Genomic DNA, 230686 nt, shown 5'->3' with positions numbered 1-230686 from the left:
TCTGAAAAACTGTACAACGGTTTAGATGAATCATTGAAAAAAACTAAGCCAGGTATAGCAATTAAAACTAAACTTGCTGAAATGAAAGCTCCTTCTGCTGTAGGCGCTGCTCCTGCTCCTGCTGGAGAAGCTAAATGAAGAGCAGATTTTTCAGGTCCTAATCCTCAAGGGAAAACTATTTCTCTAAAAGAAAGTTTAGGTAAAGTAACAATAGTTGATTTTTGGGCCTCGTGGTGTGGACCATGCCGTCAAGAAAACCCGAATGTTGTTGCTCTTTACAAAGAGTTACACGGAAAAGGTCTTAACATTATTGGAGTATCTTTAGACAAAGATGCTAAAGCCTGGAAAGATGCTATTGCAAAGGATAAATTGACTTGGAATCAGGTTTCAAATTTAAAATTTTGGGATGAGCCAATTGCAGCACAGTATAAAGTAGAATCTATTCCGGCAACTTTTATTCTTGATGCTTCAGGAAATGTAGTCGCAAAAGATTTACGAGGTGAAGCGCTTAGAGCTAAAATTTTAGAACTTTTGGCAAAATAAAGACGTACTTCGATACAAAATAAAAAAATCTCCCTAGTGGAGATTTTTTTATTTTATTCAATACCAAGGCATTAAAAATAATAGTAAAATTAAGTGCAAATTTAGTTTGGAAACATCAAAACAGTTTTTATATTTGCACCCGGTTAGCACAACAAGCAATGCTTGTTAAGTCTTGGGGAGATACTCAAGCGGCCAACGAGGGCAGACTGTAAATCTGCTGTGCAAACTTCGCAGGTTCGAATCCTGCTCTCCCCACTAAAACTCTTCAAGCAATTGAAGAGTTTTTTTTGCAAACAATTTAGCAGGTTCTCCCGAAGCTTCGGGACTGCTCTCCCCACTAAAACTCTTCAAGAAATTGAAGAGTTTTTTTATTCACACTAATTGATACTTTCATCATTTTATATTTAGTGTATTCAAAAAAAAATCCATCTCATTTTATCTGAGATGGATTTTTTTTAAATACAATTTTTAGCTTCTTTACTCTAAGATAAAACTTACTGTAACATTAGCTGTAATATTGATTTCTCCTACCGCAAGCGTTTCTCTTGGTTCACTGGCATCACTTCTTTCCATTGTTTTCATCGCTGCATACATTGGCTGTGGATAATACGTTTGTGAATTGTCAGATATGGTCATCGCACGACCCACTTTTTGTCCCAATACTGACACATAATCTTCTGCTTTTAATTTTGCCTCTTTCATCGCTAATTTTCTAGCCTCCGATTGATATTGTGCTAATTTCGAAGATTGGAACGTAACGGCATCAATTCTATTAATTCCTTCATTAACCAAGCCTTCCATCAATTCATCATATTTTGATAAATCTCTTAATAAAATTTCAATGGTTTGAGTAGCGTTGTAGCTGTGCTTCTTTTTTTCGTAATCGTATTGCGGATTCAATGCAACGCGTTGCGTTTTATAATCTGCCGGTGCCAAATTCATTTTTTTGATAAATTTTATAACAGCCTCAATCTTTTCATCATTTTGTTTTTTTACATCTTTAGCATTATTTCCTTTTGTTTCAACAGTTACCGCAATAGTAGCTTGATCCGGAACAACCTTTACTTTACCTTCTCCGTTTACATTTATTTGAGGAATTTGCTTCACTTCTTGTCCATAAGACATGGAAACAAATAGAATAGACAGAATCAATAGTGCTTTTTTCATTTTTATATAATTTAATTGTTTGTACTAATTCCTTTTCAAAAGTTGTGCCATTAAAGTTTTCCCATTTTTTCCATCACGAAAAGAATGACTATTGGAATAGCCAATAATATGACCATCAAAGTATGATCTACTAATAAAGTAGGTTCCTTTAGCAAAGTAATCAAATAACCTCCTACAGCGCCCCCAAAATGCGCCGTATGACCAATATTATCATTCTTTGCTTTCATTCCGTAAATGGAATACAGCAAATAAAGGATTCCAAAAATGTAAGCAGGCATTGGAATAATAAAAAAGATTCCCAGCATCATATCAGGTTGCAGCAATATTGCCGAATATAAAACTCCCGTTACGGCTCCAGAAGCACCTACTGCCCGATAGCCGTAGTCATTTTTATGAAAAACCATCGTCAACAAACTTCCAAAAATCAAACTTCCAAAATAAACCAGTAAAAACGAAAAATCACCTAAATAACTAATAACGACCGGAGCAAAAAACCAAAGTGTCAACATATTAAAAATCAAGTGCGTCATGTCAGCATGCAGAAAACCTGACGATAACATTCTGATTTGTTCTCCTGAACGAATACTTCCAATATGGAATTCGTATTTTCTAAAAAAAGAAAGGTCATTAAAACCTTTGTAACTAATTAAAACATTTACTACAATTATTGCAATTAAAACGGTATTCATAAAGTATATTTATTGTGAATTGTAAAGATAGTCATTCTCAAATACGGATGCAGTAAGCTGTCAAAATTTATATCAGTCTACATTTTTGACTTATATTTGCATAAAAAATTCTGCATGCAATTCCTTATTTTTATTATTGCTTACCCCTTTCTTTGGATTGTTTCTATACTACCATTCCGTGTTTTTTATGGACTGTCAGATGGAGTTTATTTTTTAGTTTACCATATTATTGGATATCGAAAAAAAATAGTTCGTGCAAATCTAGCTCTTGCTTTGCCGCATCTTAAAGATGAAGAACGTCTTATTATCGAAAAAAAATCATACCATCATTTATGCGATATGTTTATGGAAATGATAAAAACCATGACTATTTCATCGGAAGAAATGAACAAAAGATTCACAATCACAAATCTGGAAGTCATCAAAGAATATGAAGAAAAAGGAAAAAGCATTATGCTTATCGCCTCCCACTATGCAAGTTGGGAATGGCTGATTACACTGAACCAAAAAATATCTTTCCGAGGAGTAGCAGTTTATAAAAAATTAGCTAATAAATATTTTGATAAACTCGTAAGAGATATTCGATCTAAATACAACACGGAATTAGTACCAACTAGTAAAACAATTCCTTTAATTTCCGATAATCAAAAAAATGGTATTCATTGTGTGTATGGCCTCGCCAGTGATCAATCCCCAAAAGCAGATCGAATATTTCATTGGGAAAGCTTTATGGGCGTTGAAGTTCCTGTGCATACCGGACCTGAAATGTTAGCCAAAAAATACGATATGACCGTAGTTTTTGCACAAGTCAAAAAGGTAAAAAGAGGATATTATGAACTTACTATAATCCCAATTAGTGACAATCCTAACTCGATTCCTAATTTTGGAATTACGAGTGCCTATATAAAAGAAGTTGAAAAACAAATCCGGGAAGCACCTGAATATTATTTCTGGACGCACAAAAGATGGAAACATAGAAGATAGTATTTAATCGCAGTTTTCCGTCACATTCCTAAATGACATTATTCTAAAAAAAAAATAATCACTTATTCAAAAACATACGCTTTTGACTAAGTGATTATTTTATATTATCAAAACCTCATCTTTCTTATAATGAGAACCAGTTTTTTACCAATTCATCTTCTAGAGGTTGAGCGTTCTTATTCACGAACTCATTTGTAGCCGAATTATAATTATAATCCAAAGCCCAAGTTTTATGGTTTTCGGCCAATGTTTTTATTCCGTTACAAACAAATTCAATTTCAGCATTTGTAGTTGTTGGATGAATAGACATCCTGATCCAACCTGGTTTTCTGATTAAATCTCCAAGTGTAATTTCGTCAATCAATTTATGAGAAGTTTCCTGATCTACATGTAATAAAAAGTGTCCGTAGGTTCCGGCGCAACTACAACCGCCACGAGTTTGAATTCCGAATTTATCATTCAGTAATTTCACACCCAAGTTGAAATGTAAATCTTCCACAAAGAAAGAAATCACTCCTAGCCTATCATGATGCTGTCCTGCAAGAATTTTAATATTGGAAACATTCCCTAATTCAGAGAAAATATAATCTACGATTTCGTGCTCTCTTTTTAAGATATTTTCAATCCCCATTTGCTCTTTCAACTGAATAGCCAATGCGGTTTTTATGACCTGAAGAAAACCCGGAGTACCACCATCTTCCCTATCTTCAATATTATCGATGTATTTGTGTTCTCCCCAAGGATTCGTCCAACTTACTGTTCCTCCACCAGGATTATCAGGAACTAAATTTTGGTATAATTTTTTATTAAAGACCAAAACTCCGCAAGTTCCGGGTCCGCCCAGGAATTTATGAGGCGAAAAGAAAATGGCATCCAAATAACTTTCAGCATCTTCAGGATGCATATCGATTTTCACGTAAGGTCCTGAACAAGCAAAATCCACGAAACAAAGTCCGTTATGTTGATGCATTATTTTTGCCACTTTATGATACGGCGTTCTGATTCCCGTTACATTTGAACACGAGGTAATAGAAGCTATTTTAAAAGGTCGTTCTTTATATTTTTCTAATAATAGTTCCAGATTTTCTATGCTAAACAATCCATCTTCCGTTGAAGGAATAACTTCAACATCAGCAATTGTTTCCAACCATGACGTTTGATTGGAATGATGTTCCATGTGAGAAATAAAAACAATTGGTTTCTTTTCGGCTGGAATAGTGATGAAATTTTTTAAATTTTCGGGTACTTTTAAACCCAAGATTCGTTGGAATTTATTGACAACACCTGTCATTCCGGTTCCATCGGTAATCAAAACATCATCAGTACTGGCATTGACATGATGTTTGATAATGTGACGCGCCTGATGATACGCTTTAGTCATGGCAGTTCCTGAAACAGTGGTTTCTGTGTGCGTATTGGCCACAAAAGGACCAAATTGATTCATTAATTTTTCTTCAATAGGACGATACAAACGACCACTCGCCGTCCAATCCGTATAAATAATTTGTTTTCGTCCGTAAGGAGATTCAAACCCTTGATCTATTCCGATTATGTTATCGCGAAACTGTTGAAAGTATTGCTCTAATTGTGTTGGCGCTTCTTTGGTAATCATTGTATGTCTAATTTGAGTTCAAAGATATTGATTTTTACTAAATAGTCATTTTCAATTTTTGTTAATACTGATATCAAATAAATCTATAAACATGATTCAAATGTAAAGTAGCCGACAAACAGTAATCTTGATTCTTTTTATATTTGATTTGCGAATTTAAAAAAGGTTTACCATGAAAAGAATTATTTTTATACTGCCTCTACTCTTGCTTTTAATTTCATGTGAAGTTGAAGGCGATTTGACCCGTGATGTTGAGTTAACTTCACCAATCCCTGAAAATACTCCTCCTCTTGCCACCGGTAATTTCACGCCAACCTCAGGAATTAAGGTAACCGGTTCTGCCAAAATTTATTTAAACGGAAATCAAAGCGAAGTTCGATTAGAAGATTTTAGTGTATCAAGCGGGCCCGATCTTAAAGTATACCTTTCAAAAAATGACACCCCTCTAGAATTTGTGAATCTGGGCAATTTAACATCTTCTACTGTGTACTCAATTCCAACCCAAGTCAATGTTTCTGACTATAAATATGTACTAATTCATTGCCAACAATACAGTCATCTATTTGCAGTGGCACAATTATCTCAAAATTAAAACCTAATTTATGAAAAAACTACTGCTAATAATCGCTATCGGAATGTTCTCTAATTCCTTTGCACAAGGATGTAGCGATGCTGGAATTTGTTCCATTGGAAATAGTTTCCAAACTACAGATAAAGAATCAAAAAATGGAATTGAAGCAGGAGCTATTTTTGGTACAGGCGAAGCTGATGTTACTTATATCTCACCGTACCTAACTTACACCAGAACTATAAACGAAAGATTATCATTAAGTTCTAAAATTACATATTCCGTTGCCAGTGGAAGCTTTGGTCAGCGAGGCGCTTTTGGTGATGCTTTTTTGATAGGGAATTACAATTGGAAACCAAAATCGCATACACAATGGAGTTCACTTTTAGGTTTCAAAATCCCTTTTACGAGTTCAAATCTTAAAATAAATGAGTTTTCACTTCCTTTGGATTACCAATCCAGTTTGGGAACATTTGATTTAATTGCAGGATTGAATCTTAACTATAAAAAATGGGATTTTAATACTGCTATCCAAATTCCAGTTTTCAATAACAACAAGAATTCTTACTTTAGGGAGTTCTCAAATACAGATGATTTTCCTTCCACTAATTTATTCGAAAGAAAATCAGATGCTTTGTTTAGAGCCACATATACGTTTCAAACCGCCACTAAAAAATTCATTTTTAAACCCAATGTTTTATTTATTTATCATTTAGGAGAAGATAGTTTCGAGAATGCTTTTGGACAAAGAGAAACTATAAAAAACTCTGATGGATTGACCATTAACGGAAACATAATTGGCGCGTATGCCATTAACACTAAAAACAGCATCGAATTATCTCTGGCCACACCATTTTTAGTTCGAGAGGTTCGCCCAGATGGACTAACTCGGGGATTCACCGCTGGAATAATTTACAAAGTCTCTTTCTAATAATAGGTTAATTCTCTTTAGTAAAACATAAAAAATGCCCAAGAAATCTACTTGGGCATTCTTATTAAAGAATAAATCTATTATATAATATTACTTTTATTTTCCTCCATTAACCTGAAGGTCAGCAATACACTGCGCATCTAACTGTGGAGCTGAACCACCTGAAACCATATTCCCAATTCCTTCTCCTATTTCAGATGACCAATACATCAAACACGTTTTTTCAATACAATGTTTTGGATGTTCTGCATCTTGTTGATTGCTTTGCAAAGCTTTGCCAGGATTAGTTAATCCTAGTATGTGCTCTAACTCATGAGTGATCACTGTTGTTTCTAATAAACTTCTGTTGGGTTCAAATAGGCTGTCACTTAAAACTTGAAACGTTTGTTCATTAATAACAAAAGAAGTATTTCTATAAGCCGTTCCCAGAATAACAGAGGTATCCGTATCCTTCGAAGATTTTCCATCTGCAAAAAAGGCCCAAACTGCTATTTCATCAGCATTGTTAAATTTTGTTCTATTCGCATCTTCAATACTTACAATCTCCTCATTTGTCTAAGGCGAAATTCCCAGGGATGGTATGGCTCTAATTGTATTGGCGCTTCTTTTGTAATCATTGTATGTCTAATTTGAGTTAAAACATATTAATTTTTACCAAATAGTCATTTTCAATTTTGTTAAGACTAATATTTTTAAATAAATATCGTAAACAAGACCCAAATGTAAAATAGCTGAAAAAGTGCAATTTTGATTCGTTTTATTGTTGGAATAACAACTATTGCTTATTTACGCTTAAAAAGCAGAAATTAGAAAAGATCTTTGATATTTAATTTATAAAGGATCGTATTATATCATAAATATTGCTTTTCTATTTGCTACATGTATAGCAAAACTATAGTCTTATGAATCAATAATAAAAAATTCAATCTAGAAGAAAATATATTATAAAACTTGCCTGATAAAACCCATAACGGTATTATCCGGAACGATATGATAATTGTCATACTCGCATCAAAAGTTAAGTCAGTCATTTGTACTATATTTACACTAAAGCAATAAAAAATATGTTTAATAAAATTTTAAGCTGCCCCATATCTGCACAAAGGAATACAATTATCTTGCTGACTTTTTTGAGCCTTTTTATAATTCTTCCAATGAAAGCGCAACAAAAAGACCGCACTTCCTCAACGGATACGATCAAAAACTATTCGGCTTACAAGAGAAAATTGAGTTTTGCTGGCGTACTTCAAACTCGATATGTCTTTTCATTAAATAAGGATTCTGATGTGAATGGAAAGAATTTCGATCCCGAGGCAACAAATGGCATTACCAATACTTTTATGCTGAAACGAGCAAGAGTAATGCTAAAAGCTGATATCAACGATCATTTTTCAGCAAACGTTCTAGCTAATTTTGCCGAATTTAATGATAATCCTTCTAACAAGGTGCTTGAAAATGCCTATATAAAGTATACCGTTAGCAAATACTTCAGCCTTCAGGCAGGACAATTTCGCCCTTTTTTCGGTATTGAAGATGCTGTTCCTGTAGATATTATACGCACACTTGATTTTTCGAACCAGTATTATGCATTTGGGAAAAATGGATGGCAGAGTTTCCAAGTGGGACTTTCTATTTTTGGAAAAATAGTTCCTGACGGGAGCTTGAGGTATTATGCGGGAGCTTACAATGGAAATAACAAAAACCAAAAAACAGATGACAATAATTCTAAAAACACCTATTTGAGACTGGAGACTGATTTTAATAAGAGTCTGACTTTAGGAGCCAATGTTTCCAGAGGTAGCTTTGGCGAAAGCGGTATTGGCAACGCATATGGTGCAGACCTAACGGGTAAATTTGATTTTTCAGATAAATGGCAACTTTTAATCATGGCGGAAGGAAAGATAGGAACGAACTTTTTAGCTTACAGTGCCAGCAAAGCCGATGAAAACCAAATAGTAAAACCTGCTCTTGACCAATTCAAAATGCATGGTTTTTATTTGCTGCCCACTTTACGATACAATTGCCAGAACCGACGGCTAAGAGCAATTGAGTTCTCTTCTCGATATGAATATTTTGATGAAAATTACAAATTAGACAGTAATATCAGACAGACTATTATTCCCAATCTATCGCTGATTTTTGCAGATGATTTTTATGCCGCACTTCAAATGGGTGTTTCTTTAGACATTTACAACAAAGATATTCCCTTAACAACAACAAATACACACAGCCTTTCCTACGTACAATTACAGGTAAGATTCTAAAAACAATTATTATGAAAGAAATCAATTTCAAATCAGGTCTAATTACCTGCGTTATAGGACTAGCTATCTGGTTCATTCCAGCTCCAGAAGGCGTCCAGCCAAATGCCTGGCATCTCCTCGCGATCTTTGTGGCAACCATTGTTGGAATCATTTCAAAAGCGGCTTCTATGGGAACGATGGCTATTATTGGAATTACACTCTGCGCAGTTACACAGGTTTTGGCTCCTGGAGATCCTACAAAATCTATAGTTAATGCCTTGAGCGGTTTTGGAAATTCTACCATCTGGTTGATTGGTCTTGCATTTTTTATCGCAAGGGGATTTATTATAACCGGCCTTGGAACTAGAATAGCATACAACTTTATCAAAATATTTGGCAAAAGCCCGCTGGGTCTTGCCTATGGATTGAATACGGCTGACCTTATACTCGCACCAGCCATTCCGAGTAACACAGCCAGAGCTGGAGGAGTCATTTATCCCATCATGAAATCAATTGCCACAAACATGGGATCGTATGCTGAGAAACCAGAAACGCATAGGAAAATTGGGGCATTCCTTACTCTTAGCAGCTACAATGCCAACATGATTACTTCTGTGTTATTCTTAACAGCTACCGCGAGCAATCCGATGGCGCAAAAATTTGCTGCCGATTTAGGAGTAGAAATCACTTGGGGAAGCTGGGCACTTGCGGCATCGGTTCCTGGGCTAATCTGTTTCTTGCTGATTCCTTTATTTCTGTACAAATCCTATCCACCTGAATTAAAAGAGACCAAAGAAGCTCCGGCAATAGCGGCAAAACAGCTTAAGGAAATGGGACCGGTTTCTTTAAAAGAATGGTTGATGGTAGCCACTTTCATCATATTATTAGTACTATGGATATTCGGGAACTTATTTGCAATCGATGCAACAACCGCAGCGCTTATCGGACTATGCATTCTGTTGTTGAGCGGCGTATTGACTTGGGAAGATGTCAAATCAGAAAAAGGAGCTTGGGATACTATCGTTTGGTTCTCTTCTCTGGTAATGATGGGATCGTACTTAAATTCGTTAGGTTTGATAGGTTGGTTCGGGAAATTGGTTGGCGATGAACTGTCACAACTTAGCTGGAAAGTAGCTTTTCCTTTGATTATAATCGTGTATTCTTACTGTCATTATATGTTTGCCAGTGCAACAGCACAAGTTGCCGCTATGTATTCTGTGTTTCTAGCGGTGGGTATCGCAGTGGGTATCCCGGGCACAATGCTAGCAATATTCCTAGGAGCCTGTGCTTCGCTGATGGGATCGCTTACCCATTATGGTCATGGTCCTGCTCCTATTTTCTTTGGTAGCACTTATGTAGATCTAAAAGACTGGTGGAAACAAGGTTTTTTTATGAGCATTTTATTTCTTCTCGTATGGTTTGTAGCTGGCGGGCTTTGGTGGAAAGCAATTGGGCTTTGGTAAATAATAAAGTCCTTAAACATGAATTCGAAAATTTATTGATCCTATGAAAAACACGTTAAATAACAAGCTAATCATGGCTTCAACGGGACTTTTCCTTTGCTTTTTTCTAGTGATTCACCTGCTTGGAAACCTGCAGTTATTGTTGCCCGAAGACGTTGCAAGAGAACAGTTCAACTGGTATTCGCACATGCTTTCAGTTAATGTATTGATCAAGATAATTTCTTGGATATTATATGCTTCGCTTAGTGGTCATGCCGTATATGCTTTGATAATTGCTGTAAAAAATAATACCTCCAACGGAAAAAGCTACCAATATGATAAGAGAAATTTTGTCAGCGCATGGAACAGCAGAAATATGGGAATTCTGGGTACCATCCTCCTATTGTTCCTCCTATTGTTCCTCATCGTTCATTTCAAGGATTATTGGTACACCTACAAGTTTACTGCATTGCCTGTGGATGCGAATGGTAACAAAGATTTGTATGAGATTGTTGTAAGTTCCTTTTCTCAAGCATGGTATGTTATAATTTATGAAATATCCTTCTTGGCATTAGGCTTTCATCTATTGCATGGTTTTTTTAGTGCATCCCGAACACTAGGGTTGTATCATCCAAAGTATGCAAAAGCAGTAAAAATAATAGGATGGTTTTACACCCTCGCCATCACCGGAGGTTTTATGGCAATACCACTTTATATTTATTTTAAATAATATGAAAAAGATAGATTCGAAAATACCGGACGGACCGCTTGCTGATAAATGGAATAATTATAAAGCAAAGGCAAAATTGGTAAATCCAGCCAACAGAAACAAGCTCAGCGTTATCGTAGTGGGAACGGGACTCGCCGGATCTTCTTGCGCTGCTTCGCTTGCGGAACAAGGGTACAATATTAAGTCGTTTTGTTTCCAAGATTCTCCAAGACGCGCCCATTCTGTGGCAGCACAAGGTGGAGTTAACGCTTCCAAAAATTACAAAAATGATGGCGACAGTACTTTTAGAATGTTTTATGACACGATAAAAGGAGGCGATTTCCGATCTCGAGAAGCTAATGTTTACCGTCTTGCTGAATGTTCCGCTTCTCTTATTGACCATGCGGTAGCCCAAGGTGTTCCCTTTGCCAGAGAATACGGCGGCTATCTGAACAATAGGTCTTTTGGAGGTGTTCAGGTATCGCGTACTTTTTATGCTCGCGGGCAAACGGGGCAACAACTTTTATTGGGTGCCTACCAATCTCTTTTGCGTCAGGTTAACACAGGAAAAGTAACGATGCACACTCGTCATGAAATGGTGGAATTAGTCGTTATTGATGGAAAAGCAAAGGGAATTATCGCTAGAAATTTAGAGACAGGAACTCTGGAACGCCATGAAGCAGATGCGGTAGTACTGGCTACAGGAGGCTATGGTAAAGTCTACTATCTTTCTACACTAGCTATGGGTTGCAATGGATCAGCTATCTGGCGTGCACATAAAAAAGGCGCTTACATGGCCGGAGTAAGTTGGATTCAGTTCCATCCTACTTGTCTTCCTCAGCACGGTGAAAATCAGTCTAAACTAACCTTGATGTCAGAATCTCTTCGAAATGACGGACGCATCTGGGTATCGAAAAAAGTGGGTGATGACAGATTACCCAATTCCATTCCGGAAGAAGAGCGTGACTATTATCTGGAGCGTCGCTATCCTGCTTTTGGAAATCTTGCACCGAGAGATATTTCTTCGCGTGCAGCAAAAGAACGGATCGATGCCGGCTTTGGCGCAGGCGCAATGAAAAATGCAGTGTATCTCGATTTTTCAAAAGCTATTATTGCTCAAGGCGTTGAAAAAATTAAAGCTAAATATAGCAATCTGTTTTCGATGTATGAAAAAATCAACGGAATCGATGCTTACAAAGAACCAATGCTGATTTCTCCGGCAGCACATTTTACTATGGGTGGACTTTGGGTCGATTATGAATTGATGACAACCATTCCCGGACTATTCGCACTTGGAGAAGCTAATTTTTCGGATCATGGCGCAAATAGACTTGGAGCTAATTCCTTGCTACAGGCCTGCGTTGATGGTTACTTTATAGCACCTTACACGATTCCAAATTATCTTTCGGGTGAATTAAAAACAGACAAAATTACAACGGATCACCCCGCTTTTGCGGAAGCAGAAACAGCCGCCCAAAGACAACTGGACCGTTTCTTGAATACCAAAGGGAAATTATCAGCGGATTATTTTCATAAAAAAACAGGGAAGCTACTTTATGAGAAATGTGGATTGTCAAGAAGTAAAGAAAATCTGGAAGAGGCAATTGTTTCTTTAAAATTACTTAAAGAATCATTCGAAAAAGATCTTCTGATAACTGGCGATGACACGCTAAACAGCGAATTAGAAAAAGCCGGTCGCGTGGCGGATTACATCGAATTGGCTGAACTGATGTGTCACGATGCCCTGCAAAGAGAAGAATCCTGCGGAGCGCATTTCCGAGAAGAATACCAGACCACAGAAGGTGAAGCAGTACGGAATGATAGTGATTTCTGTTATGTTTCTGCCTGGGAGTGGAAAGGTGAAAAACTGCCTCCTGAACTTCATAAAGAGCCTCTTACGTTTGAATCTGTGGAACTTGCAGTTAGAAGCTATAAATAATTTGAACCTAAAAAAGTATATATGAAACTGTTTTTAAAAATATGGCGCCAACTAAATGCTTCTTCAAAAGGAGAAATGGTAAATTATGAGATTGACGGCATATCCGAACAGATGTCTTTCTTAGAAATGCTGGATCTTTTAAATGAATCGCTCATTCAGCTTGGGGAACGAGTTATCGAATTTGACCATGACTGCCGGGAAGGTATTTGCGGGCAATGCGGTATTATGATAAACGGAAGAGCACACGGTCCGCTAAAACATACCACCACCTGCCAGCTGCATATGCGAAGTTTCAAAGATGGTGATACCATTTATATAGAACCTTTTAGGGCTGCTGCATTTCCTATATTGAGAGATCTCAAAATTAACAGAAAATCTTTTGATGCCATCATTACTTCGGGTGGGTACATTAACGCAGGAACTGGACAAGCGCCGGAAGCCAATAGCATTCCCATTACCTATGAACATAGCGAAGCCGCTTTTGATGCTGCCGCATGCATAGGTTGCGGTGCTTGTGTAGCGACTTGCAAAAATTCAAGTGCGGCCTTGTTTACCAGTGCCAAAGTGACACATCTTTCTTTATTGCCACAAGGACAATTAGAAGCCTCGAAAAGAGTCATTGCGATGGTTCGCCAGATGGATGCGGAAGGTTTTGGAAGTTGCTCGAACACGGAAGCTTGCGAAGTGGAATGCCCGCAGGACATATCGGTGCTATCAATTGCCAAGATGAATTATGAATACAATAAAGCGGTACTCTTAAAAAAATAGTCTGTTCTCTATTAATTTATCTAATTCGTGTAGTACTTAAAAGCAATAAATTACTTGATAAAAAATGCTAGTTTTTGGTTTAAATAAAAGTAAATAAACGCCTGATTCTAAAATAATAATTTGAATTAAAACTGCTACTTTCACGTTTTATGTTTAATATTAAAAATAGTTAAATCACAAAAAAATCTCCAAACTCAAATGATTTTGGAGATTTTTAATTTTATATTTTTTCTACTTGCAAAACTTAGCTTTGCGCCAAAGTTCTTCTTCAAAATAATTATTTTCCTCCATTAGCCCGAAGGTCCGCAATACATTGCGCGTCTAATTGTGGAGCTGCACCGCTTGAAACCATGTTTCCAATACCGCCTCCAATTTCAGATGACCAATACATCAAACACGTTTTTTCAATACAATGTTTTGGATGTTCTGTGTCTTCGTGATTGCTTTGCAAAGCTGTGCCAAGATTAGTCAATCCTAATATGTGCCCGAACTCATGAGTGATTACTGTTGTTTCTAATAAACTTCTGTTAGGTTCAAATGGACTGTCGCTTAAAGCTAGAAGCGTTTGTTCATAAATAACAAAAGAAGTGTTTCTGTAAGCCGTTCCCAGAATAACTGACGTATCAGTGTCTTTTGAAGATTTTCCATCTGCAAAAAATGCCCAAACCACTATTTCATCAGTATTATTGTATTTAGTTCTGTTCGCATCTTCAATACTTACAATTTCTTCATTAGTATAAGGTGAATTCCCCGGAGATGGTATAGAACGTTTTATAACACTAATGCCATTAGGTTTGTATGTTCGGGATGTAAGAAAGTTTACAAAATTATTTATAGCAGTATTGCTTGGCTCAAAACCGGTTACATACACTACTTCAATAACCATGCTCTTAAACTTTTTATCCGATAATAAATCGTTAGCAGAACTTCCTGTTGGTTGTTTGTTAGTTATAGGATTTACTGCAATCGGATTATCTATGGGATCATCTTCTTTTGAACAGGATACTACTGAGAGGAACAAAACAATCGCAAGTAATGAAAATATTTTTTTCAAAGTTTTTTTAAATTAGGAGTATTGATACTATCTTACTATAACATAAATTATATGTTCTTATTCATTTACGAAAACTAACGTCTTTTGGATTAATATTATTGTCTTCAATAATTTAAACGAAAAGTCAGACTATCATATCTCAAACGAAAAAACCCTTTCAAATGCTATTTTGAAAGGGTTCTTTTATATAAAATGCGGAATTATATTCCAGCCACTGCTTTTATTTCATCAATGATTCTAAGTGCCAAAGCATCTGCTTTTTCTTGTGAAGCCGCTTCCGTATAAATACGAATGATTGGCTCCGTATTCGATTTTCTCAAGTGAACCCAGTTTTCAGCAAAATCAATCTTCACACCATCTATAGTTGTAATATCTTCATTTTTGTATTTTTCCGTCATCGCAACAAGAATAGCATCCACATCAATTTGTGGTGTCAATTCGATTTTGTTTTTGCTCATGTAATATTCCGGATACGAAGCCCGTAAAGCAGAAACCGTCATTTTTTTATTAGCCAAATGCGTTAAAAACAAAGCCACTCCTACCAAACTATCACGACCGTAATGCAGCTCCGGATAAATGATTCCGCCGTTTCCTTCTCCTCCTATTACTGCGTTATTTTTTTTCATTAATTCTACCACGTTAACCTCGCCCACGGCACTTGCTTCATAACTTCCGTTATGCAAATTAGTCACATCACGCAACGCACGGGAAGAAGACATATTCGATACCGTATTTCCTGGCGTTTTACTCAATACATAATCGGCGCAAGCCACCAAAGTGTATTCTTCACCAAACATTTCACCATCTTCGCAAATGAAAGCCAAACGATCCACATCAGGATCAACGACAATTCCTAAATCGGCTTTTTCTTTGACAACCAATTCGGATATATCAGTCAAATGTTCTTTCAACGGTTCTGGATTATGAGGAAAATGGCCATTAGGTTCACAGTATAATTCGACCACTTCAACGCCCATTAATTCCAATAATCTTGGGATAATAATTCCTCCCGAAGAGTTTACACCATCCACTACCACTTTAAATTTAGCAGCTTTTACAGCATCAACATCTACCAAAGGCAAATTCAATACTTCATCAATATGGATATCCATGTAAGCATCGTTAATCATAATGGCTCCTAAATCATCCACATCCGAGAAATCAAAAGCTTCGGCTTCAGCAATTTCTAGAATTTTCAAGCCTTCTTCTCCGTTTAAGAATTCTCCTTTTTCATTCAATAATTTCAAGGCATTCCATTGTTTTGGATTGTGAGAGGCGGTCAGGATAATTCCTCCTTCGGCTTTTTCTAAAGGAACAGCAACTTCAACAGTTGGTGTTGTTGAAAGCCCTAAATCAATCACGTCAATTCCTAAACCAATTAAAGTATTTACTACCAAATTGTGAATCATTGGTCCTGAAATACGGGCATCACGGCCTACAACAACAGTAATTTTTTCTTTACCAATATATTTTTTCAACCAAGTTCCATAAGCCGAAGCAAATTTAACGGCATCAACAGGCGTCAGATTATCACCTACTTTACCTCCTATTGTTCCACGAATTCCCGATATTGATTTTATTAAAGTCATTGATTATTATTTTAATTTTTGAATTATAAATTTTAAATTGCTCACAAATATAATAATTGACGGTTTATAAAAGTCAATAAGAATTCAAAATTCATCATTTAAATTCCTAAATTAGGCGAATGAATTTTCTAGCACACATCTATCTTTCCGGTGACAATGATTTAATCAAAATTGGCAATTTTATGGCTGATGGAATTCGGGGGAAGCATTTTGAAAGTTATCCTTTAGAAATTCAGAAAGGAATTATTCTGCATCGTGCCATTGACACTTTTACTGATGCACACCCCATTTTTAGGCAAAGCACCAAAAAACTACATGAGAAATACCACCATTATGCAGGTGTAATTGTAGATGTTTTCTATGATCATTTTTTAGCTAAAAACTGGAATACGTATTCCAATGAAAAATTAGAAGAATTTGTAGCACGCTTTTACCAATCTTTGCACGACAATCACAGTATTCTTTCGGAGAGAACTAAGGGAATGATGCCTTATATGATTGAACACAATTGGTTGGTGAGTTATCAAACGATTGAAGGAATCCATCGGATTTTAACGCAAATGGACCAACGCACCAAAAACGAATCTAAAATGCGATTTGCTACTAATGAACTTTCTGAATTTTATTCAAAATTTGAAGAGGAATTCACCAATTTCTTTCAAGAATTGAACGTTTTTGCAACACAAAAAAGAATTGGTTAATTTTTTTTACCACATAGAAACATAGGTTTTTTTATTACAATAAAAGATTAGAAAATAATTTTTAAACATAGTAATATTTCAAAGACAATATTTTAATTAAAACAATAACGCTCTAAGAACATTAATAATTCGAAATGGCTAAAAGATGACTACACAAAAATATCTAAATGAATTAAGCTTTCAAATTATTGGGGCAGCAATAGAAGTCCATAAAATCATGGGTAGGGGTTTATTAGAAAGTGTCTATCACCAATGCATGAAAGAGGAATTACGGGTGCGAATATTAATTTTATATCAGAGCTTAAAATACCTGTCATTTACAAAGGCAAAATCATGGAATCTGATTTTAGATGTGATTTGTTAGTTGAAAACTTAATTGTTATTGAGTTCAAAGCAGTATCAGAAATGCATCCTGCTTTTGAAGCAAAACTTTTGAATCATATGAAATTATTAAAATCACCAAAAGGTGTTTTGATAAATTTTAACTGTTATAATATTTTCAAAGAAGGACAAAAGACCTTTGTTAATGAATTTTATAAAACTTTACCAAAAGAATAATTAAATTCGTCTATGAAATTTATTTCTAAGCGAAGCTTCTTTAATACACAAAATAAAATTCTATGTCTCTATGTGGTTAGACCATTTGTAGCATTACTTATTAAAAACAACCAAAACAATACCCTAAATATATTGTACAATGAAAAAAATAATTTTCCTACTTGCCTTTGCCGTTTTAGGTTGCAAATCGAATGAAAAAACGGTAGAACCAACTGGTTTAGTAACTTCAAAAGCTATGGTAGTCTCCGCTCGTGAAGAAGCTTCGCAAATTGGAGTGGAAATCATGAAAAAAGGTGGAAACGCTTTTGACGCGATGGTTGCAACAGAACTGGCATTAGCGGTTTCACATCCACAGGCAGGAAATATTGGTGGTGGAGGTTTCATGGTTTTCAGAAAAGCCAATGGAGAAACTGGAGCTATAGATTATAGAGAAAAAGCACCTTTAGCAGCCACAAAAGATATGTTTCTTGACGAAAAAGGAAATGTAATTGAAGGAAAAAGCACTGCAACGGCTTTGGCATCGGGAATTCCGGGTACGATTGCCGGAATATTTGAAGTCCACAAAAAATATGGGTCTTTACCCATAAGTGAAATTCTGGAACCTGTAATTGCTTTGGCCGAAAGAGGTGTTATTGTCACTAAATTTCAAGCTGAAAGTTTGGCTTATTATAGAGCTTCCTTTATAAAAAGTAATGGTAAGAATAGTTTGTTTTCCAAAGCATATAAAGAAAATGATACCATAAAATATACTGCACTAGCAGCAACATTAAAACGGATTTCGGAAAACGGTCGGGATGAATTTTACAAAGGAGAAACTGCTCAAAAGTTAGTTGCTTTTCTGGCTAAAAAAGGCGGAAATGTAACATTGGAAGATTTAAACAGTTACAGTGCCAAGTGGCGAACTCCAATTACTTTTCAATATAAAAATTTACAAATCACTTCGATGTCTCCACCAAGCAGTGGCGGAATTTGTTTGAATCAAATCATGAAAATGATTGAGCCGTTCAACCTTTCGCAAATGGGACACAACAGCGTAAAAACAATTCAGGTAATTACAGAAGCCGAACGACGAGCGTATGCTGACAGGAATTACTTTTTAGGCGATCCTGATTTTGTAAAACTTCCAGTAAAAGAATTACTAAGTCCATCTTATTTAGAAAAAAGGATGAATGATTTTTCATTCGATCAAGCTTCTAAATCTTCGGATATTGCACATGGAAAAATTAAAGGATACGAAAGCAACCAAACCACGCATTATTCTATTGTGGATTCAAAAGGAAATTCAGTTTCGGCAACGACTACTTTGAATGATAATTATGGTTCCAAAATATATTGCGACGAGTTGGGTTTCTTTTTAAATAATCAAATGGACGATTTCAGCGCCAAACCTGGAGTTCCCAACTTATATGGACTTACTGGAAGTGAAGCTAACAGCATTGCGCCGGGAAAAAGAATGTTGAGTTCCATGACGCCAACGATTGTAGAAAAAGACAACAAACTTTTCATGGTTGTAGGAACCCCGGGAGGTTCCACCATTATCACATCGGTGTTGCAAACGATATTGAATGTGTATGAATTTGATATGAGTATGCAAGAAGCGGTAAATGCACCTCGTTTTCACCATCAATGGATGCCTGATGAAATTACTTTTGAACCCAATTCTTTCGATAAAGAATTATTGAATGGTTTAAAGAAAAAAGGATATATCATTAATGAAAAAAACAAAGAAATCATTGGTGAAGTAGACGCGATTTTGATATTACCAAATGGAAAACTGGAAGGTGGCGCTGACAAAAGAGGCGATAACAAAGCCGTTGGTTTTTAAATTTATACTATTTCGAATGAAAAAAATTATTATTCTATTGAGTGTTTTGTCAATTGGTTGTAAAACCCAAAAAAATATGATTCAGCCCACTGGGGAAGTTGCAAGTCAGGCGATGGTGGTTTCCGCAAGGGAAGAAGCTTCCAAAATTGGGGTTGAAATCATGAAAAAAGGCGGAAATGCTTTTGATGCGATGGTTGCTACCGAATTAGCTTTGGCTGTAGCCTATCCATATGCAGGAAACCTTGGAGGTGGCGGTTTTATGGTCTATCGAAAAGCAAACGGTGAAATTGGTTCATTAGATTACCGAGAAAAAGCACCATTGGCAGCTACCAAAGACATGTTTCTTGACGATAAAGGAAATGTTATAAAAGGAAAAAGTACCGAATCTCCTCTTGCCATTGGGGTTCCTGGAACAATTGCAGGTGTTTTTGCAGTTCACGAAAAATTAGGTTCCTTACCGATTGAAGAAATTCTAAAACCCGTAATTGCATTAGCCGAAAAAGGGGTTATTGTTACCAAAAAACAAGAAGATAGATTAGCTGCGTATCGAGACAAAATCATAAAAGTAAATGGCGATAAAACATTATTTGCAACTGCTTTCAAAGAAAATGATGTCATTCAATATCCTGCGCTGGCAACTACCTTAAAAAGAATTTCAAAAAATGGCAGAGATGAATTTTATAAAGGAGAAACAGCTAAAATATTAGTCAAATACCTTCAGGAAAAAGGAGCAATAATCACTTTGGAAGATTTGGCAAAATACGAAGCCAAATGGAGAACGCCACTCAATTTTGATTACAAGGATTTAAAGATAATCTCGATGCCTCCACCCAGCAGTGGCGGAATATGTCTCGCTGAAATATTCAAAATGATTGCCCCTTTCGACTTGGCTAAAATGGGACATAATTCAACAGAAGCCATTCAAGTTATTGTAGAAGCCGAAAGAAGAGCCTATGCAGACAGAAGTTATTATCTGGGCGATCCGGATTTTGTAAAAATCCCTTTGAAAGCCTTAATGGATGATGATTATTTGAAACAAAGAATGTCGAATTTCAGTTTTGAAAAAGCCACCTTATCATCGGATATTAAAGAAGGAAAAGTAACGTATAATGAAAGTACAGAAACTACCCATTATTCAATTGTAGATCAGTTTGGCAATGCGGTTTCATCAACTACAACATTAAACGACGGGTATGGTTCTAAATATTATTGTGATAAATTAGGCTTTTTCTTAAATAATGAAATGGATGATTTCAGTGCCAAACCAGGTGAACCCAATATGTTTGGATTGGTGGGAAATGAAGCCAACAGTATTGAACCACAAAAAAGAATGTTGAGTTCCATGACTCCAACAATTGTGGAGAAAAAAGGAAAATTATTTATGGTTGTGGGTTCTCCGGGTGGTTCTACAATTATCACATCGGTATTGCAAACGATATTAAATGTTTACGAGTATCGTTTGAGTATGCAGGAAGCGGTAAATGCACCTCGTTTTCACCACCAATGGTTGCCGGATTTAATCACTTTTGAACCTAATACTTTCGACACTAAAACTTTTGAAACTTTGAAATCTAAAGAATATCTTATCAATGAAAAAACAACACCTGTAATAGGAAAAGTAGATGCCATTTTGGTTCTACCAAATAAAAAACTCGAAGGTGGTGCTGATTTTAGAGGAGACGATAAAGCAGTTGGATTTTAGAGGAGATGTGAGAAAATAGAGATAAGAGAAAAGAAATTTAGGGCTCTGATTTATGTTTACGTTTTTGAAATTTAATTTTTTTTGAAATTGCAATTGAATTTTGCTATTGAAATTTACTATTTATGAATTTTATACTTGCCTTAGAAAACGCTTTTGAAGCAAATAAAAATCCGGAAAATGCTTTTGCCATGGCAAAATACATGAAGAACAACTTTCCGTTTTTTGGAATAAAAACGGAGGAACGAAGACGCATTTTCAAGGAAATCTGGAAAGAAAACAAAGAAGAAGTTTCCGCAGACGCAAGGAGAATCGTTTTAGAATTATATTCAAAACCACAACGGGAATTTCAGTATTGTGCAATTGAAATTTTGATAAAAGAACTCAAAGGAAATTACAAAAAAGATGACATTCAACTGATTGAAAAACTGATACTGAATAACTCTTGGTGGGACAGTGTTGATACGATTGCGAAGTACATTTTAGGTGAGTATCTTTTGGAATTTCCATTAGAAACCAAAAATGTAATAGAACGATTTTCAAGGTTTGAGAATATGTGGTTGAGCCGAAGTGCAATTTTATTTCAATTGGGGTACAAACAAAAAACCAGTGCTGATTTATTATTTTCCGAATGTTTAAAGCATTCGCATTCTAAAGAATTTTTTATTCAAAAAGCAATCGGTTGGGCGTTACGGGAATATGCAAAATCAAATCCTGAAGATGTTCAAGAATTTGTAAAAACCAATACTTTAAAGCCATTAAGCAAAAAAGAAGCGTTAAAAAATATGTGTTAGGATTAAAATAATAGTAGTTTTGTAGCCCTCTTAAAAAGTATCATGTTCAAAAAAGTAATAGCCAAACTAGAAGTAATAATTGCCGTAGCACAGTCTATATTGACTCCAAAACAGTTTATATTTTTATCTGCCGTTTTGGTTGGAATCTCCTCTGCATTTGCCGTAATAGTCCTGAAAACTTTTGCGCATTGGGTATTTTCTTTTGCAACTTATGTCAGCGGAATTTTAAAATTGGGTTTCATTAATAGTATTCTACCTATAATTGGTATTGTGCTCACCGTTTTTGTCATCAAAAGAGTTTTAGGAGGAACAATACAAAAAGGGACTTCGCAAATTTTATATGCAGTTGCTAAAAAAGCGAGTATTATTCCAAAAAAACAAATGTACGCCCAAATTGTAACGAGCTCATTAACGGTTGGTTTAGGTGGTTCTGCAGGTTTAGAAAGTCCAATTGTAATTACAGGAGCCGCTTTTGGTTCAAACTATGCACAAAAATATAAATTAAGTTATAAAGACCGAACTTTACTAATTGGTTGTGGAGTTGCAGCTGGAATCGCCGCAGCTTTCAACGCACCTATTGCTGGAGTATTATTTGCTATCGAAGTACTGTTGGTGGATGTTAGTATTGCAGCCTTTACACCCATCATGATAGCTGCTGCTACAGGAGCTTTGGTTTCTGTAATTGCATTAAACGAGGAAATTTTACTATCCTTTAAACAGCAACAGAGTTTTGATTATCATAATATTGCTTTTTATATTCTTTTAGGTTTATTTACCGGATTCATTTCCGTTTATTACTCCCGAAATTTTCAGAAAGTAGAACATTTTTTCGCAAGACTTAAATTATCACCCTATAAAAAAGCGTTGTTTGGTTCTTCAATTTTAGCCATTCTTATTTTTATTTTTCCAACACTTTTTGGAGAAGGATATGAAAGTATCAAAACATTATCAGAGAACGATCCCGGAAAATTATTAGAAAACACATTATTCAGTAGTTTTCGCGATAATAGTTGGGCACTTTTACTTTTTGTAGGGTGCACGATGATGATAAAAGTTTTTGCAACCGGAATTACTTTAGGAAGTGGCGGTAATGGTGGAAACTTTGCTCCTTCCCTATTTCTAGGTTCGTATGTTGGTTTCTTTTTTTCTAAATTTTTAAATCTCACAGGACTTACTAAATTACCCGTTAGTAATTTTACTTTGGTGGGAATGGCAGGTATTTTGAGTGGTTTGTTTCATGCTCCCTTGACTGCGATATTCTTAATTGCTGAAATTACAGGAGGATATAACTTGATGATTCCGCTGATGATTGTGGCATCAATCAGTTTTGCCATTTCAAAGCGTTTTGAAAAACACTCGATGGATGTGAAAAATCTCGTGCAAAAAGGGCATGCCTTTACCAGTAATAAAGACACTAATGTACTTTCTACACTAGAGACAAGTACCATTATTCAAACAGATTTTCTTACGGTAACTCCTAATGAAAATTTAGAAAGACTCGTTGATCTCATTTCTCATTCCAACCAAGTGATATTTGCAGTAGTTGATACCGAACAGAACTTATTGGGCATTGTTCATTTTAATGATATTCGCGAAATAATATTTAACAGTTATAGAGTAAAATATACGTTGGTAAAAGAAATAATGCTGAAACCTGTTGAAACAATTTCACCGGACGATAGCATGGAAATGGTCATGAATAAATTTGAAATATCGAAAAAAGCATTCTTACCCGTTCTTAAAGACGGAAAATATTATGGATTTATTTCTAAATCTGTTGCGCTTGAAGCTTACAGAACCAAACTAAAATCCATGACGATTGAATAAATTTTTAATACTTCTTTTAACACAATCTTCTAAACTGTTGTATCGAAAGAATAAATCAAAATGGTAACTTTGCTTTTTTGCAAAAATTATGTTAGACAAAGACAATACCATTGAAGTTCAAGGCGCTCGCGTTCATAACTTAAAAAATATAGATGTTTCCATTCCTCGTGAAAAACTGGTCGTAATTACTGGTCTTTCGGGTTCCGGGAAATCCTCCTTAGCTTTTGATACGATTTATGCCGAAGGGCAACGCCGTTATGTAGAAACTTTTTCGGCATATGCGCGTCAATTTCTGGGTGGTTTAGAACGTCCCGATGTTGATAAAATTGACGGACTTTCTCCTGTAATTGCAATCGAACAAAAAACAACTAGTAAAAGTCCGCGTTCCACCGTAGGAACAATCACTGAAATTTACGATTTCCTCCGTTTATTGTACGCTCGTGGCGCTGATGCCTATAGTTACAATACCGGCGAGAAAATGGTTTCTTATTCTGATGAGCAAATCAAGGATTTGATTATTCAGGATTTTACGGGAAAACGAATTAATATTTTGGCTCCAGTTATTCGGGCTAGAAAAGGACATTATGCGGAACTTTTTCAACAAATTGCCAAGCAAGGTTTCCTTAAAGTTCGCGTGAATGGCGATGTGCTAGATATTACTTTGGGAATGAAACTCGACCGTTATAAAACCCATGACATCGAAATTGTAGTGGACCGAATGGTTATTGAAGATACTGCTGACAATGAAAAACGTTTGACAGAAAGTATCAATACAGCCATGCATCACGGAGAAAATGTGTTGATGGTTTTAGACCAAGATTCTAATGAAGTTCGTTTTTTTAGCAGGAATTTGATGTGTCCAACTACTGGAATCTCCTACCAGAATCCAGAACCCAATTTATTTTCTTTCAACTCACCAAAAGGTGCTTGTGACCACTGCAACGGATTAGGAACGGTAAATGAAATTAATCCAAAGAAGATTATTCCAAATCCAAAATTATCAATAAAAGCGGGAGGCTTTGCTCCATTAGGAGAATATAAATCATCCTGGATTTTCAAGCAATTGGAAATTATTGGTGAAAAATATGGCTTCAAATTGACAGATGCAGTTAACACAATTCCTGCTGAGGCGATGGAAATGATTTTGAATGGCGGAAAAGAAAAATTCACCATCAATTCTAAAGATCTTGGCGTTGCCAGAGAATACAAAATTGATTTTGAAGGGATTTCGCATTTTATCAAAAATCAACATGACGAAAGCGGTTCAACAAGCATAAAACGTTGGGCCAAGGAATTCATGGACGAAATAAAATGTCCGGTTTGTGAAGGTTCTCGCTTGAAAAAAGAAGCACAGTTCTTTAAAATTAATGGAAAAAATATTACCGAATTGTGCGATATGGACATTTCGGATTTGACGGTTTGGTTTAATGCTTTAGATAACCATTTATCTGATAAACAAAAGCGTATCGCTACTGAAGTAATCAAAGAGATTAAGGACCGATTGAACTTCTTGATGAATGTAGGTTTGGATTATTTGGCTTTAAGCCGAAGTTCCAAATCACTTTCTGGTGGTGAGGCACAACGCATCCGTTTGGCAACTCAAATTGGTTCGCAGTTGGTTGGTGTTTTGTATATTTTGGATGAACCAAGTATTGGTTTACACCAAAGAGACAACGAAAAACTAATTCATTCTCTGGAACAATTACGAGATATTGGAAACTCTGTAATTGTAGTGGAACACGATAAAGACATGATTGAACGCGCGGATTATGTGATTGATATTGGACCAAAAGCGGGAAAATACGGCGGCGAAATCATCAGCAAAGGAACGCCTGCCGAAATCCTGAAACACCATACCATTACCGCCAAGTACATGAATGGCGAGATGAAAATTGAAGTTCCAAAAAAACGTAGAGAAGGAAATGGAAAATTCCTAAAACTGACCGGAGCAACAGGAAACAACTTGAAAAATGTTTCAATAGAATTGCCTTTGGGTAAAATGATTTGTGTGACTGGAGTTTCGGGAAGTGGAAAATCAACTTTGATTAATGAAACGCTCTACCCTATTTTGAATGCTTATTATTTTAACGGTGTCAAAAAACCGCAGCCCTATAAAAAAATTGAAGGATTGGAGCACATCGATAAAGTGATTGATATTGACCAAAGTCCGATTGGAAGAACACCCCGAAGCAATCCGGCAACTTATACGGAAGTTTTTACCGAAATAAGAAATCTGTTTACGATGACTTCCGAAAGTATGATTAGGGGTTATAAAGCGGGCCGATTTAGTTTTAATGTAAAAGGCGGACGCTGTGAAACCTGCGAAGGTTCCGGTGTACGAACAATTGAAATGAACTTTCTGCCAGATGTTTATGTGGAATGTGAAACCTGTCAAGGAAAGCGTTTTAACAGAGAAACATTGGAAATTCGATACAAAGGGAAATCCATTTCGGATGTGTTAAATATGACGGTGGATGAAGCGGTTCCGTTTTTTGAAATGATTCCGAAGATTTATAGAAAAGTAAAAACCATTCAGGATGTTGGTTTGGGTTACATTACCCTCGGTCAACAAAGCACCACACTTTCCGGTGGCGAGGCGCAACGAATCAAATTGGCGGGAGAATTATCTAAAAAAGACACTGGAAATACGTTTTATATTCTGGACGAACCCACAACTGGATTGCATTTTGAAGACATTAGAGTCTTGATGGAAGTAATCAATAAGCTGGTTGATAAAGGAAATACGATTTTGATTATCGAACATAATATGGATGTTATCAAATTAGCAGATTATATTATTGACATTGGCCCTGAAGGTGGAAAAGGCGGTGGACAGCTTATCGCCAAAGGAACACCTGAAGAAATCATAAAAATTAAGAAGAGTTATACTGCGCAATTTTTGAAAAAAGAATTACTTTGATTCCCCTCATTTGGAGGGGTGCCTGAAAGGCGGGGTGGTTTTCTTTACTATTAGTGTTTTCTTTTTGTAAATTTATTCGTAGGTTCCGTTCCAAAAAAAGGGAATAGAAACAACGATTATGGAAAACAATGGCGAGATAACGGCTTATATAAACATGCAGCCTATTTATAGAAATTTCATTGAAAACTTACCGTATAACATAAAACTAAAAGCTAGATCACGAGCATTGCGCAAAGCAGGTGTGTTGTCAGAAGTTATTTTTTGGTTGCAAGTGCACAAAGGAATGTTTTGGAAAATAGATTTTGACAGACAAAGAATCATTGGTAATTATATTGTAGATTTCTATGTAAAAACCTTAGGTTTAGTAATTGAAATTGACGGTTCAAGCCATAATAATAAAGAAGATTACGACCAAACAAGAGAAGATTATCTCGTTTCTTTAGGATTAAAGGTTTACAGAATATCTGATTTAAGGGTAAAACATGATTTGAATAATGTAATGTTGGAACTGGAAAGCTACATTGTTTTAGAATTTGGAAATAAAGAGGCTATTTATTGAAATTTAGACAATAAAACCACCCCACCCAAACGGGCACCCCTCCAAATGAGGGGAAAAATACAATAACAACTCGATGTAAAAATAACTTCTTGTAAAAATTATAAAAAATTAAGAAGAGCTATACGGCGCAGTTTTTGAAAAAAGAATTACTTTAGTAATTGAGAGCCCTAGCCCAGATAGCAGCGGAAATCCTTATGAGCCGGGGTTCGGCGATTAAGATTGAAACGAATAGCTGGAAGTGGCTCCAAAAAAATAAGATTTAAAATAGAGAATATGAGATTAGAAGACTTTGATAATGACGAGGATAAAGTAATCCAAGACCGATTAAAAAGAAAAACCTGGAACGAAATTAGAACCAATGATAGTTGGGCTATTTTTAAAATCATGGCCGAATTTGTGAACGGTTACGAGAGCATGGGACGCATAGGTCCTTGCGTAACTATTTTTGGCTCTGCTAGAACAAAACCAGAGCATGAATATTATTTGCTTGCCGAAAAAATTGCTTATAAAATCAGTAAAGCTGGTTACGGAGTGATTACTGGCGGCGGACCAGGAATTATGGAAGCGGGTAATAAAGGAGCACATTTAGGCGGTGGAACCTCAGTGGGACTAAACATTGTATTACCCTTTGAGCAACATTATAATCCATATATTGACAGTGATAAAAATTTGAATTTTGATTATTTCTTTGTTCGAAAAGTGATGTTTGTCAAATATTCACAAGGCTTTGTGGTAATGCCAGGAGGTTTTGGTACTTTGGACGAAATGTTTGAAGCGATGACTTTGATTCAAACTAAAAAAATAGCCAAATTCCCAATCATATTGGTTGGGAGCAGTTTCTGGACGGGATTAATTGACTGGATAAAAACAGTCTTAGTAGAAAGAGAGGGTACAGTTCATGCGGAAGATTTGAATTTATTTAAAATTGTAGATACAGAAGATGAAGTGGTTGATGTATTGAATGCCTTTTATAAGAAATACGATTTATCACCAAATTTTTAATAAAACGAAGCTGCCTCAAAAACAGCTTCTTTTTTTTGCTTAATTTTAGTGAACATCTGAATAATTATATCGAATTATAAGTATATTTATTTTTTTAATAAATAATACCGAAATTTGAAAGCATATCTTAAAATAATATTCCAATTCCTTATTTTATTAACGTCATTCAATCAATATGCCCAGCATCAATCTAAGATGAAAGTTGAGGTTAATGCTGCTAATAAAACACTAGCTATTAAGCAGGAAATTATTTTTGTTAATCAGTCGGATGATACTTTGAATTCGATTGTTTTGAATGACTGGAATCATGCATTTTCCAATAAAAATACACCACTTGCCAAGCGGTTTTCGGATGAATTTTACAGAGGTTTTCATTTAGCCAAAGAAGAGGAACGCGGCAGTACAATAAATTTGATTATTAATGATGCCACTCAACAGTTTTTATCTTGGGAAAGAACAGATAATAATCCTGATTATGTTGTTGTTAAACTTAAAAATTCGTTACTTCCAAATCAAAAAGTAGCTTTACATCTTTCCTATATTACCAAAATTCCCAACGAAAAGTTTACCAAATATGGCTATACTAACAATGGTAGCTTTAACCTCAAAAACTGGTACCTTACTCCTGCCCGATATGAAAATCATTCTTTTGTAAAAAATAGTAATAACAATCTGGATGATATTGCCAATGCTGTTTCTGATTTTGAAATTGACCTTAAAATTCCTAAAACTTTAGACGCCACTTCCGACTTAAATAGCGAGAAAACAACTGGAAATGATGACTTTTTATATTACCGATTATCAGGAAATAACCGAACTGATTTCAGTCTTATTATTGAACCTAAATCCCGTTTTGAGAGTTACAAAAATAGCTCCGTTGAAGTGCTAACTGATTTAAAAAACAACAAATTAGACAATATTCAAAAAGCGATTGTAATTGATAGAATTGTAAACTTTGCCCATAATTTAATTGGAAAATATCCTTACGATAAGATTATAGTTTCGCAAACGGATTACGAAAAAAATCCTTTTTATGGATTAAATCAGCTTCCGTCATTTTTAAGTCCCTTTCCAGATGAATTTATTTTCGAAATTAAATTTTTGAAAACCTATTTGAATGAATATTTAAAAAAGAGCTTGCATTTAGATCCAAGAAAAGATAATTGGATTTATGATGGAATTCAGGTTTATGCAATGATGAAATATATGGACGAAAATCATCCCAAAACAAAAATGATGGGAAGTGCTTCTAACATTCGATTGCTTAAAAGTTTCAATCTTACTAATATTGATTTTAATGGTCAATACAGTTATTTTTATATGTTGATGGCTCGAAAAAATCTCGATCAGGCACTTGGAGATCCAAAGAATACTTTGGTAAAATTTAACGAACAAATAGCCAGTAAATATCGTGCGGGACTGAGCATTCGGTTTCTTGATGACTATTTACAAAACAATGCTGTACCGAACAGTATTAAACAATTTTACGAAAAAAATCGAACTACGCAGGTATCTAGATCTGATTTTGAAACAATCATAAAATCAAATAGCAATAAGGATATCAATTGGTTTTTTAATACCATTATTAATTCCAGAGACATCATTGATTATAAATTTTCGAGCGTAACAAAAACCAAAGATAGCATCACTTTTTCTGTCAAAAACCGCACAGGAGCTCCGATTCCGATTCCAATTTATGGTACCAAAAAAGGAGAAATTGTTTTTAAGCAATGGCTTGATATCGAAGAATGTGACAGCACCTTTACGATTCCAAGAAATAATATTGATAAGATTGTATTAAATCTGAAAAACGAAGTGCCAGAATACAATTTAAGAAATAACTGGAAGAAATTAGAAGGTTTTTTTCCTAATAATCGTCCCGTTAAATTTGTATTTATGAAAGACTTGGAGGACCCCTATTACAATCAAGTATTATATGTTCCATCAATATATTACAATTTATACGATGGTATAACTCCGGGACTTCGGCTGCACAATAAAACCATTCTGGAAAAACCATTTATTTTTGATGTGAATCCGTCCTACTCTACTAAATCGAATAATTTATCCGGCTCAGCTTTATTTGTAGTCAACCAAAATTTTAGAAAAAGTAACCTCTACAATGCCCGATATTCTATCAGTGGTTCCTATTTTCATTATGCGGAAGATGCGTCTTATTTTAGGCTGAATCCTGCCATACAATTACGAATTAGAGAACCTAATTTTAGAGATAACAGAAAACAACTTTTCTTGTTTCGACAAGTAATTGTGAATAAAGAGAAAAGTGCTTTGGTTATTGATAATTCCCCTGAAAATTATTCAGTTTTTAATGCGCGATACATTAATACAAAAACCGAAGTTACAAATCATTTTAATTTTACTACGGATTTACAAATTTCTGGAAAATTCGGAAAAATCACTGGTGAAATTGAATACCGAAAACTCTTTGAAGACAATCGCCAAATTAATTTACGCTTCTACGCGGGAAGTTTTTTGTACAATAAGACGCAATCCGATTTTTTCAGTTTTGCATTAGACAGACCAACGGATTACCTTTTTGATTACAATTATTTTGGAAGATCCGAAAGCACTGGACTTTTTAGTCAACAATACGTAATAGCGGAAGGTGGTTTTAAATCAAAAATTGCAACACCTTTTGCCAACCGATGGATTACCAGCTTTAATGCGAGTTATAGTATTTGGAATTGGATTGAAGTGTATGGTGATGTTGGGTTTATTAAAAATAAGGATGTGAAACAACGATTTGTTTATGACAGTGGAATTCGGCTAAATTTAGTCACAGACTATTTTGAATTGTATTTTCCGGTGTACTCTAACAATGGATGGGAAATTTCACAAGATAATTACAATGAAAAAATACGTTTTATTGTAACTTTTTCTCCTAAAACATTAATCAATCTTTTTAATCGAAAATGGTTCTAATCCAATATTATTATCCCTATTTATTGAACTATTCTTAGTAATTGAAGTATAAAATTACATATAGCAAAAAAATAAAGTTCTTTTTCATAGAATAAATTACAAAAATTAAATTCTATTTTTTTCAATGTATTATGAAAAGAGGTTGTTTTTAAGTAAATTTGCAATTCAAAGTTATACTTTTCAATTATGATAAAAGAAAAAACCAATAGTACATTGACATTTGAAGATTTCAAAATTGAAGTTTTAAAGGACTATACAACAGCCATAATAAGCAGAGAATGCAGCTTATTAGGACGTAAGGAAGTATTGACTGGAAAAGCCAAATTTGGGATTTTTGGTGATGGAAAAGAAGTACCACAACTGGCAATGGCAAAAGCTTTCAAAAATGGCGATTTCCGTTCTGGATATTATCGCGATCAAACTTTTATGATGGCTATTGGTGAACTTACAATGCAACAGTTTTTTGCTGGACTTTACGGTCATACTGATATTGAACAAGATCCGATGTCAGCCGGAAGACAAATGGGCGGTCACTTTGCCACGCATAGTTTAAATGAAGATGGTTCATGGAAAGACTTAACAAAACAAAAAAATTCAAGTGCTGATATTTCTCCTACAGCGGGACAAATGCCAAGATTATTAGGTCTTGCTCAAGCATCAAAAATATACAGACAAGTTACAGGAATACCAAATGCCATGAATTTTTCTAATGAAGGAAATGAAATTGCATGGGGAACCATTGGGAATGCAAGTACATCCGAAGGATTATTTTTTGAAACAATAAATGCCGCTGGAGTTTTACAAGTTCCTATGGTAATGAGTGTTTGGGATGATGAATATGGAATTTCTGTTCACGCCAGACACCAAACTACAAAAGAAAATATATCCGAAATTTTAAAAGGATATCAAAGAGATCATGATACCAACGGTTTTGAAATTTTAAGAGTAAAAGGTTGGGATTATGCGGACTTGATTGCTACTTATGAGAAAGCTGCTGAAATTGCCAGAGAAAATCATATTCCAGTTTTGATTCACGTAAATGAATTGACGCAACCTCAAGGACATTCGAGTTCCGGTTCTCACGAAAGATACAAAAACGCTGACCGATTAGCATGGGAAAGAGATTTTGATTGTATTCGTCAAATGAAATTATGGATGATTGCGATTAATATTGCATCGCCTGAGGAAATAGAAGCTATTGATGTGCAAGCTAAAAAAGACGTTTTAGAGGCTAAAAAAGCCGCTTGGAATGCTTTTATAGAACCTATAGTTGAAGAGCAAAAAGAATTAGTTGCTTTATTGCAAAAAATAGGGGAATCCAGTAATAATAAGGAAACAATATTAAAATTCATTGCTGATTTAAGCGGAATAAAATCTCCGTTGAAGAAGGAAATTTTGGTAACAGCCCGAAAAGTATTGCGTTTAATCCTTAATGAAAATGGAAAGCAAGAACTATCTCAATGGATTACAGATTATACAATTAAAACCCAAAAGAATTTTAGCAGTAATTTATTTTCAGAAACTGAATTAAATGTGTTTTCTGTTGAAAAAGTTTTACCGGTATATCCTGAAGATGCAAAAGAAGATACTGATGGACGAATGATTTTGCGTGATAATTTTGACGCTATTTTCACTAAATATCCTGAAGCATTAATTTTTGGAGAAGATGCTGGAGCTATTGGTGATGTAAACCAAGGTTTAGAAGGGATGCAGGAAAAATACGGAGAACTTCGCGTTGCCGATGTTGGAATTCGTGAAGCTACAATTCTGGGTCAAGGAATTGGAATGGCTATGAGAGGTTTACGTCCAATTGCCGAAATCCAATATTTAGACTATTTATTGTATGCTATTCAAATCATGAGTGACGATTTGGCTACTCTGCGATACAGAACAGTCGGTAAACAAAAAGCACCATTAATTATACGTACACGTGGCCACCGCTTAGAAGGAATTTGGCATTCTGGTTCTCCTATGGGAATGATTATCAATGCCATCCGTGGAATTCACGTTTTGGTACCTAGAAATATGACACAAGCAGCCGGTTTTTATAACAGTTTGTTAGAATGTGATGAACCTGCTTTAGTGATTGAATGCTTGAATGGCTACCGATTAAAAGAAAAAATGCCGTTGAATTATGGTGAATTCAAAACGCCAATTGGAGTTGTTGAAACCTTGAAACAAGGAACTGATATTACATTAGTTTCATATGGTTCTACTTTGCGATTGGTTCAGCAAGCCGCCAAAGAATTACTTGAAGTTGGAATTGATTGTGAAATAATTGACTTACAATCTTTGCTTCCATTTGATATCAATCAAGATGTAGTAAAAAGTATTGCTAAAACAAATCGTCTGTTGGTAATTGATGAAGATGTTCCTGGTGGCGCTTCAGCTTATATTTTACAGCAAATAATTGAGCAACAAGATGCCTATAATTATTTAGACAGTAAACCGCAAACCCTAACTGCAAAAGCCCACAGACCGGCTTATGGAACGGATGGAGATTATTTCTCTAAACCTTCTGCAGAAGATATTTTTGAAAAAGTCTATGAAATGATGAATGAAGTAAACCCTTCAAAATATCCTAGTCTTTACTAAAATCAATTTATTTTAAGATATAAATCCTAATCAGCAATGGTTAGGATTTTTTTTATTTTAAATTCGAATTCAGATAAACAAATAAAATGCTATCTTGTTATTTAAATTAATAATTTTAATACAAACAAAATGAGAAAAATAAGCTTGATTTTAGGAATGCTGGCAATGATTACTGTTGTTTCCTGCAAAGAAAAAGAAGAAGTCGCTGTACCTGCAACACAAACAGAAACTTCAAGCGAAGTTACTACTAACGAAAAAACAACTACCGTTACAACCAAAGCCGAAGACAGTACTGCCATAAAAATAAGCACTGACGGAGTAAACGTGACTACCAAAGATGGGAAAACTAAAACCAGCGTTAATGTTTCTGGTGGAGAAGCTAAAGTGGAAATAAAAAAATAGTAATCGAATATAATTCACAGAAGTGAAAAGTGTTTTTAAAAAATGAAGACGCTTTACGCTATTCTGAAATTAGTTTTCTAAAAAATTGAATTCGTTAATTCAAAATTATAAGTTATAATGCCAACGTAAAATTTTTATGTTGGCATTTTTTATTTAATTTTAGTGTTTTAAAAAAATTACTATAAATGATAGCATTAGAAACGCTCTTACACGACATTGAAAATGTTAAAGTAATAGACGCAAAAATTGATTATAATCAATATATTCCTTTGGATTTATCCAATAAAAATGAAACTCTTAGAGAACGTAATATTGATAATGCTGTAGATTTCGAAAAATATATCGAAAGCTATTTGATGGAAAACAATGCCAAAGTAGCCTACGGCGGCTATAACGAAATTAGAAATTTATATAAAAGAAGTGAAATCTTCAACGATTCGAAAACCGAAGAACGCAACATTCACATTGGCTTAGATTTATGGATTAAAGCTGGAACGCCTGTTTTAGCTGCAATTGATGGATTTATCCATAGTTTTAATTACAATACGGGCGTGGGTGATTATGGTCCAACTATAATTTTAGAACATAAAATTGAAGAGCACACTTTTTACACATTATATGGACACTTATCTTTAGAAAGTATAAGTCACATTGAAATTGGAGATGCTTATGAAAAAGGACAGCAAATAGCCACTTTAGGTGATGCTTCCGTAAATGGGGATTATGCTCCACATTTACATTTTCAAATTATAAAAAAAATTACAAATTCCTTTGGCGATTATCCCGGTGTCTGCAGCGCAAGTGATTTAAATCACTATTTAGAAAACTGTCCAGATCCCAATATCTTATTAAAAATTAAATAAATCATGAAAAAATTAATTATTGTTTTGACTATTCTTTTACTTGTTGGATGTAAATCAAAAAAAGTAGTTACTGAGCCAGAACCAGAAGTAGCTAAAATCGAAAAACTTGGATTAGCTGAAATTGGTGAAACTCAAAAAAGTAAGGCCTATGAATTAGGAAAAAGAGTTTTGATGACCTGTAATACCTCTAAATTCAAACCTTTTACTTCAAGTGAAGCAACGCCATCAGTAATTAAAAACACGACTGTTGAGCGATTATCAAAAACATGTAATAGATTTCGTCAGTATTATGGAACTTTTATTGATCTTCAATTAGTGGAGGCTTATAAAAATAACTTCGAAAACACAATCGTTTTTCGCTACAAAGCTTTGTATTCTAAAAAAGTTGCCAATAAAGAACTTCGTGTTACGATGAACGCAGAAAACAAAGTTTCTTCCATAAAATCATTAGATTGGGTTAATTCTTTTCCTATGAATTAACTACCAATTAAATTCTTCTTATAAAGTTCGTTGCCTATTAACTCTTGCTTTAATTTAAAAATAAGAGTAAAGGAAAGTTATTAATAAGGTTATTATTTAAAAAACAAGAATTTACTTATTAAAAAATACAGTCAATTTGGAGTAAAAATTATAGTCATAATTAAGCAAGCTTTAGAAATAATTATGTAACAAATTTTTAATTATCCGAAATTATCTTTAACCCCGAATATAATACCTACCTAAAGAAATAAAATACATGTCTCTCAAGATCAATTCAGTCGACAATAGCGAGTTAAAAAAATCGGAATCCCACATTATTGTAGAGATTATTCAATATGTTCCAAATGCCGTTTTAAGTAGAACTATCATCAAAAAAACAACCGGAAACATAACTGCCTCTTCATTTGATGCAGGTGAAGAATTAGGAGAACGTACTTCCCCTTTTGATAACTATGTTCAAATAATAGACGGTACAGCCGAAATATTTATTGATGAAATAAAACACTCTCTCAAATTGGGAGATGGAATTATTATACCGGCACATTGCACACATTCATTTAATGCGAATGTACAGTTCAAAATGATTTCAACAACGATAAAAAACGGATACGAGGATTAAACTATACTTTATAAATGAAAAATGATTTTAGTTTCTTTGTTGAATGAAAATACGAGAAGAGAATTGAATTAATAAAAAACAGAATATAAAAACGAAGTGATTTTTTTTAAACATAATTATTTTTTTAACACAAAAAAAACAGCTCAACATCAACAAAATCAGACAAGTAGTTAGATTTTAATCTTAATTTAGTTTGGGAAATAAGTCTAAAAAAACAAATTAAAATTGATATCAGATTATTTTATAACTTAAAACTATAATTTTATAATGTATCTTTAATTTGAAAAAGTAAATTTGCGCAAACTGTAAAATAAAAATATTTGAAACTATATATAAAATACATGGTAAGCAATCGCTGCAAAATGGCAGTGAAGGAGGAATTGAAAAAGCTGAAACTTCACTTTATGGTTGTTGATCTTGGTGAAGTAGAAATCATGGAAAATATTTCTATGGAGCAAAGACAACTCTTAAAAGCGGCACTTTTAGATTCAGGACTTGAATTAATGGATGATAAAAAATCCATGTTAATCGAAAAAATTAAAAATGTAATTATACAAATGGTGCATCATACGGTTGAACCCATTAAAATTAATTTTTCGGATTATTTGAGCCAACAATTAAATCACGATTACACCTATTTGTCCAACTTATTTTCTGAAGTACAAGGAACTACAATTGAACAATTTATAATTTCCCATAAAACGGAACGTATTAAGGAGTTGATTATTTACGGAGAATTGAATATTACCGAAATTGCATGGAAAATGAATTACAGTAGTGTTGCTCATTTATCGAGTCAATTTAAAAAAGTTACTGGCCTATCCCCTTCTCATTTTAAACAATTAAAAGACAAAAGACGCAACCCAATTGAGGAAATTGGTAAGTAGGAAAAATAATTAAATCAATTTTTTAATAAAAATAGAAATCATATATAGTCACGTATCAAAATATGCCAGAAGCTTGATTGAAGCTAGTTTAGACCCTACAATCTCAATAAATACTGCAGGGAAAATTACGGACGTTAATGAAGCAACGGTAAATATTACGGGAATAAATCGTAACATTTTAATTGGTTCTGATTACTTTAATTATTTTACTGACCCTCAAAAAGCAAAAGCAGTATATCAAGAAGCTTTTGTAACTGGATACGTGACGGCTGCTCCTCTTACGCTTCATGACAAAAAAGGCAAACTAACTGATGTATTATTCAACGGATCTGTTTATAAAGACGATCTTGGAAATGCATTGGGAATAGTGATTGTATCCAGAGATATCGCTGAACAAAAATGGGCTTTGGATCTAAAAATTGCCAACAAAGAACTGGCGTATCAAAACAATGAAAAAGAAAAACGCGCTGCTGAGTTGGTACTTGCCAATGAAGAGCTTGCTTTTCAAAATACAGTAAAAGAAAAACGCGCAGCGGAATTAGTGATTGCCAACAAAGAATTGGCCTATCAAAATGACGAAAAAGAAAAACGTGCAGCTGAGTTAGTAATTGCTAATAAAGAATTACTATTTCAAAATAAAGAAAAGAAAAAGAGAGAAATTGTAAATAAAGAACTCAATGAGCTCAATTATACTGCAAAATTAGCTTCTCAATATTCTTTAAGTCTCATTGAAGCAAGCCATGATCCATTGGTCACAATAAATACCAAAGGAAAAATTACCGATATGAACGAAGCATTGGTAAATAGTACTGGTATGACACGACTAGAACTTACGGATTCTGATTTTTTTGATTATTTTACGCAAAAGCAAAAAGCGAGAGAAGTATATCAAGAAGTATTTGAAAAAGGATTTGTTGCTGATTCACCTCTTACCATCAGGCATAAAGACGGAAAATTAACCGATGTTTTATTCAACGGTTCTGTTTATAAAGATGATAAAGGAAATGTTTTAGGTGTTGTAATTGTTGCTAGAGATGTCACTGAACAAAAAAGAATCGCTACTGAATTGATTGAAGCTCGCGTTTTTGCGGAGTTAGCCACTGAAATTGCCGAAGAAGCAAAGAAAAGTGCAGAAAGTGCAACTATTATTGCTAAAAATGCTGTAAAGACAAAGCAACAATTTTTGTCTAATATGAGTCATGAAATTCGTACGCCGATGAATGCTATTATCGGTTTTACAAAAGTGATTTTGAAAACAGACTTAACTACTAAGCAAAAAGAATACTTAGAAGCTATAAAAATGAGTGGCGATGCATTAATCGTTCTTATAAATGACATTCTGGATTTAGCAAAAGTGGATTCCGGTAAAATGACATTTGAAAAAATACCATTCAAAATGAAAGCTTCAATAAGTGCAATGTTGCATTTGTTTGAAACTAAAATTCAAGAGAAAAACTTGCACCTGATTCAGGTATATGATGATAAAATTCCAACAAATATTATAGGCGATCCGGTTCGTTTGCATCAAATTATTTTAAACTTAGTTAGTAATGCAGTAAAATTTACAACTAAAGGAAAAATAACTGTAAGTGTTGATTTGTTGCATGAAGATGCTGAAAACGTAATCATACAATTTGCTGTAACAGACACAGGAATTGGTATTGCCCAAGAAAAAATTGAAAAAATATTTGAAAATTTCCAACAAGCATCCAGTGGAACTTCAAGATTGTACGGAGGAACAGGTTTAGGACTTGCTATCGTAAAACAATTAATAGAACCACAAGGCGGTAACATTATTGTGAAAAGTAAAGTTAATGAGGGTTCAACATTTAGTTTTACTCTTCCTTTTCAAAAAGCTAATGCTGATGCTGAATTAGAAAATGAAATACTAGAATTAGATTCTGAAGTAAAAAACATAAAAGTACTGGTCGTTGAGGATATTCCTCTCAACCAACTGCTAATGAAAACATTATTAGATGATTTTGGATTTCAGTACGATATGGCTGAAAATGGAAAAATAGCCATTGAAAAACTAAAAAATAATGATTACGATATCATTCTGATGGATTTGCAAATGCCAGTAATGAATGGTTTTGAAGCTACAGAATACATTCGGAATACGATGATTTCAAAAATACCAATTATCGCTTTAACTGCTGATGTAACCACAGTCGATTTGGCTAAATGTAAAGCAGTTGGAATGAATGATTACCTTGCAAAACCAGTTGACGAGAGATTGCTATACAGTAAAATTGTAACGATATTAAAAAAACCTGCACTAGTTAAACTTGCTGAAAAGCAAAAAGACATGACGGTTGTAAAGGAAAAAATAAAATATATTAACTTGGTTTATTTAAACCAAAGAACTAAATCGAATCCCGCATTAATGGTGGAAATGATAGCTTCATATTTACAACAAACGCCGCCATTAATCAATACTATTAAACAAAGTTTTGAAGAAAAAAACTGGGAATTATTAGGCGCGGCAGCACACAAAATGATTCCATCTTTTTCAATAATGGGTATTAGTCCTGATTTTGAAAATATGGCCAAAAAAATCCAAGACTTTGCAATGGCACAAGAAAAAACCGAAGGAGTAGCAGATCTGGTTTTGGAATTGGAAAAAATTTGCTTACTAGCCTGCGAGGAACTTCAAGAAGAATTAAACATAATTAAAAATACCATATAATGAACACCAACGATAAAGTGAAAATATTTCTTGTAGACGATGATGCATTGTTTTTGAAATCACTAGAAATTGAATTTTTAGAAAATGCTGATTTTATAGTCGAAACCTATCCAACCGGAGAACTTTGCATTTCAAATTTGTCTAATAATCCTGATGTAGTAATATTAGATTATCAACTAGATGGAATTGTTGAAAATGCGATGAACGGTCTTGAAACCCTTGATCAAGTAAAAGCTTTCAATCCTGAGATTCCAGTTATAATGTTATCATCACAAGATAAAATTGAAGTGGCGATAAATTGCATGCATCACAAAGCATTTGACTATGTAGTGAAAAGTGAAACAGCTTTCGTTCGATTACAAAAAATAATCACCGCTATTTTTAAATACCAAAAAATGGAGAAAGAATTAAATTGGTACATGGATCGTATGTAATACATGCTGTTTTGTTCAAATTTAAGGTAAAGATTAAAACTGGTTTTTTTAATTTATTCCAAATTAAAAACCAAAATTGTTAAAAAAAGATGCGAAATAAAGAGACATCAGACTTGGAAATTTCATTGCTATTGGAAGCTATCTTTCAGAAATATGGTTATGATTTCAGAGAGTATTCCCAAGCCCATATCAGGCGCAGGATTATGAATAGAATGGCAGTATCGCAATTCGAAGATATTGCTGAAATCCAATCAAAGGTTTTAAATGATGCGACATTTGCTTCAGATCTCTTACTGGATTTATCCATTACAGTAACAGAAATGTTTCGTGACCCTTTATTTTACAGGTCATTACGAGAAAATGTTATTCCAATTTTGAAAACCTATCCCTTTATAAAAATATGGCATGCTGGCTGTGCCACTGGAGAAGAAGCTTATTCCATGGCTATTCTTTTGCAAGAAGAAGGTTTGTATGAACGTACAACCATATACGCAACTGATTTTAACCAGATGGCTTTGAACCGCGCCAAAGATGGTATTTTTTCAAATAAAATGATTAAAGAATATACGTCTAATTATCAATTAGCTGGAGGAAAAGAATCTTTTTCGAATTATTATACTTCCAATTATGATAATGTTATTATGAATCAGTCCTTGAAAAAAAATATTGTTTGGGCCAATCATAATTTAGTAACCGACAGTGTATTTGCAGAAGTAAACTTAATTTTATGCCGGAATGTGCTGATTTATTTTGATAAAAATTTACAAAATAAAGTTCAGACGCTTTTTTATAACAGCCTTATAAATGGTGGAATTTTATGTTTGGGATCAAAAGAAAGTTTACGATTTTCTGATTTGTACGCCCATTATATCGAGTTAGACACAAAACAAAGAATATTTAAAAAGAAATATTAAAAATGTATTATGAAGCAATTGTAATAGGAGTTTCTTCGGGTGGAATGAAAGCTTTAAAGTTTTTATCTTCATCCTTACCAATACATTTTAGTATTCCAATTATCATTGTACAGCATTTAAGCTCAAAATCTGATAGCCATTGGATTCATCTTTTAAATGAAAAAAGTCAACTGAATGTAAAAGAAGCTGATGAAAAAGAAAAAATTACAAAAGGCTACATTTACATTGCTCCTCCAAACTATCATTTGATGATTGAAAAGGATCAAACTTTTTCACTTACAATTGACGAACGTGTAAATTTTGCCAGACCATCAATCGATGTGTTATTTGAATCAGCCGCCGAGGTCTTTAAAAATAAATTAATTGGAATAGTACTTACAGGATCTAACAGTGATGGAACAAATGGAATTATTCGAATTAAGAAATACGGTGGTTTAGCTATTATTCAAGATCCAACAACAGCTGAATCTGAATATATGCCAAAATCAGCAATTGCAGCCATAATCCCGGATCATGTTTTATCATTGGAGAAAATAATTGAGTTACTGCTAAAAATAGATCACAAGAACAAATAATCAGCATCAATATTACAAATAATACTATCAAAATGAACCTAGGAAGAAAAATAATTATTGGATTTATTGCTTGTGCGATAGTACTTTTTTGTGTTGCGATTTTTTCATTTAAAAACACTGAAAAATTTGTTGCTTCAAATAATTTAGTAAACCATTCCAATCAGGTTTTATATGAATTCGAACAAATACTCAAATCTTCCATTGATGCAGAAACTGGCGTGCGAGGATATATAATAACTGGCGATGCTATTTTTTTGAAACCTTTTGCATCAGCTAATTCGAAGATAATTGAGAAAATTGAAAAGGTAAAAGAACTAACTAAAGACAATTCCACTCAACAAAAAAACATTGAGGAACTTACAAAGCAATTCAAACTTAGGTTAGAGAATTTAAATAAAGGAATTACCCTTCGCAAAAATAACTTTGAACAAGCAAGAACTTTTGTTGCTTCACGTGAGGGAAAACAAATTCAAGATGAAATAAGAAAAACAATTGAAAAAGCGCAAGAAGTAGAACGCACATTACTTGCTCAAAGAGTTCAGGAAAGTCAAAATGATGCCAGTAAGTTTAATTTTGTTTTTGCGGTATTATTGTTGGTTATTGGGATGATTCTTATCGCTGTATACACCATTATTGCTACAAATTTGAAAGCACTTAAAAAATCCGAGTCGGAAACTGCCGGAAAAAATTGGTTGCTTACAGGTAATGCTGAACTTAACGAAAAACTTATTGGAGATCAAAACATAATTCAACTGGCAAATAGTACAATCAGTTTTTTATGTACCTATATGAAAGCCAATATTGGCGCCGTTTACCTATTTAATGAAAAGGACAATACTTTGAAATTAACTGGAAAATTTGCTTTTAGTTCAGCCAAAGACACCACAGAAATTTTCAAATTAAATGAAGGATTAATTGGTCAGGCTGCGTGGGAACAAAAACAAATTTCCTTAACAGATATATCAGAAGATCAGATCCGAATTACTTCATCTGTATTGAATGCGAAGCCAAAAAATTTGCTCATTACTCCTATTTTACTTGACGGCAGAACCATAGGTGTTATAGAAATTGGTAAGCTTAGTGATTTTACCGAAACTGAAAAAGAATTCATCAATGTTTCAATGAGAAGTATTGCCATCAGCATAAATACTGTTCAACAAGCTGAAGAAAAAGAATTGAGAGCTGCAGAATTAGCTATTGCTAATAATGAATTGGCGTATCAAAATGACGAAAAAGAAAAAAGAGCAGCTGAATTAGCGATTGCAAATGAAGAACTAGCGTATCAAAATGAGGAGAAAGAAAAACGAGCTGTTGAATTAAGTTTTGCCAACAAAGAGCTTTCAAATCAAGCGGAAGAACTTCAAATACAGCAAGAAGAACTGAGACAGCTAAATGAAGAACTTGAACAACAAGCACAAAATCTCAAGCAACAGCAAGAGGAATTGCAGATGACCAATGAAGAATTGGAAGAGCAAACCCAATCATTGGAAGAAAAAAATAAAGAAGTTGAAGCTTCCAAAAATGATATTGAGAAAAAAACAAAACAACTTGAAATCAGCAGTAAATACAAATCGGAATTTCTTGCAAACATGTCGCATGAATTAAGAACGCCATTGAATAGTTTATTAATTCTCTCCAAAGATTTATCCGAAAACAGAAAGAAAAATTTAGATGAAGTACAAGTTGAAAGCGCAGAAATTATTTATAAAAGTGGTCATGATCTTCTTGTATTAATAAACGAAGTGTTGGATTTATCCAAGATTGAAGCTGGGAAAATGAATGTAAATATTGAAAAAGTATACATCAAAAATTTCAGTCATAATTTACTTCGTGATTTTAAACATCAAGCGGAACAAAAAGGCTTAACGATACTGTGTGAATTAGCATCAAATTTGCCTGATTTCATCCATACCGATTCACAACGTTTGAATCAAATATTGAAAAATCTTTTATCCAATGCGATCAAATTCACCGAAAATGGAAGTGTAATTATACGCATCGAACTTTATACGGAAACTACTTTGAACATTTCTGTTAGTGATACAGGAATTGGAATATCAGAAGACAAACAATCGGCTATATTCGAAGCTTTTCAACAAGCGGAAGGCGGTACTTCCAGAAAATATGGCGGTACAGGACTCGGACTTTCTATTTCACGTGAACTTGCTAAATTATTGGAAGGAGAAATAAAAGTAGACAGTAATTTAGACCAAGGATCAACATTTTCGCTTATTATTCCACTAGCAATTTACCCTGTTCAAGAAGCTGAGCAAGAAATTCCAATACAACCAATTTCGTCTCCTCGACGCCCGGAGAATGATGTTAAATATTTAAATTATCCAACCATTCAAGACGATAGAGAAGTCATAAATGCCGATGATAAAATAGTACTAATCATTGAAGATGACCGCAATTTTGCAGCTATACTTTTAAAACAAGCGAACAAAAAAGGATTCAAATGCTTGTCCGCTTCATCTGGCGAAGACGGGCTTTTGCTTGCTGCAAAATACAAACCGCAAGCCATCATTCTCGATATGGGATTGCCGGGAATCAAAGGAAAACAAGTGTTACATGAATTAAAAGTTAATCCTTCTGTGAGACATATTCCGGTGCATATTATATCCGCAAATGACCGTTCGCTGGAACCCATTAGAGAAGGTGCAGTAGAATATTTGATGAAACCAATAGCAAAAGACGAACTGGAACAGGCATTCAACAGGATTGAGAATTTTGTGGATAGAAAAATAAAAAAACTGTTGATTATTGAAGACAGTGAAAATTCCAGAAAAGCAATGAAAATACTCATTGGAACCGGTGATGTAGAATGTTACGAAGCGGCGACTGGAAAAGAAGCGATAGCAATATTTGAAAATAATCACATAGATTGTATTATTCTGGACATCGGATTGCCAGACATGACTGGCTTTGAACTGATCCATACGCTTGGCGAAATGAAAGGTCACAACCTTCCTCCTATCATCGTATATACCGGAAAGGAACTTAGTAAAGAAGAAAATAACCTGTTGCACAAATACTCAGACAGCATTATTATAAAAGGCATAAAATCAGAAGAACGATTGCTGGATGAAACTGCACTTTTTCTGCACCGTACCATCAGCAATTTGCCAAAATCAAAACAAATTATGATTCATAATTTGCACGATAAAGAAGCAATATTTCAGTCCAAAAAAATCTTGCTGGTAGATGACGATATGCGAAATGTTTTTGCTTTATCAAAAATATTACAAGAACGTGGAATGGAAGTTATAAAATCCGAAGACGGAAAAAATGCATTGAATATGTTGGAAGTCCATAGTGATATCGATTTAGTTTTAATGGATATTATGATGCCAGAAATGGACGGTTACGAGGCGATGAAACGCATACGATCCCAGATCAAATTCAGAAACTTACCCATAATTGCCCTAACCGCAAAAGCGATGAAAGACGATAAACAAAAATGTATTGATGCTGGCGCTAATGATTACATCACTAAACCAATTGATGTAGATCGTTTACTGTCATTGATGCGAGTTTGGTTAAGTAAATAATAAAATAATATCAAAAAGGCGGTAAATCCCCAAAGTCATTACGTTAAATTTTTTGTTGCTTTTTCAATATTCATAAAGAATAAGCAACATTCAAACTTTTATTTTACAATTAAAAATGAAAATAAATAGCCCTGTTAAAATTTTATTAGTCGATGACTTACCCGAAAACTTATTCGCCTTAGAAGTTATACTTTCTGACGAAAATTATTCATGTGTCAAAGCAAATTCCGGTAACGAAGCTTTAAAAATTCTGTTGCATCAACAAGATTTTGCACTCATATTAATTGATGTGCAAATGCCGATGATGGATGGATTTGAAACCGTAGAATTAATTCGACAAATTGACAAACTTAAACATGTTCCCATTATTTTTTTGACGGCTAGCATGGATAATTCGGTACAAATTTTCAAAGGATACCAAGCAGGAGCTGTTGATTACATGATCAAACCACTTTCTCCAGAAATATTAAGAGCAAAGGTGGCTGTTTTTGTGGATTTGCATACAAAAAATCAAGAATTATTATTTCAGGCGCAACAACTGAAAAAACTGAATACCGATCTTAATGCCCAAAAATTACGTTCTGATTATTCTCTTAGCCTTATTGAAGCGAGTCATGACCCTTTATTTGCAATTAGCCCCGAAGGAAAAATCACCGATATGAATAATGCATCGGTAGAAGTAACTGGTAAAACAAGACAGGAATTAATAGGAACCGATTTTTTTGAATATTCTACAGAACCTGAAAAAGCCCTAAAAGTTTATAGAAAAGTATTTGAAAAAGGATTTATTGCTGATTCACCCTTAGTTCTTCGTCATAAAAACGGCAAATTGATTCATGTATTATTCAATGGTGCCGTATACAAAGATGATAAGGAGAATGTTCTAGGAGCTGCTATTGTTGCCAGAGATGTAACCAATCAAAAAAGAATTGAAACTGAATTAATTGAAGCTAAAATATTTGCAGAATTAGCCACGGAAATTGCAGAAGAAGCAAAAATAAATGCTGAAAATGCTAAAGCTATTGCTGAAAACGCTATGAAAGCAAAACAGCAATTCTTGTCGAATATGAGTCACGAAATCCGGACACCGATGAATGCAATTATTGGATTTACAAAAGTATTATTCCGGACAGATTTGACCTCTAAACAAAAAGAATATTTAAGCGCCATCAAAATAAGTGGTGATGCCTTAATCGTTCTGATTAATGACATTTTAGATTTGGCAAAAGTAGACGCTGGAAAGATGACCTTTGAGAAAACGCCTTTCAAAATGGAATCTTCTATTTTGGCTATGCTTCATTTATTTGAAAATAAAATTCAGGAAAAAAATTTAATATTAGTAAAAGAATACGACAATAAAATTCCTGATGTTTTGGTGGGAGATCCAATTCGTTTGCATCAAATCGTTTTAAATTTAGTTAGCAATGCTGTTAAATTTACATCCAAAGGAAAAATTACGGTACGTGTAGATTTACTGCATGAAGACCTTGAAAAAGTGATCCTCAAATTTGCTGTAACTGATACTGGGACCGGAATTTCAGAAGAAAAAATAGATACGATATTTGAAAATTTTCAACAGGCAACAAGCGGAACTTCAAAATTGTATGGAGGAACCGGACTTGGCCTTGCTATTGTAAAACAATTAGTAGAACCACAAGGAGGAACAATTCGTGTACAAAGTATTATGCACGAAGGCTCTACATTTAGTTTCACCTTGCCTTTCCAAAAAACGAATGCCAAAGTTCAACTGGAAAATGAAGTGACAAAGATAGAATCTGAATTAAAAAATGTAAAAGTATTAATAGTTGAAGATATTCCGTTGAATCAATTATTAATGAAAACATTACTGGATGATTTTGGATTTGAACGTGACATAGCCGAAAATGGTAAAATAGCTATCGAAAAATTAAAAGAAAAGGAGTATGAAATTATATTGATGGACTTGCAAATGCCAGAAATGAACGGATTTGAAGCTACAGAATACATTCGTAAAACAATGAAATCAACTATTCCAATAATCGCATTGACTGCTGATGTTACAACAGTCGATTTAGCAAAATGCAAAGCAGTAGGAATGGACGATTACCTTGCAAAACCGGTAGACGAAAAACAATTGTATAATAAAATAGTTAGTATTTTAAATAAGTCACATCTTGATACGTTTCCTCAAAAACATAGTGATAAATTAGAAGATAGCATGGTGACCGGGGAAAAAACAAGATGTATTAATCTCGTGTATTTAAACCAGAGAACAAAATCAAATCCAAAATTAATGATGGAAATGATAGCACTGTATTTAGGACAAGTTCCGCCATTAGTGCAAACTATGAAACAAAGTCTTGCCGACCAAAACTGGTCTTTATTAGCTGCTTCGGCACATAAAATGATACCGTCCTTTTCCATCGTAGGAATTAGTGCAAATTATGAAAATATGGCAAAGAAAATTCAGGAATTAGCCACAGCAGAAGAAAAATCTAAAGAAATACATGAATTAGTGCAGCAAATTGAAGAAATTTGTCTTCAAGCCTGTAACGAATTACAGGAGGAACTTAACAATTTAAGAAGCTGAAAAATAACACTATAACTCAGATATTTTGATAAAGTATTTTCGTATTTTTTAAATTAAGAAGCAATTAATTAAATATTCAAAGTTCTTAATTTCCATTTCTACATTTAAATTAACTTAATTTAGTTACAAAAGTTAAAACATATCCTTACATTGGTAAGTAATTAGAGAAATATACAAAATATAAAAGTTCTTAATGAATTGTGTATTTTACAGATTAATCGTATATATTTTTGATTGATTTAATATCAATAGGTTAAAAAAATAATTTTAACAAATCTCATAGGTATTCTTTAAAACTATGAAACAAAATATATATCTAATACAATGGAATCATCCAAAAAGTCCTCATCAACAAAATCGATACCAAACAAAGATCTAAAAGAAGAAGCAAAAGCAAAATCTTTTACGGTTGTAGCTATTGGTGCCTCAGCCGGAGGACTGGAAGCTTTTAGTCTCTTATTAAAAAAGTTACCCGTTGATACCGGTATGGCATATATTTATGTGCAACACCTAAGCCCAGACCATAAAAGTTTACTGACTTCAATTCTTTCTAAGATAACAAAAATGAAAGTCCAGGAAATTGATAATATGGAGAAAATGGAACCCAATAATGTCTATGTGATACCACCCAATAAAGTTATTGAGGTAGTTAATGGACACATTCGATTGTATCCCCGCATTAAAAAAAATATCCCAAATCTGACTATTGATGTTCTTTTTTCCTCTCTAGCTGAAACACATAAAGAAAATGTTATCGGTGTAGTGCTTTCCGGTTATGCCAGTGATGGAATGATTGGGCTTAAAGCCATTAAAGATGCTGGAGGTGTAACCTTTGCACAAGATGAAACTGCGCAAGCAACCAGTATGCCAAATTCAGCTATTACTTTAGGTGTGGTTGATTATATTTTGTCTCCAGAAGAAATCGCTGCTGCATTGGTTCGCATCAGTAAAAAAGGTATTTCCATAAATAATGAGAAAGAAAAAGAAAATACCAAAGAAATGACTATCGAAAATAATAATTATGATCTAAATACCATTTTTGAACTATTACTTAAAGAAACCGGGGTGGATTTTAGTCATTATAAAATGCCCACGATTAAGAGACGAATAAGTCATAAAATGCAACAATATGGAATAAAAACGATACAGGAATATGTAAAGCTTTTACTCCAAAAAAATAATGAAATTGAAATTCTTTATACTGACTTATTAATTAATGTGACCAGTTTTTTTAGAGAAACTGAAACCTTCAAATTTCTAAAAACAGATCTTTTATCAAAACTTTTAAAAAGTAAATCGACAGAAGAGACTTTAAGAATATGGGTTCCAGCCTGCTCTACAGGACAAGAAGCGTATTCCATCGCAATGATTATTGCCGAATTGCAGGATACTAAAACGAATAAAGTACCAATCCAGATTTTTGCAACTGATCTAAGCGAAGAGGCAATCAGGAATGCTCGTAATGGAGAATATTCTCAAAGCGATGTGGAATCTCTTCCCAAAAAATATTTAACCCGCTTTTTTACTAAAGAGGGCGACAATTATCGCATTATTAAAGAACTTCGTGAAATGTGCATATTTGCACCTCACAATATTTTACGTGATCCTCCATTTTCTCGAATGGATTTTGTTAGTTGCTGTAATCTCCTGATCTATTTTGATTCCGCTGCCCAGAAAAAAGTCTTTGCATCCTTGCATTTTGCCTTGAATGACGGAGGCTATTTGATGCTTGGCAAAGCCGAAAGTATTGGGACATCCTCACTGCTTTTCACCATAGTAAATAATAAATTTAAAATTTATTCCCGAAAAAATAATTTGGGAGTGAAAAAAATTCTTGATTTGACACCTCGTTTCACACGTACTACTATGACTAATAAAAAAGCAAGTACTCCCTCTAAAAACGTAAACGTAAATCAGGAAAGTATTGAAAACGCTATTGATTCAACACTTCTTACCAGCTATATGCCTGCCTGTGCTGTAGTCAATAAAGACATGGAAATCCTGCAGTTCAGAGGAGCAGTTTCCTCCTACCTTGAACATGCTTCTGGAAAAGCGAGTCTTAATATTTTAAAAATGGCCCGACCAGAATTTGCTTTTGAACTTCGTAATGCTATTAATAAAGCATTGGAAACAAAAAAAACGGTCTGTAAATCCGGTATTGAAATAAAAATAGACTCGGTTTTGCGAATGATGTCATTTGAAGTTTGTCCTCTTAAAATTGAATGGGACGAACCTTTATTACTTATTGTGTTTAAGCCTCAGGAACTCCTAGAAAATTTTATTGAAAACAATTCAGATACAAAAAATAATAGCACACTTAAAGATTTAAAAATAAAAAAACTGACGGAGGAGCTGAATAGTGCACGTACAGAGATGATTGCTATTGTTGAAACTCAAGAAACTATTTATGAGGAATTGCAAGCCGCAAATGAAGAAATAGTTTCCTCAAATGAAGAATTCCAAACTCTGAATGAAGAGCTTGAAACCTCAAAAGAAGAAATTGAAGCTACTAATGAAGAGCTTATTTCGACTAATCAGGAATTGCAAATGCGTCATGATTTATTAATAGAATCCCACGAATACTCAGAAGCTATTATTGCCACCATTCATGAACCAATGCTTATTCTTAATAAAAATTTTCACGTAATATCAGCTAATAAATCTTTTTACAAAAAGTTTAAGGTTAGTAAGGAAGAAACGGAAGGGAAACTGTTATTTAATTTAGGAAACAAGCAATGGAATATTGCACAACTTCGCAAAGTTCTAAATGAAATTTTTGTGAAAAATAGTAGTTTTGAAGACTTTGAAGTTACCCATTCTTTCTCTGGAATTGGAGAACGAATAATGTTGCTTAATGCTCATTTGATTATTCAAAAGAAAAATAGTGAACCATTAATTCTTCTTGCCATTGAAGACATAACGGATCGCTCTCGTTATTATCTTAAAGAAAAATATTCACTTAGTCTTATTGAAGCAAGCCTGGATCCATTAACCACTATAAATAATGAAGGTAAAATCACAGATATGAATCGGGCAACTGTAAACATAACTGGGTTATCCCGTGAAAAATTAAAAGGATCAGATTTTTTCGGGTATTTTACAGAACCTGCAAAAGCTCGTGCAATTTATAAAGAAGTATTTGCAAAAGGTTATATTACCAATTCTCCTCTTAAACTTCGTCACAAAAGTGGCAAACTGACCGATGTTTTATTAAACGGATCCGTTTATAAAGATGATAAAGGAGGTGTTTTAGGTGTAGTTATTGTTGCCAGAGATGTAACCGATCAAAAAAGAATTGAATCCGAATTAATAGAATCTAAAGTTTTTGCAGAATTGGCCACTTTAGTAGCTGAAGGCGAAAAAATTAAAGCAGAACAGGCTACACTAATTGCGGAAAATGCGATGAAAGCAAAACAACAATTTTTGTCTAATATGAGTCATGAAATTCGGACTCCTATGAATGCGATTATTGGATTTACCAGAGTGATATTAAAAACGGAGTTGTCTGATAAACAAAAAGAATATTTAAATGCAATTAAATTAAGTGGTGACACTTTAATTGCACTGATAAATGACATACTTGATTTAGCAAAAGTAGACGCTGGTAAAATGATTTTCGAAAAGAAACCATTTAAAATGGCAGTTTCATTAGCTTCAATGCTTCAATTGTTTGATACAAAGATTCAGGAAAAAAATTTAAAATTAGTTGTAAATTATGACCCTAAAATACCTGAAGTTCTTTTAGGAGACTCTATTCGATTACACCAAATTATATTAAATCTGGTTAGTAATGCTGTGAAATTTACATCGAAAGGCGAAATAATAGTTAGTGCCAATACATTGTTTGAGGAAGAAGAAAAAATAATTATTGAATTTGAAATTACGGATAGTGGAATTGGTATCCCCGAAGATAATATAGAGGTAATATTTGAAAACTTTCAACAGGCTACCAACGGAACTTCTCATCAATATGGAGGGACTGGTTTAGGATTAGCCATTGTTAAGCAATTAGTGACATCTCAAGGAGGAACCATTCGTGTCAAAAGTAAAATTAACGAAGGCTCAACATTTAGTTTTACCTTACCTTTTGAAAAAACACTAGATTTTACGGATTTAGAAACTGATTTAGTAGGGTCGTCTACATCTTTAAAAAATATCAAAGTATTAATTGTTGAAGATATCGCCCTTAACCAATTATTGATGAAAACAATATTAGATGATTTCGGTTTTGAACGAGATGTTGCTGAAAATGGAAAAATCGCTATCGAAAAACTACAAGTCAAATCGTACGATATTATTTTAATGGACTTACAAATGCCAGTAATGAATGGATTTGAAGCCACTGAATATATTAGAAACACAATGAATTCAAAAATCCCTATAATTGCGCTTACTGCTGATGTAACTACAGTAGATTTAGGAAAATGTAAAGCCATAGGAATAGATGATTATATCGCTAAACCCGTTGACGAACAATTATTACTTGCAAAAATTGTGGATCTAACAAAAAACAAAAGGAACAAATAACAACTCCATTACAGCAAAAAAACTACTTCTTTATACTCATGATCAATGATCTAAGAATAATATTTTAGTGTGAAAATTTATCAGATTGACTTTAAACTGTGAATGATATAACTTTTATTAACAATTGTGTAACACTTTGAATGTTCCATAAAAATACATTTGTGAAGTAATTAGGGCCTTCTTAAAACGGAAGGTTAATTACTTAAAAGTGTTTGTCTTTAAACTAATTTAGTTAAAAACAGTCGCTAAAAAAAGTATAAATTTTAAAAATCAAAATCATGAATCTAAAAAGAATATTTGGAGCATTACTTACTGCTCTTGGAATAGGTGGACTTATTTACACTGCAGTTATATTTGCAAGTACTTCAGGCGAAACAACTGATATTAAAGCGCTAATCATTTACGGAGTTTTAGGTATATTATTCTTTGTTTCAGGAATTAGCTTAGTTCGTACAACTAAAGACGAATCATAAATTATATTTTTGCTTTTATGATTCTAATTTTTTAAAACAAATTGAAACAGACAAGCACAAATAAGTTGACTACAAGCCAAAACTTCCTTTTTTATTATATAAAAGGAAGTTTTTTTATTTCCATCGTAATTGCTTTTTTTTTGCATTACCGAACTTAAAAACACCAAATAAACCGCTCCCATTTTTTTAACTTACAGCTTTTTATTTTATAGCTTACAAATATTTCTGTTCATTTCCAAAGTCTTTTCTGCCAAGACTCTAATTTCATTACATATTAATCAGGTGATTTATCAGACTAATAAAAATCCTTTAATAACAGCTGACCTTCAATCTATGGTGAGTTGTATCGCTGCAATGCTTCATTCTTTTAATCAAAATTTAAATGGCTTTAGTACTTTAATAAGGAACGCAATTACAAAAATTATTTCCTGATTGATTTCAAAAGATTAATTTGATAATATGTGAAAGATGTAATACATAACATTAATTGTGTAATACTTTAGAACTGTTATAACCCCAACTTTACGATATCGAATTAATGTACTTCAATAAAATAAAAAACAAATGAAAAGTACCGTAACCAAAACTGATAAAAAAGTCATGCTAGAAAAAGGGAAAGGAAATTCAAATGAAACATCTTCTAAAACTAGTGAAGGTTGTCGAAATATTTTTGTAGAGGAACTAAAAGAAATTTACTTTACAGAAAAAGCACTGATTATCTCGATTCCCGTATTGATTAAAAATGCTGTCACTGATGAACTAGCAGATGCACTCAAAGTACATCTTCAATTTACGATAGACCACATCAAACGCTTGGAAGAATTTTTCAATTCCATTGGCGAAAAAGACATCATATTACAATACGAAGCAATGTATGGTTTGGTTACCCCACAAAAAAAACAAGAAATTACAATTAATCCTTCTAAAAAATAAAAAATGGCTATTCAAACTGTTAATCCTTACACCAATAAAGTCGTACGCTCTTTTGAAGAAATGACTGATAAGACTATTGATATGTTGGTTGCACAATCCGCAAAAACATTCAATACCTGGAAAGAAACTACTTACGAGCAACGTGCTCAAATATTGCACAAAGTAGCTTCTTTGATGCGCGAAAAAAAGGAACACCTTGCAAAAATTATCACGCTCGAAATGGGTAAATTAATTGCTCAGGCTGAAGGTGAAATTTTATTAAGCGCTGATATTTTTGATTATTATGCTACTAATGCTGCGAAATTTTTAGCAGACAAACATCTGGAACCGGAATATGGCAGCGCTTACGTGCGTTGTAGCCCCATTGGTGTAATATTAGGAGTGGAACCATGGAATTTTCCATTTTATCAAGTGGCGCGTTTTGCTGCTCCAAACATTATGGTTGGAAATACCGTTCTGGTAAAACATGCGTCAATGGTTCCTCAATGTGCTATTGCTATTGAAGATTTATTTAATGAAGCCGCAGCACCAGCAGGTCTTTATACGAATCTATTTATTTCAGGAAAACGTGCATCTTCTTTAGTTGCAGATAAAAGAATAAAAGGAGTTTCGCTAACTGGAAGCGAGGAAGCCGGTGCAAGTATAGCATCAGAAGCCGGAAAATATTTAAAAAAATCAGTACTGGAATTGGGTGGTAGCGATGCTTTCATCATTCTTGAAGATGCCGACATTGATAAAGCTGTTGAATGGGCAGTTGTAGGTAGAATCAATAATAATGGCGAATGTTGTGTAGCGTCTAAAAGATTTATAGCTGTAGAAGCAATTGCAGATGAATTCATTGAAAAATTCAAAGAAAAAATGTCCAACTTAGTTGTTGGTGACCCAATGAACTCCACAACAGAACTAGGACCGATGAGCAGCGAAGAAGCTGCTGAACACATTATAGATCAAATAAGAAAATCTGTTGAGGCTGGAGCAACCATTTTGCTTGGTGGAACTCGGTCTGATCTTCCAGGTGCTTTCGTGCAGCCTACTATTCTAGCCGATTTGAAGCCAGAAATTCCTGCTTATTATGAAGAGATATTTGGACCTGTAGCTTCTTTCTACAGAGTCAAAGATGAACAAGCAGCAATAACTTTGACAAATGATTCTAGTTTTGGATTAGGATGTTCGATATTTACTCAAGACATTGAACGTGGTAAACGTATCGCTGATAAAATTGATACTGGAATGGTATTTATCAATCACCCAACTTGGACCCAAGCTGATCTGCCTTTTGGAGGAACTAAAAATTCAGGTTACGGAAGAGAATTATCTGAGTTAGGAATTCAAGAATTTGTAAACAAGAAACTCATTCGTATTAGCGGGCTTTCAGATCCTTTGTAGATTTAATTAGAATAAAATAGAAATATTTTGTTAGGTAGCATTTTTTCTGATTTGCCAGATTGGCGCAACGGCATCAAGAACATAGGGGTTTTCCAATCTTCCGCCTATGACCAACGAATAGGTACACGAGCTTGATACCCGTTAATTAGAATAATAAAAAAGAATGTTGCCTAACTTAATTTTTAGTTTTTAGTATTTTCAAAGATTTTGTTTAAAATTATGTTTAAACAAAAAGTATATTTAAACAATGCCTCACCCTTTGTAAATATAAAATCATTTTGAAACGAAATGAAGACTAACTATAAGTTTAAATATTCACAAAAGCTTTTTTCCCTACAATATTTTTAAAGCTAAAGAACAGGTTGCAAGACCACAACGTTATTTTAACTGGTATTTTTAATTTATAATTTAAGAAATATAAGTACCTTTATATCAATAATTTATAAACAAAAATCATGGATAAATTTGAATTATTTACACCAAAAAAATGGGGTTCCTTAGACCTTAAAAACAGCATTGTAATGGCGCCTATGACAAGATGCAGAGCGATTGATAATATTCCCAATGAACTAATGGCTAAATATTATCTCCAACGTTCTGGTGCCGGACTAATTATAACCGAAGGAACCTCACCATCTCCAAATGGATTAGGATACGCAAGAATTCCAGGTGTTTTTAATGCTGAACAAGTAGAAGGCTGGAAAAAAACCACAAGTATTGTCCATAAAAATGGAGGGAAAATAATTGTTCAATTGATGCATTCCGGGAGAATCAGTCATCCGCTGAATATGCCCAAAGGCACGCAAATATTTGCACCTTCGCAAGTCAAGGCAGCTGGGCAAATGTGGACAGATGCCAATGGTTTACAAGATTTTGTAGTTCCAAATGAAATGACGCTTCAAGATATTTTGCATGCGAAAACCGAATTTATTTCTGCCGCAGAGAATGCTCTTTTTGCAGGGTTTGATGGTGTCGAATTGCATGCTGCCAACGGGTATTTATTAGAAGAATTTCTTTCCCCGGTAAGCAATATTCGAACTGATGAGTATGGAGGGAGCATAGAAAATCGTTGCAAGTTTGTGATAGAAGTGGTTACAGCCGTAGCGCATGCCATTGGGAAAGAAAAAACCGGAATTCGACTTTCTCCTTATGTAGTAGCTAGTGATATGCCACATTATCCTGAAATTGACGCTACTTACGATTATTTATCTAAAGAACTTAACAAACTTGATATTGCGCACATCCATCTTGTGGATCATTCAGCAATGGGTGCGCCAACAGTTCCCAATGAAATCAAAAAATTAATTCGTCTTAACTTCAAGAATACTTTAATTACCTGCGGTGGTTATACCAAAGAAAGTGCAGAATCAGCGCTCGAATCAGGACTTACAGATCTTGTTGCTTTTGGAAGGCCTTTCATCAATAACCCAGATTTAGTTGAAAGGTTTCAAAACGATTGGCCTTTATCAGAAGACCTCAATATGGATTTATTTTATACGGCTGATGAAAAAGGATATACTGATTATCCAGTTTATAAAATCTAATTCCACTCTATTTTTCGATTTTTAACAACTCATTTAAAAGCAAAGTTAAAATGAAAGATATCTCTCAATTGCTAGCTTTATTAGGAGACGAAAAAGACGTTTTATTAAGTCACGTTTGTAAAACAATCTCTAAAGAGCAGCTTCATTTACCGCATTCATCGCAAATAGATTCCGTTTTTTTAGATAGCAATCGAAATGCACAAACCATTAGGAGTTTGACACAGCTGTATCATCACGGCCGACTTTCGGATACGGGTTATCTTTCAATTTTGCCAGTAGATCAGGGAGTAGAACATACAGCAGGAAGTTCATTTGCTCCAAATCCTATCTATTTTGATCCAGAAAACATAATAAAGTTAGCGATTGAAGCGGAATGCAATGCAGTTGCTTCAACAATGGGCGGTCTTGCAATGCTTTCTAGAAAATACGCCCATAAAATTCCGTTTGTGGTAAAAATAAATCATAATGAACTATTGACTTATCCCAATAAATTTGACCAAATCATGTTTGGGAGCGTTCGAGATGCCTGGAATATGGGAGCTGTGGCTGTAGGTGCAACAATTTACTTTGGCTCAGCTGAATCTGATAGGCAAATAATTGAAGTTGCAAAAGCTTTTGAAGAAGCGCATACTTTAGGAATGGCAACTATTCTTTGGTGTTATTCCAGAAATGATGCTTTTATAAAAGAAGGAATCGATTATAACACGGCGGCAGACATCACCGGGCAAGCCAATTATTTAGGGGTTACAATTCAGGCAGATATCATCAAGCAAAAATTACCAACTCATAATGGGGGTTTTAGCTCAATACACTTTGCAAAAACAAATCCAGAAATGTACACGAAGTTAAGCAGTTCAAATCCAATAGATTTATGCCGATATCAAGTTATGAATTGCTATTCCGGCAGAATTGGGATGATTAATTCAGGAGGTGAATCTAAAGGCAAATCTGATTTGGTGGAAGCCATAAAAACAGCAGTAATAAATAAAAGAGCTGGCGGAGCCGGAATGATTATGGGAAGAAAAGCGTTTCAACGGCCGTTCCATGAAGGTGTTGAGCTCATTCATGCCGTTCAAGAAATTTACTTAGCCAAAGAAGTGTCAATTGCATAAGTTATATTTAGGTTTAAACTTGTATAATCACCTTTGAAATCATTTATAGAATAGGAAAAAGTTCCATAAAAAATAGAGTTTTAAATCCACACATATTACAACATCGAACCTATTTATTATTTAAATTATTGATTAATAAATAGTTATTAAATTAAAAGTGTGAAAGATGTAACTAATTCTTGTAATCTTATAATACTTTTTTTAAGCAATAAAGTGATCTTTGTATACAGCACTTCTTGGATAAAACAAAAACAAGTTTTTAGTTCTATTAAGAAGATAAAAACAAATTATTTTACAAAATATAAGTAATCAAAATAAAATTTAGAAAACATGAAAATTAAAATCGGAATTACAGAAGCGCATTTAAAAAACAGTATTTCAATCCTTTCTTCAATTTTAGCAAATGAAATGACGCTATATATTAAATTAAGAAAATTTCATTGGAATGTATCTGGACAAAGTTTTATGGAATTACATAAATTGTTTGAAGGACAATATACACAACTGGAAGTTTCAATTGACGAAACGGCAGAACGTATTAGTAAATTAGGTGGAAAAACGATTGGAACAATGAAAGAGTTTTCAGATTTAACAATTATCAAGGAATCTCCAAATCAGTATCCAGGTCAAAAAGAAATGCTTCAAGAATTAGTAGAAGATCATGAAACACTAATCGTTCAGTTGAGAAAAGATGTTGACGCAAGTGCTGACGAAAATAAAGATGCAGGAACAGCTGATTTCCTAACTGGATTGATGTTAGCTCACGAAACAATGGCTTGGACATTGAGAAGATATTTAGAATAATTTATAAACAAAGTCCTTGTTATAATGGAAAATTTAGAATCAGATATGCCCTACACGTCAAGAAGTAATTGCAGAGTTGGAAAAATAACTGCTAAAGAATATATTGAAGAATCTGAACTGACACCAGAAAAGGATTTTCAAAAGTAATATTTAGTCAATAAAGAGAATCTGCAGCCTTTTTTGTTTTAAACAAAAAATGTAAACTTTTTAAAAAATTAATTAGAACTATTAAAAAAAACTTCTTTCAAAACTTTCTCCATGAGCAGTTAACAAAAGAATGATTTTTTTAAATAGTTCTTTTTTTTGCCGATTAACTAATGGTTAATTGATGGTATACATTTAGAATAAAAAAGGAAAAATTCTTCCCAATGTGTGAATGATACAACTTATTACAATAGTTATATAACAATCGTTAGCCCAATGTTGTCAACCTTTGCATCAAACAATATAATAAAAATAAAGATGAAAAAAATCCTATTACTGTGTACATGCTTAGCATTTACATTTATCTCAAAAGCGCAAACCGCAGACAAAAAATGGAATATTGGTCTTCACGGAGGTGTAACACAATACCAAGGTGATTTAGGAAATAATTTTTATAAAACTGATAAAGCATTCTACGGTTTTGGTGGTATCTCTGTTTCTAGATATTTAGGTCGTTATTTCGATTTAAATTTTTTGGCTTCAAAAGGAACAATTGGTTATAACAACAGCCCTTCAGGAAGTTTTAAAAGCGATTTCAACTCAGTTGCGTTAAATTTAAGATTTAACATGACAGGTCCTGAATCTATTGTAAGACCTTATGCATTTGCAGGAGTTGGTGCTATGTTATTTGACAAAGACCTAAACTTTGATCAAGATAGAATTGATTACGCCTTACCTACAGCGGGTGGTGGAATAAATTTCAAATTGAATGATGTAATTACATTAAACCTACAAGAAACTTTTAGTTTTTCAAATAAAGACAGAAGAGACGGTGTTGATAATGGCAAAAAAGACGCTTATTTATCTCACATGGCTGGTTTAACTTTCAATTTAGGTGATAAAAAAGATGCTGATAATGATGGTGTTTCAGATCGTAATGATACCTGTCCTGAAACTCCGGCTGGTGTAGTTGTTGATGAAAATGGTTGTCCATTAGACAGAGACAAAGATGGTGTTGCTGATTACTTAGACGCTTGTCCAGATACTGCAGGTTCTGCTCTATTGAACGGTTGTCCTGATTCAGACAATGATGGTGTAGCTGATATTAATGACAAATGTCCAGATACTAAACCAGGAACTAAAGTAGATGCTACTGGGTGTGCTATGGATAATGACAAAGATGGAATTACTAATGATTTAGACCGTTGTCCTGATGTTGCTGGTCCAATGAGTTTAAATGGTTGTCCAGATTCTGATGGAGATGGTGTGGCTGATATTGATGACCGTTGTCCTACCGTTAAAGGAACTATGGAAAACAAAGGTTGTCCTGAAATTACAAAACAAGATGTTGAAAGAATTACATACTTAGGAAGTAAAATATTCTTTGAGAACAATAGTGCTAAATTAAAAATAGGTTCATTAGCGCAATTAGATGAATTAGTAACTATCATTAATAAATATGATGCATCTAACTTAGTTATTGAAGGACATGCTGACAGCAATGGTAGCGATGCTTTGAACTTAGAATTATCTCAAAAACGTACTGAATCTGTTAAAAATTATTTAATGGAAAAAGGAGTTTCAGGATCAAGAGTTACAGCAGTAGGTTATGGCGAAAGCAAACCGATTGCTACAAATGCAACGGCTATTGGACGTGCAAAAAATAGAAGAGTAGAGTTGAAAATGACCTACGAAAAATAATAAGATTAAGTTGGGTTTTTGGTTTGGTTAGTTGAGGGCTGTTGGAAACAACAGCCCTTTTTTTATGCTTTACAGTGAGATGAGCACTTATTAAAACGATCCATAAAATCTAGTTTCTGATGACTATTCAAAGAAAAAATACAAAACAACTCATTGCCCAACTACTCCTTTACCATTGAAAGGAGATGCAAATTATTGAGCGTGATTTTAAATTTGATTACCTTTTCATAAAGAATTTACATGTGAATTATATAAGTTTTATCTAAATTTATATAATAAAAATCAAGAACAAATAACTGAACTTTAGACTTTTATAATTAATTATCGTAATCTATTAAAACATGTAAAATTTATTATTTCCAAAAACAGATTATTATGACGGCATCAAAAAAATTAGGGATTTGGATGGATCATTCCTTTGCCCATTTAATGGAATTCACATCAAAACATTTTGAGATTGAAACAATTGAATCAAAGTTTTCACTCAAGGAGAAGAAAAAACATTTGGCAAAAAATGAAAATTTGATGCTTGAAAAAGAGAAAAAACAATTGTACGACTATTACAAAAAAATAGGAGAAACAATTAAAAACTACAAACGCGTAATCCTCTTTGGTCCTACCAATGCCAAAGTAGAACTTTTTGATCTTCTTAGTGAAGACGAGCGTTTTCTGAAGATTAAATTTGAAATCAAAAACACGGACAAGATGACCGCAAGCCAGCAACATAATTTTGTAAAAGAATACTTTTCCGAAGCATAATATTAAACACCTAAAATCACTTTAAAAAAAATAACTTTAAATAAATTACATATGAAAACGAAACCCATAGGAATTATCTTGATTGTTTTAGGAATACTAATGTTGTTTTACAATAGCTTCAATTTTACAACTACCGAAAAAGTGGTTGATATAGGTCCAATTCAAGTAAACAAAGAAGTAAATCATCCCGTAGCTTGGTCTCCTATTATAGGAATTGTACTCGCTGTAGGAGGCGTTGTTTTATTAGTGGTTGGCAACAAAAAAAACGGATAAATTATTTTAGACTGTGATTATTTACGTGTGAATAATGTAAATTTTTATAATATTTATATAACATATCTTAACTCTATACTATTGAAATTTGTATCGTAAACCAACTCAAGGAACATACAATGACAATTCGATTAAATTCAAATATTAAAAAATTATTTACAGGATTTTTAGCACTAATTATGTTGTTGTCTTTTGCATCATGCGGGAAGAATATAGCTTTTCAAAACTCCTCAGTAGTTCCCGCCGCAGAGGGAAAAGTGAGTGTAAAAAAAGACAGTAACAAAAATTATTCGATTGGAATAAAAATATCAAATTTAGCCGAAGTTAACCGGTTGCAACCTTCAAAAAACGTTTACGTTGTTTGGATGGAAACCGAAAATTCTGTTGTGAAAAATATTGGACAAATAAAAAGCGACACCGGATTTATGTCCTCAAAACTTAAAGCCACCTTTGAAACGGTTACGTCATTTGAGCCTTCAAAAATATTTATTTCCGCAGAAGATAATGCAGATGTAAAGTATCCTGGAATGCAACTAATTCTGACAACAAATAGATTTTAGTTTAATTAAAAATTTTAATTTATTAAGCAGATTGTTACTGACCAATTTATTTGATTATACTGTTCTGAAAAAAAATTAATAATATTTTTATTATAAAACGATCGAAAAATATCTTTAAGGAATTAGAAGAAACTGATTTAAGAGTAACGATAAATCACTATTATTTACCAAAAGTTCCCTATACAAAAATTATGTTCGAAGTTAGATAAATACGCAATAGTTAAGATGATGAATAAAGAAAAATCAATTGTAGTTTTAAATAATCTTATTGAAATCAATAACGAAAGAATTGAGATTTACAAAACAGCTAAAAAAGCAACAGAAGAAAACGATTTGAAAGATTTATTTTCTGAATTTCAAAATACCAGCACAATATTCAAATCAGAACTTATTGAAGAGGTTCATAAAATGGGAGGAGTTCCTGTTTTTGAATGTAGAAATAACAGTTTGTTGAAAAGACTTTGGATTAATTTTAAATCGAAATTTATCGGAAAAGACAGAGAAGATATTTTGAATACAATGGAATACAACGAATTTGTAGCTATAAAGAGTTATAAAGATTCCTTGTCTGGTAATTTCGATCATCTTACCGCAGAACTTCATATCTTGATTAAATCGCAACAAATGTTATTGACAGCGGATCATGATAAAGTAAAAAGGCTAGGCGATTTGATGTTATCATAAATTATAAATATGATGTGATTTTTACTTTTTTGTCATTTCGTTATTTAAAATTTTAAATTTATTGACTTGAAGACAGAAATTATATTCCAGAATTTCATCAAAACGAACTCTGCATTTTTCTAAAATTGCAAACTCTTTTCTCACAACCACTTTTTTCCTTTTTACCATTCTTGCGCTACAATTAATATAAGAGATTAGATACATCCAAAAAATCATAAATAATAGTATTGATAAATGAATAAAACAGTAACCGAAAAAAAAGAAAGTATAATCAGCTATTTAAAAGATACTTTTAATGATGTAGGTAAAGTTACCTTGTTTGCCACACGTTTCTTTAAAGAGGTCTTAAAACCTCCATACGAAATGAAGGAATTCATCAAACAATGTTATAACATTGGCTACAAATCATTACCATTAGTGACTATTACTGGCTTCATTATGGGATTAGTTTTGACCTTACAATCAAGACCTACTTTAGCTAAGTTTGGCGCAGAATCTTGGTTACCAAGTATGGTTGCATTATCGCTTATTAGAGAAATTGCTCCGGTAATAACTGCTTTAATTTGTGCAGGTAAGGTTTCCTCAGGTATTGGCGCTGAATTAGGTTCTATGAAAGTGACAGAACAAATTGATGCCATGGAAGTTTCTGCCATCAATCCTTATAAATATTTAGTTGTTACCAGAATTTTGGCTACTACGCTTATGATCCCATTACTAGTAATTTATGCTGATGGTATTGGAATTATTGGTGGTTATGCAGGCATAAATATTCATGGAGAAGTAAGTTTGTATCGCTATCTGGCTCAAGTTTTAGAATCAATAACTTTTTTAGATATATTTCCGGCAACTATAAAAACTTTTTTCTTTGGTTTTTTCATAGGTATGATTGGCTGCTATAAAGGATATAATGCTGCTAATGGAACCGAAAGTGTTGGTAAAGCAGCTAATTCTGCAGTAGTGACTGCATCGCTCACCATATTTATTATTGATATGCTTGCGGTACAAATAACTGATTTATTTTTCTAAAATGATGCAAGAAATAACAACAACAGACCATACTCCTATTTCTAAAACAAATGCTCCAGTTATAGAAATAAAAGATCTTTATAAATCCTTCGGAAAAAACGAAGTTCTAAAAGGGATTAATTTAATCGTAAACAAAGGTGAAAACCTTGTTGTGTTAGGAAAATCCGGTTCAGGAAAATCAATTACAATAAAATGTTTAGTTGGTTTAATAGGAGTTGATAAAGGAGAAATAAATGTTTTTGGAACAGACATTACAAAATTAGACAATACCGAGCTTAACAAAATTAGAATCAGAATAGGTTTTTTGTTCCAAAACGCAGCTTTATATGACTCTATGAGTGTTCGCGAAAATCTTGGCTTTACTTTAAAAAGGCATGCTAAAGACTTATCTGCGGAGGAATTAGAAAACCAAATTGTTGAAGTTTTAGAAAGCGTTGGTTTGAGTGAAGCCATTGACAAGATGCCTTCGGAACTATCCGGTGGTATGCGCAAAAGAATTGGATTAGCAAGAACTCTCATCCTAAAACCTGAAATTATATTATATGATGAACCCACTACAGGATTAGACACGATAACTTCTAGAGAAATCAGTGAACTTATACTGGAAATCCAAAAGAAAAATAAAACATCTTCTATCATAATTACACATGATATGCCGTGTGCAAAGCATACTAGCGATCGTATCGTTATTTTGAAAGAAGGCGTAATACATATTGAAGGAACGTATGAAGAATTAGAAAAAAGCGACGATGAATGGGTTCGTTCTTTTTTCATCTAACCAATAAAAAAAATAAAAAATGAATAAAGAATCTGGATACCAATGGAAATTGGGGATGTTTGTAATTATTGGATTGGTACTATTTGTTGGAACCATATATTTCGTTGGAAAGCAAAAAAATTTATTTGGATCCACGTTTGAATTGTATTCAAAATTTAATTCGGTTAACGGACTTGAAGTTGGAAATAATGTTCGCTTGTCAGGGATAAATATTGGTACGGTTGAAGAAATTGATTTTTTGAATGATACCGCGGTAGTAATTAAATTAGTCATAAAAGAGGAAGTTCGCAAATACATCAAGAAAGATGCTGTTGCGAGTATTAATTCCGATGGTTTGATGGGTGATAAAATTTTAACCATTTCATCCGGTAAAAATTCTAATGTAATTGTTGAAAACAATAACTATATAACTTCCAAAAGATCGATAGAAATGGATGATTTAATGGTGAGTGTCAAAAAAAGTGCGGATAATGCTGGCGTTATTACTGCTCAGTTGGCGCAATTTAGTTATAGTATGAATAATGGAAACGGTGCACTATCCCGATTAGTTTCTGATGAAGAATTTGGAAACAGCATAAAAACAATGGTAACCAACCTTGAGAATAGTTCTATGGAATTCAAAAGATTTACAGTAAATATGAATAACGGAAAAGGAGCCTTATCAAAACTGGTTAGCGATGAAAGAATGGGAAAAGTGATAGATTCTTCATTGACGAATGTTAAATCAGCAACCAAAGGTGTAAATGAAGTTATTGAAGCTGCTAAACATAATTTCTTATTGAGAGGTTATTTCAATAAAAAGAAAAAAGAAGAAGAAAAAAAACAGGAAGCAGCAACTGATTTAGAAGAGGAAGAAATGAAAAGAGAATTAAAAATTGGTGCTGAAAACGATTCTTTAAAATAGTTAGAAATCTCAATATTTACTGATTTAAAACATCGTATATCTCAACAAGTAAGATGTTTTAGATTTTATTTTCAAAAGCAACCCATTTTATTCATTACATATAATTTATCATGAAAACAGAAAAAGAAATAAATCAAGCGATACTCGAAATTACTATGAAAATACGTACAGAATATCCAGAATTAATTAAATATTTATCAGAGATGCCAGTGACAATTCCCGATGTTGAAAATCCCGAAATGACTATTAAGGTATTGAGCGATTATCATGAATCACTTGTGAATATAATAGAGAAATACATTTCAAGTCATAAATAAACATAAAATGCAACTACATAAAATGCAACTACATAATTCGCATCTGAATTCTTAGTAAAAAAAAAACATTCTTTTATTTCTTTACATTTTCTACTAATCTGTATTGTAATCTATTGAATCAGTGAATAATGAAACTAATCTATAAAGTTATATAACTGCTTCCCTTTGTAAACGGCCGAACTTTGTAAAGTGAAAACTATTTTACAGACAATACACAAAAAACAATGGATTCGATAGAGCGAGAGGGAAACTGGGAAGAACAAAAAAAAGAGTTAAAAGAAAAGTTTGCAGCTTTAACGAATAATAAAGCACTTTTTTCAGAGGAAAAAAAAGACGAAATGCTAAAAAAATACCAAGCAAAACTTGGGATAAGCAGAAAAGAATTACTTAAAATATTTGAAGGTTTATAGGTTCTATCATTCTTTGACTACTCTTAAATTGCTGTATTGAAAAATTAAAATTTTGTCCAAAAAATAATTTCAATACTTTAATAATTTTACCAAAAAAAACACAATAAACTGTAAATCAAATCAATAATTTAAAAAAAACACAAAATGAAAAAAATATTTTTTACACTTGCAATTACAACATTCATGGCTGGAACTCTTTTAGTAGGATGCCAGGACACTTCAAAAAAAGAAGAAGCTGCCAAAGATAACGTAGAAGAAGCAAGAGATAATCTAGATGATGCAAAAGAAGAATTATCAGATGCTAGAGCCGCTGCTACCGAGGAAGAATGGAATGAATTCAAAGAAAGTACGAATGCTACTATTACGCAAAATGAAATTCGCATTGCAGAAATGAAAACCAAAATGAAAAAAACTGGTAAATCTATTGATGAAGCATATGCTAAACAAATTGAAGCATTAGAGCTAAAAAATAAAAACATCAAATTAAAAGTGCAAGAATACAAAAATGACACTAATAGTGACTGGCAATCTTTCAAAGAAGAATACAATCGAGATATGGATGAATTAGGTACTGCAATGAAAAACTTGACAGTAGATAATAAATAGAAAATGTAAAAGGCGAGTTTTAGAACTCGCCTTTTTTTTGTTAATAATTTAACTATCAATATTTTAACAATTTAACTATTTATTAAAATACTCTAAAGTGTGAATAATGTAACTTTAAATAAAAGTAATGTAACAATAGGCTAAGGTAAGATGCGGATATTTGTAATATAATAATTCAATTAAAAAACAAACAAAATGAAAAATTCAAAAAAACTGATTTTTGCTTCATTGGTATTAAGTTTTATGAACTTTACGAGCGCACAAGCGCAAGAAAAAACCCCTTCTTACGGTTTTAAAGGTGGACTAAACTTTTCTAATTTTTATACAGATAATGTAGATGACAGTAACATACTTACAGGTTTCAATGCTGGTTTATACGCTAAGTTCCCCATTACAAATAGTATTGCAATTCAACCGGAAATTAATTACACAACAAAAGGTTCTGAGCAAATATACGATAACGCAATAGTTCAGGGAACATCAAAATTCAACATCAATTATATTGAAGTACCAATTTTATTAGTTGCAAATTTAACTGATAATTTCAATGTGCATGTTGGTCCATACGCAGCCTACATGGTTAGTGGAAAAACATCAAATGATTCTAATTTCGGCTCTTCTGAAAGTGAATTAAACACTGATGATTTCAACAAATTTGACGCTGGTATCTCTGGTGGTCTAGGAATTGATTTAGATGTAGTAAATTTTGGTGTTCGTTACAACTACGGTTTAACTAAAATAGGAAAAGACAATAGCTTTACTTCATCTGACGCAAAAAACAGTGTTTTTAACGTTTACGTAGGATTGAGATTAAACTAATAAATAATAACTAATCATTTAAAACTAAAAATCATGAGCAACCTTCTTTACACCATTGCAGTAATCTTAGTTATCTTTTGGGCAATTGGATTCTTTGCATACAGTGCAGGATCAATTATTCACATTCTTCTAGTTATTGCAGTAATTGCAATCTTATTCAGACTTATATCAGGTAGAAGAATTTAATTCAAGACTACTAAAAAATCAAAATTATAAATCATTAAAAAAAAACAAAATGGGAAATCTTCTTTATACAATCGCAGTAATTTTAGTAATTTTTTGGGCAATCGGATTTTTTGCATTCAGCCTAGGATCAATTATACATGTACTTCTTGTTATTGCAGTAATAGCAATACTTTTCAGACTTATTCAAGGTAGAGGTATCTAATTCAATTTTTAAATTAATAATAAAATAAATAATTATGAAAGCAGATAAAATAATATTAGGAGTTTTAGGCGGAGTAGCTGTAGGAGCATTATTAGGAGTATTGTTTGCCCCTGAAAAAGGAGATAAAACAAGAAACAAAATCATGAACAAAAGCAATGATTACGCTGACGAATTGAAAGGTAAATTAGATACTTTATTAGGTACAATTACTCAGAAATATGAGAAAATTTGGAAAGAAGGTGAATCTTTAGTATCTGAAGGAAAATCTAAATTTTACGATGCTAAAAACGAAATTAAAAATACAAATATCTAATTAGATATTCCATTTTTAAGATTTCAAAATTAAATTCATTACACATTATATCATGGAAAATAACGCAACAACAATAGAAATGCTTTTCGAAAGAGCAGAGAATTACACCAAAACAACAGTAGAATTGGCGAGGTTAAATGTAGTAGATAAAACTGCTGATGTTGTATCCTCTCTAATTTCTAGAATAGCTGTTTCTATTGTTTTTGCGATGTTTGCCTTTTTGGTCAATATTGGTCTTTCCTTATGGATTGGAGAATTAGTTGGAAAAATATATTATGGCTTTTTCATCGTATCTAGCTTTTATTTACTTATCGCAATCATTCTTTACATCTTTAAAAATGAGTGGATTAAAATGCCTATCAGTAATTTCATGATTGTTAAAATGCTTAAAAAAAATTAATATGAAAAAGATAAACCAAACAGAAATTCTTAAGGAAACTATCTTATTAATGAAAATGAAACAAGCTGATGAATTAGTACAGCTTAAAGATCATTATCATTATACCGTTGAAAGCTTAAAACCATTAAATCTCATAAAAAATGCGTTTGGCATTATAGCTACGTCCCCAGAAATTAAAGGGAATATCCTCAGCAATGTTGTAGGGATGACTACTGGATACATAACTAAAAAAGTTTTGTTAGGATCTACTCACAATCCAATAAAAAGAATATTGGGAACAGTGTTACAATTTGTAATTACCAACATTGTTACAAAACAGTCTGAAAAAGTAAAGGACAACGACTTGCAAAATGGCTAATTTTTGATCGATCTATTTTTTCTATTAAATTCTATATCTCTCACATCATTATCTTTACTTCGTTATTGATGATAAATTGACTGCTTTTTTCCTAGTCTTGAAAATATTTCTTGAAAAATTTTAAATTGAAGCAAGATAACTAAAATAGCAAACAAGGAAGAATATTAATAATTAACTTGCTTTTCAAAATCAAAAAAATGAAAAGCGTGCCGAAGAATTAATCATTGGTAATAAAGCACTTACTTTACCCATTACTACTATTTTACGCATTTCTTAATTCCTGAATCAACCTTCAACTTCACCCGAAGAATTGAAAAAATCATTAGTTTAAACGAAACAATCTGCTTTGACTCGTGATACTTACACCAAAGAAGTCACTGTTTTTATTTTTAGCTCTAACCAAAAAGGGGAATAAAATACAGAGATTTAAGAATTAAAACCTTAAATATTTTTTCTATTCTAAAAATACAATTCAATGTATTCAACTTTTTGTTTTGACTATTGATACTCAATTTTAATTGCTCTCTACATTTTTTTCAAATTCACCTTCCCTTCTAAAGTAGTGCTCTAAATGATATTTTTAGAACACTTACTTGTCTTATTTTCTAATTTTTTCAATAGGTATAATAAACTTTTATTCAAATAATAAAAATACAACTACTTTATTTACAAATAAATATCAACTTCTAAGTAATTATAAACAGTGAATCTTACAACTTATCTTCCTAATTGTATAATACTAACTGACTTTTATAAAACAACCTTTGTTTTTACAAAATACTTAATCCCCTAAATTAAAAAAAAATGAAAACAAAAAAATTACTATTAACCTTTGCAATACTTTTTATTGCACTAGTTACCGGTTGTGCCAAAGATGATTTCCAAGAAATCGATGGAGTATGTCCGGCTGTAACAATTACTACTCCAACAAATGGAGCTACAAATATCCCTCTTGATCAATTAATTTCGGTCACTTTTAATGAAGAAATGAATCCTGAAACAATAAATGAGTCTTCATTTACTTTGTCTAATGGTACTTCACAAATACCAGGCGTAGTTACTTACGTTGGTACTACAGCAACCATTACCCCATCAGCTTTACTTGCTCCTAATACTACCTATACTGCAAGAATAGCAAGAACAGTAAAAGACCTTACAGGTAATGCATTACAAACAGAAACTATTTGGACTTTCAGTACTGGTTTAACAGTTACTCCAATGGTTGCAACTACTGATCCTGAAGATAAAACTAATAATGTGGTTTTAAATAAATTAGTAAGTGTTACCTTCAATATGCCGATGAAGGCTTCAACCATTTCAACAACTTCTTATACTTTAAAACAAGGAACTACAGCTGTTTCTGGAACTGTATCGTATAGTGGTTCAACAGCTACCTTCATTCCATCTGCGCTTTTGGCAGCTAATACTGTTTATACTGCTACTATTTCTAAAGCAGTAACAAATTTAGACAATACAGCTTTAATGGCTGATTATGTATGGCAATTTACTACAGGTTCTTTGATTGCCCCTACTGTATCATCTACAGATCCAATTAACATGTCAACGGGAATAAGTCTTAATAAAACGATTACTGCTAACTTCAGTATGATTATGGATCCGTTAACAATTAATGGAACAACTTTTACTTTAAAACAAGGTACAACAACTATTACTGGAGCCGTAAGTTATTCTGGAACTACAGCCACTTTTAATCCGACAAGTGATTTATTAGAGGGTACACTTTATACAGCTACAATTTCAACTGGTGCAAAAAATGTTGCAGGTAATGCTTTGGCAAATGACTTTGTTTGGAGCTTTACTACATTGGTTACTAATTCCCCTGCTCCTACTGCAGGTTTATTCTTCGGAATATTTGGTGGAAACGCTGGAATCACGAATCAAGGTCTTAACACTAGGATTAACAACGGAGGCATCGGAACAACTGCAGCTTCTACATTAGTAACTGGATTTACTGATAAATTAGCTTCTCCAAATGAATTTTATGATGTTACTCCGCTTAATAACGGACTTGTTTTTGGTGGAATCTTTACTGCTGCACCTGCACCAGGAAATGCTACAAAAGCACAAAAAGCATTAGAAGGACTGAATGAAGCAAGAGCATTATATAATAGTATTTCCCCGGCTTCAAAACCAGGAGGAAGTGATCAAGGATCTGGTGAATTAGGGGCCTTAACATTGGCACCTGGTACTTATAAATCAGCTAGTGGTGCCTATAAAATCACCAATGGTGATCTTACATTAGATGCCCAAGGTAATCCAAATGCAGTTTGGTATTTCCAAGCAGAGTCTTCATTAACAGTTGGTTCTCCAGCATCTTCAAGAAGTGTTAAATTGATAGGTGGAGCTTTGGCTAAAAATGTTTATTGGTACGTAGGTAGTACAGCAGTCATTAATTACGCAGGTGGTGGTGTAATGGTTGGAAACATCATTGCAGAAGAAGGAGTTACATTGTCTTCTCCAGCTAACAGCACAACGCTTGTTGGTCAAGAAACAGTATTGAACGGAAGAGCTATTTCTTTAATTTCCTCGGTAACTATGGTAAATACGATTATTAATATCCCTGCTAACTAAACAACTACTATCAGATTTAAATCTCCCGTCTTGGGGCGGGAATTTTTTGAATGAAACCTAATAATTAAGACATAAAAATGAAATCAAAAACTAAATATACTGAGAAACCATGTGTTGCATGGTCTCCGAATCACCTTAAAATTAAAAGCGTTGTGATAATTGCTTTGTCATGGTTAAGTGCTCAAACACCTATACAAGCACAGGAAGCACAAGCAGTTAAATATGCAAAACCTTCTTGGTACTTTGGTGTTGCTGGTGGAGCAAATTTTAATTTTTACCGTGGTTCTACAAATCAGCTAAATGCTACTTTTACACCTCCTGCTACTTTTCATGATGGAGATGGTGTTGGCCTTTTTATTGCGCCACTTTTAGAATATCGTCCGGCTGATTCCAGATGGGGAGTTATGTTACAAGCAGGTTATGATAGCCGTAAAGGATCTTTTGATCAGGTGCTTACCGATTGCGACTGCCCTGCAGATTTATCTACTGATCTTAGCTACATCACGGTAGAACCTAGCGTGCGTTTTGCTCCGTTTAAATCTAATTTCTACCTTTATGGAGGTCCACGTTTGGCTTTCAATCTGGATAAATCATTTGAGTATCAATTAGGTATTAATCCGGCATTTCCTGACCAGGAGGCTTCTCCTGCGGTTCCGGGTGACTTTAGTGAAATTGAAAAAACTATTTTGTCCATGCAAATTGGCGCTGGATATGATATTCCACTTTCTTCTGATAGCAACAAAACACAATTTGTTTTATCTCCTTTTGTTTCGTTCCAACCCTATTTTGGTCAAAATCCACGGTCTACAGAAACATGGAACAACACTACAATTAAAGCCGGTGTAGCCCTTAAATTTGGTCAAGGACAAAATATCCAAGAAGCTACGGATATGGTAAAAGACCGTGAGGTTGATTTTACTGTAAATTCGCCTAGCAATGTTCAAGGTGAAAAAAGAATGACTGAAGTTTTCCCACTTAGAAACTACGTTTTCTTTAACGAAGGGTCAACGGAAATTCCAAACCGTTATGTTTCATTGACAAAAGATCAAGTGAAAGATTTCAAAGAAGATCAATTGGAAACATTTGCTCCTAAAAATTTATCAGATCGCTCTAAACGTCAAATGACCGTTTATTATAATGTGTTGAACATCCTTGGAGATCGTATGCAAAAAAATCCTTCAGCGACAATTACTTTGGTGGGTTCATCTAATAATGGCAATACAGATGGTCTTGCAATGGCAGAATCAGTGAAAACGTATTTAGTAAACGTATTTGCTATAAATGCAACTAGAATTACAACTAAAGGTCAAGATAAGCCAAATATCCCATCCGAACAACCTGGAGGAACTCTAGAATTAGTATTATTACGTGAAGGAGATCGCAGAGTTTCTATTGAAAGTAATAGTTCTGATTTATTGATGGAATTTCAAAGTGGCCCTGATGCACCATTGAAACCAGTTCAGATTGTTGCGTTACAAGAAGCACCAGTTGACAGTTATGTAACCTTTAATAATAAAGGAGCTGGTGAAGCATTATCGTCTTGGTCATTACAAATAGCTGACGAACAAGGAAAAGTAAAATCTTTTGGACCTTATACTGAGGAAGAAGTTAAAATTCCTGGAAAATCAATTTTAGGTAGTCGTCCAGAAGGCGATTATAAAGTAAAAATGATTGGTCAAACTAAAAGTGGTAAAATTATAGAGAAAGAAATTCCGGTTCACGTGACACTTTGGACCCCTGCAAAAATGGAAGATGGCATGCGCTACAGTATCATTTATGAATTCAATACGTCAAAAGCAATTACGATGTATGAAAAATACCTTACTGAAGTAGTTACACCAAAAATTCCTGTAGGAGCAACGGTTCTTATAAAAGGGCATACTGATATTATTGGTGAAGAAGTGTATAATCAAGGATTATCTCTTGCACGTGCAAATGATGCAAAAAATATCATTGCAAATGCTTTAGCTAAAACTGGTAGAAATGATGTCAAATTTGAAGTTTCTGGCTTTGGTGAAAATGAAAATAATTCTCCTTTTGAAAATAAAACTCCAGAGGAACGTTTTTACAACCGTACCGTAATTATTGATATCATCCCTGCTGTTAAATAAGTAGAGAATACATTTTATAAATACACAAAAAGGATAGAAACTTAAAATTCTATCCTTTTTTTTGTTCAAAATTTAAAAGTATAAATGCTTCATAATCCAATGGATTGGAATCATTATTTTTTTAATATTTTTATAATAAAAGCGTTTCGTTCATTATTGCAAGTTCCAAATTAGATTTGAAAGTGTGAATTTTCGCAAAAAATTAGTAATTTTACTACTCAATTAATGTAAAATATGACTGACAACGAGAAAACCCTGGTAAAATTCTATTCTGCTTTTTCAAATGCCGATGCGGCAACAATGTGTGAATGTTACGATTCAACGATACAATTTCGCGATCCTGTTTTCGGATTATTGAAAGGAAATGATGTTTGCCAAATGTGGAAAATGTTGATAGAAAAAAGTAACGGAAATATTAAAATCGAGTACTCAGCTATAAAAGCCACTGAGTATTTAGGTTCTGCACAATGGATTGCCACTTACAACTTCAGCAAAACCAATAGAAAAGTAGTCAACGTAATTCAGGCACAATTTCAGTTCAAAGACGGACTAATAATTAAACATACAGATGAATTTGACCTGTTTAAGTGGTCGAAACAAGCTTTTGGAATTACCGGACATCTATTTGGATGGACAGGTTTTTTTCAGAAAAAAATTCACGAAAAAGCACTCTTATCTCTGAAAAAATATAAAGATACCCGTCATGCTGATTGAAACTCTAAAAAAACTTTTCAATAGGGATTTAAACATGCTAAAATTTGAAATTGAATCGTACCAAAATGAAACTAATCTTTGGAAAATTGAAAGTAACATTAGCAATTCAGCGGGAAATCTGTGTTTGCATTTAATTGGAAACTTAAATACTTACATTGGTGCGCAGTTTGGAAAAACCGGATATATCAGAAACAGAACACTCGAATTTTCACTGAAAGACATCCCAAAAACAGAATTGCTTTCAAAAATCGAAGCAACGAGAATTGCGGTTAACAATGCGCTTAATGGTATTTCTGAAGAAGATTTAAATACAGAATATCCCCTTTTAGTTTTCGAGAATAAAACTTCAACTGAATTTATGTTTATCCATTTGACTACGCACTTAGCCTATCATTTAGGACAAATAAATTACCACAGACGATTATTAGATACTAAAATCTAATTATAAGAAACATTCAATTTACCGCATTTCTGCACGTTAAAATTCGTACTTTTATTAAAAATCGTATTACAATACGAATCGTAAAAACGGATTTAAAAACAAATTTGTATGTTGCAATCTTCTAAAACACCCGTTATATTTCACTCAGACAGAAAATATTCTGTTTTAGAAATTCTTCAGTTGATAGTCTTAGCTTGTCTACTGCTATATTTTGGCAAAACACTATTTATTCCGTTAAGTTTTTCTTTACTCATTGGTTTTATTTTATATCCTATTTGTAAATGGATGGAAACAAAAGGAATAAACAAAGGAATTGCTATTTTCATTTCTATTTTAGGAGTAACTCTTTTGGTTGGAGGAATAATCTACTTACTAATCGCCCAATTTTCAGAATTCCTTCAAGAATGGCAAACCTTGCGATTAAAATTAACCGAAACCGTAAATCAATTGAGCCTTTTTATTTCGGAACGATTTGACATTAGTCTTGAAAAACAAAATGATTTCATCAACAATACACTCAACAACTCCGGTTCACAAGCCCTTTCAATCGTTCGAAACACCGCTTATTCTTTATCTGAATCAGCATTTTTTCTAATCATGATACCTGTTTTCTCTACATTAATACTTTTCCATCGCCAGATGTTATCGAATGCCTTATATGAGCTTTTTCCTCCTGAAAGAAAAAACACCATTCATGAAATCCTTGTGGAAACCATTCATGAATATTACAATTTCATTAAAGGAATGTTGCTAGTTTATTTAATAGTTGGCTTATTAAACAGCATTGGACTTTGGATAATTGGGGTACCAAATCCCTTTCTGTTTGGATTTATAGCTTCAATTTTAACTTTTATTCCGTATGTCGGAATCATGATATCCGCTCTTTTGCCCATTGCAGTTTCCTGGATAACGTATAATTCCATTTGGTATCCGCTAGCCGTTATTGTCGTTTTTTCTATCGTGCAATTGCTTGAAGCCTATATTATATTTCCATTTGCAGTAGGAAGTCGCTTGAAAATAAACACATTGGTTATAATTATTGTGGTAATTGTGGGCGGTATTTTATGGGGTGCTGCAGGAATGATTCTGTTCATTCCTTTCATCAGTATAGCAAAGTTGATTGCGGACCGAACACCAAGCTTAAAGACGTTATCTGTTTTATTGGGAGACGGTGAACAAAAGAAAACTACGAAATAATCTATTTCAAAAGGGCAAAATCAAACGCCCAATTCAATTCATTTTTATACCATAATTGTCCCTCTGAAACTTCCAATGGACAGTCAAAATTATTGGTATAAAGCGCTCCGGTTCCTAATCCCTGAGGCATTACATTATGTTGTAAAAAGGTCCATTGCGCAATGGCATTGAGTCCAATATTACTCTCCAAAGCTGAGGTAATCCACCACCCGATTTTATGCTTTTCAGCCAATGAAATCCACTCTTGAGTGCCTCGAAAACCACCTACAAAACTTGGCTTTAAAATGATGTATTGCGGCTTGATTTTCTCTAATAATTGTTCTTTTTCTGGCAAAGTAAACACACCAATCAACTCTTCATCCAAAGCAATAGGAAAAGGGGTGGTTTTACACAGCTCTGCCATCCTGTCAGTATGGTTTGTTTGTATCGGTTGTTCAATACTATGTAATTTAAATTCAGATAGTTGAATTAATTTATTTAAAGCTTCATTTTGATTAAAAGCACCATTGGCATCCACCCGGATTTCGACTTGTTCCGGAGTGAAATGCTCCCGAATAAATCGCAATAATTGCAATTCTTTATCAAAATCTATAGCTCCAATTTTGAGTTTAATACATCGGAAACCCCGTGCTAATTTTTCTTCGATTTGCTGCTTCATAAACGACTCCTCACCCATCCAAACCAAACCGTTTATCAAGATGGATTTTGTACCATTTGTGAAGTCAGAAGGAAAGAGTAAAAAAGGAGTTTCACTCACTAAAGATTGGAACGCCATTTCGACTCCAAACTGTATCGAGGGAAACTCGATTAAAGCTTCCCAAAGCTGGTCTTTTCCCAAGTTAATATTGTCGCAAGTCCATTTCAATTTTTCTTCATAATCCGAACGATCATCAATACTCAATCCGCGAAGGATTCCGCACTCTCCTATTCCTTTTTTACCGTCCTGTTCCAAGACAATAAACCAAGTTTCTTTTTCGGTCATAACGCCACGGGATGTTCCTGATGGTCGTTTGAAATCCAGAATGTATTTGTGGTAGGTTGCTTTCAAGAAATTTTAAATTATGAGTTATTTTTAATCTAACATACTTGTATCTGACTAATTTTATTAAAACTTAAATGCCTTATATGGTAAAAACAAATTAATCGCTTCTTTAAAACATATAAGTCATTTAAGTTTCAATCTATTTTTCCATCAACTTCAAAACTCTTTCAAAGTCATCGGAAACTATTCCCGCTTTTTTGAAAGCTGCAAAATCTTGTTTTATTTTTTGAGTCCAACTCAAGCTATCCGTAACGTTTTGAGACAGATACTCTTTATAAATGGCTTTTGCTGAAGCATAATTATCATTCAATAAATAGGCGTGCGCCAAATTTAGCTTTATCAGCAACTCCGTATCATCAAGCTTCTCGCCTTCTTTCAGGAATCTAATCGCTTTACCGTATTGCTTCGTCAACACATAACTACTTCCTATTGCGTTGTAATCCAAAGCAGTTGCTTTTCCATCATTGATTATCGTTGTCAGTTTCTGAATAGCTTCGCCTTGCTTTCCTTGTTTTGCTAATGTAACGGCTTGCTTGCGCAAATCATCATACACGCTTTTAGAAAGACTGCTTTCGCCAAAACAACTGTTTCCAAAATCCTTGAACGCTTTAGCACGCTCTACAGTCAATAATTTTTGGAATTCCTTATACTTGTACTTGGATTGTATTCTATCGAGGATACAAACGCAAAAATCATCTGAATTGGTCATTTTTTGAGCCAAATTAGACGTTTTGCATTGATCGATGATTGCTTTTCTGTTTTCAAGCGTCCAACCGCGACTTAATTTATTATCGACCCATGGCACGACTTCCAGAATTATTTTCTGGTTCATAATCCAGTTTTTACTTTCGAAACCAAACCATAAATTCCCTGAATTCGATTGCATGCAAGCAGATTTCTCTGTAGAAAGTCGCTTGGCATCTTTACTGACTGGCGTATCTTGAACCAAACAAGCATCATCCGTTTTTCCGTTTTCTTTGTATTTTGTAGCAAATTCAGCGCTTGAGAAAACAGCATACTTGCATTTGTCATCTCCTGAAATTTTAGACAAGATAAAAACCGCTCCTGCTGAACCTTGACTTATTCCTGTAGGATCTGAAATGGCTTTTAAAACCGAAACTAAACTACCCGCCATTTGCTGATTTTTATCCAAAAGTGTTATTCTGTAAACGACTTCGGTGGTACCTTCAGGAAAATCTTGGGTTTTTATGATGATTCTATCTCTTGCGGAAACCGATATTTCTTCAGTTGTAGCACGGGTTTTATCCCAATAGCCGTCTTTTTGAGCGAAAACGGTATTTGCAGTAATTAGCAACAAAAATAAAACGATAAAATTCTTTTTATGCATGATTGATATAAAATTTAAACACTAAGAGCATAACACCCTTCGCAAAATTCACTAAGAAGTTTGGTACCGGGAAGCCCTAGCCCAGATAGCAGTGAAAATCCTTTTCTCAGTCTGTTAGGTTTTCGAAACCTGACAGACTGAGAAAAGATTTCGACGAATAGCTGGATTAGTTCCAAGTAAAAATTACAAGTCTATGGAACTTCCTATTTCCAGTAACATCAAATCTTTTCCTTTATTGAAGAATTTACGAATGGATTCCTCATGGTCAATTTCGATATAACCGAAAGTATCGTAGTGGTAGCCAAGAATTTTATCGCAATCCAAGAAATCAGAAGCGATGATGGCATCCTCTACATCCATAGTAAAATTATCGCCTATCGGTAGAATTGCCAAGTCCAGTTTGGTTCGCATAGGAATGAGTTTCATATCCATTGTCAGCGCCGTATCACCAGCGATGTATACGTTTTTATGTTCTCCCTCGATGACAAAACCGCCAGGATTTCCTCCGTAACTGCCGTCAGGAAAAGAACTGGAATGAATGGCATTTACATATTTCAGTTTCCCAAAATCGAAATTCCAACTTCCGCCATGATTCATGGGATGTGATTGAAACCCTTTTGCGCCATAATAACCAGCAATTTCAGCATTAGAAACAATTACAGCATTCGTTCTTTTGGCAATTGCCTCAACATCCAGAATATGATCTCCGTGCGCGTGCGTAAGCAAAATATAATCCGCTTTTAAAGTGTCAATGTCAATGTGCGCTGCATTTGGATTTGCCGAAATATAAGGATCTACAATAATGTGTTTTCCTCCAACTTCTATACCTAATGACGCATGACCGTAAAATGTTATTTTCATATTTATTGATTTAAAAATGGAATAATTCCCTACTTGATTATTAATTTATCTCCCGCCTAAAAAAGTATTCACAATGATATCCGAAAAAAAGTAAATCATACCTAATGACAGTAAAACCGAAAGTGCAAAAGTACTCAGCGCCAGTTTTTTTAATTCAGGATCTAATTCCTTAGCGTTTTGATTTTTATAGACCGTATTTAAATGCTTAATTAAAGGAATGTAAGCCAATAAAAACAAGTATTGATCAAAGTGAAAATCGTCAATAAATGCAAAAATCAACACCAAAACCATCGCCGTTACAATCAGAATATAATGGTATATTTTAGCTTTGGCTCCACCAATTTTTACAACAATCGTGTTTTTATTTGATTTTCTATCCGATGCTTCATCTCGCATATTGTTCAAATTCAAAACACCCACGCTCAATAATCCAATAGCGACCGCCGGCAAAACCAACAACGCATCCAATTGTTTGGAGTATAAAAAATTCACTCCTAAAGTACTCACCAATCCAAAAAATACAAACACAAATACATCACCAAATCCACGGTAGCCGTACGCCGTATTTCCAACCGTGTATCGAATGGCAGATACAATTGACAGAATTCCCAATACTAAATAGAAAAAGGAATACCATAGATTTGTATCTCTGAACGCATAATAAATCAATAACATCGCTGAAAGCAACGTCAAGGCTGATGTAATTATAATAGCGCGCTTCATGGCCTGTGGAGTAATCACACCGCTTTGTATCGCCCGTTTTGGCCCTACCCGATCTTCATTATCTGTTCCTTTCATGCCATCACCGTAATCATTAGCAAAATTGGACAGTATTTGCAATCCTAATGTTGTCAATATAGCAAATCCAAATAATCGCCAATTAAAGACCTCGGTTGGCGTTAATATACTATCTGTTGGGTGTGCCAAAGCATACATGCTACCCACTATTATTCCAGAAACCGATAAGGGTAAGGTTCGTAATCGTGCAGCTTCAATCCAATGTTTCATATTTTTTTATTTAAAAATTTGCAGTTTAAAACTTAAGATTTGTTGCACAGACAACTTTAAACCTTACACTTTAAACCATTTTGTTACATCCAATTGCTATCGGAAGTTTCTATTTCGTACAACCAACGGTTGACTTGTTGTTTTACTATTGAATAATTCGCTAACTGAAAAGCAATATTTCCTCCTGCAGTATGCAATGTTATGGAACCAATATTCAACTTTTTATGCCAGAAAAGCTGCGACGTTGTAATTGCTTGTATTTTACTAGGCTCAATAATATCATTGCTGATGTCCCAAGCGCCACTTTGCTTTATTATAAAATTCTCGTGAATGAATAATCGGTTATTCTTAAATCTAAAATACTGGATTAATCCAATAACAACTACATACACCGGTACCACATAACTATATTCAAAAATTATCGGCTCAAGCCAATATCCAATCCCTAAAAATCCAAACAAAGGTAATCCTATTGAAATAAAAACAGAAAAAATAAGTTTACGAAAATTAGGTTGCAACATCAACCCTTTTTCAGGAATTTTATGAAACAATAATCTCAATATCGAATCTCTCTCAGCTTCACTGCATCCCGGAATTTCAATTATTGATTTTCGTTCTTCTTTTTCTCCGCTGGTTGCTTGTTTGATTTTCAGCTCCAGAATCCCCATTTTCTTTTGGAAATAATTCCTTTTAACGGTCGTAATCTGAACTTTTTCAGGCTTGATAATAGTACTTTTTGTGTTCAACAACCCAAAAGACAATAGCAAAGACCCTTTTTGTCGGGTTATTTTGTAATCATAATATTTGAAAACAGTACGGATTACATTCACAACCAAAACCACTACAAACAACAACACTATCGATGTTAAAATAGTTTGCAGCACTAAGTTTTTATCGATGTACGAACCTACTTTTTCTTCGTAAACTTTGCTTTCATCTCCAAAATTTTGAAAATTTTCGTAAATCGTGGTAAAAAAAATTACCAGTAAAGCGATACTTCTGCCATAATTAGAAGTAATTCCAACTTTCAACAAACTCAAAAAACTGATTTTAATAAAAGGATGCTCGGCTTCAAAAAGTTTTTGCTCAGTTTCCTCCAATGACGTTGTTTCAGTTCCAATTGTAGTCTTTAGCTCTTCATTTTCTAATAAACGGAATTTCAATTCCAAAGCCAATTCATGAGAAATCGCTTTGATTGTACCTTCTTTTTTATTGCTTCCGGCAGTGTCTACATCCAATTCATAAACCCCAATTAACTTTTGAATAAAAGACTGATTGATATTTACTTGTTGGATTTTACGCAGTTGAATCGAGGTTTTGGTTTTATTAAAAACGCCTTCTGTAATGATAAATTCTTCATTTTCGGCATCCAAAAAGAAAGTAAAATTCAGGTATTTCAAATAAGAAATAACTCCAATACTTACAAATACGGCAATCATCCCAAGGAAAAAATACAATTTATTAACCTCGTCAAACTTGAAAATCCAAATCACAATCATAGGCCACAACGCTCTGGCGTATTGCTGAAGCGTGTAAAAAAACATCACCAAAATTCCTATTGAAGATTGCCTTTGCGGCTGACTAAAATCGGCTCCCATTACAATTGCTTTTGTATTTTGCCCATTAACAATTGTTTGATATTTTCGGCTTGTTCTTTTTCGATTCCCGGAATTTCAATATCACTGGAACTTCCACCGGCTGTAAAAATTTCAATTTTGGCCAGACCAAAATACCGTGAAATTAATCCTTCATGCAAAGCCACGTGCTGCACTCTGTTATAAGGAATTACAATCGTATTTGTAGCAATAATTCCATGTCTGAAAAGCACATCATGTTCTCTGAAAGCAAATCCTTTTTTCTTAAATCCAATAACAGAAAATGCTACCAACAAAACTGAGAATATAGGAATAACGGCACCTATGATCAACCAAACTCTTCCGGAAAACAGTTCGGGTTTAAACATGGAAAACAATATTGGAACAAGAATAAATATGCCAATAAATAACGCCAAATTAATCAATACCACCCAAATGTATTTAGGATGCAAATTCGTAAATATGACTTCCTCAAATTTTGGAAGTTGGCGCGTATCAATTGTTTCGTTTGTGAAATTTTCCATTTATAAAATTTAGTTTAAAGCTTAAGGTTTAAAAGTTTAAAGTTCATTTTCAAAACAACTTTAAACTTTAAACATTAAACTTTTTTACGGCAACCATTTTTTCTCAAAATTCGGTTTTCTTTTCTCCAGGAATGCGTTTCTTCCTTCTTTAGCTTCTTCAGTCATATATGCAAGTCTTGTAGCTTCACCAGCAAAAACTTGTTGTCCCACCATTCCATCATCCGTAAGATTCATCGCAAATTTCAGCATTTTAATCGCCATTGGAGATTTTTGCAAAATTTCCTGTGCCCATTCGTAAGCTGTATCTTCTAATTCAGCATGCGGAATCACCGCATTCACCATTCCCATATCCATAGCATCCTGAGCCGAATAATTGCGCCCCAAGAAGAAAATCTCACGTGCTTTTTTCTGTCCAACCATTTTAGCCAAATATGCCGAACCGTATCCACCATCAAAACTAGTTACATCGGCATCCGTTTGTTTAAAAATAGCGTGTTCTTTACTCGCCAACGTCAAATCGCACACCACATGCAAACTGTGTCCTCCACCTACAGCCCAACCTGGAACTACAGCGATAACTACTTTTGGCATAAACCGGATTAAACGTTGTACTTCTAAAATGTTCAAACGATGTTGTCCATCATCACCTACATAACCTTGATGCCCGCGTGCGTTTTGATCGCCACCGCTACAAAAAGAATACACGCCATCTTTAGACGAAGGCCCTTCGGCAGACAATAAAACTACTCCAATTGAAGTATCTTCCTGAGCATCGTAAAAGGCATTGTACAATTCAGCAGTTGTTTTCGGACGGAACGCATTGCGCACATCTGGTCTGTTAAAAGCAATTCTGGCAACGCCATTGCATTTCTTATAAGTGATATCTTCGTATTCTTTAGCAGTGATCCAATCCATTACAATTGATTTAAATTATTTTAGTGTAAAAATAAATCATTTTTTACATTTTATCTATTCTATTTGCATAACCTTATGGTAATCCTTCTCTGATTAAAGGCTTTAAAATGTTAAAAAACAATAAAAAAATAGCATTTTAACAGTTGCCAATTCAAATTATTTTTAATTTTAGAACAAGCTAATCAGATGAATACAAATTATTTATCTTGCTTAATTATTGATTCTTCACTGATTTATTAACCTAAAAAAAGAATGTATTGAATGCAATTAAAAATGTTGTCGCTCCTTTTTCTACGGTAATAACTTATAAAAATATTTTGAAAGCCCCGATAAACGAGCTAATGATACTAGCATTTGCCCCAGCAGTAAAAAATAAAAAGTAACACCTACGGTTAATTAAAGAACTATTTTCTTGTCCTTGCAAAAGTGAGACATTAATAAACAATTGTTTAGAAAATTATCTTCCAATATATAGAAAACCAACGGCCTTATTGTGAAATTATTTCTTAACTCTCAAGCAAGTGATTGTACATTTAAAGACAAAACTACCCTTTAAAGTACTTACGCTTAAGTTAATATTTTTAAAATAGTCTCAAGCATACTATTGCGCTTAGAAGCGGATAAAGCTACTTTAAACTTCAAATTTATTTTAATGTTGCCAGAATTTAATATTCTAAAACAGCATTAAAAAGAGAAAGACTAACCGTTACGATTAGTCTTTCTTTTTTTTTATTCCTTAACCAAGTAAATTCCGTCTTCCTTGATTTCTATTAATTTCTCTCGGTATAAAGCGCCAATGGCTTTCTTGAAGGTTTTCTTACTCATCTTCAAAACCGTTTTAATGTCTTCCGGATGTGAATTATCAGTCAAACGCAAGAAACCTCTGCTGGCTCTTAACTCGTCTAAAATTTTCTCCGCATTCGGCTCAATACTTTGATAGCCTTGAACTTGCAATGCCACATCAATCTTATTATCCGGACGAATTGTCTTGATATATCCTCGCATGCGATCTCCCGTGCGAATCGCGTCATCATACACTTCATCTTTATACATCAAACCTTTATACTTTTCGTTGATGATAACGTTAATTCCTAATTCAGTGATATGAGAAACAATTAAATCTACCTCTTCCCCTTTTTCAACCGTTAGGTGATCATTTTTTAAAAACTGATTCAATTTACTGGAAGCCACCAAACGATTGGTTTTCTCGTCCATATAAAGGTACACCAAGTAGCGTTTTCCTTTTTCCATAGGACGCGCCTGCTCTTTAAACGGAACCAAAATATCCTTTTCCATTCCCCAATCCATAAAAGCACCAATTTGATTGGTGTAATTCACACGCAAAAGTGCAAATTCATTCAATAATATATACGGCTCTAATGTTGTGGCAACGGGTCTTTCTTCATGGTCCAAGTACACAAAAACAATCAACTCCTCACCTATTTCAAATTCGTTTGGTACGTATTTGTTAGGCAACAGAATGTCATGAATTCCTTCTGGATCTTGTTCTGGATTTCCCAGAAACAAACCCACTTTGGTATCGCGTAGTATGGTAAGCGTATTGTATTTTCCTATTTCAATCATTTTCTTTCAATTTCTAAAGCGTAAAGGTACGAAGTTTGAAAATAGTAAATTAAGAAACCGTCCACAAAAAAACAAAGCCCAAATCCGATGGCTATTTTCTTTTTTAGGAGCAGAACTTTCCGCTTTTTTCATCACGAGTTGTCCCGCTGTCCGCAGTATCCACGCCCAAAAGCGTGGGATACTTGCTCCCATCGGGGCTAGATTAGGACGTTTTGTTTTTCAAAATTTCGAATAGTTTAAGAGTAAACAAATCTTAAAACTCAATTTCGTTTATACTTTCTTTTTCTTTTTTACTAACTTTGAGAAAACTAAAAAAACCTATTAATGAAACCAACCTCAATATTCTGTTTGTTCCTACTACTATTCATTTCTCATACCAATTACGCACAAACCACAGTCGATGATCCCGAAATAAAAAAAATGGTTGCCGAAGTAAAATCGGAAAACATGGAAGCTACAGTTCGTAAACTCGTATCTTTTGGGACCCGACATACATTAAGCGATACCAAAAGCAACACCCGCGGTATTGGCGCAGCACAACGCTGGGTAAAATCAGAATTTGATAAATATGCTTTGGCATCAAATGGAAGACTAACTGCAGTTATTGATTTTTTCACCATCAAAGCCGATGGAAGACGTATTGCCACCGACAGCCAGTTGGGGAATGTGATGGCAACCTTAAAAGGAACTGATCCCTCAGATGATCGTGTAATGATTATAAGCGGCCATTTAGATTCCCGTGCTTCAGATGTAATGGATGCAAAATCAGATGCGCCTGGTGCAAATGATGATGCTTCCGGAGTTGCAGCAATGATGGAACTTGCCCGAATTATGAGCCAAAGAGAATTTCCTTTTACCTTAATTTTTGTCGCTGTTGTTGGTGAAGAGCAAGGATTGTACGGAGCCAAACATTTAGCCGATGTTGCCAAAGATGGAAAATGGAATGTAATTGCGATGATCAATAATGACATGATTGGAAACAGTTTATCCAGCGGTACTTTATTACGAGATAATACTAAAGTTCGCGTTTTCAGTGAAACAATTCCATTTTTAGAAACTGAAGCAGAATCAAAAATGCGTAAATCAACGAATCGTGATAATGATAGCCCATCGAGACAATTAGCCCGATATATCAAAACAGTTACGAATCAATATGTAGAGCAACTGGATATTAATTTAGTCTATCGCAACGACCGTTTCTTGCGTGGAGGCGATCACACTCCTTTCAGTCAAAATGGATTTACAGCCATTCGTTTTTGTGAAATGAATGAAAACTACGACCATCAACACCAAAACGTACGTAAGGAAAATGACATTCAATATGGCGATCTTGCAGAGTTTATGGACTTTGAATATATGAAGAAAGTAACCTGTTCTAACTTGGCTACATTCAGCAACTTAGCTTGGTCTCCAAAAGCACCTACAAACGTAGGGATTGAAGTAAAGGACTTGACTAATTTCTCTACTTTAGTTTGGACCGCTCCTGAAGGAAAGTCGGTTTATGGATATAACATTCTTATTAGAGAAACGTCATCGCAACATTGGGAAAAAACAATTTTTGTAAAAGATACAAAAGCTGAAATCCCCTATTCTAAAGACAATTTTTTCTTTGCTGTTCAAGCTGTAGATGCATTAGGACATTCCAGTTTACCGGTTTTCCCAATACCAATTCGTTAAAAATCGTTCTATATACTAAATAAAAAAAGCGTTTGCCTGAGGCAAACGCTTTTTTTATTGGTACCATTTACAAATTAAGTATTAATTGTAAACACTTTCTTTTTTGAAGTGAACAGCCAGTAAATAATAAATTACCACTCTGTATTTATTCTTGTTAGAACGACCGTATTTTTCCATCACGGCATCTATTGCCGCATCTAATTCCGGTCCGTCATTAAGTCCTAATTTCTTGATTAAGAAATTGTTTTTTACCGTATCTAATTCGGATTGCTGACTTCCGGCTACCGTTGCCGAATCAGCATTATAAATTGACGGCCCACAACCAATAGTTACTTTTGTCAACAAATCCATATCTGGATTTACACCACATTTGTCTTTTAAATCAGCGGCGTACTTTACAATTAATTCTTCTCTTGCACTCATAAATTAAGGTTTTGTTATTGATTAATAGGTTTTTATATAACCAAATTTAAACATTAATTCATCTCATTTTACGAATTTTAAAAAAATATTAGACTAATTCTTTAAAATATTGCAGTAAAATGCTGTCATTTTTTAATGTGGGTGTGAAAATTTCCAAAATACTTGGTTTTTCATTTTGAGCATATAAAGCGGTCAAACTTCTTGATAAACTAGCTTCATCGCTGGCAATACTATATTCAAAACCATACATTTTAGCTAAATGTTCCGCAGTTAAACAATGAGAAGTTTCAAAGAAAGTATTAAAAACAGGACTCTCTTCGTGTCCTGGTAAAATCCTAAAAATTCCGCCACCTCCATTATTGATTAAAATAATCTTGAAGTTCTTTGGGATATAATTGTTCCATAACGCATTGCTATCGTACAAAAATCCAATATCTCCTGTTATAAAAACAGTTTGTTTATCATCTCGTCCTAAAGACGAGACAGCCGCACCAATAGCCGTAGAAGTGCTTCCGTCGATTCCGCTAGTACCACGATTGCAATATACTTCAATCGAAGGATCAATATCTATTAATTGGGCATATCGAATCGCTGAACTATTGCTGATTTGCAATTGACTGTTGATTGGCAAACACTGCATCACTTTTTCGAAAACTTTAAAATCCGAAAAAGGAATTTTGTCTAAATAAATATCACTTTTTAGCTTTCGCAATGCTTTTACAGCGTCTAATTGCTCGAAATAATTACTTTGTGTTGATTCTGTAAGTGGCAAGAAAGTGTCAAAAAACACATTTGGGTCTACTTCAAAATGTTTTGTCAAAGCGCCAAACGTATCATACGCTCTCCAAGAATCAATATGCCAATGGTGTTTTGGTTTGTATTTTCTTAAAAAAGCCTTGATTCGTTTTGAAACGACCATTCCTCCAAAAGTCACCAATATTTCCGGACGAAAATTTTCAAAATCTTCATTCGTAAAAGGTGTAATTATCGTGTCAATATTATTGATAAAAGTATCATGATGCAAGTTAGAAGTCGTTTCGGTCAATACTACAACCGACTCGTCTTTGGCGAAAGCCTCAATTATTTTTTCACTAATAACATTCGGATCATTCACGCCAACCAGAATCATTTTTTTGGTGGAATTGTTCCAAATAGATGCATATTCTGTAACATCTTCATTGGAAATCATCTGAGTAGCATTTGCGAAAGCGACAGTATTGACTTTGACTGAAAGTTCCGAAACGGTTTCATACAAGGGCTCTTCAAAAGGCGCATTGATGTGAACAGGACCTTTTTGAGTGATAGCAATATTAATCGCCTCGTTGATTTTTATATCATTCTCGACTGACACATCCTCATGCAAATTAGCATTGTATAGTGAATGGTTTTCGAAAACATTTTCTTGTCTAATCGTTTGTCCGTCGCCAATATCAATTTTGCTTTGCGGTCTGTCTGCCGAAATCACAACCATAGGAATCTGGCTGTAAAATGCTTCCGCAAAAGCTGGGTAATAATTCAATAAAGCCGAACCGGAAGTACATACTAATGCCACTGGTAGCTTGGTTTGTTGTGCAATTCCCAATGCAAAAAATGCAGCCGAACGCTCATCAGCAATACTGTAACATTGAAAGGCGGGATTGTTTACAAAACCAATTGTAAGCGGGGCATTTCTAGAGCCCGGAGAAATAATTATGGTGGTGATTCCTTTGGCCAAACAAATTTCAATAATGCTTTGTGCTAAAGGTATTTTGGGGTAAATCATTGTGTAAATTTTCTGAAATACAAAGTTACAAACTTGCAACCCTTTTTCCTTTATTTTTAACGGTTATTTCTTAATTTTGAAGCAAATAAACAACACATGGAAATTAGATTACGAGCTTATAAAACGGAAGATACTCAAGCTATTTTAGACATAATTAATTACAATATTTTGCGCTCCACAGCGCTCTATGACTACAACATCCGAACCTTTGAGCAACAAAAAGCCATACTCGAAGAAAAAATTGGAAAAAACTTTCCAGTCATTGTAGCGGAATTAGATGGGACAGTTGTTGGTTTTGGAATGTATAGTGAGTTTCGTTTTCGCGAAGCCTATAAATTTACGGTGGAACATTCTGTTTATGTCAACCAAGACCACCATGGAAAAGGTATTGGAAAAATTCTGCTGCAGGAATTAATCCGTCTTGCTAAGAATCAAAAGTTACATACCATGATTGCCGTAATTGATGCTGAAAATCAAAGCAGTGTAGAATTTCATGAGAAATTTGGTTTTAAAACTGTGGGAATCATCAAGGAATCCGGTTATAAATTTGATCGTTGGTTGCACTCTGTGTTCATGCAATTGATTTTAGAATAAAACGAATTTTATCATCATGTAGCTCATTTTGTGCTATGTTTTGACTTTATGAATTTTATAACTTTAAGACTTGCTACTTTATAGTATATTTGCGCAACTAAAAATTTCATGGATTATACCTTACTTTCATCGCCTTTACAGGGATTTACCGACTTTCGTTTTAGAAATGCCCAAAACAAATTATTTGGAGGAATTGACACTTTTTACTCGCCTTACATTCGCTTAAACGGAAAAATGGTTATCAAACCGTCTTACGAACGCGACCTGCTTCCAGAGAATAATCTTGATTTAGAGGTAATTCCACAAGTGATAACAAACGATGCCGATGAATTTTTATTTGTGGCAAAATATGTTCGGGAATTGGGGTATAAAGAGTTAAACTGGAATTTAGGCTGTCCGTATCCTATGGTGACCAAGTCTGGCATGGGTTCCGGCTTAATAAGTAATCCAGAAAAAATCAATAACATTCTTCACAGAGCACACAATGAATCTGATATTATTGTGTCTATGAAAATGCGTTTGGGGTATGAAAACAGTGAAGAAATTCTGGATGTTTTACCTATTTTAGATACTTACCCTATTAAGAATATTGCGATTCATGCACGTATTGGAAAGCAATTGTATAAAGGTGGCGTGAATCTCGATGCATTTCAGTTATGTGTAGATAATACCAAACATAAATTGTATTATAATGGTGACATAACCTCGGTGGCTAAATTTCATGAAATGCAGGAACGATTTCCAAGCATCGATCATTGGATGATTGGTAGAGGATTAATTTCGGATCCATTTTTACCCAGTATGATAAAAAACAATACAGTAGAATATCCTGCCAACAAAATAGAATTGTTCAGTGCGTTCCACGATACTTTGTATGCTATTTATAGCGAATCACTTTCTGGTTCAACACATATTCTATTGAAAATGTACCACTTATGGGAATATTTTTCGGCTACGTTTTCAAATCCACATAAAGTTTTAAAGAAAATAAAAAAAGCACAAAGTATTCGAAATTATGAAGCTGCTGTTGCGGAAATTTTCAAAAACGAAAAATTCTAAAGAAAAAAATAAACCTTTAAGAAATTAAGAAAAATTAAGCTCTGAGTTGTAATGTAAGTTAATTTCTTAATGGTTCAAATTTTAAAAATATTTGATATTTTTTACTGAAACCACAAAAAAAAGAGATTTTCATTTGACTGAAAATCTCTTTTTTTATTTAATAAATATTAGCAAATTAGCGGTAGAAAATTATGCCTTTATCCAATTTAATACTTCTGGATCTGTTACTAAAGTTTGCGGAGAAATAACTTTTTCTAATTCTCCGTTTTCGTTAATTAGGTATTTTTGAAAATTCCATTCTACTTTCGAATCTTGCAAGCCATTTTTAGATTTTTGAGTCAAAAACTGATAAATAGCCGCCATATCATCTCCTTTTACAGAAATTTTATCCATCATTGGGAAAGTTACTCCGTAATTCATTTGACAGAAAGTAGCAATTTCTTCATTCGTTCCAGGCTCTTGTGAAGCAAAATTATTAGCTGGAAAACCTACAATTACTAACCCTTTGTCTTTGTATTCTTTATAAACTGCTTCAAGGTCTTTGTATTGTGGAGTCAATCCACATTTTGAAGCCGTATTTACAATCATGATTTTTTTACCTTTCAAAGAAGCAAAATCAAAACTTTTACCTGATAAATCTTCTACTTTAAACTGATAAATTGTTTCTTTAGTAACTAAGGGTGTACTCATTTTATTTTCAGATTTTTGTGGTTGTGCCTGGTTTTGACAACTAAATAACATCAAAGCGCAAGTCGCTATGTATACTAGATTTTTCATAATTGAAATTTTTCATAAAATTAAATAAAAATTTGTTTTATCAAAGTATTTTTTAGTTAAACAGTAGTTAAATAAAAAAGAAACCTGACACTATGAAAATGCCAGGCTTCCAAACAAATAAACAACAAACCTTAATGTGGTATTTAAAACGTATAGGTTATTTTTCCTTTCATAAAGAAAGGCGTTCCTGGAGTAAAATGAATTTCTTCGACACTCTCTGGTTCATTTTGAAGCCTGGATTCAGTGGCAAATTGTGTTTCGTTCCATTCTGTATCAAAAATATTCTCTACTGCAATTCCGAAATTGATATTCTTATATTGGTAATTAACATTTAAATCCGAAATAAAGTAGCCTTTGGCAACAATAGAATTATCTTCATTTGCCGGACGATTTTTTAAATAACGATACCTAATTCCTCCTGAAAAACCATTAAATTTTTGGAAACTTAATCCTCCAGTAGTTGTGAAATCTGGTGCTAACGGAATGTAATCTTGCCCCTTTGGTTCATCTATACTTCTGGCGTACGTATAATTTGCATCAGCATCAAAATACAACCAATCGTTCAATTGGTACCGTAAACCAAGCTCTGCTCCCATACGTTTTGATTTTCCGCTTGGCTCAATAATTCCGGCATCTCCCACATAAACAAACTCCTGTTCCAAAAACAAATACCATAAAGCTGAATTAACGATTAACTTTGGAAATGGTTTCCAAATGGTACCCACATCCGTTCCTATTGCCGTTGGTAAAATTTGTTTTCCACTGTTTTGAACCACTACACGGGCATCATTCGAATGAAAACCCATTCCTGATTTTACAAAAAATTGCAAGTTGTTATTTTGCGAGTAAATGAAATTCAATTTTGGAGAAAACTTAACTTTGGATTCCGATTGGGTTTTGTAATTCTCCATTAATTTATCCTGATAATTGAATTTGAAATAATCCAATCGAATCGCCGGATTAATCATCAGTTTCCCAAAATTGAATTCTGAATTCAAATACGTAAACAAATTAGTCTCATCAATATCTCCTAATTTTATATTCTCAAGAAGTACACTTCTGTTTAAAGTGTGAGACAGTTCAGTATCTGTTGTAGCATCGGCGCGAAAACCAGCTCCAAATTGCAACAAAACATCTGTTTCATTTATTTTTGTTTTCTTATTCAACTCCGCATTCATTCCATATATATCGCGGTTTTCTTTCTGTTTAATTTGGTCCCCATTAATTGGATCTTCCAAAAAGAATGTAAAATTAGAATACAATTCAAATTGATAATTCGAATAAAAAGCATTGGCTTTCAAAAATGTATTTTCATCAATTGGTTTGCTCAAACTCGCATTAAAATTAGTTCGCGATGTATTTCCCCCTTCGGTATCATCAACAGCACCAAATCTCGAAATTGTTCCATTATCAACCAAACGTTGCGGAATTTGTCCCGAAGCGTCCCATTTGCTGGAAAAGCGAGAAGCCAAGATTGAAAACTTACTATTGTCACTTAATATAGCTGAATATTTACCTAACAGATTGATCCTATTAAAATTTTGGGGAGAATCAAAAGGACCATCTGTTAGAATATATTCTGTGGCAATGTAGGCGCTTTGTGTTTTTTGGTTGCCTAAAAGATTAAACAATCCTACTGTTCTCAAAGTATTGAATTGTCCTACCTCTACCCCAATGCTACTTTTTTCTATTTTATCTTTAGTTTGGAAAGCAACGTATCCTGCCGTAGCAAAATCCCCTTTGTTGGCATAATACGTTCCTTTTCCAAAATCTATTTTTTCTACCGTTTCCGGAATAACAAAATGTAAATCAGCATAACCTTGACCATGTGCGTGAGACACCATATTTACTGGCATTCCGTCTACTGAAATTGCAATATCTGTTCCATGATCAATATCAAAACCTCTCAAAAATATTTGCTCAGCTTTACCTCCGCCGGCATGTTGCCCGATGAATAAACCAGGAACTTTTCTAAGAATTTCTTGAGAAGAATTCACTGGGGTGGTTTGCAAATCTATTTTTGAAATAACATTCATCGCCGAAAGTTTTGGTTGAATTACAATTTCATTCAATCTAAAAATATCATCTTCAATGATAATTGTATCATCAGAGGAAACAATAGTATAATTCGTTTTTTTATATCCTAAGGCTGTTATTTTAAGAATATCACCAATACTTGTTTTATCAATGCTAAAAAAACCAAACTCATTTGTATGTGCATGACTTTCTGAACTTGTATTGATTAAATAAGCATTCTCAACTGGATTTCCATCCTTATCTAACACTTTTCCTTTTTGGATTTGGCCGAACGAAGCTACTCCAAAAAGAGTAACTAACAATAAAATAATATTTTTCATACGCTATAATTGATTTACCTTTTTCTCGAAATTAGGCCCCAATTCGTATAAACTGGATAGTAATTCCTCCTTAATAGGTTTCGTTTTTAGTGCTAAATTATTTGATTTGTAAATCATTGCCAAGTGGTATTGCACCTTTGGTTCAAAGGATTTTCCAACCACATGGTTCTGAGCAATTTCTAATGCTTTTTTATTTTCGCCAACATTTAAATATGCCCAAGCTAATAAATCATAAGAATCAGCTGTAGGTCTGTGATCAACTTCTATTTTAGCAATCTCTAATGCTTTTTGAGCTGTTTGTTTGTCATCAGCATAAATAAGAGCATTGTATTTATTGTACATTGCACCATAATTATTTTTCTCCATCATGGAAAAATAAGCATTTCTGTTTTTTACTTCCTCAATTTTATTGCCTTCAAATTGAGCAATTTGAGATTTTAATAAATAGAAATCAGGTGTATTATGTGTAGCTGCAATAGCATCAATAATTCTGTTGGCCTCGTTTATATTACGTTCTTTTGAGAATACAATCCATGCAATTCCTTTTAAAGCATAGGAATAATTAGGATCTAGCGCTAATGTTTTTAGGAAACTGTCATATGATTCCTGAATTCTTCCTGCATGACCATAAAAATCACCCAAATTAGAATAGGACCAGATTTTTAGCACTTTATTGTCTTCTTTTTCAGCAATATCTCTTGCCTTTTCCATGAAAGTTATTGCTGTTTCTAAATCGCCTTTATGATCGTTCCATTTTGCCAAGCGAATCAAATAATCAAAACTATTCATATCTCTAATCGCATTCAAATTTTTAACGGCTTCAGGATAATTTCCCAATTCCATTTGAACGTCGAACAATAGTTTTTGAGTTTCTTTTTTTCCTTCGCCTATGGCTAAAGCTTTAGTGGCTAGTTCAAGTGCTTCCTTAAACCTATGTTGTGAAATATAATTTCTTGACAATGATCGAACAGTGGAAACCCTTGAATAATTGTATGCTTCATTTGATTTGGTCAATAAATCTTCAGATTTATATAAGTTTTTGATATCACCGGTATATTCAAAAAGTGTACTGTAATTAGCTGCAAGTTGACTTAAATAACTAATTTGGTTTGGAGCAGCGTTATATTTTTTCTGCCAAAAATCAATTTCTTCATGAGCAAAAGACAACGATTTATTGTCTTTTAAACTCAAGTATTTAGAATAGTCTTCTTTGCTGGTGATTTCTTCTGATTTACTTTCACAACCTAATAAAAGTAGCGTTGTGAAAACAAAAAGGAAAGTTATTTTTAAAGTTTTCATACTCTAATTATTTTGTTTGTTTGTTTGTTTGTTTGTTTGTTTGTTTTATTAAAAAAACAGAGCGAATAATATTGCTGTAAACGCTCTGTTTTTTTTGTGGAAATACTACCAAGCAGAAGCTAGGTAAGGGAAAGTTGTTCCAAATGCTTTATCATTTGCATTTACATTATCTTTAGTCAATTGTGGATTAGTAGCACCAGTTGGTCCACCAAAAATCAATAATAATTCAACATCTATAACGTCATCTGCCAAAGCTCTTCCTGTCAAAACGTTAGTTCCGTCAAAGAAAGTTGTGGGTGCTGTTTTAGACACTCCTAATACATCTGTTGCTAAAAGACCTGTAAGCTGCGCGGCAGTTTGTCCTAAAGCATTTGTTGTATATGCAGGATTCAAAGCCAATAATCTGGATTGAAAAATAGGTTGGTATTTTGCTCCCATTGCCGATGGAATTGCAGCATTGAAGTCATCTTTAGGTTGTCCTGAAGCAACGAATACCGTATTAATTGCCGGTCTTGCCATTTGGTCTTGCTGAACAAAAGTTCCAGAAAAATCCAAGCTAGCTACTGGATCATTATTTGAATCGTCATTGTCACAATTTACTGAAACAACTGCAGCTACTAGTGCGATTGTTATAATTTTGAATTTATTTGTTTTACTCATGATGTTTAAATTTTAAATTTTTCGAAATCGAAAATCTTCGATTCCATGTTTTTGCTTTTTTTAAATAAAATTAATTATTGTTTTTTCTTAGTTTCAGCCCAAACACCAACAGTACTTGATGAACCCAACATTGATTTTGGAACCTCAACAACTATAGACATTACATTGGTACCAGCAAATGTGTCTGTACCCGGATTGTTAAATCCTGTAGCTGTTCCGCCAAGAATTGCTTTGAATTGACCTAAATCAAAAAAGAAAGGATCGTCTCTTGGCCCTGCGAAAAATTTCATTCCGTTTTGTTCTGCAGTCAAAGCTGCTGTTCCATATTTAGAGATAGTAACACTTCCTGAAGCTGATGCAGTTTTAACGGTACTTGAAGTTCCAGTTGTTCCTGGAGCTACAGGTCCAAAGAAATACATCTTATCATCTTTCTTAATTGCCTGAATCACTAAATCTTCAACATTGTCACCATTATTGTCAATGTTTATCTCAACCATCACATTATCTTTGAATGTGGCAGCACCAGTAGCATTAGGACTTAACAATCCTTGAGTGTTTACTGCAAATACTAAATTACTTGTGTTTTGCCCTTGAAAAGCATAAACATCCGTAATATCTCCTGCGTCTCCTGACATTGTAGCCGGTGCATCAATGTGATCCGCTGCAACTAAAATTAAGCCCGAAACCGCCAGTAGCGATAGACCTAAAAGCATTTTTGTTTTTTTCATTTTGTTTTAAATTAAAAGGTTATAAATGCATTTACGGGATTGTTTCCGATTTGGTTTTTTAAATCCTAAAAAAAAATTAAAATAATATTTAACTAATTGATTTTAAATTTTTTAAATACTTAAAAAAAGTAAAATTATTTTTATTTTGATGTTGGTAACTATATATTATGTTATTTTTAATTAAGATTGTATAAGTTTGTAATTGTAAAATATAAGATATGAGTCAAGAAGAATTGTTAGTATTAATTTATAAGAAAGACGAAAGGGCATTTACACATTTATATGATATGTATTCCAAAAGTTTATTTTCGGTTATTAATGTTCTTGTAAAAAACAGAGAAGAAGCAGAAGATGTGCTTCAGGAAGTATTTGTAAAAATTTGGAAGAATATTGATTCTTACCATGAGAGCAAAGGAAGATTCTACACTTGGATTCTGAATATTGCCAGAAACACTTCTATTGATAAGCTGCGTTCTAAGAATTTTAATAATAGTCAAAAAAACCTTTCTACTGATAATTTCGTAAATCACTTTGAAGACAGTTCTAAACTATCAGACAAAGTGGATACTATAGGTTTGCAGGAATTTGTAAAAAGACTGAAACCAAAATGTATTCAAATAATTGATTTACTGTTTTTTAAAGGCTACACCCAACAGGAAGCTTCAGACGAATTGGCAATTCCTTTAGGAACGGTAAAAACGCAAAATAGAAATTGTATTAACGATCTAAGAAATTATTTGAAAGTATAATGGAAACAAAAGAATATATTGAATCAGGAATTCTGGAACTTTATGTTTACGGTTTATTAAGTGAAACTGAAAACGAAGAAGTTACAGCTATGGCAAAAAGTAACCCGGAAATAAATGCTGAAATTATAGCTATTGAAAAAGCGATTATTGCAATCTCATCAAGCTTTTCACCATTTCATTCGGTAGCTAATTTCGAAAAAATAAAAGAGAAATTAGAACTGAAACATGCCGAAGTCATTCAATTAGAGCCTACTAAAAATAGATCTCAATACATTGGATGGGCAGCAGCTATCCTATTATTGGTTGGTATTGGTTACCAATATAATCAGTTGAATCAGACGTCAACTCAGGTTGCGAATACTGAAATTGAAAAAGCCAAATTAGAAAAACAGTTTAATGTCTTAAAATTGAAAAATACGGCTAATGAAACCAGTTTGGCAGTTGTAAGAGACACTAAAAATACTGTTGTAGCTCTTGGAGGACAAGCAGTTGCTCCAGAATCTTTTGCAAAAGTATATTGGAATCAAGATACTAAAGTAGTTTACATTGATGCTGCAGGTTTACCAGAGCCTCCTGAAGGAATGGTGTATCAGGTTTGGGCATTGAAATTAAGCCCGTTGACTCCTACCAGCATTGGATTATTAGAAGACTTTAATACAAATGAGCAAAAATTATTTGCAGTAAATAATGCCAATGAAGCAGAAGCTTTTGGTATTACACTTGAACCTAAAGGAGGAAGTTTAACTCCTACACTGGAACAATTATATACGCTAGGAAAAGTCTAAAAACTCTTTTCTTAGATACTAAAAAAGGTTCAACTGCAAAGTTGAACCTTTTTTTATGGAATGAATATACCTCTTTTCTGATAATAAAATTTTAATTGGATTTAGTCACTTTTGCTTGACCGTTCTCATTTACTCCACTACTGCTTCCTACTGACCCATTTTTATTAACATGATTAGGATTACTGGTGGTAATCTGACCGTTCTTAGTTACAACTGCAATATTATTTACAATTAAAGTAGACGTAATACTTCCAATACAAAAACTTCCGTGTGCATCTTGATTAGCGGTGATTATTGTGCTTCCTGGGCCAATAATATTTACTGTTGTTCCACTTATTGTTGCTACTGATAGATTGCTACTCATATAAGTGAAGACTCCAGAACTGTTACTTAAAGGTGGAATAATAGTATAATTGGTATCAAAATAAGTCTTAGTAGTATTATTAAAACTACTTATAGTTGGTGCCGAACAGCTAATGATAGCTACAGAAATTGGTTTTCTAGCACTTTCACAGTTATTTACTGTTTGCGTTACATAGTAAGTTGCCGAAGTTAAACTGGTTGAAGATAGTAAAGAAGTTCCTCCTGAACTTCCTAAATACCATTTTATATTGGTTCCTGTTACAACCAAATCTGCAACGGTAGCTGGCGAATTAAAACTTTGATTACTAGCTGCAGGTTCTGATGGTGGTAGGCAAGTAGTTCTGGAATACGAAAATCCCCCACCATTCCCTCCCGCAGTCCATGAAAGTACTTTTAATTCTAAGAAAACATTCTCATTAATTAAATGGACCACATATGTTTTATCTACACTATATGCAGCACTATAATTAACTGCTTGTTGCCAAGTTCTATAAGTTAAGTTCGTATAGTTTGTCAATAAACCCTCTGCCCATTCCGTATTTGAAGGAGAAACTCCACCAAACCTACTTTCTGCAGCAATGTTAAATAAGCCTTGATCATTTGCCCTAGTTAACTTTACAGTATTAGTCAGAACATCCTGATTCTGAACAAGAGTATAATCAGCATAATTCGCCTTACTAAAAGTTATTGTTGGCCCATTCCAAATTACGGGAGTTGTGGTTACTTTAATTGCTCCTGATGGATTACTTACTAAAATGGTGTTGTTTCCAGAAACTACAACGTAGTAATAACTAGTCCCTAAATCAGTACTAAGAGGTGTATAAGAATTGGTCGTAGCGCCACTAATTAGTATTCCGCTAGTATTGCTATTATTTAAGTTTTTGTACCATTGGTACGTTATACTATTTCCAGTGGCTATAACATTTAAACTATTTACGGAACTATTTTGAATTACTGTTTGATTACTATTGGAAGGCTGAGAAGTAATTTCAATACCTACACGAACATACCCAGAAACATTGCTAGCGCAAGTGGTTGTAGCGGAAGAAATAACTGCATAGTAATATAAAGTTCCTTCTGCTGCTGTACTCGGGGTATAAGTTTTATTAGTTTCTCCTAGAAGTAATGTTCCGTCTGAATTAGATTTTGTAGTATTACTATACCACTGGTATGTTGCATCAGGATCGCTAGACAAAACACCAAGACTGGCAGGCGTACCTCCCAATATAACAGACTGGTTGTTGGGGCTAGGTTGAGTTGCCAATGCACAAACACCGTAGTAAAGTCCTTGTTTGTATTCAATTGTCTGGCGTGGATTGGTTAATACCGTTGCAAATAAGATTAACTCACTCACATAACCATTATAAAATACTTGTCCTGAAGCAAAAGTCTGATTTGCACCAATTGCTACCGATGTCGCCGCAGAAAAAGTCCCGGTGTTAAGATTTGCAGTACCATCGATGGCTCCATTGGCATATAAATTTATTTGTCCAGTTGTTCTATTTCTAGTCCAAGAATGTAACCGTATTGAATTATCGTTTACGGTTGTATTTCCTGCTATAGAATTATCCGACGGACCGTTTCCTGCAGTGAATTTATTATTGTAAATACCATATGCAAAGTCTGTAGTGCCACCGGGCTGCTCAGAACCAAATATACCATTCATGTTAAACCAGCTTCTAGCAAGGCCACTCCTATTATTAAAACCGGAGGCATTATATACAAGACAACCTGTTAAGTCATTATTAAATACAGTGGAATTAACTACTAAAAATTGCGATCCTGAAAAAATTACCGTTGGTAATCCATTTGATCTTTCAATAACTCCTGTAGTAATAATTTTTGGTTGATTTAAAAGTGCATTTTGAATTGCATTGTTTCCATTCCCACTTTGGTCATACCAAATCGTCAAAAATCCATCTCCTGAACCAACAAATGATGTTAGTGAATTGGCATCTAAATTTCCATTGCTATCAAAACTGATATTTTGAGTCGCATTGTCAACACTGCGTCTTACCTGTATGGCACTACCAAGGTATAAGCTGCTTAGTTTTCTCAAACTATAAGCTCCAGCCGCCGGTGTAGCACTCGTAAGCCCTACATTGTCTAACGTATTTTGGCAATACCCTTCAAAACCAACAAAGATCAGAATAAAGAGAACTATTTTTTTATAAAACTTCATGGTATAACTGTATTGAAAACTATTCATTAATAAAATAATCAAATTGAATTCTGTCATTTACCGACAAGGAATACGAACCATTATTAGCAGGGATGTAAGTTAATGTAGTTCCAATCCAGCTATAAGCAGCATTACTAATTCGAATACCATTCACATACATTTTCACTTTACTATTTATTGATGGAGTTTGAGTCAACATAAAACTATTTTGAGTTGCTGTAGCTGATATTTCATCTGCAACTTCACGAACAGGAGCTGCTCCTGTTGAAACACTTCCATTCGCCATCAAATACTGCGAAGCGGTTCCACTTGGTGTTTTGTATCCAGTAGCCGTAATTATAGCACTTGTATTTACATTGGTTACAGCGGTGTAAGAACCGCTTCCATCAGAACCTAATTGAATTGTGTTAGATGCAGTAACAATGGCATTAGCACCAATGGCAACCGAATTTGTAATACCATCAAAACTTACATCTGCACGATTACCAATTGCAGTATTTTGAGAACCGGAAATATTATTCAACAAACTTAAACCTCCTATGGAAACATTATCGCCACCAGATACATTTTTGGACAATGCTATATAACCAAGTACAGTATTTCCATTTCCACTATCATTTAATGCTAAAGTTCCTCTACCTATTCCTGTATTTGCATAACCAGCATTAGCTTCCAAAGCTCCTAATCCAACGGCAGTATTAGAGTTTTCGTTAAATTTCCCTCTTCCTACCGTAACTCCATTAATAGTTGCGTCTGAAGTAAAAATTTTAGTTCCCGCAATGGTTTGATTCGTTGTTAAATCAACAAAATTTGTACTTGTATTTGCACTCATATCGGCAATAGCACTTGTAACAAAATTCGTTGTAGCAATTTGTGTTGTAGCAGTTCCAGCTGCAGGAGTTGGAGCGAAAGGTGTTCCCGTGAATGTTGGTGATTCCAAAGGTGCTTTTGCATTTAATAATGTTTGTGTTATGGAATTCGAAGTTGCAATATTTACATCTACATACGTTTTAGTAGCTTTTTCGGTTGGAAATTTCAAATCTGAATTCGAAATCAGAGTTCCATCTGTACTTTTATTTACTGCATCTTCTTTAGTGGCTTCAGCTAAAGTCGCACGATTAGTCTCCGTAGTGATTGCTGATGCATTTGCAGATTCCGCTAAAGTTGCTCTTTCGGTTTCTGAAACCAAATTTGTAGCAATAGTATTTTCAACAGTAGTTGCTCTTGAAATCTCATTGTTCAAAACCAAAGAATTGGATGAAGAACTCGCATCCACATACGTTTTAGTCGCTTTTTCGGTTGGAAATTTAACATCCGAATTCGAAGCAAAACTTCCATCCGAACTTTTATTTATTGCATCCTCTTTTAAATTCAATGCCAATTTTGAAGCAGTGCTAATTGGTTTATTCAAATCAGTAGTGTTATCAACATTTTCAAGTCCCAAATTAGTTTTAGCCCCAAGAACTGTAACGGCATTTGTACCTCCATTTTCTATAGGAACCACTCCGGTAACATTTTCGGCATTTTTAGCAAAAAAGGCGGTAGGAACTGAGTTAAAGGGCTGATTACTTATTTCAGTAAATGAGCTGCAACTTCCATTAGTATTAACAGCCACTATCAATTTTTTGCTGACAGCATTCCATACGATTTCATCAAAAGAAGATGCATACCCAGCTGTTTGCGATCCCGATCCAATGATCAAATTGACCATTCCAAATTCATCTGTTTTTGTTTGAATCACTTCCTGATATTCTACATTAGAATATTCGTCAACAAATTTAAACAACATACAAATGTCTTTACTGACTAAAAAAGCATTTGGATTATTTACTCCAGGCAATTGTTGTCCCTGTGGATTCAAAATTACAGCCTGATAAGTTATACCATTAGTTTGCGCAAAATTTTTGGCACCAATAAAAAGGAAAATAAGTAGAATTATTTTTTTCATAATTAAATTTTAATTGATTGGAAAATGAACACCCAATTGTAACTGATGGGTCATAAATGATATTTTTTCAGTAGTCGAATTGGAAACATTATAAGTTTGACCTAAATTATAACCAACACTTAAACACCCGAAGGAAGGAACGCGATACTTAACTTGAAAACCCATCGATGGTTCCACTACTACTCCCGAAAATTCTTTTTGGTGTACTAAATCATAAAACGCGCCATCCATTTTTTGTTTTCCGTAAATTATGGTTTCGCCCAAAATACCAGCTTGCACTAAAAAATTTAGTTTATGAAGATCATCCATAGGAAAAAAAGAAAATCCCAATCCTGCTTTAAGACCCAGATATTTAGTTTCCCAACTATAGGAATTCGCAACATTGCCGCCTAAGGCATTATATTCATTCAAAGAAAGTCCATAAGAATAAAGCATGTGCTTATTTGGTAACGGTTTATTAAACCCAATTTCATAAAAATTACCAGTTCCGCTTTGAAGGTCAGGATCTGCTTGCCCAAAGCCATTTTTATAATTATACTTTGTAAAATTCTTTCCCGTATTCAAATAAATTTCTTGGGAAAATAATTGACAGGACGCAATTAACATTACAAGCAGTAGGTAGTTTTTCATCATTGTTTAATAATTTTAGTGTATAAAGTGAATTTAGAGGCATTTAATCGTACGAGATATTCTGATCTTGACAACTGTGCCAAATTAATTGTTAAAATAGTGTTGATTGATGCTTTTTTTTGTTCAAATATCAAACGGCCCAAAATATCAAAAACAGTAATAGTAATAAGATCAATAACCGGCTCCGAGAATTGAAAATTGACCGTTTCAGTAAAAGGATTGGGATAAGTTAGTGTCGTAATTTCAATTTTATCATTGGAAACAATGTAATTACTCCAAAGACTTTGCTGAAAACCCTGTATGACGACAGCATTACCAATTGAATTGCCAGTGACACTTTGCTGCCCAATAGTTTGTTTAATCATCAAACCATCTGGCATTCTTGTTGACTGCCCCTGTGAAGAAAGCATTTGATGGTGCATAACTTGACCTTGAAAAGTCACAGTAAAAAGTATAAGTAAGTACCTCATAAAATTTATTTTTAACAATATTAATCTAAAATAAATGTATTTCATCGATAAAAAATGCATTTAAACGACAATACAGTTGATTAGTAAGAACTTTTCAGTTTTTAGTAACTCTAAAACTATGATATCAAGAGCAGAAATGGCGAAATAATTCTTATTCGAAGTATTAAATACGAGTTCTAAACTTAAAAAAAAGCATTCAAAATTATCTGTGAGTTATTTTTCAATTTATAGTAACTTAGTAATTCAACTCTAAAAAAAAAATGTAATTTTAAATCCAGAAAAAATTTACAAAAATGCTTTCAAATTTACTTTTCATTATCACTGGATTAATTGGATTAATAACTACATTTTTAATTTTCACTAATTATAAATCCAATAGAATAATGAACTTATACATCATTCTATTTATACTTATTATTTCTTTGCGTTTTTTCTTATCCGGTTTGACAAATTTCATTTTTGATTCCAATTTCAGAACAACTTATTTCAAATATTCAAACTTCTCACTGGTAGTAATCCCTATTTGCTATCTGTACTTTAAAAATTTATCTGAAAATTACAGGAAACTAAATTCAAAGGACCTTTTACATTTTATATTTCCTGTAGCACTATTTTTAGCTATGATTTATCGAGAGCATTTCGATTTTGATTCAAAACAAATAGAAATAATATTATATGGACTCTTTTTTATTTTTGCTATAACGTATATTATTTTATGTTTTCAAATGTTAAGGACTACCATTTGGACTAGAAAAGGAGACATAAAAGTGATTCAGCAACAAAATAAATTAATAAATAATTGGACACTTTTTTTATTTATTGGACTAATACTTACCATATTCAGGCTCTTCATATCAATTTCAACGGAAATCTATTTTGGTGAAAGCATTAAAGGACACAGTTATCAATGGATATCGGCGCTGATTTGGTTAACCATTTTATTTAAAATACTACGTTCTCCAGAAATTCTTTATGGTTATAATGTGCTGCACCAGAAGATTAATGAGAATAAGAATAATACTTTAGTCTTGAATGATATTTGGAAGAAGAGTACTAATATTGAATTGAATAACGAACAGCATCTGGTTCTTAAAGAAAAAATAGATTCAAATATTATTGATTATATCAAGGAAATTGAGTCCATTTCACTGAAATATGAATTATTTAGAAATTCAAAACTTACAATCTCAGACTTAGCAAATAGTCTAAAAATTCCAAAAAGCCATCTTTCGTATTTATTTAAATACCACTCAACAATCTCGTTTTCTGAATATAAAAAAGTGATTCGAATCCATGACGCCATTAATCAAATTGAACAAAACTACCTAAAAAATAACACTTTAGATTCATTATCAAAAAAGGTTGGATTTACCTCCTACAACCCTTTTTTCACAAGTTTTAAAGAAATTGCAGGCGTATCTCCATTAGAATATTTTAAAATGAATAAGGTTGATTTTGAGCAATAAAAAAGCACTTTCATAAATCAATAAGGTGTTAGTTTTATGTGAATTTTATATCTCTAAAAAAGAATAATAAAATTGCAACGAACAAATTTTCTTATAAAACGAAGATTTTTTATTATGTATCATAAATCTACCACATTTTAAATATTATTTATTCATCACGATTTATAAATCTCTTTGGAAATAACTATTTTTGCAATCTAAAATTTTAGTCATGCCAAACAAGAAATACAAAATAGCGGTCATTCAATTGAATCTTAATGATATTGCCGAAAACAACTTGAAAAAATGTATCAGTTGGGTTCGTGATGCCGCCAACCTTGGTGCCGAAGTAATTTCGTTACCAGAATTATATAGCAGTCATTATTTTTGTCAAAGTGAAGATGTAGATAATTTTGCTTTAGCAGAACCATTGTACAGTACTTCGTTTATTGCTTTTAGCGCTTTGGCAAAAGAATTAGGCGTGGTAATTATTGTTCCTTTCTTCGAAAAAAGAATGGCAGGAATTTACCATAATAGTGCGTACATAATTGACACAGACGGTTCAGAAGCAGGATTGTACCGCAAAATGCACATTCCGGACGATCCTCATTTTTATGAAAAATTTTATTTTACTCCTGGTGATTTAGGTTTTAAAACAATTCCAACCAAAAAAGGAAAAATAGGAACTTTAATTTGTTGGGATCAATGGTATCCTGAAGCAGCTCGTTTGACTGCTTTACAAGGTGCTGAAGTGTTGTTTTACCCAACAGCAATTGGATGGCATCCACAAGAAAAAGAGCAATATGGTGAAAACCAACATGGTGCTTGGATGAGTGTTATGAAAGGTCACGCGGTTGCAAATGGCGTATATGTTGCGGCGGCAAATAGAATTGGTCTAGAACAATACTTGCCTGATACGGCAGGAATTCAGTTTTGGGGATCTTCATTTATTGCTGGACCTCAAGGTGAAATTTTGGCGCAAGCCTCACACGACAAAGAGGAAATCCTAATTGCCGAAGTAGATTTAGACTTGCAAGAAAATGTGCGTCAAAACTGGCCATTTTTTAGAGACAGAAGAATAGACGCTTTTGGAGATATTACAAAAAGAGCGATTGACTAAATCGTCTTTAGATAATTAAAAAATCCCTGCTGAGAAATAATTCTAAGCAGGGATTTTTATTTAAAGTAAACTTCTAAATCTAATTCAAATCCGGTTGGAATATTTTAACGACACCATCGCCTTCGCTACTTACCACCACTAAACTTCTTTTAGTTGGACTTTTTGAAGCTGGAATAAAAAGTAATCCTTCAGGTGCATCACCGGTTTTAAAAGTCTGTAAAAATTTTGGAGCTGCAGGATTCGAAACATCATACACCATAACGGCATCTACTCGTTCCAATCCAACAAAAAGAATCGTTTTATCGCCCATTTTAGTCACCACAACTGATTCTGGTTCTACTGATTTATCATCACTTCTGGCATCATCATATATACCCAATTCTTGTGCTTTCTTGTCTAATTCATTTTTACTGTCGAATACTATTTCGCCTGTGTTTCCATTCCAAATGGAGAAAGAACGGGCTCCAAAAGAAACTAATTCGTCAAAATCACCATCGCCGTCCATATCACCCATTTTAGTATTGATATTCAACCTTCCCATGCTTGTTTCTGCTTTTAAAGCAGCCGCGTTTGGAAACGCTATTGGATCCAAAATAACAGACGAACTGCTGATTCTTTTTACATCTACAAAAGCTGAATATTCTCTGGCATCACCTTCATTTGCAGTAACAAAATAAGGGATTTTATTGATTTCAAAATTAGTTATAGCGTCCGGTTGAAACATTCCTTTTAGTTTCCATGTATTAGCCAAAATGCCACCATCTTTATCGCTGATATCTATAGCATTTTCGGCAAGATTGTAGTCTTTGAATCCTAAAGGAAAAATATTCGTAATCGTTTTGGTTGCCAAATCAATTTTAGCCACTCCGTTATTTTCTTGTAAAGTCACCCAAGCAGTTTTAGAATCTGCAGAAATCGTGATGTATTCTGGTTCAATATCAGAAACAAAATTATTTGTTAGACTTGCAATTCTAAATCCTTTAGTTTTCAATGTACTCAATTGATTGCTAAAACTTCCAAAATTTAAAGTCGTAACCGCATAATTAGTATTAACGGCAATAATAGAAACAGAACCGTCCGGATCTATCGAATATGTATCATTTGGTTCTCCTTCATTAGCAGTCATGATATAATTCCCGTCAGGAGAGAAAGTAATCATATCAGGCAAAGCACCAACAGTAATTTCTTTGACGACACTGTAATTAGCAGTGTCAAAAACGACCACTTTTCCGGCATCTTGCTTATTTGGTTTTGCTTCTAAAGCCACAGCTAATTTGCCGTTAAAAGTTGCCACACTATTTGAAGTTCCATTAAACGATGTTAAATCGATACTAGTTAGAAAAACCGGACTAGATGGGTTAGACAAATCGATAACATCAATCCTATTCGTATTACTATTGTTTACGGTAAATAACTTTTTAGAAACTTCATCATACGCACTTATTTCAGCAGCTCCAGCGCCACCAATAGTAATGGAACCAATTTCTTTGAAAGTAGCAGCGTTTTCATTTACAACCAACTCAGGAGATTCCTCTTTATTTGAGTCATTTTCGCAACTTGACAAAACCATAATTGCCGCTAATAGTGTAATACCATATTTTTTCATAACTGTATTTTTAATTTTTTCAAAAATAACTAGCTGAAGCCCGACAAGAATTAACTCAATATTATATAATCATTACCAAAACTATTCTTATAAATTTATGAAATGTCCAAAATGAATGGTTGCCAACTATTTTAAAATCCTACTGAATGTTTATATTTGCAGTCTTTAAAATTAGAAACGCTGTATGACTGCAAATAATAGAAGATTCCCTGCCGAATGGGAAAAGCAACAAGGGATTTTACTGTGTTTTCCTCACAACGGTAAGGATTGGCCAGGAAAATACGAAGCCGTTCAATGGGCTTTTGTCGAATTCATTAAAAAAGTAGCCACTTTCGAAACTGTATTTTTAGTGGTTGCCGATGAAAACCAAAAAGAAAAAGTCAATACGATACTGGAAACGGCTCATGTTGAACTGACTAACGTTTCGTATATCATTCATAAAACCAATAGAAGTTGGATGCGTGATTCGGGTCCAATTATCGTTAAAAACGGAACCGAAAGAGAAGCTTTGAACTTTAATTTTAATGGCTGGGCCAAATATAAAAACATTCAATTAGACAAATTTGTTCCTGCGAAAGTGGGCGAATTTCTGAATATTCCCGTGACTCAAGTCATGTATAAAGGAAAACCGGTAATTGTAGAAGGCGGTGCGATTGATACTAACGGAAGAGGAACTTTATTGACTTCAGAAGAATGTTTGATGCATCCCGATATTCAGGTTCGGAATCCAAATTTTACTAAAGCAGAATATGAAGCCGTTTTCAAGGAATATCTTGGAATTACGAATGTGATTTGGTTAGGGGACGGAATTGAAGGCGATGATACACACGGTCATATTGATGATTTATGCCGATTTGTAAATGAAGATACGATTGTGACAATTGTAGAAACAGATCCAACGGATCATAACTACAAACCATTACAAGACAATTTAAAACGCTTGCAAAACGCCAAACTAGAAAATGGAAAATCACCTGTAATTGTGGTTTTACCAATGCCAAAACGTTTGGAATTTGATGGATTACGATTGCCAGCGAGTTATGCCAATTTCCTGATTTTAAACAATTGTGTTTTAGTTCCTACTTTTAACGACAGTAATGACCGAAAAGCGTTGAACATCCTTGCAGAATGTTTTCCAGATCGAGAAATCATTGGGATCAGCGCAACAGATTTTATTTGGGGTTTTGGAACATTGCATTGCCTAAGCCAGCAAATTCCCGAGTAGATTTAGAAAAAAAATTGAGTACATAAAAAAAGACTTGTAGCATTATTTGCTACAAGTCTTTTTTATTATAATTGTATTTCTAAATACTATTTATCTCTGGTAAAAGGTATTTTTTGTCCTTCAGGAACTGTCATGTCAAATCCGTTTAGATTGTCATTAAATTCAAACTTAAGCCCAGCTTGTTTTGATTCAAAACTATTTTTTCCAGTTGGTTCCACTGAGAAACTTGGATATTTTGTTATCAAAACATTTAACGCGCCATTTTTCTCTGAAAAAGTAATTTTTAAAGGTGCCATTTTTGTTGAAAAAGTTCCCAAATAACCATCCAGAATTACATCTTTTTCAACCAAACCTTTATCTGCAGTCCAAGTGTTATTTGCTGTATTGGTATCTGGTAAAACATGATCTGGATCTATTGTGATACTTTCAATTTCTTCATTTGAATTGTGTTTGAAAGACCACGCTTTGTTTCTTTGCCAAACTTCAACCGGCAATTTCACACGTGATATTTTTCCACTTTTAGTTTTTATATCTAAACTAACTGGCATTGCCATTTTTTCGAAGTTTTCAATCGAGATTACAACACCTTGTTTAGGGTCGTTTTTAACGTATTTTATCGAATTAATTCCTTGGTCTAAACGCCAATTATTTTGAAACCAACCCCTCCAAAACCAACTCAAATCTTCTCCTGCTACATTTTCAATTGTTCTAAAGAAATCGTCCGGTTGCGGATGTTTGTAAGCCCAACGTTCTATATACGTTTTCAAAGCTAAATCAAAACGCTCTGGTCCTAGAACTTGTTCTCTCAAAATCACTAATCCGGAACTTGGTTTTGAATACGCTAAAAGACCAATGTTTGATTCTTTCATGTTATCTGGAGAACTCATTATGGTTTCAAGATTCGGACTTGTATAAACCTCTGCTCTTTGATGCATATCCACTGGCTTTTCTTTGTATTCGCCATTATTAAAATCTACAGAACTCAATGAATTAATAAAAGTATTAAAACCTTCATCCATCCAAGCAAACATTCTCTCGTTTGAACCAACAATCATAGGAAACCAAATGTGTCCAAATTCATGATCTGTAACGCCCCATAAATCCTCGCCTTTAGATTCCCAGCTGCAAAAAACAATTCCTGGATATTCCATTCCGCCTTCATTTCCGGCAACATTTGTAGCCGCTGGATACGGATATTCTAACCATCTTTTAGAATAATTTTCTATAGAAGCTTTAGTATATTCTGTTGAACGTCCCCAAGCTGCGTCACCTGCACTTTCAACTGGATAAACGGAAACTGCCAATGATTTCTTTTCGCTTGGCAAATTGATTTTTGCTGCGTCTAAAATAAATGCCGCTGATGATGACCAAGAAAAATCACGAGCACTTTTGATTTTATAATTCCAAGTTTTAGTAGCTGCTGAAACTATTTTTGATGAATTTTCAACCTCTGCAGCAGTACGGATAAAAACTGTTTTATCACTTTGTTTTGCCTGTGCTAATCTACTTTGCTCTACAGTAGAATAAACAGCTGTAGGATTCAGTAATTCACCTGATGCAACCACAATATGATTCGCTGGAGCTGTAATGCTCACATCAAATTCCCCGTATTCTAAGTAAAATTCCGATGCTCCCAAATATGGATTTGTATTCCAGCCACGTACATCATCATACACACACATACGCGGATACCATTGCGCTATAGTGAAAATCTTACCATTTTTAGTTTCTAAAACTCCCATTCTGTCCGAACCTTCAAAAGGCGCTATGAAAGAAAAGTCGATTTTTATTTTAACAGAACCACCTTTTGCATTTAATCCCTGCGGAAGAAAAACCTGCATTCTCGTGTCCGTAATCACATATTTTGCAGTGGCTTCAGTAGCTACACCTTTTACAGTGGTGATAACTTTCACCGATTTGATTTTATGACCACCATCAAAAACTTGACCTTGAGCTCCATTTCTGCTTCCTGTCAAAGGTACAACTGCATTTCCACGGGAATCTGCTTTGAATAAATTCTGGTCTAAGTTCATCCAAACAAAAGCCAATTTATCTGGACTGTTATTTGTATACGTGATGATTCCTGTTCCGGAAATTTCGTTGTTTTTATCATCCAGTTTTGCCGTTAATTTATAATCAGCACTATTTTGCCAATATTCAGCTCCAGGTTGCCCACTTGCTGAACGTGTACTTGTTCCATTTTTAGAGTAAAAATGTGGAGCAAAAGCATCATGATAATCGTATTTTGAAACTGCATTACCGGATGCATTTGTTGGGGTTTGTTGCGCCGAAACGGACGTAACTCCCAATAATAAAGTCAGATGTAAGATGACTCCGAAGCGAATGTTTTTCATTTTCTTATGATTTATATCACAAATTAATGAAAAAAAAAGAGATTTTTGAGGTATTGACATAAAAATGATTCCACTTTAAATAAATAATAAGCAGCTTAAATTGAATTAGATTTAAAAATTATAAAATATATTTACGCCACAAACCTATTATTAAATTAATCCGAAAGATAATTTTGACAACTACGATAAAAAACGGGAATCTTTCTGCAGAAATTAAACATTTTGGCGCTGAATTAATTTCCTTAAAAACAAATCAAAATAGAGAATACATATGGGAAGGAAATCCGGAATTTTGGGGCAAGCACTCTCCTATTTTGTTCCCAATTGTTGGGACCTTAAAAGATAATTCCTTTTATCATAATGAAATAGAATATCATTTATCACGACACGGATTTGCCAGAGAAATGCTCTTTGAATTGATTCATGCTACAGAAAATAGTGCAACTTTCTCGATACAATCTTCTGAAGAAACGTTAAAAGTGTATCCTTTTAAATTTGAATTACAGCTGATTTATACTTTAAATGAAAACAATTTATCCATTGCCTATAAAGTAACTAACAAAGGGAAATATACCATGCCGTTTTCTATTGGAGCACATCCTGCTTTTGCTTTGCCAAATCAATTTGAAAATTATGCAATAGCTTTCGAAAAAGAAGAACCTTTGGAATATTATCTATTGGAAGATGATTTAATTTCAAATAAAACGAAGAAATTAGACGTTACTAATAAAAAGATTCCGTTGACCTATGAATTGTTCGAAAATGACGCTTTGATATTCAAAGCATTACAATCGAAATCATTGACTATTTCAGAAAATGGAAATCCGATTTTGACAGTACATTTTGAGGGTTTTCCAAGTTTAGGAATTTGGACAAAAATGAATGCGCCTTTTCTTTGTATTGAACCTTGGTTTGGTTATTCGGATACCAATGAAAATTCTGGAAATCTATTTGAAAAAGAAGGTATTCAAATTTTAGAATCCAATGCAACTTTCCATTCAAAATTCAGTATTGAAATCCTTTAATTAAAAAATGTAAACATGTTAACTATAAATTTCAGTCCATTTCCCAATTTAGAAACCGAACGCTTGCTTTTAAGAAGAGTAGATGCTAACGATATAAACGAGATTTTTGCGTTGCGATCCAATCCGGAAACGATGAAATATATCCCAAGACCTTTAGTAAAAACAGATGAAGACGCCTTGGAACATATAGCAATGATTGATAGTAAAATTGATAGCAACGAAGGTATCAATTGGGCAATTACGTTGAAAGATAACCCAAAACTTATTGGAGTAATTGGTCATTACAGAATAAAACCTGAAAATTATCGCGCCGAATTAGGTTATATGTTACTTCCGGAATATCATGGAAAAGGAATTGTTTCCGAAGCGGTGAAAGAAGCTGTAAAGTATGGATTTCAAGTGATGAAATTAAATTCATTAGAAGCAATAATTGACCCGGAAAACCATGCGTCAGCGAAAGTTTTAGAAAAAAATGGCTTTGTAAAAGAAGCACATTTAAAAGAATATGAATTTTATGAAGGGCGATTTCTGGATACAGTGATTTATTCTATTTTGAATAAATAGTGTCTTTAATAAATACGTATTTTCCTGTTTCTTTTTAAAACATTAAAAATAAAAACCAGAATTTTACAAATCAATTCTATCTATATTTGTCTCTGAAAACTACGTTCTGTAAGCAAAAAGCAGTTCGCAACTATTATTTTATGAAAAAAATATTTATTGTTACTTTCCTTTTCTTTTCCATTCATTCCCAAAGTCAAACTTATGTAAAAGTAAATGCGATGACCACAATTTTTACCATTCCTAATGTTGGTATTGAAACCAGTATTGGAGAAAAATCAACTTTACATTTTGATGCTTTAGCTTCTTTTTGGAAATCAGTAAACGGCAAACCCAGAGAATTTTACACTTTCACGCCGGAATATCGCTATCATTTTAAAGAAAAATACAATGGTTTTTATGCTGGAGCACATATTGGTGCAAGTGTATTTAATTTCCAAAAATGGAATTATATAAATACTAATTCGTATGAAAAAGGAGTGGGTTATTTTATAGGCTCAACCATAGGTTACCAGGTTAAACTCAATGATAAATTCATGCTGGACTGTTTCTTAGGTGGCGGTTGGCATCAAGGATTTTACAAAGGTTATGATTTAACGACCGGAGAACGTTACGAAAAAGCAAAAAACTACAATAAAAGCGGCGAATGGTTTCCATATCGCGGAGGTGTAATGGTTTCTTACAAATTAAACTAACGTTTATTTTAGAAATTTAGGTAATGATTTTATATACAAATCTTCTACTTGCTTTCTTGCCCAATCCGTTTTTCGTAAAAAAGTCAAACTGGATTTTATACTTGGGTTATCTGTAAAACATTTCACTTTAATGAGTTCACCTAAAGTATCAAATCCGTAATGATCTACTAATTTTTCTACTATTTTTTGAAGTGTCATCCCGTGAAGCGGATCTTTCGATTTTAAATTTTCCATTTTGCAAATATATAAAATCGGTAAATACTAATTTTTTAAATTCATTCAAATGAAAAAATTTCTCTTATTACTTGCGCTTTTATTTTTAAATATCAGTTTTGGGCAAAGCAACAGCACAACCTATTACTTCATTCGCCACGCAGAGAAAATTGATAGTTCTCAAAATCCAGATTTATCTGAAAAAGGTTTGAAAAGAGCGGAACTTTGGAACAAAATATTTTCGGAGATTAATTTTGATGAAATCTACTCAACAGATTACAAAAGAACTCTGCAAACTGCAAGTCCAACCGCAACAACAAAGAAAATTGAGATTAAATTGTATAATCCCAAAACAATAAATATTGGTTCTTTCAAAAAAGAAACATTAGGAAAAAAAGTTTTGATTGTAGGACATAGTAATACCACACCAAAATTTATCAATAATATTATCACTCAGAACATATTTTCTGATATTGAAGATGCAACTTTTGGGAATCTTTACATAGTTACTTTAATTGATAATACCTTTTCCTACCAATTATTGAAATTAGAGTAAATGTTCCGATACTAAAAAAATCATAAAAAAAGTCACTATCGAATGATAGTGACTTTTTTTGTTAGGGCAGATTTGACTGCTATTTTAAAATTTCATACCAAATCCCATTCCCAAAATTAATGGGTTTATAGTAACATCCGCAGGAATACTAAGTCCTGCCGATAAGTTTGAAGCATCTACGGTTACATCGGTTTTCAGAAATAGTTTTTTAGCATCAACATTGATAAAAAACGTATCGTTTAACATTAAATCAAAACCGACTTGGAAAGCATAACCGACATTGTTTTTATAACTAACATTCTTAACCGTATTGCCATCCTCAACATTGTAAAAAATAGTATAGTTGACACCAGCACCAACATAAGGTTTGAACACTTTTTCTTCGAAAGGTGTAAAATGATATTGCAAAGTCAAAGTTGGAGGCAATAACCAAACATTTCCTAAATCAATATTGACATTAGTTGGTCCTCCAATTGCAGAAATATCGGAGCCTACAGTATTAACATCGTGCTTGGTAGTAGCCAAAATTAATTCGGCTGCGAAATGCTTTGTAAAAAAATATGTAAAGTCTAATTCTGGAACAAATGTATTAGATAGAGACACATCACCACCAATAATTCCAATTTTGGCACTTTCATAAGGAATAACAGCAATACCTCTAACACGAGCTTGCCATTTTTTGAAATCTTGTGTGTTACTTTGCTCTTTGGTTTGCGCATTTAATGTCAAAAAGGACACTGCCATAAAGGCTAAGATAATTTTTTTCATTTTAACTTTGGTTTAAATTGTTAAACAAATTTAAGCTTGAGGCTTTCATTATTAACTGATATAAATCATAGTTTGAAAATTATTAACACTTATTTTAGGGCTTATTACTACATAAATTTTCAATTTTATTATACATTTGCAATCTATGCTAAAAACAATAAACATATTCAATAAGAGAGCCAAATTCGACTATGAAATTATCGAAACATTCAATGCTGGAATTGTTTTGGCTGGTACCGAAATCAAATCTATTCGATTAGGAAAAGCAAATATAACGGAGAGTTTTTGTGAATTTAGTAATAATGAACTTTTTGCGATAAATACCTATATTGAAGAATACACTTTTGGAAATCAATTCAACCACAAAGCAAGAAGCGAACGTAAATTACTTTTGAAGAAAAAGGAATTAAAAGGTTTACTAAAAAGTGTTCAAGCCAAAGGTCTTACAATAGTTCCTTTAAAGCTTTTTACCAATGAAAAAGGACTGGCTAAACTACAAATAGGCCTTTGTAAAGGAAAGAAAACCTATGACAAACGCGAATCTCTTAAAGAACAAGACACAAAACGTGACTTAGACCGAATCAAAAAATCATTTTAAATTAAATGAAAATTGGAGAAAAATATTTTTAGTTAAAAAAAATGACTAAATTTGTCAAGACAATTTAAAACATTTTTAAAATGAAAACACTACTCAAAAATGCAAGAGAACAAAAGGGACTCAAAACTAGAGAAGTGGCACAACTTTTACGAATTGATCAAGCACTAATTAGTAAGTTTGAAAGTGGAACCAGAAAACCAACAAGAGATCAAGTTATAAAATTAGCATCTCTACTAGAAATAGATTTAGAAACAATCATGGTCGTCTGGCTTAAAGAAAAAATTCTTTATGAAATTGGTCAGGATGAGTTTGCTTTAAAGGCATTATTAGTTGCGGAGCAAGAAATTCGATATCTAAGTAAACCTTCAAAGAAAAAATTATCTATTACGCTTCAAAAAATTTTAGATGAAATAGATGCTTTAAAGACAAAACTGGATGGATTTCGTCAATTTGATAGCTATCGCATTGCACAAGCTTTAGAGTTAGAATATACTTTTGAAAGTAACCGTATTGAAGGCAATACAATGACTTTACGTGAAACTGATTTGGTTATCAATGAAGGTTTAACGATTTCCGGAAAAAGCATGCGGGAACATCTTGAAGTGATTAATCATCAGGAGGCAATTGCTTACATCAAAGATTTAATGCAAAGAAATAGTTCCCCAAATGAAAGCGAAGTACTGTCTATACACAATCTTATTTTGAGAGGAATTCAACCTGAAGATGCCGGCCGCTATAGAAAAGTTCAAGTAATGATTCAAGGGAGCAGTCACATGCCTCCACAACCTTTTTTAATCGCTAAGGAAATGGAAGACTTTTTTATTTGGTATGAAACCAATAAATCAAGTCTTCATCCGATAGTTTTAGCTGCTGAAATGCATGAACGTTTGGTAACTATCCATCCATTTATTGATGGTAACGGCAGAACCTCACGTTTGGTAATGAACCTAGTTTTGTTGCAACATGGATACATTATCGCAAATATCAAAGGAGATTATGAAAATAGAATGCGCTATTATCAATCTCTGGAAACAGCACAAACTAAAAATAATAAAGAAGATTTTTTGTTATTCATTGCTCAAATAGAAAAAGAAAGTTTAGAACGGTATTTGAATATTATTGGTCAATAAAAAACCCGTCTCGTTATTTAAGCGAGAGGGGTTTCTAATTTAATTTTTATCTTCTAATAAAGGAACGAATCGGAATTCTCCAAACTCATGTTTTTCAAATTGTGTTTCATTTTTTCTGATTAATAAAGTCATGATTTGTACCTCTTCTCCTAAAGGAATAACCAGCCTTCCTCCTATTTTAAGTTGTGCCATCAAAGGCTGTGGAATAAATGGAGCGCCTGCTGTTACGATAATACTATCAAAAGGAGCGTAACCCGGCAATCCTTTGTATCCGTCTCCAAAAGAAAGATGTTTGGGACGAATTCCCAACTTTGGAAATAAACCGGATGTTTTTTTGAATAATTCATTTTGTCTTTCTACACTAAATACTTTTGCACCCATCGTACATAAAACAGCTGTTTGATATCCTGAACCTGTTCCTATTTCTAAAATTTTGTGTTCTTTTTTAACTTCTAATAATTGAGACTGAAATGCCACAGTATACGGTTGCGATATCGTTTGGCCTGCACCAATAGGAAATGCTTTGTCCTGATACGCATAATCTTCAAAACTGGAATCCAAAAATAAGTGCCTTGGAATCTTTTTTATCGCCTCCAACACATTTTTATCAGTAATCCCTTTTTGCTCTAATACGCTTACTAATTGATTCCGAAGTCCTTGATGTTTGGCTGTGTCTTTCAAAATTTATTATTTTATTTTGGTAAAAATAGCAAAGAATTTCTAAATTCAAATGTTGGATTTTAAATTTTAAATTAACTGAATAATTGTCCCACATCAATAATAGATTAATCATTTTATTGCTATTTTTGTAAAAATTACATCGTTATGCTGAAAATTGGAGTATTAGGTGCTGGTCATCTAGGAAAAATACATTTGCGTTTATTACAACAATCTGATAAATATGAATTAGTTGGTTTTTATGACCCAAATCAAGAGAATGCCGAAAAGGTTTCTAAAGAATTTGGCTATAAACATTTTAGTACAATTGCAACGCTAATTCATGCCGTCGATGTAATTGATATTGTAACGCCTACTCTTTCTCACTATAAATGTGCCAAAGTAGCCATTAAATCCGGTAAGCATGTTTTTATCGAAAAACCCATTTCAAATACGGTAGAAGAAGCCGAAGAAATTATCGCTTTGGCAAAGGAATATAATGTAAAAGGTCAAGTTGGGCATGTGGAGCGTTTCAATCCGGCATTCATCGCTACAAAAAACATGATTGAAAATCCTATGTTTATTGAAGCACATCGCCTAGCTGAATTTAATCCTCGTGGAACCGATGTTCCCGTAGTTTTAGATTTGATGATTCATGACATTGACGCTATTTTGAGCGTGGTAAAATCAAAAGTAAAAAATATTAGTGCAAGCGGCGTTTCAGTTATAAGCGATACACCAGATATTGCCAATGCAAGAATAGAATTCGAAAATGGCTGCGTTGCCAATTTAACTGCAAGCCGAATCTCGATGAAAAATATGCGTAAATCTCGTTTTTTTCAGAAAGACGCGTACATCTCAGTTGATTTCTTAGAAAAGAAATGTGAAGTGGTGAAAATGAAAGATGCTCCTGAAGTTCCCGGAGATTTTGATATGATTTTACAAAATGCAGAAGGTGTAAAAAAACAGATCTATTTCTCTAATCCTGATGTAGAACAAAATAACGCCATTCTTGACGAATTAGAATCTTTTGCAGATGCCATAATCAATGATACAGAACCTATTGTGACATTGGAACAAGCCACTGAAGCACTTCGTGTCGCTTACCAAATTATTGATTGTTTTAAAAAATAAATAAAAATTTGCATAAAGTTTAAGGTTTAAAGTTACTCTCTAGAACTTTAGATTTTAAACTTTTAAACTTTAAACTAAAAATATGAAGACAATAGCCGTAATCGGAGCAGGAACAATGGGGAATGGAATCGCCCATACTTTTGCACAAAGTGGTTTCACTGTAAAATTAATAGATGTTTCTGAGAAATCTTTGGATAAAGGAATGGCAACAATCGCCGCAAATTTAGACCGAATGATTGCAAAAGGAAGCATTACCCAAGAAGATAAAGCGAAGACAATCACCAATATTATAACTTATACGGATATTAAAGACGGTGTTGTAGGTGTTGATTTAGTAGTAGAAGCTGCCACAGAAAATGTAGAATTAAAACTAAACATTTTCAAGCAATTGAATGAAGCTTGTTCTCACGATACGATTTTAGCAACCAACACTTCTTCGATTTCGATTACTCAAATTGGAGCCGTTGTGGCGCATCCTGAACGTGTTATCGGTATGCACTTTATGAATCCTGTGCCAATTATGAAACTAGTGGAGATCATTCGTGGCTACAACACAAGCGACGAAGTGACTAAAATCATCATGAATCTTTCGGAAAAATTAGGAAAAACACCCGTTGAAGTAAACGATTATCCAGGTTTTGTTGCTAATAGAATTTTGATGCCTATGATCAACGAAGCTATCGAAACCTTATACAACAAAGTAGCCGGTGTTTATGAAATTGACACGGTTATGAAACTTGGAATGGGTCACCCAATGGGACCTTTGCAATTGGCTGATTTTATTGGTCTAGATGTATGTTTAGCCATCTTAAATGTTATGTACGACGGTTTCAAAAATCCAAAATATGCGCCTTGTCCGTTATTGGTAAATATGGTTCGAGCAGGAAAAATGGGTGTGAAATCTGGTGAAGGTTTCTACGATTATTCTGAAAGCAAAAAAGCAGAGAAAATTTCTAAACAATTTATATAGTCTCTATGTTTAAAAGTCGAGAGTTTGAAGTTAGTTACTTTAAATGCTCGGCTTTTGACTTTTGACTTTTGACTTAATTATGGCTAAAATAGTTCCTTTCAAAGCAGTTCGTCCCACTCGTGATAAGGTTTGTCTTGTCACTTGTCGTTCGTATGAAGAATATGTAAATGCGGAATTAGCAGCACAATTGGATTTCAATCCGCTGTCATTTTTACACATTCTAAAACCTGCTTACACCAATCAGGAGACAGTATCTTTCGAAAAAAGATACCGCCAGGTACATCAAAAATATGAAGATTTTAAAAATGAAATTATTCTTGTAAAAGACAAAAAACCCGCAATTTATATTCATAAAATTGTAACGAAAACACATTCTTTTACTGGAATTATTGCCGGAACAAGTGTAGCTGATTATTGCAATAATATCATCAAAAAACACGAAGATATTATCGCATTCCGTGTTCGATTACTCAAAGACTACATGAAATATTCTGAGTTCAATACGGAACCGGTTCTGATGACGTATCCTGATAATAAAACAATTGAAAACTGGATCTTTAACTGTACCCAAAAGTTAGCCGATTTTGAATTTTCAACCACAAAAAAAGAGATTCATTATTTGTGGAAAATTGAAGATCCTTTAGAAATAAATTGGCTTCAAAACATTTTCGAAAAAACGGATAGTCTTTATATTGCGGATGGTCACCATCGTACCGAAGCATTAAAATTGTTATCTGAAGAAAATGATAATCCAGAAAACACAGCAAAAAATCATATTTTGAGCTATTTAATTTCTGAAAATAACGTCAAAATATACGAATTCAATCGCTTGGTAAAAGATTTAAACGGTTTTACCAAAGAAGATTTTTTAAAGGAATTAGAAAAGAATTTTATTGTTACAAATAAATATCAGCAACCTTTTCAGCCTTCCAAAAAACATGAATTCGGAATGTATCTTGACAATTCCTTTTATAGCTTAATTTTAAGCAAAGAAAGTGAAGTTTTCGATACCGTTTTGGAATGCTTAGATACACAAATTTTGTACAAAAAAGTATTGTTACCTATTCTTGCCATTGAAGATTTACGTAATGATGAACGAATAGAGTACCTTTCAGGAAAACAATCTGTATTAGAAATTAAAAATAAAATTGATCAAGGAGAATTTGAAATCGGTTTTATATTATTTCCATCAAACATTGGAGAAATAAAAGCCTTGGCTGATGCCAATTTGATAATGCCTCCTAAAAGTACGTATATTGAACCAAAGTTTAGAAGCGGATTAGTCGTTTATGAGCTTTAACATCTTAAAATCAAAACATCAAAATGGGAGTAGCGAATAATTTAGTCCAAATAAAATCCACTTTACCAGAACATGTAACCTTAGTTGCGGTTTCAAAAACTAAACCTGTTTCAGATTTAATGGAAGCCTATGAAGCTAGTCAACGCATTTTTGGAGAAAACAAAATCCAGGAAATGGCCGAGAAATGGGAACAAATGCCCAAAGACATTCAATGGCACATGATAGGTCACGTTCAGACCAATAAAGTCAAATTTATGGCACCATTTGTGAGCTTGATTCACGGTGTAGATAGTTTGAAATTACTACAGGAAATCAGTAAACAAGCACTCAAAAACAATAGAATTATCGATTGCTTACTACAAATTCATATTGCGGAAGAGGAAACTAAATTTGGTCTTGATGAGGAAGAACTTGCTTCACTCCTATCCTCGAGTGAATTTCATGAAATGAAAAACATTAGAATCGTTGGATTAATGGGAATGGCTACTTTCACAGACAATAAAGATCAAATCAAGAAAGAATTCCTGCATTTGAAAACAATTTTCGACAAAACAAAAAAACTGAAAACTGAAAACTGCCAACTGGAAATTATCTCAATGGGAATGTCCGGCGATTATCAACTTGCAATTGAATGCGGAAGCACTATGGTTCGAATAGGAAGTAGTATCTTTGGAGGACGAAATTGATTTTCGATTAACGCTTCTTAACCTAGCGAGAGCGGACTGGCGAAGAATTTCAGATGTTTCTTAAATTGAAACATTAAACATTAAACAAAAAATTTGTACGCAATACTCGACATAGAAACCACTGGAGGACAATTCAACGAAGAAGGAATCACTGAAATCGCCATCTATAAATTTGATGGACATGAAATCGTGGATCAATTCATCAGCTTGGTCAATCCGGAAATTCCAATTCAGCCTTTTGTGGTCAAACTCACTGGTATTAATAATGCCATGTTACAATCGGCACCTAAGTTTTTTGAAGTTGCAAAACGCATCATCGAAATGACAAACGATTGTATTATCGTTGCTCATAACGCATCTTTTGATTACAGAATCCTTCGAACAGAGTTCAGACGATTGGGATACGATTTTGAAGCCCAAACCCTTTGTACGGTTGAATTGTCAAAAAAACTATTACCGGAGCAGCCTTCCCATAGTTTAGGAAAATTGGTTCGCGCCCTTGGAATCCCAATGGCAGACAGACATCGTGCAAGTGGAGATGCATTAGCAACAGTCAAATTATTTAAAATACTTTTAGAAAAAGATTTAGAGAAAGAAATTGTAAAAGATTTTATAAAGCTGGAAATCGAAAAAGGAATTGCTCCAAAATTGCTGGATATTGTTGCAAAATTACCTGCCAAAACTGGTGTTTATTATATCCACAACGAAAAAGGGAATTTGGTTTACATTGGCAAAAGCCGAAACATAAAAAAACGCATCAATCAGCATTTTACAGGAACTTCCACGAAATGCAAAAAAATTCAAGCCGAAGTTTTCACCGTAACGTATGATGAAACCGGAAGTGAATTGATTGCTTTATTGAAAGAAAGTGAAGAAATAAAAATCAATAAACCCATCTATAATAGAGCACAGCGAAAAAGTATTTTTCAACTGGCTTTGTATGCTGAAAAAGATAAAAATGGTTACATCAATCTGAAACTTCAAAAAGCAGATGGTCGAAAAAAAGAAATCACCTCTTTTACTTCGCTGCAGGAAGGCAAAAATGCATTATTCAGAATCACCTCCCATTACAATTTATGCCAGAAACTGACCGGATTGTATCATACTAAAACAAATTGTTTTCAATATAGTATAAAAGAGTGTGATGGTGCTTGTATTGGTATGGTTTCACCTGAAGAATACAATGCAAGAGTGCTTAGTTTTATCGAGAAAAACAGTTTCGAAAATCAAAACATGGTCTTAATTGATAAAGGAAGAACCATCAGCGAGCGATCAGCAGTTTTGATAGAAAACGGAATTTACAAAGGGTATGCTTTTTATGATTTAAACTATCAAATCAATAACATCGAAATACTGAGAAACATCATTATTCCGATGCAAAATAATCGTGATACTAAAAATATCATCCAAGGCCACATCCGAAAAAATAAGACACTAAAAACCTTGAAATTCTAATCGATTGTTAATCGAATAAAAAGTATGCAAAGAATAAAGTCGAAATTTGACGCTTTCAGACAAAAAACGAATATCGTAATTTACGGAACCAATACAGCTTCCGGACGATTATTTGATCTGGTACTTTTAGGTGTTATTTTACTCAGCGTTATAATTGTCATGCTGGAAACTGTAAAAGGTTTCGATATTAAATACCATCACGAACTCATTATTTTAGAGTGGGTAATCACTGTGTTTTTTACTTTAGAATACATTCTGCGCATCATTTCAATCCAAAAACCTTGGAAATACATCTTTAGTTTCTATGGGATAATTGATTTGATTGCCACAATACCCATGTATTTTTCGCTGTTTTTTGTTGGAACCAGTGTCTTAACAGTGGTCAGAGCACTGAGATTATTGCGATTATTCAAAATTTTAAAACATCCACAGTTCTCCAGCCAATCTACACACCTCAAAGAAGCATTGATTGCCAGCAAAGGAAAAATATTGATTTTCATTTATTTCATGCTTATCAGCAGTATCATTATCGGCTCCGTAATGTATGTAGTCGAAGGAAAAGAAGGCGGTTTCACCAGTATTCCAATCAGTATTTACTGGACTATTGTCACGCTCACAACTGTCGGATATGGAGATATTTCGCCTATAACGCCACTGGGACAAGCCATCGCATCGGTAGTCATGATTATGGGTTACGGAATAATTGCCGTTCCTACCGGAATAGTTTCAGCTGAATTTACCAATAGCAACCGCAAAAAACCAAGATCTGAGAGAATCAATCCCTGTAATGCATGTGGCACAGAGGGACATGAATTTAATGCAAAATACTGTTTCCATTGCGGAGCAGCACTATAATTTATTAATTGGAAGCAATTCCAGCTGTATACTGCAACTCACCGTTATTTCAGTTGTTTTTCTAAGGCATAAAAGGAGCTTCCTCCAGTCGCTCTTTTACACCAAGAAAAACTAACTTCCATAACTCCGGGGTTTCCGTTTCCATCTGGGCTAAAAAAAATATGAAATACTTAATCACTATTGTCGGACCTACAGCTATCGGAAAAACTTCCCTAAGCATTGTTTTAGCCAATTATTTCAAATGCGATATTCTTTCCTGCGATAGCCGACAGTTTTTCAAGGAAATGACCATTGGAACAGCAGTTCCCAATGAATCAGAATTAGCTGCAGCAAATCATCATTTCATCCAAAACAAATCCATATTCGAAAACTATACCGTTGGCGATTTCGAGAAAGAAGCGATTGCAAAACTGGACGAATTATTTTTAAACAATGATTACGCGATTCTCGTTGGCGGTTCCGGATTGTACGTCGATGCTATTCTAAAAGGTTTTGATGAATTTCCGGAAATTGACGCTTCAGTTCGTACTGAAATAAATACAAATTATGAAAAATTAGGAATCGGATATTTACAGCAAAAACTCGAAGTTTTAGACCCTGATTATTTCAAAACTTTAGCCGCCGAAAATCCTCAAACTTTACAAAACCCGCAACGTATGATGCGTTTTGTAGAAGTATGTTTGGGTTCCGGAAAACCATATTCTTCTTTTTTAAATCAAAAGCAAAACAGTCGCACCTTCACTCCTATTTTAATAGGTTTGGAAGCCGATAGAAAGGTCATCTATAACCGAATCAATCAACGCGTTGACATTATGATGAACGAAGGCTTACTAGTGGAAGCCAAAACGTTATTTCCAAATAAAGAGTTGAATGCATTACAAACAGTGGGTTACCGCGAGTTATTCAGTTATTTTGATAGAGAAATTTCATTGGAATTTGCCATCGAAGAAATAAAGAAAAACACCCGACGGTTTTCTAAACGCCAACTGACTTGGTTCAAAAGAAACGAAAACACCAACTGGTTTGATTTTGAAACTCCGTATGAAACTATTGTTGAGTACATCAATTCAAAAAAGTAAACCAAAAATCAATATTTCTAAAATAGAAATTCATAATTCATAATTCATAATTATTTATATGCCTATCTCTCCAAATTTCACTTCCATATTAAGTAAAGACTGGGAAATCAATTTTACACAATGCGCGCCAAACGGCTTTTTAAAATATACTGACTTGTGTAATATGCTGCAATTGACGGCTGCTGCACATTCAGAAGTAGGCGGAATCAGTTTTACGGATATGCAGGAATATGACCAAGCTTGGGTTTTGAGCAGAATGCGTGTCGAGATAAACAAATTGCCAAAATGGGGTGATACGGTAACTGTAAAAACATGGATCAATTCCCTGGAAAACTCCCGTTCCGTTCGGGCGCTGGAAATGCACGTAAATGGCGAAAAAATTGTGGGTTCTGAGACTTTCTGGGCAGTTTTTAATACTAAAAAGCGTCGGCCGGAAGGATTGGCTTTACCGTTTGAACATTTTGAATTGTTTCCGGAAAAAAGAGCTACTCTTGAAGGTTTTTCTAAAATAAATTTCAATAATGAAAAGGAAATTGTTTTTGAAAAAAGCGTCTTTTTATCGGATTTAGATATTGTAAATCATGTCAATAATGTCAAATATTTAGAATGGTGTTTGGACTTAGTCGATGAAAAATTAATTCTCAATCAAAAAATTGAAAGTTTAGAAATGAATTTCTTAAAAGAATTATCACTAAAAGATAAAGTCATCATTCACGAAAGTATCACAGAAAAAGAAACCGTTTTTAGTATTACAAAAGAAGATAAAACGAGTTTTGCTCTACAATTGAACTGGAAATAAAACATAATATTTTGATCCAAAAAAAAGCCTCAATTTCTTGAGGCTTAAATCTATTTATTCTGCTACTTTGTTCTTCACCACTAATCTGAATCCTTCTCCGTGGATGTTCAAAATTTCTACATCTTCATCCAGTTTCAAATACTTTCTCAATTTAGCGATGTACACATCCATACTTCTTGAAGTAAAATAGTTGTCATCTCTCCAAATTTTTGTCAAGGCTAATTCTCTAGGCATCAAATCATTTTCGTGAAGAATCAACATTTTCAATAATTCATTCTCTTTTGGAGATAATTTTATTGGTTCTTCATTGTTAAACGTTAAAAAACGAAGTTTTGAATTCAAATGGAATTTTCCAATATTAAATTCAAACTGTACTTGTTCAGCTTTTGTATCTGATGATTTTCTTTGAATAATCGCTTTGATTTTCATCAACAATACTTCAGAATCAAAAGGTTTGTTTAAGTAATCGTCAGCACCTGCTTTATATCCTTTCAACACATCTTCTTTCATAGATTTTGCTGTTAAGAAAATGATAGGCACTTCATTATTTTTTTCTCTGATTTCTTTTGCTAAGGTATATCCATCTTTATAAGGCATCATAACATCCAGAATACATAAATCAAAAGTGTCTTTCTTGAATTTTTCAAATCCTTCCATTCCATTTTTCGCCAAAGTGACGTCAAAATCATTAAGCATTAAATAATCCTTTAAAACCGCACCAAAATTAAGGTCATCTTCGACTAAAAGTATTTTTTTATTTACATTTTCCATATTCTAATTTATTAATGGTAATTTTATAATGAAGGTACTCCCTTTTCCCTTTTCACTTTCTACATAAACTTGACCGTTATGGTCGTCAACAATTCTTTTTACATAGGCTAAACCTAATCCATGTCCTTTCACATTATGGATGTCACCGGTATGCTCTCTATAAAACTTTTCAAAAATTCTTTTTTGAGCAATTTTACTCATTCCCAAACCTTTATCTTTCACTTTAATAATAATCATGTCTTTGATATTTTCAGTAAAAATTTCAATTTCCGGAACGTTTGGAGAATATTTGATGGCATTCTCCAGGATATTCACAATAACATTGGTAAAATGAACATCATTAATTAAAACTGTGGTTCGTACTGCATTAAAATGACTTTTAATTGTACCTTCTCTATCCTCTAATATTAAATTTACATGCTCAATTGCATCGTTTATAATCTCATGAATATTATGTGATTCTTTGATAATATTTAATTCTTTCTTTTCTAATTTAGAAATACGAAGCACATTTTCTACTTGGGCGTGCATTCGTTTATTTTCATCCTTAATCATTTGAAGGTATCGCAATACCTTTTCTTTATCATCAATTATTTTTGGATTTCTGATGGCATCCAAAGCTAAATTAATTGTAGCAATGGGAGTTTTGAACTCGTGCGTCATGTTATTTATAAAATCATTCTTGATTTCAGAAATCTGTCTTTGACGAATTAATTGATTCAAAGCACTTGAATATGCAATAAGAATAATTAGTGTAAATATGATCGAAAGCACTGTTATGCTTACGAGTTCTGATAACAAAAATTTCTTTTTGTGAGGAAATGTAACTAGTAATTGGTATTTACTGTTCCCTTCATTATCAGTAAATATCGGGATAGAATAAGTAGCTTCTTTATTGTATTTAAATTCGTTTGATTTTACAGCAGTCGCTAAATTATTATTGTAAATACTAAATTCAAATTTTGTATTTACGCCGGATTCCTCTAATTCTTTTTTGATAAGTTTACTCAATGTTTCTTTGGAAACACGTTCTTGAATAGGCAGAACAGAGGCGAAATCTTTGTAAAAAATTTCAAATGAAGCGTTGTCTAAAACATCTAAATTACCTCTTTTTTCAACTCTAATATCAGGAATTAAACTTTGTGTTACCCCTGATTTATCAATAGAATTATTGTTGTAAACTTCTGTGACGCGTTTAGAACTAAAGCTCTTGAATTTCTCACTATCAAATTTTTTATCAAAGAACGTAGGCGAAATATTGTAATCTTCAGAAATTATACTATTTGAATATATGATTGTTTTATTCGTTCTCGGATTTTTTTGAACATAATAAAACTCTAATATATCATCCTTTTTGGGTACTTTTCCAGTACTATCTTTGTAATGATTTATTTTGTCATAAAAATTGTACGCTTCTTGCTTTTGAACCTTATCCGCCACATTACCAATCACTTGCTTAACATGGAATTTAAATTGCTCGTCATTATTTTTAAAAGAGGTATTAAACCAATACACCTGAACTAGAATAATCCCAATCAGGGATAAGCTCATTAATAAAACAAGTAATCTAAAAAAAAGTTTATTCATCGAAACAAATTTAGTATTTTAACAATATATTAAATAATAGATTAACCAAACATTAACACCTAAGTGTGTTTTTGTTTAATCTTTAAAATTTTAAGAATTTCATCAACTTCTCGTTTTGCAGCATCAAGAGCAATATTTTCAATTACAAAATCGCTTTTTGCAATTCGTTTTTCATCTGACCATTGCGCTTCCATTTTTTTCAAAACAAGTTCCCGAGTAGTTTTATCACGTTCAAGAACACGCTGTAGCCTTGTTTCTATTGGAGCTGTAACAGTTACAATTATATCACAGTCTTTATATCGTCCACTTTCAAATAAAATGGCCGCTTCGTAAATAATGTAAGGAAAAGTTTTATTTTCTATAAGCCAGAGTTCAAAATGTTTTTTTACTGCAGGATGAACAATACTGTTTAGTTTTTTTAGTTTTTCGGGATCGTTAAAAACAATTTTGGCCAGTTTTTCACGATTTAATATCCTGTTTTCAAAAATATCCTCTCCAAATGTATTTTTAATGGCGTTGATAATTTCTGGAGATTGCATAATTTCTCTCGCTTCATCATCAGCAATATAAACGGGAATCCCAAAGGATTTAAAATACTTTGCAATCGTAGTTTTTCCACTTCCGATGCCGCCAGTTAAACCAATTATTTTTGTCATATTACACTTTAAAGAATAATTCGGGAAAAGCTTCTTGAGGTTTTTGTTTTAAAATGATAATTTTATAATAGGATTTTATAAAACCTAAACCGTACCCGTAAAACTGTTTCCAAACTGCTATTAACGATAAATAGCCAATTTTAACGCTCTTATTCTGGTATGAAGACACCAAAAACAGTACCAAAAAGTAAATGAAATACAACTGAAGCAAATAATCAAAATTAAAAATCAACAGCAATACAATTGAAATGAAAAATCCAATGATGAAAACCGAAGGAAAGAAAAAAGTCAGTTTATTGTATTTTGGATACCAACTATTTAAAATTGGTCGTGCTTTTCCAAATTTATTCACCTGAATTGAAAACTTATCCCAATCGATTCTTCTCTTGTGATAAACATAAGCATTTGGGAAAAGTTTAGTTTCAAAACCTAAATTCCACAAGCGAATGGACAAATCCGGATCTTCTCCAGGATGGATATTTCCGAATCCTTTCGAGGCTTCAAAAGCTTTTCGTGACAATCCCATATTAAAACTTCGAGGCTGAAACTTATCAATTTTTTCAGAACCACCGCGGATTCCGCCCGTTGTTAAAAAAGAAGTCATTGCAAAATTAATTGCTTTCTGAATATCTGAAAAACTGTCCAAAGCTTTATCAGGTCCACCGAAACAATCGACGTAATTTTGTTTTAAAGCTTTATCAACTTCCAATAAATACTGCGTTGGAATAATACAATCCGAATCGAAAATGATAAAATAATCACCTCTTGCTTTTTGCATTCCATAATTCCTGGAGTCACCAGGTCCTGAATTTTGTTTATAGTAATACGAAATATCAAGTCGGTCTCCATATTTCTCGGCAACATCATTACATACTAAAGTAGATCCATCTTCTACTAATACAATTTCAAATATTTCTTTATAAGTAGTGTGAGACAAACTTTCTAAAAGCTCGTCAACTTCGTCAGGACGATTATAAACGGGTATAATAAGGGAAAAAAACATAAATATAGAATGTGGTATTAATGTGTATTTTTAGACTTAAAAAATTTTAACAAATGTAATCTTTATCCATAAAAAAACCATCAACTATTAATTGATGGTTTTGAAAATATTTTATTCAGTAATATGACTAGCCAATACTTTCGATGTTTACCACTTCGTTTGTTTCGGCTTTGTAATCTACTCCATCCACGTCAAATCCAAATAGATTGTAAAAATCTTTTCTATATCCTTCTAAATCTCCTATTTCAGCCAAATTTTCAGTAACAGCTTCAACCCATAATTTAGCCACTTTTTCCTGAACGTCAGGACGCATTTCTAAATCATCAATACGGATTCTTCCTTTTTCATCAACCGGAACTTCATTTCCGGTAAATAATCTTTCTTGGTACAAGCGCTGAATTTGTTCGATACATCCTTCATGAATTCCTTCCTCTTTCATGATTCTGTACAATAGCGAAATGTACAATGGAATAACCGGAATTGCAGAACTTGCTTGTGTTACTAATGCTTTATTTACTGAAACAAATGCTTTTCCGTCAATCGCAGCAAGACTGTCGGTAATGGCAAATGCAGTTGCTTCAAGATGATCTTTAGCACGACCAATAGTTCCTTTTCTATAAACTGCTTCTGTCAATGATGGTCCAATATAAGAATAAGCAACCGTTGTAGCGCCAGGAGCCAATAGGTTTTGAGCTTTCAATGCATCAATCCACATTGCCCAATCTTCACCGCCCATCACGGCAACTGTATTTTCAATATCGTCACCACTACAAGGCTCAATTGAAATTTCTGATACTTTACCGGAATGAAAATCAACGGTTTTATTCGTAAAAGTACTTCCGATTGGTTTCAGCGTAGAACGATGCAAAACTCCCGTAACGGGGTGCATACGTACAGGTGATGCTAAACTGTAGATTATCAAGTCTACTTGGCCTAAATCAGCTTTTATAAGATCTAATGTTTGTTGCTTTATTTCATTCGAAAATGCATCGCCATTGATACTTTTGGCATATAATCCTGCGTTGTGCGCTTCATGTTCAAAAGCAGCGGAATTATACCAACCTGGAGAAGCTGTTTTTCCTTCAGAAGGTGCTTTTTCAAAAAATACACCAATTGTAGCTGCATTTGAACCAAAAGCACTTGTAATACGTGAAGCCAAACCAAAACCGGTTGAAGCACCTATTACTAATACTTTCTTTGCACCTTCAATAGCTCCTTTTGATTTTATGTATTCGATTTGATTTTTAACATTTTGTTCGCATCCTTTTGGGTGTGATGTCGTACAAATAAATCCTCTCATTCTTGGTTCTATAATCATATTCTTGGTTATTCGTTTTTTATTTATTCGTCTAATCGTTTTATTGCTGATGCAAATATCTTGCTTTTATAAGGAAACAAATATAAAGTAAAATATTAGTTCAACAAGGCTTTCGCATGATTTAAGGCAGAATCAGAAACGATTGTTCCTGATAACATTTGCGCTATTTCAACTATTCTTTCCTCTTGATTTAATAGCTTCAATTCAGATTGCGTATCCTCACCAACCGTAGATTTGAACACTTTGAAATGTGCATTTCCTTTTGCCGCGATTTGCGGTAAATGCGTAATGGCAAAAATTTGCATCTCTTGGCTCATTTCCTTCATAATTTCGCCCATTCTGATGGCAATTTCTCCAGAAACACCTGTGTCAATCTCATCAAAAATCAACGTTGGTAATTTTGAATATTGTGCCAATATCGCCTTCACAGCTAGCATAATCCTTGACATTTCTCCGCCTGACGCCACTTTTTTCAACAATCCGAAATCAGTTCCTTTATTCGCTGAAAACAAAAACTGAAGTTCATCTTTTCCGTTTTGAAAATAGGTTTCAGTACTATTTATAGCAATATTAAAACGCACATTTGGCATTCCCAACGTTTCCAAAATGGTAATCAATTTCAGAGATAAAACTGGAACAGCGTCCACTCTATTGCTATGGATTGTTTCCGAAAAAGTATCTAACTCAACTGTTTTTTGTTCGATAGCAACAGTCAATGCCGAAATTTCCTCTTCCATATTACCCAATTCTAAAACTGAATTTTCCAGTTTAGCTTGAATTTCCAGTAATTCATCCACAGATAAAACCTGATGTTTCTTTTGCAAATTAAAAATAACCTGAAGCTTTTGACTGATTAAGTCCAATTGTTCCGGGTCGTTAATTAATTTTTCAGAACAACGATTCATTTCATTTGAAATATCATCAAACTCGATTGTTATGCTTGTAATTCGTTCTAATAAAGAATGATATTCATCTGAAAAAGGCGCGATTTTTTGTAATGAAACTTTAATTTCATTCAAATTATGTAGAACTCCTATTTGTTCTTCATTGGCTATAGCCAAAGATCTATCGATAGATTCCTTTATAATTTCTACATTATTCAACTTCTCAAAATCAGCTTCCAAAACTTCTTGTTCACCTGATTTTAATTGCGCTGCCAACAATTCATCCAGCAAAAAAGTATTGTATTCCTGCTCTTTCTTTGATTCGCTTTGTCTTTTAAGCAACGAATTCAATTTAGATTTATCAGATTTATAACTCTTCAAAACCGATTGATATCCTAGAATCGTATCTTTATTGGCTGCAATAGCATCTATAATATTGAACTGCACATTTTCATCTGAAAGTTCCTGTGTTTGCTGTTGCGAATGAATATCGATTAAAAACAAGCTCAATTCCTGCAGTTCTTGAAGGTTTACAGGACTGTCATTTATAAAAGCCCTTGATTTACCCGAAGGCAGAATTTCCCTCCTAATAATGGTTTCATTTTCATAATCCAGATCATTTTCCTCAAAGAAAGGCAACAAATTATATTTAGAGATTTCAAAATGAGCTTCGATGACACACTTTTCTTCCTTGTTCTTCAAAGAAGTTAAGTCGGCTCTTTTCCCTAAAACCAATCCTAATGCACCTAGAATTATTGATTTACCAGCACCCGTTTCTCCGGTAATTGTTGAAAAACCTTTTGAAAAATCGATACTCAATTTTTCTATTAAAGCATAGTTTTTTATCGAAAGTGACGTTATCATTTACTATATTATTTTTTGGAAGAATTTAAATTAAACTAAAATTGAAGACCAATTAATATTTAATAGAAACCCATTTACTTGAGTTCAAAGGAGAAATTTTATTCAGATTATCGACTAAATCTGAGATAGTAATATTAGGACCACCAGAAAAAATAGAGACTATTTCGTCTGATTTAGCATCAAAAAATACACGTGTTAAAAAGGCATTAGGTCTCGTTAGATTTAATTTTGCCAAATTAACCAAAGATCCTTTTATTTTTTCTTTCGAAGCTTTCAAATCCTGACTCATCAAGTCTAATCCAGTATGATAATCAAACATGGTTTGTCTAACTTGTTTGAATGTAGGAGATAAAATATCATTTATCAAAAAATAGCGGTTTTGATTTCCATCAGCTTGACTCCATCCTTTTGATCCGCCTTGTTGCGCAACGTTTGCAATATTTTGAGCGATTTCAAAATTTGGCGTTCCGGAATCAGCAACAAATGTTTCTGCATCCATTGCTAAAATTACATAACTGTAAAACGCAAGAACCGAAACTAAATTAGAATCGAACGTAGTTGGATTAAAAATCAGATTTTCAAATTCAACATATCTGAAATTAAAGTCTTTGTCATTAAAATTTAATACCGGTGACGCGTAGGACGAATTAAAAACCGGTCTGGAAGATTGTACTTGGATTGTGGCTGTAAATTGATCCGAACTATTTAAAGAAACAGTGATGTACATGGAACAATTAATCTTTTCACTTTGTTTAAGTACTTGACCTGTCCAATCTGTTTTATTTAAAAACTCGCTTATTGAGGTTTGTAAGGTTTTAAAAACTTGCTGATTTGTTGCGCTCAATCTTTGCGAATCTACGGTCACGACACAATTTAATTGTTGCGCTTGGGCAAAACCAAAAATAAAAAGCAGCAAAAAAGTAAGTATTCTATTCATCTGTAGATTTTTATTTTTATCAGTTTTGTATAAATCACAATTGTATGAGAATGCGATTACGACAATTATCGTTGAATCTCAAAATGCATCATTACTTTGTTCAGGATATCATCTGCAACTGCTTCTTTCGATTTTAATTCCATAGGTTCAATATGGAAAAATTTATCAATAAAAGTAACCTTATTAGTTGGTTTACCAAAACCAGCGCCTTGATCTTGCAATGAATTTAAAACTATCAAATCTAAGTTTTTTTTCTGAATTTTCAGCTTTGCATTTTCAATTTCATTTTCTGTTTCCAAAGCAAAACCAATAAGAAACTGATTTTTCTTTTGAACTCCCAATGAAGCCAAAATATCTTTCGTTTTTTCGAGTTCTATTACAAAATTATCAGCGGATTTCTTGATTTTTTGTGCTGCCACGTTTTTAGGCTTATAATCTGCAACGGCTGCGGCAGCAATTGCTACATCTGTGTCCGCATAAAATTGATGACAAGCAATATACATTTCTTCTGCTGAAACTACAGGTATAACATTGATCAATGGATTTGAAACCTTACAGTTTGTAGGTCCAGAAACCAAAATCACCGAAGCTCCCAGATTTGCCGCACTAATTGCGATATCAAAACCCATTTTTCCTGAAGAATGATTTCCTATAAAACGTACTGGATCTATTGCTTCGTAGGTAGGACCTGCCGTGATTAGTATTTTTTTTCCTTTTAGCGGCAATTTACTGTTTAAATCCTCTTCAATAAAAGCCACAATATTCTCAGGTTCAGCCATTCTGCCTTCACCAGATAATCCGCTAGCCAGCTCACCGCTTTCGGCTGGAATGATTGTATTCCCAAATTGTGTAAGAGAAGAAAAATTAGCTATCGTTGACGGATGTTTGTACATGTCTAAATCCATTGCCGGCGCGAAATATACCGGACATTTTGCCGATAAATACGTTGCTATCAAAAGATTATCACATGTACCACTTGTCATTTTAGACAAAGTATTTGCAGTTGCAGGAGCAATAACCATCAAATCAGCCCAAAGTGCTAATTCAACATGATTATTCCATTTTTCATTCTCATCGTCTTGATTGTAAAAACTGGAGTGTACCGGATTTTTAGATAACGTAGATAACGTAAGAGGAGTTACAAAATCCTTAGAAGCAGGTGTCATTATCACTTGGACATGTGCACCTGCTTTTATGAAAAGTCGTACTAATGAGGCTGTTTTATAGGCTGCAATTCCACCAGAAATTCCTAGTAAAATTTTCTTACCGCTTAAAACTGACATAGTACCTATTATTTATTTGAATCTCTGTGGTAGATTTTACCGTCTAACCATTCTTGAACCGCTAAAGCGTGTGGCTTAGGCAATTTCTCGTAAAATTTTGAAACCTCAATTTGCTCTTTGTTTTCAAAAACTTCTTCAAGACTGTCATTATATGTAGCAAATTCTTCTAATTTCTCTGTCAATTCTTTTTTAATTTCAGAATTGATTTGGTTTGCTCTTTTAGCCATAATGGTTATCGCTTCATACACATTACCAGTAGGTTCTTCAATAACATTTTTGTTATATGTTATTGTATTTACTGGAGCATTCGTCTTTTTTAAATCCATGACTTTATTTATTTAGTAAATTTTTGTAAATCTTTCTCTATTCGTGCTAACATTTCGTCAGCTACTTTTTTGTATTTAGTTTCAGCCTTAAATTTTATCAAATTTGATTGTGCAACTTTGGCAACATTTAATCGTTCTTCCATTTTTGTAGGAACACTATTGATGGCCAATTGATAGGCTGAATCTAATTTATAAAACAAAGCATCTTCTTTGTATGGAGTTCCCGGATAATCAGCAACAAAATTATCTAAAGCAACAATAGCCGATTTATAATCTGAAATTGTGTTATACCCTTTAGCATTCTCAAATACTTTTTTCTCAATTTTTTCACTCAATACATTCACTGCAGCATTGGCTTCTGTTAAATATTCCGAGTTTGGATAATTATCAATAAATGATTGTAATTTATCTAACGCTTTTGTGGTATCTGATTGATCTAAACTGTAAACGGATGACAACATGGAATAGCTTTTAGCTCCCAAATATGCCGATTCCTGCAATTTTTCACTTTTAGGATAACTAGAAACAAAACTTTCAAACTGGTATCCAGCTAAATAATATTGTTTTGTTTTGTAATACGATTGAGCAAACATGTAGAACAATTTTTCCGCTTGAGGTTTTCCTCTGTAAGCAGGGGCAATCTGTTCAAAAATACGAATCGCTTTGGTATATTTTCCAGAATCGTATAATTTAGTTGCCATCTCAAATTTAACAGCAACATCTTCGGTTTTTAATGCTTTTTGGTATTCGTTACAAGAACTGAACACAACTAAAAGAAGCAATAGAGATAATATTTTTTTCATTTTTTTACTTTTTTTATGATTTCTTGGTTGAAACAACCTATAAAATCATACCGAAGTTTCGGTGGCAAATTTAGTTATTAATTTAGCGACTTCAAAATATATTTTTGGTTTAAAAAAAGACCCTTTCTTTACCCTTGCTTATTGATTTTTTTGACAAACTCATCAATCCTAGTAGCCAGAGAATCATCTACTTTTACCAATGGCAAACGCACGGTATTTTCTGAAATTCCCAGTGATAGAAACACTTCTTTGATTCCGGCTGGATTTCCCTGTTCAAAAATCATATCAATACAATCCGCTAAAAGGTATTGCGTTTTGAAAGCTTCATCCACTTTTCTGTTTAACCCTAAACGGATCATTTCAGAAAATTCTTTTGGAAAACCTTGCCCAATAACTGAAATTACGCCTGCTCCACCTGCTAAAACCATTGGTAATGCAATCATGTCATCGCCTGAAATCACCAGAAAATCTTTAGGTTTATTTTTTAATAATTGCATTGCTTGAACAAGATCTCCTGCCGCTTCTTTTATAGCTACAATATTTTCAAAATCGTTAGCCAAACGCAAAACAGTTGTAGGCAACATATTACTTGCCGTTCTTCCCGGAACATTATACAGTATTACCGGAATTGGAGAAGCTTCAGCAACTGCTTTGAAATGTTGGTAAATCCCTTCCTGTGTAGGTTTATTATAATATGGTGAAACAGAAAGTATCGCCGCAAACGCTGATAAATCTCTAGTTTTTAACTCTTCAACAACTTTTAATGTATTATTACCTCCAACTCCCAAAACCAATGGTAACGCACCATTATTAGCTTCAATTACAGTACGTATAACCAATTCTTTTTCCTCTGGAGACAAAGTTGCATTTTCTGCAGTGGTACCCAAAACTACCAGATATTCAATTCCTCCATCGACAGAAAAATTCACGATCCTTTTTAGTGCCTCGGTGTCAACTGAAAAATCTTGTTTAAAAGGGGTTACTAGAGCAACACCAGTTCCTATTAATGATTGCATATTATATTTATATTTTGTTTAATAATTTTAAATATTTGAATAACTCACTTGTAAAAATACTATAATTATTGACTTCAGTTTTAATCATAAAATGATTTAACCTTTTGTCTATGGATGAAAAACCTACTTTGAAATGTGCTTTTGAATTATTCGTAATTTGCATTAGAATTGCTTTTTCTAAATCGTAATAACTGATTAGCAAATCGAATTTTTCTTTCACAAAATCATTTACATCAGCTGATGAAAATTTTCCGTTCCAATTGAGATGTCTGTCACTAAATGTAGGATGAATTTCTGCTTCACTTTTTTTTAATTTCTCGTAATAAACAATCGTTTTTATATTTTCCGGAAGAATTCCCCACGATAACAATTCTTTAATCAGTGATTCTGTATTATTAAAATCAGAAGCATCAACCACTAAACCAATCGATTTGACAGGATCAACGGTGAAATTATTTTTCAAATTTTGCAAGCTGTTTTTTAATATTTTTTTCAGAAAAAAATTCTTCATATAATTTAAAAACATAGTACTTTTACTTGATTACAAAATTAATTAATTAAGTCGCATTTAAAATGGTAAATCTAAAAAAGTATAACGACGTTTCTAAACTTTTTGTTATATTCTTAACATTTTTATTTGTTGCCTCTTGCAGCAAACAAAATTACTACGTCACTAAAATTGAAGGGAAACGGATTCCTATTACTGAAAAGGAAAATCAAGTACCTGCAATTGAAAATTTTATAAAACCGTATCGGGAACATATCAACAAAGATTTAGATAGCGTTTTAGCGTATAGCCCGGAAACATTAGATAAAAGTACCGGTAAATGGCAAACAACAATTGGCAACTTGATGGCCGATGTTACTTTAATGAGAGGGAATCTTGTATTTCAAGCCAGAGAAAAAAAGAAAATTGATATTTGTTTACTTAACAGCGGCGGAATTCGTTCTATACTTCCTAAAGGAAATGTAACAGCCAGAACTGCTTTTGAAATCATGCCTTTTGAAAACAGCTTAGTTGTTATTGCTTTAAAAGGTGAACAAATTTTTGAAATGGTCGACTTTTTTATTGCTGAAAAGAAACCACATCCATTATCAGGTGTAACTTTTACAATAGATAAAAATAATGTTGCCAAAAACATTTTAGTTCAAGGGAAACCTGTTCAAAAAGAGACCATTTATTATGTGGGAACTAATGATTATTTGTCTAATGGTGGAGATAATATGAATTTCTTCAAAAAAGGAGTTCAGAAATTTGATTTAGAATACAAACTTCGAAATATTCTGATTGATTATTTTAAAGAAGTGGATACTATTCCTGTGATAAAAGATGTTAGAATCACGGTTGAATAAGTAATTCGAATTTAGAGAACAAAATAGTTTTAGAAAACGGAAAGCCCTAGCCCTGATTGCAGCGGCATCCCACGCTTTTTTTGCGTGGATATAGCGAAAAGCGGGAAATAGCTCCAAAAAAATATAAAATGAAGAGAAGAGAATTTATAGAGAAAACAGCTGCTGGTTCAGCATTAATAGGTTTAGGTGTGTCATTGAGCAGTTTTGAGTCATCAAAAACCAGACAACTTACCGTTTTACACACTAATGATGTACACAGTTATATTGATCCTTTCCCGGCGGATCATCCCAGAAATGCAAATATGGGTGGTGTGGCAAGAAGAGCGGCATTGATTGAAACGATCCGGAAAGAAAATCCAAACGTATTACTGTTGGATGCCGGTGATATTTTTCAGGGAACGCCTTATTTTAATTACTACGGTGGAGAATTAGAATTCAAATTGATGAGTATGATGCAATATGATGCGTCTACAATAGGAAATCATGATTTTGATAACGGTGTTGAAGGTTTGCATGCACAAATGCCACACGCTAAATTTGAGTTCATATCTGCCAATTACGATTTTAAAAATACCGTGATGGATGGTTTTGTAAAGCCGTATAAAATATTTCATAAAAACGGAATAAAAGTTGGTGTTTTTGGGCTTGGAATAGAGCTTGCAGGATTAGTTGACAAAGGAATGTACAAGGAAACCGTCTACAATGATCCTGTGGAAACGGCTCAAGATATGGTCCGAATTTTAAAGAAAGAACAGCAATGTGATATCGTAATTTGTTTGTCACATTTAGGATACAAATACAGAGACGAGCCTGCTAAAATTTGTGATTTAAAATTAGCCGAACTGACTCAAGATATAGATTTGATTATTGGTGGTCATACGCACACGTTCTTAGACAAACCAACTGTCACAAAAAACCTTGTAGGCAAAGAAGTTTTAGTAAATCAAGTAGGTTGCTACGGTATTAATTTAGGAAGAATAGATTTTTATGTAGACAATAATAAAGCTAAAGCATTTGAAGGAAAATCGATTATAGTGTAGCTATAATCGATTTTTTTATAAAATCAAAAATCGTTTCACACTCATGATTTTTTGAACGGAATGAAAAAGTCTCTTAATCTATTCGTTATTTGCTTTTAACTCGGAATTCAATCTTTCAACATCAATGACAAATTTGTAAAAAGCATAATAACTTGTTACATACAAAACCATTCCCAATGGTCTAAAATAAGTTGGGGGCAGGTTATTTAAAAAAAGTTTCTCGATAAAAACGGTAAAATACAATCCTACAGATAGTACTCCAAAGATTGACAGCCAAGGCGTATTTGTAGTTTCATTCATAAAATAATTAGATAAAATAACTCCACCAAGAATGGATACTAATATATTTTGGACTAACAAAGCGTAATAACTTCCCTCTGGAATTCCATCCGAAATAGAAAGCAAATAAGAAAAAATAAATATAAAAGGAATTACTGCTATAAGTATTGGTATAAAATCTTTGACCTTGTTTAGCTTTACAATATAAACAATTAGTAATATTCTATGAACTATAATTCCGGCTAACCCCAACACCAAAAAAAGTTGTGATTCTGAAATAATAAATATACTGGTAAGCAACAAAAAAAAGATAGTTATAAAAAAAAACTCATTTCTTTCCTTGGAGGTAATCCAATAAAGATAAATTAGCAAAGCAGCAACTAAAGGTCTAAATGCAAACAAAATCATTTTGAATGAAAATAATTCTGCTAGAACCTCTACAATTGCAAAAGAAAACAAAAAAAATACGATTGTATTTTCCGGTATAAGATTATACTTTTTAGTTAGTAGACGCATCCATTTGATTTATTAAATTCATAAAATCATCTTCAGAGATTATAGAAATATTGAGTTTATTAGCTTTTTCTAATTTAGCAGGTCCCATATTATCGCCCGCTATAAGATAATCCGTTTTTGCCGAAATAGAACTTCCTACTTTCCCTCCATTATCTTCAATTGCTTTTTTCAAATCATCTCTTGAAAATTTCTCAAAAACACCGGAAACTACAAAGGTTTTTCCGGAAAGTTTATTGGTTGCATTTGGATTTATTTTTTCAATAATTTGAAATTGTATTCCTTGTTCTTTAAGTCTATCAATGATAATTCGATTTTCCTGATTATCAAAAAAATCAAGCACACTTTGCGCAATTCGTTCCCCTATTTCATCTACCAGAATCAAATCCATTAATGTAGCCTGACTCAATGCATCAATACTTTTATAATGTTTAGCCAATTTTTTAGCCACTGTTTCTCCAACAAATCTGATTCCAAGTGCAAACAGAACTCTCTCAAAAGGAATGTTTTTTGAATTAGCGACACCGTTTACCAAATTTTCAGCAGATTTTTGGGCCATTCGTTCCAAAGGAAGAATTTGCTCTACTTTTAATTCATATAAATCAGCATAATTATGAACCAATCCGTTATTGAAAAGCAAAGCTACTGTTTCGCCTCCAAGTCCTTCTATATCCATTGCTTTCCTTGAAATAAAATGCTGGATTCTCCCTATAATCTGGGGTGGACAACCATAAAAGTTAGGACAATAATGGTTTGCTTCGCCTTGACTTCTCACTAATTCAGTTTGACATTCCGGGCATTGTGTAATGTACTTTGTTGGCTCTGTATTTTCTGGGCGTTTGCTTAAATCAACGGCAATAATTTTTGGAATAATCTCCCCTCCTTTTTCTACAAAAACAGTATCTCCAACCCGAATATCGAGTTTCTCAATTTGATCTGCATTGTGCAAAGAAGCGCGTTTTACTATAGTTCCGGCTAGTTGCACAGGCTCTAAGTTAGCTACTGGAGTTATAGAACCAGTCCGACCAACTTGGTACGAAATAGAATTTAATTTTGTAGAAACCTGCTCTGATTTGAATTTATAGGCAATTGCCCAACGAGGTGATTTGGCGGTAAAACCCAATTCATCCTGATAATGAAAAGAATTTACTTTTACCACGACACCATCCGTTTCATAAGGAAGATTGTGCCTGTGCGTATCCCAATAATCTATATATTGAAAAACTCCGTCTAAATTATGTGCCAGTTTTGCTTCTTTCGGTGCTTTGAATCCCCATGTTCTGGCAGTTTCCAAGCCTTCAAATTGCGACTTAAAAGGCAGGTTATTTCCAATTAAAAAATATAAAAGACAATCCAAAGGTCTTTTTGCAACTTCAGCGCTATCTTGCAATTTTAAACTCCCGGAAGCCGTATTTCTTGGATTAGAATATGGCGTTTCTCCAATTTCAATTAATTCCTGATTCATTTTTTCAAAACCTGCAAAAGGCAAAATGATTTCGCCACGAACATCAAATTTATCGGGAAAATTGCCTTTCAACTCTAAAGGAATCGATTTTATAGTTTTGATGTTGTTCGTCACATCATCACCTTGAAAACCATCGCCTCGCGTAACAGCGCGTTTTAGTTTTCCGTTTTCATAGGTAATGCTGATAGAAGCTCCATCGTATTTTAATTCGCATGTATATTCTAATGGAACAACTCCTAAAACTTTTTGAATGCGTTTTTCCCAATCGATTAATTCTTCCTTAGAATACGAATTGTCCAATGAATACATTCGGTGTTCATGAGGTACAGTTTGGAAATTTTTGGTAATTGCACCTCCTACCCTTTGAGAAGGGGAATTTTCGTCAAAGTATTCTGGATATTTATTTTCTAAATTCTGAAGTTCTTTTAATTTTAAATCAAATTCAAAATCGGAAATCGTGGGTGTATCTAACACATAATAATTATAGTTGTGTTGATTTAATTCTTCCCTTAGTTTTTGAATCGTATTTTGAATATCCATAGAAAATAAAATTGGCTATTTTAGTTTTTAAAAAGTGTACTAAAATAACCAATTTAAAAGAAATGACAATACAATTATGATGTCATAATTTCATTTATTTGCTGGTATAAAAGACCATCACTTAAAAACGAACCTTGTTGTACCAATTCAAAAATTGAAGTATTACGCTCTTCTGTAAACTCTTTTTTTCCAATTTTCATTTCTATAGTTTCCGTAAACATATTATCGCTAAGCCATTGCAATCCGTCCTTTGTCAAAAAATCAACTTCAGGAACTAACGATTTTAAAACTATCGATTGAACGTACGTATCAAAACAATGAAAAAGAAAAATATGGTTTTTAGAAAAATGTTCTAAATACGTTGCTTTAGAAAGAACACCTTCCCAGATTAAATCAGAAAAAACGTCTAATTCTTGTTCCGCGACTTCTGGTTTTTCAGCTTTTATTTTATCCCACTCTGCTTTATCAATCGCTTGAGTGGCTAAAAAAGTACTGAATTCCTGATTTAATTCTTCAAATTGCTCTTTTGTTAATCTTGAGTATTTCATGAATGTATTTTAGTTTTTAATGTGAAATAATGCTAAAAAAATAATTAAAAAAATATCTTTCAAATAATTTTTATCTGTGCTGATATTCAAAATTATTTACAGACTATTATTGGCGGTTTCGCCTATAAGGTTAGTCAAATAAAAGCCGCAAAATTAATAAAATTCTAATCCATAATCTGTGATAGGTCTGAAAAAGTATGGAATTATTCTAGTGTAAGTTTCAGCAATACCAATAAAATGCATTTAAACAGACTATAAGATTATGTCCAGTTTTTATTTGCACGTCCAAAAAGTATAAACATAAAAAAAAGGGCCCATAAAAATGAGTCCTTTTTTTATTTAACAAAAAGATTAAACTGATTGTTCTTGCTTCTTTTTTGCTCTTTTCTCCTTGTATGCTTCCCAACTTGCTCCACCTACCCAATAGGATACGAAACCAACTAGAAAAAACATCAACCAAAATCCTATAGTAAGAATGGTTAAGAAAAGTAAAAAGCCTAAGTACTGTGAAAATTCAAACATGTTTTCCGGAATTTTGAATGTAGCCACAAATGTATGTTTAATTCCTTTTCTTACCAATAAAAAAACATAAAAACTATCAATCAATTTTTATAAAAAAGGAATTATCCGTATTTTTGAGCTCAGAATTTGGAGCTATTTCCCGCTGTACACTCCAATCTTTTCTTTTTGAAAGTAAAAAGAAAAGGATTTTCACTCCCATCAGGGCTAAAAACGTAATAAACAATATAATTATTTCTAAATAACAACAAAATGAAATTCAGAATAGAAAAAGACACCATGGGTGAAGTGCAGGTTCCAGCTGATAAATATTGGGGCGCACAAACAGAACGTTCAAGAAACAACTTCAAAATAGGTCCATCGGCTTCTATGCCAAAGGAAATAATTGAAGGTTTTGCTTATCTTAAAAAAGCAGCGGCTTACGCCAATTGTGATTTAGGAGTTTTACCAGCAGAAAAACGCGATGCCATTGCTGCCGTTTGTGATGAAATCCTAGCTGGAAAATTAGATAATGAATTTCCATTGGTGATTTGGCAAACCGGTTCAGGTACACAAAGTAACATGAACGTAAATGAAGTAGTTGCAAATCGTGCGCAAGTTCTTAAAGGATTCAACATTGGCGAAGGCGAACAATTCATTAAAGCCAATGATGATGTGAATAAATCGCAATCTTCAAACGATACTTTCCCAACAGGAATGCACATTGCGGCCTACAAAGCAGTTGTAGAAGTTACTATTCCCGGAGTTGAAAAATTAAGAGATACACTTCATGCAAAAGCAGTTGAATTCAACAATGTGGTAAAAATAGGTCGTACGCATTTAATGGATGCTACTCCACTTACACTAGGACAAGAAATTTCAGGATATGTAGCGCAATTGAATTACGGTTTGAAAGCGGTTAAAAACACATTGGCACACTTATCAGAAGTGGCTTTAGGCGGAACTGCAGTAGGAACCGGATTAAACACTCCAGAAGGATATGATGTAAAAGTAGCGGAATATATCGCTGAATTTACTGGACATCCATTCGTAACCGCCGAAAATAAATTTGAAGCATTAGCAGCACACGATGCTATTGTAGAAACACACGGCGCTTTAAAACAACTAGCGGTTTCATTGAATAAAATTGCCAATGACGTTCGTATGTTAGCTTCTGGACCACGTTCCGGAATTGGAGAAATCATTATTCCAGAAAACGAGCCTGGATCTTCTATAATGCCAGGAAAAGTAAATCCTACACAATGTGAAGCATTGACGATGGTTTGCGCACAAGTGATGGGGAATGATGTTGCAATCTCTGTTGGAGGAATGCAAGGACATTATGAATTGAACGTTTTCAAACCATTGATGGCTACAAATTTCTTACAATCAGCGAGATTACTTGGTGATGCTTGTATGTCTTTTGACGAACATTGCGCACAAGGTATCGAACCTAACTACAAACGCATCAAAGAATTGGTTGACAATTCATTAATGTTGGTTACGGCTTTAAATACTAAAATTGGCTACTACAAATCAGCTGAAATTGCTCAAACTGCACATAAAAATGGAACAACTTTAAAAGAAGAAGCTGTTCGTTTGGGATACGTAACTCCAGAAGATTTTGATGCTTGGGTTAAACCTGAAGATATGGTGGGAAGCCTTAAATAATTAATTTTCAATGATGAATTATTAACTATTAATATGATTTCTATAAAAAATCCCTGCAACTTACATTGCAGGGATTTTTTTATTTAAAAAGCTATCAAATACTATTTCATGTTATCGATAACTTCTTTCATGATTCGAATGCTTTTCAATTTATCGTCATGATCAAAAATTGGACTGGTAATCATCAATTCATCAATTTGTGTATATTCGATAAATTGCTTCAATTCTGTTTCTAATTTCTTTTTGCTTCCTACAAATGAACAAGCAGTCATTTGGTTCACATGAAAATGTTCTTCTTCGCTCATAATTCCATCTAATGAATCAACCGGCGGCTGCAATGGCTTTCTGTCATTCCGAATCAGATTCAGAAACATTTGAGTCAAACTAGTCGACAATTTTTCCGCTTCTTCATCGGTATCAGCAGCTATTGCGTTTACACACGCCATCGTTTTGGGATGGTCTAAATATTCCGAAGGTTTAAAATTATCTCGGTAAAATTGAAATGCCTGATACATCTGTTTCGGTGCAAAATGTCCAGCGAAAGCATACGGCAATCCATTGGCAGCAGCCAAGGCGGCACTATCCATACTGGAACCTAAAATCCAAATGGGAACTTTAATTCCTTCGGCAGGAAAAGCACGCACTTTTGCAGTAGCATTATCCTCCGAGAAAAATTCCTGAAGCGCAGCAACATTTTGAGGAAAGCGTTGCGATTGCTCGAAGAAATCTTTCCGAATCGCTTGTGCAGTTAATCCATCAGTTCCTGGCGCTCTTCCTAATCCTAAATCGATCCGGTTGGGATACAGTATTTCAAGAGTACCAAATTGTTCTGCAACAATTAACGGCGCATGATTGGGGAGCATGATGCCACCAGAACCTACACGGATATTTTGCGTTTGACTGGCAATATAACCAATCAAAACAACCGTCGCTGTACTGGCGACATGTGCCATATTATGATGTTCGGCTAGCCAAAATCTGTTGTATCCTAAACTGTCAGCTAATTGAGCTAACGCTTTTGTTTTTTGTAATGTTTCCCTTGCATTACTATCTTCTGTAATTATTGCTAATTCTAATATAGAAATTGGAATATTTTTAGTCATTATAAATTTCAAATTTTGAACAAAATTAGGCAATTACGGAATCTCATTAAATTTTGAGGTGTTAATTGATTTATAATATTTAAAACCACCCAAAAATTGGAATATAAATCCTTGATAAAAAAAATGGTTTTCCAAATATCAGGATAGCGAATAAAAAATCCCGTCTCTATAACTATAATGCAGACGGGATTTTATTATAAAACAGTGAGGGTAAGTTAGTTCTTACTCCACTCTGCGATACTATCTTTATTCATTTTTGCATAGTCTTGATTTTTAGCAATTTCAGCCGCCGCAAGGGATAATTTTGCAGTTTCGATTGCTCCTTTTTTATCTCCAAGTTTGGCTTGAATCAATGATTTCAATCTGTTGTACCAAAACGGTTTGTCTTTAGACATATCTAACGCTTTATTTACATAAACCAATGCTTTTGCATTGTCACCATTTGATTGGAATAAAAATTGAGCTGCTGAAAAATAATCTGCTGCTGCTGGTCCAGATAAGGCTTTCTCAATATTAGCAGTTGCTTTTTGTTGAGTAGGAACTTCAAATTTTACAGCTGCATAAGAGTTCTCCCAGTATATTTCTAAAAAGGCAAAATTGTTGTCTAATCCGCTAATTCCAATAGTGAATGTTTCTGCACTCTTATTTAAAGTTTCTGGTTTAACAGTTGCTCTAAGGGCTACATTTTCTTCCTTCCATTCTTCTGGATTACCCCAGTTATCAGTAGTTTTATAAAAAATTATTTCCCAACTTTCTATTTTTGGAATTGTATACAAAGAATATTTTCCTTTTTTCAAGATTTTTCCATCAATAACAACATCGTCACTAAAAGATACGGTTGTATTTTCATTAGCTCCGGTTCTCCATACTTTTCCAAAAGGGACTAAATTTCCAAAAACGGCTCTTCCTCTGGCACTTGGTCTTGAATAATTAATTTCTACAGCTGTCAAACCTACTTCTTGCATGATGGTAGATTTCGGACTGGATTGAGGTGTTTTTACCTGTGCTTCAATGGTGAAATTTGCTATAATAATGGCAAATACAATGATTATTTTTTTCATGTTTTTAATTTTTTTGTGTTCAAATTTACAAATTCAATGGCTTTCAAATGTTAATTATTCCTTAATTTAGAATCAATATTGGTAACTGTGTTAAAACCCAATTCATTAAAATGATTAATCACAACATCAGCTTCTGATAAATCTTGCGCCTCCGAATGAATACTGTTATATCCCACACAGAAAATTCCGGCAGCTTTCGCCGCTTTTATTCCATTCGTACTGTCTTCAATAACAATACAGTTTTCTTTTGGTGCAATTGATAAACTTGCGGCATGTTCAAAAATTGCAGGATGTGGTTTTGATTTAGGAAAATCTTCACCGCTTACCACATGCGTAAAATACTCATGCAATTTAAACCTGCTAAAAACACGCTCAATAGTAACTTTGGATGCCGAAGAAGCCAAAATCAATTGCATGCCATTTTGATATAATTCTTTAATAAGATTTTCAACACCTTCCAGTAATTCCAAATCTGCTTTACTATCAAAAGCATTATTAAAAATTGTCCGTTTTCTTTGAATCAAATCTTCTACTTCCTGCTCTATCACAAAAACTTCTTTCAATTTCTGAAACGTATTCCGAGTAGAAAAACCGGTAAATGAAGTGTACATTTCCTCCGTTACAGGAATATTCAACTCATCAAATTGTTTAAAATAAGCATAGCGGTGTACGGGTTCAGTATCGACAATTACACCATCCATGTCAAAAATTACGGTTTGTATCATTTTTTTAGATTATTAGACTTTATAGATTTTAAGACTTCTTAGATTTTTAGAACTGAATACTAAAATAACTGAATTATGATCACTATTTTTTAAGTAAATAGCGAATCACTGTTTCTGCAGCATACAAACCAAATAATCCCGGCATGTAACTGTTTGTTCCGTAAAATGATTTTTTAAAATTGGAACCATCCGTCATTTTCAAACTCGATTCGTCCTGAATCTCAGAAGAAAAAACTACTTTAAGTTTGTCAATTTTAAATTCTTTCAATCGTCTTCTTATGGTTTTAGCAAAATAACAATTCACGGTATTCGTGATATCCGTTACTTTAACTTTAGAAGCTTCCATTTTCCCGCCAGCGCCCATACTACTTATAATTTTTACTCTTTTTCGCTTGGCGCCAATAATCAAATTTAGCTTTGGAGTCACGCTATCAATGCAATCCAAAACATAATCAAATTCCTCTGAAACAATTTCGAAAGCACGTTCCGGCGAAAGAAATTCCTGCACACGCGTCAATTTCAATTCTGGATTGATGTCCATTAATCGATCCCCAACAACAGTCACCTTAGGTTGTCCCACGGTCGAATGTAAAGCCGGTAATTGTCGGTTTATATTGGTAATATCAACGACGTCACCATCAACAATAGTCATAGATCCCACTCCTGCTCTTGCCAAAAATTCGGCTGCAAAAGAACCAACACCACCCAATCCTACAACCAATACATTTGCATTTTTCAAATTATCTAAACCTTCTTTTTTGAATAAAAGTTCGGCTCTTTCTGTCCACTCTGCCATTGTTTTTTGTTTAAAGTTTAATGTTTTTGAAAAATTTTGAAATCAAAAACTTCATTAAAATTTGTATTCACTTTTTCTTGTATTTCTGAGACTGAAATTCCTTTGTATTTTGCTGCCAATTCATAAACAGCCTCAATTCCTTCCTCAACCGTATCCGTTTCCAGAAAAAATCGATTATCAGGAACGATTTTAAAAACAGCTTCCAGTTCTGGATTGAGCAATAAATATTTTCCAAACGAAATATAAAATCCATTGTCCAGTAATTGTTTAGCAACCTGCACATTTTTCGAAAAACCATGAACCAGCATTGGAACTGAAATATTCAATTTTTTCTTAATTGCAATCAATTCCTGAAAAGCCGCAACGCAATGTATCACAATCGGTTTTTTATATTTTTGTGCCAAAAACAATTGTTTTTCGAAAACCATTTGCTGCAATTCCATTGAAATATCGATGCGTTTGTCCAATCCGCATTCGCCAACAGCGAGACAATTTGCCTCTTGTAACTTACTTTCCATTATCGCCAAGTCAGCTTCTATTCGTTCTTCAACGATAAACCAAGGATGAATCCCGATGGAATAATTCGGAATTGTTGCATCAAATTCCTGAGGATATTGATTCACTAATTCCAACACATTCGGTTGATTAGTCCATTTATGCGTATGCAAATTAAAGAATTCCATCAGTCGTGAAATTTTTTAACTCCCGCTTTTATTTCGATATCCAAATCATTTTCCAATGGAACTTTTGGGCAGGAGTATTTATGATTATAAGCGCAATACGGATTGTACGATGTATTGAAATCAATCACAATCGTATCTCCTTTTGGGATTCTTAAATCGATATATTTCCCGCCAATATAACTATCCTTGCCAGAAGTCAAATCGGAAAACGGCAGAAATAAATAGTCTTTATACTCCTTCTTTTTGGAAAGTTCAATGTTTTTATAAACGTTCAGTTTAAAATCCCGACCATCAATTGTAAAAGAAAGTTCGCCGTATTTGACATACAATGGTTTTCTGTCCGTTGATGTTTTCATTTCAAAAGGCTTCTCTTTTTGAGTTCTTAGAAACTTTGCGACCACAAAAAAAGTTTCGCTTGCAGGGTAAAAATCAAGTGTTTTGAACTCTGCTAAATCTTCTGCAGTCAAAGGACTTTTCTTGGCATCCGCATATTCTTCGTTCAATTCCGTTTGGAATTTGGTTACAGCCGAAACATCAAATTTTTCTTGGCCAAAGCCTAAATTCAAGTGTAATAAAATAAACAAAGTGAATAGCGTTCTCATATTCTTATTTTTATGCAAAAATAGTTTAAAAGTTACTAGGACACAAAGACGCATCGGAACAAAGTTTTCTACCTTTGCAAAATAATAACTCTTTATATGTTTCAAACTGCTTTTCAACGTTACATTAATAATTTCAAAGGCTTCACCAGAGAAATTTGGATTCTTACACTCATCACTTTTATCAATCGCGCTGGTACGATGGTTTTGCCGTTTTTGTCCAAATATCTAAAAGAAGATTTGAATTTTTCCTATGCACAAGTCGGGTGGATTATGGTCGCTTTTGGTTTTGGTTCCATGCTTGGTTCGTGGCTTGGTGGCAAATTATCAGATAAAATAGGTTTTTATAGAATCATGGTTTTCAGTTTGTTCACCAGCGGAATACTGCTGTTTTTAGTACAATACATTCGAACATTTTGGGGATTATGCATTGGTATGTTCGTCATTATGACCGTTGCTGATATGTTTCGTCCCGCCATGTTCGTTTCCTTAGCGACCTACGCAAAACCTGAAAATCGTACCAGAGCACTGACTTTAGTTCGATTAGCGGTAAATCTAGGATTTACTGCTGGACCGGCTTTAGGTGGTTTGATAATCATGAATTTAGGATACAGCGGATTATTTTGGGTTGATGGAAGCTCGTGTATTATTTCTATATTAATTTTCACCTTATTAGTGAGAGAGCGCAAAAAACCAGCCGATTTAGACTCCGCAAATAGCGAAACCGAAATACCTGCTTCCGTTTTCAAAGACAAGATATTTTGGATTTTTCTCTTTATCTGTTTTATAACGGCCATGCTTTTCTTTCAACTTTTCACCACTTTGCCTTTATACCACAATGAAAAATTTGGTTTAACCGAGTTTCAAAGCGGACTTTTATTATCCTTAAATGGGTTACTGATTTTCTTCCTGGAAATGCCAATTGTGAGTATTAGTCAAAGAAAAAACATCGATAAACTCAAAATTATTCTTTGGGGCTCGTTACTGATGTCTCTAAGTTTCTATGTTTTAATGATTAATATGTGGGCAGGAATATTAATTGTGAGTATCCTTTTTATCACTTTTGGCGAAATGTTCATCTTTCCTTTTTCCAATTCTTTCGCTTTAAGCCGAGCGCCAAAAGGACACGAAGGTCGCTATATGGCACTGTTTACGATGAGTTTCAGCTTGGCACACATTGCGAGTTCTAAGACGGGACTAGAAATTATAGCCACTTTTGGCTATCAAGCCAACTGGTTTGTCATGGGAAGTTTAGGGATTTTATCAGTCGCAGGTTGCATCTGGCTGCAAAAACTCGTTCAAAAAGAAAAAAACTAATTCGATTATCATTCTTTGGGTGTGACCCCATAAAAAAAAGGGGCTTAGCAACAACATCGTTACTGGCCCCTTTTCTTTATAGCTGTCGTCCCGAACTTTCGGGATATACGCGCTACTTCGGTAGCTAGCTTTATCCCTCACGCAACCTCATTTTCACAATAACGTCTCTGATTAAAAGATTTTCCAGTTTCCAGAAACTATTGATATAAGTTAAAGAAACTATAAAAATAGTTAGTAAACTATATTTATAGTTGTGTAACTACAAAATTAGTTGTAAGTTTGATTTAAATAAAAAAATCATGCAAAAACTGACTAATAAAGAAGAAGAAATCATGCACATTTTATGGAAGCTCAAAAAAGCATTCGTAAAAGAAGTCCTTGCAGAAATAACAGAAGATCAACCGCATTACAACACACTTTCAACCATTGTGCGTAACCTCGAAGAAAAAGGTTTTGTTTCTCACAATGCCTTTGGGAACACGCACCAATATTATCCTATAGTGACTTTAGAAGAGTATAGAAAGCGCTTTATGAATACGGCAATCGATAATTATTTTGACAGTTCCTATAAAAATATGGTATCTCATTTTGCAAAAGAAGAAAAAATTTCTGCTGCTGAATTACGGGAAATTTTAGCCATGATTGAAAATCAAAAAGAGGAAATATAAACTTTATCGTAACAACAGTATTTATGGAAGCATTATATATCTACCTCATCAAATCCAGTGGATTAATTGCACTGTTTTATTTGGCTTATCATTTTATGTTGCGAAAAGAAACCTTTTTCAATAGTAATCGTTGGTTTCTATTAGTGGGTTTATTTACTTCCGTTCTTTTGCCAATAGTCGTTTTTACGAAAATAATATGGGTCGAACCTAGTCCTGTAAATTATGATTGGTCATCATTGCCCATAACTACAACTGTAAATGAAGACCATACAGTAGAACATATTTATCTTGGATTAACAGTGCTGTACTGCGTTGGTGCATTATTTCAATTAACTAAATTTGGTTTTGATTTTTACAGTTTACAAAAAGTATTTAAAGGAAAAATAATAAAACGTCAAGCCGATTTTAAATTTATTGACTTACAAGACAACCTCGCTCCGTTCTCATTTTTTAATACTATCGTTTACAATTCGTCCTTATACAGCAGTTCCGAACTAGAAAATATTTTGGAACATGAAAAAGTGCATAGTGAGCAAAATCATACTGTTGATGTATTGATTTCAAGACTGTTTTGTATCCTTTTTTGGTTCAATCCGTTAATTTGGTTGTACAAAAAGGCGATTTTACAAAATCTTGAATTCATTGCTGACAACGAAGCTACCAAAAAAATATCCGACAAAAAAGCGTATCAGTTCACGCTTTTAAAAATAACAACACACGAAAATTGTGTTGCCATTACTAATCATTTTTATCAATCATTAATCAAAAAACGAATTGTTATGTTAAACAAAAATCAATCAAAAAAATCGAATTCTTGGAAGTACACGCTTGTTCTGCCTGCTTTAGTAGCATTTGTATCTTTATTTCAAATTGAAGTAATTGCTCAGGAAAAAGTAAAAGAAGAAACCAGTAAAGTGGAGTCAAAAAATCCTGTTACCACCACTTTAGAAATCCAGCAAGAAAAAGACAGTATTAAAAAAATTAAATCACTTGTAGTCAATAATTCCAAAAATGAAGGTATTGATCCAAATACAGAAATTTTTATTGATGGAAAAAAAGTGAGCAAAGAGGAATTAGATAGCACGAATCCTAATGACATTACAACGATGGATATCATTAAGGAGAATAACAAATCTATAATTAGAATTGTAACAAAAGGAAAAACTACAGGGAGTACAAGTATTTTTAATTCTGATATAGAAAAAACGGATTTGGGATTTGATAATGTCGATCCTAACAATGTAACTATACGTCAAAAAACAAAAGATACTTATACCGTTACAAAGGTTACGACAGAGAAAAATGGCATACCTGGTGATGCAGAATATTTTATTGACGGAAAAAAAGTAAGCGCGCTAGAGGCCGAAAGCATGAATCCAAATCATATAAGTTCAGTTAATGTACAAAAAGAGGGGACTTCGACTAAGAACTCAATCCGTATTATTACTAAAAGCTATCTAGATGGGAAAGAAATGATACCAGAGCCACCAACTCCTCCTACTGCACCAACTTTTAAATTTAAAGCTCCTAAAGCACCTGTTTTTCCCAAAGCGCCGAAAGCTCCAAAAGGAAATCCTATCACTGGTGATAAAAAAGCTTGGAAAGAATTCGATAAAAAAATGGAAGAGTTCAATAAAAAAATGGAAACATTAGCACCTGAAATGGAAGCCTTTGATAAAAAAATGGCTGAATTTGACAAAAAAATGGAACCTTTCCATGCGCAAATGGATAATTTTGAAAAAAAAATGAAAATCTACGAAAAGCAAATGGAAGAATACCAGTCCAAAGTTAACGAAAGAAAATAAATAGAAATTCACAATTTAGACGGTCTCAATCAAGACCGTCTTTTTTTATATCTTTGTCCAAAATAAAACCTTATGTATAAAATTCTAGCCAAAATAAACAAAGTCATTTTACCAAGTTTCACAAAGCAACGTTTGGATTTGGCAAAAGCCAAGAAATGGCAAATGGCAATTATTGGTTTTAGGTACTACGTAACGACGCGTGCGCTAGATTAATACGTAATTGCAGCAAAAATTTCATTTCCTTTAATTTTTGCTCTTCCATTCAAGAAAGCTAATTCCATCAGGAAATTGCATTGCACGATTTCTCCACCCAATCGTTCCACCAATTCGCAAACTGCGCTTGCCGTTCCTCCAGTTGCCAAAACATCATCGTGAATTAGAATTCTATCCCCTTTTTGAATCGCATCGGTATGAATTTCTAAAGTATCTGTTCCATATTCTAAATCATACGTCGCCGAAATGGTTTCGTAAGGTAACTTGTTAGGTTTTCGAACTGGAATAAAACCAACATTCAATTCCTGAGCTATCAACATTCCAAAGAAAAATCCACGACTTTCCACTCCTATTACCTTGTCAATTTTTTTATCTTTCAAGGATTCAATCAGTATTTCAAGGCATTTATTCCTTGCTTCGGGATTAATTAGCAACGGAGTGATGTCTTTAAACAAAATTCCTTCTTTAGGAAATCCCTGAATATCACGTATATACTTTTTTAATGGCATATTTTTTTGTTTTTTTACAATTTTAGACTTGCAAATTACACATTTATACTTATATTTGCACCCGCTAAGACGCCTTAGTTAAGACATCAATAGCAAAAAAATGGCCTTGTGGCGCAACTGAATAGCGCACTTGATTACGGCTCAAGAGGTTACTGGTTTGAATCCAGTCAAGGTCACAAAATATGAAAGTAGTCAACTTTCGAAGAAACTAAAACCCCTGTAAAATAGGGGTTTTTTCTTTTTTATACCTTCAATCTTTTATCATCTTTATTACCCCTATTCTGTACCAGGCCATATTAACACTACTAAGCCTTATTGATTCGCACATGGTTTTTCTTATAGTGCCCTAAATTTAAAAATAAGTGTGCCAAAAAATAAGCTTGTTTGAAACTACTTGTAATGTTAATTTGAAACTATCCTATTAAATCCATAGACTATGTGAAATAATTATGATTTTTCTTGGTGGAGTAAAAAATAGTTTGCAAATTTGCCTCATCAAAAAAACAGAACAAATGAAATTAAATAATTACAATATGTGTAGCATGATGACGGTTAATCCCGCAGAGCTACTATTGTAATTATTTCTAAAGATAAAATAGAGCCTCTGCATACCGCAGGGGTTTTTTTATGCCCAAATTAAAAATTAATAAAAAAGTACTAATACAAAAAACAAACAATCAGTAATGAAAAAAACAAAAAAAATTGTAGCAATAACTGTAAGCTTAGTTGCCTTTTCAACCACTTACAGCCAGATCAACCAAAAGGAAAATGACTCCATCAAAAAAAATGAATTATCTGAAATAATAGTAATTGGTTCCAGAAGCAAAAACCGAGTAAAAACAGATGTGCCTGTACCGATCGATATTTTGAATATATCTGAAATTACAAAAGGAGCACCACAAACCAGTATAACTCAAATTTTGAATTATGTGGCACCTTCATTTACCAGTAATCCCACGTCAACTGCAGATGGTACAGACCATATTGATCCGGCACAATTGAGAGGTTTAGGACCAGATCAAGTTTTAATACTTGTAAATGGTAAACGAAGACACACAAGCGCTTTAGTAAACATCAATGGTGCACCAGGAAGAGGTTCAGTGGGTACGGATTTGAACGCAATTCCATCTTTTGCTATTGATCGCATTGAAGTTTTAAGAGATGGAGCTGCAGCTCAATATGGTTCTGATGCTATTGCAGGAGTTATAAATATTGTACTTAAAAAAGACGCAAATTATATTTCAGGAACGATACAATATGGGGGGCTTTTATCCTCTGGAGCCAATAATTTCAAAGGAGGAATTGACGGACAAACAGCACAGTTAGATTTAAATTACGGAACTTCTCTTGGAAAAGAAAAAAGCTTTCTTAATATCACTGGTAGTGCCGTTACAAGGGACGCTACAAGCAGGGCTGGTATAAGAAGTAACGCAATTTTTAATGCCTACAATGCTGTTGAAAACAGAGCTGCACAAGGCGGTACAGCTATCAATTCTTTGTTTAGTAACATTAATAATACACCAAATTCTAGTCAAATAATTAATACAATTAAACAATATGCACCACAAGTAAATTACTTTACTTCTACTCAACAAAATACAATTTCAACTGCAACAACAATCAGTCAAATACAAAGTGCCTTAAATTTTGACGTAACTAATAATGAACTTTCATACAGAGGTCAGCAGAGAAGTGATTACAACATGAGCGTTGGGCAGTCAAAATTAGCTTCGGGGCAACTATATTACAATACCGCATATCCCATAAATGAAATTACTTCCTTGTATTCATTTGGTGGAGTTTCTTATAGAAACGGTAATTCGTATGCCTTTAACCGTCTTCCAAATGGCTCTGGAACTTTTAGCCAAGTGTATCAAAATGGTTTTTTACCTGAAATAGGATCTACAATTTTGGATGTGTCCTCTGCTATTGGAATTACTACAAGATTATTTGGCTTTGATACCGATATTAGTTCTAATTTAGGAACGAATTCTTTTCAATACAATGTCAATAATACAATAAATGCGACTTTGGGAGTAAACTCTCCCTCCTCTTTCAATGCAGGAAAAGTATCTTTTTTACAAAGTACAACCAATCTGGATTTAACTAGAAAATATGATTTCTTACAAGGATTAAATGTTGCATTTGGTGGGGAATTTAGATATGAAAATTATGAAATTCAGGCTGGTGAACAAGCTTCTTACGGTTTATATAATACCAATGGTGATTTTATTTCAGGAAATCTAGCCAGTAGTTCTCCCTTGATCGTGACTGATTTTTTCGGAAATAAAAGAGGCGCAGGAGCACAAGGATTTTCTGGATTTCAGCCTTCGGATGCGAAAGAAAAAAACAGAAAAAGTGTTGCTGCTTACTTGGATTTAGAATTAAATCCTTTTGAAAATTGGCTTGTAAACGGAGCTTTACGCTATGAAAATTATTCCGATTTTGGTAATACGGTTACTTTTAAATTGGCTTCACTTTTAAAATTAAATAGCAATATCAATTGGAGAATTTCAGGGCAAACAGGATTTAGAGCACCATCATTGCAACAGAAATATTTTGAAAGTAGTTCAACACAATTTATAAATGGATCCCCGTATCAGGTAGGTTATTTTACAAATGATTCAGACGCTGCTAAAAGTATTGGTGTGGCAAATTTAAAACCGGAAACTTCAAAAAGTGTGAGCACTGGATTTACGTTTAAAATTCCATCTGCTAATTTAACCATCGCAACCGATGCTTATTTCACTAGAATTGATGACCGTGTTGTATTAACAGGACAATATGCTAGGCCTTCAGATGCTCAAATAAGCGGATCAGCAACGCCGACGCAACAAGCTGCACTGACTTTGTTCCAACAGGCATTTGACACGAAAGGTGTAGAAAGAGCTTCGTTCTGGACCAACGGAATTAACTCTGAAACCAAAGGAATTGACATAGTTATTTCACACAAATACAATGTGATTCCAGATTTTACCATCAAAAATGATTTTGCGCTTAGTTACAATCAAACGAGAAGAGTTGGCGGTTTAAATGTGCCTCAATCTATTATAGATGCTGGTGGAGAACAGTATATCTATTCCTTTTTTCCAGAATCAAGCAAAGTATATTTAGAAGAAGCGATTCCAAAGGTTAAAGCGAATTTGGCAACCACTTTTGGCATCAAAAAATTAGACATTTATTTCAGAAACAGCTATTTCGGAGCCGTTACTGATCCTGGTGCAACAGATGTGAATTTAGATGGATCTTCATCCGTTTACGAACATCCGGAATACAGTGCTAAAATAGTAACTGACTTATCATTTGGCTACCAAGTTTCTGAAAAATTCAGATTGACAATCGGGGCTAATAATATTGGAGATGTATATCCGGACAGAAACAATCCTGCAACGCCATCATTTACCAATACTACTCCAACTCTTTCGCCATCACCTAGTGCTGATTTGAGTAATGCCAATCAGTTTGCCTATTCCAGAGCTGTTTCACAATTTGGTTTGAACGGAAGATTTGTTTTTGCCCGATTAGGCTTTAAATTTTAACTATTAACTACTTTAAAAATAAACTATTATGAGCACACAAAAATTTGAAACAAACGCATTGCATGCCGGACACGATGTAACAAAAAATGCAGGAACCAGAGCAGTACCCATATATCAAACCAGTTCTTATGTTTTTAATAATTCAGAACATGCTGCCAATTTATTTAGCCTAACCGAAGCGGGCTTTATATACACCCGATTAAACAATCCTACTAATGACATTTTAGAGCAGCGATTGGCAGCCTTAGAAGGTGGAATTGGAGCTGTGGTTACGGCTTCAGGAACGGCAGCTATTGCAACAACACTTTTGGTTATACTAAAAGCTGGGGACCATATAGTAGCTTCAAGCAGTCTTTATGGTGGGACCTATAATCTATTGAAAGTTACGTTACCAAGATTAGGAATTACCACGACATTTGTAGATCCTACAGATCCATCTAATTTTACAAACGCAGCAAAACCAAATACTAAAGCCATTTTTGTCGAATCATTAGGTAATCCAAAACTAGACGTTCTAGATTTGAAAGCTATTTCTTCAGAGGCTAAATCTCTGAAAGTTCCTTTCATTGTTGATAATACAGTTGCCTCTCCGTATTTATTAAATCCAATCCAATATGGAGCAGATATTGTCATTCATTCCCTAACAAAATACATTTCCGGCAATGGAACTTCTCTTGGAGGTGTGATTATTGACGCAGGAAATTTTGATTGGGCGAATGGAAACTTCCCCGAATTCACAGAACCTTCAGCAGGTTATCACGGATTAGTGTATAATGAAGTATTGGGCAACGCGGCTTTTATTGCAAAAGTCAGAATAGAAGGTTTGCGCGATTATGGTGCGGCTCTAAGTCCATTCAATGCCTTTCAGATTATTCAGGGATTAGAAACTTTACCGCTCCGAATTATTAAACACAGTCAAAACGCATTGGCATTAGCACAATGGTTAGAACTTCAAGAAGAAGTGGCATGGGTTAATTATCCGGGTCTCAAAACAAGTAAATATTATGCATTAGCACAACAGTATTTACTAAAAGGACAAAGTGGAGTAGTGACTTTTGGATTAAAAGGAGGTTTTGAAGCCGCTAAAAAAGTAGCAGATGAAACCAAATTATTTTCACTATTGGCCAATATTGGAGACACTAAATCACTCATTATTCATCCCGCAAGTACTACGCATCAGCAATTATCTGATGAGGAACAAATTGCAACAGGGGTTTCTAAAGACTTAATTAGATTATCTGTAGGTTTAGAGGATATTGAAGATTTAAAGACAGATTTGAAAATTGCTTTTAGTAGTATCAAAGAACAACAAGTAATATAAAAATACATACTCTTTTTGGTTGAAAAGTGAGCCTTTGGTTTGGACATGCTTATTTTATGTGCATATGGGCCTAAGAATAAATTTAATGTCTTCAATCGCTTTAGTAAACAAATTATAACCTACTCCAAAGCTTCAGATCTTATATAAAAATGATTCGAAAATTGGTTGCTAGTAGGTCACAAAAAACCCTAAACATTATTAAAATGTTTAGGGTTTTTACTTTTATAATCTCTTTACAATGTCGCCATATCGATAACAAAACGGTAACGGACGTCGCCTTTTGTCATTCGGTCATACGCTTCATGCACATTTTTGATATCAATCATTTCAATTTCAGAAACAATTCCGTGTTCCGCACAGAAATCCAACATTTCCTGGGTTTCAGGTAAACCTCCTATTAATGAACCTGCAAGACTTCTTCGTCCTCCAATAAGACTAAAAGCGTGGATTTCATAAGGCGTTGGTGGTACTCCAACACAAATATGCACTCCGTTTACTCTTAATAAAGACAAATACAAATTCAAATCATGTGGTGCAGAAACCGTATCTAAAATAAAGTCAAAAGAACCCGCAACACTTGCCAATTGCTTTTCATCTTTAGTAACTATAAAATTATGAGCCCCTAATTTTCTGGCATCTGCCTCTTTGCTTGCGGATGTACTCAAAACGGTAACCTCAGCACCAAAAGCAACACCAAATTTTACTGCCATGTGACCTAAACCGCCAAGTCCTAAAACAGCTAATTTGTGTCCTTTTCCAACTTTCCAATGTCTCAATGGAGAATATGTTGTGATTCCGGCACACAATAAAGGTGCTACAGCAGCTAAAGACAATTTATCTGAAATATGCAGAACAAAATTTTCATGAACAACAATCGTATCCGAATACCCGCCGTAAGTAGGTGTTTTTCCATCTTGCCCTAAAGCATTATAGGTTCCTGTACTTCCATTTAGACAAAACTGTTCTAATCCTTCCTGACAGTTTTCACAAGTCCTGCAGGAATCGACTAAACAACCTGTTCCCGCTAAATCACCTACCTTAAATTTCTTTACGTGACTTCCTACTTTGACCACCTTCCCTACAATTTCATGTCCGGGAACCATCGGGTATATTGCTCCTCCCCAATCATCCTTTATTTGATGAAGATCACTGTGGCAAACACCGCAAAACTGAATATCAAATTGCACATCATGCGGTCCTAATTCTCTTCTTTCGAAATTCCATGGAGCTAAATCCGTTTTAGCATCCTGTACTGCATATCCCTTCGTTGGTATCATAATTTATAATTTTTTATAAAATTATGAAATTTATTCAAGCTTACATTTTAAACCTATTGCATAATTCCCACTTATTATTATTTTTCTATTAGTTGGAATAGTAAGCGCTGGCATCATTAATTATAAGTAGCATCAGATCAATATTAATTCATACTTCGCAGAATACCGCCACTGGCCTCTTTGATATACTGAATAAACATAAATGCTTTAGGATCTAGTTTTCTTATTTCTTCTTTAATTCGGAGTAGTTCGAGTCGGGTTACCACGGTGACAATAATATCACAATCTAATTTGACATCAAATTTGTCTGGTAAATAGCCTCTTTCTCCTTTGATAACGGTAATTCCTTTTCCAAATTTTTGGACAATCAATGATTTAATCAAGTCGCTTTTGGAAGAAATAATATGCAATGAAGTATATTGTTCTAAACCATGGGATATATAATCCAGAGATTTTACGGCTGAAAAATAAGTGACAATAGAATACAAAGCCGTAGAAATTCCAAAAGACCATGCAGCTGTAAGAAACAATAATGTATTCAATGCAAAAATAACTTCTGATACATTAAGCCCAATTTTTTTTGTAGTCAATAGCGCCAAGATTTCTACTCCATCAGCTGTAGAACCACTTCGGATGCACAAACCCATACCTAAACCAATAAGACAACCACCAAACAAAGCAATCAAAAGCGGATCTGAAGTCACGGGATCCACATCTAAAAAAGTCATACTGACAGCAATTAACAAGAAGGTCAAAAAACTCTGTAACGCAAATGTTTTACCTAACATTCGGTTTCCAATGACTAAAAAAGGAATATTAAACATTAATACCAAGACTCCAAAAGGCCATTTTGTAATTTCATGAACCAATATTGAAATCCCGATAATTCCACCATCCAAAAATTTATTTGGAATCATAAAACCTTTTAAAGCAAGGGTTATCAAGGCTACTCCTACTAAATTTAAACTAATATTTTTAAAACAAAATATTTTTTTCCAATTGATTGAATTTTGATCAGTAATCATAACGATCTATTTTAATTACTATTCTTTGGTTCTACTAAAGTAACAAATAAACTTCAATTTACTGACTAGTAATAACTTAGATATTTATTTGATTTATTTTTTTGTACATCTATTCTTAATTTTCTATTTTGGTATTCATAAAATAGTCTCATGCACAATTTTATTCCTGTCGGATTTCCATTTCATAATTTTATAAAAACAGATAATTATAGGAGTGATGCATGCATAGTAAACTGATGTTGATCTTGAAAAAAACATTAAATTTGATATTATAATCGGACCTCTAACTACTAAATATCAATATATTAATTACCGCTGCCTCATTCTATACTGGTCTATTTGTGTTACTATTTAATAAATTTTAAATATAATAATCATGGGCAAAAAAGTAGTAATCGCATTGACTGTTCAAGCCAGCAGTCTCTACGCAATGAGCAATCCATCACAGGAGGATATTGATAACGCTTGTTCCTTATCTGATGATAATGCAGGAAGATCTCCAAACGGAACTTTGAAAGACTTTTTATCTAACGTATACCTCAACCAAGATGTCAGATGGATTGGTGTGACAAATGACAAAGGCTATTCCGTTGCCATTGACAGTATTTTTAACGAACCGGAATCCCGAGATTTGAACTTTTTTGATGTTACTACCATTTACGGCTCTGGAGGAAGATCCGGAAACGCAGTTGCTAAGGTTAAAAATGATTCCAATTTGGTTCATAAACTCGACAAATACACTATCAGTTTTAGTGTTTATGCTGATGGAAATTCTTCTAAATCATTTCACATCGATCCAAAATTAGCTGCAAACCCATGATACTTTTGAGAGATTTTAAATATTTTGTCAAAATCTTATTTTCTGTATTTTTTATATTTTTCCAGTTCCTAAGTTCTTTTGCACAAAATCAAAAAGTGGCTGATAGTCTTGTGAAGATCTATCATAAAAATAGCCTGGCGAATTCTGAGAAATTAGAATTACTGAGAAATTTATCTTTTAATGAAGTTAATAATCTCGAATTGTCACTAAAATATGCCGATGAACTTATTGCGCTCTCTCAGTTAGAAAAAAACTATTTGTATCTACATCGCGGATATTACCAAAAAGGGAATAAAAATAGGCTCAGAGGCGATTTAGACAAAGCCTTAAACGCATTTTTCAAAAGTGTTGAAGCAGCAATCAAAGCTAAATTTATTATTGGCGAAGGCGTGGCTTACATGTCTATTGCTGATGTATATTCGATTATGGGGAATGCTGATAATGCCGAAATTTACTATAACAAATCAATCCATTTATTACGGAAAACCGATGATTCTATATCGTTAGCCAGTGCTTTATTAAATGCTGGAGACGAATATTCCAAAAACAAAAGATATAATTTAGCTTTGAAATATTTCAAAGAATCAAGTATCATTTTCGATAATGCCGATTATTTAATTGGCACTGCGTATAGTTTGGGTAATATTGGAATGGTACATGCAAAACTGGGCAACAATAATCTTGCAAAGGCCTACATTAGTAAAGCTGTAAAAATTCTGGAAAAATTAAAAGATTACTATGCCATTTCAGAATACCTATCCTACATGTCTGACATTTATTTAGCTTTAAATGATTGGGAAACTTCTCTCAGCTATGCTAAACGAAGTCTGAACTTGGCTCAAAAATATGGACTTAAAGAACAAATCAGCAATGCTAACCTGAAACTGTCACAACTGTATCAGAAAACCGGAAACATGGCGGCATCATTCTCATATTACAAGAATCATATTGCATACAGGGACAGCTTAACCAACCTAAAATCAATGCAACAAATGGCAGATATACGAACGAATTATGAAGTTTCACAAAAGCAAACTGAAGTCGATTTACTCGAAAAAGATTCGGAAATCCAGAAATTGAAAGATAAAAGACAACAAAACATCATATACATAACAGCAATTTCTTTATTCTTAGTTCTGGTAATCACAATCGGATTTTACCGACGCTATAAATTTGTAAAAAAAACGAACAGCATTATTGAAGAAGAAAAAAATCGTTCTAATAATCTATTGCTGAATATTTTGCCGGAAGAAACGGCTCTTGAATTAAAGAAAAACGGAAAAGTACAAGCTAAAAAATTCGAATCGGTGACGGTTTTATTTACTGATTTTGAAGGATTTACAAACTATGCTGAAAAACTGCCTCCCGAGAAACTAGTGGAAAGCATCGATTACTATTTCTCGGAATTTGATACCATTATGGAAAAATACAACCTTGAAAAGATAAAAACCGTTGGTGATGCTTATATGTGCGCAGGTGGTTTACCATTTCCAACTGGAGATCATGCTTATAAAATGACACTCGCAGCACTCGAAATTGCCCGTTTTGTGGACATATCCGAAGAATTAATTACGCAAAACCAAACTCATTTTAAAATAAGAATCGGCATTAATACTGGCCCTTTAGTAGCCGGAGTGGTTGGGATCAAGAAATTTTCGTATGACATTTGGGGCGATACCGTAAATATTGCTTCCCGTATGGAATCGAATTCGGAGCCAGGAAGAATTAATATTTCTGAACATACGTATCAGATTATCAAAAATGACTTTGATTGTGAATATAGAGGCGAGATTGAAGTCAAAAATAAAGGAATGATGAAAATGTATTTCGTCAACGATTCTATTACACAGTAAAATTAAATATTGGAAATGAAACACTTTTAGTTAATCTCTAAAGTATTTTTATCCTCTTAAGAAGTAAAATTCCATAAGCTAACGGTTTTTACTATCTTTAAAAAAAAATGATGAAATCACAATCCTATAAAAATCACATTCGCTATTATCCACCACATCATTTTGTTTATTATCCAATAATCATGACATTGCTGGCTTTCAGCATTTATTTTAGTTGCACCAGAGAAGATTCTTTAATTTGGATGTTTATCAGCGCTATTTTTGTGGTGCTTTTTTGTCTGGCTTTCATGCTGCGCCAGCATTATGCATTGACTTTGCAAAATCGAATCGTACGGTTGGAACTGAGGTATCGCTATTTTTCCATTACAGGAAAAAGACTGGAAGAATTTGAACATCAATTAAATGACGACCAACTATTTGCGTTACGTTTTGCCCCAGACGATGAATTTCCAGCGCTTACGCAAAGAACGTTGCATGAAAATCTTTCGGGAAAGGAAATCAAAAAAGCGATTCAGCACTGGAAAGGCGACTACGAAAGAGTTTAAATCTAAAATAATACTCTAATTTATCCTAGATAACGATTCAGATTTTTGTTTCTTTGTTCCGAAAAACAGCACTAAAAGCTGAATTTAAAACCCATAAATGGCAGAATATTTTCTAGATATTGAGTATAAGGACATCACGTACCAAGAGGAAGAAGTCAATTTCAAGGAATTTGAATGTTGTACGTTTACCAATTGTAATTTTTCTCAAAGTACTTTTGTAGCGGTTACTTTTATTGATTGCACCTTCGATGATTGTATTTTTAGCACTGCCAAAATTAATTATGTCGCCTTTAGAACCGTAACTTTCAATCGCTGTGAAATCAAAGATGTGAATTTTGCCATGTGCGATAAATTGATTTTTGAAATTGCTTTCAATGATTGTGTTTTGGATTTCTCCAAATTTTATACTTTAAAAATAAAAGGAACATCATTTACTAATTGCAGTATTATTGCGGTAGATTTTATGAGCACAGATTTGACCGAAGTCGTTTTTGAAAACTGCGATTTATACCGTTCTGAATTTGCAAAAGCAATTGCTAACAAAGCTGATTTCAAAACTAGCTACAACTACACTATTGACCCCAAAACAACAAAATTAAAAAAAGCTGTTTTTGCTTTAGAAGGTATAAAAGGATTACTTTACAAACATGAAATTATAGTAAAATAGTGCTTTAAGAAATTATTTTCCCATCTTCCATGGTAATAATCCTATTGGTTTTTTGGGCAAAATCAGTGTCGTGCGTAACTACCAGCAAAGTTTGATTTTTCTCCTGAGTTAATTTATTAAAAATATCAAAAACCAAGTCGCTGTTTTTCTTGTCTAAATTCCCTGTAGGCTCATCACCCATTATAATCAGTGGATCGTTTATCAAAGCACGAGCAATTGCCACACGCTGCTTTTGTCCGCCGCTCAATTGATTGGGCATTTTCAATGCCTGATCTTCCATGTTGAGTGTTCTTAAATGTTCCATGGCGCGATGCTCTAATTCTTTATCCGAAAATTTAGCTAACTTCATCCCCGGAAGCATTACATTTTTCAGCACATTATATTCTGCCAGTAAGTAATGAAACTGAAATACAAAACCTATTTTTTCATTTCTGATTAATGCCAATTCTTTGTCAGTTTTTCCCGTAACAAGTTCGTTATGAATCATTATCTGACCGTCATAATCTGTGTCCATCGTAGAAAGTAAATACAATAACGTCGATTTTCCACAGCCAGATTTCCCTACTATCGAAACAAACTCTCCGTGATTAACACGCATACTTATTTCTTTCAATACCTGAAATTTTACAGGATCGTAAAAATATTTACTTAGTCCAATTGTCTCTAAAACAGCATTATTTTCCATTTTTATTTCCCTCTGATGATTTCTACCGGATCTACTTTACTGGCTTTTAAAGCAGGAAAAAGTCCGGCAATGGTCGTTGTAAACAATGCAAAAGTAATTCCGATAATGTAAAATAACGGATTGTAATTAATAGGATAGGTTTTGACTGTAGGCAAAGAAGCCGTTTCAAACGGAATCACATCTATGATAGAAGAAAAAACATATCCAAACAGCAAGCCAAATAATCCTCCGACCAATCCAATAATTATAGATAACGAAACAAAAATCCATTTCACATCATTTCCTGAAAATCCCGTGGCCTTCAAGATCGCAATACTGTCCATTTTTTCATAAATCATCATGTTCAGAATATTATATATCCCAAAACCGGCAACAATCAGCAACACTACTCCAACGGAATAGGAAATGATACTTCGAACTGAGCTTCCTGTTTCAAACTGAGAATTTGCGGTTTGATAATCAATCGTATCTAGATTAAAGGTGTCCTGAAACTCTTTTGCAACAGCAGGCGCTGCAGTCATATCATACAAATTCAGCTGAATGTCCGTGATATAATTTGTAGGTTCTCCCAATATTTTTTGGGCTGTCGCCAAAGAGGTATAACTCATCACATTATCGATTTCAGCAATTCCAATTTCGGATATACCCACAATTTTAAGCGAAGCCAAATTCCCTTTAGAAGTCGTAATCTTGATGATATCTCCTTTGGTAAGCAACATTTTATCTGACAAACCTTTCCCGATAATAATACTGTTATTCTGAAGCAGGTCAGCTACTTTTCCTTCAATGATATAATCGCTGATTTTAAATAATTTATCTTCAGATAAAAAATCAATTCCATTAATTACCCCTGATATTTCAATGGTCCCCGAATTAAAAAAAACCGGTGAAGTCACCTTAGGCGCAACATCAATAACCCGCGGATCTTGTTTTAAAACAGCCAAAATGGTTTTACTGTTGTAAATGGATTTTCCTCGGTCTTTGGGTTTAATCGAACGAACAAAATTGGTGTTTTTTTTAAATTCCTCGGACAAGAGAACGGGTTGGTTTTCTGAAGGTTTTATTTCGTTGTACAGCAGTACATGAGGTGTTCTATTGAGCATTAAGCCATCCAGTAAATCATTCAAACCATTCATAAAACTAACCAAAGCAATAAACATAGCAATACTGAAAGTTACCCCAATAGCCGCAACAATAGTTTGCTTCAATCGCGCTCGGAGCAAATGCAATGCAATGTTTAAAATGAGTTTAAAGTTCATTACTGAGGTTTATAAATCGTTTCTTCGGCTGTTAAACCTGAAAGTATTTCCACTTTTTGATAATCGCTTAAACCCGTTTTTACTTCGCGTTTTTCGTATTTATTTACTAAAACATATTTGCCTTGTATTAAATATGCTTTTGGAATCGTAATGGCATTTTTCTTAATCTGAATGATAATATTGGCTTCGGCAGTAAGATTTGGGTAGAGTTTCTCAGGTGGTCTTACAAAATGTGCTTCGATTTTAAAAGTACGGGAACGTTCGTTCATTATTGGGTAAATTTTATCAATGACGGCATCAAAAACCTGCGCTTTATAACTGTCCATTGTCACCAATACTTTTTGTCCCGTTCTCACGCGAACCATATCATTTTCGTCGACTTCCAGTTCCAATAAAAATGAATTTTCCTGACCAATTATTGCCAAAGGAGTTTGCGGCGTAACTAATGTTCCTTCTTTTACCAGGACATCAAATAGTTTTCCTGAGAAGGCGCTTTTGACGCTAAAATCACTTTGGGATTTCTGGTTGATTTTTAGGTTGACAGAATTTCTGCTTTGATCATTCTTTAATTGGGCTTTGAGTTGTGCCAATTGTTTTTTAGCCGATTCGTAATTAATTTTGGAACTTTTATACGCTAATTCGACTCTTTCAAAATCAACTTCCGAAATTCCACCTTGATTCCTGATGTTTTTATTTCGGTTGTAAATGGATTCGTCCAGGGTCAATTTGTCTCTGCTTGATTGGACTTTCATTTCCATTTCGGCAATTTTATCCTGAATATAACGACTGCTTTCCAGACTTAATTGATACGCTAATCGAGCATTCTCTGTATTCAGTTCCGCTTTATCACTTTCCAATTCAAATAATGATTGCCCTTTACTGATGGATTGACCGGCGATAACATTTACTTTTTGCAGTGTACCATTTACGGTGGCAAAAACCGTGTACTGCCCATCCGCTTTTATAACTCCGGAGGCATACACCGTTTCTGTAACTTCTCCTACGGTTGGTTTAATTTCTTCTGTTTCATTTTTGGAACAAGAAAGCAGACTGAGCATTAACAAACAAAATTGTACTTGTAATTTCAAACTCATTTCATCTTATATTTATCTTTACAGAATGTTGTAATTTCTTTCTATAAATATACGACAATATCCATGTTGAAGCTACTTTCAGCACTGCAAAATTTGAAATTCTGACACTTTTTTTAAATAATAAAAAATTGAATTTCAATTTTTTAACTTATTAAAACCTTAAATTAAGAAATGATTTAAATAGTATTTTTGAAATGATATATTTTATGGGATTAAAAATTTTATGGGGTTAAAGAAAGGATTGTATTTTATCCGTGAATCGTTTCGTTTTTTCCATAATTAGCAATAACCGATTCTTCAAATTCTAACCATTCTCTCCAGCGTTGTTCTACATCAATTCCTACACCATATTTCCTTGCATAAGTAATAAAAGTCGTGTAATGCCCTGCTTCACTCTCCATCAAATCTCTATAAAAAACAGATAATTCTTCATCTTGAATATTCTCTGAAAGCACTTTGAAACGTTCACAACTTCTGGCTTCAATCATAGCTGAAAATAATAGACGTTCCACTAAGCTGGAAACCCGGCTTCCTTTGCTGCTTTTTTTCATATACAAATACAATTCATTCACATAATCATCTTTTCGCTCGCGACCTAATTTCAACCCGCGCTTGATGATTATATTATGAACTTGCTCAAAATGATCGATTTCTTCTTTGGCCAAAGCCAACAAATCCTTTACTAAGTCCTGATGTTCTGAATTATTTGTAATAATGGTAATCGCATTTGTAGCTGCTTTTTGTTCGCACCAAGCATGATCAGTCAAGATTTCCTCGATGTTTTTTTCTACAATATTAACCCATCTTGGATCGGTTGGTAATTTTAATCTTAGTACAGACATTGATAAATTTTGTTTAAAGTTTGCAAAAAGTTTAAGGTTTAAAGAAAAAGGTTTAAAATTAAAATTGAGAAAACAATGTAGCATTTAAATACCTAATAGTATTTAATAACTGTTGATTCCAAAACTTTAAACCTTAAACCTTAAACTCTAAAACAAAAAAATTAATATACGAAAATAGCTCTTTCGCTCATCATTTCGTTTACTTCATTAGCTACAGCCTCTATAACATCTTCGTTCGTGTGGTCCACTAAAACTCTGTCAATTAGGGCAACAATAGTTTCCATGTCTTCTTCGACAAGACCACGAGTGGTAATTGCTGCAGTTCCTACACGGATTCCTGAAGTTACAAATGGTGATTTATCATCAAATGGAACCATGTTTTTATTTACTGTAATTTCTGCTTTTACTAATGCATTCTCAGCATCTTTTCCAGAAATATTCTTATTTCTTAAATCAATCAACATCATGTGGTTATCTGTACCTCCTGAAATGATTTCATAGCCTCTTTTTACAAAAGCATCAGCCATAGCATTAGCGTTTTTTTGTAATTGTAAAGCATACGTAAAAAATTCATCTTTCAAAGCTTCACCAAATGCTACTGCTTTTGCAGCAATAATGTGCATTAATGGACCACCTTGATTTCCAGGAAAAACAGCCAAGTCTAATAAAGAAGACATCATTCTGATTTCTCCTTTAGGTGTAGTTAAACCAAATGGATTTTCGAAATCTTTACCCATCAAAATTAATCCTCCACGAGGACCACGTAATGTTTTGTGAGTTGTAGTTGTTACAATATGGCAATGCGGTAATGGATCGTTCATCAAACCCTTAGCAATAAGACCGGCAGGATGTGAAATATCAGCTAATAAAATAGCGCCAACACTGTCAGCAATTACTCTGAAACGTTCAAAATCCATATCACGAGAATAAGCTGAAGCTCCTGCGATAATTAATTTTGGTTGTTCTTTGGTAGCTATTTCTTGAATTTTATCATAATCTAATCTTCCAGTTTCTTTATCTACTCCGTAAAAAGAAGGAGTGTATAAACGTCCCGAAAAATTAACCGGTGAACCATGCGTTAAGTGTCCTCCATGAGACAAATCAAAACCTAAAATTTTATCACCTGGTTTGATACAAGCGTGGTAAACCGCTGTATTTGCTTGTGAGCCAGAATGTGGCTGTACATTTGCGTAAGCAGCACCAAATAATTCTTTGGCTCTGTCAATAGCAATTTGCTCCACGACATCAACTACCTCACAACCTCCGTAGTATCTTTTGCCAGGATATCCTTCCGCATATTTGTTAGTTAAAACAGAACCAGCTGCTTCCATTACTTCGTCACTTACGAAGTTTTCCGAAGCAATAAGTTCTAATCCGTGAATTTGTCTTTCTTGTTCTTCTAGAATAAGGTCAAAAATTTGTTCGTCGCGTTGCATTTTTTTGATTTTCGTTAATTTGATGCAAAAATACAAAAAAACGTTTGGTTAATAGTTAGATTATAATATATTTGATGAGTAATTTTTTAACAAAATAATTAACAAAATATGCCAATAACAGCTAACGATACCAATAGAAAATCATGGCTAGAAGTACCTGTCAACAGTGATTTTCCTATTCAAAACATTCCTTTTGGTGTATTTCTTACCAAAGAAAATATAGTAACCGTAGGAACCAGAATTGGAGATTTCGCCATTGATTTGGGTGCTTTACAACAATTAAATTACTTTGAAGGCATTGAACTGACGGACGATATGTTCATGCAGGACACTTTGAATGATTTTATATCTGATGGTCAAAAAACATGGCGTTTGGTTCGTAACCGAATTGCAGAGCTTTTTGATGTCAAAAATTCGAAATTACAAGATAATGCCAAAGATAGAGACATCATAATTTTCAAGATGGAAGATGTTGAAATGCAATTGCCAGTGCTTATTGGTGATTACACAGACTTCTATTCCAGTAAAGAGCATGCAACTAATGTAGGAAAAATGTTCCGTGACCCTGAAAATGCATTATTACCTAACTGGCTACACATTCCGGTGGGCTACCACGGCAGAAGTTCTACCATTGTTCCATCTGGAATTCCGGTTCACAGACCAATGGGACAAACGTTGCCAAATGGGGAAACTACTCCTGTTTTTGGCTCTTCTCGTTCTGTTGATTTTGAACTTGAAACTGCTTTTATCACCACGGATGTCAACATAATGGGTGAAAACATTCTTGTAACGGAAGCCGAAGATTATATTTTCGGAATGGTTTTATTGAATGACTGGAGCGCACGCGATATTCAAAAATGGGAATACGTGCCGTTAGGACCATTCTTAGCAAAGAATTTTGCTTCATCTATTTCACCTTGGATCGTGACTATGGATGCTTTGGAACCTTTTAGAACCAAAGGACCAAAACAAGAACCTACTCCACTTCCCTACTTACAACAAAAAGGTAAACATTCTTTTGATATAAATTTAGAAGTAGCAATTCAGCCTGAAAATGGCGAAGCAACAGTTATTTCTCATTCTAATTTCAAATACATGTATTGGACCATGAGCCAGCAATTAGCACATCATACCTCTAATGGTTGCCGTGTAAATTCTGGAGATATGATGGGATCGGGAACCATTTCAGGACCTACTCCTGACAGTTTTGGCTCAATGCTCGAATTGACTTGGGGCGGAAAAAATCCAATAAAATTGAAAGATGGTACGGAACGTAAATTCATCAACGATAATGATACTGTTATTATGAAAGGACATTGTCAAAACGGACATGTTCGCATTGGTTTTGGGGAGGTTTCCAGTAAATTACTGCCACCTTTCGTCAGAAAATAAAAAAATAAACACGCCTTTAAAAAACCTAACAATTGTACTATTTTTGTTAGGTTTTTTTATGGCATTATTTTTGGATTTTAATAATTTAAATCAATAAATCTGTTTGAAAAAAAAACAGCATTGCTATCAAAAAAATCATATACTCAATCGTAACGCTTATGAAAAAAATTACTCTTTTATTATCCTTTTTCGTCCTAATTTCCTCTTGTGGCGTAAAGCAAACCCAAAATTTATTAAGTTCCGGAAATTACGATCAGGCAATTGAAAATGCCGTATCCAATTTGCAAACCAATAAAGATAAAAAAGGCAAGCAAGATTATATTTATTTGGTAGAAGAAGCTTTCGCCAAAGCTAAAGAACGTGATTTGAACACAATAAATTTGTTGGCAAAAGATGCTAATCCAGCGCAATTGGAGAAGACTTACAATACGTATTTGCAATTGAATTCCCGTCAGGAAAAAATCAAACCCTTACTTCCTTTAAAACTGATTAAAGAAGGACGAAATGCGATTTTCCCATTTGATAATTATAACGATCAAATCATTAATAGCAAAAATGCCTTATCCATTTATTTATATGCTAATGCAAAAAAACTAATGGTAACATCAGACAAGATGAATTTCAGAAAGGCGTATGATGATTTGGATTATTTAAACCAGATAAATCCTAATTATAAAGATGTTTTGCGCTTGATGGATGATGCAAAATTCAAAGGTTCTGACTATGTTTCGGTTTACACTAAAAATGAAACGAACATGATTATTCCGGTTCGTCTTCAGAATGATTTATTAGATTTTAGCACGTACGGGCTCAACGATAAATGGACAGTTTATCATAGCAATAAACAAAAAGGAATCAGTTATGATTACGGAATGATGATTAATTTCCGAGAAATTTACATTTCGCCAGAGCAAATCAAAGAAAGAGAATTTGTAAAAGAACGCATCATTAAAGACGGTGTCAAAAAACTAATAGATGCTAATGGTAAAGAAGTGCTAGACGAAAAAGGAAAAGTAGTTATGGTCGACAACCTGAGAACAGTAGTGGCTCAAATTTACGAATTCAGACAATTTAAGTCTTGTCAAATTAGCGCTAAAATTGACTATATTAATTTAAAAACTAATCAATTATTACAATCTTTCCCAATAACAAGCGAATTTATTTTCGAAAATATCTATGCCACTTACAAAGGAGATCGACGCGCTTCTGACGATAATTACTATTCTTATTTTGACAGAAAACCAGTAGGTTTTCCTAACAGTGAACAAATGGTTTATGATACCGGAGAAGACTTAAAAGCTAAAATTAAAGATATTATAAGTCGAAATAAATTTAGAAACTAAAACTTTAAATTTAATTCCATTATGCAAAACTCCTTGATAATCATGTTGTCAAGGAGTTTTTTTATTTGCAAAAAAAATCAACAATACATTATAATTTTGTTACAAAACACAAAAGTAACCTTGTATAATAAAATTATGTGTACTTTTGCACCAATGAATAAAACAAGTTTACATATAACTTCTTTGTCACGGACAAACAGACCTACTACTTCTCCCGAAGTACGGATGCTATCCCTATAGTACCCAAAAGCTGTTTCGTTTTATTATTCATTTTTCATATTTCCGTTTTGAAATTAACCTTATTCCCCATTGGATTTTTACATCCAAAAAAAACTATTTATTTACCACTATTGCATTGTGGTTCAATTTATTGCACAACAATCAACAGGTTTGATATTGTAGTTAAATTTGGCAAAGAGATATTTCAATTACAAAATTACAAATCATTTTATAACTCAAAAATTCAGCTTTTGAAATGAATATTTCTATTATAACAACTCAGGAAGAACATTATAAATATTCGCAAGAAATATGCGAAACTATAGAATTATCCGCACTATTAAGAGGTACGGGAATTGCTAAGAGAACTCCTGAATACATCCAGAAAAAAATGGAAAGCAAAGATGCTGTCATTGCTTTAGATAATGGCAAATTTGCCGGTTTTTGCTATATCGAAAGTTGGCAGCACGGGAAATTTGTAGCACATTCCGGGTTGATTGTACATCCTGATTACAGAAACTTAGGTTTAGCCAAAAAAATCAAATCATTTGTTTTTGATTATTCATTAGAGAAATATCCAAATGCTAAGGTGTTTGGAATCACAACTGGTTTGGCTGTAATGAAAATCAACTCCGATTTAGGTTATAAACCTGTTCCGTTTTCAGAATTGACCAGCGATCCAAGTTTCTGGGCGGGCTGTAAAACCTGTACCAATTTTGAAATTTTGCAAAGCAAAGAAAATAAAATGTGCTTGTGTACCGGAATGCTCTATGACCCAACAGAAAAACCTAAAGATCCGACTAAACATCCATTTAATGTCAGAGTATTAAACAGATTAAAATTAATTAAAGAAGCCTTGTTCTTAAAAAAATAATCCCCTCCCCGGCCCTCCCCAAAGGGGAGGGAGCCAAGGAAAACAAAAAACAAAAAAATATAAATTAAAACACTCCCTTTGCGTAATGGCTCCCCCTCCTTCGGAGGGGGCTGGGGGGAGGAAAAAACAATCATTATGAAAAAAGTAGTATTAGCATACAGCGGAGGATTAGATACATCATATTGCCTTAAATATTTAAAAAACGAAAAAGGATACGAAGTTCACACCGTTCTTATAAATACAGGGGGCTTTGACGAAGATGAACTAGCCGCTATTGAAGAAAGAGCCTACGAATTAGGAAGTGCACAACATGCAAATCTTACTATTGTAGATAAATATTATGATAAAGCCATTAAATATTTGATTTATGGAAATGTATTAAAAAATAACACCTATCCATTATCCGTAAGTGCGGAACGTGTTTTTCAAGCCATTGAAGCGATTAAATATGCAAAATCTGTTGGTGCAGAAGCAATTGCCCACGGAAGTACCGGTGCAGGAAATGACCAAATTCGTTTTGATTTAATTTTCCAAACCATCGCTCCCGAAATTGAAATCATTACTCCTATCAGAGATTTAAAATTATCAAGACAAGAAGAAGTTGACTATTTATCTAAAAACGGCGTTCATTATTCTTGGGAAAAAGCACAATATTCCATTAATAAAGGATTGTGGGGAACTAGCGTAGGTGGTAAAGAAACATTGACATCAAATCAAACTTTACCAAGTGAAGCGTACCCTTCTCAATTGCAAAAAACGGGTGAAGAGAAAGTGACACTACAATTTGAAAAAGGACAATTAGTAGGCATCAACGGGACTTTGGACACACCAACAAAAAACATCGTTGTATTAGAAAAATTAGCCAGCGCGTATGCAATTGGTAGAGATACTCACGTAGGCGATACGATAATCGGGATTAAAGGAAGAGTTGGTTTTGAAGCTGCTGCGCCTTTAATCATTATTAAAGCACACCATTTATTAGAGAAACATACCCTTGGGAAATGGCAACAATACTGGAAAGAACAATTAGGAAACTGGTACGGAATGTTGTTTCATGAAGGACAATTCTTGGATCCTGTGATGAGAAACATCGAGGCTTTCCTAGAGGACACGCAAACCACTGTTAATGGAACTGTTATTGTTTCGCTAAAACCATATCACTTTACATTGGATGGAATTGAATCTGAAAATGATTTGATGAACACCAGTTTTGGACAATATGGAGAAATGAACAACGCTTGGACATCTGACGATGCAAAAGGATTTATCAAAATTCTGGGGAATGCCCAAAACATTTTTTCATCTGTAAACAAACTGACACATGATTAATATTGGAATAATTGGTGGTTCGGGTTACACTGCGGGAGAACTCATCAGAATATTGATGTTTCATCCCAATGCTACACTTGATTTTGTTTACAGCACAACAAACGCTGGAAAACCACTTTCGGTTGCGCATCATGATTTGATGGGTGATATCGAAATGAATTTTACCGATACTGTAAATCCAAATGTAAATGTGGTTTTCTTGTGTTTGGGTCATGGGAAATCAAAATCGTTTTTAGAACAAAATCAATTTGCAAGCCATACCAAAATTATCGATTTAGGAAATGATTTCAGATTGACAAGAGACAAAGAGTTCGATAATAAATCTTTCGTTTACGGTTTACCAGAATTGAATAAAGCGGTAATCAAAAACGCACAATTTATAGCAAATCCGGGGTGTTTTGCAACAGCAATTCAATTGGCATTGTTGCCTTTGGCGAAAGCCGGAATACTAGCAACTGACGTTCATATCAATGCGACAACTGGAAGCACAGGAGCTGGAGTAACACCTTCAGAAACGACGCATTTTAGCTGGAGATCGAATAATATGTCGCATTACAAAGCTTTTGAACACCAACATTTGGGCGAAATAAACCAAAGCGTCAATCAATTGCAAGCGGATTATAATAACGAATTGATTTTTGTACCCAACAGAGGTGATTTTGCGAGAGGAATTTTTGCAACATTATACACAACAATCGAAGAAAATCTGGAAGATGTAGTAGCAAAATATGAAGCTTTTTACAAAGACCAACCTTTCGTAACTGTTACGACCACTGGAATCAATATGAAGCAAGTGGTACAAACGAATAAATGTATTATTAGTTTAATGAAAAAAGGAAACCGGTTATTGATCACTTCAGTAATTGATAATTTAACAAAAGGAGCCTCAGGACAAGCAATACAGAACATGAATTTAATGTTTGGATTGGATGAAACCACAGGATTGCATTTGAAACCATCTGGATTCTAAAAATTTGTTTCAAGTTTAAAGTTTAAGGTTGCGCACGTAACTTGAAACTTGAAACCTTAAACCATTTAAACAAAAAAAGAAAATGAATTTATTTGACGTTTACCCATTATACAACATCACTCCCGTAAAAGCACTAGATTGCACGATTACAGATGAAAAAGGAGTAGAATATTTAGATTTATATGGTGGTCATGGAGTAATTTCCATTGGACACACACAACCGGATTATGTTGCCAAATTAAAAAATCAATTGGATAACATTGGTTTTTATTCGAATGCGATTCAGAATCCATTGCAAGTAGAATTAGCAGAAAAATTAGGAAAACTTTCCGGATTGGAAGACTATACTTTATTCTTGTGTAGTTCTGGAGCTGAAGCCAATGAAAACGCTTTGAAATTAGCTTCTTTTCACAACAATAAATCGCGTGTAATTGCTTTTGATAATTCCTTTCATGGAAGAACTTCGGCGGCAGTTGCGGTGACAGATAATAAAAAAATTGTTGCGCCAATCAATGCACAGCAAATCGTTACTTTTTTACCATTGAATAACATCGAGTTGGTAGAAAACGAATTAAAAAAAGGAGATATTTCTTCTGTTATAATTGAAGGAATTCAAGGAGTTGGTGGTTTAGACCAAGGAACAACTGAATTTTTTCAGGCATTAGAAAAACTATGCGAGGCTTACGATGTCGTTTTGATTTTGGACGAAGTTCAATCAGGATACGGAAGAAGCGGAAAGTTTTTTGCACACCAACATCATAATATCAAAGCAGATATTATTTGTCTAGCTAAAGGAATGGGTAACGGATTTCCTATTGGCGGAATCTTGATTTCTCAAAAATTCACAGCGAGTTATGGATTATTGGGAACTACTTTTGGTGGAAACCATCTGGCTTGTGCTGCCGGAATAGCAGTTTTGGATGTGATTGAAAGCCAAAAATTAATGGATAACGTAAATGACGTTTACGCCTATTTTTTAGAAGCAATCAAACAAGTTCCTGAAGTTATTAAAGTCAAAGGAAGAGGATTAATGCTTGGTGTAGAATTTGATTTTGATGTAAGTACTCTTCGTAAAAAAATGATTATCGACAAGCATATTTTTACAGGAAATGCTAATAATAAAAACTTATTAAGAATCCTTCCTCCATTGACAATCAAGAAGGAAGCAATCGATACCTTTATTATAGCTTTAAAAGAAACATTGGCAGAATTGAAATGATTTTTTTAAACATATAAGTCATATAAGCACTTAAACTTATGACTTATATGTTTAGATTTTTTTCTAAAATAGTAAAACCAAAAACTAATGAACCACTTATTACCAATAGAAAAACGAAATTTAGTTTTAAGTCGTATGGCCGAACTTCTTGAACAAGAAAGAGCCAATCTTAAGACTATAAATCAACAAGATTTAAATAATTATTCTGGAGATGATTTGGCCATGGAAAAACGTTTATTGGTTGATGACGCCAAAATTGACGGCATGATTTTATCCATGCAACAATTAGCAAGTCAAGAAGATCCTATTGGCGTGGAGCGTTTTAATTTCGACCATGAAAACGGAATGAAAATCATCAATAAAACAGCTGCTTTTGGAACCATAATGATTATTTATGAATCCAGACCTGACGTTACTGTTGAAGCTGGCGGAATCGCTTTTAAATCCGGAAATAAAATTCTATTGAAAGGCGGAAAAGAATCCTTACTATCCAACTTAAAAATTGTGGAATTGTGGCACCAAGCCTTAAAAGAAAACAATGTTGCTACAGAATGGGTGGAATACTTGAATTACAATCGGGAAGAAACACAGGCATTTTTAGAGAAACCAACACAAAAAGTGGACTTAATCGTTCCTCGTGGCGGTGAGAAATTGATTGCTTTTGTAAAAAAACACGCAACCTGCCCAGTAATAATAAGTGGCCGAGGAAATAATTTTGTGTACGTAAATAAAGAAGCCGATTTAAAAAAAGCGCTTGATATTATCATTAACGGAAAGACCTCTAAAATATCTGTTTGCAATGCTTTAGATAAAGTTTTAATTGATACAAATCTTGAAAACTGGGAAGCTTTTGCTACCAATATAGTTCAGGAATTACAACAAAGAAACGTGACTGTTTTAGGAGACGAAAGTATTTCCAGAGCAACAAATGTTCCGCAGATTGAATCGGATTTAATTTGGTACGAAGAGTTTTTAGATTATAAAATTGTTATTGGAACAACTAATTCGGATCAAGAAGCGATTGACAAAATAAATAAATATTGTGGCGGACACTCGGCTTCCATAATCACAAAAAATGATGCAATTGCCCAGGAATTCATGGAAAATGTAGATACTGCAGCCGTGTATCAAAATGCCTCTACCCGATTCACTGATGGAGGACAATTTGGTTTAGGAGGAGAGTTGGCGATAAGCACGGACAAATTACACCAACGTGGACCAATTGGATTGCAACATTTAGTTACTAATAAGTGGTATATTTACGGAAATGGACAAATCAGGTAAAAAAAGAATTTTATTAAAGTTAGGAAGCAATACTTTAACCAAAGAAACCAATCACATTTCGAGAGGGAAGATTGAGGATATTGGAATGCAAATAGCTGCATTGAAAGATGATTATGAGTTTATTATTGTAAGTTCCGGTGCGATTGCTGCGGCCAAGCAATTTGTAAAACTGGATAACCACGATAAAGATGTTTTTGTAAAACAAGCGTTAGCGTCTATTGGCCAGCCTCATCTGATGCGGATTTATCACGAAAACTTTAGCGATTTAGGTTTGCATACCTCGCAGTGCTTGCTTTCGTATTCTGATTTTGAAAAAAAACAAACCAAGCTCAATATCGTCAACACGATTAATGTGCTGGTCAAAAACAGTTATATTCCAATTATCAATGAAAATGATACTGTGGCAACGGATGAGATTCAGTTTGGGGATAATGATAAATTAGCCGCTTTAACCGCCGTTTTATTAAATGTTGATATTCTTATCATTGCTACCAATACGAACGGGATTTACACCAAATCATCCATCCATGATGCCGTTCCTGAAACGATTTCTTTAGTAACCGATTTAAAATTATTAGAAAAAGAGATTGGCGATTCTAAATCTTCACACGGAACTGGCGGAATGCAATCTAAAATAGAAGCATCGGCAATTGCCAAAGCCGCCAATATCGAAACCTGGATTGTAAACGGATTGGAGGACAACTTTATTTTAAAAGCTTTAAAAAACGAAATACCATTTACTAAAATTATATAATGATGAACTACATCTCCATACAAAACATAGATTCGCTCAACAAATGGGTGAAAGAAGCATTAAAAATCAAGAAAAAACCACTCAAAAACAAAAAACTGGGTAAAAACAAAACCTTAGGAATGTTGTTTTTTAATTCCAGTTTGAGAACGCGTTTGAGTACCCAAAAAGCAGCTTTGAATTTAGGAATGAACGTCATGGTAATGAATTTTACCAGTGAAGGTTGGACATTAGAATTTGAAGATGGAGCTATCATGAACTCCGGTGCTTCGGAACATATTAAAGAAGCGGCTGCAGTTGTTTCTCAATATTGCGATATTATTGCCATCAGAGCTTTTGCCGGATTGGTAGACAAAGAAAAAGACAATGCGGAAACCGTTCTTATGGGTTTCCTAAAATATGCCACTGTGCCTGTTGTTAATATGGAAAGTGCTACAGGACACCCTTTACAATCTCTAGCCGATGCCATTACAATGGCAGAACACAAAACGAAACACAGACCAAAAGTAGTTTTGACTTGGGCACCACATCCTAGAGCATTGCCTCAGGCTGTTCCTAATTCCTTTGTACAAATGATGCAATTGCAAGATGCCGATTTTGTAATTACGCATCCGGAAGGCTACGAATTGAATCCTGAAATCACGAAAGATTCCAAGATTGAATACGACCAAGACAAAGCTTTCGAAAATGCCGATTTTATTTATGCAAAAAACTGGAGTAATTATAACGATTATGGTCAAATTACCAATTCCGACCCAAATTGGACCGTAACTGCAGATAAAATGAAACTGACCAACAATGCTAAATTCATGCACTGTTTGCCGGTAAGACGTAATGTAATTGTTACTGATGAAGTAATCGACAGCGAAAATTCAATTGTTATCGAGCAAGCCAACAATAGAACGTATGCCGCCCAATTAGTGTTGCAAAAAATATTGGAAAATGGAAAATAAAAAACCGGTAACCCTAATAAAAATTGGAGGAAACATTATTGATAACCCAACGGAATTAGCACAATTTTTATCTGATTTTTCTAAGATTGAAGGGTACAAAATACTCGTTCATGGCGGTGGAAAATCAGCTACCAAAATGGCCGAAAGCATTGGTTTAGTTCCTCAAATGATTGATGGAAGACGTATCACCGATGCCGCTATGCTTGATGTAGTTGTGATGATTTATGCAGGTCAAATCAACAAAAATATCGTTGCCCAATTGCAAGCAAATTCCACCAATGCGATGGGGTTTTCCGGTGCTGATGGGAATTTAATTCAATCAGATAAAAGAAACCACCCAACAATCAATTATGGTTTTGTGGGCGATGTGAAAAAAGTGAATACAAACTTATTGGACACGTTGCTTTCAACTGGTATAGTTCCTGTATTTTGCGCAATAACACACGATGGAAAAGGACAATTATTAAACACAAATGCAGATACCATTGCTAGTGAATTAGCCATTGCTTTATCGGAAGTTTTTGATATTACTTTGAATTATTGCTTCGAAAAACCAGGCGTTTTATATGATGCCGAAGATGATTCTTCCGTAATTGAGAACATCAATCAAGAATTATATTCCAAATTAAAAGCCGAAAAAGCGATACATTCCGGCATGATTCCTAAATTAGACAACTGTTTCAACAGCTTATCTAAAGGAGTTCAAAAAATAAAAATTGGTCATCACCGCATGTTACAAGACAAAACCGCATTGTACACTACAATTACACTATGAAGAGTATAGAAATCCTTACACATGAAGCCATTGCGCTATTAAAATCGTTGATTGAAACGCCTTCCTTTTCAAGTGAAGAAGACCAAACAGCCCTTTTAATCGAAAATTGGTTTAAACAAAATAGCATCCCTTTCGAAAGAGAGAATAATAATATTTGGGCTTTCAATAAGAATTTTGATAAGTCCAAACCAACACTTTTACTAAATTCACACCACGATACCGTAAAACCAAATCAAGGCTACACCAACGATCCATTTGAAGCCATCGTTAAAGATGGTAAATTATTTGGACTGGGAAGCAATGATGCGGGTGGTTGTTTGGTTTCGCTTTTAGCCACTTTTGTACATTTTTATTCGAATGAAAATCTGCCTTACAATATTGTGATGGTCGCTTCAGCCGAAGAAGAAAGCAGCGGAAAAAATGGATTAAACAGCGTATTGAAACATTTACCAGAACTGGAATGCGCCATTGTGGGAGAACCAACATTAATGCAATTGGCCGTAGCCGAAAAAGGTTTATTGGTACTTGATGTCATTGTAAAAGGTACGGCCAGTCACGCCGCACATAATAATCCGGACAATCCTATTTACAATGCGATTCCCGTGATCGAATGGATTAACAGCTATCAATTCGAAAAAATATCGGAGGTTTTAGGTCCTGTAAAAATGACCGTAACGCAAGTCACAGCCGGAAAACAACACAACGTAGTTCCTGCGGAATGTCATTTGGTTGTCGATATCAGGGTGAATGATTGCTATAACAATCAAGAAATTTTAGATACCGTAAGAAAACATTTAACTGCTGAAATTAATCCGCGTTCGATGCATTTGAATGCGTCATCGATTCCAGTTGCACACGAATTAGTACAAGCCGGAATCGCACTGGGAAGAACCACGTATGGCTCGCCTACCCTTTCGGATCAATCGGTTTTGAGCTGCCAATCCTTGAAATTAGGACCTGGCGAAACCCTGCGGTCACACTCTGCAGACGAATTTATATTTATAAACGAAATAGAAGAAGGAATTCAATTGTATATCAAAATACTTTCAGACTTCTTTATTCAGACTTCTTAGATTTTTAGACTCCTAAGAAGTCTAAAAATCTAACTGTCTAAAAATCTAAAAATCTAATTATGAAACTTTGGGAAAAAGGAATACCAACCGATAAGCAAATCGAACATTTCACCGTTGGAAACGACAGGGAACTGGATTTAGTTCTGGCCAAATATGATGCATTGGGTTCTATTGCACATGCAAAAATGTTGGGACATATCGGGCTTTTAACAGACTCTGAAACCGTTTCTTTGGTTTTGGCTTTGGAAGAAATAATAAAAGATGCTGAAAACGGAAAATTCGAAATCGAAGACAGCTTTGAAGATGTACATTCCAAAATCGAATATTTACTGACCGTAAAACTGGGAGACTCCGGAAAAAAAATTCATACCGCCCGTTCTCGTAACGACCAAGTTTTGGTAGACGTTAATTTATATCTGAAAGATGTAGTTAAAGAACTAAAAGAGCAGGTAAAAAGTCTTTTTGACTTACTGATGGAATCAGCAGAAAAGCACCAGAATGTATTGTTACCAGGATACACGCACCTTCAAATTGCTATGCCTTCCTCTTTTGGAATGTGGTTTTCTGCTTACGCTGAAACTTTGATTGATGATATTACGATGTTAAATGCAGCCTTAAAAATTGTGGACCAAAACCCATTAGGCTCAGCTGCTGGTTACGGAAGTTCTTTTCCTATCAACAGAACATTCACCACTCAGGAATTGGGTTTTGAAACTTTAAAATTCAATTCAGTTGCCGCTCAAATGAGCCGTGGAAAATCAGAGAAAACTGTGGCTTTTGCTATGAGTAGTGTTGCTGCTACCCTATCAAAATTCTCGATGGATGTTTGTTTATACATGAGTCAGAATTTTGATTTTATCACTTTGCCTTCGCATCTTACAACAGGTTCGAGCATTATGCCGCACAAGAAAAACCCAGATGTTTTTGAATTGATTCGTGGGAAATGCAACAAGATTCAAGCGTTACCTTATGAAATCACTTTAATTACAAATAATCTTCCAAGTGGTTACCACAGGGATTTACAATTATTGAAAGAAGGATTGTTTCCAGCAATTCAAAACCTGAAAGCCTGTTTGGACATCGCGATTTTTGCAATTAAAGATATTAATGTAAAAGACAATATTCTTGCGGATCCAAAATACAACTATTTATTTACGGTTGATACCTTAAACGAAATGGTAGTTGCTGGAATGCCTTTTAGAGATGCTTATAAAGCCGTTGCAGAACAATTGGAAAATGGTACTTTTCAATCTCCGAAAGAAACCAAACATACCCACGAAGGAAGTATTAACAACCTTTGTTTAGCAGAAATAAAAGAAAAAATGATGAACGCTTACTAATCATCTCATCGGTTTGTCCACAAAATAAAACCGCAAATTCACTAACTAATGGCTACATTAAATTAGTGAATTTGCGGTAAATTATTTAAAAACAATACTTTTTACTAGACTTTCGTCCCTAACTCCTCCGCATCAATATCACTGTGCGAAACATTATAAATGGCTTTCCCTTCTTTAATTAAAATCAATTGTGGAGATTGATGCGTCACCCCAAAACGATGCGCAATTTCATTAGAAATATCACGATGCGCTATTAAATCTAAAAAATAAGGTGTAACTTTATCTGAGCTATTAAACTCATTTTCAAACTGTTTCAGTGCCATCCTACTCACACTGCATCGGGTACTGTGTTTAAAAATAGCCACAGGCTTTTCATTCGACAAAGCTATAATTTCGTTCAGTTGCCCTAAATCGGTTAGTTCATTCCAACTGATTTTGTTTTCATTTACATTCTTGTCGTCTGAACTATTAAACATATTTTTAAAAAAACTCATAATTGTCTTGTTTTAAGACATTTTGACTTTAAAACATGATAAAAATCATGAAATTTCTGTCAATTTGTCGGTAATATTGTATTGGAATATATATTGAATATTGATTCGCAAAGTTAGGTAAATAACGTAAACAATATAAAGTCATGAACATAAATAAATTCACCATCAAATCACAGGAGGCCATACAGCTTTCACAGCAATTGGTTCAAACTTTAGGTCAACAACAAATTGAAAACGAACATATTTTCAAGGCAATTTTTGAAGTCGATGAAAATGTGGCGCCTTTTATTTTGAAAAAATTAAACGTGAATGTTCCTCTATTTCTTCAAATATTAGACAGCACGATTCAGAATTTCCCGAAAGTTTCCGGTGGCGAAATAATGCTATCCAGAACTGCAAACACGACGCTTAATGAAGCTGAAATTATCGCTAAAAAAATGAATGACGAATTCGTTTCTGTGGAGCATTTAATTTTGGCAATTTTTGATTCAAAAACCAAAGCAGCCCAAATCTTAAAAGATCAGGGCGTAACCGGAAAAGGATTGAAAGCCGCCATAGAAGAATTGCGAAAAGGCGAAAGAGTAACTTCGGCATCTGCTGAAGAGACCTATAATTCATTAAATAAATACGCCAAAAATCTGAACGAATTGGCAAGGTCTGGAAAACTGGATCCTGTTATTGGTCGCGACGAGGAAATTCGCAGAGTATTACAGATTCTAACGCGTCGAACTAAAAATAACCCAATGCTCGTGGGAGAACCCGGAGTAGGAAAAACTGCTATTGCTGAAGGACTGGCGCACCGAATCGTAGATGGAGATGTTCCTGACAATCTGAAAGATAAAATCGTGTATTCCCTTGATATGGGAGCATTGATTGCCGGTGCCAAATACAAAGGAGAATTTGAGGAACGTTTGAAATCCGTGGTAAAAGAAGTAACTTCTGCCGAAGGGGACATTGTTTTATTCATTGACGAAATTCACACGCTTGTGGGTGCAGGAGGTGGCGAAGGCGCCATGGATGCTGCAAACATCTTGAAACCTGCCTTAGCTCGTGGAGAACTGCGCGCTATTGGTGCAACCACATTGGACGAATATCAAAAATATTTTGAAAAAGACAAAGCACTAGAAAGACGTTTCCAAAAAATAATGATTGAAGAACCGGATACCGAAAGTGCCATTTCGATTTTACGTGGTATCAAGGAAAAATACGAAACACACCATAAAGTTCAGATAAAAGATGATGCTATTATTGCAGCCGTAGAATTATCGCAACGCTATATTACGAATCGTTTTCTTCCGGACAAAGCCATTGATTTAATGGACGAGGCAGCATCAAAAATACGCATGGAAATCAATTCAAAACCAGAAGAACTCGACGTTTTGGATCGAAAAGTAATGCAATTGGAAATCGAAATTGAAGCCATTAAAAGAGAAAAAGACGAAAGTAAACTCAAAGTTTTAGGAATGGATTTAGCCAACCTAAAAGAAGATCGAAACGAAATTTACGCCAAATGGAAATCAGAGAAAGATGTAGTCGATAATATTCAAGCAGTAAAAACGGAGATTGAAGATTTCAAATACGAAGCAGAACGCGCGGAACGTGATGGTGATTATGGAAAAGTAGCCGAAATTCGTTATGGGAAAATCAAAGAAGCCCAAGAAAGATTGGATGCATTTCAAAAACAATTGGCCGAAGATCAAACTGGAGGAACTTCCCTTATAAAAGAAGAAGTGACCCGCGAAGATATTGCTGAAGTCGTGGCTAAATGGACTGGAATTCCAGTGATGAAAATGCTTCAGGGCGAACGAGAAAAACTGCTTAAACTGGAAGATGAATTGCATCAAAGAGTCGTAGGACAGGAAGAAGCCATTCAAGCTGTGAGTGATGCCGTGCGCAGAAGCCGCGCGGGATTACAGGATATGAAAAAACCAGTGGGAACCTTTCTATTCCTTGGAACTACAGGAGTTGGAAAAACAGAATTGGCGAAAGCCTTAGCCGAATATTTATTTGATGATGAAAATGCAATGACGCGTATTGATATGAGCGAATACCAAGAACGCCACAGTGTAAGCCGCTTAGTGGGTGCGCCTCCTGGATATGTAGGTTATGATGAAGGTGGACAATTGACCGAAGCCGTTCGTAGAAAACCGTATTCAGTAATCCTATTAGATGAAATTGAAAAAGCACATCCTGATACGTTTAATATCTTGTTACAAGTTTTGGATGAAGGACGTCTGACAGATAACAAAGGACGTTTAGCCGATTTTAAAAACACAATTATCATCATGACTTCGAATATGGGAAGTCAAATTATTCAGGATAAATTTGATAATTTGAAAGGAAGTGTCGAAGCCGCAACCGAAGCTGCAAAAGTGGAAGTATTAGGAATATTGAAACAAACGGTTCGTCCGGAATTCATTAACCGTATTGATGAAATTGTGATGTTTACACCATTGACCAATGAAAACATTACCAAAATAGTTGGTTTACAACTGAAAAGCGTGACAAAAATGTTAGCGCTTCAAGGCATCACTATGGACGCCACTCCAGAAGCGGTCGCCTATTTAGCTGACAAAGGATATGATCCGCAATTTGGAGCCAGACCGGTAAAACGTGTGATTCAAAGAGATGTGCTTAATGAATTATCCAAAGAAATTCTATCCGGCAAAATAACTACAGACAGCATTGTTTTGATTGATGCGTTTGATGGAAAACTGGTTTTTAGAAATCAAACCGAGTTAGTTTCTTAAAAATCTAGAAACATTTAAAATTATGAAAACATCAGTCGAAAGGCTGGTGTTTTTTTTATGCTATTCTGTTTTTATGGAGTAAACCGGTTAATTTAATTGGTATTTTTAATTTCACAAGTTGGAAAATGCAGAATTGGAAAACTACAAGAATTAGCTATAAAACAGAGTTGGTTTGCTTTTATATGCAAGCTAAGCGCCTCTTCTATTTTTTCTTTGTTGCTAATACAAACTTTAGGATTCAGTTTAATAGCAATAAAACGTCCGCTTCCGTCTTCCAAAACCTCCAGAGTTGCTTCCGCTTCGTCTGTATAGGAAACCACGTCAATCCCATTTTGGCTGCAAACATATAAGTAGGACATCATATGACAGGAAACCACGCTACTCAATAACAAGTCTTCCGGATTGTACAAAGCGGGATCCCCTTTGAAAGCTTTCGCAGCCGAAACATGCAGAACAGCCTTACCATCAATCGCTATGGCATGAGTTTTAGTATAAGTCACCGATTCCTTTTTAGGAAAAAACCAATCTAATTTGGCTCTAAATACATGTTTGAACCCCATAATTATTTTTATTTCAAAAGTAAATAAAAACGAGACTACTAATGCAGAAAGATTTTGGGTGAATATTAACTAAAAATTCATCCCTTTTATAAATAGAGTAAATAAAAAAAGTTTTAGATTCGCAGGAATAAACAAACATGGCGCCAGAACAGATTATCGTTAAAAAAAATAATCCAGCGCAGTTTCTAAAACAATCAAAATGGCATCAGGTTTTTTCGCATTATTAGATGATATCGCAGCAATTATGGATGATGTTGCGGTAATGAGCAAAATAGCAGCTAAAAAAACGGCGGGTATATTAGGCGATGATTTAGCCGTAAATGCGGAGAAAGCTTCCGGATTTGTTTCCTCTCGAGAACTTCCTGTCTTGTGGGCTATTGCTAAAGGCTCCCTGCTTAATAAAGTAATCATTCTACCCATCGCCTTTCTGTTGAGTGCATTTTTACCGGTGGCTGTTATCATAATCTTAATACTTGGAGGACTTTATTTAGCCTACGAAGGTGCCGAAAAAATATACGAATACTTCTTTCCTCATGAGCATGCAAAACCTGAAATTTCACTGGAACCATTGACTGAAGCACAAATTCTAGCTTTTGAAAAAGAAAAAATAAAATCAGCCATCGTAACTGATTTTATCCTTTCCGTTGAAATCGTAATTATTGCATTGGGAACCGTAATAGGAAAACCCATTTCATCACAAATCATGGTTGTTTCCATCATTGCAATAATAGCAACCGTGGGCGTTTACGGTATTGTAGCCCTAATTGTACGCATGGATGAAGCGGGTTTAAAACTGATTCAACTGAGTTCTAAGGAAGGAAGTTTTACAAAAAAATTAGGTACTATTCTAGTTCAAGCCTTGCCAAAAGTCATCAAAAGTTTATCCTTTATAGGTACCATCGCCTTACTGTTAGTAGCAGGTGGCATATTTGTACACAACATCGGTTTTTTACATGGCGTATTACCCCAAATACCGTCCATCATAACCGAATTTTTAATAGGTCTTGTATTTGGCGCTGTTGTTTTGGGTATCGTAACACTAATCAAAAAGATCATTGGCAAAAAGTAAACCAATCAAAAGGAAGATATTCAAGCTTCCTAAAACTTTCAAATAGTAAGAGAACATCAGTCGCAAAGCTGGTGTTTTTTTATGCGCATTGTTTTTCTAGGAGCAGATTATTTACAAGTTTTCAAAACGACTTGTCCCGCTGTCCGCAGTATCCACGCCAAAAAGCGTGGGATACAAGCTTCCATCGGGGCTAATTTAGTACTAATTGATTTCCTAAACTTAAAAGCAATAAAAGCACTTTAAAAATCTAAAAAAGAGTGCAATACCTATTCACACACGTATCAAAAACAACCATGAAATAAAAAGCTCTTTTACTAATTTGTAAGAAAATTTTAATATATTTGAAAATCAATAATGCGAAACAAACCTTCGCCAATTTACCCATATTTGGGTGTATATACGAAGTATTGCATCGCTTATATACTATTTGAGCGTCACTTTAATGAAACCCAGATAGACAAGTACTAACAATCAAATACAGAGGAGAATATGGAAATAGATACACTAATTACAGACCTAAACATAATAATAACATCCCAAGGTAAAGGTGTGGACAAAATAGACAAAGAAGATTTAACCGTAGCCGAAGAACAATTTTTAAATGAATATGAACCACAAAAGTCGATAATCATTTACGGTACTCTTGCACCAAATAGACCAAACCATTCAAAGATTGAACACATCAATGGAAAATGGATAAAAGGCGTTGTAAAGGGCAAATTAGTTAAAGAAGGTTGGGGAGCAGAATTGGGCTACTATGGATTTAAGCATTCTTCTATTAACGAACAAGAAAGTATTGAAGCTTTCATACTCTTTTCTGACGAATTAGTCAACAATTGGACATATTTAGACAAATTTGAGGGAGATGGGTACAGACGAATATTAGCAAAGTTTGAATTGGAAAACGGAGAAGTTGGTGTAGGTAATATTTATGCAATAAATGACATAAAACTGTAATCTAATTGTTTGGCAAAGGTTTTACAACAAATAGTTAAACGAAAAAAACAAAGCCTAACAGCCACTACAATGGATTTGGGCATTGGCCTTAATGGAAATATGGTTTTGTATTTGGAAGATTAGGCAAATCCGAAAATAGGGCTTAATTTATTCTCAAACCCTCTTTAGTAGGGGAACGCTAGGGAATATGCGAAAAGTCACACGGGATTTTTAATAAACAATAGAATTAATTAGATCATAACTAAAAAGAATTAATTATGGGAATATGGATGGCAATAGGTTTAACAATTGTTTTTATAGGTTGGATTTTGTACCGACTTTTAATTAAAAAAGACTTAAGTAAAAATTTAAACAGTCTATACCTTGGACTATTTTTTATAGGAATATGGATATTATTCTATTTTTTTATTGTTGAATATTTTTAAAATCCTGTGTTTTAATGACTGTATAAATGCAGAAGTCGAGAAATCAGAATTAATTATACCCTAAAAATAATCCATAATTGCAAAAAAAGTAATAATCGAGTATGAAAATTATTCTAAATAACAAGCACAGCCATTAACAGCTACTATAACGGATTTGTGCAATTGGCTCAAAGAGGAAATGGTTTTGTATCTGATATGATTTTCAAATCCGAAAATAGGCCTTAATTTATTCCCAACCCGCTTTAATACCAGAACGTTACCTAAAAGCAACTTATAGAATCAGAAATTTAAATTCACAAATTATGAAAACAAAAATCTTTGCAATTGCAACAATTATTTTCACATTAATTTCTTGCACTAAAAACGATAACGAAGATACAACTAGTCCATTGTTAGGAACTTGGGAATTAAAAGAAATATTAGCTGACCCAGGTGATGGAAGTGGAATATTTAATACTGTAAATAGCAATAAGAAATTAACTTTTTACAGCAATAGAAAAATAACTTCTAATGGTTCAATTTGTGATATGTCAGTTGAGTCGAATATAAGTTCTAATGGAACTTACACTGAAACAAATTCTACAATAAATTCAACTAATTGTCAAGACTCTACAATAAAATATGAACTAACTGGAAATACTTTAGTCCTAATTTATCCATGTTTTGAAGGTTGTAAAGCAAAATATATTAAAGTAAAATAATATAAAAAACTTCTGCCAATCGAGTAGACCGCTCCGCTCTCCGAAGTCTCCCGACTTCGGAATCGTCATGAGAAAATCCAAATAAGAAATATCCGCAGACTATTTAAAACCAACCAAAAAAACAGAATAATACATGAAAAAAATAATGCTACTCCTTGCCTATTTTACTTTTAGTAATTTTACTTATTCCCAAGTTGACAAAGTGGATAATGCAATTAAAGACCTGATGCAAAAAAATAAAATTGTTGGTTTGCAATTAGCAGTAATTAAAGATAATGCTATTGTTAAAACAAGTCATTACGGCTTAGCATCTGTTGAGGATTCAATTGCAGTTGATAGCCAGACTGTTTTTAGCATTAATTCCATTACTAAAGCGTTTACAGGAGTTGCTATTATGCAATTAGTCGAAAATGGTACATTAAATCTTGACGAACCTATTTCAAAATATTTAGATAAACTGCCTAAAACATGGCAAAATATTACGGTAAAACAAATAGTAACACATCAATCAGGGCTTCCTGAAATTTGGGATTCACAAGGAAATATGTTGTCTGAAAACAGTGAAACTTTATTCCAAAAAATAAAAGAATTGCCTCTTATTTTTAAACCTGGTAAAGAATTCAGAGACAGTCAGGCGAATTACCTGCTCCTTGGAATGCTTATTGAAAAAATAAGTGGACAGCCATTTGAACAATTCATTACAGAAAACCAGTATAAAAAAGCGGGAATGAAGAATTCCATCAAAGCTGGGATAGGCGATTTTTACAACATAATGAAGCACTCCGCAAAGCCCTATTCTTATTTTAGAAATAATGTTCTAACCAATGTGTATCAACCAATGCCTTCAAATTTGTATCCAGCCGGCGGAATCTATTCAACGGCAACTGAAATGGCACAATGGATAATCGCATTACAAAGTAATCAATTAATTAATGCCGAAAATCTAAACACGCTTTGGACTCCAATTCGATTAGAAAATGGAGAAATATACCAGGAAAACGGTTTTCTGAATCAAAGTTCGATTGGTTTTTATTCCTCTTCAAGAGTTAAAAACCCTGTAATTGCCTCGTTAGGTGGTAATAGAAATGCTTTATACATTTATCCAAAAGATAATGTTTCAGTAGTGATTTTGACGAATTTAGTAGGTTCTCGTCCAGAAAATTTCATAGAAGAAATAGCACATTTATACCTAACAGAAAATAAATAACAACAATGTCAAAAGTCCGCTCATGAACAAACAAAAACAAGCAACTTATTGACAACTATCAAAAAGGACTCTTGACTATTATAATGTAAACTTCAACACAATAGATATGAAAACATTTAAACCAAACCATAAATTACTGACTGTTGTAGTCACTTTATTTATACTTTCCTTTAGCACAAATACTCTGGCTCAGGAAAAAATTCAAATGGTAAGATTGGCAAAAATTAAAGTTGATCCGTTGCAATTGGACAAATATAATGGTGCGCTAAAAGAACAAATGACTACTGCAGTTCGTCTTGAACCTGGTGTATTAACGTATTACGCCGTTGCTGACAAAACTGAACCATCACACATCACAATACTTGAAATATATGCTGATACAACGGCATACAAATCTCATATAGAAACAACTCATTTTAAGAAATATAAGGAGACAGTTAAAGATATGGTTAAATCTTTGGAACTTGTAGATGTAACTCTAATTGGCTCGGCTAATAAGATGGAAAAATGACCTTCCCAAATAATTAAACAATATACACTAAAACAACTTGTATATTCTATGAATTGGAATCATCACTCCTTGTTTTAACATCACATTTTTGTCTGTAACACCCCAAACGGTAGTATCAACTATTTTTTTGGATTCATCATCTTCAAAGAAAATTTTAATTTTCGAATGCTCTAAATTCCCCAGCGATAACGCTCTATTGATCTCACTTATTCTGGTTTTTATTTCATCAACATCGTCAAGAACATCTGTTGTTGGAAATTTAAGAAGAGCGATGTCTTCTTTATCAATGCTTTTGAATTCGTCTGTCATTATTGAAAAAATTTAATTAATTATAAAGTATAGTAGTTTACCAATGCAAAAGTTAATCAATGTCCTTAAATTAATTTACGGCTTGTGGGATATAACCAATTGCATCTGAAATTGCAAAATACATATTAGCATTGCAAAGTAATAAATTAATTATTAGCCAAAAACCTTAAAACGTATTTGTGCTCCAATACGATTGGATAATGCAGAAACAAATCAAGAAAAAGATTTTCTAAACCAAAGTTCAATTGGTTTTTCTACAACTTCAAGAACTAAAAACCCTTTATATCCAGAAGATACCGTTTCAGTACTTAGTTTAATATATTTAGTAAGTTCACATTCTCAAAACTTCATTTAAATTATAGCGAATCATAACCAAAAGATTAAAAACAACTAATCCTACCATTAGAAAAGATTGCTAACACCATGTAAATTTAATAACTAGCAATCAAAAATTACTTATCTAAACATAAAAAAGCCGTCTCAAATTTTGAGACGGCTAATAATATATATTTTATTTAGTTTTAGAAAATATATCTCACTCCAAACTGTGCTTGCCATCTTGAAGCTAAACTAGCGTCATAACTAAAAGTTTTAGTCTGATCACCATTAAAAGTATAAGTTGGAACTTTGTTCACAACGTTTACACCTATTGGTTGAACACTGTTAGGTTGTTGAATTAAACCCCAATCAGAATTCAGTAAATTTCCAAGATTTAAAACATCAAGACTCAATTGAATCGTATTCACTTTTTTAGAAGCACCAACTTTAAAGTTATAATCTTGTAGCACTTTAAAATCCCATTTTCCTCTCCACGGTGCTAAAGCTCCGTAACGTTCTGCATATTGACCTCTTCGTCCACTTAAATAATTGTCTTGATTAATATAACTATCCAATGCCGCACCTTGACCAGCACCAGAAAAAGTCATAGTAGCAATTTCAGCAGTTGTTGGAATATAAATTAAGTCATTTCCAAACGCACCATCATTATTAATATCTCCACCATATGTATAGTTAAAACGTCCTCCTTGAGCATACTCAAAGAAAGTTGACACTGTAGTTGCCCACTTATCATCAGTTCCATATTTCCATTTTTTGGACCCTACACCAATAAAACGGTGCGTATCTCCATATTTAGAATTAGAAAGTTGATCGTTATTTACATTTCCTAATGCAGGATTAAAATTGAAAGCATCCCCAGTAATCTCAGCTTCTATTGAATTAACATCCATTGATTTCAAATAGTTATAAGCAACACTTGCAAACAATCCATTGTCAAACGTTTTTTGAACTTTTACCGACGTATTAAATGCACTTCCTTTATTAGAATTAGTCAATACATAAGCGTGAGAATCTGCTGGAAAACCAAAATCAGTCCAAACACCTTTATCAGTTGCGGCATAAATTGGTCTATCATCTGCACCTACTAAATTGCTAGTTGGTGTTTTTAATCCCCAATCCTGAACGTGCACAGCGTTCAGATCTTTATTATAGGACAAATCAACAGTCAATATATAATTTCCTTTAAATTTATGATCTAAGCCAAGACTTGTTCTCCAAACTTGAGGAAATTTAAAATCAGTATCAACAACTTGATAGAAGAATGGATCAATTCCGCTTACTTGATTTCCTATCCATACAAATGGAAGTCTTCCTGTAAAAATTCCAGTTCCACCGCGTAATTGAGTTGTTTTTTCACCATTAGTATCCCAGTTAAAACCAACTCTTGGAGACCACAATAAAGCATTTCCTGGTAATACAGTCGAATTTAGATTTACAGTACTTCCGTCTTTAGGATCATAATAATTGATTCCTGGTAAATATCCTTCTGAATTATCTGTATCAATAAATTTTTGAATATTTTCTGCAGTGTTAAAATACAATGGCTTATCAGCTCTTAATCCGTAAATTAATTTAAAATTATCAGTGATATTCCATTCATCTTGTACGTAAAATGCCAATTGACCAACAGTAGTTTCTGATAAATTCCAACCTCCATCAGTTCCTGCTTCTAATTTATTTTTGGCATCAAAAGTAGCTTGGGCATTTGCAAAAGCTGTTGCATAATATCCATTGTTTATATTGTCTGTAAATCCAGCCATATCAACACTTCCAAAAACATCAAAACCATACCCTTTTAAGTTGAATGAATTTTTGAAAATAAATTTTTCAAAAGAAAAACCAGCAGTAAAGGTATGATTTCCTCTTACAATGTTCATATTGTCAGTAATTTGCAATACTTTTTGATCCAATCTGTTATTGATAGAAAATGGTTCGTGTCCAGCAATAATATATGGTGAACCGTCTTTTGTTATACTAATAACTGGAGCAGGAGCAGAAAAAGGATTTCTAAAATCATTAAAATGAGTATAACCCACTTGCAATTTATTAGAAATTGTTTCTGTAAATTTAGAGTTCAATTCAACTAAAAATGAACTAATTTGGTTATTAATTTGATATCCAGAATTTTCAAATTGCATTGTATTATTATCTGGTCCTCTACGACGAATAGCCGTAGGATGTGCAGGTTTGTCTTTGGACGCATCAAGGAAATTATAAATAACAGCCAATTTATGATCGTCATTAATATTCCAATCAAACTTTACAATTCCTTTATTAGAATTGGAGTAATGGGTGAAACCTTGATAAGAACCCGAATTATAACCCAATTTTCCCAATTCAGTAGAAACATACATTAAGTCTGTTGCTAATACTCTAGATTCATTTACTCCTATTGTGCTATTACCATCATTTGCAACAACATTTGATCCTGAATCACTACGTTTATCGATTTCAAAATTTGTAAAAAAGAATAATTTATTTTTAACAATTGGTCCACCAATACTAAAACCAGCTTGATTTTGCTCTAGCGAAGGAACGAAGATCTTTTCTCCTTTTATTTTGTTTCCGGTCATATCTTGGTTTCTAAAAAAACCGTACGCTGTACCATGAAATTCGTTTGTTCCTGACTTCGTAACTGCATTCACCGATGCTCCTGTAAAACCTGATAAAGTCACATCATAAGGAGCCGTAGCCACTTGGATTTGCTCAATTGCGTCTAATGAGATTGGCTGAGCTCCGGTTTGTCCTCCAGGAGTTGCAGCATCTAACCCAAAAGGATTATTAAATACAGCTCCGTTTAAAGAGAAATTATTAAACTTGTCATTTCTACCACCAAAAGAACCACCACTTGCAGTAGGCTCTAGTCTGGTGAAATCTGAAGCTGATCTTGATATTGACGGTAATGTAGTCAATTCTCTGCGTCCAACAGTTGTTTCGGCACCGGTTCGTCCACTGGAAAAAACTTTATTCTTTGCACCAGTAACTTTCACTTCATCTAATTTCTGACTTTCATCTTTCAAAAGAACATCCAGACTAAAAACCTTCCCTAAATCAAGATAAACATCATTGAATTCTTCGCTTTGATAACCTACAAAAGTTACTACAATTTTATAAGGACCACCAATTCTCATATTCAACATGCTGAACCTTCCGTCTTCATTTGATAAAGCGGAATACTTAGATCCAGTAGGAGTATGAATTGCCAGCACTGTAGCTCCGGGCAGCGTCTCGTTGTTGGAGCTCTTCACAAGTCCTTTAATACTTGAAGTAGTTGTTTGCCCAATCACTGAGTAAAAACTACTAAAAATAAGTAATAATGTAATAAATTTTCTCATTTGTTTGAATTTGTGTTATTTATGGCGCGAAATTAAACAAAAAAAAATCACTCCGAAGAGTGATTTTTTATATTTTATTAACAATATGTTAACTAAAAATTATTTTTCAGCAACAATTTCGTAATCTAATTCAACGATAACATCTCTGTGCAAACGAACAGTAGCATTGTATTTACCAGTACGTTTAACGATTCCGCTTGTGATGAATTTTCTTTCGATTTGTTGCCCACCTTTAGCTAAAGCTTCAGCGATATCAATATTCGTGATTGAACCGAATAATTTTTCACCACCTGCTTTTGCGAAGATTTTAATTTCGATAGCTTTCAAAGCTTCAGCTAATGCTTTTGCATCTGCTACCACTTTAGCTTCTTTGTGCGCTCTTTGCTTTAGGTTTTCAGCTAATACTTTCTTTGCAGAAGAAGTAGCTAAATGTGCATGACCTTGTGGGATCAAAAAGTTACGACCGTAACCGTTTTTTACCGATACAATATCATCTTTAAATCCTAAGTTTTGAACGTCTTGTCTTAATATAAGTTCCATGTTGTTGTCCTTTGTTATAGAAGTTAGGTTTCATGTTTCAGAAAACCAACAACTGAGTTAAATTATTATTTTAGTAAATCAGCCACATATGGCATTAAAGCTAAGTGACGTGCTCTTTTCACAGCAACTGAAACTTTTCTTTGGTATTTTAATGAAGTTCCTGTTAAACGACGAGGAAGAATTTTCCCTTGCTCATTTACGAATTTCAATAAGAAATCAGCATCTTTATAATCAATATATTTGATACCTGATTTTTTGAAACGACAATACTTTTTAGTTTTGTTTGTTTCTATATTTAAAGGAGTAAGATATCTGATATCTCCGTCTTTTTTTCCTGAAGCCGATTGTTGTAATGTTGCCATGATAATTAAGCTTTTGTAGATTTTAATTTAGTTCTTCTTCTTTCAGCCCAAGAAATAGCATGTTTATCAAGACTAACAGTCAAGAAACGCATAACTCTTTCGTCACGTCTAAATTCAGTTTCAAAAGCAATAAGAATTTCTCCAGATACTTTAAATTCGAAAAGGTGGTAAAAACCACTTTTTTTGTTTTGAATTTCGTAAGCCATTTTTTTAAGACCCCAATCTTCTTTCGACACCATTTCTGCTCCTCTACTAGTAAGAAAATCTTCAAATTTGCTTACTGTTTCCTTTACCTGAACTTCAGATAAAACGGGATTTAAAATGAAAACAGTTTCATAATGATTCATAAAAATATATTTTATTTGTTATTTTGGGTGCAAAAGTAATCAATAATTCTTAGCAAACAACACTTATTTCATTTTATTCGATGTATGGTAAAAAAATCGGCTCTGATAATTTTTTTTTAATAAAAAAGTATTATGTTTACGTAGCCAAATCTAAAATACAAAATTATGAAACTAAACTGTGTCGTGGTGGATGATAGTTCTATCCAAAGAATGATTATCGCTAAGTTAGTTAATAATCATCAAAATTTAAACTTAATAGGTGATTTTTCTAATGCAATCGAAGCAAGAAGTTGTATGTCTATCCATAATGTGGATTTAATTTTTCTTGATATCGAGATGCCTGTTATTAGTGGCTTTGATTTCTTGGATGGATTAAAAGTAAAACCACAAATTATTTTCATTACTTCAAAGGCTGAATATGCCATGAAAGCATTTGATTATGATGCTACTGATTACCTTCAAAAACCAATTGCAATCGATCGCTTTAATGCGTCGGTTAAAAGAGCAATAGATTTTCATTTGCTCAAAAAAGAAAATAAAGAGGAAGAAGGTGAACACATATTCATAAAAAGTAACTTAAAAAAATTGAAGATTTTTACTTCAAAAATAAAATGGATTGAAGCTTTTGGCGATTATGTAAAGGTAGTTACTGAAGATGACAGTAATTTAGTTCTTTCAACCATGAAATCCTTTGAAAACGATCTCTCAAAAGAAAAGTTCATTAGAGTACACAAATCTTACATTATAAATATAGACAAAGTTGAACGCTTTAACAGCAAATTCGCTGAAATTGGTATAACAAAAATCCCTTTAAGCAGAAATAAAAAAGAAGATTTGGTCAAAGCATTGTCTTTTACGTAACATTGTAACACACAAATATTAACCTACAAAAATTAGAATCCCTAAACTTTATTTAACTACAAAAAAATCAGTGCTTTACTTTCTGTAAATCGTTATAAATTAAAGACCTCTAAAGTTGTCAACTTTAGAGGTCTTTTTATAAAATACGAATTAGATTTATCGAATGAAAAAAATAATTTAAAAGTTAAATCCAAGAAAACCTCATTCTATTTCCAATAAAAACAAGGTTTATTTACCAATAATAGTGAGTAATTTGAGTCTAAAAATTACTTTATAGCCAATTTTGTTTTAATGTACCGCCTATAAACCGAGAGAATAAAGTATCGTTTCTTTCGAAAACGTTTGAAGCCTCAAACTTTGCCCTTCACAACTTTGTTACCCGAAATAAAATTGATAATTTAGCCCAGTCAATTTATATACATAAATACAATGAAAAATACTGCGCTTACGCACATACACGAGAGTTTGGGAGCAAAAATGCTTCCGTTTGCCGGATACAATATGCCTATTTTATATGAAGGAGTGAATGCAGAACACGAAACGGTGCGCAATGCCGTGGGTGTTTTTGACGTATCTCACATGGGTGAATTCCTGCTTACGGGTCCAAATGCATTGGCATTAATTCAAAAAGTGACTTCAAATGATGCTTCGACTTTGACCATTGGAAAAGCGCAATATTCTTGTTTGCCAAATAATGATGGTGGAATTGTAGACGATTTGCTAGTTTATAAAATGAAAGAGGAGCAATATTTATTAGTCGTAAATGCTTCGAATATTGATAAAGATTGGGATTGGATCTCGGCTCAAAATGATTTGGGCGTGGAGATGAAAAACCTATCGGATGATTATTCTTTATTAGCTATTCAAGGGCCAAAAGCGGTTGAATCAATGCAATCATTGACTTCAAAAGATTTATCTGCGATTCCGTATTACCATTTTGAAGTGGGTGAATTTGCCGGTATTGAAAACGTAATTATTTCGGCTACAGGGTATACCGGTTCTGGAGGTTTTGAGATTTATTGTAAAAATTCAGAAGTAGAACAAATTTGGAATAAAGCTTTTGAAGCGGGTGCGGCTTTTGGCATCAAGCCGATTGGTCTTGCGGCTCGTGACACGTTGCGATTGGAAATGGGCTTTTGTTTATACGGAAATGACATCAACGACACTACTTCCCCACTAGAAGCTGGATTGGGATGGATCACAAAATTCACAAAAGAATTTACTAATTCTGAAAATCTAAAAAAACAAAAAGAAGCAGGAGTTACCAGAAAACTAGTTGCTTTTGAAATGCAAGAACGTGCGGTGCCAAGACACGATTACGAAATTGTAAATGCTTCAGGAAAGGTGATCGGGATTGTAACTTCGGGAACCATGTCGCCATCGATGAATAAAGGAATTGGAATGGGTTATGTAACTGTTGAAAACAGCGCTTTAGAAAGCGATATCTTCATCCGAATCCGTAAAAATGATGTTCCTGCCAAAGTGGTAAAATTACCTTTTTACAAGAAATAAAAATAAATGAACAAACTTTCACTAGCATTTTTGCTTACTACATTTTCACTTTTTGGTCAAAATGACGCAAAAACTTGTGAAACACTTTCTAAAATAAACGCATTATTACAACGTGAACATTATCAACCAAAACCGATAGACGACAGTTTATCGGTTTTTGTTTTTGATAGTTTTTTGGATGCTTTGGATTCGAACCGAAACTTATTCACCAAAATTGAATATGAAAAACTTTGCGAACACAGACTCCAACTGGACAATTACTTATTGCAAAACAATTGTTCGTTTATGAATGATTTTGTTGCTGCATACACTTTGGCTTTAAACAGAAAAAAGAAAGTTTTAGAGAAAATACAAAAAGAACCATTTGATTACAAGTCAAATGATTCTGTAAAATTTTCGAAGAAAAAATTTCCTTTTGATTTAGTTGCAACAAATTTAGAACGTGTTTGGAAAAAGAGAATTCGGTATGATATCCTGGAAGATATTTCAAAGCTAAGTTCAAATTTAGATTCGTTAAATCAAAATTTCTCCACTCTCGAAAAAACAACTAAAATAAAGTTATTTGATGCTAATTTGTGTCAGGTAAACAGTATTTTAGAGACTAAAGGCCGAATAGAAAGTGATTTACAGAATACTTTTTTGAATTTGTTTTGTACCTATTTTGACCCACATTCGAATTATTTTTCTTTAGCTGCAAAATCAAGCTTCATGTCGGGTTTGTCTACCAGCACGCTATCATTAGGCCTAAATGTAGGTTTTAATGAAAAAGAAGAAATCGTTGTGCAGGAAATAGTTCCGGGCGGTCCCGCTGCAAAGACTGGTAAGTTTGAAAAAGATGACACCATTCTGGCCGTTTCCAATACCAAAGGCATTAGCTATACCGTTTCCTGTTCTTCCATTGAAAAAATTGGAGAATTAATTTTTTTAGATTCCAATACTAATATAGAATTAACCATTCAGAAAAAAAACGGAGCTGTCATGATTGTATTTCTTCGAAAGCTAGTAATGAAAGCGACAAATAATGTAGTGTATAGTTTTATTGCCGAAAAAGAAGCTAAAATAGGTTATATCAATATTCCCAGTTTTTATTCGAATTTTGATGGAAATTCCGTTCAAGGATGCGCTGATGATGTTGCCAAAGAAATTGTAAAACTTCAAAAAGACAACATTAAAGGATTAGTGATTGACCTCCAGAATAATGGTGGTGGCGCTATTCAGGAAGCGATTAAATTAGCGGGAATGTTTATCGACATAGGTCCTTTATCGGTTTTAGTAGACAGCAAAGACCAGCAAACTATCTTGAAGGATTTTAATCGTGGCAGCGTTTACAATGGTCCTTTGGTAGTGCTGATAAATGGGAATTCCGCTTCAGCAAGCGAGTTTTTTGCAGCTGCTATTCAAGATTACAACCGCGGAATGATTATCGGGAGCACTTCGTTAGGAAAAGCTACGATGCAGGCTATTTTGCCTTTGGACGAAAAAAACCAACAGGATTTTGTAAAAGTAACAATTGAAAAATTCTACAGAGTTTCCGGCAAAAGCCATCAAATACAAGGAATTATACCAGATATTGCGCTACCGATTTTATTTGACAGTATTACTCCTCGTGAAGACAGTTATAAAACAGCTTTGAAAAATGATAACATTACTACCAAGGCGAGATTCAGTCCTTTGCCACGAACTTATTTCCCACAACTAACAGCATTAAGCAAAAAAAGAGTAAAAGCAAATGTTCGTTTCAATGAAATTAATACAGCAAATGAACAGATTAATGCACTTTATAACAATCCTAAAAAACCAACACGATTAGTTTTTAAAGATGTGTTTGATGATGTACATGAAATTGACTCCCTATGGGGGAAAGTCAAAAAAATAGTAGAAAGTGAAAGTGATTTTACTCTTTCGAATACTTCCTATGATGTAGAGAATTTAAAATTCGATACTTTTCAGCAAGAAAGTAATACTTACAAAATTAAAAATTTAAAAAACAGTCCGTATTTAGAAGAAGCAATTGCAATACTGAATGATTACAGAACTCTAATCAAATAAGTCAACCCTAAAATATGAAATCAACCTTTACCCTGCTCTTACTTTTGCTCGTTACAACGTTTACTAATGCTCAGGAATTCAGAACACCTGTTGACTATTTGAATTATATCAGCAAGGAAACTGATATTATTTCCCGCACAACTTGGAAATACACTTCGGCAGTGGCACACAGCAAGAATGCCCGAAAAATTGATCTGACACGAAAAACGTTGGTGAAAAGCATACAGACTGCAACTAAAAAAATAGAGGGACTGAAAGATGGTTACAAAGGTGATGTGGAATATAAAAACCAGCTCCTAGCCTATCTCGCAATTTCTGAAAAGCAAATCAATCAGGAATATGAGAAAATAATAAACATGCAGGAAGTTGCAGAGCAATCCTATGACTTTATGGAAGCATTTATTATGGCAAGAGATCTTGTCAATACTAAAATTAATGAAGAAATCGATAAATTGAATGCCAACCAAAAAAGATTTGCGACTAAATATGGGATTCAAATTGGGGAAGATAAAAGTGAATTGGGTAAGAAAATGAAAATATCTAACGAGGTTTTTGAAAATCACACCCAATTATATCTAATCTTTTTTAAAGTGAATTTCACAGAATCGGTATTGATGAAAGCAATTGCTGATAACAATTTGAATGCAATTCAACAAAACAGCAATGCTCTGGAACAATATTCGAATGAGGGTTTTGAAAAACTAAAGACATTTCAACCTTATAAAAACGATTTAATGCTTGTAAATGCTACCAAAAAAGTATTGGAATTCAGTAAAAAAGAAGCGTTAGAATTTGTACCGGGAGTTGTTGCTTTTATGATGCTGAACCAAAAATTTCAGGAAAGCAAAAAAATTATGGACGACAAAGCCGCAAATGCAAGATCTAAAGCAGAAATTGATAATTTTAATTTGCTCGTAAACATTTTGAATAAAGAACTAGGAACTTACAACAAACTGAATACAAAGTTCAATACAGAGCGCTCCAACGCTATCAATAACTGGAATACAACCGGAACAAATTTTATTTCGAAACACGTTCCAATTGATTAACAAAAATATTTGAAAAAATAACTAATAACTGTATTTTTGCAGTTCAAAATAAGAAATAAAATGGGAAGAGCGTTCGAGTTTAGAAAAGGAAGAAAAATGAAACGTTGGTCAGCAATGGCCAAAGCATTTACCAGAATTGGAAAAGATATTGTAATGGCTGTAAAGGAAGGTGGACCAAATCCTGATGCCAATTCCAGATTAAGAGCCGTTATCCAAAACTCTAAGGCCGTAAATATGCCGAAAGAAAATGTGGAACGCGCCATTAAAAAAGCAACTGATAAAGACACAGCCAATTATAAAGAAGTATTATTTGAAGGATATGCGCCTCATGGAATCGCGATTCTGGTTGAAACTGCAACTGATAATAATAACAGAACGGTAGCTAATGTTAGAAGTTATTTTAACAAATGTAATGGAACTATGGGAACGCAAGGTTCTGTAGAATTTATGTTTGATCACACCTGCAACTTTAGAATTCCTGCAAACGGAATTGATCCTGAAGAATTGGAGTTAGAATTAATCGATTTTGGTGCTGAGGAAGTTTTTGAAGACGAAGACGGTATATTGATTTACGCTCCTTTTGGAAGTTTTGGAACCATCCAGAAAGAATTAGAAAACAGAGGATTGGAAATTCTTTCTTCTGGATTTGAAAGAATTCCGCAGATCACAAAGAAATTATCAGAAGCAGAAATGGCTGACATCGAAAAGCTAATTGAAAAACTGGAGGAAGATGATGATGTAATGAACGTGTATCACACTATGGAAGAAGCATAGATTTCCTATGCGGACATGCTAACTTAGCAATCAAACAGAGTTAACAAATAATCTTAGCTTTTAAAGAGTAACGGTACCTTAGTTGTATAATTGGCGCAAAAAATTCGAGATGTTTCGAGAAAGGAGCTTTCCTGGAAAAGGAAATTTAAAACCAAGTCCCGAACTAGAAAAATTAACGAATTGGAAAAAAGACTCAAAACGCTGATTTATATTGAGATACATTAAAAAAGAAATTGCCCTTTTTTCTAAGAGCGCTCGATGATTTATAGTTTCATTCAAAACAATGAACAACTATAACCAATTAAAAAAAAGTGAAAGTGTTTCAAGTGAGGAATGGCAGATGTTACCGATGCAAAAAACAACAATCACTGCAAGCCAGCAACGATACCGAAGTCCTATAATAACAATAGCACTTCGGAGTATTGGTTATAAAATTTCAATACCCGAGCGATAGCGAACTGTGAAGCAATATTTTGAAATTTGACATAACGGAAAAAGAATGCACTCTGCTTTGAATGATACAACTATTGAAGAATTTAACGATCAAATTAATTACAAAAATATAGCCTAACTTAATGTGCAGTTTTCATTTGCATATCCAAAGAATCTTTGAGAAAAAAAAGAGGGATAAATAAAGGGTAATATTGAAGAATATTTGAATACTAATTAACAAATGAAAAAGAGTAATTTTTAGTAAAAAATGTAGTAGCCATTTTGAATTGAAATTAGGTAATTAAAAGCACCGGAATTTGCGCAATAGCAGCAGGAATGATAGGATTTATTATCCTAAAATTAATTTTAGAAAAAAGGGAACTACCTGAAAGAAAAGTACCCTGCAGTACGAGCTTCCAGATCCTAATTTATCATTTTACTAATTTTATCATGATTCAGGATTTTTAACAAACGCCCTTTTTTTTCAATTAGACCTTCATTTTTAAATTCTGTAAGTGTGCGGCTAACCGTTTCAATGGCTGTTCCGGACAATGCAGCAAGATCATCCCTGCTGATACTAACACTGTCAATTGCACTGTTGCTTTTTTTAAACATACGTAGTATCGCTTCTGCAATTCTTTTCCGTACTGATTGATAGGCGAGTTGCAAGAGGTAAGCATCTTTATTACGGATTTCATTGGATAGAATTTCAAGAAACTTTCCTGAAACATCTGGATAAAGCCGTAATAACTCATCAAACTGTGATTTAGGAAAAAAGAATAAAGAACTGTCTTCTAAAGCAGTTGCAGTATCATCGTATGGTTTATTGCAAAGGATAACATTATTCCCAAAAAAATCTTCTGTCTGGTAAATACCCGTCATTAGTTCACGTCCTTCCTCAGTCATCTTTATCGTCTTAATTTTCCCTGAAAGCACTAAATAAATACCTGTAGCACTATCCCCTTCATAATATACCACTTGATTCTTCTTGAATAACCTACTTTTACGTTCGGCAATGATTTTTTTTAATTCAATCAATCCTTCGTTTTTAGGAATTAGATTATCGAGTTGTTCTAGCGATCTGCTATAAAAATCATGCTGCAAGTCTTTTTTCTTTAATCTGATTTCGATTGCATTTAAGAGTTCTAATCTTCCAAATGGCTTGGTAAGGTAATCATCGGCGCCCATTTCCATTCCTTTACGTAAATCAAGTCGTTCCGATTTAGAAGTAATAAAAATAAAAGGAATATTGGATGTTTCAGCATTTTTATTAATAAGGTATAATACATCATAACCATCCAGGTCGGGCATCATAATATCACATAAAATAATATCTGGTATATCTGTCATAGCAATTTCAAGACCTTGTTTGCCGTTTTTACCTACGGTAACTTCATAATTGGCTAATTCAAGTATTTCAACTATATTATCCCTTATTTCTTTATTATCTTCTATTACTAGTATTTTGCTCATGTATTTGAAAATGTTAACGTAAATAATGTTCCTTTATCTATAACACTACTATAAGAAATTTCTCCCTCCATAAGAGCTATGTACCGGGCGACAATATTTAAACCAAGTCCGGTTCCGGGAATGTTTCCCGTATTATGTGCTCTAAAGAAAGGCTTAAATAAATGCTTTTGGTCTTTTTCAGGAATACCTATTCCTTCATCTTTTACCTTAATGATACAATGCGTATCATTGATTTCGGTTGTAAAATCTATTCTAGAGGTATCACTAGAATATTTTATAGCATTAGTAATTAAATTAATAACACTATTCTTAATTAAATTTTGGTCCAATTTGATTCGCTTTTGAACACCATAATGTGCAAAGTGAATTTGCTGTTCTCCTTTTGACAATAATTGCATCTCTTCTGTAATTTCTTGGGCTAATTGCTCCAAATCAAAACAAGTTAGATTTGCCTTTACCTTACCTACTTCTAATTTTTCTATGTACAAAAAATCATTTAGCACGGTAGTCAAATTTGTTACAGCATTAATTATTTTTCCTGCATGTTTAACGATATTGGGGTTTTCTAATGGTTCTGCATATTTTTCAATAAGTGAAGCTGATAATTGTGCTGTACTCAATGGTGTACGGAACTCATGAGAAGCCATTGATAAAAAACGGTTTTTTAATTTACTCAGCGCCTTTTCTTTTTCTAAAGTTATACTCACTTTTTCTTTTGATTTTTCAAGTGCTTTAATAGTTTCTTTCAAGGTCTTTGTACGTTGCTCAACAAGCTCTTCCAAATGAGATGCGTAATTTTTCAAACGTATCTCATCTTTTTTTTGTTTTGTAAGATCATGTATAAATCCGGCATAAATTCTTCTTCCAGCATACTTTACTTCACTTACACCAAGTTTAAAAGGAAATTGGTATCCCTCTTTAGTTCTTCCTATGAGTTCCCTTCCAATGCCTATGATCTGAGCTTGATCGGTACTTTTATAATGCTGAAGGTAGTAATCGTTTGATTCTTTATCTCGATTAGGCATTAGCATTGAGATATTGTTTCCTAAAACTTCTTGCTCTGTATAAGCAAATAGTTTGCATGCCACTGGATTAATGCTTTCTATAATTCCAACATCATCCATAATTATTATGCCGTCAATGGCATTGTATACGAGGGCATGTAGTAAGGTAGCGTTTTCCATAACTTGTATATCCAATGAGCGTTGTTTACTTGTAAAGATAACCTAAACCAGCCCCTAAATACTTTCACGATAAGGGTTATATATTGTAAAATTCACTCCTTTAATAGTGATAATAAGTGATATGAATCATATAAAGTACCACTCTAGCTCATTTCTTTCTCCTGCTATTTATTCCAACTTTGCCTTAGCAAAGAATGATAAAACATTTAAAAGCACAATATAGAAAAAATGAAAACTGATGGAATTTTACAAGAGCATGTAATACATAGCTTACAGCAAGCATCAGCTATTTATTATTGTAAAATAGTAGTGGTTCCAAATAATGATATAATAATGCTTAGTGATATAGTTGAGCATTATACAACGTAAATAAAAGCCTAAAATATAGCAAGAGAGGTTATAGGTGTAAAATCAACAAGTAATGAAATTGTTCTCCTATTAAACGGAAGGGAAGAGAAAAAATATAATGAAATTACTAATGAAATACTAATGATTTTCAGATGGAATTGGAATACATTAAACGATACCATTAAAGTCAAGGTGATCAATGGATAGGTCACCCTTTCAGGAGAAATAGAATGGAACTATCAAAAAGAAGCCGCTAAAGTAATAATAACTAACCTAATTGGTGTAAAAGGCACACGTAATGCTATCTCTATAAAATCTCAAAATAAAGGTCAAATAGATAAACTAACTCTCCAGGTAACACTACAAAACAATCGCAATTTAGATTGTAAAAAAAATTGAAGTAGTAATTTCTAAATACAATATAGTCTTAAAAGGAACTGTTGATTATTCCCATCAGAAAGAGCTTGCTGGCCGTATAACGTGGAAAGCAACAGTAGTTATAAATGTTGATAATTAATTATTAATTGAAGAAGACTAAATAATACCAAATGAAAATAATTTAAAAACTATGCATTTGTATGAATCGCGCTGATGCAGAAATCATAGACTTCACTGATTGGCTTAAGGCTACAGAAGCAATTTTACTTCATTTTGATGTTCAAGACAAACAGGAAACCTTGCAACAAGTGAAAGCGAAATGCACAACAAACAACAATAGCAAAAACAGAATTATTACTATAAAAGTTAGCGAGCATAATTGAAGATTTTGAGGAAGTTTTACTTTTTTGGTCCAACCAATACAAAGTCGGAACTACTTAATTTTTTAATAGAAAAGCATCATTTTGACAATATAAAAACAGAAAGTATCGATACTGATAACCAGCCCGATAATTAGCAACAGGAATTTATTAGAGAATATTTCAAACATATTAACGTAAATGAGTAATAAATAGTTTTTAGCATTATCTGGAAATACTTTTAAAAGTATGTTAATCGTGATTTAAACCAAGTGCTTTTAAGTTAAATCTTGCTCCTATAATTAATGAAAAGTCTCTTTTAAGAAAAGCCGAATAAATAACTATAAATTAAACATCCTTACTCTGAAAATTTTTTTTTTAGTTCCTTGTATTTGAAGCGCCAAATGCGCCAATAAACATGAATACAACTGTAAAAAAAGTTAAAAACTGAACAAGAAAAGCTCACAAACAAATCTCTTTTTTCAAATAAAAAATAAAAAAACAACTGATATGAAAATACTAATCGTACTTACCTCACATGCAGATTTAGGAACAAGTGGTGAAAAAACCGGGTTTTGGGTTGAAGAATTTGCTGCACCCTATTTTGTCTTTTTAGATGCGGGAGCAACAATAACCATTGCCTCACCAAAAGGTGGTCAACCGCCTGTTGATCCAAAAAGCGAAGCCGAAGATGCGCAAACTGCGGACACCAAAAGATTCTATAAAGACCCTATTGCCATAGACCTTGTATCACATTCATTAAAACTAAGCGCTATAAATCAAGAGGATTATGATGCCGTTTTTTACCCTGGCGGTCATGGTCCGCTTTGGGATTTAGCAACTGATGAAAATTCTATCAATCTTATTAAAGGATTCTATAACCATCAAAAGCCAATCGCTTTCGTATGCCATTCTCCTGCTGCTTTAGTCAATGTAAAAGCAAAAAATGGCGAACCTTTGGTCAAAGGAAAACAACTTACTGGCTTTTCTAATACCGAAGAGGAAGCGTTGAAATTAACAAAGGTAGTGCCATTTTTACTTGAAGATGAACTGATTAAAAACGGTGCTCATTACAGCAAAGGTAACAGTTTGGAATCCTATGTAAAACAAGACGGATTGCTAATTACTGGACAAAATCAAGCCTCATCAGCAGCAACGGCAAAATTGCTTCTTGAAACCTTAAAAGGCAAAAAATAGGTAACAATTCCGTGATCGTTCGTTTTATAAAAAGTTTAAAACAAGCATAAAATATAAAAAAACAAGGAAAAATGATACAAGTCAAAAAAGAAGGTGTACTACTAACAAAAACCATACTTCCATTTGAAAATGAAGGTGTACTGAACCCTGCTGCTATAAAGGAAGGTAATTTTGTCCATCTCTTTTATCGTGCTGTCAGGGAAGGCAACCATTCATCCATAGGATATTGTATGCTAGAAGGTCCTTTATTGTTGGTAGACAGAAATAAAAAATCACTTATCGTTCCTGAATTTGATTATGAAAGCCACGGAATGGAGGATCCTAGAATTGTAAAAATTGAAGACCTCTACTATTTGACCTATACCGGTTTTGATGGAATCAATGCCTTAGGATGTCTTGCCGTTTCAAAAGATCTTGTACATTTTGAAAAAAAAGGAGTAATTGTACCTCAAATCACTTTTGCAGAATTTGATCAATTTGCAGAAGAAGAAAGCCCCATCAATACTAAATATTTTCGCTACAACGAGCACACAGGAACTTTAGAGAAAGACAAAAAAAAATATCTCGTTTGGGACAAAAATGTTATTTTTTTTCCCAGAAAAATAAGAGGTAAATTTTACTTCCTACACCGAATAAGACCTGAAGTTCAGATTGTTGTAGGTGTAGATGATTTGAAAGATTTGACAGATGTGTTCTATAAAGATTACTTGAGCCATTTTAATGACCATGTAGTTCTTACTTCAAAATTTGACCATGAAATTAGTTATGTCGGAGGTGGATGTCCTCCAATTGAAACTGATCAAGGCTGGCTGTTAATATACCATGGTGTAAAAGATAGCCTTAATGGTTATGTTTATTCAGCATGTGCGGCTTTGCTTGATCTTGAAAATCCACAAAAAGAAATTTCACGACTCCCATATCCGCTGTTTAAACCAGAACTAAATTGGGAACTGAAAGGCGAAGTTAATAATGTGTGCTTTCCTACGGGATCAGCCGTATTTAACGACACTCTATATATCTATTATGGAGCTGCAGACGAAAGAATCGCCTGTGCCTCTGTTTCCTTATCAAAATTAATAAATGAATTAATGCTTTATAAAAAACAAGATGATAAATAATGTAAGGTCAAATCACAAAGATGGATATGTAGCTATAAACGAAACCGTTTTCAGCTCAATTAAGACTCCAGAACAAAAAAAGAAAAATAGTAATAGGTCCGAAATTTTAATTATTACTTCCTATCCGCCACGCGAATGTGGTATTGCTACCTATTCACAAGATTTAATTTTAGCATTAAACAACAAATTTGAAAATACATTTGATATAAAAATTGCAGCATTAGAAACGAAAAACCACAAATACAACTATGGAAAAGAGGTTGTATCTATCTTAGAAACAGATAATGAAAATTCGTATTGTGAACTAGCAGAAGAAATAAATAGTAACACATCTCTAGAATTAGTTCTGATTCAGCATGAATTTGGCCTATTCAAAACTAATGAAACTGATTTTGTTCAATTTTTAAAGGCTACCAAAAAAAGTATCATCATTGTTTTTCATACTGTTTTACCAAATCCTGATTCACTATTAAAAAAAAACATTGCACAAATAAATGCTAATGTTGATTCCTTTATAGTAATGACCAATAATTCTGCCAAATTACTACATCAGGATTACGGAATTACAATGGAGAAAATCTCTGTTATCCCGCACGGCACACATTTAGTGAAACATACCGATAAAGAAGTTTTAAAAGAAAAATACAATTTGTTAGGCAGGAAAGTAATTTCCACATTTGGTTTACTGAGTTCCGGAAAATCAATCGAAACAACATTAGACGCAATGCCTGCCATTATTGAAAAAAACCCAGACGTTTTGTTCTTGATAATTGGTAAAACTCATCCATCAGTAGTTTTAGAAGAAGGCGAAAAATACCGCCACAGTTTAGAACAAAAAATTGAAACACTAGGTTTACAAGACCACGTGAAATTTATCAATTCATTTTTACCACTTGAAGAATTATTGGACTATTTACAACTTACTGATATTTATCTTTTTACTTCGAAAGACCCTAATCAAGCGGTAAGCGGTACATTTTCATATGCTATAAGTTGTGGCTGCCCGGTAATCTCTACCCCAATACCGCATGCAACTGAAATAGTACAAAACAAGGGGGGAATTACGATTGACTTTGAAAACTCAGAACAACTAGCAACGCAAGTTACATTACTGTTGGATAATCCGCAATTGTGTAAGGAAATTTCAAATAATGGTATTCACAAAATGGCACCAACAGCTTGGGAAAATTCAGCAATTGCACATGCTACATTATTTAAAAGGTTTCTGAACAAAAAGTTAAAAGTAAATTATATAAAACCTGCAATAAACTTAAACCATTTGAAAGAATTGACAACGTCATTTGCAATGATCCAATTTTCGATAATCAATAAACCCAATTTAAAAAGCGAATATACTCTCGATGATAATGCACGTGCTTTAGTAGCTATTTGCCAACATTTTGAATTGACCAATAATCTTGACGACTTAACTTATATTGATCAATATTATCAGTTTATTCACTTTTGTCAACAAGAAAACGGCACATTTTTAAACTATGTGAATGAGGCTAAAAAATTTACCAAACAGAACAGCGAAAATTTAGAAGATTCCAACGGACGAGCAATATGGGCTCTAGGGTTCATGATTTCTTTGAGTGATATATTACCCGAAATACTAATCTCAAAAGCGAGGAAAACAATGCAGTCTGCTTTAACAAGTGCAGTTCAAATGCATTCTACAAGGGCGATGGCTTTTACAATAAAAGGAATCTATTATGGTGGTAAAAAAGAGATGCTTGTCGAAAACAAAATGTTAATCAAAGTATTAGCAAACCGATTATTACAAATGTACAGACACGAATCAAAAGGAAGCTGGCATTGGTTTGAGAGTTATATGACCTATGGTAACAGTATTTTACCTGAAGCTATGCTTTGCGCGTATTTGACTACCAGCGAAATGACTTACAAAGAAGTAGCAAACGAATCATTCGATTTTTTACTTTCAAAAATATTTACAAAAAATAGTATTAAGGTCATTTCTAATAAGGGATGGTTACATAATGATAAAGCAGTATATATGGACGTCATTGGAGGGGAACAACCCATTGATGTAGCCTATACTATTTTGGCTCTAGCCAAATTTTATGATACTTTTAAAAATAATTCTTATCAGCAAAAGATGGAAATAGCCTTTAGTTGGTTTCTTGGAAATAATCATCTGCATCAGATTATTTACAATCCATGCACTGGTGGTTGTTATGACGGTTTAGAAGATAAGTATATCAATCTTAATCAAGGAGCTGAATCTACCGTAAGCTATTTGATGGCTCGATTAACTGTAGAAAAATACAGACCGCAATCTGTCACTGAAATTAAAAAACATCATCACAAAAACCGCCACAATATAGCTGTGGGAATTACAACATAAAGATACAATGTAATAGCAATTTTAAAACAAGTAACATGCATTACGATCACTATTACGCAGGAATGATTTTTATTGGTGGGTATTATGGTTAATACTTTTTTTAGGATTTTGTCATCCCTTATACCATCCCTAGACAAAGAAACCCTATAGATAAGCCACTAGAGATCCTTAAAAAAAGATTTGCTTCATGCACTATTAGTTTAAAAGAATACGAACAAATAAAGAAAAGTATTGACAAGCCATAGATTACAAGTGCAAATCAAAAAACAAAAAAATTATAATTAAGTCATAAATTTCAACAGTATGAAAACCAATAAAAAAAATCTAACATCTTCAAAAATAGAGGGTGAAAAATTAGCTGCATTAAATTACCCCCCAAGCGAGGACATCTATGCTAAGCTTACTGAATCCAAGGACATAGATCCTGAAGATGTCTTAAAAAAGAAGCCTTTTATGAAGAAATCGGAATCCAAATGGAATGAAAAAAATTTCAGAGAGGATGTTTCAGGTTCTGACTTAGATGTTCCTGGATCAGAACTAGATGATGCAATGGAAAATACAGGCAGTGAAGATGAAGAGAATAACGGTTATAGTTTGGGTGGCGATGCCCATAATGATCTAGAAGAAGACAATGGGTAGCAATTATAATTTCATAAATATTGGACAGATAAGTTTTTCAATTGAGTGTCAAAGGAATATTTTCTAAGTAACCAGTAAGGATATTGATTTTTTTAATATCCTGTGGGCTTATTTCTTCTAAGTACATCATCAACGCTCTCAAGCTATCGCCAGGAGCAGCGATCAAGATGTTTTATCCCTTTCTTAGCTTCGGTTCGATTTCAAATTTATAATAGGAATCCGTTCTTTTAAAGGTTACAGCTAGACCTTCTCCGTTTAGTGGCGCTACAGCATATCTTCTGCATCAAATTCCTACTTAGTCAGTACGAAATTACTTAATGGTGTCATCTTTGTTAAGACCTTTAATTTTGCCATAAATCCTTTCATTCTAAGCACCATTTTTTTTAATCGAAATCTTCGTTAGTCAAATTATTTATAGAATGATTTGCAACGTACGTTGTGCCTTTGTAAGCGTTGAAGCATACGTTATATCAAAATGATATTCTCTAGTTTTTTCCCTATAATCTTTGCTTCAGACACTCCCACTGGCGTGAGGCCAATATCAAGGTTTCCAGTAAATCGATTTTTTAGATTGTAAATCGATTGTCCGCAACTGACTAGGGCCAAAGTCGGCAAAATTTAATCTATTAACACCTGCAAAGTTGCGTTATAATTAGTAATTCTAAAATATGCGCTATTATTCTCAATAGTGTTACTCGTCACAATTATTGATCGACCTTAGATAAGTGTTGCATATCAGTGATTCAAATGATTGCTATCATTCTTTGATTCCTAATAATGGTGCAAATTTGTAAAACTAGTTTACTAAAAATAAATAATAAGCTAAATATTGTTTGTGTCAAGAGAAGAAACTTCACCTGATAATCTTTAAAATCAGGTCCTAACCAAATAATATTTTTTTAAACACCCAATTTTAAATATGATAGCCTAGATAAAAGACTAGTTAATTCTGCCTAGAAAATTTTTCTTATTTATGTAAGATTTTTTAGAGAGCTTTTTATAACGTCTTTTCAGTTCAAAGAATTTATCTATCTATGTTATTCTACACGAAACAAATCCCTTCCTCTAGTAAGAGTATTATAGGTTTGTATATTGGGTTCGGTTCTTACTATTTTCAATTCATTTGACAAAACAGATAACTTTACAGCCAAATACGGGCTTGAATTACTGAACAATTCGCAAAATAATAAAAATTACTTTTTTAAATAAGCAAGGTCATTCCAGGCCAAATGGTTGTAGTACATCTTTACAGTTAATCATTAACTAAAAAAGCTACAAAATGAAAAGCAATGAAGAACTGCAGAAAAATGTCGTCGATGCAATCAACTGGGAACCTCTTTTGCAGGCTGCCGAAAGTGGAGTAATGGTACAACAGGGAGTGGTAACACTAACAAGGTCTGTAAATATAGATTCAAAAAATCCAAAGCATAGCACACCGCAAAAAATATAATAGGTTTAATAAAAGTGCTTTAAAAAATCAATGTAATCTAAATGTTAGTGACAAAAGAATGGAAGCTGGTATTATAGCAGCAATTCAAAATGCTTTCAACTGGCATTGGAAATCCCAACAAATAAAGTAACAGTGTTGGTCAAAAATAGCTGGTCAACTTGAGTGGCAAAATAGAGTGGAATTATTAAAAAGAAGCTACTCAAAAAAAAAGTTTTTCACCTCATTGGGATTACAGGCATAACTAATGACATTACTATCAATAACTCATGTCTCTTATTACCGGATTACAATATTAGCTATTTTAAGCTTAAATCGGTGTAACAAAATCAAAGTACATTACATGGCTATTTGTAAGAGATCAACAAACCATCAACTGAGCATTAAAGAGATAAATTACAATCAAAAGGTTTTTTTATAGTATTGCAGTTCAAGATTGTCTAATTCTAGAACACAAAGTTTTTCTTCACTGAAAAAGAAGAAGAAGAAATGATTTTACCACTAACAAAGTTGTAGTTAGAGACTTGAATACAGTAGCCGAATGCATCTGTGTAACCCAATAATTCACCTCTTTTTTAAAAGCCAACTTCTTGCTAGGAGGAGATACTTACTCACTAAAAGAGAAAATCACAGGACTGAAAATCAAAAAGAAAGAGCTAAAATACTATTTAAAATTTATCCTGATTTAAAATTTGCATACCAAGTATCATCGGAATAATCAAATATATTTCAAAACACCAATAATAAAATATACGCATACACTAAACTAGGTAAAAGACCCGAAAAAGTGACTCAATCAGGATTTAATGCTTTCAATAGTATCCCAAGAACCATAATCTATCAATTACAAAACTATTTAGCAGTATTTTGATAATCGAAGCACCAATGCCTCAGGAATCATTCAATGCGCAAATAAATACGTTCAGAGGTAAATTTAGAGGCGTAAGAAATATAGAATTCTTCCTATTTAGACTCACTAATTTATGTTCTTAATTTATCTACTCTACAGGTTTTGGGATTGATCCGGCAATACCCAGACACTTCTTACCATTAAAACAAAAAAAAATCCTCATCAATTGAATGATGAGGATTCTTCAAAGAAAGGCGACGACATACTCTCCCACATAACTGCAGTACCATCTGCGCAGGCGGGCTTAACTACTCTGTTCGGGATGGGAAGAGGTGAGCCCCGCCGCAATAACCACCTTAAGAGGTTATAATTGCTTTGGGCAATTACTGTAATGTTGTTTACATTGTATTATAAACATCAATCACATAATATCTTAACATACTGAGATAAAGAAAAAGTTTTTTTATTAGAAAGTTTCTTCTCTCCCGTCTTTTGGACGGGAGAGAAAAGCGTACATAAGCTTACGGGTTATTAGTACTACTCGACTATGACATTACTGCCTTTACATCTATAGCCTATCAACGTGGTCATCTCCCACGACCCTTAAAAGAAATCTCATCTTGTGGTGGGTTTCGCGCTTATATGCTTTCAGCGCTTATCCCTTCCAAACGTAGCTACTCTGCGATGCCACTGGCGTGACAACAGATACACTAGAGGTTTGTCCAATTCGGTCCTCTCGTACTAGAATCAGATCCACTCAAATTTCTTGCGCCCACAGTAGATAGAGACCGAACTGTCTCACGACGTTCTGAACCCAGCTCGCGTGCCACTTTAATGGGCGAACAGCCCAACCCTTGGGACCTTCTCCAGCCCCAGGATGTGACGAGCCGACATCGAGGTGCCAAACCCCCCCGTCGATATGAGCTCTTGGGGGAGATCAGCCTGTTATCCCCGGCGTACCTTTTATCCTTTGAGCGATGGCCCTTCCATGCGGAACCACCGGATCACTATGCTCTACTTTCGTACCTGATCGACCTGTATGTCTCTCAGTCAAGCTCCCTTATGCCATTGCACTCTACGCACGGTTACCAAGCGTACTGAGGGAACCTTTAGAAGCCTCCGTTACTCTTTTGGAGGCGACCACCCCAGTCAAACTACCCACCAAGCAATGTCCCCCGCATTACGGGGTTAGGCCTCAGATAAACAAAGGGTTGTATTTCAACAATGACTCCACAACGCCTAGCGACGCCACTTCACAGTCTCCAACCTATCCTACACATCATTTATCCAAGGTCAATACTAAGCTATAGTAAAGGTGCACAGGGTCTTTTCGTCCCACTGCGGGTAAGCGGCATCTTCACCGCTACTACAATTTCACCGAGCTCATGGCTGAGACAGTGTCCAGATCGTTACACCATTCGTGCAGGTCGGAACTTACCCGACAAGGAATTTCGCTACCTTAGGACCGTTATAGTTACGGCCGCCGTTTACTGGGGCTTCATTTCAATGCTTCTCCGAAGATAACATCTCCACTTAACCTTCCAGCACCGGGCAGGTGTCAGGCCCTATACTTCATCTTACGATTTTGCAGAGCCCTGTGTTTTTGATAAACAGTCGCCTGGACCTCTTCACTGCGGCCAGCATTGCTGCTGGCGACCCTTCTCCCGAAGTTACGGGTCTATTTTGCCTAATTCCTTAGCCATGAATCTCTCGAGCACCTTAGGATTCTCTCCTCGACTACCTGTGTCGGTTTGCGGTACGGGTACTTATTACCTGAAGTTTAGAGGTTTTTCTTGGAAGCCCTTAGGCGCACTATCTCTTTGTCCGAAGACTCCGAGTACTATCGTATTTCCCCAAAACCCGTGGATTTGCCTGCGGGTCTTATAGGTAGGTACTTCAACGAACTATTCCGTCAGTTCGCGGCGCTTTCATCACTCCGTCACCCCATCACAGTAATAACTAGTACGGGAATATTAACCCGTTGTCCATCGACTGTCCCTTTCGGGTTCGCCTTAGGTCCCGACTAACCCACAGCTGATTAGCATAGCTGTGGAAACCTTAGTCTTTCGGTGTGCGGGTTTCTCGCCCGCATTATCGTTACTTATGCCTACATTTTCTTTTCTAACCAGTCCAGCATGCCTTACGACACACCTTCTACCCTGTTAGAATGCTCCCCTACCACTTAGAGTAAACTCTAAATCCATAGCTTCGGTAATATACTTATGCCCGATTATTATCCATGCTCGTCCGCTCGACTAGTGAGCTGTTACGCACTCTTTAAATGAATGGCTGCTTCCAAGCCAACATCCTAGCTGTCTATGCAGACAAACCTCGTTCTTTCAACTTAGTATATATTTGGGGACCTTAGCTGATGGTCTGGGTTCTTTCCCTCTCGGACTTGGACCTTAGCACCCAAGCCCTCACTGTTATGAAACATTATATAGCATTCGGAGTTTGTCAGGAATTGGTAGGCGGTGAAGCCCCCGCATCCAATCAGTAGCTCTACCTCTATATAACTTTACGCATAACGCTGCACCTAAATGCATTTCGGGGAGTACGAGCTATTTCCGAGTTTGATTGGCCTTTCACCCCTACCCACAGGTCATCCGAAGACTTTTCAACGTCAACCGGTTCGGACCTCCACACTGTGTTACCAGCGCTTCATCCTGCCCATGGGTAGATCACACGGTTTCGCGTCTAACACTACTGACTAAAGCGCCCTATTCAGACTCGCTTTCGCTACGGATCCGTGGCTTAACCACTTATCCTTGCCAGCAACGTTAACTCGTAGGCTCATTATGCAAAAGGCACGCCGTCACCCCACGAAAGGGCTCCGACCGCTTGTAAGCGTATGGTTTCAGGATCTATTTCACTCCGTTATTCACGGTTCTTTTCACCTTTCCCTCACGGTACTGGTTCACTATCGGTCTCTCAGGAGTATTTAGCCTTAGCGGATGGTCCCGCCAAATTCAGACAGGATTTCTCGTGTCCCGCCCTACTCAGGATACCACTATCGTTATCTTCTTTTACTTATACAGGGCTATCACCTTCTTTGGCTCTACTTTCCAGTAGATTCTAATTCAATCCGCAACAAATGTCGTGGTCCTACAACCCCAATATTGCCGTAACAACATTGGTTTGGGCTAATCCGCGTTCGCTCGCCACTACTTACGGAATCACTTTTGTTTTCTTCTCCTCCGCCTACTTAGATGTTTCAGTTCAGCGGGTTTGCCCACCTATCGGTGTACTATGTCTTCAACATAGTGGGTTGCCCCATTCAGGTATCTACGGATCATATCGTGTGTGCCAATCCCCGTAGCTTTTCGCAGCTTATCACGCCTTTCATCGCCTCTGAGAGCCAAGGCATCCCCCATACGCCCTTATTTTGCTTATTGTACCAATCTTAAAATTAATTAAGACCGTTTCTTTTACTTGTCTAATGATAAACAAGCAAAAAATGCTTTCTACTTTTTATTATTTTCTTATCTCAATATGTCAATGAACTTTTATCCTTTCGGATCTGTGGAGAATAACGGAGTCGAACCGTTGACCTCCTGCGTGCAAGGCAGGCGCTCTAGCCAGCTGAGCTAATCCCCCAATCTAATTATGAATTGTGAATTATGAATTATGAAATATTTTCATAACTCCTCAACTCTAGAATTTCTTCTTTTCTTTTAAGTGTAAATTGTTGTCTCGGACAGACTCGAACTGTCGACCCCTACATTATCAGTGTAGTACTCTAACCAGCTGAGCTACGAGACACTCTTATTCTTAAATGGTATTATTTGAACTAACAGCAAGAGTAATAAAATGTTGGTATCTGTTTCCAACTTGAACTTTCGTCTTCTTTCCCTAGCGTGTATTGCTACTAACACTAAGGCTCTAGAAAGGAGGTGTTCCAGCCGCACCTTCCGGTACGGCTACCTTGTTACGACTTAGCCCTAGTTACCAGTTTTACCCTAGGCAGCTCCTTGCGGTCACCGACTTCAGGCACCCCCAGCTTCCATGGCTTGACGGGCGGTGTGTACAAGGCCCGGGAACGTATTCACCGGATCATGGCTGATATCCGATTACTAGCGATTCCAGCTTCACGGAGTCGAGTTGCAGACTCCGATCCGAACTGTGACCGGTTTTATAGATTCGCTCCTGGTCGCCCAGTGGCTGCTCTCTGTACCGGCCATTGTAGCACGTGTGTAGCCCAAGGCGTAAGGGCCGTGATGATTTGACGTCATCCCCACCTTCCTCACAGTTTGCACTGGCAGTCTTGTTAGAGTTCCCGACATGACTCGCTGGCAACTAACAACAGGGGTTGCGCTCGTTATAGGACTTAACCTGACACCTCACGGCACGAGCTGACGACAACCATGCAGCACCTTGTAAATTGTCTTGCGAAAAGTCTGTTTCCAAACCGGTCAATCTACATTTAAGCCTTGGTAAGGTTCCTCGCGTATCATCGAATTAAACCACATGCTCCACCGCTTGTGCGGGCCCCCGTCAATTCCTTTGAGTTTCATTCTTGCGAACGTACTCCCCAGGTGGGATACTTATCACTTTCGCTTAGCCACTGAGATTGCTCCCAACAGCTAGTATCCATCGTTTACGGCGTGGACTACCAGGGTATCTAATCCTGTTCGCTACCCACGCTTTCGTCCATCAGCGTCAATCCATTAGTAGTAACCTGCCTTCGCAATTGGTATTCCATGTAATCTCTAAGCATTTCACCGCTACACTACATATTCTAGTTACTTCCTAATAATTCAAGTCAGACAGTATCAATGGCCGTTCCACCGTTGAGCGATGGGCTTTCACCACTGACTTACCTGACCGCCTACGGACCCTTTAAACCCAATGATTCCGGATAACGCTTGGATCCTCCGTATTACCGCGGCTGCTGGCACGGAGTTAGCCGATCCTTATTCTTACGATACCGTCAAGACTCTACACGTAGAGTTGTTTCTTCTCGTATAAAAGCAGTTTACAATCCATAGGACCGTCATCCTGCACGCGGCATGGCTGGATCAGGCTTGCGCCCATTGTCCAATATTCCTCACTGCTGCCTCCCGTAGGAGTCTGGTCCGTGTCTCAGTACCAGTGTGGGGGATCTCCCTCTCAGGACCCCTACCCATCGTTGCCTTGGTAAGCCGTTACCTTACCAACTAGCTAATGGGACGCATGCTCATCTTTCACCGTTGTGACTTTAATATCATGTTGATGCCAACTCGATATACTATGAGGTATTAATCCAAATTTCTCTGGGCTATCCCTCTGTGAAAGGTAGATTGCATACGCGTTACGCACCCGTGCGCCGGTCTCTAATTCCGAAGAACTATACCCCTCGACTTGCATGTGTTAAGCCTGCCGCTAGCGTTCATCCTGAGCCAGGATCAAACTCTTCATCGTATATTGTTTGCTTGATTACTCAAGCTATTGTTATTCGACTAAATTCTAGTGGTTTTTTCAAATCTTCCGATTCTATTACTCTTATTCTTTTGTTCTAAGATCTCTCTTAAAACGGCTGTCAATTCAATATGTCTAGGAACGTGTTCTTATCTTGTTTTTTAACTCCTTTTAACACTTGTTAAAGTGTTTCTCGAAGCGGGTGCAAAAGTACAACTTTCTTTTTAACTGACAAGAAAAATTTGAAGTTTTTTTTAAGATAAATTTTATCTCGTTTACTTCTCTTTTCTTATCAATCTGTCAAGGAACTTTGCGCGTTTTGCGGGGTGCAAAGGTAACATCCGTTTTCTAATCTCACAAGCTTTTTTAATCTTTTTTTGAAAATAAATTTTCTGCTTTGATTAACTTTACTTGCCAGTATTTAAAAGAACCTCTGCGTCATTGCGGGTGCAAAACTAGCACCTTTATTGCGTTATTCAAGCTTTTTTAAACCTTTTTTTTACCCTTTTCTTAACTTTATCTTTAAACTGCTGAAAACATGCTTTTTGAAGTACGAAGTTTTTCAACTTTAAAGACCTGTTCAAAGAAAAGGTTGGCTGTATCGAACATAAATGAGCGTTTCTATAGCCTTAAACCGTTTAACAACGGTCTTGCCTTACCCAAACAATCTTGTTCAATTCATCATTTGTTCCCTGTTTCCTAGTTCATCACTACACATCTAATCCTAAAAACAGCTTATCTTGGCTATTTTCTATGGAGAAACAAAGCTGAAGCAGTAAAATGACTTTATCCTTTACCTTATATAGGACGAAGCTTTTCTAATTTCTCATATATAAGGTAACGGATTTTGTGTTGGCGTTAGTTCTTATCCTCTTGATTGAACTGGATATCTTAATTATTCTAAACCCGCGTTAGGGATAGAAGCGGAAAGCCCACAGTCTCGTCTTTTCGGACGAGACGAGGACTTGAAGCGGATAGCCCGACTCTTTATATAAAGAAAGGCGGTTATCTTTTTTGGATAACCGCCTTTCCTTATATAATGAGGAACGCACTGATGAATTTTATTTCTTTAGACTTTCAGCTCTGGACTCCCAGGAATCAGTTAGATTGGTATAATCAACGGGTTTTGCAGGATTCTGGTTTTGCAATCTTCCGGAATCAAATGCCCGTACTAATATAGTTTCTATCAGGTAGTCTTCATTAACATCAAAAGGCGCATACTTTGTTTTTAAATTAATATCAAACATACTTGCTGCAGTATTCGACCAAAATGCTTTCCAGCCACTTTTGAGACTTTTTACTAATTCATAAGTTGTGGTGCCAGTTTGACGGTGTATTAGCTTTACCAATATTTGACCTTGTTTACGGGAAAGCTTTTTAAGTTTAGCTTCAAACTCGTCGCTCAAATAACTTTCAACTATTTTAAAGTATCTTTTTTTCTCTTTATTTGTTTTAAGGTTAGCCATTCCTCTATTTAAGTTCGACAATCTCTCAGACGCTAGCTTTGCATAAGGATAGGTTTTATAAACACGACTTTGTAGCAGTAAAAATTGCTTTCTTGCTTCGGGATCCGTTTTCCCCTTATATATCAACACTTCTGGTAGTTGAATGGTGTCACCAAGAATAAATTCATCTTCTCCTAATTCATATCCCATCTTTGTAGTATCCTGAGGTATTACCTGAGCACTAACAGTCATAACGGTACATATAAAAAACAACAGAAATTTGATTAGCTTCATACAGGAAATTTTAATTGCCAAAATTATACATTATATATACAACTGTAATGCCAAATTTATAATTTAGCAAAAAAATAATTTTATGAGCACTAAATCAATATTAAACAAGTCATCAATTGAGTTTTTAGAAAACTACCTTAATAATGCATCACCCACAGGTTATGAAAGTGGAGGACAGAAATTATGGATGGAATACCTGAAACCTTATGTAGATACTTTTATAACGGACACTTATGGTTCTGCAGTTGGAATCATAAATCCAGATGCACCTTATAAGGTAGTGATTGAAGGTCATGCTGACGAAATTTCATGGTATGTAAATTATATTACTGATGATGGATTAATCTACGTTATTAGAAACGGTGGTTCCGATCACCAAATTGCACCTTCAAAACGCGTTAACATTCATACTAAAGCAGGAATTGTAAAAGGTGTTTTTGGCTGGCCGGCTATTCATACCCGCAATAGAGGAAAAGAAGAAGTGGCAAAAGTTGACAATCTATTCATTGATATTGGTTGTGAAACTAAAGAACAGGTAGATAAAATGGGTGTTCATGTAGGTTGTGTAATTACATATCCTGATGAATTCATGATTTTAAACGAAAACAAATTTGTTTGTCGCGCGATTGACAACCGCATGGGTGGATTTATGATTGCCGAAGTGGCTCGGTTGCTTCACGAAAACAAAATAAAACTTCCTTTTGGATTGTATATTACTAATTCGGTTCAGGAAGAAGTAGGTCTTCGTGGTGCAGAAATGATTACCAAAACGATCAAACCAAACGTAGCAATTGTAACTGATGTTTGCCATGACTCCACTACTCCAATGATCGAAAAGAAAATTGAAGGAGATACTAAAATTGGTAAAGGTCCAGTAGTAACCTATGCGCCTGCTGTTCAGAATAATTTGAGAGAATTGATTTTAGAAACTGCTATGGCAAAAGAAATTCCGTTCCAAAGATTGGCTTCCTCACGTGTTACCGGAACAGATACCGATGCTTTTGCGTACAGTAATGGCGGCGTGGCTTCGGCTTTAATATCCTTGCCGTTGCGTTATATGCATACCACGGTTGAAATGGTACATCGTGAAGATGTTGAAAACGTGATTAAATTAATTTATGAAACCTTATTGAAATTAGAAAACGAAGAAACATTCTCTTATTTCAAATAGTTTTAGGCGCTAATCCCGTCCCGTTCTAAAAACGAGATTGAAATCTTTCCCTTTTTGGCAGCAAAAAGCAAAAAGGATTTCCACTTTAAACGAAGTTCACTGAACTCCGCTGAAAGTAGAAACAAAGTGAAGTAATCGGGTCTAAAAACCGTAGTTCAAATTATGAATTGCGGTTTTTTTGTTAACTTTACTCATACAATTGATAAAAATGCAATCAACCGCCAAATCAATAGAAGCATATTTAGAAGAAATTCCACTGGAAAGAAAAATAGCTTTTACAAAACTCCGGGAAACTATACTAGAGAATATTCCAAAAGGATTTGTTGAACAAATATCATACGGCATGATTGGCTATGTAGTTCCACATTCCATTTATCCTAACGGCTACCATTGTGAACCAAAACTTCCGTTACCCTTTATAGCTATTGCTTCGCAAAAAAATTTCATTGCGCTTTACCACATGGGTATTTACGCCAAACCGGAACTATTGAATTGGTTTGTGACCGAATATCCAAAGCACAGCAAACAAAAATTAGACATGGGAAAAAGTTGCATCCGATTTAAAAAGATGGACCAAATCCCTTTTGATTTAATTGCTGAACTCGTACAAAAAATGTCAATGGATGAATGGATAACTTCTTATGAATCATCATTCAAAAAATAAAAAAAAACCGCAATTCAAAATTAAGAATTGCGGTTTTTTATTTTTTATCGAAAATGGCACTATCTGTTCGCTAGATATTCCAAAACATTTTTCTCGATTCTTTCATCTATATTACTGATGTCTGCTTTTACAAATTTTTCTCCTAAGATATTTTCGTATAATTCAATATATCTTTCAGAAACTGTTTCTATGTATTCGTCCGTCATATCAGGAATTTGTTGCCCTTCCAATCCTTGAAAACCATTTTCGATTAACCAACGACGAACAAACTCTTTCGATAATTGTTTTTGTTCTTCGCCGCTGTTTTGACGTTCCTGGTATCCTTCTGCGTAAAAATAACGAGAAGAATCCGGTGTGTGAATTTCGTCAATCAAGACAATTACACCTTCTTTAGTTTTACCAAATTCATATTTGGTGTCCACCAAAATCAAACCACGACTAGCAGCAATTTCAGATCCTCTTTGAAACAAATCTCTTGTGAATTTTTCTAAAACTACATAATCTTCTTCAGAAACAATTCCTTTCGATAAAATATCCTCACGAGAAATATCAGCATCATGTTCTCCATTATCCGCTTTGGTTGTCGGCGTAATAATAGGTTCTGGGAATTTATCATTTTCCTTCAAATAGTCAGGCATTGAAACTCCGCAAATTTCTCTTTTGCCAAGAGCATATTCGCGAGCAGCATGTCCTGAAAGATAACCACGAATCACCATTTCTACTTTGAAAGGCTCACATAAATGACCAACAGCTACATTTGGATCAGGAGTTGCAATTAACCAGTTAGGAACAATATCCTCCGTCAATTCCATAAATTTAGTAGCAATCTGGTTTAGAATTTGACCTTTATATGGAATTCCTTTTGGCAAAACTACATCAAAAGCTGAAAGCCTGTCTGTAGCTACCATAATCAAAAGTTCATCATTAATATTATACACTTCTCTTACTTTACCGCGGTAAACAGATTTCTGGTTTGGAAAATTAAAATCAGTAGTTGTGATGGTGTTGCTCATTATACTAGTTATGTGTGTTTATTTTTAGTTCCTGCAAATTTAAAACTATTTCATAGAGTTTCGCAAAGAACAGAACTCTTAAATTTCATTTTTATATTTAAAGTTATTTTTTAAGCAACGTTTCATTAAACAAATTTAAGATTCGGCTGTATTCATCTACCCAAGAATAGGTTTCTTTAAAACCATGAGCTTCCACCGGGAAACTGGATAAACTCCATTTTTTCTTCCCTAATTCTATAAAACGCTGAGACAAACGAACAATATCTTTATATTCTACATTGTCATCTACCATTCCGTGAAGCATCAATAAATCCCCTTGTAAATTATCGGCAAAATAGATGGGAGAACTTTTTTTGTAGGCATCCGGATCCGTTTCGGGAAAATTAAGAATGTTTCCGGTGTAGCCATGATTGTAATGCGCCCAATCCGTAACAGAACGTAATGCTGCACCCGAAGCAAACTCCTTTGGAGTTGTTAGCATTCCCATCAACGTGATGAAACCTCCATAAGAACCACCATAAATCCCAACTCTTGACGCGTCAATTCCGTAATTTTCGACTAGATATTTCTTGCCGTCAATTTGATCTGTTAAATCTTTTCCGCCCATAAAACGGTAAATTCCTGTTCTAAAATCACGTCCGTATCCATCACTTCCTCTATAATCAATATCCAAAACGGTATAGCCTAAATCGACTAATAAATTATGAAACATGTATTCTCTGTGGTACGTACTCCAATAATTATGCGCATTTTGCAAATAACCAGCTCCATGTACAAACAAGATTGCTGCTTTGTTCGCATTGGCAGTTTGTGGTTTGTACAACCTGGCATTCACCGAAGTTCCATCCTGCGCTTTGAAAGTAATTACTTCCGGCTCACGCCAAGAATATCCTCTGAAACTTTCCGATGTTGAAGTCGTTATCTGATTTAAGTTGGTATTCTGTTTATTAGGCGCTACATACAATTCCCAAGGTTTATTTTTATACGAATAACGAACTAATAAGGAACTTTCGTCGGGAGACAAACTCACTTCATGAGCGCCATCTTTAGTTAAAATAGGTTGTAAAACAGGATCTGCCACTTCCAATTTATAAAAATTTCTGTTTCCCGGGTGTGTCGTTGTTGTGGATAAATAAAAAGACTTTTTATCTTTTGACAAATTCACATTGCGCACTTCCCAATTTCCTTTGGTCAGCTGTGTTTTCTTTTTTGACTTTAAATTATATGAATACAAATGAGAATAACCCGTTTCTTCGGATTGGAAATAAACGGTTTCATTATCTCCCAAAAATCCAAGCGTTCCTCTTCCGTAAGAATTGGAGGGAATTCCAGGTCCGCCAATCCAAGCTTCATCATGTTGATGATCTAATTCCTGAAAAGTTCCTTTCTCAAGATTTAAACTGACAATCCATCGGTATTTGTTGTCCTGACTTCTTATTTCAGCAATGGCGTAAGAACCATTTTCATTATAAACAGGTTCCTGAACTACAATTAGTTTATCCTTTTTTGCTGCAGTTTTTGATTTTTCATAGGACTCAAAATATTTAGGAACATCCTGAATGTGACTCAACGATGAAAAATTCACAAAATAAACAGAATCTTTGGCGATGTTATAAATCCCGAATTTGGTTGCCAATAAATTATCTACAGAAACTTTTTCCTTCGTATCTTCAATTTCATTGTAGCCATCAGCAGTTATAAAAAGTTCCATTTTTTCACTCTTGCGTTCTGAATCCTCTATTAATCTAAAGGTGGCGAAATTTCCTTTTGGATCAACTTTTAAGCTTCCAAAAGTATTTTTTCCATAATAATACGGTTTTGGAAAATCAGATTTTGTAGTTTTCGATTTTGCCAAATTCCATTTTTTCAGTGCTTCCTGATCTCTGACAAATTGAAACAATTCCTCCTGTTGGCTTTTCAAAAAAGATTCTTTATCAGAGGCTTTCTCTTCTGATTTTCCTTTACGAAAGTTGGTGATTTGAATAATAGAGCCTTCATTCGTATTAAACTGAAAAAGATTTTCATTTTGTCTGAAATAAAGAATTCCAGGCACAGCACCCATTTGTAAATTAGCAATCGGACTGCTTTGTTGATACAATTTTTTTGAGGTTTTACTTTTCAAAGAATATGAAAATAGTCTTCCTTTATCGATGTAATAATACAAATCAGGATTGTTTGTTTTTTTGAAATCAAATTTTGAAAAAGCAGCTTCATTTGGTGTTACCAATTCAGGTTTTGATAATCCATTTTTCCAAAAAGTAAGTACTTGTACCCAATTCATTATTTGGATTCCAATCAAAATAAACTTTCTGTCCATCTAAAGACCATCTTTCATTCTCTGGTTGCGCACCAATGAAAGCGTTGCCTTTCATGATTTCTTCCAGTTTTAGCGTTTGACTTTGCATTGTTATGGAAAACAAAATACAGATGGCAAGGATTATTTTTTTGTTCATTCAGTTTTAATTTTATGTTTAAATTAGCAAGTATAGTTAGTTAAAAAAAATTAATTGTTCAATAATTCCTGAGCTATATATTTCGCAACTCCTTCATTATCATTAGTCAAAATGACTTCTAAATGGGAAAGTTTATTTTTCAAGCTTTCAGGAGCATTTCCCATTACCAAAGCTTTACCAGAGGATTTAAGCATATTTTCATCATTATAGCCATCACCAAAAGAAATAGTTTGTTCGAAAACAAAATTCTCTTTTTCCAGAATTTTTGCAATTGCGACACTTTTATCTACGGACTTGTCCATAAATTCCAAACAAAAAGGCAAACTAAACGCGTGACTAAAAAGTTCAGTATGATTCTCTAAAATTCGGTCTCTTAATTCAATTAATTTGGAGTGTTTTTCGTGTGTGAAAAATAATTTTATTCCGCTGACATCATCTAAAGTCTCGAAATCAACAATTTCAGGCATGTAATTCAATTCTGCCTGAAAACTATTTAATTTTTCATTTATTTTATTGGTTTGCCAAACATTTTCTTTGAATAAAACGGTCGTAATCTCAGGGTCAATATCTAAATTTAATATTGATTTTATGTCGTCGCTTTTTATATCGAAAGAGAATAGAAGTTCTTTTTCAGGAGAATGAATTCGGGCTCCATTTGAAGTAACTAAATAAACTGGGCATCCTAAACCCTCAACCAAAGGCATTGCATCCAAGTGATGACGACCAGTTGCTACAATAATTAAATAATTTTGATTGTGGAGTTCTTGAAAAACAGTTTTGGTGTATTGGGATATTTTGTGATCTGAATTGAGTAACGTTCCGTCTAAATCACTGATAACTACTTTAATTTTTTCTTTTAAAATCATTTTTTTTAACTGAGATTTTATTAATTCCAAATTTATTGCATTTTTAAGACATACAAAAGGAATCAATCGGATTTTATTTAAAGCTTTACGGGTAAACTGGTAGCTTTTTTTTAAATAATAAAGCGGAAAGGAAATCCATTCTCTACTGTAAATGAACTTGCTTTCCGCTCCAAAAAATTTTATTTATTTCCTAATCGTTATTCTCAATCATTTTATAAGCATCAATTACTTTTTTGACTAATCGGTGTCGTACAATGTCTTTGTCATCCAGATAAATGATTCCGATTCCATCAACATCTTTCAAAACCAATAAGGCTTCTTTGAGTCCGGAAATGGTTCTTCGTGGTAAATCGACCTGACCTGGATCACCAGTAATCATAAATTTAGCACTTTTCCCCATACGGGTAAGAAACATTTTCATTTGGGAATGTGTAGTATTTTGGGCTTCATCCAAAATTACAAAAGCATTATCCAATGTTCTACCTCGCATAAATGCCAAAGGCGCAATTTGGATAACTCCTTTTAGAATATAATCTTCCAGTTTTTCATTAGGCAACATATCGCGCAACGCGTCATATAAAGGTTGCATATACGGATCTAGTTTTTCCTTCATATCTCCTGGTAAAAAACCTAGGTTCTCCCCTGCTTCTACCGCTGGTCTAGTCAATATTATACGTTTAACTTGTTTTTCTTTCAGCGCTTTTATAGCCATGGCTACACCTGTATATGTTTTTCCGGTTCCAGCTGGTCCAACGGCAAAAACCATATCATTCTTTTCCATGGTATCCACCAACAATTGCTGATTAGGAGTCATAGCCTTAATGATTCTCCCGCCTACTCCATGCACTAATATTTTATCCTGTCCTGGAAATTTTCTATCTTCCTGAACATCGCCAAGGATAACGCGCTCAATTACATTGTTATCAATGTTATTGTACCTCGAAAAGTGCACCATTAATCGTTGAAACCGTTTTTCAAATTCGTCTAAAACTTCTTTTTCTCCAAAAGCTTTTAAAGTTGTTCCCCGAGCGACAATTTTCAATTTTGGATAATATTTTTTAATTGTTTCAAGATGAGTGTCTTGAGCGCCCCAAAAGTCTTTTGGAGCGATGTCTATGAGCTCGATTATTCTTTCGTTCAAATGCTGTTGTTTTTAAATTAAAATGAGTGAATTAATAAATTTTGTATCAAAGCCAATAAATGTTGTATTAATTTGAATTTGTCTTTTGT

Annotated in this window: 202 protein-coding genes, 4 tRNA genes, 3 rRNA genes and 3 pseudogenes (1 of these 212 running past the window's edge); 132 read left to right on the top strand and 80 right to left on the bottom strand. The window is 34.1% G+C overall.

Annotated features, from left to right (window positions below; all coding sequences use genetic code 11):
- From G7A72_RS01360 to G7A72_RS01350, 3 genes and pseudogenes are all read left to right on the top strand, one after another.
- Positions 1–138, top strand: partial view of a DUF4369 domain-containing protein gene (locus G7A72_RS01360; RefSeq protein WP_113665867.1) — the 3' end only. The gene continues 624 nt to the left of window position 1, outside the view; only the last 138 of its 762 coding nucleotides appear in the window; the start codon falls outside the window, past its left edge; it ends in the stop codon at positions 136–138.
- 18 nt (positions 139–156) lie between these two features.
- Positions 157–543, top strand: a pseudogene (locus G7A72_RS01355) (TlpA family protein disulfide reductase); the annotation flags it as partial.
- A 174-nt stretch (positions 544–717) separates the two neighbouring features.
- Positions 718–798 (top strand) — tRNA-Tyr (locus tag G7A72_RS01350).
- Between the two features lie 222 nt (positions 799–1020).
- On the opposite strand, the gene G7A72_RS01345 is transcribed toward G7A72_RS01350, so the two are convergent.
- The gene (locus tag G7A72_RS01345; protein ID WP_165151133.1) at positions 1021–1710 is read right to left on the bottom strand and encodes an SIMPL domain-containing protein; all 690 of its coding nucleotides are present in this window, start codon (positions 1708–1710) and stop codon (positions 1021–1023) included.
- Between the two features lie 50 nt (positions 1711–1760).
- On the bottom strand, positions 1761–2399 hold the full coding sequence (locus tag G7A72_RS01340; RefSeq protein WP_113665870.1) for a rhomboid family intramembrane serine protease: 639 nt from the start codon (positions 2397–2399) through the stop codon (positions 1761–1763).
- 114 nt (positions 2400–2513) lie between these two features.
- On the opposite strand from G7A72_RS01340, the gene G7A72_RS01335 reads away from it, so the two are divergent.
- Positions 2514–3383, top strand: a complete 870-nt coding sequence (locus tag G7A72_RS01335; RefSeq protein WP_165151132.1) for a lysophospholipid acyltransferase family protein — start codon at positions 2514–2516, stop codon at positions 3381–3383.
- Between the two features lie 124 nt (positions 3384–3507).
- Here the strand turns inward: G7A72_RS01335 and G7A72_RS01330 are convergent, their stop codons facing one another.
- A complete protein-coding gene (locus tag G7A72_RS01330; RefSeq protein WP_165151131.1) occupies positions 3508–4995 on the bottom strand; it encodes an aminotransferase class V-fold PLP-dependent enzyme in 1488 nt (495 codons plus the stop codon).
- Positions 4996–5167: 172 nt separating this feature from the next.
- Here G7A72_RS01330 and G7A72_RS01325 point away from each other — a divergent pair, with 172 nt between their 5' ends.
- Both G7A72_RS01325 and G7A72_RS01320 read left to right on the top strand, forming a co-directional pair.
- Positions 5168–5587 carry a DM13 domain-containing protein gene (locus G7A72_RS01325; protein ID WP_165151130.1) on the top strand — a complete coding sequence of 140 codons (420 nt, stop codon included), beginning with the start codon at positions 5168–5170 and terminating at the stop codon, positions 5585–5587.
- A gap of 10 nt (positions 5588–5597) precedes the next feature.
- Positions 5598–6494, top strand: a complete 897-nt coding sequence (locus tag G7A72_RS01320; RefSeq protein ID WP_165151129.1) for a hypothetical protein — start codon at positions 5598–5600, stop codon at positions 6492–6494.
- A 96-nt stretch (positions 6495–6590) separates the two neighbouring features.
- Here the strand turns inward: G7A72_RS01320 and G7A72_RS16500 are convergent, their stop codons facing one another.
- Positions 6591–6818, bottom strand: a complete 228-nt coding sequence (locus G7A72_RS16500; protein ID WP_206531519.1) for a hypothetical protein — start codon at positions 6816–6818, stop codon at positions 6591–6593.
- Between the two features lie 830 nt (positions 6819–7648).
- Here G7A72_RS16500 and G7A72_RS01310 point away from each other — a divergent pair.
- From G7A72_RS01310 to G7A72_RS01290, 5 genes are read left to right on the top strand one after another with little or no spacing between them, the layout of a single operon-like run.
- The gene (locus G7A72_RS01310; protein ID WP_206531518.1) at positions 7649–8758 is read left to right on the top strand and encodes a porin; all 1110 of its coding nucleotides are present in this window, start codon (positions 7649–7651) and stop codon (positions 8756–8758) included.
- A gap of 11 nt (positions 8759–8769) precedes the next feature.
- On the top strand, positions 8770–10200 hold the full coding sequence (locus tag G7A72_RS01305) for an anion permease (RefSeq protein ID WP_165151127.1): 1431 nt from the start codon (positions 8770–8772) through the stop codon (positions 10198–10200).
- A gap of 43 nt (positions 10201–10243) precedes the next feature.
- Positions 10244–10909, top strand: a complete 666-nt coding sequence (locus tag G7A72_RS01300) for a succinate dehydrogenase cytochrome b subunit (protein ID WP_165151126.1) — start codon at positions 10244–10246, stop codon at positions 10907–10909.
- A 1-nt stretch (position 10910) separates the two neighbouring features.
- The gene (locus G7A72_RS01295) at positions 10911–12827 is read left to right on the top strand and encodes a fumarate reductase/succinate dehydrogenase flavoprotein subunit (RefSeq protein ID WP_165151125.1); all 1917 of its coding nucleotides are present in this window, start codon (positions 10911–10913) and stop codon (positions 12825–12827) included.
- Positions 12828–12848: 21 nt separating this feature from the next.
- Positions 12849–13595 (top strand): succinate dehydrogenase/fumarate reductase iron-sulfur subunit, encoded by a 747-nt coding sequence (locus G7A72_RS01290; protein WP_165151124.1) that lies wholly within the window; start codon positions 12849–12851, stop codon positions 13593–13595.
- A 277-nt stretch (positions 13596–13872) separates the two neighbouring features.
- On the opposite strand, the gene G7A72_RS01285 is transcribed toward G7A72_RS01290, so the two are convergent.
- Positions 13873–14649 carry a membrane metalloprotease gene (locus G7A72_RS01285; protein ID WP_165151123.1) on the bottom strand — a complete coding sequence of 259 codons (777 nt, stop codon included), beginning with the start codon at positions 14647–14649 and terminating at the stop codon, positions 13873–13875.
- 200 nt (positions 14650–14849) lie between these two features.
- A complete protein-coding gene (glmM, locus tag G7A72_RS01280) occupies positions 14850–16238 on the bottom strand; it encodes a phosphoglucosamine mutase (protein WP_165151122.1) in 1389 nt (462 codons plus the stop codon).
- Positions 16239–16357: 119 nt separating this feature from the next.
- Between glmM and G7A72_RS01275 the strand changes: the two genes are divergently transcribed.
- From G7A72_RS01275 to G7A72_RS01025, 52 genes and pseudogenes are all read left to right on the top strand, one after another.
- Entirely contained in the window at positions 16358–16939 is a 582-nt protein-coding gene (locus G7A72_RS01275) for an ACP phosphodiesterase (protein WP_165151121.1), read from the top strand.
- A gap of 145 nt (positions 16940–17084) precedes the next feature.
- Positions 17085–17497 (top strand): annotated as a pseudogene (locus G7A72_RS01270) (GxxExxY protein).
- A 139-nt stretch (positions 17498–17636) separates the two neighbouring features.
- On the top strand, positions 17637–19322 hold the full coding sequence (ggt, locus tag G7A72_RS01265) for a gamma-glutamyltransferase (protein WP_165151120.1): 1686 nt from the start codon (positions 17637–17639) through the stop codon (positions 19320–19322).
- 16 nt (positions 19323–19338) lie between these two features.
- Positions 19339–21024 (top strand): gamma-glutamyltransferase, encoded by a 1686-nt coding sequence (gene ggt, locus G7A72_RS01260; RefSeq protein ID WP_165151119.1) that lies wholly within the window; start codon positions 19339–19341, stop codon positions 21022–21024.
- A 122-nt stretch (positions 21025–21146) separates the two neighbouring features.
- Positions 21147–21815 (top strand): DNA alkylation repair protein, encoded by a 669-nt coding sequence (locus tag G7A72_RS01255; RefSeq protein WP_165151118.1) that lies wholly within the window; start codon positions 21147–21149, stop codon positions 21813–21815.
- Positions 21816–21857: 42 nt separating this feature from the next.
- Positions 21858–23642, top strand: coding sequence for a chloride channel protein (locus tag G7A72_RS01250; RefSeq protein ID WP_165151117.1), 1785 nt, complete (start codon positions 21858–21860; stop codon positions 23640–23642).
- Positions 23643–23730: 88 nt separating this feature from the next.
- Complete coding sequence (gene uvrA, locus G7A72_RS01245) at positions 23731–26562, top strand: excinuclease ABC subunit UvrA (protein WP_165151116.1); 2832 nt, start codon at positions 23731–23733, stop codon at positions 26560–26562.
- A 118-nt stretch (positions 26563–26680) separates the two neighbouring features.
- The gene (locus G7A72_RS01240) at positions 26681–27121 is read left to right on the top strand and encodes an endonuclease domain-containing protein (protein ID WP_206531517.1); all 441 of its coding nucleotides are present in this window, start codon (positions 26681–26683) and stop codon (positions 27119–27121) included.
- 273 nt (positions 27122–27394) lie between these two features.
- Positions 27395–28123 carry a TIGR00730 family Rossman fold protein gene (locus G7A72_RS01235; protein ID WP_113665887.1) on the top strand — a complete coding sequence of 243 codons (729 nt, stop codon included), beginning with the start codon at positions 27395–27397 and terminating at the stop codon, positions 28121–28123.
- Between the two features lie 195 nt (positions 28124–28318).
- Positions 28319–31066: a M1 family metallopeptidase gene (locus G7A72_RS01230; RefSeq protein ID WP_165153577.1), complete on the top strand. Its 2748-nt coding sequence runs from the start codon at positions 28319–28321 to the stop codon at positions 31064–31066.
- Positions 31067–31252: 186 nt separating this feature from the next.
- Positions 31253–33661 carry a thiamine pyrophosphate-dependent enzyme gene (locus G7A72_RS01225; protein WP_165151115.1) on the top strand — a complete coding sequence of 803 codons (2409 nt, stop codon included), beginning with the start codon at positions 31253–31255 and terminating at the stop codon, positions 33659–33661.
- 129 nt (positions 33662–33790) lie between these two features.
- Positions 33791–34063, top strand: a complete 273-nt coding sequence (locus G7A72_RS01220; RefSeq protein WP_165151114.1) for a hypothetical protein — start codon at positions 33791–33793, stop codon at positions 34061–34063.
- A gap of 185 nt (positions 34064–34248) precedes the next feature.
- Positions 34249–34926, top strand: coding sequence for a peptidoglycan DD-metalloendopeptidase family protein (locus G7A72_RS01215; protein ID WP_165151113.1), 678 nt, complete (start codon positions 34249–34251; stop codon positions 34924–34926).
- 3 nt (positions 34927–34929) lie between these two features.
- Complete coding sequence (locus G7A72_RS01210) at positions 34930–35406, top strand: hypothetical protein (RefSeq protein ID WP_165151112.1); 477 nt, start codon at positions 34930–34932, stop codon at positions 35404–35406.
- Between the two features lie 256 nt (positions 35407–35662).
- Positions 35663–36025 carry a cupin domain-containing protein gene (locus tag G7A72_RS01205; protein WP_165151111.1) on the top strand — a complete coding sequence of 121 codons (363 nt, stop codon included), beginning with the start codon at positions 35663–35665 and terminating at the stop codon, positions 36023–36025.
- Positions 36026–36366: 341 nt separating this feature from the next.
- Entirely contained in the window at positions 36367–36912 is a 546-nt protein-coding gene (locus G7A72_RS01200) for an AraC family transcriptional regulator (protein ID WP_113633733.1), read from the top strand.
- A 73-nt stretch (positions 36913–36985) separates the two neighbouring features.
- Entirely contained in the window at positions 36986–39601 is a 2616-nt protein-coding gene (locus tag G7A72_RS01195; RefSeq protein ID WP_241258559.1) for an ATP-binding protein, read from the top strand.
- Entirely contained in the window at positions 39601–40035 is a 435-nt protein-coding gene (locus G7A72_RS01190; protein WP_165151110.1) for a response regulator, read from the top strand. Before G7A72_RS01195 ends, G7A72_RS01190 begins: the two co-directional genes overlap by 1 nt.
- Positions 40036–40124: 89 nt before the next feature.
- On the top strand, positions 40125–40949 hold the full coding sequence (locus G7A72_RS01185; protein ID WP_165151109.1) for a protein-glutamate O-methyltransferase CheR: 825 nt from the start codon (positions 40125–40127) through the stop codon (positions 40947–40949).
- A 2-nt stretch (positions 40950–40951) separates the two neighbouring features.
- The gene (locus G7A72_RS01180) at positions 40952–41524 is read left to right on the top strand and encodes a chemotaxis protein CheB (RefSeq protein ID WP_165151108.1); all 573 of its coding nucleotides are present in this window, start codon (positions 40952–40954) and stop codon (positions 41522–41524) included.
- A gap of 32 nt (positions 41525–41556) precedes the next feature.
- A complete protein-coding gene (locus G7A72_RS01175; protein ID WP_165151107.1) occupies positions 41557–45075 on the top strand; it encodes a response regulator in 3519 nt (1172 codons plus the stop codon).
- 115 nt (positions 45076–45190) lie between these two features.
- Positions 45191–47644, top strand: coding sequence for a response regulator (locus tag G7A72_RS01170; RefSeq protein ID WP_165151106.1), 2454 nt, complete (start codon positions 45191–45193; stop codon positions 47642–47644).
- Positions 47645–47968: 324 nt separating this feature from the next.
- Complete coding sequence (locus G7A72_RS01165; protein WP_165151105.1) at positions 47969–52171, top strand: CheR family methyltransferase; 4203 nt, start codon at positions 47969–47971, stop codon at positions 52169–52171.
- Between the two features lie 278 nt (positions 52172–52449).
- On the top strand, positions 52450–52644 hold the full coding sequence (locus G7A72_RS01160; protein ID WP_091170203.1) for a hypothetical protein: 195 nt from the start codon (positions 52450–52452) through the stop codon (positions 52642–52644).
- Between the two features lie 564 nt (positions 52645–53208).
- Positions 53209–53577 (top strand): DUF892 family protein, encoded by a 369-nt coding sequence (locus G7A72_RS01155; protein ID WP_165151104.1) that lies wholly within the window; start codon positions 53209–53211, stop codon positions 53575–53577.
- A 3-nt stretch (positions 53578–53580) separates the two neighbouring features.
- Entirely contained in the window at positions 53581–54963 is a 1383-nt protein-coding gene (locus tag G7A72_RS01150) for an NAD-dependent succinate-semialdehyde dehydrogenase (RefSeq protein WP_165151103.1), read from the top strand.
- 455 nt (positions 54964–55418) lie between these two features.
- Positions 55419–56507 carry an alkene reductase gene (locus tag G7A72_RS01145; protein ID WP_165151102.1) on the top strand — a complete coding sequence of 363 codons (1089 nt, stop codon included), beginning with the start codon at positions 55419–55421 and terminating at the stop codon, positions 56505–56507.
- Between the two features lie 50 nt (positions 56508–56557).
- Complete coding sequence (locus tag G7A72_RS01140; protein ID WP_113665905.1) at positions 56558–57619, top strand: class I fructose-bisphosphate aldolase; 1062 nt, start codon at positions 56558–56560, stop codon at positions 57617–57619.
- Positions 57620–57949: 330 nt separating this feature from the next.
- A complete protein-coding gene (locus G7A72_RS01135; RefSeq protein ID WP_206531516.1) occupies positions 57950–58423 on the top strand; it encodes a Dps family protein in 474 nt (157 codons plus the stop codon).
- 24 nt (positions 58424–58447) lie between these two features.
- Positions 58448–58570, top strand: a complete 123-nt coding sequence (locus G7A72_RS16665; RefSeq protein ID WP_256371163.1) for a hypothetical protein — start codon at positions 58448–58450, stop codon at positions 58568–58570.
- Positions 58571–58885: 315 nt separating this feature from the next.
- Positions 58886–60268: an OmpA family protein gene (locus tag G7A72_RS01130; protein WP_165151101.1), complete on the top strand. Its 1383-nt coding sequence runs from the start codon at positions 58886–58888 to the stop codon at positions 60266–60268.
- Between the two features lie 375 nt (positions 60269–60643).
- Positions 60644–61027 carry a hypothetical protein gene (locus G7A72_RS01125; RefSeq protein WP_113665907.1) on the top strand — a complete coding sequence of 128 codons (384 nt, stop codon included), beginning with the start codon at positions 60644–60646 and terminating at the stop codon, positions 61025–61027.
- 51 nt (positions 61028–61078) lie between these two features.
- Positions 61079–61300 carry a hypothetical protein gene (locus tag G7A72_RS01120; protein ID WP_113665908.1) on the top strand — a complete coding sequence of 74 codons (222 nt, stop codon included), beginning with the start codon at positions 61079–61081 and terminating at the stop codon, positions 61298–61300.
- 119 nt (positions 61301–61419) lie between these two features.
- Positions 61420–61860: a hypothetical protein gene (locus G7A72_RS01115; RefSeq protein ID WP_241258558.1), complete on the top strand. Its 441-nt coding sequence runs from the start codon at positions 61420–61422 to the stop codon at positions 61858–61860.
- Between the two features lie 225 nt (positions 61861–62085).
- Complete coding sequence (locus G7A72_RS01110; RefSeq protein WP_165151100.1) at positions 62086–62544, top strand: PA2169 family four-helix-bundle protein; 459 nt, start codon at positions 62086–62088, stop codon at positions 62542–62544.
- A gap of 267 nt (positions 62545–62811) precedes the next feature.
- Entirely contained in the window at positions 62812–63570 is a 759-nt protein-coding gene (locus tag G7A72_RS01105; protein WP_113666066.1) for an ABC transporter permease, read from the top strand.
- A 1-nt stretch (position 63571) separates the two neighbouring features.
- Positions 63572–64348 carry an ABC transporter ATP-binding protein gene (locus G7A72_RS01100; protein ID WP_241258557.1) on the top strand — a complete coding sequence of 259 codons (777 nt, stop codon included), beginning with the start codon at positions 63572–63574 and terminating at the stop codon, positions 64346–64348.
- 19 nt (positions 64349–64367) lie between these two features.
- Positions 64368–65252, top strand: coding sequence for an MlaD family protein (locus G7A72_RS01095; protein WP_165151099.1), 885 nt, complete (start codon positions 64368–64370; stop codon positions 65250–65252).
- 110 nt (positions 65253–65362) lie between these two features.
- Complete coding sequence (locus tag G7A72_RS01090; RefSeq protein ID WP_165151098.1) at positions 65363–65569, top strand: hypothetical protein; 207 nt, start codon at positions 65363–65365, stop codon at positions 65567–65569.
- Between the two features lie 224 nt (positions 65570–65793).
- Entirely contained in the window at positions 65794–65979 is a 186-nt protein-coding gene (locus G7A72_RS01085) for a general stress protein CsbD (protein ID WP_165151097.1), read from the top strand.
- A gap of 144 nt (positions 65980–66123) precedes the next feature.
- Positions 66124–66585, top strand: coding sequence for a hypothetical protein (locus G7A72_RS01080; protein ID WP_113665914.1), 462 nt, complete (start codon positions 66124–66126; stop codon positions 66583–66585).
- Between the two features lie 195 nt (positions 66586–66780).
- The gene (locus tag G7A72_RS01075; RefSeq protein WP_113665915.1) at positions 66781–67404 is read left to right on the top strand and encodes a porin family protein; all 624 of its coding nucleotides are present in this window, start codon (positions 66781–66783) and stop codon (positions 67402–67404) included.
- A 33-nt stretch (positions 67405–67437) separates the two neighbouring features.
- Positions 67438–67590 (top strand): lmo0937 family membrane protein, encoded by a 153-nt coding sequence (locus G7A72_RS01070; RefSeq protein ID WP_113633710.1) that lies wholly within the window; start codon positions 67438–67440, stop codon positions 67588–67590.
- Positions 67591–67639: 49 nt separating this feature from the next.
- Positions 67640–67792 (top strand): lmo0937 family membrane protein, encoded by a 153-nt coding sequence (locus tag G7A72_RS01065; RefSeq protein WP_113633709.1) that lies wholly within the window; start codon positions 67640–67642, stop codon positions 67790–67792.
- Between the two features lie 34 nt (positions 67793–67826).
- Entirely contained in the window at positions 67827–68105 is a 279-nt protein-coding gene (locus tag G7A72_RS01060) for a YtxH domain-containing protein (RefSeq protein ID WP_165151096.1), read from the top strand.
- Between the two features lie 52 nt (positions 68106–68157).
- Positions 68158–68505 (top strand): hypothetical protein, encoded by a 348-nt coding sequence (locus G7A72_RS01055; RefSeq protein WP_113665917.1) that lies wholly within the window; start codon positions 68158–68160, stop codon positions 68503–68505.
- Position 68506: 1 nt separating this feature from the next.
- Positions 68507–68863 (top strand): hypothetical protein, encoded by a 357-nt coding sequence (locus G7A72_RS01050; RefSeq protein WP_165151095.1) that lies wholly within the window; start codon positions 68507–68509, stop codon positions 68861–68863.
- An 804-nt stretch (positions 68864–69667) separates the two neighbouring features.
- Entirely contained in the window at positions 69668–71455 is a 1788-nt protein-coding gene (locus tag G7A72_RS01045; RefSeq protein WP_165151094.1) for an Ig-like domain-containing protein, read from the top strand.
- A gap of 77 nt (positions 71456–71532) precedes the next feature.
- Positions 71533–73566 carry an OmpA family protein gene (locus G7A72_RS01040; protein WP_165151093.1) on the top strand — a complete coding sequence of 678 codons (2034 nt, stop codon included), beginning with the start codon at positions 71533–71535 and terminating at the stop codon, positions 73564–73566.
- A gap of 234 nt (positions 73567–73800) precedes the next feature.
- The gene (locus G7A72_RS01035) at positions 73801–74280 is read left to right on the top strand and encodes a nuclear transport factor 2 family protein (protein WP_165151092.1); all 480 of its coding nucleotides are present in this window, start codon (positions 73801–73803) and stop codon (positions 74278–74280) included.
- On the top strand, positions 74270–74722 hold the full coding sequence (locus G7A72_RS01030) for a DinB family protein (RefSeq protein ID WP_206531515.1): 453 nt from the start codon (positions 74270–74272) through the stop codon (positions 74720–74722). Before G7A72_RS01035 ends, G7A72_RS01030 begins: the two co-directional genes overlap by 11 nt.
- 108 nt (positions 74723–74830) lie before the next feature.
- Complete coding sequence (locus G7A72_RS01025) at positions 74831–75919, top strand: AI-2E family transporter (RefSeq protein ID WP_165151091.1); 1089 nt, start codon at positions 74831–74833, stop codon at positions 75917–75919.
- 1 nt (position 75920) lies between these two features.
- On the opposite strand, the gene G7A72_RS01020 is transcribed toward G7A72_RS01025, so the two are convergent.
- The 8 genes from G7A72_RS01020 to G7A72_RS00985 form a co-directional block, all read right to left on the bottom strand.
- Positions 75921–76967, bottom strand: coding sequence for an o-succinylbenzoate synthase (locus tag G7A72_RS01020; RefSeq protein WP_165151090.1), 1047 nt, complete (start codon positions 76965–76967; stop codon positions 75921–75923).
- Between the two features lie 133 nt (positions 76968–77100).
- Positions 77101–78309 carry a M48 family metallopeptidase gene (locus G7A72_RS01015; RefSeq protein ID WP_165151089.1) on the bottom strand — a complete coding sequence of 403 codons (1209 nt, stop codon included), beginning with the start codon at positions 78307–78309 and terminating at the stop codon, positions 77101–77103.
- Positions 78310–78492: 183 nt separating this feature from the next.
- On the bottom strand, positions 78493–79170 hold the full coding sequence (locus G7A72_RS01010) for a metal-dependent hydrolase (RefSeq protein ID WP_165151088.1): 678 nt from the start codon (positions 79168–79170) through the stop codon (positions 78493–78495).
- A gap of 45 nt (positions 79171–79215) precedes the next feature.
- A complete protein-coding gene (gene menA / locus G7A72_RS01005) occupies positions 79216–80178 on the bottom strand; it encodes a 1,4-dihydroxy-2-naphthoate octaprenyltransferase (RefSeq protein ID WP_165151087.1) in 963 nt (320 codons plus the stop codon).
- Between the two features lie 83 nt (positions 80179–80261).
- On the bottom strand, positions 80262–81776 hold the full coding sequence (locus tag G7A72_RS01000; protein ID WP_165151086.1) for a PH domain-containing protein: 1515 nt from the start codon (positions 81774–81776) through the stop codon (positions 80262–80264).
- Entirely contained in the window at positions 81776–82297 is a 522-nt protein-coding gene (locus G7A72_RS00995; protein ID WP_165151085.1) for a PH domain-containing protein, read from the bottom strand. Before G7A72_RS00995 ends, G7A72_RS01000 begins: the two co-directional genes overlap by 1 nt.
- Before the next feature lie 84 nt (positions 82298–82381).
- A complete protein-coding gene (locus G7A72_RS00990; RefSeq protein WP_091170323.1) occupies positions 82382–83212 on the bottom strand; it encodes a 1,4-dihydroxy-2-naphthoyl-CoA synthase in 831 nt (276 codons plus the stop codon).
- 729 nt (positions 83213–83941) lie between these two features.
- Positions 83942–84796, bottom strand: coding sequence for a S1 RNA-binding domain-containing protein (locus G7A72_RS00985; protein WP_091170327.1), 855 nt, complete (start codon positions 84794–84796; stop codon positions 83942–83944).
- 324 nt (positions 84797–85120) lie between these two features.
- On the opposite strand from G7A72_RS00985, the gene G7A72_RS00980 reads away from it, so the two are divergent.
- The gene (locus G7A72_RS00980) at positions 85121–86473 is read left to right on the top strand and encodes a M28 family metallopeptidase (RefSeq protein WP_165151084.1); all 1353 of its coding nucleotides are present in this window, start codon (positions 85121–85123) and stop codon (positions 86471–86473) included.
- An 81-nt stretch (positions 86474–86554) separates the two neighbouring features.
- Here G7A72_RS00980 and G7A72_RS00975 read toward each other — a convergent pair whose 3' ends face one another.
- A complete protein-coding gene (locus G7A72_RS00975; RefSeq protein ID WP_165151083.1) occupies positions 86555–86896 on the bottom strand; it encodes a DUF2853 family protein in 342 nt (113 codons plus the stop codon).
- Positions 86897–86984: 88 nt separating this feature from the next.
- Complete coding sequence (menD, locus tag G7A72_RS00970; RefSeq protein ID WP_165151082.1) at positions 86985–88658, bottom strand: 2-succinyl-5-enolpyruvyl-6-hydroxy-3-cyclohexene-1-carboxylic-acid synthase; 1674 nt, start codon at positions 88656–88658, stop codon at positions 86985–86987.
- 96 nt (positions 88659–88754) lie between these two features.
- Here menD and G7A72_RS00965 point away from each other — a divergent pair, with 96 nt between their 5' ends.
- On the top strand, positions 88755–89252 hold the full coding sequence (locus G7A72_RS00965; protein WP_165151081.1) for a GNAT family N-acetyltransferase: 498 nt from the start codon (positions 88755–88757) through the stop codon (positions 89250–89252).
- Positions 89253–89360: 108 nt separating this feature from the next.
- Positions 89361–90311: a tRNA-dihydrouridine synthase gene (locus G7A72_RS00960; protein ID WP_165151080.1), complete on the top strand. Its 951-nt coding sequence runs from the start codon at positions 89361–89363 to the stop codon at positions 90309–90311.
- Between the two features lie 189 nt (positions 90312–90500).
- Here the strand turns inward: G7A72_RS00960 and G7A72_RS00955 are convergent, their stop codons facing one another.
- The 5 genes from G7A72_RS00955 to G7A72_RS00935 all read right to left on the bottom strand — a co-directional run bounded on the left by G7A72_RS00955 (position 90501) and on the right by G7A72_RS00935 (position 96132).
- Complete coding sequence (locus G7A72_RS00955; protein WP_371807563.1) at positions 90501–91001, bottom strand: glutathione peroxidase; 501 nt, start codon at positions 90999–91001, stop codon at positions 90501–90503.
- A gap of 230 nt (positions 91002–91231) precedes the next feature.
- On the bottom strand, positions 91232–93445 hold the full coding sequence (locus G7A72_RS00950) for a TonB-dependent receptor (protein ID WP_165151078.1): 2214 nt from the start codon (positions 93443–93445) through the stop codon (positions 91232–91234).
- Between the two features lie 3 nt (positions 93446–93448).
- Positions 93449–94744, bottom strand: a complete 1296-nt coding sequence (locus G7A72_RS00945) for a tetratricopeptide repeat protein (protein WP_165151077.1) — start codon at positions 94742–94744, stop codon at positions 93449–93451.
- Positions 94745–94849: 105 nt separating this feature from the next.
- Positions 94850–95404: a DUF4331 family protein gene (locus tag G7A72_RS00940; RefSeq protein ID WP_091170361.1), complete on the bottom strand. Its 555-nt coding sequence runs from the start codon at positions 95402–95404 to the stop codon at positions 94850–94852.
- A 74-nt stretch (positions 95405–95478) separates the two neighbouring features.
- Complete coding sequence (locus G7A72_RS00935) at positions 95479–96132, bottom strand: DUF4331 family protein (protein ID WP_165151076.1); 654 nt, start codon at positions 96130–96132, stop codon at positions 95479–95481.
- 218 nt (positions 96133–96350) lie between these two features.
- Between G7A72_RS00935 and G7A72_RS00930 the strand changes: the two genes are divergently transcribed.
- The gene (locus G7A72_RS00930) at positions 96351–96881 is read left to right on the top strand and encodes an RNA polymerase sigma factor (RefSeq protein ID WP_091170368.1); all 531 of its coding nucleotides are present in this window, start codon (positions 96351–96353) and stop codon (positions 96879–96881) included.
- Positions 96881–97666, top strand: coding sequence for an anti-sigma factor domain-containing protein (locus G7A72_RS00925; protein ID WP_165151075.1), 786 nt, complete (start codon positions 96881–96883; stop codon positions 97664–97666). The genes G7A72_RS00930 and G7A72_RS00925 overlap by 1 nt, the downstream gene beginning before the upstream one ends.
- Before the next feature lie 91 nt (positions 97667–97757).
- Here the strand turns inward: G7A72_RS00925 and G7A72_RS00920 are convergent, their stop codons facing one another.
- Genes G7A72_RS00920 through G7A72_RS00905 form a run of 4 tightly spaced genes read right to left on the bottom strand, consistent with a single transcriptional unit; the run spans position 97758 to position 103259 of the window.
- Positions 97758–100238, bottom strand: coding sequence for a hypothetical protein (locus tag G7A72_RS00920; RefSeq protein ID WP_165151074.1), 2481 nt, complete (start codon positions 100236–100238; stop codon positions 97758–97760).
- Positions 100231–102159 carry a hypothetical protein gene (locus G7A72_RS00915; protein ID WP_165151073.1) on the bottom strand — a complete coding sequence of 643 codons (1929 nt, stop codon included), beginning with the start codon at positions 102157–102159 and terminating at the stop codon, positions 100231–100233. The genes G7A72_RS00920 and G7A72_RS00915 overlap by 8 nt, the downstream gene beginning before the upstream one ends.
- A gap of 9 nt (positions 102160–102168) precedes the next feature.
- Entirely contained in the window at positions 102169–102792 is a 624-nt protein-coding gene (locus G7A72_RS00910; RefSeq protein ID WP_165151072.1) for a hypothetical protein, read from the bottom strand.
- Positions 102789–103259 carry a T9SS type A sorting domain-containing protein gene (locus tag G7A72_RS00905; RefSeq protein WP_165151071.1) on the bottom strand — a complete coding sequence of 157 codons (471 nt, stop codon included), beginning with the start codon at positions 103257–103259 and terminating at the stop codon, positions 102789–102791. Before G7A72_RS00905 ends, G7A72_RS00910 begins: the two co-directional genes overlap by 4 nt.
- 725 nt (positions 103260–103984) lie before the next feature.
- Between G7A72_RS00905 and G7A72_RS00900 the strand changes: the two genes are divergently transcribed.
- Both G7A72_RS00900 and G7A72_RS00895 read left to right on the top strand, forming a co-directional pair.
- Complete coding sequence (locus G7A72_RS00900; protein WP_165151070.1) at positions 103985–104725, top strand: AraC family transcriptional regulator; 741 nt, start codon at positions 103985–103987, stop codon at positions 104723–104725.
- Between the two features lie 211 nt (positions 104726–104936).
- A complete protein-coding gene (locus G7A72_RS00895) occupies positions 104937–105824 on the top strand; it encodes a carbon-nitrogen hydrolase (RefSeq protein WP_091170395.1) in 888 nt (295 codons plus the stop codon).
- 79 nt (positions 105825–105903) lie between these two features.
- On the opposite strand, the gene G7A72_RS00890 is transcribed toward G7A72_RS00895, so the two are convergent.
- Positions 105904–107430, bottom strand: a complete 1527-nt coding sequence (locus G7A72_RS00890; RefSeq protein WP_165151069.1) for a choice-of-anchor I family protein — start codon at positions 107428–107430, stop codon at positions 105904–105906.
- Positions 107431–107614: 184 nt separating this feature from the next.
- Here G7A72_RS00890 and G7A72_RS00885 point away from each other — a divergent pair, with 184 nt between their 5' ends.
- Positions 107615–108655: an agmatine/peptidylarginine deiminase gene (locus tag G7A72_RS00885; protein WP_165151068.1), complete on the top strand. Its 1041-nt coding sequence runs from the start codon at positions 107615–107617 to the stop codon at positions 108653–108655.
- A gap of 86 nt (positions 108656–108741) precedes the next feature.
- On the opposite strand, the gene G7A72_RS00880 is transcribed toward G7A72_RS00885, so the two are convergent.
- Positions 108742–111009 carry a M1 family metallopeptidase gene (locus G7A72_RS00880; protein WP_165151067.1) on the bottom strand — a complete coding sequence of 756 codons (2268 nt, stop codon included), beginning with the start codon at positions 111007–111009 and terminating at the stop codon, positions 108742–108744.
- A gap of 173 nt (positions 111010–111182) precedes the next feature.
- Between G7A72_RS00880 and G7A72_RS00875 the strand changes: the two genes are divergently transcribed.
- From G7A72_RS00875 to G7A72_RS00865, 3 genes are all read left to right on the top strand, one after another.
- Positions 111183–112034, top strand: a complete 852-nt coding sequence (locus G7A72_RS00875) for an aldose 1-epimerase family protein (RefSeq protein ID WP_165151066.1) — start codon at positions 111183–111185, stop codon at positions 112032–112034.
- A gap of 15 nt (positions 112035–112049) precedes the next feature.
- Positions 112050–112598, top strand: a complete 549-nt coding sequence (locus tag G7A72_RS00870) for a GNAT family N-acetyltransferase (RefSeq protein ID WP_165151065.1) — start codon at positions 112050–112052, stop codon at positions 112596–112598.
- Positions 112599–112738: 140 nt separating this feature from the next.
- Positions 112739–113290: a DUF3575 domain-containing protein gene (locus tag G7A72_RS00865; protein WP_165151064.1), complete on the top strand. Its 552-nt coding sequence runs from the start codon at positions 112739–112741 to the stop codon at positions 113288–113290.
- Between the two features lie 3 nt (positions 113291–113293).
- Here the strand turns inward: G7A72_RS00865 and G7A72_RS00860 are convergent, their stop codons facing one another.
- Complete coding sequence (locus G7A72_RS00860) at positions 113294–113524, bottom strand: VF530 family DNA-binding protein (RefSeq protein WP_165151063.1); 231 nt, start codon at positions 113522–113524, stop codon at positions 113294–113296.
- A gap of 49 nt (positions 113525–113573) precedes the next feature.
- Between G7A72_RS00860 and G7A72_RS00855 the strand changes: the two genes are divergently transcribed.
- Complete coding sequence (locus G7A72_RS00855) at positions 113574–114059, top strand: histidine phosphatase family protein (RefSeq protein WP_165151062.1); 486 nt, start codon at positions 113574–113576, stop codon at positions 114057–114059.
- Between the two features lie 84 nt (positions 114060–114143).
- On the opposite strand, the gene G7A72_RS00850 is transcribed toward G7A72_RS00855, so the two are convergent.
- Entirely contained in the window at positions 114144–114827 is a 684-nt protein-coding gene (locus tag G7A72_RS00850; RefSeq protein WP_165151061.1) for an OmpW family protein, read from the bottom strand.
- Positions 114828–114972: 145 nt separating this feature from the next.
- Between G7A72_RS00850 and smpB the strand changes: the two genes are divergently transcribed.
- Positions 114973–115425 carry an SsrA-binding protein SmpB gene (smpB, locus tag G7A72_RS00845; protein WP_113634511.1) on the top strand — a complete coding sequence of 151 codons (453 nt, stop codon included), beginning with the start codon at positions 114973–114975 and terminating at the stop codon, positions 115423–115425.
- A gap of 80 nt (positions 115426–115505) precedes the next feature.
- On the top strand, positions 115506–116555 hold the full coding sequence (locus G7A72_RS00840; RefSeq protein ID WP_165151060.1) for a Fic family protein: 1050 nt from the start codon (positions 115506–115508) through the stop codon (positions 116553–116555).
- 39 nt (positions 116556–116594) lie between these two features.
- On the opposite strand, the gene G7A72_RS00835 is transcribed toward G7A72_RS00840, so the two are convergent.
- Positions 116595–117236 (bottom strand): protein-L-isoaspartate(D-aspartate) O-methyltransferase, encoded by a 642-nt coding sequence (locus tag G7A72_RS00835; protein ID WP_113665954.1) that lies wholly within the window; start codon positions 117234–117236, stop codon positions 116595–116597.
- A 144-nt stretch (positions 117237–117380) separates the two neighbouring features.
- On the opposite strand from G7A72_RS00835, the gene G7A72_RS00830 reads away from it, so the two are divergent.
- The 8 genes from G7A72_RS00830 to G7A72_RS00795 all read left to right on the top strand — a co-directional run bounded on the left by G7A72_RS00830 (position 117381) and on the right by G7A72_RS00795 (position 125490).
- Positions 117381–118346, top strand: a complete 966-nt coding sequence (locus tag G7A72_RS00830; protein ID WP_165151059.1) for a Gfo/Idh/MocA family protein — start codon at positions 117381–117383, stop codon at positions 118344–118346.
- An 82-nt stretch (positions 118347–118428) separates the two neighbouring features.
- Entirely contained in the window at positions 118429–119316 is an 888-nt protein-coding gene (locus tag G7A72_RS00825) for a 3-hydroxyacyl-CoA dehydrogenase family protein (protein ID WP_165151058.1), read from the top strand.
- A 79-nt stretch (positions 119317–119395) separates the two neighbouring features.
- A complete protein-coding gene (locus tag G7A72_RS00820; RefSeq protein ID WP_165151057.1) occupies positions 119396–120616 on the top strand; it encodes a DUF1015 domain-containing protein in 1221 nt (406 codons plus the stop codon).
- 23 nt (positions 120617–120639) lie between these two features.
- Positions 120640–121302 (top strand): YggS family pyridoxal phosphate-dependent enzyme, encoded by a 663-nt coding sequence (locus tag G7A72_RS00815; RefSeq protein WP_165151056.1) that lies wholly within the window; start codon positions 120640–120642, stop codon positions 121300–121302.
- A 93-nt stretch (positions 121303–121395) separates the two neighbouring features.
- A complete protein-coding gene (locus G7A72_RS00810) occupies positions 121396–122757 on the top strand; it encodes an exonuclease domain-containing protein (protein WP_113665959.1) in 1362 nt (453 codons plus the stop codon).
- A 24-nt stretch (positions 122758–122781) separates the two neighbouring features.
- Positions 122782–123612, top strand: coding sequence for an ion transporter (locus tag G7A72_RS00805; RefSeq protein ID WP_165151055.1), 831 nt, complete (start codon positions 122782–122784; stop codon positions 123610–123612).
- A 161-nt stretch (positions 123613–123773) separates the two neighbouring features.
- Positions 123774–124691, top strand: coding sequence for a tRNA (adenosine(37)-N6)-dimethylallyltransferase MiaA (gene miaA / locus G7A72_RS00800; protein WP_165151054.1), 918 nt, complete (start codon positions 123774–123776; stop codon positions 124689–124691).
- A 58-nt stretch (positions 124692–124749) separates the two neighbouring features.
- Positions 124750–125490, top strand: a complete 741-nt coding sequence (locus G7A72_RS00795; protein WP_165151053.1) for an acyl-[acyl-carrier-protein] thioesterase — start codon at positions 124750–124752, stop codon at positions 125488–125490.
- A gap of 54 nt (positions 125491–125544) precedes the next feature.
- Here the strand turns inward: G7A72_RS00795 and G7A72_RS00790 are convergent, their stop codons facing one another.
- The 12 genes from G7A72_RS00790 to G7A72_RS00735 form a co-directional block, all read right to left on the bottom strand.
- A complete protein-coding gene (locus G7A72_RS00790; RefSeq protein ID WP_113634522.1) occupies positions 125545–126261 on the bottom strand; it encodes a response regulator transcription factor in 717 nt (238 codons plus the stop codon).
- A gap of 3 nt (positions 126262–126264) precedes the next feature.
- A complete protein-coding gene (locus G7A72_RS00785; protein ID WP_165151052.1) occupies positions 126265–127848 on the bottom strand; it encodes a sensor histidine kinase KdpD in 1584 nt (527 codons plus the stop codon).
- A 59-nt stretch (positions 127849–127907) separates the two neighbouring features.
- A complete protein-coding gene (gene coaE / locus G7A72_RS00780) occupies positions 127908–128504 on the bottom strand; it encodes a dephospho-CoA kinase (RefSeq protein ID WP_165151051.1) in 597 nt (198 codons plus the stop codon).
- Position 128505: 1 nt separating this feature from the next.
- Positions 128506–129507, bottom strand: a complete 1002-nt coding sequence (locus G7A72_RS00775) for a glycosyltransferase family 2 protein (RefSeq protein WP_165151050.1) — start codon at positions 129505–129507, stop codon at positions 128506–128508.
- A gap of 127 nt (positions 129508–129634) precedes the next feature.
- Positions 129635–130825 carry an enoyl-ACP reductase FabV gene (gene fabV / locus G7A72_RS00770; RefSeq protein WP_113665966.1) on the bottom strand — a complete coding sequence of 397 codons (1191 nt, stop codon included), beginning with the start codon at positions 130823–130825 and terminating at the stop codon, positions 129635–129637.
- 95 nt (positions 130826–130920) lie between these two features.
- The gene (gene recN / locus G7A72_RS00765; RefSeq protein ID WP_165151049.1) at positions 130921–132573 is read right to left on the bottom strand and encodes a DNA repair protein RecN; all 1653 of its coding nucleotides are present in this window, start codon (positions 132571–132573) and stop codon (positions 130921–130923) included.
- 52 nt (positions 132574–132625) lie between these two features.
- Complete coding sequence (locus G7A72_RS00760) at positions 132626–133510, bottom strand: DUF4835 family protein (RefSeq protein ID WP_165151048.1); 885 nt, start codon at positions 133508–133510, stop codon at positions 132626–132628.
- 65 nt (positions 133511–133575) lie between these two features.
- On the bottom strand, positions 133576–134793 hold the full coding sequence (coaBC, locus tag G7A72_RS00755) for a bifunctional phosphopantothenoylcysteine decarboxylase/phosphopantothenate--cysteine ligase CoaBC (RefSeq protein WP_165151047.1): 1218 nt from the start codon (positions 134791–134793) through the stop codon (positions 133576–133578).
- A gap of 8 nt (positions 134794–134801) precedes the next feature.
- Positions 134802–135119, bottom strand: coding sequence for a DNA-directed RNA polymerase subunit omega (locus G7A72_RS00750; protein WP_035671643.1), 318 nt, complete (start codon positions 135117–135119; stop codon positions 134802–134804).
- Positions 135120–135127: 8 nt separating this feature from the next.
- The gene (locus G7A72_RS00745; RefSeq protein WP_165151046.1) at positions 135128–135922 is read right to left on the bottom strand and encodes an outer membrane protein assembly factor BamD; all 795 of its coding nucleotides are present in this window, start codon (positions 135920–135922) and stop codon (positions 135128–135130) included.
- 128 nt (positions 135923–136050) lie between these two features.
- The gene (gene dapA, locus G7A72_RS00740; protein WP_165151045.1) at positions 136051–136938 is read right to left on the bottom strand and encodes a 4-hydroxy-tetrahydrodipicolinate synthase; all 888 of its coding nucleotides are present in this window, start codon (positions 136936–136938) and stop codon (positions 136051–136053) included.
- A gap of 7 nt (positions 136939–136945) precedes the next feature.
- The gene (locus G7A72_RS00735) at positions 136946–137449 is read right to left on the bottom strand and encodes a hypothetical protein (RefSeq protein WP_241258556.1); all 504 of its coding nucleotides are present in this window, start codon (positions 137447–137449) and stop codon (positions 136946–136948) included.
- Positions 137450–137511: 62 nt separating this feature from the next.
- Between G7A72_RS00735 and G7A72_RS00730 the strand changes: the two genes are divergently transcribed.
- Positions 137512–138291, top strand: a complete 780-nt coding sequence (locus G7A72_RS00730) for a 5'-nucleotidase C-terminal domain-containing protein (protein WP_165151043.1) — start codon at positions 137512–137514, stop codon at positions 138289–138291.
- Positions 138292–138419: 128 nt separating this feature from the next.
- Positions 138420–139331 (top strand): bifunctional UDP-sugar hydrolase/5'-nucleotidase, encoded by a 912-nt coding sequence (locus G7A72_RS00725; protein WP_165151042.1) that lies wholly within the window; start codon positions 138420–138422, stop codon positions 139329–139331.
- Positions 139332–139409: 78 nt separating this feature from the next.
- Here G7A72_RS00725 and G7A72_RS00720 read toward each other — a convergent pair whose 3' ends face one another.
- The 4 genes from G7A72_RS00720 to G7A72_RS00705 form a co-directional block, all read right to left on the bottom strand.
- Complete coding sequence (locus G7A72_RS00720) at positions 139410–140126, bottom strand: hypothetical protein (protein ID WP_165151041.1); 717 nt, start codon at positions 140124–140126, stop codon at positions 139410–139412.
- Positions 140110–142128, bottom strand: coding sequence for an NAD-dependent DNA ligase LigA (gene ligA, locus G7A72_RS00715; RefSeq protein WP_165151040.1), 2019 nt, complete (start codon positions 142126–142128; stop codon positions 140110–140112). The genes G7A72_RS00720 and ligA overlap by 17 nt, the downstream gene beginning before the upstream one ends.
- Before the next feature lie 74 nt (positions 142129–142202).
- Positions 142203–142676 (bottom strand): DUF6495 family protein, encoded by a 474-nt coding sequence (locus tag G7A72_RS00710; protein WP_113665975.1) that lies wholly within the window; start codon positions 142674–142676, stop codon positions 142203–142205.
- A gap of 351 nt (positions 142677–143027) precedes the next feature.
- Positions 143028–143225 carry a hypothetical protein gene (locus G7A72_RS00705; RefSeq protein WP_165150931.1) on the bottom strand — a complete coding sequence of 66 codons (198 nt, stop codon included), beginning with the start codon at positions 143223–143225 and terminating at the stop codon, positions 143028–143030.
- A 222-nt stretch (positions 143226–143447) separates the two neighbouring features.
- Between G7A72_RS00705 and fumC the strand changes: the two genes are divergently transcribed.
- Positions 143448–144845 carry a class II fumarate hydratase gene (gene fumC / locus G7A72_RS00700; RefSeq protein ID WP_165151039.1) on the top strand — a complete coding sequence of 466 codons (1398 nt, stop codon included), beginning with the start codon at positions 143448–143450 and terminating at the stop codon, positions 144843–144845.
- Positions 144846–144946: 101 nt separating this feature from the next.
- Here the strand turns inward: fumC and G7A72_RS00695 are convergent, their stop codons facing one another.
- From G7A72_RS00695 to G7A72_RS00670, 6 genes are all read right to left on the bottom strand, one after another.
- Entirely contained in the window at positions 144947–145948 is a 1002-nt protein-coding gene (locus G7A72_RS00695; RefSeq protein WP_165151038.1) for an LLM class flavin-dependent oxidoreductase, read from the bottom strand.
- 215 nt (positions 145949–146163) lie between these two features.
- Positions 146164–147009 carry a DUF2911 domain-containing protein gene (locus tag G7A72_RS00690; protein ID WP_165151037.1) on the bottom strand — a complete coding sequence of 282 codons (846 nt, stop codon included), beginning with the start codon at positions 147007–147009 and terminating at the stop codon, positions 146164–146166.
- 50 nt (positions 147010–147059) lie between these two features.
- Entirely contained in the window at positions 147060–147734 is a 675-nt protein-coding gene (locus G7A72_RS00685; RefSeq protein ID WP_165151036.1) for an HAD family phosphatase, read from the bottom strand.
- An 82-nt stretch (positions 147735–147816) separates the two neighbouring features.
- Positions 147817–148530, bottom strand: coding sequence for a ThiF family adenylyltransferase (locus G7A72_RS00680; protein ID WP_165151035.1), 714 nt, complete (start codon positions 148528–148530; stop codon positions 147817–147819).
- Positions 148531–148547: 17 nt separating this feature from the next.
- Positions 148548–149213 carry a TatD family hydrolase gene (locus G7A72_RS00675; protein ID WP_165151034.1) on the bottom strand — a complete coding sequence of 222 codons (666 nt, stop codon included), beginning with the start codon at positions 149211–149213 and terminating at the stop codon, positions 148548–148550.
- Entirely contained in the window at positions 149213–149815 is a 603-nt protein-coding gene (locus G7A72_RS00670; RefSeq protein WP_113665982.1) for a DUF1684 domain-containing protein, read from the bottom strand. The genes G7A72_RS00675 and G7A72_RS00670 overlap by 1 nt, the downstream gene beginning before the upstream one ends.
- A gap of 96 nt (positions 149816–149911) precedes the next feature.
- On the opposite strand from G7A72_RS00670, the gene G7A72_RS00665 reads away from it, so the two are divergent.
- The 4 genes from G7A72_RS00665 to G7A72_RS00650 all read left to right on the top strand — a co-directional run bounded on the left by G7A72_RS00665 (position 149912) and on the right by G7A72_RS00650 (position 153815).
- A complete protein-coding gene (locus tag G7A72_RS00665; protein ID WP_165151033.1) occupies positions 149912–151129 on the top strand; it encodes an MFS transporter in 1218 nt (405 codons plus the stop codon).
- A 299-nt stretch (positions 151130–151428) separates the two neighbouring features.
- Positions 151429–151797, top strand: a complete 369-nt coding sequence (locus G7A72_RS00660) for a BlaI/MecI/CopY family transcriptional regulator (protein ID WP_165151032.1) — start codon at positions 151429–151431, stop codon at positions 151795–151797.
- 23 nt (positions 151798–151820) lie between these two features.
- On the top strand, positions 151821–153602 hold the full coding sequence (locus G7A72_RS00655; RefSeq protein WP_165151031.1) for a M56 family metallopeptidase: 1782 nt from the start codon (positions 151821–151823) through the stop codon (positions 153600–153602).
- A gap of 72 nt (positions 153603–153674) precedes the next feature.
- A complete protein-coding gene (locus tag G7A72_RS00650) occupies positions 153675–153815 on the top strand; it encodes an SsrA-binding protein (RefSeq protein ID WP_113665986.1) in 141 nt (46 codons plus the stop codon).
- Here G7A72_RS00650 and G7A72_RS00645 read toward each other — a convergent pair.
- Positions 153812–154324, bottom strand: coding sequence for an adenine phosphoribosyltransferase (locus G7A72_RS00645; protein ID WP_113665987.1), 513 nt, complete (start codon positions 154322–154324; stop codon positions 153812–153814). The genes G7A72_RS00650 and G7A72_RS00645 overlap by 4 nt on opposite strands.
- 102 nt (positions 154325–154426) lie before the next feature.
- Here G7A72_RS00645 and G7A72_RS00640 point away from each other — a divergent pair.
- The 3 genes from G7A72_RS00640 (at position 154427) to G7A72_RS00630 (ending at position 159184) form a co-directional block, all read left to right on the top strand.
- A tRNA-Arg gene (locus G7A72_RS00640) sits at positions 154427–154500 on the top strand.
- A 507-nt stretch (positions 154501–155007) separates the two neighbouring features.
- Complete coding sequence (locus G7A72_RS00635) at positions 155008–157863, top strand: TonB-dependent siderophore receptor (RefSeq protein WP_165151030.1); 2856 nt, start codon at positions 155008–155010, stop codon at positions 157861–157863.
- A 28-nt stretch (positions 157864–157891) separates the two neighbouring features.
- The gene (locus G7A72_RS00630; protein ID WP_165151029.1) at positions 157892–159184 is read left to right on the top strand and encodes an O-acetylhomoserine aminocarboxypropyltransferase/cysteine synthase family protein; all 1293 of its coding nucleotides are present in this window, start codon (positions 157892–157894) and stop codon (positions 159182–159184) included.
- 233 nt (positions 159185–159417) lie between these two features.
- On the opposite strand, the gene G7A72_RS00625 is transcribed toward G7A72_RS00630, so the two are convergent.
- Together G7A72_RS00625 and G7A72_RS00620 are read right to left on the bottom strand one after the other, a co-directional pair.
- Positions 159418–160461, bottom strand: a complete 1044-nt coding sequence (locus G7A72_RS00625; RefSeq protein ID WP_165151028.1) for an NAD(P)-dependent alcohol dehydrogenase — start codon at positions 160459–160461, stop codon at positions 159418–159420.
- Positions 160462–160604: 143 nt separating this feature from the next.
- Positions 160605–161486 carry a YitT family protein gene (locus tag G7A72_RS00620; protein ID WP_113665991.1) on the bottom strand — a complete coding sequence of 294 codons (882 nt, stop codon included), beginning with the start codon at positions 161484–161486 and terminating at the stop codon, positions 160605–160607.
- Between the two features lie 376 nt (positions 161487–161862).
- Here G7A72_RS00620 and G7A72_RS00615 point away from each other — a divergent pair, with 376 nt between their 5' ends.
- The 4 genes from G7A72_RS00615 to G7A72_RS00600 all read left to right on the top strand — a co-directional run bounded on the left by G7A72_RS00615 (position 161863) and on the right by G7A72_RS00600 (position 165371).
- Entirely contained in the window at positions 161863–162306 is a 444-nt protein-coding gene (locus G7A72_RS00615; protein WP_165151027.1) for a hypothetical protein, read from the top strand.
- 95 nt (positions 162307–162401) lie between these two features.
- Positions 162402–164159, top strand: coding sequence for an adenylate/guanylate cyclase domain-containing protein (locus G7A72_RS00610; protein WP_241258555.1), 1758 nt, complete (start codon positions 162402–162404; stop codon positions 164157–164159).
- 110 nt (positions 164160–164269) lie between these two features.
- Positions 164270–164704, top strand: coding sequence for a DUF6526 family protein (locus G7A72_RS00605; protein ID WP_165153574.1), 435 nt, complete (start codon positions 164270–164272; stop codon positions 164702–164704).
- 97 nt (positions 164705–164801) lie between these two features.
- Entirely contained in the window at positions 164802–165371 is a 570-nt protein-coding gene (locus G7A72_RS00600) for a pentapeptide repeat-containing protein (protein ID WP_165151025.1), read from the top strand.
- A gap of 4 nt (positions 165372–165375) precedes the next feature.
- Here the strand turns inward: G7A72_RS00600 and G7A72_RS00595 are convergent, their stop codons facing one another.
- The 5 genes from G7A72_RS00595 to glyA form a co-directional block, all read right to left on the bottom strand.
- Complete coding sequence (locus G7A72_RS00595; RefSeq protein WP_165151024.1) at positions 165376–166056, bottom strand: ABC transporter ATP-binding protein; 681 nt, start codon at positions 166054–166056, stop codon at positions 165376–165378.
- Between the two features lie 2 nt (positions 166057–166058).
- Positions 166059–167315, bottom strand: coding sequence for an FtsX-like permease family protein (locus G7A72_RS00590; RefSeq protein WP_165151023.1), 1257 nt, complete (start codon positions 167313–167315; stop codon positions 166059–166061).
- Positions 167315–168409: an efflux RND transporter periplasmic adaptor subunit gene (locus G7A72_RS00585; RefSeq protein ID WP_165151022.1), complete on the bottom strand. Its 1095-nt coding sequence runs from the start codon at positions 168407–168409 to the stop codon at positions 167315–167317. Before G7A72_RS00585 ends, G7A72_RS00590 begins: the two co-directional genes overlap by 1 nt.
- 248 nt (positions 168410–168657) lie before the next feature.
- Entirely contained in the window at positions 168658–169251 is a 594-nt protein-coding gene (locus tag G7A72_RS00580) for a tRNA-(ms[2]io[6]A)-hydroxylase (RefSeq protein ID WP_165151021.1), read from the bottom strand.
- A gap of 161 nt (positions 169252–169412) precedes the next feature.
- On the bottom strand, positions 169413–170687 hold the full coding sequence (gene glyA / locus G7A72_RS00575) for a serine hydroxymethyltransferase (protein WP_113665999.1): 1275 nt from the start codon (positions 170685–170687) through the stop codon (positions 169413–169415).
- Between the two features lie 108 nt (positions 170688–170795).
- Between glyA and fahA the strand changes: the two genes are divergently transcribed.
- The 12 genes from fahA to argH all read left to right on the top strand — a co-directional run bounded on the left by fahA (position 170796) and on the right by argH (position 184209).
- Positions 170796–172079, top strand: coding sequence for a fumarylacetoacetase (fahA, locus tag G7A72_RS00570; RefSeq protein ID WP_113666000.1), 1284 nt, complete (start codon positions 170796–170798; stop codon positions 172077–172079).
- A 158-nt stretch (positions 172080–172237) separates the two neighbouring features.
- Positions 172238–173422, top strand: coding sequence for a hypothetical protein (locus G7A72_RS00565; protein ID WP_165151020.1), 1185 nt, complete (start codon positions 172238–172240; stop codon positions 173420–173422).
- 475 nt (positions 173423–173897) lie between these two features.
- Positions 173898–174515, top strand: coding sequence for a GNAT family N-acetyltransferase (locus G7A72_RS00560; protein WP_165151019.1), 618 nt, complete (start codon positions 173898–173900; stop codon positions 174513–174515).
- A 135-nt stretch (positions 174516–174650) separates the two neighbouring features.
- A complete protein-coding gene (locus G7A72_RS00555; RefSeq protein WP_165151018.1) occupies positions 174651–175844 on the top strand; it encodes an argininosuccinate synthase in 1194 nt (397 codons plus the stop codon).
- Complete coding sequence (argC, locus tag G7A72_RS00550; RefSeq protein WP_165151017.1) at positions 175837–176814, top strand: N-acetyl-gamma-glutamyl-phosphate reductase; 978 nt, start codon at positions 175837–175839, stop codon at positions 176812–176814. Before G7A72_RS00555 ends, argC begins: the two co-directional genes overlap by 8 nt.
- Before the next feature lie 82 nt (positions 176815–176896).
- Positions 176897–178033 carry an aspartate aminotransferase family protein gene (locus G7A72_RS00545; RefSeq protein WP_165151016.1) on the top strand — a complete coding sequence of 379 codons (1137 nt, stop codon included), beginning with the start codon at positions 176897–176899 and terminating at the stop codon, positions 178031–178033.
- Between the two features lie 87 nt (positions 178034–178120).
- Positions 178121–179317 carry a glutamate-5-semialdehyde dehydrogenase gene (locus G7A72_RS00540; RefSeq protein ID WP_165151015.1) on the top strand — a complete coding sequence of 399 codons (1197 nt, stop codon included), beginning with the start codon at positions 178121–178123 and terminating at the stop codon, positions 179315–179317.
- A complete protein-coding gene (gene proB, locus G7A72_RS00535; RefSeq protein WP_165151014.1) occupies positions 179301–180071 on the top strand; it encodes a glutamate 5-kinase in 771 nt (256 codons plus the stop codon). The genes G7A72_RS00540 and proB overlap by 17 nt, the downstream gene beginning before the upstream one ends.
- 2 nt (positions 180072–180073) lie before the next feature.
- Complete coding sequence (locus G7A72_RS00530) at positions 180074–181021, top strand: N-acetylornithine carbamoyltransferase (protein ID WP_165153573.1); 948 nt, start codon at positions 180074–180076, stop codon at positions 181019–181021.
- The gene (gene argB, locus G7A72_RS00525) at positions 181011–181796 is read left to right on the top strand and encodes an acetylglutamate kinase (RefSeq protein ID WP_165151013.1); all 786 of its coding nucleotides are present in this window, start codon (positions 181011–181013) and stop codon (positions 181794–181796) included. The genes G7A72_RS00530 and argB overlap by 11 nt, the downstream gene beginning before the upstream one ends.
- Positions 181793–182869, top strand: coding sequence for a M20 family metallo-hydrolase (locus tag G7A72_RS00520; RefSeq protein WP_165151012.1), 1077 nt, complete (start codon positions 181793–181795; stop codon positions 182867–182869). Before argB ends, G7A72_RS00520 begins: the two co-directional genes overlap by 4 nt.
- Before the next feature lie 59 nt (positions 182870–182928).
- On the top strand, positions 182929–184209 hold the full coding sequence (gene argH, locus G7A72_RS00515; RefSeq protein WP_165151011.1) for an argininosuccinate lyase: 1281 nt from the start codon (positions 182929–182931) through the stop codon (positions 184207–184209).
- A 104-nt stretch (positions 184210–184313) separates the two neighbouring features.
- Here the strand turns inward: argH and ytxJ are convergent, their stop codons facing one another.
- Positions 184314–184703 (bottom strand): bacillithiol system redox-active protein YtxJ, encoded by a 390-nt coding sequence (gene ytxJ, locus G7A72_RS00510; RefSeq protein WP_165151010.1) that lies wholly within the window; start codon positions 184701–184703, stop codon positions 184314–184316.
- A 143-nt stretch (positions 184704–184846) separates the two neighbouring features.
- Here ytxJ and clpB point away from each other — a divergent pair, with 143 nt between their 5' ends.
- The gene (gene clpB, locus G7A72_RS00505; protein ID WP_165151009.1) at positions 184847–187453 is read left to right on the top strand and encodes an ATP-dependent chaperone ClpB; all 2607 of its coding nucleotides are present in this window, start codon (positions 184847–184849) and stop codon (positions 187451–187453) included.
- A gap of 92 nt (positions 187454–187545) precedes the next feature.
- Here clpB and G7A72_RS00500 read toward each other — a convergent pair whose 3' ends face one another.
- Positions 187546–188013 (bottom strand): OsmC family protein, encoded by a 468-nt coding sequence (locus tag G7A72_RS00500; RefSeq protein ID WP_165151008.1) that lies wholly within the window; start codon positions 188011–188013, stop codon positions 187546–187548.
- A gap of 199 nt (positions 188014–188212) precedes the next feature.
- On the opposite strand from G7A72_RS00500, the gene G7A72_RS00495 reads away from it, so the two are divergent.
- The 5 genes from G7A72_RS00495 to G7A72_RS00475 all read left to right on the top strand — a co-directional run bounded on the left by G7A72_RS00495 (position 188213) and on the right by G7A72_RS00475 (position 192883).
- The gene (locus G7A72_RS00495; RefSeq protein WP_165151007.1) at positions 188213–189082 is read left to right on the top strand and encodes a DUF808 domain-containing protein; all 870 of its coding nucleotides are present in this window, start codon (positions 188213–188215) and stop codon (positions 189080–189082) included.
- 489 nt (positions 189083–189571) lie between these two features.
- Complete coding sequence (locus tag G7A72_RS00490) at positions 189572–190039, top strand: gamma-glutamylcyclotransferase (protein WP_241258554.1); 468 nt, start codon at positions 189572–189574, stop codon at positions 190037–190039.
- A 727-nt stretch (positions 190040–190766) separates the two neighbouring features.
- A complete protein-coding gene (locus G7A72_RS00485) occupies positions 190767–191165 on the top strand; it encodes a lipocalin family protein (protein ID WP_165151006.1) in 399 nt (132 codons plus the stop codon).
- A 133-nt stretch (positions 191166–191298) separates the two neighbouring features.
- Positions 191299–192372 carry a serine hydrolase gene (locus tag G7A72_RS00480; RefSeq protein WP_165151005.1) on the top strand — a complete coding sequence of 358 codons (1074 nt, stop codon included), beginning with the start codon at positions 191299–191301 and terminating at the stop codon, positions 192370–192372.
- 106 nt (positions 192373–192478) lie between these two features.
- The gene (locus G7A72_RS00475; protein WP_165151004.1) at positions 192479–192883 is read left to right on the top strand and encodes a putative quinol monooxygenase; all 405 of its coding nucleotides are present in this window, start codon (positions 192479–192481) and stop codon (positions 192881–192883) included.
- Between the two features lie 27 nt (positions 192884–192910).
- Here G7A72_RS00475 and G7A72_RS00470 read toward each other — a convergent pair whose 3' ends face one another.
- The 5 genes from G7A72_RS00470 to rpsF all read right to left on the bottom strand — a co-directional run bounded on the left by G7A72_RS00470 (position 192911) and on the right by rpsF (position 198115).
- Positions 192911–193192, bottom strand: a complete 282-nt coding sequence (locus G7A72_RS00470; RefSeq protein ID WP_165151003.1) for a hypothetical protein — start codon at positions 193190–193192, stop codon at positions 192911–192913.
- 521 nt (positions 193193–193713) lie between these two features.
- Positions 193714–196866: a carboxypeptidase regulatory-like domain-containing protein gene (locus G7A72_RS00465; RefSeq protein ID WP_165151002.1), complete on the bottom strand. Its 3153-nt coding sequence runs from the start codon at positions 196864–196866 to the stop codon at positions 193714–193716.
- Between the two features lie 99 nt (positions 196867–196965).
- Complete coding sequence (gene rplI / locus G7A72_RS00460) at positions 196966–197406, bottom strand: 50S ribosomal protein L9 (RefSeq protein ID WP_165151001.1); 441 nt, start codon at positions 197404–197406, stop codon at positions 196966–196968.
- A gap of 65 nt (positions 197407–197471) precedes the next feature.
- A complete protein-coding gene (gene rpsR / locus G7A72_RS00455) occupies positions 197472–197768 on the bottom strand; it encodes a 30S ribosomal protein S18 (RefSeq protein WP_007138295.1) in 297 nt (98 codons plus the stop codon).
- Between the two features lie 5 nt (positions 197769–197773).
- On the bottom strand, positions 197774–198115 hold the full coding sequence (gene rpsF / locus G7A72_RS00450; protein WP_113666020.1) for a 30S ribosomal protein S6: 342 nt from the start codon (positions 198113–198115) through the stop codon (positions 197774–197776).
- Between the two features lie 165 nt (positions 198116–198280).
- Here rpsF and G7A72_RS00445 point away from each other — a divergent pair, with 165 nt between their 5' ends.
- From G7A72_RS00445 to G7A72_RS00420, 6 genes are all read left to right on the top strand, one after another.
- A complete protein-coding gene (locus G7A72_RS00445) occupies positions 198281–198976 on the top strand; it encodes a LytTR family DNA-binding domain-containing protein (RefSeq protein ID WP_113666021.1) in 696 nt (231 codons plus the stop codon).
- A gap of 429 nt (positions 198977–199405) precedes the next feature.
- Positions 199406–200488: a glycine cleavage system aminomethyltransferase GcvT gene (gene gcvT, locus G7A72_RS00440; RefSeq protein ID WP_165151000.1), complete on the top strand. Its 1083-nt coding sequence runs from the start codon at positions 199406–199408 to the stop codon at positions 200486–200488.
- Positions 200489–200494: 6 nt separating this feature from the next.
- On the top strand, positions 200495–202537 hold the full coding sequence (locus G7A72_RS00435; RefSeq protein ID WP_165150999.1) for a carboxy terminal-processing peptidase: 2043 nt from the start codon (positions 200495–200497) through the stop codon (positions 202535–202537).
- Between the two features lie 14 nt (positions 202538–202551).
- Positions 202552–203586 carry a hypothetical protein gene (locus G7A72_RS00430; protein WP_165150998.1) on the top strand — a complete coding sequence of 345 codons (1035 nt, stop codon included), beginning with the start codon at positions 202552–202554 and terminating at the stop codon, positions 203584–203586.
- A gap of 60 nt (positions 203587–203646) precedes the next feature.
- On the top strand, positions 203647–204360 hold the full coding sequence (locus tag G7A72_RS00425) for a YebC/PmpR family DNA-binding transcriptional regulator (RefSeq protein WP_113635578.1): 714 nt from the start codon (positions 203647–203649) through the stop codon (positions 204358–204360).
- 283 nt (positions 204361–204643) lie between these two features.
- Positions 204644–204814 carry a hypothetical protein gene (locus G7A72_RS00420; protein WP_165150997.1) on the top strand — a complete coding sequence of 57 codons (171 nt, stop codon included), beginning with the start codon at positions 204644–204646 and terminating at the stop codon, positions 204812–204814.
- A gap of 401 nt (positions 204815–205215) precedes the next feature.
- Here G7A72_RS00420 and G7A72_RS00415 read toward each other — a convergent pair whose 3' ends face one another.
- On the bottom strand, positions 205216–206265 hold the full coding sequence (locus G7A72_RS00415) for a response regulator (RefSeq protein WP_113666026.1): 1050 nt from the start codon (positions 206263–206265) through the stop codon (positions 205216–205218).
- Positions 206262–207449, bottom strand: coding sequence for a PAS domain-containing sensor histidine kinase (locus G7A72_RS00410; RefSeq protein WP_165150996.1), 1188 nt, complete (start codon positions 207447–207449; stop codon positions 206262–206264). The genes G7A72_RS00415 and G7A72_RS00410 overlap by 4 nt, the downstream gene beginning before the upstream one ends.
- Before the next feature lie 567 nt (positions 207450–208016).
- On the opposite strand from G7A72_RS00410, the pseudogene G7A72_RS16725 reads away from it, so the two are divergent.
- The 7 genes and pseudogenes from G7A72_RS16725 to G7A72_RS00380 form a co-directional block, all read left to right on the top strand.
- Positions 208017–208196, top strand: a pseudogene (locus G7A72_RS16725) (ornithine aminotransferase); the annotation flags it as partial.
- 179 nt (positions 208197–208375) lie between these two features.
- Positions 208376–208558: a hypothetical protein gene (locus G7A72_RS00405; protein ID WP_165150995.1), complete on the top strand. Its 183-nt coding sequence runs from the start codon at positions 208376–208378 to the stop codon at positions 208556–208558.
- Between the two features lie 486 nt (positions 208559–209044).
- Complete coding sequence (locus G7A72_RS00400; RefSeq protein ID WP_165150994.1) at positions 209045–209731, top strand: type 1 glutamine amidotransferase domain-containing protein; 687 nt, start codon at positions 209045–209047, stop codon at positions 209729–209731.
- 71 nt (positions 209732–209802) lie between these two features.
- Complete coding sequence (locus tag G7A72_RS00395; protein ID WP_165150993.1) at positions 209803–210849, top strand: pesticidal protein Cry7Aa; 1047 nt, start codon at positions 209803–209805, stop codon at positions 210847–210849.
- The gene (locus G7A72_RS00390) at positions 210839–213217 is read left to right on the top strand and encodes a glycosyltransferase (RefSeq protein ID WP_165150992.1); all 2379 of its coding nucleotides are present in this window, start codon (positions 210839–210841) and stop codon (positions 213215–213217) included. The genes G7A72_RS00395 and G7A72_RS00390 overlap by 11 nt, the downstream gene beginning before the upstream one ends.
- 303 nt (positions 213218–213520) lie before the next feature.
- Positions 213521–213856 (top strand): hypothetical protein, encoded by a 336-nt coding sequence (locus G7A72_RS00385; RefSeq protein ID WP_206531514.1) that lies wholly within the window; start codon positions 213521–213523, stop codon positions 213854–213856.
- Between the two features lie 1279 nt (positions 213857–215135).
- Positions 215136–215306: a BON domain-containing protein gene (locus G7A72_RS00380; RefSeq protein WP_165150991.1), complete on the top strand. Its 171-nt coding sequence runs from the start codon at positions 215136–215138 to the stop codon at positions 215304–215306.
- 1096 nt (positions 215307–216402) lie between these two features.
- On the opposite strand, the gene rrf is transcribed toward G7A72_RS00380, so the two are convergent.
- From rrf to G7A72_RS00345, 6 genes are all read right to left on the bottom strand, one after another.
- Positions 216403–216512: ribosomal RNA gene (gene rrf, locus G7A72_RS00370) — 5S ribosomal RNA — on the bottom strand.
- Positions 216513–216664: 152 nt separating this feature from the next.
- Positions 216665–219548: ribosomal RNA gene (locus G7A72_RS00365) — 23S ribosomal RNA — on the bottom strand.
- 128 nt (positions 219549–219676) lie between these two features.
- Positions 219677–219750: transfer RNA gene (locus G7A72_RS00360), tRNA-Ala, on the bottom strand.
- A 91-nt stretch (positions 219751–219841) separates the two neighbouring features.
- Positions 219842–219915, bottom strand: a tRNA-Ile gene (locus tag G7A72_RS00355).
- Between the two features lie 124 nt (positions 219916–220039).
- A 16S ribosomal RNA gene (locus G7A72_RS00350) occupies positions 220040–221553 on the bottom strand.
- The 16S, 23S and 5S rRNA genes sit together here with 2 tRNA genes alongside, the layout of an rRNA operon.
- Before the next feature lie 1058 nt (positions 221554–222611).
- Positions 222612–223289 (bottom strand): DUF4294 domain-containing protein, encoded by a 678-nt coding sequence (locus G7A72_RS00345; RefSeq protein ID WP_113667215.1) that lies wholly within the window; start codon positions 223287–223289, stop codon positions 222612–222614.
- 82 nt (positions 223290–223371) lie between these two features.
- Here G7A72_RS00345 and G7A72_RS00340 point away from each other — a divergent pair, with 82 nt between their 5' ends.
- Both G7A72_RS00340 and G7A72_RS00335 read left to right on the top strand, forming a co-directional pair.
- Positions 223372–224460, top strand: a complete 1089-nt coding sequence (locus tag G7A72_RS00340) for a M42 family metallopeptidase (RefSeq protein ID WP_165150990.1) — start codon at positions 223372–223374, stop codon at positions 224458–224460.
- Between the two features lie 208 nt (positions 224461–224668).
- Positions 224669–225124 (top strand): DUF1801 domain-containing protein, encoded by a 456-nt coding sequence (locus G7A72_RS00335; protein ID WP_165150989.1) that lies wholly within the window; start codon positions 224669–224671, stop codon positions 225122–225124.
- A 59-nt stretch (positions 225125–225183) separates the two neighbouring features.
- On the opposite strand, the gene G7A72_RS00330 is transcribed toward G7A72_RS00335, so the two are convergent.
- From G7A72_RS00330 to G7A72_RS00315, 5 genes are all read right to left on the bottom strand, one after another.
- The gene (locus G7A72_RS00330; protein ID WP_165150988.1) at positions 225184–226137 is read right to left on the bottom strand and encodes a phosphoribosylaminoimidazolesuccinocarboxamide synthase; all 954 of its coding nucleotides are present in this window, start codon (positions 226135–226137) and stop codon (positions 225184–225186) included.
- A gap of 103 nt (positions 226138–226240) precedes the next feature.
- Positions 226241–228418, bottom strand: a complete 2178-nt coding sequence (locus G7A72_RS00325; RefSeq protein ID WP_241258553.1) for a prolyl oligopeptidase family serine peptidase — start codon at positions 228416–228418, stop codon at positions 226241–226243.
- The gene (locus tag G7A72_RS16555; protein WP_241258552.1) at positions 228366–228590 is read right to left on the bottom strand and encodes a hypothetical protein; all 225 of its coding nucleotides are present in this window, start codon (positions 228588–228590) and stop codon (positions 228366–228368) included. The genes G7A72_RS00325 and G7A72_RS16555 overlap by 53 nt, the downstream gene beginning before the upstream one ends.
- A 50-nt stretch (positions 228591–228640) precedes the next feature.
- Complete coding sequence (locus G7A72_RS00320) at positions 228641–229456, bottom strand: HAD family hydrolase (protein WP_165150987.1); 816 nt, start codon at positions 229454–229456, stop codon at positions 228641–228643.
- A gap of 190 nt (positions 229457–229646) precedes the next feature.
- Positions 229647–230597, bottom strand: coding sequence for a PhoH family protein (locus tag G7A72_RS00315; RefSeq protein WP_165150986.1), 951 nt, complete (start codon positions 230595–230597; stop codon positions 229647–229649).
- Between the last annotated feature and the right edge of the window lie 89 nt (positions 230598–230686).

The organism is Flavobacterium sp. Sr18, from assembly GCF_011064265.1.
Classification (GTDB): Bacteria; Bacteroidota; Bacteroidia; order Flavobacteriales; family Flavobacteriaceae; genus Flavobacterium; species Flavobacterium petrolei.
The sequence above is the reverse complement of the archived record's forward strand: the minus strand, read 5'-3'. Positions and strand labels throughout refer to the sequence as shown.

Excerpts from the sequence above, each read along its gene's own strand:
- G7A72_RS01345 (WP_165151133.1), bottom strand. The coding sequence starts at position 1,710 with ATGAAAAAAGCACTATTGATTCTGTCTATTCTATTTGTTTCCATGTCT.
- G7A72_RS01340 (WP_113665870.1), bottom strand. The coding sequence starts at position 2,399 with ATGAATACCGTTTTAATTGCAATAATTGTAGTAAATGTTTTAATTAGT.
- G7A72_RS01335 (WP_165151132.1), top strand. The coding sequence starts at position 2,514 with ATGCAATTCCTTATTTTTATTATTGCTTACCCCTTTCTTTGGATTGTT.
- G7A72_RS01330 (WP_165151131.1), bottom strand. The coding sequence starts at position 4,995 with ATGATTACCAAAGAAGCGCCAACACAATTAGAGCAATACTTTCAACAG.
- G7A72_RS01325 (WP_165151130.1), top strand. The coding sequence starts at position 5,168 with ATGAAAAGAATTATTTTTATACTGCCTCTACTCTTGCTTTTAATTTCA.
- G7A72_RS01320 (WP_165151129.1), top strand. The coding sequence starts at position 5,598 with ATGAAAAAACTACTGCTAATAATCGCTATCGGAATGTTCTCTAATTCC.
- G7A72_RS01310 (WP_206531518.1), top strand. The coding sequence starts at position 7,649 with ATGAAAGCGCAACAAAAAGACCGCACTTCCTCAACGGATACGATCAAA.
- G7A72_RS01305 (WP_165151127.1), top strand. The coding sequence starts at position 8,770 with ATGAAAGAAATCAATTTCAAATCAGGTCTAATTACCTGCGTTATAGGA.
- G7A72_RS01300 (WP_165151126.1), top strand. The coding sequence starts at position 10,244 with ATGAAAAACACGTTAAATAACAAGCTAATCATGGCTTCAACGGGACTT.
- G7A72_RS01295 (WP_165151125.1), top strand. The coding sequence starts at position 10,911 with ATGAAAAAGATAGATTCGAAAATACCGGACGGACCGCTTGCTGATAAA.
- G7A72_RS01290 (WP_165151124.1), top strand. The coding sequence starts at position 12,849 with ATGAAACTGTTTTTAAAAATATGGCGCCAACTAAATGCTTCTTCAAAA.
- glmM (WP_165151122.1), bottom strand. The coding sequence starts at position 16,238 with ATGACTTTAATAAAATCAATATCGGGAATTCGTGGAACAATAGGAGGT.
- G7A72_RS01275 (WP_165151121.1), top strand. The coding sequence starts at position 16,358 with ATGAATTTTCTAGCACACATCTATCTTTCCGGTGACAATGATTTAATC.
- ggt (WP_165151120.1), top strand. The coding sequence starts at position 17,637 with ATGAAAAAAATAATTTTCCTACTTGCCTTTGCCGTTTTAGGTTGCAAA.
- ggt (WP_165151119.1), top strand. The coding sequence starts at position 19,339 with ATGAAAAAAATTATTATTCTATTGAGTGTTTTGTCAATTGGTTGTAAA.
- G7A72_RS01255 (WP_165151118.1), top strand. The coding sequence starts at position 21,147 with ATGAATTTTATACTTGCCTTAGAAAACGCTTTTGAAGCAAATAAAAAT.
- G7A72_RS01250 (WP_165151117.1), top strand. The coding sequence starts at position 21,858 with ATGTTCAAAAAAGTAATAGCCAAACTAGAAGTAATAATTGCCGTAGCA.
- uvrA (WP_165151116.1), top strand. The coding sequence starts at position 23,731 with ATGTTAGACAAAGACAATACCATTGAAGTTCAAGGCGCTCGCGTTCAT.
- G7A72_RS01240 (WP_206531517.1), top strand. The coding sequence starts at position 26,681 with ATGGAAAACAATGGCGAGATAACGGCTTATATAAACATGCAGCCTATT.
- G7A72_RS01235 (WP_113665887.1), top strand. The coding sequence starts at position 27,395 with ATGAGATTAGAAGACTTTGATAATGACGAGGATAAAGTAATCCAAGAC.
- G7A72_RS01230 (WP_165153577.1), top strand. The coding sequence starts at position 28,319 with ATGAAAGTTGAGGTTAATGCTGCTAATAAAACACTAGCTATTAAGCAG.
- G7A72_RS01225 (WP_165151115.1), top strand. The coding sequence starts at position 31,253 with ATGATAAAAGAAAAAACCAATAGTACATTGACATTTGAAGATTTCAAA.
- G7A72_RS01220 (WP_165151114.1), top strand. The coding sequence starts at position 33,791 with ATGAGAAAAATAAGCTTGATTTTAGGAATGCTGGCAATGATTACTGTT.
- G7A72_RS01215 (WP_165151113.1), top strand. The coding sequence starts at position 34,249 with ATGATAGCATTAGAAACGCTCTTACACGACATTGAAAATGTTAAAGTA.
- G7A72_RS01210 (WP_165151112.1), top strand. The coding sequence starts at position 34,930 with ATGAAAAAATTAATTATTGTTTTGACTATTCTTTTACTTGTTGGATGT.
- G7A72_RS01205 (WP_165151111.1), top strand. The coding sequence starts at position 35,663 with ATGTCTCTCAAGATCAATTCAGTCGACAATAGCGAGTTAAAAAAATCG.
- G7A72_RS01200 (WP_113633733.1), top strand. The coding sequence starts at position 36,367 with ATGGTAAGCAATCGCTGCAAAATGGCAGTGAAGGAGGAATTGAAAAAG.
- G7A72_RS01190 (WP_165151110.1), top strand. The coding sequence starts at position 39,601 with ATGAACACCAACGATAAAGTGAAAATATTTCTTGTAGACGATGATGCA.
- G7A72_RS01185 (WP_165151109.1), top strand. The coding sequence starts at position 40,125 with ATGCGAAATAAAGAGACATCAGACTTGGAAATTTCATTGCTATTGGAA.
- G7A72_RS01180 (WP_165151108.1), top strand. The coding sequence starts at position 40,952 with ATGTATTATGAAGCAATTGTAATAGGAGTTTCTTCGGGTGGAATGAAA.
- G7A72_RS01175 (WP_165151107.1), top strand. The coding sequence starts at position 41,557 with ATGAACCTAGGAAGAAAAATAATTATTGGATTTATTGCTTGTGCGATA.
- G7A72_RS01170 (WP_165151106.1), top strand. The coding sequence starts at position 45,191 with ATGAAAATAAATAGCCCTGTTAAAATTTTATTAGTCGATGACTTACCC.
- G7A72_RS01165 (WP_165151105.1), top strand. The coding sequence starts at position 47,969 with ATGGAATCATCCAAAAAGTCCTCATCAACAAAATCGATACCAAACAAA.
- G7A72_RS01160 (WP_091170203.1), top strand. The coding sequence starts at position 52,450 with ATGAATCTAAAAAGAATATTTGGAGCATTACTTACTGCTCTTGGAATA.
- G7A72_RS01155 (WP_165151104.1), top strand. The coding sequence starts at position 53,209 with ATGAAAAGTACCGTAACCAAAACTGATAAAAAAGTCATGCTAGAAAAA.
- G7A72_RS01150 (WP_165151103.1), top strand. The coding sequence starts at position 53,581 with ATGGCTATTCAAACTGTTAATCCTTACACCAATAAAGTCGTACGCTCT.
- G7A72_RS01145 (WP_165151102.1), top strand. The coding sequence starts at position 55,419 with ATGGATAAATTTGAATTATTTACACCAAAAAAATGGGGTTCCTTAGAC.
- G7A72_RS01140 (WP_113665905.1), top strand. The coding sequence starts at position 56,558 with ATGAAAGATATCTCTCAATTGCTAGCTTTATTAGGAGACGAAAAAGAC.
- G7A72_RS01135 (WP_206531516.1), top strand. The coding sequence starts at position 57,950 with ATGAAAATTAAAATCGGAATTACAGAAGCGCATTTAAAAAACAGTATT.
- G7A72_RS16665 (WP_256371163.1), top strand. The coding sequence starts at position 58,448 with ATGGAAAATTTAGAATCAGATATGCCCTACACGTCAAGAAGTAATTGC.
- G7A72_RS01130 (WP_165151101.1), top strand. The coding sequence starts at position 58,886 with ATGAAAAAAATCCTATTACTGTGTACATGCTTAGCATTTACATTTATC.
- G7A72_RS01125 (WP_113665907.1), top strand. The coding sequence starts at position 60,644 with ATGACGGCATCAAAAAAATTAGGGATTTGGATGGATCATTCCTTTGCC.
- G7A72_RS01120 (WP_113665908.1), top strand. The coding sequence starts at position 61,079 with ATGAAAACGAAACCCATAGGAATTATCTTGATTGTTTTAGGAATACTA.
- G7A72_RS01115 (WP_241258558.1), top strand. The coding sequence starts at position 61,420 with ATGACAATTCGATTAAATTCAAATATTAAAAAATTATTTACAGGATTT.
- G7A72_RS01110 (WP_165151100.1), top strand. The coding sequence starts at position 62,086 with ATGATGAATAAAGAAAAATCAATTGTAGTTTTAAATAATCTTATTGAA.
- G7A72_RS01100 (WP_241258557.1), top strand. The coding sequence starts at position 63,572 with ATGATGCAAGAAATAACAACAACAGACCATACTCCTATTTCTAAAACA.
- G7A72_RS01095 (WP_165151099.1), top strand. The coding sequence starts at position 64,368 with ATGAATAAAGAATCTGGATACCAATGGAAATTGGGGATGTTTGTAATT.
- G7A72_RS01090 (WP_165151098.1), top strand. The coding sequence starts at position 65,363 with ATGAAAACAGAAAAAGAAATAAATCAAGCGATACTCGAAATTACTATG.
- G7A72_RS01085 (WP_165151097.1), top strand. The coding sequence starts at position 65,794 with ATGGATTCGATAGAGCGAGAGGGAAACTGGGAAGAACAAAAAAAAGAG.
- G7A72_RS01080 (WP_113665914.1), top strand. The coding sequence starts at position 66,124 with ATGAAAAAAATATTTTTTACACTTGCAATTACAACATTCATGGCTGGA.
- G7A72_RS01075 (WP_113665915.1), top strand. The coding sequence starts at position 66,781 with ATGAAAAATTCAAAAAAACTGATTTTTGCTTCATTGGTATTAAGTTTT.
- G7A72_RS01070 (WP_113633710.1), top strand. The coding sequence starts at position 67,438 with ATGAGCAACCTTCTTTACACCATTGCAGTAATCTTAGTTATCTTTTGG.
- G7A72_RS01065 (WP_113633709.1), top strand. The coding sequence starts at position 67,640 with ATGGGAAATCTTCTTTATACAATCGCAGTAATTTTAGTAATTTTTTGG.
- G7A72_RS01060 (WP_165151096.1), top strand. The coding sequence starts at position 67,827 with ATGAAAGCAGATAAAATAATATTAGGAGTTTTAGGCGGAGTAGCTGTA.
- G7A72_RS01055 (WP_113665917.1), top strand. The coding sequence starts at position 68,158 with ATGGAAAATAACGCAACAACAATAGAAATGCTTTTCGAAAGAGCAGAG.
- G7A72_RS01050 (WP_165151095.1), top strand. The coding sequence starts at position 68,507 with ATGAAAAAGATAAACCAAACAGAAATTCTTAAGGAAACTATCTTATTA.
- G7A72_RS01045 (WP_165151094.1), top strand. The coding sequence starts at position 69,668 with ATGAAAACAAAAAAATTACTATTAACCTTTGCAATACTTTTTATTGCA.
- G7A72_RS01040 (WP_165151093.1), top strand. The coding sequence starts at position 71,533 with ATGAAATCAAAAACTAAATATACTGAGAAACCATGTGTTGCATGGTCT.
- G7A72_RS01035 (WP_165151092.1), top strand. The coding sequence starts at position 73,801 with ATGACTGACAACGAGAAAACCCTGGTAAAATTCTATTCTGCTTTTTCA.
- G7A72_RS01030 (WP_206531515.1), top strand. The coding sequence starts at position 74,270 with ATGCTGATTGAAACTCTAAAAAAACTTTTCAATAGGGATTTAAACATG.
- G7A72_RS01025 (WP_165151091.1), top strand. The coding sequence starts at position 74,831 with ATGTTGCAATCTTCTAAAACACCCGTTATATTTCACTCAGACAGAAAA.
- G7A72_RS01015 (WP_165151089.1), bottom strand. The coding sequence starts at position 78,309 with ATGCATAAAAAGAATTTTATCGTTTTATTTTTGTTGCTAATTACTGCA.
- G7A72_RS01010 (WP_165151088.1), bottom strand. The coding sequence starts at position 79,170 with ATGAAAATAACATTTTACGGTCATGCGTCATTAGGTATAGAAGTTGGA.
- menA (WP_165151087.1), bottom strand. The coding sequence starts at position 80,178 with ATGAAACATTGGATTGAAGCTGCACGATTACGAACCTTACCCTTATCG.
- G7A72_RS01000 (WP_165151086.1), bottom strand. The coding sequence starts at position 81,776 with ATGGGAGCCGATTTTAGTCAGCCGCAAAGGCAATCTTCAATAGGAATT.
- G7A72_RS00995 (WP_165151085.1), bottom strand. The coding sequence starts at position 82,297 with ATGGAAAATTTCACAAACGAAACAATTGATACGCGCCAACTTCCAAAA.
- G7A72_RS00990 (WP_091170323.1), bottom strand. The coding sequence starts at position 83,212 with ATGGATTGGATCACTGCTAAAGAATACGAAGATATCACTTATAAGAAA.
- G7A72_RS00985 (WP_091170327.1), bottom strand. The coding sequence starts at position 84,796 with ATGATTGAAATAGGAAAATACAATACGCTTACCATACTACGCGATACC.
- G7A72_RS00980 (WP_165151084.1), top strand. The coding sequence starts at position 85,121 with ATGAAACCAACCTCAATATTCTGTTTGTTCCTACTACTATTCATTTCT.
- G7A72_RS00975 (WP_165151083.1), bottom strand. The coding sequence starts at position 86,896 with ATGAGTGCAAGAGAAGAATTAATTGTAAAGTACGCCGCTGATTTAAAA.
- menD (WP_165151082.1), bottom strand. The coding sequence starts at position 88,658 with ATGATTTACCCCAAAATACCTTTAGCACAAAGCATTATTGAAATTTGT.
- G7A72_RS00965 (WP_165151081.1), top strand. The coding sequence starts at position 88,755 with ATGGAAATTAGATTACGAGCTTATAAAACGGAAGATACTCAAGCTATT.
- G7A72_RS00960 (WP_165151080.1), top strand. The coding sequence starts at position 89,361 with ATGGATTATACCTTACTTTCATCGCCTTTACAGGGATTTACCGACTTT.
- G7A72_RS00955 (WP_371807563.1), bottom strand. The coding sequence starts at position 91,001 with ATGAGTACACCCTTAGTTACTAAAGAAACAATTTATCAGTTTAAAGTA.
- G7A72_RS00950 (WP_165151078.1), bottom strand. The coding sequence starts at position 93,445 with ATGAAAAATATTATTTTATTGTTAGTTACTCTTTTTGGAGTAGCTTCG.
- G7A72_RS00945 (WP_165151077.1), bottom strand. The coding sequence starts at position 94,744 with ATGAAAACTTTAAAAATAACTTTCCTTTTTGTTTTCACAACGCTACTT.
- G7A72_RS00940 (WP_091170361.1), bottom strand. The coding sequence starts at position 95,404 with ATGAGTAAAACAAATAAATTCAAAATTATAACAATCGCACTAGTAGCT.
- G7A72_RS00935 (WP_165151076.1), bottom strand. The coding sequence starts at position 96,132 with ATGAAAAAAACAAAAATGCTTTTAGGTCTATCGCTACTGGCGGTTTCG.
- G7A72_RS00930 (WP_091170368.1), top strand. The coding sequence starts at position 96,351 with ATGAGTCAAGAAGAATTGTTAGTATTAATTTATAAGAAAGACGAAAGG.
- G7A72_RS00925 (WP_165151075.1), top strand. The coding sequence starts at position 96,881 with ATGGAAACAAAAGAATATATTGAATCAGGAATTCTGGAACTTTATGTT.
- G7A72_RS00920 (WP_165151074.1), bottom strand. The coding sequence starts at position 100,238 with ATGAATAGTTTTCAATACAGTTATACCATGAAGTTTTATAAAAAAATA.
- G7A72_RS00915 (WP_165151073.1), bottom strand. The coding sequence starts at position 102,159 with ATGAAAAAAATAATTCTACTTATTTTCCTTTTTATTGGTGCCAAAAAT.
- G7A72_RS00910 (WP_165151072.1), bottom strand. The coding sequence starts at position 102,792 with ATGATGAAAAACTACCTACTGCTTGTAATGTTAATTGCGTCCTGTCAA.
- G7A72_RS00905 (WP_165151071.1), bottom strand. The coding sequence starts at position 103,259 with ATGAGGTACTTACTTATACTTTTTACTGTGACTTTTCAAGGTCAAGTT.
- G7A72_RS00900 (WP_165151070.1), top strand. The coding sequence starts at position 103,985 with ATGTTAAGGACTACCATTTGGACTAGAAAAGGAGACATAAAAGTGATT.
- G7A72_RS00895 (WP_091170395.1), top strand. The coding sequence starts at position 104,937 with ATGCCAAACAAGAAATACAAAATAGCGGTCATTCAATTGAATCTTAAT.
- G7A72_RS00890 (WP_165151069.1), bottom strand. The coding sequence starts at position 107,430 with ATGAAAAAATATGGTATTACACTATTAGCGGCAATTATGGTTTTGTCA.
- G7A72_RS00885 (WP_165151068.1), top strand. The coding sequence starts at position 107,615 with ATGACTGCAAATAATAGAAGATTCCCTGCCGAATGGGAAAAGCAACAA.
- G7A72_RS00880 (WP_165151067.1), bottom strand. The coding sequence starts at position 111,009 with ATGAAAAACATTCGCTTCGGAGTCATCTTACATCTGACTTTATTATTG.
- G7A72_RS00870 (WP_165151065.1), top strand. The coding sequence starts at position 112,050 with ATGTTAACTATAAATTTCAGTCCATTTCCCAATTTAGAAACCGAACGC.
- G7A72_RS00865 (WP_165151064.1), top strand. The coding sequence starts at position 112,739 with ATGAAAAAAATATTTATTGTTACTTTCCTTTTCTTTTCCATTCATTCC.
- G7A72_RS00860 (WP_165151063.1), bottom strand. The coding sequence starts at position 113,524 with ATGGAAAATTTAAAATCGAAAGATCCGCTTCACGGGATGACACTTCAA.
- G7A72_RS00855 (WP_165151062.1), top strand. The coding sequence starts at position 113,574 with ATGAAAAAATTTCTCTTATTACTTGCGCTTTTATTTTTAAATATCAGT.
- G7A72_RS00850 (WP_165151061.1), bottom strand. The coding sequence starts at position 114,827 with ATGAAAAAAATTATCTTAGCCTTTATGGCAGTGTCCTTTTTGACATTA.
- smpB (WP_113634511.1), top strand. The coding sequence starts at position 114,973 with ATGCTAAAAACAATAAACATATTCAATAAGAGAGCCAAATTCGACTAT.
- G7A72_RS00840 (WP_165151060.1), top strand. The coding sequence starts at position 115,506 with ATGAAAACACTACTCAAAAATGCAAGAGAACAAAAGGGACTCAAAACT.
- G7A72_RS00830 (WP_165151059.1), top strand. The coding sequence starts at position 117,381 with ATGCTGAAAATTGGAGTATTAGGTGCTGGTCATCTAGGAAAAATACAT.
- G7A72_RS00825 (WP_165151058.1), top strand. The coding sequence starts at position 118,429 with ATGAAGACAATAGCCGTAATCGGAGCAGGAACAATGGGGAATGGAATC.
- G7A72_RS00820 (WP_165151057.1), top strand. The coding sequence starts at position 119,396 with ATGGCTAAAATAGTTCCTTTCAAAGCAGTTCGTCCCACTCGTGATAAG.
- G7A72_RS00815 (WP_165151056.1), top strand. The coding sequence starts at position 120,640 with ATGGGAGTAGCGAATAATTTAGTCCAAATAAAATCCACTTTACCAGAA.
- G7A72_RS00805 (WP_165151055.1), top strand. The coding sequence starts at position 122,782 with ATGCAAAGAATAAAGTCGAAATTTGACGCTTTCAGACAAAAAACGAAT.
- miaA (WP_165151054.1), top strand. The coding sequence starts at position 123,774 with ATGAAATACTTAATCACTATTGTCGGACCTACAGCTATCGGAAAAACT.
- G7A72_RS00795 (WP_165151053.1), top strand. The coding sequence starts at position 124,750 with ATGCCTATCTCTCCAAATTTCACTTCCATATTAAGTAAAGACTGGGAA.
- G7A72_RS00790 (WP_113634522.1), bottom strand. The coding sequence starts at position 126,261 with ATGGAAAATGTAAATAAAAAAATACTTTTAGTCGAAGATGACCTTAAT.
- G7A72_RS00785 (WP_165151052.1), bottom strand. The coding sequence starts at position 127,848 with ATGAATAAACTTTTTTTTAGATTACTTGTTTTATTAATGAGCTTATCC.
- coaE (WP_165151051.1), bottom strand. The coding sequence starts at position 128,504 with ATGACAAAAATAATTGGTTTAACTGGCGGCATCGGAAGTGGAAAAACT.
- G7A72_RS00775 (WP_165151050.1), bottom strand. The coding sequence starts at position 129,507 with ATGTTTTTTTCCCTTATTATACCCGTTTATAATCGTCCTGACGAAGTT.
- fabV (WP_113665966.1), bottom strand. The coding sequence starts at position 130,825 with ATGATTATAGAACCAAGAATGAGAGGATTTATTTGTACGACATCACAC.
- recN (WP_165151049.1), bottom strand. The coding sequence starts at position 132,573 with ATGATAACGTCACTTTCGATAAAAAACTATGCTTTAATAGAAAAATTG.
- G7A72_RS00760 (WP_165151048.1), bottom strand. The coding sequence starts at position 133,510 with ATGAATAGAATACTTACTTTTTTGCTGCTTTTTATTTTTGGTTTTGCC.
- coaBC (WP_165151047.1), bottom strand. The coding sequence starts at position 134,793 with ATGTCAGTTTTAAGCGGTAAGAAAATTTTACTAGGAATTTCTGGTGGA.
- G7A72_RS00750 (WP_035671643.1), bottom strand. The coding sequence starts at position 135,119 with ATGGATTTAAAAAAGACGAATGCTCCAGTAAATACAATAACATATAAC.
- G7A72_RS00745 (WP_165151046.1), bottom strand. The coding sequence starts at position 135,922 with ATGAAAAAAATATTATCTCTATTGCTTCTTTTAGTTGTGTTCAGTTCT.
- dapA (WP_165151045.1), bottom strand. The coding sequence starts at position 136,938 with ATGCAATCATTAATAGGAACTGGTGTTGCTCTAGTAACCCCTTTTAAA.
- G7A72_RS00735 (WP_241258556.1), bottom strand. The coding sequence starts at position 137,449 with ATGAAGAATTTTTTTCTGAAAAAAATATTAAAAAACAGCTTGCAAAAT.
- G7A72_RS00730 (WP_165151043.1), top strand. The coding sequence starts at position 137,512 with ATGGTAAATCTAAAAAAGTATAACGACGTTTCTAAACTTTTTGTTATA.
- G7A72_RS00725 (WP_165151042.1), top strand. The coding sequence starts at position 138,420 with ATGAAGAGAAGAGAATTTATAGAGAAAACAGCTGCTGGTTCAGCATTA.
- G7A72_RS00720 (WP_165151041.1), bottom strand. The coding sequence starts at position 140,126 with ATGCGTCTACTAACTAAAAAGTATAATCTTATACCGGAAAATACAATC.
- ligA (WP_165151040.1), bottom strand. The coding sequence starts at position 142,128 with ATGGATATTCAAAATACGATTCAAAAACTAAGGGAAGAATTAAATCAA.
- G7A72_RS00710 (WP_113665975.1), bottom strand. The coding sequence starts at position 142,676 with ATGAAATACTCAAGATTAACAAAAGAGCAATTTGAAGAATTAAATCAG.
- fumC (WP_165151039.1), top strand. The coding sequence starts at position 143,448 with ATGAAATTCAGAATAGAAAAAGACACCATGGGTGAAGTGCAGGTTCCA.
- G7A72_RS00695 (WP_165151038.1), bottom strand. The coding sequence starts at position 145,948 with ATGACTAAAAATATTCCAATTTCTATATTAGAATTAGCAATAATTACA.
- G7A72_RS00690 (WP_165151037.1), bottom strand. The coding sequence starts at position 147,009 with ATGAAAAAAATAATCATTGTATTTGCCATTATTATAGCAAATTTCACC.
- G7A72_RS00685 (WP_165151036.1), bottom strand. The coding sequence starts at position 147,734 with ATGATACAAACCGTAATTTTTGACATGGATGGTGTAATTGTCGATACT.
- G7A72_RS00680 (WP_165151035.1), bottom strand. The coding sequence starts at position 148,530 with ATGGCAGAGTGGACAGAAAGAGCCGAACTTTTATTCAAAAAAGAAGGT.
- G7A72_RS00675 (WP_165151034.1), bottom strand. The coding sequence starts at position 149,213 with ATGGAATTCTTTAATTTGCATACGCATAAATGGACTAATCAACCGAAT.
- G7A72_RS00670 (WP_113665982.1), bottom strand. The coding sequence starts at position 149,815 with ATGAGAACGCTATTCACTTTGTTTATTTTATTACACTTGAATTTAGGC.
- G7A72_RS00665 (WP_165151033.1), top strand. The coding sequence starts at position 149,912 with ATGTTTCAAACTGCTTTTCAACGTTACATTAATAATTTCAAAGGCTTC.
- G7A72_RS00660 (WP_165151032.1), top strand. The coding sequence starts at position 151,429 with ATGCAAAAACTGACTAATAAAGAAGAAGAAATCATGCACATTTTATGG.
- G7A72_RS00655 (WP_165151031.1), top strand. The coding sequence starts at position 151,821 with ATGGAAGCATTATATATCTACCTCATCAAATCCAGTGGATTAATTGCA.
- G7A72_RS00650 (WP_113665986.1), top strand. The coding sequence starts at position 153,675 with ATGTATAAAATTCTAGCCAAAATAAACAAAGTCATTTTACCAAGTTTC.
- G7A72_RS00645 (WP_113665987.1), bottom strand. The coding sequence starts at position 154,324 with ATGCCATTAAAAAAGTATATACGTGATATTCAGGGATTTCCTAAAGAA.
- G7A72_RS00635 (WP_165151030.1), top strand. The coding sequence starts at position 155,008 with ATGAAAAAAACAAAAAAAATTGTAGCAATAACTGTAAGCTTAGTTGCC.
- G7A72_RS00630 (WP_165151029.1), top strand. The coding sequence starts at position 157,892 with ATGAGCACACAAAAATTTGAAACAAACGCATTGCATGCCGGACACGAT.
- G7A72_RS00625 (WP_165151028.1), bottom strand. The coding sequence starts at position 160,461 with ATGATACCAACGAAGGGATATGCAGTACAGGATGCTAAAACGGATTTA.
- G7A72_RS00620 (WP_113665991.1), bottom strand. The coding sequence starts at position 161,486 with ATGATTACTGATCAAAATTCAATCAATTGGAAAAAAATATTTTGTTTT.
- G7A72_RS00615 (WP_165151027.1), top strand. The coding sequence starts at position 161,863 with ATGGGCAAAAAAGTAGTAATCGCATTGACTGTTCAAGCCAGCAGTCTC.
- G7A72_RS00605 (WP_165153574.1), top strand. The coding sequence starts at position 164,270 with ATGAAATCACAATCCTATAAAAATCACATTCGCTATTATCCACCACAT.
- G7A72_RS00600 (WP_165151025.1), top strand. The coding sequence starts at position 164,802 with ATGGCAGAATATTTTCTAGATATTGAGTATAAGGACATCACGTACCAA.
- G7A72_RS00595 (WP_165151024.1), bottom strand. The coding sequence starts at position 166,056 with ATGGAAAATAATGCTGTTTTAGAGACAATTGGACTAAGTAAATATTTT.
- G7A72_RS00590 (WP_165151023.1), bottom strand. The coding sequence starts at position 167,315 with ATGAACTTTAAACTCATTTTAAACATTGCATTGCATTTGCTCCGAGCG.
- G7A72_RS00585 (WP_165151022.1), bottom strand. The coding sequence starts at position 168,409 with ATGAGTTTGAAATTACAAGTACAATTTTGTTTGTTAATGCTCAGTCTG.
- G7A72_RS00580 (WP_165151021.1), bottom strand. The coding sequence starts at position 169,251 with ATGTCTGTACTAAGATTAAAATTACCAACCGATCCAAGATGGGTTAAT.
- glyA (WP_113665999.1), bottom strand. The coding sequence starts at position 170,687 with ATGCAACGCGACGAACAAATTTTTGACCTTATTCTAGAAGAACAAGAA.
- fahA (WP_113666000.1), top strand. The coding sequence starts at position 170,796 with ATGCCAATAACAGCTAACGATACCAATAGAAAATCATGGCTAGAAGTA.
- G7A72_RS00565 (WP_165151020.1), top strand. The coding sequence starts at position 172,238 with ATGAAAAAAATTACTCTTTTATTATCCTTTTTCGTCCTAATTTCCTCT.
- G7A72_RS00560 (WP_165151019.1), top strand. The coding sequence starts at position 173,898 with ATGAATATTTCTATTATAACAACTCAGGAAGAACATTATAAATATTCG.
- G7A72_RS00555 (WP_165151018.1), top strand. The coding sequence starts at position 174,651 with ATGAAAAAAGTAGTATTAGCATACAGCGGAGGATTAGATACATCATAT.
- argC (WP_165151017.1), top strand. The coding sequence starts at position 175,837 with ATGATTAATATTGGAATAATTGGTGGTTCGGGTTACACTGCGGGAGAA.
- G7A72_RS00545 (WP_165151016.1), top strand. The coding sequence starts at position 176,897 with ATGAATTTATTTGACGTTTACCCATTATACAACATCACTCCCGTAAAA.
- G7A72_RS00540 (WP_165151015.1), top strand. The coding sequence starts at position 178,121 with ATGAACCACTTATTACCAATAGAAAAACGAAATTTAGTTTTAAGTCGT.
- proB (WP_165151014.1), top strand. The coding sequence starts at position 179,301 with ATGGACAAATCAGGTAAAAAAAGAATTTTATTAAAGTTAGGAAGCAAT.
- G7A72_RS00530 (WP_165153573.1), top strand. The coding sequence starts at position 180,074 with ATGAACTACATCTCCATACAAAACATAGATTCGCTCAACAAATGGGTG.
- argB (WP_165151013.1), top strand. The coding sequence starts at position 181,011 with ATGGAAAATAAAAAACCGGTAACCCTAATAAAAATTGGAGGAAACATT.
- G7A72_RS00520 (WP_165151012.1), top strand. The coding sequence starts at position 181,793 with ATGAAGAGTATAGAAATCCTTACACATGAAGCCATTGCGCTATTAAAA.
- argH (WP_165151011.1), top strand. The coding sequence starts at position 182,929 with ATGAAACTTTGGGAAAAAGGAATACCAACCGATAAGCAAATCGAACAT.
- ytxJ (WP_165151010.1), bottom strand. The coding sequence starts at position 184,703 with ATGAGTTTTTTTAAAAATATGTTTAATAGTTCAGACGACAAGAATGTA.
- clpB (WP_165151009.1), top strand. The coding sequence starts at position 184,847 with ATGAACATAAATAAATTCACCATCAAATCACAGGAGGCCATACAGCTT.
- G7A72_RS00500 (WP_165151008.1), bottom strand. The coding sequence starts at position 188,013 with ATGGGGTTCAAACATGTATTTAGAGCCAAATTAGATTGGTTTTTTCCT.
- G7A72_RS00495 (WP_165151007.1), top strand. The coding sequence starts at position 188,213 with ATGGCATCAGGTTTTTTCGCATTATTAGATGATATCGCAGCAATTATG.
- G7A72_RS00490 (WP_241258554.1), top strand. The coding sequence starts at position 189,572 with ATGGAAATAGATACACTAATTACAGACCTAAACATAATAATAACATCC.
- G7A72_RS00485 (WP_165151006.1), top strand. The coding sequence starts at position 190,767 with ATGAAAACAAAAATCTTTGCAATTGCAACAATTATTTTCACATTAATT.
- G7A72_RS00480 (WP_165151005.1), top strand. The coding sequence starts at position 191,299 with ATGAAAAAAATAATGCTACTCCTTGCCTATTTTACTTTTAGTAATTTT.
- G7A72_RS00475 (WP_165151004.1), top strand. The coding sequence starts at position 192,479 with ATGAAAACATTTAAACCAAACCATAAATTACTGACTGTTGTAGTCACT.
- G7A72_RS00470 (WP_165151003.1), bottom strand. The coding sequence starts at position 193,192 with ATGACAGACGAATTCAAAAGCATTGATAAAGAAGACATCGCTCTTCTT.
- G7A72_RS00465 (WP_165151002.1), bottom strand. The coding sequence starts at position 196,866 with ATGAGAAAATTTATTACATTATTACTTATTTTTAGTAGTTTTTACTCA.
- rplI (WP_165151001.1), bottom strand. The coding sequence starts at position 197,406 with ATGGAACTTATATTAAGACAAGACGTTCAAAACTTAGGATTTAAAGAT.
- rpsR (WP_007138295.1), bottom strand. The coding sequence starts at position 197,768 with ATGGCAACATTACAACAATCGGCTTCAGGAAAAAAAGACGGAGATATC.
- rpsF (WP_113666020.1), bottom strand. The coding sequence starts at position 198,115 with ATGAATCATTATGAAACTGTTTTCATTTTAAATCCCGTTTTATCTGAA.
- G7A72_RS00445 (WP_113666021.1), top strand. The coding sequence starts at position 198,281 with ATGAAACTAAACTGTGTCGTGGTGGATGATAGTTCTATCCAAAGAATG.
- gcvT (WP_165151000.1), top strand. The coding sequence starts at position 199,406 with ATGAAAAATACTGCGCTTACGCACATACACGAGAGTTTGGGAGCAAAA.
- G7A72_RS00435 (WP_165150999.1), top strand. The coding sequence starts at position 200,495 with ATGAACAAACTTTCACTAGCATTTTTGCTTACTACATTTTCACTTTTT.
- G7A72_RS00430 (WP_165150998.1), top strand. The coding sequence starts at position 202,552 with ATGAAATCAACCTTTACCCTGCTCTTACTTTTGCTCGTTACAACGTTT.
- G7A72_RS00425 (WP_113635578.1), top strand. The coding sequence starts at position 203,647 with ATGGGAAGAGCGTTCGAGTTTAGAAAAGGAAGAAAAATGAAACGTTGG.
- G7A72_RS00420 (WP_165150997.1), top strand. The coding sequence starts at position 204,644 with ATGAACAACTATAACCAATTAAAAAAAAGTGAAAGTGTTTCAAGTGAG.
- G7A72_RS00415 (WP_113666026.1), bottom strand. The coding sequence starts at position 206,265 with ATGAGCAAAATACTAGTAATAGAAGATAATAAAGAAATAAGGGATAAT.
- G7A72_RS00410 (WP_165150996.1), bottom strand. The coding sequence starts at position 207,449 with ATGGAAAACGCTACCTTACTACATGCCCTCGTATACAATGCCATTGAC.
- G7A72_RS00405 (WP_165150995.1), top strand. The coding sequence starts at position 208,376 with ATGAATCGCGCTGATGCAGAAATCATAGACTTCACTGATTGGCTTAAG.
- G7A72_RS00400 (WP_165150994.1), top strand. The coding sequence starts at position 209,045 with ATGAAAATACTAATCGTACTTACCTCACATGCAGATTTAGGAACAAGT.
- G7A72_RS00395 (WP_165150993.1), top strand. The coding sequence starts at position 209,803 with ATGATACAAGTCAAAAAAGAAGGTGTACTACTAACAAAAACCATACTT.
- G7A72_RS00390 (WP_165150992.1), top strand. The coding sequence starts at position 210,839 with ATGATAAATAATGTAAGGTCAAATCACAAAGATGGATATGTAGCTATA.
- G7A72_RS00385 (WP_206531514.1), top strand. The coding sequence starts at position 213,521 with ATGAAAACCAATAAAAAAAATCTAACATCTTCAAAAATAGAGGGTGAA.
- G7A72_RS00380 (WP_165150991.1), top strand. The coding sequence starts at position 215,136 with ATGAAAAGCAATGAAGAACTGCAGAAAAATGTCGTCGATGCAATCAAC.
- G7A72_RS00345 (WP_113667215.1), bottom strand. The coding sequence starts at position 223,289 with ATGAAGCTAATCAAATTTCTGTTGTTTTTTATATGTACCGTTATGACT.
- G7A72_RS00340 (WP_165150990.1), top strand. The coding sequence starts at position 223,372 with ATGAGCACTAAATCAATATTAAACAAGTCATCAATTGAGTTTTTAGAA.
- G7A72_RS00335 (WP_165150989.1), top strand. The coding sequence starts at position 224,669 with ATGCAATCAACCGCCAAATCAATAGAAGCATATTTAGAAGAAATTCCA.
- G7A72_RS00330 (WP_165150988.1), bottom strand. The coding sequence starts at position 226,137 with ATGAGCAACACCATCACAACTACTGATTTTAATTTTCCAAACCAGAAA.
- G7A72_RS00325 (WP_241258553.1), bottom strand. The coding sequence starts at position 228,418 with ATGAATTGGGTACAAGTACTTACTTTTTGGAAAAATGGATTATCAAAA.
- G7A72_RS16555 (WP_241258552.1), bottom strand. The coding sequence starts at position 228,590 with ATGAACAAAAAAATAATCCTTGCCATCTGTATTTTGTTTTCCATAACA.
- G7A72_RS00320 (WP_165150987.1), bottom strand. The coding sequence starts at position 229,456 with ATGATTTTAAAAGAAAAAATTAAAGTAGTTATCAGTGATTTAGACGGA.